The sequence below is a fragment of the Streptomyces sp. NPDC015171 genome (genome assembly GCF_043079545.1).
GTDB lineage: Bacteria > Actinomycetota > Actinomycetes > Streptomycetales > Streptomycetaceae > Streptomyces.
In genome coordinates, this window is sequence record NZ_JBIBUO010000001.1 from 281,316 (window position 1) to 508,260 (window position 226,945).

Annotated in this window: 206 protein-coding genes and 4 pseudogenes (1 of these 210 running past the window's edge); 98 read left to right on the forward strand and 112 right to left on the reverse strand. The window is 71.9% G+C overall.

Translation table 11 applies throughout. The features are described from left to right. Together ACF073_RS01300 and ACF073_RS01305 are read left to right on the forward strand one after the other, a co-directional pair. Positions 1-641, forward strand: a pseudogene (locus tag ACF073_RS01300) (ATP-dependent helicase); the annotation flags it as partial. A gap of 268 nt (positions 642-909) precedes the next feature. Continuing rightward, on the forward strand, positions 910-1,785 hold the full coding sequence (locus ACF073_RS01305; protein ID WP_392065732.1) for an alpha/beta fold hydrolase: 876 nt from the start codon (positions 910-912) through the stop codon (positions 1,783-1,785). Here the strand turns inward: ACF073_RS01305 and ACF073_RS01310 are convergent. Further along, positions 1,782-2,687: an NYN domain-containing protein gene (locus tag ACF073_RS01310; protein ID WP_392066837.1), complete on the reverse strand. Its 906-nt coding sequence runs from the start codon at positions 2,685-2,687 to the stop codon at positions 1,782-1,784. The two genes, ACF073_RS01305 and ACF073_RS01310, sit on opposite strands and share 4 nt — an antisense overlap. Before the next feature lie 223 nt (positions 2,688-2,910). On the opposite strand from ACF073_RS01310, the gene ACF073_RS01315 reads away from it, so the two are divergent. Next, complete coding sequence (locus ACF073_RS01315) at positions 2,911-3,063, forward strand: hypothetical protein (RefSeq protein ID WP_392065734.1); 153 nt, start codon at positions 2,911-2,913, stop codon at positions 3,061-3,063. 55 nt (positions 3,064-3,118) lie between these two features. On the opposite strand, the gene ACF073_RS01320 is transcribed toward ACF073_RS01315, so the two are convergent. The 3 genes from ACF073_RS01320 to ACF073_RS01330 all read right to left on the reverse strand — a co-directional run bounded on the left by ACF073_RS01320 (position 3,119) and on the right by ACF073_RS01330 (position 5,478). Next, positions 3,119-3,724, reverse strand: coding sequence for a MarC family protein (locus ACF073_RS01320; protein ID WP_392065736.1), 606 nt, complete (start codon positions 3,722-3,724; stop codon positions 3,119-3,121). 105 nt (positions 3,725-3,829) lie between these two features. Continuing rightward, a complete protein-coding gene (locus ACF073_RS01325) occupies positions 3,830-4,687 on the reverse strand; it encodes a PHP domain-containing protein (protein ID WP_392065738.1) in 858 nt (285 codons plus the stop codon). A 149-nt stretch (positions 4,688-4,836) separates the two neighbouring features. Next, positions 4,837-5,478: a DUF6758 family protein gene (locus ACF073_RS01330; protein ID WP_392065740.1), complete on the reverse strand. Its 642-nt coding sequence runs from the start codon at positions 5,476-5,478 to the stop codon at positions 4,837-4,839. 170 nt (positions 5,479-5,648) lie between these two features. Here ACF073_RS01330 and ACF073_RS01335 point away from each other — a divergent pair, with 170 nt between their 5' ends. Further along, positions 5,649-6,872, forward strand: a complete 1,224-nt coding sequence (locus ACF073_RS01335; RefSeq protein ID WP_392065741.1) for an MFS transporter — start codon at positions 5,649-5,651, stop codon at positions 6,870-6,872. A gap of 51 nt (positions 6,873-6,923) precedes the next feature. Here ACF073_RS01335 and ACF073_RS01340 read toward each other — a convergent pair whose 3' ends face one another. Next, complete coding sequence (locus tag ACF073_RS01340; protein ID WP_392065743.1) at positions 6,924-7,508, reverse strand: suppressor of fused domain protein; 585 nt, start codon at positions 7,506-7,508, stop codon at positions 6,924-6,926. Positions 7,509-7,966: 458 nt separating this feature from the next. Between ACF073_RS01340 and ACF073_RS01345 the strand changes: the two genes are divergently transcribed. Both ACF073_RS01345 and ACF073_RS01350 read left to right on the forward strand, forming a co-directional pair. Continuing rightward, positions 7,967-9,091 (forward strand): magnesium and cobalt transport protein CorA, encoded by a 1,125-nt coding sequence (locus ACF073_RS01345; protein WP_392065745.1) that lies wholly within the window; start codon positions 7,967-7,969, stop codon positions 9,089-9,091. Positions 9,092-9,124: 33 nt separating this feature from the next. Further along, positions 9,125-9,640: a hypothetical protein gene (locus ACF073_RS01350; protein ID WP_392065747.1), complete on the forward strand. Its 516-nt coding sequence runs from the start codon at positions 9,125-9,127 to the stop codon at positions 9,638-9,640. A 36-nt stretch (positions 9,641-9,676) separates the two neighbouring features. Here the strand turns inward: ACF073_RS01350 and ACF073_RS01355 are convergent, their stop codons facing one another. Continuing rightward, positions 9,677-10,423, reverse strand: coding sequence for a hypothetical protein (locus tag ACF073_RS01355; protein ID WP_392065749.1), 747 nt, complete (start codon positions 10,421-10,423; stop codon positions 9,677-9,679). A 190-nt stretch (positions 10,424-10,613) separates the two neighbouring features. Between ACF073_RS01355 and ACF073_RS01360 the strand changes: the two genes are divergently transcribed. Genes ACF073_RS01360 through ACF073_RS01370 form a run of 3 tightly spaced genes read left to right on the forward strand, consistent with a single transcriptional unit; the run spans position 10,614 to position 13,675 of the window. Then, positions 10,614-11,903, forward strand: a complete 1,290-nt coding sequence (locus ACF073_RS01360) for a magnesium transporter MgtE N-terminal domain-containing protein (RefSeq protein ID WP_392065751.1) — start codon at positions 10,614-10,616, stop codon at positions 11,901-11,903. Then, positions 11,893-12,498 carry a DUF1003 domain-containing protein gene (locus ACF073_RS01365; RefSeq protein ID WP_392065753.1) on the forward strand — a complete coding sequence of 202 codons (606 nt, stop codon included), beginning with the start codon at positions 11,893-11,895 and terminating at the stop codon, positions 12,496-12,498. The genes ACF073_RS01360 and ACF073_RS01365 overlap by 11 nt, the downstream gene beginning before the upstream one ends. Before the next feature lie 43 nt (positions 12,499-12,541). Next, entirely contained in the window at positions 12,542-13,675 is a 1,134-nt protein-coding gene (locus tag ACF073_RS01370; protein ID WP_392065754.1) for an Mrp/NBP35 family ATP-binding protein, read from the forward strand. 174 nt (positions 13,676-13,849) lie between these two features. Here ACF073_RS01370 and ACF073_RS01375 read toward each other — a convergent pair whose 3' ends face one another. The 5 genes from ACF073_RS01375 to sigE all read right to left on the reverse strand — a co-directional run bounded on the left by ACF073_RS01375 (position 13,850) and on the right by sigE (position 19,138). Continuing rightward, positions 13,850-14,515, reverse strand: coding sequence for a hypothetical protein (locus tag ACF073_RS01375; protein WP_392065756.1), 666 nt, complete (start codon positions 14,513-14,515; stop codon positions 13,850-13,852). Between the two features lie 316 nt (positions 14,516-14,831). Continuing rightward, on the reverse strand, positions 14,832-15,281 hold the full coding sequence (locus ACF073_RS01380; protein WP_392065758.1) for a sec-independent translocase: 450 nt from the start codon (positions 15,279-15,281) through the stop codon (positions 14,832-14,834). A gap of 83 nt (positions 15,282-15,364) precedes the next feature. Beyond that, entirely contained in the window at positions 15,365-17,266 is a 1,902-nt protein-coding gene (locus tag ACF073_RS01385; protein ID WP_392065760.1) for a S1C family serine protease, read from the reverse strand. A gap of 130 nt (positions 17,267-17,396) precedes the next feature. After that, complete coding sequence (locus tag ACF073_RS01390) at positions 17,397-18,428, reverse strand: anti-sigma factor (protein WP_392065762.1); 1,032 nt, start codon at positions 18,426-18,428, stop codon at positions 17,397-17,399. After that, positions 18,425-19,138, reverse strand: a complete 714-nt coding sequence (gene sigE / locus ACF073_RS01395) for an RNA polymerase sigma factor SigE (protein WP_392065764.1) — start codon at positions 19,136-19,138, stop codon at positions 18,425-18,427. Before sigE ends, ACF073_RS01390 begins: the two co-directional genes overlap by 4 nt. 225 nt (positions 19,139-19,363) lie before the next feature. Between sigE and ACF073_RS01400 the strand changes: the two genes are divergently transcribed. Then, complete coding sequence (locus ACF073_RS01400; RefSeq protein WP_392066839.1) at positions 19,364-20,062, forward strand: O-methyltransferase; 699 nt, start codon at positions 19,364-19,366, stop codon at positions 20,060-20,062. Positions 20,063-20,149: 87 nt separating this feature from the next. Here ACF073_RS01400 and ACF073_RS01405 read toward each other — a convergent pair whose 3' ends face one another. Continuing rightward, complete coding sequence (locus ACF073_RS01405; RefSeq protein WP_018544333.1) at positions 20,150-20,317, reverse strand: DUF3117 domain-containing protein; 168 nt, start codon at positions 20,315-20,317, stop codon at positions 20,150-20,152. Between the two features lie 372 nt (positions 20,318-20,689). Between ACF073_RS01405 and ACF073_RS01410 the strand changes: the two genes are divergently transcribed. After that, positions 20,690-21,493 carry an enoyl-CoA hydratase/isomerase family protein gene (locus ACF073_RS01410; RefSeq protein WP_392065766.1) on the forward strand — a complete coding sequence of 268 codons (804 nt, stop codon included), beginning with the start codon at positions 20,690-20,692 and terminating at the stop codon, positions 21,491-21,493. 61 nt (positions 21,494-21,554) lie between these two features. On the opposite strand, the gene ACF073_RS01415 is transcribed toward ACF073_RS01410, so the two are convergent. Both ACF073_RS01415 and ACF073_RS01420 read right to left on the reverse strand, forming a co-directional pair. After that, entirely contained in the window at positions 21,555-22,142 is a 588-nt protein-coding gene (locus tag ACF073_RS01415; RefSeq protein WP_392065768.1) for a DNA-3-methyladenine glycosylase I, read from the reverse strand. Further along, positions 22,139-22,519, reverse strand: coding sequence for a DivIVA domain-containing protein (locus ACF073_RS01420; protein WP_392065770.1), 381 nt, complete (start codon positions 22,517-22,519; stop codon positions 22,139-22,141). Before ACF073_RS01420 ends, ACF073_RS01415 begins: the two co-directional genes overlap by 4 nt. Positions 22,520-22,656: 137 nt before the next feature. Between ACF073_RS01420 and folP the strand changes: the two genes are divergently transcribed. Further along, positions 22,657-23,517, forward strand: a complete 861-nt coding sequence (gene folP / locus ACF073_RS01425; RefSeq protein ID WP_392065772.1) for a dihydropteroate synthase — start codon at positions 22,657-22,659, stop codon at positions 23,515-23,517. A 35-nt stretch (positions 23,518-23,552) separates the two neighbouring features. Here the strand turns inward: folP and ACF073_RS01430 are convergent, their stop codons facing one another. Together ACF073_RS01430 and dapE are read right to left on the reverse strand one after the other, a co-directional pair. Beyond that, on the reverse strand, positions 23,553-24,311 hold the full coding sequence (locus tag ACF073_RS01430; protein WP_392065774.1) for a TIGR00730 family Rossman fold protein: 759 nt from the start codon (positions 24,309-24,311) through the stop codon (positions 23,553-23,555). 105 nt (positions 24,312-24,416) lie between these two features. Then, entirely contained in the window at positions 24,417-25,496 is a 1,080-nt protein-coding gene (gene dapE / locus ACF073_RS01435) for a succinyl-diaminopimelate desuccinylase (protein WP_392065776.1), read from the reverse strand. A gap of 94 nt (positions 25,497-25,590) precedes the next feature. On the opposite strand from dapE, the gene ACF073_RS01440 reads away from it, so the two are divergent. Both ACF073_RS01440 and ACF073_RS01445 read left to right on the forward strand, forming a co-directional pair. Then, positions 25,591-26,583 carry a heavy metal transporter gene (locus ACF073_RS01440; protein ID WP_392065778.1) on the forward strand — a complete coding sequence of 331 codons (993 nt, stop codon included), beginning with the start codon at positions 25,591-25,593 and terminating at the stop codon, positions 26,581-26,583. Between the two features lie 284 nt (positions 26,584-26,867). Further along, complete coding sequence (locus tag ACF073_RS01445) at positions 26,868-27,290, forward strand: ATP-binding protein (protein ID WP_392065780.1); 423 nt, start codon at positions 26,868-26,870, stop codon at positions 27,288-27,290. Positions 27,291-27,371: 81 nt separating this feature from the next. Here the strand turns inward: ACF073_RS01445 and ACF073_RS01450 are convergent, their stop codons facing one another. Then, positions 27,372-28,469, reverse strand: a complete 1,098-nt coding sequence (locus ACF073_RS01450) for a bifunctional succinyldiaminopimelate transaminase/glutamate-prephenate aminotransferase (protein WP_392065782.1) — start codon at positions 28,467-28,469, stop codon at positions 27,372-27,374. 122 nt (positions 28,470-28,591) lie between these two features. Continuing rightward, on the reverse strand, positions 28,592-28,912 hold the full coding sequence (gene fdxA, locus ACF073_RS01455) for a ferredoxin (protein WP_392065784.1): 321 nt from the start codon (positions 28,910-28,912) through the stop codon (positions 28,592-28,594). A gap of 140 nt (positions 28,913-29,052) precedes the next feature. Between fdxA and ACF073_RS01460 the strand changes: the two genes are divergently transcribed. Beyond that, positions 29,053-30,195 carry a GNAT family N-acetyltransferase gene (locus ACF073_RS01460; RefSeq protein WP_392065786.1) on the forward strand — a complete coding sequence of 381 codons (1,143 nt, stop codon included), beginning with the start codon at positions 29,053-29,055 and terminating at the stop codon, positions 30,193-30,195. Positions 30,196-30,223: 28 nt separating this feature from the next. Further along, positions 30,224-31,090 (forward strand): tetratricopeptide repeat protein, encoded by an 867-nt coding sequence (locus ACF073_RS01465; RefSeq protein ID WP_392065788.1) that lies wholly within the window; start codon positions 30,224-30,226, stop codon positions 31,088-31,090. A gap of 30 nt (positions 31,091-31,120) precedes the next feature. On the opposite strand, the gene ACF073_RS01470 is transcribed toward ACF073_RS01465, so the two are convergent. The 8 genes from ACF073_RS01470 to ACF073_RS01505 form a co-directional block, all read right to left on the reverse strand. Continuing rightward, entirely contained in the window at positions 31,121-31,735 is a 615-nt protein-coding gene (locus ACF073_RS01470) for a response regulator (RefSeq protein WP_392065790.1), read from the reverse strand. Continuing rightward, a complete protein-coding gene (locus ACF073_RS01475; protein WP_392066841.1) occupies positions 31,732-32,925 on the reverse strand; it encodes a sensor histidine kinase in 1,194 nt (397 codons plus the stop codon). Before ACF073_RS01475 ends, ACF073_RS01470 begins: the two co-directional genes overlap by 4 nt. A gap of 5 nt (positions 32,926-32,930) precedes the next feature. Next, positions 32,931-33,671, reverse strand: a complete 741-nt coding sequence (locus ACF073_RS01480; RefSeq protein ID WP_392065792.1) for an ABC transporter permease — start codon at positions 33,669-33,671, stop codon at positions 32,931-32,933. After that, the gene (locus ACF073_RS01485) at positions 33,668-34,597 is read right to left on the reverse strand and encodes an ABC transporter ATP-binding protein (protein WP_392065794.1); all 930 of its coding nucleotides are present in this window, start codon (positions 34,595-34,597) and stop codon (positions 33,668-33,670) included. Before ACF073_RS01485 ends, ACF073_RS01480 begins: the two co-directional genes overlap by 4 nt. 141 nt (positions 34,598-34,738) lie before the next feature. Beyond that, a complete protein-coding gene (locus tag ACF073_RS01490) occupies positions 34,739-37,078 on the reverse strand; it encodes a hypothetical protein (RefSeq protein ID WP_392065795.1) in 2,340 nt (779 codons plus the stop codon). Positions 37,079-37,232: 154 nt separating this feature from the next. After that, positions 37,233-37,649 carry a DUF6113 family protein gene (locus ACF073_RS01495; RefSeq protein ID WP_392065797.1) on the reverse strand — a complete coding sequence of 139 codons (417 nt, stop codon included), beginning with the start codon at positions 37,647-37,649 and terminating at the stop codon, positions 37,233-37,235. Further along, a complete protein-coding gene (mshB, locus tag ACF073_RS01500) occupies positions 37,646-38,500 on the reverse strand; it encodes an N-acetyl-1-D-myo-inositol-2-amino-2-deoxy-alpha-D-glucopyranoside deacetylase (RefSeq protein ID WP_392065799.1) in 855 nt (284 codons plus the stop codon). Before mshB ends, ACF073_RS01495 begins: the two co-directional genes overlap by 4 nt. Positions 38,501-38,548: 48 nt before the next feature. After that, entirely contained in the window at positions 38,549-38,743 is a 195-nt protein-coding gene (locus ACF073_RS01505; protein ID WP_392065801.1) for a hypothetical protein, read from the reverse strand. 173 nt (positions 38,744-38,916) lie between these two features. On the opposite strand from ACF073_RS01505, the gene ACF073_RS01510 reads away from it, so the two are divergent. Next, on the forward strand, positions 38,917-41,049 hold the full coding sequence (locus tag ACF073_RS01510) for an alpha/beta fold hydrolase (RefSeq protein ID WP_392065803.1): 2,133 nt from the start codon (positions 38,917-38,919) through the stop codon (positions 41,047-41,049). Positions 41,050-41,160: 111 nt separating this feature from the next. On the opposite strand, the gene ACF073_RS01515 is transcribed toward ACF073_RS01510, so the two are convergent. Genes ACF073_RS01515 through ACF073_RS01535 form a run of 5 tightly spaced genes read right to left on the reverse strand, consistent with a single transcriptional unit; the run spans position 41,161 to position 46,749 of the window. Continuing rightward, a complete protein-coding gene (locus ACF073_RS01515; protein WP_392065805.1) occupies positions 41,161-42,252 on the reverse strand; it encodes an ABC transporter ATP-binding protein in 1,092 nt (363 codons plus the stop codon). After that, positions 42,236-43,219 carry an ABC transporter ATP-binding protein gene (locus ACF073_RS01520; RefSeq protein WP_392065807.1) on the reverse strand — a complete coding sequence of 328 codons (984 nt, stop codon included), beginning with the start codon at positions 43,217-43,219 and terminating at the stop codon, positions 42,236-42,238. The genes ACF073_RS01515 and ACF073_RS01520 overlap by 17 nt, the downstream gene beginning before the upstream one ends. 7 nt (positions 43,220-43,226) lie before the next feature. Further along, positions 43,227-44,207, reverse strand: a complete 981-nt coding sequence (locus tag ACF073_RS01525; RefSeq protein WP_392065809.1) for an ABC transporter permease — start codon at positions 44,205-44,207, stop codon at positions 43,227-43,229. After that, positions 44,200-45,120: an ABC transporter permease gene (locus ACF073_RS01530; protein ID WP_392065810.1), complete on the reverse strand. Its 921-nt coding sequence runs from the start codon at positions 45,118-45,120 to the stop codon at positions 44,200-44,202. The genes ACF073_RS01525 and ACF073_RS01530 overlap by 8 nt, the downstream gene beginning before the upstream one ends. A 6-nt stretch (positions 45,121-45,126) precedes the next feature. Beyond that, positions 45,127-46,749, reverse strand: coding sequence for an ABC transporter substrate-binding protein (locus ACF073_RS01535; protein WP_392065812.1), 1,623 nt, complete (start codon positions 46,747-46,749; stop codon positions 45,127-45,129). Between the two features lie 467 nt (positions 46,750-47,216). Between ACF073_RS01535 and ACF073_RS01540 the strand changes: the two genes are divergently transcribed. From ACF073_RS01540 to ACF073_RS01575, 8 genes and pseudogenes are all read left to right on the forward strand, one after another. Then, complete coding sequence (locus ACF073_RS01540; RefSeq protein WP_392065814.1) at positions 47,217-48,245, forward strand: ABC transporter permease; 1,029 nt, start codon at positions 47,217-47,219, stop codon at positions 48,243-48,245. Between the two features lie 79 nt (positions 48,246-48,324). Beyond that, positions 48,325-50,106 carry an ABC transporter substrate-binding protein gene (locus tag ACF073_RS01545; protein ID WP_392065816.1) on the forward strand — a complete coding sequence of 594 codons (1,782 nt, stop codon included), beginning with the start codon at positions 48,325-48,327 and terminating at the stop codon, positions 50,104-50,106. 84 nt (positions 50,107-50,190) lie between these two features. Further along, on the forward strand, positions 50,191-51,171 hold the full coding sequence (locus ACF073_RS01550) for an ABC transporter permease (protein WP_392065818.1): 981 nt from the start codon (positions 50,191-50,193) through the stop codon (positions 51,169-51,171). A gap of 12 nt (positions 51,172-51,183) precedes the next feature. Then, complete coding sequence (locus tag ACF073_RS01555; protein WP_392065820.1) at positions 51,184-52,209, forward strand: ABC transporter ATP-binding protein; 1,026 nt, start codon at positions 51,184-51,186, stop codon at positions 52,207-52,209. A gap of 26 nt (positions 52,210-52,235) precedes the next feature. Then, positions 52,236-53,279, forward strand: a complete 1,044-nt coding sequence (locus tag ACF073_RS01560; RefSeq protein WP_392065822.1) for an ABC transporter ATP-binding protein — start codon at positions 52,236-52,238, stop codon at positions 53,277-53,279. Positions 53,280-53,529: 250 nt separating this feature from the next. Further along, a complete protein-coding gene (locus ACF073_RS01565) occupies positions 53,530-54,000 on the forward strand; it encodes a hypothetical protein (protein WP_392065824.1) in 471 nt (156 codons plus the stop codon). A gap of 167 nt (positions 54,001-54,167) precedes the next feature. Next, positions 54,168-54,908, forward strand: a complete 741-nt coding sequence (locus ACF073_RS01570; RefSeq protein WP_392065825.1) for a class I SAM-dependent methyltransferase — start codon at positions 54,168-54,170, stop codon at positions 54,906-54,908. 157 nt (positions 54,909-55,065) lie between these two features. Further along, positions 55,066-56,505, forward strand: a pseudogene (locus ACF073_RS01575) (hypothetical protein); the annotation flags it as partial. A 176-nt stretch (positions 56,506-56,681) separates the two neighbouring features. Here ACF073_RS01575 and ACF073_RS01580 read toward each other — a convergent pair. From ACF073_RS01580 to ACF073_RS01610, 7 genes are all read right to left on the reverse strand, one after another. Next, positions 56,682-57,809, reverse strand: a complete 1,128-nt coding sequence (locus ACF073_RS01580; RefSeq protein WP_392065827.1) for an ABC transporter ATP-binding protein — start codon at positions 57,807-57,809, stop codon at positions 56,682-56,684. Positions 57,810-57,822: 13 nt separating this feature from the next. Beyond that, positions 57,823-58,884, reverse strand: coding sequence for an ABC transporter ATP-binding protein (locus ACF073_RS01585; protein ID WP_392065829.1), 1,062 nt, complete (start codon positions 58,882-58,884; stop codon positions 57,823-57,825). 15 nt (positions 58,885-58,899) lie between these two features. Continuing rightward, a complete protein-coding gene (locus tag ACF073_RS01590) occupies positions 58,900-59,877 on the reverse strand; it encodes an ABC transporter permease (protein WP_392065831.1) in 978 nt (325 codons plus the stop codon). Between the two features lie 95 nt (positions 59,878-59,972). After that, positions 59,973-61,766 carry an ABC transporter substrate-binding protein gene (locus ACF073_RS01595; protein ID WP_392065833.1) on the reverse strand — a complete coding sequence of 598 codons (1,794 nt, stop codon included), beginning with the start codon at positions 61,764-61,766 and terminating at the stop codon, positions 59,973-59,975. A 100-nt stretch (positions 61,767-61,866) separates the two neighbouring features. Beyond that, on the reverse strand, positions 61,867-62,907 hold the full coding sequence (locus tag ACF073_RS01600; RefSeq protein ID WP_392065835.1) for an ABC transporter permease: 1,041 nt from the start codon (positions 62,905-62,907) through the stop codon (positions 61,867-61,869). Between the two features lie 494 nt (positions 62,908-63,401). Further along, positions 63,402-65,309, reverse strand: coding sequence for a translational GTPase TypA (typA, locus tag ACF073_RS01605; protein WP_392065837.1), 1,908 nt, complete (start codon positions 65,307-65,309; stop codon positions 63,402-63,404). Positions 65,310-65,451: 142 nt separating this feature from the next. Beyond that, positions 65,452-67,665, reverse strand: a complete 2,214-nt coding sequence (locus tag ACF073_RS01610; protein WP_392065839.1) for an ABC transporter family substrate-binding protein — start codon at positions 67,663-67,665, stop codon at positions 65,452-65,454. Positions 67,666-67,975: 310 nt separating this feature from the next. On the opposite strand from ACF073_RS01610, the gene ACF073_RS01615 reads away from it, so the two are divergent. Genes ACF073_RS01615 through ACF073_RS01630 form a run of 4 tightly spaced genes read left to right on the forward strand, consistent with a single transcriptional unit; the run spans position 67,976 to position 71,834 of the window. Next, entirely contained in the window at positions 67,976-68,266 is a 291-nt protein-coding gene (locus tag ACF073_RS01615) for a hypothetical protein (RefSeq protein WP_392065841.1), read from the forward strand. 25 nt (positions 68,267-68,291) lie between these two features. Then, positions 68,292-69,113 carry a hypothetical protein gene (locus ACF073_RS01620; protein ID WP_392065843.1) on the forward strand — a complete coding sequence of 274 codons (822 nt, stop codon included), beginning with the start codon at positions 68,292-68,294 and terminating at the stop codon, positions 69,111-69,113. 16 nt (positions 69,114-69,129) lie between these two features. After that, positions 69,130-71,061 carry a fumarate reductase/succinate dehydrogenase flavoprotein subunit gene (locus ACF073_RS01625; protein ID WP_392065845.1) on the forward strand — a complete coding sequence of 644 codons (1,932 nt, stop codon included), beginning with the start codon at positions 69,130-69,132 and terminating at the stop codon, positions 71,059-71,061. After that, positions 71,058-71,834, forward strand: coding sequence for a succinate dehydrogenase/fumarate reductase iron-sulfur subunit (locus ACF073_RS01630; RefSeq protein ID WP_392065847.1), 777 nt, complete (start codon positions 71,058-71,060; stop codon positions 71,832-71,834). The genes ACF073_RS01625 and ACF073_RS01630 overlap by 4 nt, the downstream gene beginning before the upstream one ends. A gap of 24 nt (positions 71,835-71,858) precedes the next feature. Here the strand turns inward: ACF073_RS01630 and ACF073_RS01635 are convergent, their stop codons facing one another. Then, complete coding sequence (locus ACF073_RS01635; RefSeq protein ID WP_392065848.1) at positions 71,859-73,481, reverse strand: hypothetical protein; 1,623 nt, start codon at positions 73,479-73,481, stop codon at positions 71,859-71,861. 80 nt (positions 73,482-73,561) lie between these two features. Between ACF073_RS01635 and ACF073_RS01640 the strand changes: the two genes are divergently transcribed. After that, positions 73,562-75,193, forward strand: a complete 1,632-nt coding sequence (locus ACF073_RS01640; protein ID WP_392065850.1) for a hypothetical protein — start codon at positions 73,562-73,564, stop codon at positions 75,191-75,193. Between the two features lie 41 nt (positions 75,194-75,234). On the opposite strand, the gene ACF073_RS01645 is transcribed toward ACF073_RS01640, so the two are convergent. From ACF073_RS01645 to ACF073_RS01670, 6 genes are all read right to left on the reverse strand, one after another. Beyond that, positions 75,235-77,823: a SpoIIE family protein phosphatase gene (locus ACF073_RS01645; protein WP_392065852.1), complete on the reverse strand. Its 2,589-nt coding sequence runs from the start codon at positions 77,821-77,823 to the stop codon at positions 75,235-75,237. Between the two features lie 272 nt (positions 77,824-78,095). Beyond that, a complete protein-coding gene (locus tag ACF073_RS01650) occupies positions 78,096-78,539 on the reverse strand; it encodes an ATP-binding protein (RefSeq protein WP_392065853.1) in 444 nt (147 codons plus the stop codon). 569 nt (positions 78,540-79,108) lie between these two features. Then, positions 79,109-79,540, reverse strand: a complete 432-nt coding sequence (locus ACF073_RS01655; protein ID WP_392065855.1) for a (deoxy)nucleoside triphosphate pyrophosphohydrolase — start codon at positions 79,538-79,540, stop codon at positions 79,109-79,111. Between the two features lie 30 nt (positions 79,541-79,570). Then, the gene (locus ACF073_RS01660) at positions 79,571-79,762 is read right to left on the reverse strand and encodes an SPOR domain-containing protein (RefSeq protein WP_392065856.1); all 192 of its coding nucleotides are present in this window, start codon (positions 79,760-79,762) and stop codon (positions 79,571-79,573) included. A gap of 441 nt (positions 79,763-80,203) precedes the next feature. Then, positions 80,204-80,956, reverse strand: a complete 753-nt coding sequence (locus tag ACF073_RS01665; protein WP_392065859.1) for a GntR family transcriptional regulator — start codon at positions 80,954-80,956, stop codon at positions 80,204-80,206. A 213-nt stretch (positions 80,957-81,169) separates the two neighbouring features. Beyond that, positions 81,170-82,252 (reverse strand): DUF4190 domain-containing protein, encoded by a 1,083-nt coding sequence (locus ACF073_RS01670; protein WP_392065860.1) that lies wholly within the window; start codon positions 82,250-82,252, stop codon positions 81,170-81,172. Positions 82,253-82,481: 229 nt separating this feature from the next. Here ACF073_RS01670 and ACF073_RS01675 point away from each other — a divergent pair, with 229 nt between their 5' ends. Together ACF073_RS01675 and ACF073_RS01680 are read left to right on the forward strand one after the other, a co-directional pair. Further along, positions 82,482-82,880: a hypothetical protein gene (locus ACF073_RS01675; RefSeq protein ID WP_392065862.1), complete on the forward strand. Its 399-nt coding sequence runs from the start codon at positions 82,482-82,484 to the stop codon at positions 82,878-82,880. Between the two features lie 106 nt (positions 82,881-82,986). After that, on the forward strand, positions 82,987-84,198 hold the full coding sequence (locus tag ACF073_RS01680) for a serpin family protein (RefSeq protein WP_392066843.1): 1,212 nt from the start codon (positions 82,987-82,989) through the stop codon (positions 84,196-84,198). On the opposite strand, the gene ACF073_RS01685 is transcribed toward ACF073_RS01680, so the two are convergent. After that, the gene (locus tag ACF073_RS01685; RefSeq protein WP_392066845.1) at positions 84,161-84,610 is read right to left on the reverse strand and encodes a MarR family winged helix-turn-helix transcriptional regulator; all 450 of its coding nucleotides are present in this window, start codon (positions 84,608-84,610) and stop codon (positions 84,161-84,163) included. The two genes, ACF073_RS01680 and ACF073_RS01685, sit on opposite strands and share 38 nt — an antisense overlap. Positions 84,611-84,760: 150 nt before the next feature. On the opposite strand from ACF073_RS01685, the gene ACF073_RS01690 reads away from it, so the two are divergent. Then, on the forward strand, positions 84,761-85,756 hold the full coding sequence (locus tag ACF073_RS01690) for an SMP-30/gluconolactonase/LRE family protein (protein WP_392066847.1): 996 nt from the start codon (positions 84,761-84,763) through the stop codon (positions 85,754-85,756). Positions 85,757-85,774: 18 nt separating this feature from the next. On the opposite strand, the pseudogene ACF073_RS01695 reads toward ACF073_RS01690, so the two are convergent. From ACF073_RS01695 to ychF, 4 genes and pseudogenes are all read right to left on the reverse strand, one after another. Further along, a pseudogene (locus tag ACF073_RS01695) lies at positions 85,775-86,483 on the reverse strand (ATP-binding protein); the annotation flags it as partial. A gap of 167 nt (positions 86,484-86,650) precedes the next feature. Continuing rightward, positions 86,651-87,064 carry a PIN domain-containing protein gene (locus tag ACF073_RS01700; RefSeq protein WP_081551890.1) on the reverse strand — a complete coding sequence of 138 codons (414 nt, stop codon included), beginning with the start codon at positions 87,062-87,064 and terminating at the stop codon, positions 86,651-86,653. After that, entirely contained in the window at positions 87,046-87,330 is a 285-nt protein-coding gene (locus ACF073_RS01705; RefSeq protein WP_006138089.1) for a hypothetical protein, read from the reverse strand. Before ACF073_RS01705 ends, ACF073_RS01700 begins: the two co-directional genes overlap by 19 nt. Positions 87,331-87,599: 269 nt before the next feature. Further along, positions 87,600-88,688 (reverse strand): redox-regulated ATPase YchF, encoded by a 1,089-nt coding sequence (gene ychF, locus ACF073_RS01710; protein ID WP_392065864.1) that lies wholly within the window; start codon positions 88,686-88,688, stop codon positions 87,600-87,602. 185 nt (positions 88,689-88,873) lie between these two features. Here ychF and ACF073_RS01715 point away from each other — a divergent pair, with 185 nt between their 5' ends. Beyond that, entirely contained in the window at positions 88,874-89,461 is a 588-nt protein-coding gene (locus tag ACF073_RS01715; protein ID WP_392065866.1) for a DUF6542 domain-containing protein, read from the forward strand. Between the two features lie 42 nt (positions 89,462-89,503). Here the strand turns inward: ACF073_RS01715 and ppgK are convergent, their stop codons facing one another. Next, on the reverse strand, positions 89,504-90,253 hold the full coding sequence (gene ppgK, locus ACF073_RS01720) for a polyphosphate--glucose phosphotransferase (protein ID WP_392065868.1): 750 nt from the start codon (positions 90,251-90,253) through the stop codon (positions 89,504-89,506). A 29-nt stretch (positions 90,254-90,282) separates the two neighbouring features. Beyond that, on the reverse strand, positions 90,283-91,299 hold the full coding sequence (locus tag ACF073_RS01725) for a 4-hydroxy-3-methylbut-2-enyl diphosphate reductase (RefSeq protein WP_392065871.1): 1,017 nt from the start codon (positions 91,297-91,299) through the stop codon (positions 90,283-90,285). 65 nt (positions 91,300-91,364) lie between these two features. On the opposite strand from ACF073_RS01725, the gene ACF073_RS01730 reads away from it, so the two are divergent. The 4 genes from ACF073_RS01730 to ACF073_RS01745 all read left to right on the forward strand — a co-directional run bounded on the left by ACF073_RS01730 (position 91,365) and on the right by ACF073_RS01745 (position 95,221). Beyond that, positions 91,365-92,744, forward strand: a complete 1,380-nt coding sequence (locus ACF073_RS01730; protein ID WP_392065873.1) for an APC family permease — start codon at positions 91,365-91,367, stop codon at positions 92,742-92,744. A gap of 319 nt (positions 92,745-93,063) precedes the next feature. Continuing rightward, the gene (gene xseA / locus ACF073_RS01735) at positions 93,064-94,272 is read left to right on the forward strand and encodes an exodeoxyribonuclease VII large subunit (RefSeq protein WP_392065875.1); all 1,209 of its coding nucleotides are present in this window, start codon (positions 93,064-93,066) and stop codon (positions 94,270-94,272) included. Then, on the forward strand, positions 94,269-94,496 hold the full coding sequence (locus tag ACF073_RS01740; RefSeq protein ID WP_392065876.1) for an exodeoxyribonuclease VII small subunit: 228 nt from the start codon (positions 94,269-94,271) through the stop codon (positions 94,494-94,496). The genes xseA and ACF073_RS01740 overlap by 4 nt, the downstream gene beginning before the upstream one ends. A gap of 134 nt (positions 94,497-94,630) precedes the next feature. Further along, entirely contained in the window at positions 94,631-95,221 is a 591-nt protein-coding gene (locus tag ACF073_RS01745; protein ID WP_392065878.1) for a malonic semialdehyde reductase, read from the forward strand. A 67-nt stretch (positions 95,222-95,288) separates the two neighbouring features. Here the strand turns inward: ACF073_RS01745 and ACF073_RS01750 are convergent, their stop codons facing one another. After that, positions 95,289-95,816 carry a DUF4245 domain-containing protein gene (locus ACF073_RS01750; RefSeq protein WP_392065880.1) on the reverse strand — a complete coding sequence of 176 codons (528 nt, stop codon included), beginning with the start codon at positions 95,814-95,816 and terminating at the stop codon, positions 95,289-95,291. Positions 95,817-95,943: 127 nt separating this feature from the next. Here ACF073_RS01750 and glpX point away from each other — a divergent pair, with 127 nt between their 5' ends. Beyond that, positions 95,944-96,978 (forward strand): class II fructose-bisphosphatase, encoded by a 1,035-nt coding sequence (gene glpX / locus ACF073_RS01755; protein WP_392065882.1) that lies wholly within the window; start codon positions 95,944-95,946, stop codon positions 96,976-96,978. Between the two features lie 80 nt (positions 96,979-97,058). On the opposite strand, the gene ACF073_RS01760 is transcribed toward glpX, so the two are convergent. Together ACF073_RS01760 and ACF073_RS01765 are read right to left on the reverse strand one after the other, a co-directional pair. Continuing rightward, positions 97,059-97,433, reverse strand: a complete 375-nt coding sequence (locus tag ACF073_RS01760; RefSeq protein WP_392065884.1) for a WhiB family transcriptional regulator — start codon at positions 97,431-97,433, stop codon at positions 97,059-97,061. Positions 97,434-97,608: 175 nt separating this feature from the next. Further along, positions 97,609-98,298, reverse strand: coding sequence for a DUF1707 domain-containing protein (locus ACF073_RS01765; protein WP_392065885.1), 690 nt, complete (start codon positions 98,296-98,298; stop codon positions 97,609-97,611). Between the two features lie 145 nt (positions 98,299-98,443). Between ACF073_RS01765 and ACF073_RS01770 the strand changes: the two genes are divergently transcribed. Beyond that, positions 98,444-100,114: a fumarate hydratase gene (locus ACF073_RS01770; RefSeq protein ID WP_392065887.1), complete on the forward strand. Its 1,671-nt coding sequence runs from the start codon at positions 98,444-98,446 to the stop codon at positions 100,112-100,114. 136 nt (positions 100,115-100,250) lie between these two features. Here ACF073_RS01770 and ACF073_RS01775 read toward each other — a convergent pair whose 3' ends face one another. Continuing rightward, positions 100,251-101,765 (reverse strand): ricin-type beta-trefoil lectin domain protein, encoded by a 1,515-nt coding sequence (locus ACF073_RS01775; RefSeq protein WP_392065889.1) that lies wholly within the window; start codon positions 101,763-101,765, stop codon positions 100,251-100,253. Between the two features lie 103 nt (positions 101,766-101,868). On the opposite strand from ACF073_RS01775, the gene ACF073_RS01780 reads away from it, so the two are divergent. The 3 genes from ACF073_RS01780 to ACF073_RS01790 all read left to right on the forward strand — a co-directional run bounded on the left by ACF073_RS01780 (position 101,869) and on the right by ACF073_RS01790 (position 106,446). After that, entirely contained in the window at positions 101,869-103,269 is a 1,401-nt protein-coding gene (locus ACF073_RS01780; protein ID WP_392065891.1) for a class II fumarate hydratase, read from the forward strand. Positions 103,270-103,352: 83 nt separating this feature from the next. After that, on the forward strand, positions 103,353-104,042 hold the full coding sequence (locus ACF073_RS01785; RefSeq protein ID WP_392065893.1) for a DUF402 domain-containing protein: 690 nt from the start codon (positions 103,353-103,355) through the stop codon (positions 104,040-104,042). A gap of 325 nt (positions 104,043-104,367) precedes the next feature. Further along, a complete protein-coding gene (locus tag ACF073_RS01790) occupies positions 104,368-106,446 on the forward strand; it encodes a SpoIIE family protein phosphatase (protein ID WP_392065895.1) in 2,079 nt (692 codons plus the stop codon). Positions 106,447-106,519: 73 nt separating this feature from the next. Here the strand turns inward: ACF073_RS01790 and ACF073_RS01795 are convergent, their stop codons facing one another. Next, a complete protein-coding gene (locus tag ACF073_RS01795) occupies positions 106,520-108,883 on the reverse strand; it encodes a transglycosylase domain-containing protein (protein ID WP_392065897.1) in 2,364 nt (787 codons plus the stop codon). A 215-nt stretch (positions 108,884-109,098) separates the two neighbouring features. Between ACF073_RS01795 and ACF073_RS01800 the strand changes: the two genes are divergently transcribed. The 5 genes from ACF073_RS01800 (at position 109,099) to ACF073_RS01820 (ending at position 113,926) form a co-directional block, all read left to right on the forward strand. Continuing rightward, a complete protein-coding gene (locus tag ACF073_RS01800; RefSeq protein WP_392065899.1) occupies positions 109,099-110,031 on the forward strand; it encodes an SPFH domain-containing protein in 933 nt (310 codons plus the stop codon). Beyond that, a complete protein-coding gene (locus ACF073_RS01805; RefSeq protein WP_392065900.1) occupies positions 110,028-110,261 on the forward strand; it encodes a hypothetical protein in 234 nt (77 codons plus the stop codon). Before ACF073_RS01800 ends, ACF073_RS01805 begins: the two co-directional genes overlap by 4 nt. 94 nt (positions 110,262-110,355) lie before the next feature. After that, positions 110,356-110,880, forward strand: a complete 525-nt coding sequence (locus tag ACF073_RS01810) for a PadR family transcriptional regulator (protein ID WP_392065902.1) — start codon at positions 110,356-110,358, stop codon at positions 110,878-110,880. After that, positions 110,877-111,575 (forward strand): ABC transporter ATP-binding protein, encoded by a 699-nt coding sequence (locus tag ACF073_RS01815; protein WP_392065904.1) that lies wholly within the window; start codon positions 110,877-110,879, stop codon positions 111,573-111,575. The genes ACF073_RS01810 and ACF073_RS01815 overlap by 4 nt, the downstream gene beginning before the upstream one ends. Then, positions 111,572-113,926 carry an FtsX-like permease family protein gene (locus ACF073_RS01820; RefSeq protein ID WP_392065906.1) on the forward strand — a complete coding sequence of 785 codons (2,355 nt, stop codon included), beginning with the start codon at positions 111,572-111,574 and terminating at the stop codon, positions 113,924-113,926. The genes ACF073_RS01815 and ACF073_RS01820 overlap by 4 nt, the downstream gene beginning before the upstream one ends. A 115-nt stretch (positions 113,927-114,041) precedes the next feature. Here ACF073_RS01820 and ACF073_RS01825 read toward each other — a convergent pair whose 3' ends face one another. Continuing rightward, positions 114,042-114,989, reverse strand: coding sequence for a LysR substrate-binding domain-containing protein (locus ACF073_RS01825; protein WP_392065908.1), 948 nt, complete (start codon positions 114,987-114,989; stop codon positions 114,042-114,044). A 140-nt stretch (positions 114,990-115,129) separates the two neighbouring features. Between ACF073_RS01825 and ACF073_RS01830 the strand changes: the two genes are divergently transcribed. After that, positions 115,130-115,684 carry a peroxiredoxin gene (locus ACF073_RS01830; RefSeq protein ID WP_392065910.1) on the forward strand — a complete coding sequence of 185 codons (555 nt, stop codon included), beginning with the start codon at positions 115,130-115,132 and terminating at the stop codon, positions 115,682-115,684. Positions 115,685-115,687: 3 nt separating this feature from the next. After that, a complete protein-coding gene (locus tag ACF073_RS01835) occupies positions 115,688-116,221 on the forward strand; it encodes an alkyl hydroperoxide reductase (RefSeq protein ID WP_392065911.1) in 534 nt (177 codons plus the stop codon). A gap of 21 nt (positions 116,222-116,242) precedes the next feature. Here the strand turns inward: ACF073_RS01835 and ACF073_RS01840 are convergent, their stop codons facing one another. The 5 genes from ACF073_RS01840 to ACF073_RS01860 form a co-directional block, all read right to left on the reverse strand. After that, positions 116,243-117,607 carry an AI-2E family transporter gene (locus ACF073_RS01840; RefSeq protein ID WP_392065913.1) on the reverse strand — a complete coding sequence of 455 codons (1,365 nt, stop codon included), beginning with the start codon at positions 117,605-117,607 and terminating at the stop codon, positions 116,243-116,245. 136 nt (positions 117,608-117,743) lie between these two features. Further along, positions 117,744-118,451: a transglycosylase SLT domain-containing protein gene (locus tag ACF073_RS01845; protein ID WP_392065915.1), complete on the reverse strand. Its 708-nt coding sequence runs from the start codon at positions 118,449-118,451 to the stop codon at positions 117,744-117,746. 398 nt (positions 118,452-118,849) lie between these two features. Further along, positions 118,850-120,175 (reverse strand): PhoH family protein, encoded by a 1,326-nt coding sequence (locus tag ACF073_RS01850; RefSeq protein ID WP_392065916.1) that lies wholly within the window; start codon positions 120,173-120,175, stop codon positions 118,850-118,852. A 349-nt stretch (positions 120,176-120,524) separates the two neighbouring features. Further along, the gene (locus ACF073_RS01855; protein WP_392065918.1) at positions 120,525-121,298 is read right to left on the reverse strand and encodes an isoprenyl transferase; all 774 of its coding nucleotides are present in this window, start codon (positions 121,296-121,298) and stop codon (positions 120,525-120,527) included. Positions 121,299-122,032: 734 nt separating this feature from the next. Then, positions 122,033-122,839, reverse strand: a complete 807-nt coding sequence (locus tag ACF073_RS01860) for a methyltransferase domain-containing protein (protein WP_392065920.1) — start codon at positions 122,837-122,839, stop codon at positions 122,033-122,035. Between the two features lie 51 nt (positions 122,840-122,890). Between ACF073_RS01860 and ACF073_RS01865 the strand changes: the two genes are divergently transcribed. Further along, entirely contained in the window at positions 122,891-123,406 is a 516-nt protein-coding gene (locus ACF073_RS01865) for a DinB family protein (RefSeq protein WP_392065921.1), read from the forward strand. Between the two features lie 27 nt (positions 123,407-123,433). Here ACF073_RS01865 and ACF073_RS01870 read toward each other — a convergent pair whose 3' ends face one another. Both ACF073_RS01870 and ACF073_RS01875 read right to left on the reverse strand, forming a co-directional pair. After that, positions 123,434-124,000 (reverse strand): GNAT family N-acetyltransferase, encoded by a 567-nt coding sequence (locus tag ACF073_RS01870; RefSeq protein WP_392065923.1) that lies wholly within the window; start codon positions 123,998-124,000, stop codon positions 123,434-123,436. Between the two features lie 63 nt (positions 124,001-124,063). After that, entirely contained in the window at positions 124,064-124,972 is a 909-nt protein-coding gene (locus ACF073_RS01875; RefSeq protein ID WP_392065925.1) for an LLM class flavin-dependent oxidoreductase, read from the reverse strand. Between the two features lie 60 nt (positions 124,973-125,032). Here ACF073_RS01875 and ACF073_RS01880 point away from each other — a divergent pair, with 60 nt between their 5' ends. Continuing rightward, positions 125,033-125,413, forward strand: a complete 381-nt coding sequence (locus tag ACF073_RS01880) for a DUF192 domain-containing protein (RefSeq protein WP_392065927.1) — start codon at positions 125,033-125,035, stop codon at positions 125,411-125,413. A gap of 18 nt (positions 125,414-125,431) precedes the next feature. On the opposite strand, the gene ACF073_RS01885 is transcribed toward ACF073_RS01880, so the two are convergent. From ACF073_RS01885 to ACF073_RS01950, 14 genes are all read right to left on the reverse strand, one after another. Next, positions 125,432-126,058: an OmpA family protein gene (locus ACF073_RS01885; protein WP_392065929.1), complete on the reverse strand. Its 627-nt coding sequence runs from the start codon at positions 126,056-126,058 to the stop codon at positions 125,432-125,434. A gap of 7 nt (positions 126,059-126,065) precedes the next feature. Then, the gene (locus ACF073_RS01890) at positions 126,066-126,647 is read right to left on the reverse strand and encodes a hypothetical protein (RefSeq protein WP_392066849.1); all 582 of its coding nucleotides are present in this window, start codon (positions 126,645-126,647) and stop codon (positions 126,066-126,068) included. 34 nt (positions 126,648-126,681) lie between these two features. After that, complete coding sequence (locus ACF073_RS01895; RefSeq protein ID WP_392066851.1) at positions 126,682-127,284, reverse strand: pilus assembly protein TadG-related protein; 603 nt, start codon at positions 127,282-127,284, stop codon at positions 126,682-126,684. Continuing rightward, complete coding sequence (locus ACF073_RS01900) at positions 127,281-127,511, reverse strand: hypothetical protein (RefSeq protein ID WP_079082270.1); 231 nt, start codon at positions 127,509-127,511, stop codon at positions 127,281-127,283. Before ACF073_RS01900 ends, ACF073_RS01895 begins: the two co-directional genes overlap by 4 nt. 125 nt (positions 127,512-127,636) lie before the next feature. Next, positions 127,637-128,401, reverse strand: a complete 765-nt coding sequence (locus tag ACF073_RS01905) for a response regulator (protein ID WP_392065931.1) — start codon at positions 128,399-128,401, stop codon at positions 127,637-127,639. Between the two features lie 11 nt (positions 128,402-128,412). After that, positions 128,413-129,897 carry a sensor histidine kinase gene (locus tag ACF073_RS01910; protein WP_392066852.1) on the reverse strand — a complete coding sequence of 495 codons (1,485 nt, stop codon included), beginning with the start codon at positions 129,895-129,897 and terminating at the stop codon, positions 128,413-128,415. A gap of 80 nt (positions 129,898-129,977) precedes the next feature. Next, positions 129,978-130,865: a DUF5936 domain-containing protein gene (locus tag ACF073_RS01915; protein ID WP_392065933.1), complete on the reverse strand. Its 888-nt coding sequence runs from the start codon at positions 130,863-130,865 to the stop codon at positions 129,978-129,980. A 13-nt stretch (positions 130,866-130,878) separates the two neighbouring features. Then, on the reverse strand, positions 130,879-131,823 hold the full coding sequence (locus ACF073_RS01920) for a type II secretion system F family protein (RefSeq protein WP_392065935.1): 945 nt from the start codon (positions 131,821-131,823) through the stop codon (positions 130,879-130,881). An 8-nt stretch (positions 131,824-131,831) separates the two neighbouring features. Continuing rightward, the gene (locus ACF073_RS01925; RefSeq protein WP_392065937.1) at positions 131,832-133,169 is read right to left on the reverse strand and encodes a CpaF family protein; all 1,338 of its coding nucleotides are present in this window, start codon (positions 133,167-133,169) and stop codon (positions 131,832-131,834) included. Positions 133,170-133,188: 19 nt separating this feature from the next. Next, a complete protein-coding gene (locus ACF073_RS01930; protein WP_392065939.1) occupies positions 133,189-133,527 on the reverse strand; it encodes a TadE/TadG family type IV pilus assembly protein in 339 nt (112 codons plus the stop codon). 1 nt (position 133,528) lies between these two features. After that, complete coding sequence (locus ACF073_RS01935) at positions 133,529-133,858, reverse strand: pilus assembly protein (protein WP_392066854.1); 330 nt, start codon at positions 133,856-133,858, stop codon at positions 133,529-133,531. Between the two features lie 58 nt (positions 133,859-133,916). Beyond that, a complete protein-coding gene (locus tag ACF073_RS01940) occupies positions 133,917-135,155 on the reverse strand; it encodes a CpaE family protein (protein ID WP_392065941.1) in 1,239 nt (412 codons plus the stop codon). A gap of 9 nt (positions 135,156-135,164) precedes the next feature. Next, a complete protein-coding gene (cpaB, locus tag ACF073_RS01945) occupies positions 135,165-135,869 on the reverse strand; it encodes a Flp pilus assembly protein CpaB (protein ID WP_392065943.1) in 705 nt (234 codons plus the stop codon). Positions 135,870-135,974: 105 nt separating this feature from the next. Further along, positions 135,975-136,856 (reverse strand): hypothetical protein, encoded by an 882-nt coding sequence (locus tag ACF073_RS01950; protein WP_392065945.1) that lies wholly within the window; start codon positions 136,854-136,856, stop codon positions 135,975-135,977. A gap of 326 nt (positions 136,857-137,182) precedes the next feature. Here ACF073_RS01950 and ACF073_RS01955 point away from each other — a divergent pair, with 326 nt between their 5' ends. The 3 genes from ACF073_RS01955 (at position 137,183) to ACF073_RS01965 (ending at position 141,503) form a co-directional block, all read left to right on the forward strand. Next, complete coding sequence (locus tag ACF073_RS01955; RefSeq protein WP_392065947.1) at positions 137,183-138,901, forward strand: chitinase; 1,719 nt, start codon at positions 137,183-137,185, stop codon at positions 138,899-138,901. Between the two features lie 497 nt (positions 138,902-139,398). Beyond that, positions 139,399-139,956, forward strand: a complete 558-nt coding sequence (locus tag ACF073_RS01960; protein WP_392065949.1) for a lamin tail domain-containing protein — start codon at positions 139,399-139,401, stop codon at positions 139,954-139,956. A gap of 203 nt (positions 139,957-140,159) precedes the next feature. Further along, positions 140,160-141,503: a M14 family metallopeptidase gene (locus tag ACF073_RS01965; protein ID WP_392065951.1), complete on the forward strand. Its 1,344-nt coding sequence runs from the start codon at positions 140,160-140,162 to the stop codon at positions 141,501-141,503. A 3-nt stretch (positions 141,504-141,506) separates the two neighbouring features. On the opposite strand, the gene ACF073_RS01970 is transcribed toward ACF073_RS01965, so the two are convergent. The 5 genes from ACF073_RS01970 to ACF073_RS01990 form a co-directional block, all read right to left on the reverse strand. Then, a complete protein-coding gene (locus ACF073_RS01970) occupies positions 141,507-142,073 on the reverse strand; it encodes a hypothetical protein (protein ID WP_392065953.1) in 567 nt (188 codons plus the stop codon). A gap of 37 nt (positions 142,074-142,110) precedes the next feature. After that, entirely contained in the window at positions 142,111-143,616 is a 1,506-nt protein-coding gene (locus tag ACF073_RS01975; protein WP_392065955.1) for a GntP family permease, read from the reverse strand. Positions 143,617-143,727: 111 nt separating this feature from the next. Continuing rightward, on the reverse strand, positions 143,728-144,138 hold the full coding sequence (locus ACF073_RS01980) for a RidA family protein (protein ID WP_392065957.1): 411 nt from the start codon (positions 144,136-144,138) through the stop codon (positions 143,728-143,730). Further along, positions 144,135-144,899 carry an IclR family transcriptional regulator gene (locus ACF073_RS01985; protein WP_392065959.1) on the reverse strand — a complete coding sequence of 255 codons (765 nt, stop codon included), beginning with the start codon at positions 144,897-144,899 and terminating at the stop codon, positions 144,135-144,137. Before ACF073_RS01985 ends, ACF073_RS01980 begins: the two co-directional genes overlap by 4 nt. Further along, entirely contained in the window at positions 144,896-145,897 is a 1,002-nt protein-coding gene (locus ACF073_RS01990) for a sugar kinase (protein WP_392066856.1), read from the reverse strand. The genes ACF073_RS01985 and ACF073_RS01990 overlap by 4 nt, the downstream gene beginning before the upstream one ends. 231 nt (positions 145,898-146,128) lie before the next feature. Between ACF073_RS01990 and ACF073_RS01995 the strand changes: the two genes are divergently transcribed. Both ACF073_RS01995 and ACF073_RS02000 read left to right on the forward strand, forming a co-directional pair. Then, positions 146,129-147,424 carry an amino acid deaminase gene (locus ACF073_RS01995; RefSeq protein WP_392065961.1) on the forward strand — a complete coding sequence of 432 codons (1,296 nt, stop codon included), beginning with the start codon at positions 146,129-146,131 and terminating at the stop codon, positions 147,422-147,424. A 9-nt stretch (positions 147,425-147,433) separates the two neighbouring features. Further along, a complete protein-coding gene (locus tag ACF073_RS02000; protein WP_392065963.1) occupies positions 147,434-149,059 on the forward strand; it encodes an amidohydrolase family protein in 1,626 nt (541 codons plus the stop codon). Between the two features lie 15 nt (positions 149,060-149,074). Here ACF073_RS02000 and ACF073_RS02005 read toward each other — a convergent pair whose 3' ends face one another. Then, on the reverse strand, positions 149,075-149,944 hold the full coding sequence (locus ACF073_RS02005; RefSeq protein WP_392065965.1) for a serine protease: 870 nt from the start codon (positions 149,942-149,944) through the stop codon (positions 149,075-149,077). 598 nt (positions 149,945-150,542) lie between these two features. Here ACF073_RS02005 and ACF073_RS02010 point away from each other — a divergent pair. The 6 genes from ACF073_RS02010 to ACF073_RS02035 all read left to right on the forward strand — a co-directional run bounded on the left by ACF073_RS02010 (position 150,543) and on the right by ACF073_RS02035 (position 156,894). Then, positions 150,543-151,754, forward strand: a complete 1,212-nt coding sequence (locus ACF073_RS02010) for a pyridoxal phosphate-dependent aminotransferase (RefSeq protein ID WP_392065967.1) — start codon at positions 150,543-150,545, stop codon at positions 151,752-151,754. A gap of 89 nt (positions 151,755-151,843) precedes the next feature. Continuing rightward, a complete protein-coding gene (locus tag ACF073_RS02015; RefSeq protein WP_392065969.1) occupies positions 151,844-152,263 on the forward strand; it encodes a hypothetical protein in 420 nt (139 codons plus the stop codon). A 250-nt stretch (positions 152,264-152,513) separates the two neighbouring features. Then, complete coding sequence (locus ACF073_RS02020; RefSeq protein WP_392065970.1) at positions 152,514-153,590, forward strand: hypothetical protein; 1,077 nt, start codon at positions 152,514-152,516, stop codon at positions 153,588-153,590. Between the two features lie 16 nt (positions 153,591-153,606). Beyond that, a complete protein-coding gene (locus ACF073_RS02025) occupies positions 153,607-154,770 on the forward strand; it encodes a toxic anion resistance protein (protein WP_392065972.1) in 1,164 nt (387 codons plus the stop codon). Further along, entirely contained in the window at positions 154,767-156,305 is a 1,539-nt protein-coding gene (locus tag ACF073_RS02030) for a substrate-binding domain-containing protein (RefSeq protein ID WP_392065974.1), read from the forward strand. The genes ACF073_RS02025 and ACF073_RS02030 overlap by 4 nt, the downstream gene beginning before the upstream one ends. A gap of 52 nt (positions 156,306-156,357) precedes the next feature. After that, a complete protein-coding gene (locus ACF073_RS02035; protein WP_392066858.1) occupies positions 156,358-156,894 on the forward strand; it encodes a hypothetical protein in 537 nt (178 codons plus the stop codon). 114 nt (positions 156,895-157,008) lie between these two features. Here ACF073_RS02035 and ACF073_RS02040 read toward each other — a convergent pair whose 3' ends face one another. Continuing rightward, the gene (locus ACF073_RS02040; protein WP_392065976.1) at positions 157,009-158,832 is read right to left on the reverse strand and encodes a phosphoenolpyruvate carboxykinase (GTP); all 1,824 of its coding nucleotides are present in this window, start codon (positions 158,830-158,832) and stop codon (positions 157,009-157,011) included. Between the two features lie 280 nt (positions 158,833-159,112). On the opposite strand from ACF073_RS02040, the gene ACF073_RS02045 reads away from it, so the two are divergent. The 3 genes from ACF073_RS02045 (at position 159,113) to ACF073_RS02055 (ending at position 161,403) form a co-directional block, all read left to right on the forward strand. Further along, on the forward strand, positions 159,113-159,826 hold the full coding sequence (locus tag ACF073_RS02045; RefSeq protein WP_392065978.1) for a hemolysin III family protein: 714 nt from the start codon (positions 159,113-159,115) through the stop codon (positions 159,824-159,826). Between the two features lie 179 nt (positions 159,827-160,005). After that, the gene (locus ACF073_RS02050) at positions 160,006-160,650 is read left to right on the forward strand and encodes a TetR/AcrR family transcriptional regulator (RefSeq protein WP_392065980.1); all 645 of its coding nucleotides are present in this window, start codon (positions 160,006-160,008) and stop codon (positions 160,648-160,650) included. A 33-nt stretch (positions 160,651-160,683) separates the two neighbouring features. Beyond that, positions 160,684-161,403 (forward strand): Mut7-C RNAse domain-containing protein, encoded by a 720-nt coding sequence (locus tag ACF073_RS02055; RefSeq protein WP_392065982.1) that lies wholly within the window; start codon positions 160,684-160,686, stop codon positions 161,401-161,403. Here the strand turns inward: ACF073_RS02055 and ACF073_RS02060 are convergent. After that, positions 161,400-163,892 carry a galactose oxidase-like domain-containing protein gene (locus ACF073_RS02060; RefSeq protein WP_392065983.1) on the reverse strand — a complete coding sequence of 831 codons (2,493 nt, stop codon included), beginning with the start codon at positions 163,890-163,892 and terminating at the stop codon, positions 161,400-161,402. The two genes, ACF073_RS02055 and ACF073_RS02060, sit on opposite strands and share 4 nt — an antisense overlap. A 117-nt stretch (positions 163,893-164,009) precedes the next feature. Beyond that, positions 164,010-165,440, reverse strand: coding sequence for a glycosyltransferase family 39 protein (locus ACF073_RS02065; protein WP_392065985.1), 1,431 nt, complete (start codon positions 165,438-165,440; stop codon positions 164,010-164,012). Positions 165,441-165,954: 514 nt separating this feature from the next. On the opposite strand from ACF073_RS02065, the gene ACF073_RS02070 reads away from it, so the two are divergent. Both ACF073_RS02070 and ACF073_RS02075 read left to right on the forward strand, forming a co-directional pair. Continuing rightward, positions 165,955-167,181 (forward strand): glycosyltransferase, encoded by a 1,227-nt coding sequence (locus ACF073_RS02070; RefSeq protein WP_392066860.1) that lies wholly within the window; start codon positions 165,955-165,957, stop codon positions 167,179-167,181. Continuing rightward, a complete protein-coding gene (locus ACF073_RS02075; RefSeq protein ID WP_392065987.1) occupies positions 167,178-168,374 on the forward strand; it encodes a glycosyltransferase in 1,197 nt (398 codons plus the stop codon). Before ACF073_RS02070 ends, ACF073_RS02075 begins: the two co-directional genes overlap by 4 nt. Positions 168,375-168,426: 52 nt before the next feature. Here ACF073_RS02075 and ACF073_RS02080 read toward each other — a convergent pair whose 3' ends face one another. Both ACF073_RS02080 and ACF073_RS02085 read right to left on the reverse strand, forming a co-directional pair. Further along, positions 168,427-170,460, reverse strand: coding sequence for a thioredoxin domain-containing protein (locus tag ACF073_RS02080; protein WP_392065989.1), 2,034 nt, complete (start codon positions 170,458-170,460; stop codon positions 168,427-168,429). Next, on the reverse strand, positions 170,441-171,031 hold the full coding sequence (locus ACF073_RS02085; RefSeq protein WP_392065991.1) for an ArsR/SmtB family transcription factor: 591 nt from the start codon (positions 171,029-171,031) through the stop codon (positions 170,441-170,443). Before ACF073_RS02085 ends, ACF073_RS02080 begins: the two co-directional genes overlap by 20 nt. A gap of 232 nt (positions 171,032-171,263) precedes the next feature. Here ACF073_RS02085 and ACF073_RS02090 point away from each other — a divergent pair, with 232 nt between their 5' ends. Both ACF073_RS02090 and ACF073_RS02095 read left to right on the forward strand, forming a co-directional pair. Beyond that, positions 171,264-171,656 (forward strand): hypothetical protein, encoded by a 393-nt coding sequence (locus ACF073_RS02090; protein ID WP_392065992.1) that lies wholly within the window; start codon positions 171,264-171,266, stop codon positions 171,654-171,656. Between the two features lie 113 nt (positions 171,657-171,769). Further along, on the forward strand, positions 171,770-174,973 hold the full coding sequence (locus tag ACF073_RS02095; protein ID WP_392065994.1) for a tetratricopeptide repeat protein: 3,204 nt from the start codon (positions 171,770-171,772) through the stop codon (positions 174,971-174,973). 8 nt (positions 174,974-174,981) lie between these two features. Here the strand turns inward: ACF073_RS02095 and ACF073_RS02100 are convergent, their stop codons facing one another. Further along, a complete protein-coding gene (locus ACF073_RS02100) occupies positions 174,982-175,230 on the reverse strand; it encodes a hypothetical protein (protein ID WP_392065996.1) in 249 nt (82 codons plus the stop codon). Beyond that, positions 175,223-176,104 (reverse strand): mycothiol conjugate amidase Mca, encoded by an 882-nt coding sequence (gene mca / locus ACF073_RS02105; RefSeq protein WP_392065998.1) that lies wholly within the window; start codon positions 176,102-176,104, stop codon positions 175,223-175,225. The genes ACF073_RS02100 and mca overlap by 8 nt, the downstream gene beginning before the upstream one ends. 103 nt (positions 176,105-176,207) lie before the next feature. Between mca and ACF073_RS02110 the strand changes: the two genes are divergently transcribed. Both ACF073_RS02110 and greA read left to right on the forward strand, forming a co-directional pair. Then, positions 176,208-176,606 carry a DUF4307 domain-containing protein gene (locus ACF073_RS02110; protein WP_392066000.1) on the forward strand — a complete coding sequence of 133 codons (399 nt, stop codon included), beginning with the start codon at positions 176,208-176,210 and terminating at the stop codon, positions 176,604-176,606. Positions 176,607-176,795: 189 nt separating this feature from the next. Beyond that, positions 176,796-177,296 carry a transcription elongation factor GreA gene (greA, locus tag ACF073_RS02115; protein WP_392066002.1) on the forward strand — a complete coding sequence of 167 codons (501 nt, stop codon included), beginning with the start codon at positions 176,796-176,798 and terminating at the stop codon, positions 177,294-177,296. A gap of 152 nt (positions 177,297-177,448) precedes the next feature. Here greA and ACF073_RS02120 read toward each other — a convergent pair. Further along, positions 177,449-177,727: pseudogene (locus ACF073_RS02120) on the reverse strand (ABC transporter permease); the annotation flags it as partial. 36 nt (positions 177,728-177,763) lie between these two features. After that, on the reverse strand, positions 177,764-178,993 hold the full coding sequence (gene ilvA / locus ACF073_RS02125; RefSeq protein WP_392066004.1) for a threonine ammonia-lyase: 1,230 nt from the start codon (positions 178,991-178,993) through the stop codon (positions 177,764-177,766). Between the two features lie 163 nt (positions 178,994-179,156). Between ilvA and ACF073_RS02130 the strand changes: the two genes are divergently transcribed. From ACF073_RS02130 to ACF073_RS02140, 3 genes are all read left to right on the forward strand, one after another. Continuing rightward, positions 179,157-179,663, forward strand: a complete 507-nt coding sequence (locus ACF073_RS02130; RefSeq protein WP_392066861.1) for a MarR family winged helix-turn-helix transcriptional regulator — start codon at positions 179,157-179,159, stop codon at positions 179,661-179,663. Positions 179,664-179,765: 102 nt separating this feature from the next. Then, the gene (locus ACF073_RS02135) at positions 179,766-180,269 is read left to right on the forward strand and encodes a sigma factor-like helix-turn-helix DNA-binding protein (RefSeq protein ID WP_392066006.1); all 504 of its coding nucleotides are present in this window, start codon (positions 179,766-179,768) and stop codon (positions 180,267-180,269) included. A gap of 559 nt (positions 180,270-180,828) precedes the next feature. Beyond that, positions 180,829-181,077, forward strand: coding sequence for a hypothetical protein (locus ACF073_RS02140; protein WP_392066008.1), 249 nt, complete (start codon positions 180,829-180,831; stop codon positions 181,075-181,077). A 9-nt stretch (positions 181,078-181,086) separates the two neighbouring features. Here ACF073_RS02140 and ACF073_RS02145 read toward each other — a convergent pair whose 3' ends face one another. Continuing rightward, the gene (locus ACF073_RS02145; protein WP_392066010.1) at positions 181,087-182,241 is read right to left on the reverse strand and encodes a cystathionine gamma-synthase; all 1,155 of its coding nucleotides are present in this window, start codon (positions 182,239-182,241) and stop codon (positions 181,087-181,089) included. A gap of 154 nt (positions 182,242-182,395) precedes the next feature. Here ACF073_RS02145 and ACF073_RS02150 point away from each other — a divergent pair, with 154 nt between their 5' ends. From ACF073_RS02150 to ACF073_RS02170, 5 genes are all read left to right on the forward strand, one after another. Then, positions 182,396-183,514: a hypothetical protein gene (locus tag ACF073_RS02150; protein WP_392066012.1), complete on the forward strand. Its 1,119-nt coding sequence runs from the start codon at positions 182,396-182,398 to the stop codon at positions 183,512-183,514. 365 nt (positions 183,515-183,879) lie between these two features. Further along, on the forward strand, positions 183,880-185,511 hold the full coding sequence (locus ACF073_RS02155; protein ID WP_392066014.1) for a M48 family metalloprotease: 1,632 nt from the start codon (positions 183,880-183,882) through the stop codon (positions 185,509-185,511). 33 nt (positions 185,512-185,544) lie between these two features. Then, entirely contained in the window at positions 185,545-186,657 is a 1,113-nt protein-coding gene (locus tag ACF073_RS02160; protein ID WP_392066016.1) for a hypothetical protein, read from the forward strand. Between the two features lie 86 nt (positions 186,658-186,743). Further along, positions 186,744-187,409 (forward strand): peptide-methionine (S)-S-oxide reductase MsrA, encoded by a 666-nt coding sequence (msrA, locus tag ACF073_RS02165; protein ID WP_392066018.1) that lies wholly within the window; start codon positions 186,744-186,746, stop codon positions 187,407-187,409. Between the two features lie 98 nt (positions 187,410-187,507). Further along, complete coding sequence (locus ACF073_RS02170; RefSeq protein ID WP_392066020.1) at positions 187,508-188,119, forward strand: DUF4291 domain-containing protein; 612 nt, start codon at positions 187,508-187,510, stop codon at positions 188,117-188,119. A gap of 115 nt (positions 188,120-188,234) precedes the next feature. Here the strand turns inward: ACF073_RS02170 and ACF073_RS02175 are convergent, their stop codons facing one another. Beyond that, a complete protein-coding gene (locus ACF073_RS02175; protein WP_392066022.1) occupies positions 188,235-189,278 on the reverse strand; it encodes an NAD(P)-dependent alcohol dehydrogenase in 1,044 nt (347 codons plus the stop codon). Between the two features lie 178 nt (positions 189,279-189,456). On the opposite strand from ACF073_RS02175, the gene ACF073_RS02180 reads away from it, so the two are divergent. Continuing rightward, positions 189,457-190,353, forward strand: a complete 897-nt coding sequence (locus ACF073_RS02180) for a helix-turn-helix domain-containing protein (RefSeq protein WP_392066024.1) — start codon at positions 189,457-189,459, stop codon at positions 190,351-190,353. A gap of 75 nt (positions 190,354-190,428) precedes the next feature. On the opposite strand, the gene ACF073_RS02185 is transcribed toward ACF073_RS02180, so the two are convergent. The 5 genes from ACF073_RS02185 to ACF073_RS02205 form a co-directional block, all read right to left on the reverse strand. Beyond that, positions 190,429-193,737 (reverse strand): S8 family serine peptidase, encoded by a 3,309-nt coding sequence (locus ACF073_RS02185; protein ID WP_392066026.1) that lies wholly within the window; start codon positions 193,735-193,737, stop codon positions 190,429-190,431. A 242-nt stretch (positions 193,738-193,979) separates the two neighbouring features. Further along, positions 193,980-194,663 carry an ABC transporter ATP-binding protein gene (locus ACF073_RS02190; RefSeq protein WP_392066028.1) on the reverse strand — a complete coding sequence of 228 codons (684 nt, stop codon included), beginning with the start codon at positions 194,661-194,663 and terminating at the stop codon, positions 193,980-193,982. Between the two features lie 78 nt (positions 194,664-194,741). Next, complete coding sequence (locus ACF073_RS02195) at positions 194,742-196,205, reverse strand: ABC transporter permease (protein WP_392066030.1); 1,464 nt, start codon at positions 196,203-196,205, stop codon at positions 194,742-194,744. 156 nt (positions 196,206-196,361) lie between these two features. After that, positions 196,362-197,612 (reverse strand): Ig-like domain-containing protein, encoded by a 1,251-nt coding sequence (locus ACF073_RS02200; protein WP_392066032.1) that lies wholly within the window; start codon positions 197,610-197,612, stop codon positions 196,362-196,364. A 238-nt stretch (positions 197,613-197,850) separates the two neighbouring features. Further along, on the reverse strand, positions 197,851-198,198 hold the full coding sequence (locus ACF073_RS02205; RefSeq protein WP_392066034.1) for a hypothetical protein: 348 nt from the start codon (positions 198,196-198,198) through the stop codon (positions 197,851-197,853). A 109-nt stretch (positions 198,199-198,307) separates the two neighbouring features. Between ACF073_RS02205 and ACF073_RS02210 the strand changes: the two genes are divergently transcribed. Further along, complete coding sequence (locus ACF073_RS02210) at positions 198,308-198,631, forward strand: LAETG motif-containing sortase-dependent surface protein (protein WP_392066036.1); 324 nt, start codon at positions 198,308-198,310, stop codon at positions 198,629-198,631. 42 nt (positions 198,632-198,673) lie between these two features. Beyond that, positions 198,674-199,468 (forward strand): hypothetical protein, encoded by a 795-nt coding sequence (locus ACF073_RS02215; RefSeq protein ID WP_392066038.1) that lies wholly within the window; start codon positions 198,674-198,676, stop codon positions 199,466-199,468. A 54-nt stretch (positions 199,469-199,522) separates the two neighbouring features. Here ACF073_RS02215 and hutH read toward each other — a convergent pair whose 3' ends face one another. The 3 genes from hutH to ACF073_RS02230 form a co-directional block, all read right to left on the reverse strand. Next, positions 199,523-201,070: a histidine ammonia-lyase gene (gene hutH / locus ACF073_RS02220; RefSeq protein WP_392066862.1), complete on the reverse strand. Its 1,548-nt coding sequence runs from the start codon at positions 201,068-201,070 to the stop codon at positions 199,523-199,525. Positions 201,071-201,158: 88 nt separating this feature from the next. After that, positions 201,159-202,301, reverse strand: a complete 1,143-nt coding sequence (locus tag ACF073_RS02225) for a diguanylate cyclase domain-containing protein (RefSeq protein WP_392066040.1) — start codon at positions 202,299-202,301, stop codon at positions 201,159-201,161. 79 nt (positions 202,302-202,380) lie between these two features. Continuing rightward, on the reverse strand, positions 202,381-203,175 hold the full coding sequence (locus ACF073_RS02230; protein ID WP_392066042.1) for an enoyl-CoA hydratase/isomerase family protein: 795 nt from the start codon (positions 203,173-203,175) through the stop codon (positions 202,381-202,383). 192 nt (positions 203,176-203,367) lie between these two features. On the opposite strand from ACF073_RS02230, the gene ACF073_RS02235 reads away from it, so the two are divergent. After that, positions 203,368-203,934, forward strand: coding sequence for a hypothetical protein (locus ACF073_RS02235; RefSeq protein WP_392066044.1), 567 nt, complete (start codon positions 203,368-203,370; stop codon positions 203,932-203,934). 41 nt (positions 203,935-203,975) lie between these two features. Here the strand turns inward: ACF073_RS02235 and ACF073_RS02240 are convergent, their stop codons facing one another. Further along, positions 203,976-205,100, reverse strand: coding sequence for an adenylate/guanylate cyclase domain-containing protein (locus tag ACF073_RS02240; RefSeq protein ID WP_392066046.1), 1,125 nt, complete (start codon positions 205,098-205,100; stop codon positions 203,976-203,978). A gap of 410 nt (positions 205,101-205,510) precedes the next feature. Beyond that, the gene (locus ACF073_RS02245) at positions 205,511-206,371 is read right to left on the reverse strand and encodes a biotin--[acetyl-CoA-carboxylase] ligase (RefSeq protein ID WP_392066048.1); all 861 of its coding nucleotides are present in this window, start codon (positions 206,369-206,371) and stop codon (positions 205,511-205,513) included. Positions 206,372-206,481: 110 nt separating this feature from the next. On the opposite strand from ACF073_RS02245, the gene ACF073_RS02250 reads away from it, so the two are divergent. From ACF073_RS02250 to ACF073_RS02265, 4 genes are all read left to right on the forward strand, one after another. After that, the gene (locus ACF073_RS02250; protein WP_392066050.1) at positions 206,482-208,104 is read left to right on the forward strand and encodes an acyl-CoA carboxylase subunit beta; all 1,623 of its coding nucleotides are present in this window, start codon (positions 206,482-206,484) and stop codon (positions 208,102-208,104) included. A 24-nt stretch (positions 208,105-208,128) separates the two neighbouring features. Further along, positions 208,129-208,338 (forward strand): acyl-CoA carboxylase epsilon subunit, encoded by a 210-nt coding sequence (locus ACF073_RS02255; RefSeq protein ID WP_392066052.1) that lies wholly within the window; start codon positions 208,129-208,131, stop codon positions 208,336-208,338. Between the two features lie 83 nt (positions 208,339-208,421). Further along, a complete protein-coding gene (mmpB, locus tag ACF073_RS02260; protein ID WP_392066054.1) occupies positions 208,422-208,550 on the forward strand; it encodes a morphogenic membrane protein MmpB in 129 nt (42 codons plus the stop codon). A gap of 32 nt (positions 208,551-208,582) precedes the next feature. After that, the gene (locus ACF073_RS02265) at positions 208,583-209,200 is read left to right on the forward strand and encodes a Maf family protein (RefSeq protein ID WP_392066056.1); all 618 of its coding nucleotides are present in this window, start codon (positions 208,583-208,585) and stop codon (positions 209,198-209,200) included. Here ACF073_RS02265 and ACF073_RS02270 read toward each other — a convergent pair. Next, positions 209,172-209,768, reverse strand: coding sequence for a hypothetical protein (locus ACF073_RS02270; RefSeq protein ID WP_392066058.1), 597 nt, complete (start codon positions 209,766-209,768; stop codon positions 209,172-209,174). The genes ACF073_RS02265 and ACF073_RS02270 overlap by 29 nt on opposite strands. A 363-nt stretch (positions 209,769-210,131) precedes the next feature. On the opposite strand from ACF073_RS02270, the gene ACF073_RS02275 reads away from it, so the two are divergent. After that, positions 210,132-211,904, forward strand: a complete 1,773-nt coding sequence (locus ACF073_RS02275) for an acetyl/propionyl/methylcrotonyl-CoA carboxylase subunit alpha (protein ID WP_392066060.1) — start codon at positions 210,132-210,134, stop codon at positions 211,902-211,904. Positions 211,905-212,592: 688 nt separating this feature from the next. Here the strand turns inward: ACF073_RS02275 and ACF073_RS02280 are convergent. Together ACF073_RS02280 and ACF073_RS02285 are read right to left on the reverse strand one after the other, a co-directional pair. Beyond that, the gene (locus tag ACF073_RS02280; RefSeq protein WP_392066863.1) at positions 212,593-213,501 is read right to left on the reverse strand and encodes a DeoR/GlpR family DNA-binding transcription regulator; all 909 of its coding nucleotides are present in this window, start codon (positions 213,499-213,501) and stop codon (positions 212,593-212,595) included. Between the two features lie 189 nt (positions 213,502-213,690). Further along, entirely contained in the window at positions 213,691-215,139 is a 1,449-nt protein-coding gene (locus tag ACF073_RS02285) for an NAD(P)H-quinone dehydrogenase (RefSeq protein ID WP_392066062.1), read from the reverse strand. 97 nt (positions 215,140-215,236) lie between these two features. Between ACF073_RS02285 and ACF073_RS02290 the strand changes: the two genes are divergently transcribed. From ACF073_RS02290 to ACF073_RS02300, 3 genes are all read left to right on the forward strand, one after another. After that, entirely contained in the window at positions 215,237-215,674 is a 438-nt protein-coding gene (locus ACF073_RS02290; protein ID WP_392066064.1) for a gamma-glutamylcyclotransferase, read from the forward strand. A gap of 134 nt (positions 215,675-215,808) precedes the next feature. Next, entirely contained in the window at positions 215,809-216,633 is an 825-nt protein-coding gene (locus tag ACF073_RS02295) for a purine-nucleoside phosphorylase (RefSeq protein WP_392066066.1), read from the forward strand. 133 nt (positions 216,634-216,766) lie between these two features. Continuing rightward, positions 216,767-218,398, forward strand: a complete 1,632-nt coding sequence (locus tag ACF073_RS02300) for a phospho-sugar mutase (RefSeq protein ID WP_392066068.1) — start codon at positions 216,767-216,769, stop codon at positions 218,396-218,398. Between the two features lie 512 nt (positions 218,399-218,910). Here ACF073_RS02300 and ACF073_RS02305 read toward each other — a convergent pair. Then, entirely contained in the window at positions 218,911-219,606 is a 696-nt protein-coding gene (locus ACF073_RS02305; RefSeq protein ID WP_392066070.1) for a PH domain-containing protein, read from the reverse strand. Between the two features lie 129 nt (positions 219,607-219,735). Here ACF073_RS02305 and deoC point away from each other — a divergent pair, with 129 nt between their 5' ends. The 3 genes from deoC to ACF073_RS02320 are packed head-to-tail and all read left to right on the forward strand — an operon-like array spanning position 219,736 to position 223,069. After that, positions 219,736-220,731, forward strand: coding sequence for a deoxyribose-phosphate aldolase (deoC, locus tag ACF073_RS02310; RefSeq protein WP_392066071.1), 996 nt, complete (start codon positions 219,736-219,738; stop codon positions 220,729-220,731). A 6-nt stretch (positions 220,732-220,737) separates the two neighbouring features. Beyond that, positions 220,738-222,171, forward strand: coding sequence for an aldehyde dehydrogenase family protein (locus ACF073_RS02315; RefSeq protein WP_392066073.1), 1,434 nt, complete (start codon positions 220,738-220,740; stop codon positions 222,169-222,171). Next, entirely contained in the window at positions 222,161-223,069 is a 909-nt protein-coding gene (locus tag ACF073_RS02320; RefSeq protein ID WP_392066075.1) for an aldehyde dehydrogenase family protein, read from the forward strand. The genes ACF073_RS02315 and ACF073_RS02320 overlap by 11 nt, the downstream gene beginning before the upstream one ends. Before the next feature lie 112 nt (positions 223,070-223,181). On the opposite strand, the gene ACF073_RS02325 is transcribed toward ACF073_RS02320, so the two are convergent. Next, complete coding sequence (locus ACF073_RS02325) at positions 223,182-223,589, reverse strand: hypothetical protein (protein WP_392066077.1); 408 nt, start codon at positions 223,587-223,589, stop codon at positions 223,182-223,184. Between the two features lie 127 nt (positions 223,590-223,716). Between ACF073_RS02325 and ACF073_RS02330 the strand changes: the two genes are divergently transcribed. Next, positions 223,717-224,361 (forward strand): uridine kinase, encoded by a 645-nt coding sequence (locus ACF073_RS02330; RefSeq protein WP_392066078.1) that lies wholly within the window; start codon positions 223,717-223,719, stop codon positions 224,359-224,361. Positions 224,362-224,503: 142 nt separating this feature from the next. Here the strand turns inward: ACF073_RS02330 and ACF073_RS02335 are convergent, their stop codons facing one another. Beyond that, complete coding sequence (locus tag ACF073_RS02335) at positions 224,504-225,241, reverse strand: SigE family RNA polymerase sigma factor (RefSeq protein WP_392066079.1); 738 nt, start codon at positions 225,239-225,241, stop codon at positions 224,504-224,506. Positions 225,242-225,482: 241 nt separating this feature from the next. Between ACF073_RS02335 and afsQ1 the strand changes: the two genes are divergently transcribed. Continuing rightward, positions 225,483-226,160 (forward strand): two-component system response regulator AfsQ1, encoded by a 678-nt coding sequence (gene afsQ1, locus ACF073_RS02340; RefSeq protein ID WP_159399211.1) that lies wholly within the window; start codon positions 225,483-225,485, stop codon positions 226,158-226,160. Next, positions 226,157-226,945 carry the 5' end (the start) of an ATP-binding protein gene (locus tag ACF073_RS02345; RefSeq protein WP_392066081.1) on the forward strand. 810 nt of this gene lie beyond the right edge of the window, so the window shows 789 of its 1,599 coding nt (coding positions 1-789); its start codon is at positions 226,157-226,159; its stop codon lies off the right edge, out of view. Before afsQ1 ends, ACF073_RS02345 begins: the two co-directional genes overlap by 4 nt.

Sequence of the window (226,945 nt, forward strand, 5' to 3'; positions counted from 1 at the left end):
CGGCCGCCAAGGCACCGGAAGCCACCGAAGCGACCGTCGTCGCACCGGAGGCCCCCGAGGCCGAGGCCAAGCCGCGCCGCACGCGCAAGACCACGACCGCCGCCGAGGCCGCCGTGGACACCGCCGAAGGCACGGAGACCAAGCCGCGCCGCACCCGCAAGACGGCCGCCAAGGCACCGGAAGCCACCGAAGCGACCGTCGTCGCACCGGAGGCCCCCGAGGCCGAGGCCAAGCCGCGCCGCACGCGCAAGACCACGGCCGCCGCCGAGGCCGCCGTCGACACCGCCGAAGGCACGGAAGCCAAGCCGCGCCGCACCCGCAAGGTCGCCGCTGCCGCGCCGGAGGCCCCCGAGGCCGAGGCCAAGCCGCGCCGGACCCGCAAGACGGCAGCCGCTGCCGTGGCCGCGGTGGACGGGGAGGCGGCAGCCGCTCCGAAGGCGCGTCGGACCCGCAAGGCCGTCGCCGAGGCGGCTGCTCCGGAGATTCCGGCGCAGGCCACCGAGGAGCCGGCGGCCAAGCCGCGGCGCACCCGCAAGACGGCGGCGTCCGCCGCCGAGACGGCCGGTGAGGGCACCGAGACGACGCCCAAGCCGCGCCGGAGCCGTAAGACCGCGGCGGCCGTGGAGGCCCCCGAGGCCTGACCCGGCACCGCGCCGCCAGGGCAGCGCGAGCCGGTCCGATGGCCGGGTCCACGACAGTGGACCCGGCCATCGGCATGTCCGGCCGCGCCGCGAAACGGACCGCGTCCCGTTGTGCCCAGCCGCCCGCCGCCCGTGGCCCGTGGCCGACGCCCCGTCCATGGACGCGACCCGTTCATGGCCGCGCCCCTGCCCGGCCCCCGCTCGGCTCCCCGGCCGCCCCCGACCCCCACGCCGCCTCCCGCCGTCCACCGCCCGATAGCCTCTCCCCATGAGCAGGCCCTCCACCTTCGTCCCGCCCCCCGGCGCCCGCGCGTACGCCCTTCGGACGGAGCGTGGGGAGTTCGCCGTGGTCGACGCTCCCGTGGCCGACGGTGTGGAGCCCCGGGGTGTCGCGCTGCTGCTGCCGGGGTTCACCGGCAGCAAGGAGGACTTCAACCCGCTGCACATCCCGCTGGCCGAGCGCGGATACCGGACCGTCGCCGTCGACGGACGCGGCCAGTTCGAGTCGGACGGCCCGGTGGCGGACGAGGCCGCCTACGCGCAGGAGGAGTTGGCGCGGGACGTGCTCGCGCAGGCGGAGGCCATCGGCGCCCCGGTGCATCTGCTGGGGCACTCCCTCGGCGGCCAGATCACGCGCGCGGCCGTACTGCTCGACCACACGCCCTTCCGGTCGCTCACCCTGATGTCCTCCGGGCCCGCGCAGATCTCCACGTCCCAGCAGGAGCGCGTGAAGCTGCTGCGGGACGCGCTCGCGGTGATGAGCATGGCGGAGGTCTGGGAGGCGATCCAGGCGATGGAGCCGCCGGAGGAGACACAGACGCCCTCGCTCGACTCCGGCCTCGACGACCGGGACGACCTGCGGCGCCGTTGGCTATGCACCAAGCCCGCCCAACTCAGCGCCACCGGACGCCAGTTGTGCACCGAGCCGGACCGGGTCGCGGAACTGGCCGCCGTACCGCTGCCGTTCCATGTGCTGTCGGGTTCGCGGGACGACACCTGGCCGCTGCCGCTGCTCGACGAGATGGCGGTACGGCTGCGGGCGCGGCGGACGGTCGTCGAGGGGGCCGAGCACTCCCCCAACACCGACCGGCCCGCGGCGACCGCCCGCGCGATCGCCGACTTCTGGGACACCGCCGCGCGCTAGTACTGCGCCCGCAGATGCTCCCAGAACCCGTCCCTGAGCGCCCGCCGCAGGTCCGCCTGGCCGCGCAGGGAGTACTGGAGCAGTTCCTCGGCCTCGACCAGCAGGTCCTGGTCGACGGAGCCGGGCAGATACGGGTGGCCGGGGAAGAGTTCGACCAGCGCTTCGCGGCCCCGGGAGGCCAGCCATCGCGCCGCGATCTGGGCGCCGACGAACCGCACGTCGTCGCGGGTGGGGCGGGTGGCGCCGTTGGCCTCGTACGCGGCGGCCGTGCGCCGGGAGACGTACGGCTTGAAGAACTCCAGGTCCAGGGTGCGCTGGCTGTCGACCTCCCAGAGCAGCGGCTCGGCCTGATTGCGGCCCTCGGGTGCCTCGATGCCCCAGAGGTGGACGCGGGCGCCGTAGCCCTGGGCCGCCTCGACCGCCGAGACCAGGTCCTCGTCGCCGCCGAGGAGGGCCGCGTCGCTGATCGCGCGGTGCCGCGCCAGTGACTCCAGGTCCGACCGGATCAGCGAATCGACGCCCTTCTGCTGGTTGTTGGCGTTCAGGTTGCCCAGGCGCACCTTGACGTCGGGCAGTTCGGCGATGGCCTGCTGCTCGGCGGTGTGGATGCGGCGCCGGGCGCCGTCGTACCAGTACACGCGCAGCAGCCGGCTGTCCGCGAAGACCGTGCGGGCCCTGTCGATCAGGGCTTCGATCAGGCCCTCGGCGTCCAGGTCGAAGGCGCGGCGGTCCTCGGTTCCGGCGACCAGCCGGCCCGCGGCCGCGTACAGATAGCCGGCGTCGACGAAGATCGCGTGGGTCGAGGGCGTCTTCGCCACCTCGGCGAGCATGCGTGCCAGCAGCTCGTTGGTGTGGTCGATACGGTCACCGAGGGCGGCCAGGTCGTCGTTCATCACCTCCATTGTCCCGGTCGTCACCGTGCGAATACAACCGGTCCCGGTGGGTCCCTCCGGCGCCGTTCCCCTGCCGCTTACTGGTCAGTAATTAGTTGTTCGAAAAATTTCTTTAGCGTAGGGAATGTTCGTAACAAGGAGCGTGTTGACTCTCTATGTACGACGCTGGAGACACCAGGCGTCACACCAAGTAGTTCTCCGCAGGAGGATGACCAGACGAAGGGAGAAGCCCATGCGCTTCGAAATCATGCGACTCGACGAGGTCGACGGCACCACCGTGGACAGCACCGTCGTGGACGCCGCCTCCGTCAACCGGATCGTTCAGCAGGCCGCCGCCATCGGGCAGCGACTGTGGATCCGCCCGGCCGACAGCACGGCCTCGTAACCCGCACGGGGCGTTCGCCACTCAAGCTTTCCGGGGGAGCCGAGCCGACGAAGGCTCAGCTCCCCCGGATCACCTGAGTGATCCCGTTGATGATCTGCTGCACGGCGATCGCGGAGAGCATCATGCCCGCGAGCCGCGTCACCAGGACCACGCCGCCGTCCTTGATGACCCGGATGATCAGCAGCGAGTACCGCATCACCACCCACAGCACGACATGGATCGCGAGGATCGCGGACCACACCGAGACCTGCGTGGTCACGGAATCGGCCTTCTGCACGGCCAGGATCACGGAGACGATCGCACCGGGCCCCGCCAGCAGCGGCATGCCCAGCGGCACGAGCGCGACATTGACGTCCTTGGTCTGCTTCGGCTCGTCGGTCTTGCCGGTGAGCAGGTCCAGCGCGATCAGCAGGAGCAGCAGCCCGCCCGCGATCATCAGCGCGGGGACGGAGACATGCAGGTAGTTCAGGATCTGGTGGCCCAGGAGGCCGAAGACGGTGATGACTCCGCCCGCCACGCAGACCGCCTGGAAGGCCATCCGCTTCTGCACCTTGGCCGGACGGCCGGCGGTCAGGGCGAGGAAGATCGGGGTGATCCCAGGGGGATCCATGATGACAAAAAGGGTCAGGAACAGGGAACCGAAGACAGCGATGTCGAACATGGGGGTACTACAGGCCTTGCCGGGAGAAGTGAAGTGATACGAGCGTGGAATGCGGCGTGAGCCGACGGGGAACTGCCCTGGCGGGGCCGGGGCTCCGCCGGTGGCTCAGGCTCCGCCGGCACCCGGGACCGGGAACGCGCCCGTCGCCCGCCGGGTGATCTCCCCGTACACCTCGGGGTCGGTCATGTAGGCGCCGAGCGCCACGGTCTTGCGGCTGCCGTGGTAGTCCGAGGAGCCGGTGACCAGCAGGCCCAGTTCCTTGGCCAGGCCGCGCAGCCGGGCCCGGGCGTCGAGGTCGTGGTCCATGTGGTCGACCTCTATGCCGTCGAGGCCGGCCTCGGCCAGCTCGGCGATACGGGACTCCGGCACGGTGCGACCGCGCTTGGCGGCGGCCGGGTGCGCGAACACGCAGACCCCGCCCGCGCCCTTGACCAGCCGGATCGCCTCGAAGGGGTCGGTCTCGTGCTTCTCCACGTAGGCCCGCCCCCCGTCGGCGAGCCAGTCCTCGGTGAACGCGTCGCTCACCGACGGCACGACACCCAGCTCGACGAGCGCGCTCGCGACGTGCGGACGCCCGACGGAGCCGCCGGCCGCGATCCGTTCGACCTGCTCCCAGGTGACCGGCACGCCCAGGGCGTTCAGCTTGGCGATCATGCCCTTGGCCCGCGGCACCCGGTCGTCCCTGACCAGCTCGCGCTCGGCGAGCAGGGCGGGCTCCTCGGGGTCGAAGAGGTAGGCCAGCATGTGCAGGGAGACGCCGTCGAGGCGGCAGGACAGCTCGGCGCCGGTGACCAGCGTGAGCCCCTCGGGCACCGCGGCCCGCGCCTCGGCGTGTCCCCGGGTGGTGTCGTGGTCGGTCAGCGCGACGACGTCCAGTCCGGCCGCGGCGGCATTGCGCACCAGCTCGGCCGGGGTGTCCGTACCGTCGGAGGCCGTGGAGTGACAGTGCAGATCGATGCGCACGACGACTCCAGACGATGACGGAAAGAAAGCGGACACTTAAGGATAGCGGGGTTTCCGGGAACCCCCTGTCATACCCGCACCCGCCCGGCGCCCCCTACGGGACACCCTGGAGGGCCCGGGCCCGCCGGATCCCGCGGGACTCCCTCGGACTACGGCCGGAGCAGGCGCGGCGACAGCGCCCCGCAGGGCACCAGGTCGATCTCCGCCCCCGCGTCCCGCAGATCGGTCAGCACCACCTCGTCGTACATGAGCAGGCCGGCCTGCTCGGGCCACATCACCGCCCACAGCCACATGCCGAGCGCCTCGCCGGCGAAGACGGCGCGGTCGTCGGGGGTGCGGTAGACGTGCCAGAGCGGGGTCGGGCGGCCCGCGGCCAGCACCTTGGCCTGCGGCGGCTTCTCCACGTTCATGTACGACCCCGGGTCCGGGCCGTCGATGCCGGCGTAATAGGCGCCCAGTCCGACGCCCAGCTCCTCGGCGACCAGGATCAGCTCACCGGGACCGCCCAGCGGCCCGGGTCCCGAGCAGGCCACCGCGGTCGCGCGGCCGCCGCTGCGGTCGTCCCCCGCGTACGCCACACCCGTGAACAGCCAGCCGACCGGCAGCGGCCACGGCATCCAGACCGGCACCTGTGTGCGCTGGACGACGACGTTGAGCGCCTCGACGCTGGGCGGGATCACGGGCTGCAGCGGATACACCGTGCCGTGCAGATCACACTGCCACGCATCGGCGAAGAGTCCGGGAGCCCTGACCCGGCCACCGCACTTCGGGCAACTGGGTTCGCCCCTCATAGGGCTCCACGGTCCTACCCCGGCCCGCCCACGTCAAGGACGATCACCCGTCCGGACGGAAGACCCGACCGCACGCCTGACCCGACGAGATAGATGTAGGTTGCATTAATTAGCCGGACTAACTTACTGTGTGCACAACCCAACCATCGGACCGAGGACGGGAGAACCACATGGACGCCTTCGACGCGGGAGCCGGCGGCATCCTGCGGCAGCCCAAGGCGGTCTGGGCCACGGCCGGCGCCTCCGTGGTCGCCTTCATGGGCATCGGCCTCGTCGACCCGATCCTGCCGTCGATCGCGCGGGGCCTGCGGGCCACCCCCAGCCAGGTGTCCCTGCTCTTCACCTCGTACTTCCTGATCACCGCCGTGGCGATGCTGCTCACCGGCTTCGTCTCCAGCCGCGTCGGCGGCCGGAAGACCCTGCTGGCCGGCCTCGCCCTCGTGGTCGTCTTCGCCGGTCTCGCCGGCACCTCCGGCTCGGTCGGCCAGCTGGTCGGGTTCCGGGCCGGCTGGGGACTCGGCAACGCGCTCTTCGTCTCCACCGCCCTCGCGGTGATCGTCGGCGCTGCGGCCGGCGGCAGCGCGGCGGCGATCCTGCTCTACGAGTCCGCGCTCGGCCTCGGCATGGCCTGCGGCCCGCTGCTCGGCGCTGCCCTCGGCAACGCCAGCTGGCGCTACCCCTTCTTCGGCACGGCCACGCTGATGGCGCTCGGCTTCCTGTGCATCGCGGCGTTCCTGAAGGAGCAGCCGGGGCCGGCCCGCCGGACCTCGGTGCTCGACCCCCTGAAGGCGCTCGGCCACGGCGGCCTGGCCTCGGCGGCGGCCTCGGCGTTCTTCTACAACTACACGTTCTTCACGGTGCTGGCCTTCACGCCGTTCGTGCTGGACATGACGCCGTACCGCTCGGGCGCGGTGTTCTTCGCCTGGGGGCTGCTGCTCGCCGTCTTCTCGGTGATCGCGGCCCCGCGCCTGCAGGCCCGGTTCGGCTCGCTGACGGTGCTCGGCGGCTCGCTGGTGCTGCTCGCGGCGGACGTCCTCGTGCTCGGCTACGGCGACCACACCACGGCCGTCGTCTGCACGATCCTGTCCGGCGCCTTCATCGGCGTGAACAACACCGTCTACACCGAGCTGGCCCTCGGGGTGTCAAACGCCCCGCGCCCCGTGGCGAGCGCGGGCTACAACTTCGTCCGCTGGTTCGCCGCCGCCGCGGCGCCCTACTTCGCGCCGAAGATCGAGGAGTGGACCGACATCCACGTCCCGTTCGCGGTCGCGGCCGTCACGGCACTGCTGGGCGCGCTCGTGGTCCTCGTACGGCGCCGGGCCCTCACCGGCGAGGCCGGGGAGCTGGAGCGGCGGCACGCGAGCGAGGACGGAGTCGGCGTCTTCGCCAACTGACCGGATTTCGCCTTATGTTGAGGTGAGATCGGTCACTCGGCGGCGGGCGGGTCAGTCCAGCGGGACGGACCGCCGGGCCGGGTCCCTGAGGTCCGTCCCGTTCGCGAGCCAGCGCTCCTGGAGGGCCTGGGCGCCGTGCACCCGCTTCCAGGCGGCCTCGTTCGGGGTCATCGGCAGCAGCGGCAGGAACCGTACGGGCTCCATCGGGGCGTCCAGTTCCAGGTCCTCGACCAGCCCGCCGGGCTCGCCGACGAGCACGGAGGTGAAGGGGGCGGCAGGCCACAGCGGCTCCCCCACGTCCAGGGAGGCGCCCGGGATCACCACCAGACCCTCCACCTGGGGCGACGCGGCCAGAACGGCGAGCGGCCTGAGCGCCTTGTCGGTGTCGGCGAGGCCCGCGCGGACGGACAGGACCAGCTCGACGCGCGGCCCCTTGACCGGGTCGGCGAGCATCGCCGTGGGGTCCGTCATGGGGTGCTGGGACATCCCGAGGGTGGCGTACCTGACGACGTCGCCCTCCTGGAAGCGGAGCACCTCGATGCGGTCCGTGCCGAGGAAGGTGACGGCGGCCCGGGCGTCCGGTTCGCCCAGCGCGGTGGTCAACCGGGCCTCGACCAGAGGAAGAACATCAGCCATGCGCCGAGCATAGAACTCGTCAGTACCGAGCAAAGCGGCGCCTTGACACATCGGGCTGCTGCTACGCTGAGCCGGTGGTTCGGGACAGCACGCAGAAGCGTCGCTATCAAGTCCCGACGCCGACGAGACTCCCTTACGAGGGACCGGCCGGAGGAGGTGGGGCTGTCATGGATCGAAGTCGACCGTGCAGTACCACTCGCTCTTCCGGCCGCTGATGTAGTTACCGGCTGGCTGCCGCCTTCCCTTACGCGTCGTCGTTCGGAAGAGCACTTCGTCCCGCTCTGCCTGATCTGTCTGAGCTCTATCAGTTCCGCATCAGCAGCGAACAAGCCACCGCAACGGTGCGGTGCTCCCCGCTTTGTGGACGTGCCAAACATCCCTCGACAGGACGTCCCCATTCCGGGTAGTTCCACCCGTTGCCGCGCGCTCTCGCTGCCCGCCCGCGAAGGAGCCTGCCCATGTCGATGATCCGCGACCTGCGTGCCGTGGTCCGTCCCGCCTCCCGTGTCTCGCTGCGCAAGGACGCGAGCACGCCGTACGACACCACGCGTGACCCGGCGACCCCCTCGGCCGTCGTCGACTGCGCCGTGTACCGCGACGGCGCCCGGGTGCCGAGCGCCAAGCCGCCGACCCCCCAGGAGGCGATGCGGCAGGTGCGCCGTGACGGCGGGTTCGTCTGGATCGGGCTGCACGAGCCGACCGAGGCGGAATTCGCCGGCATCGCCGGTGAGTTCGGTCTGCACCCGCTGGCCGTGGAGGACGCCGTGCAGGCCCACCAGCGGCCCAAGCTGGAGCGGTACGACGACTCGCTGTTCACCGTCTTCAAGACCATCCACTACGTCGAGCACGACCGGCTCACCGCCAACAGCGAGGTCGTCGAGACCGGCGAGGTGATGTGCTTCACCGGCCGGGACTTCTTCATCACCGTCCGGCACGGCGGCCAGGGCTCGCTGCGCGCCCTGCGCCACCGCCTCGAGGACGACCCGGAGCTGCTCGCCAAGGGCCCCTCGGCCGTGCTGCACGCCATCGCCGACCACGTCGTGGACGGCTACATCGCGGTCGCCGACGCGGTGCAGGACGACATCGACGAGGTGGAGACCGAGGTCTTCTCGCCCGGCCGCAGGGGCGGGGTCGCGCGCGGTGTGGACTCGGCGCGGATCTACCAGCTCAAGCGCGAGGTGCTGGAGTTCAAGCGCGCGGTCGCGCCGCTGCTGCGGCCGATGCAGCTGCTGAGCGAGCGGCCGATGCGGCTGATCGACCCGGACATCCAGAAGTACTTCCGGGACGTCGCCGACCACCTGGCCCGGGTCCAGGAGCAGGTGCTGGCCTTCGACGAACTCCTCAACTCCATCCTCCAGGCCAACCTCGCCCAGGCGTCCGTCGCGCAGAACGAGGACATGCGCAAGATCACGTCCTGGGCGGCGATCGTCGCCGTGCCGACGATGGTGTGCGGGGTCTACGGCATGAACTTCGACTACATGCCGGAGACACACTGGCGGTTCGGCTACCCGGTGATCATGGCCATCACCGGTGTCATCTGCCTGGGCATCCACCGCACGCTGAAGCGCAACGGCTGGCTGTGAGCGGGCCCGTACGGCCTGGATAGGCTGGGGCGCATGACAAGCGAGCTGCTCGACCGGGCCCTCATCGAGGAGGCCGCGAAGAAGTCCGGCCTGATCTGGGTCCGGGGCGCCGGTGCCCCGGCCGCGCGTGCGCTGTGGCATGTGTGGCACGAGGGCGCGGTGTGCGTGGTCGGCGACGGGCCCGGTGAGCAGCCGCTGACGGGGCTCGCCGACGGGGGCACGGCCGAGGTGAGCGTGCGCAGCAAGGACAAGGGCGGCCGGCTGGTGACCTTCCCGGCGGCCGTGGCCGAGCAGGCGCCCGGCTCGCCGGAGTGGGAGGCGGCCGTCGCCGAGCTGAAGGGCAAGCGGCTGAACGCGCCGGACGGCGAGGAGATGCCGGCCCGCTGGGCCCGTGAGTGCCGGGTGCTCCGGCTGGTGCCGACGGGTGCGGTGGCCCCGCTGCCCGAGGGCAGCCTGGCCGAGCGTCCGGTGCCGACGCCGGCGACGACCCGTGAGCCGGTTCCGGCGGGCCTGCCGAAGCTCCTGCTCAGGCGCCGCGGGCGGAAGTGAGCGCGGGCGGCCGGGCCGTGCTTCCCGGCCGCCCGCTCATGACGTCGGCAGCTGCCTGCCGTAATCCACCGTCTCCGAAGCGGCCGGCTTCTCGGCGGTGAAGTCCTTGCCCCAGTCCGCGAAGCTGAGGGTCCCCGCGCCGCCGCCGCGGACCAGGCGGAGGGGGTACGGGGTGCCCTTGAGGGAGACGTCCAGCGTGCCGCCCGAGCCCTTGTCGCCGGTGACGCGGATCGTGGGGGTGCCGGAGCGGTCCGTGTGGTGGCCGTCGGTCGCCAGGGAGCCGTGCAGGGTCAGCAGGCCGTCCAGGAGCAGGTCCTTGTCCGTGAAGCCGCTGAACTTCTTGTACGCGGGATCCCCCTGCGGCACCTTCACGTACTTGCCGTCCAGCTTGCCCGAGGCGTCGCCGCCGCCGTCCGCGTGGTTCCAGAAGTCCGCGTCGGCCTTGAGGTACAGCTCCTGGCCGACCCGCAGCAGCTTGAAGGTCGCCCCCTGCGAGGTGACCGACCCGGTGCCGCCGTCGGCCTTGAGCCGCATGTCCAGCTGGTAGGTGCGGCCGCTGGTGGCCACGGTCCCGGACAGCCGTACGGCCGGTGCCGCGTCCGCCGCCGCCACCGACTTCGCCTGGATCGTCGCGGCGGGCAGCTTGCCCACGCCGTTCGTCCCCGCGTCCGGGTCGTCGTCGCCCCCGCACCCCGACAGCACCATCGCGCCCGTCATGGCCAGCGCGCAGGTCGCGGTCGCCAGCGCGGTCCGGCGAGTACGGCCCTGGGGAATCGCAGTCACAGGTGGAGTTGCCTTTCTGACGAGTCCGTGAGCGGCGTACGGCAGCGTACCGGGGCTCGGCGTACCCGGCGGAGCCAGTCCGTCCGGACCGCTCACCAGGGCGTATCCGATCGGTACGGGCTAGCCTGAAGCGCACGTGAGTGGGCACAGGACAGCAAACCCGCACATGGCGAGCAAAGGAAGCACATCCATGGCAGCCGGCGCCCCCCGGATCTTCGTCTCGCACCTCGCCGGGGTCCCCGTCTTCGATCCGAACGGCGACCAGGTGGGCCGCGTGCGCGACGTGGTCGTCATGCTGCGGGTCGGCCGACGGCCCCCGCGGGTGCTCGGCCTCGTCGTCGAGCTGTCCACCCGGCGCCGCATCTTCCTGCCCATGACCCGGGTGACCGGCATCGAGTCGGGCCAGGTCATCACCACCGGCGTCATGAACGTCCGCCGGTTCGAGCAGCGGCCCACCGAGCGGCTGGTCTTCGGCGAGCTGCTGGACCGGCGCGTGACGCTGGTGGAGACCGGCGAGGAGGTCACCGTCCTCGACATGTCCGTGCAGCAGCTGCCCGCCCGCCGGGACTGGGAGGTGGACCGCGTCTTCCTGCGCAAGGGCAAGAAGGCCGGCGCCTTCCGGCGGGCGCGGGGCGAGACGCTGACCGCCGAGTGGTCCTCCGTCACCGGGTTCTCCCTGGAGGAGCACGGGCAGGGCGCCGAGAGCCTGCTCGCCACCTTCGAGCAGCTGCGCCCCGCCGACCTCGCCAACGTCCTGCACCACCTCTCCGCGAAACGGCGGGCCGAGGTCGCCGCCGCGCTGGACGACGACCGGCTCGCCGATGTGCTCGAAGAGCTGCCCGAGGACGACCAGATCGAGATCCTCGGCAAGCTGAAGGAGGAGCGGGCGGCGGACGTGCTGGAGGCGATGGACCCGGACGACGCGGCCGACCTGCTCTCCGAACTGCCCGAGGAGGACAAGGAGCGGCTGCTGAGCCTGATGGAGCCCGCCGACGCGGCCGAGATGCGCCGCCTGATGTCGTACGAGGAGCACACGGCCGGCGGTCTGATGACGACCGAGCCGATCGTGCTGCGGCCCGACGCCACCGTGGCCGACGCGCTCGCCCGGGTCCGCAACGCGGACCTCTCCCCCGCCCTGGCCGCCCAGGTCTACGTGTGCCGCCCGCCCGACGAGACCCCGACCGGCAAGTACCTGGGCACCGTCCACTTCCAGCGGCTGCTGCGCGACCCGCCGTACACCCTGGTCGGCTCGCTGGTCGACGACGACCTGGCGCCGCTGGACCCGGAAGCGGCGCTGCCCGTCATCGCCGGGTTCTTCGCCACCTACGACATGGTGGCGGCGCCCGTGGTGGACGAGTCCGGGTCGCTGCTGGGGGCGGTCACCGTGGACGACGTACTGGACCACATGCTGCCCGACGACTGGCGGGAGACCGAGTTCCACCTGGAGGAAGGGGAGGAGGCGCCCACGCATGGCTCCTGAACGCGAGACCGCGGCCCGTGAGCGCCACCCGGTGGGCGCCACGGCCGCCACCCGGCCCCGCACGCCCCGCCTCGACCAGCCGCGCCCCCCGCGCCGCCGGATCGTGCCCGAGTGGGACCCGGAGGCCTTCGGGCGGCTGTCGGAGAAGATCGCCAGGTTCCTGGGCACCGGACGCTTCATCGTCTGGATGACGGTCGTCATCATCCTGTGGGTGGTCTGGAACATCGCCGCCCCGGCGGGGCTGCGCTTCGACCAGTACCCGTTCATCTTCCTGACCCTGATGCTGTCCCTGCAGGCCTCCTACGCGGCCCCGCTGATCCTGCTCGCGCAGAACAGGCAGGACGACCGCGACCGGGTCAACCTGGAGCAGGACCGCAAGCAGAACGAGCGGTCCATCGCCGACACCGAGTACCTGACCCGGGAGATCGCCGCGCTGCGCATGGGTCTGGGCGAGGTGGCCACCCGCGACTGGATCCGCTCCGAGCTGCAGGACCTCGCGAAGGAGCTGGAGGAGCGGTACCGGCACGGGGGGCACGTCGTATTCCCGGCGGAACGGTCAGAACGCCCGCCCGGACGTGACACAGAAGACCGCTGAGGGGCATCCCGGACGCCCCTCACCGCGCCGTACCATCGTCCTTATGGCTACGGAAGACGCGGTGCGCGAGGCACTGGCGACGGTGAACGACCCCGAGATCAACCGCCCGATCACCGAACTCGGGATGGTCAAATCGGTGGAGATCGGCGCGGACGGAGCGGTCGCGGTCACCGTGTACCTCACGGTCTCCGGCTGCCCGATGCGCGACACCATCACGCAGCGCGTCACCGACGCGGTCTCCGGGGTCGAGGGCGTCACCCGCGTCGACGTCACCCTGGACGTGATGAGCGACGAGCAGCGCAAGGAACTGGCGGCGGCCCTGCGCGGCGGCACGGCCGAGCGCGAGGTCCCCTTCGCCAAGCCGGGCAGCCTCACCCGGGTCTACGCGGTCGCCTCCGGCAAGGGCGGCGTCGGCAAGTCCTCGGTGACGGTGAACCTGGCTGCGGCGCTCGCCGCCGACGGCCTGAAGGTCGGTGTCGTGGACGCCGACATCTACGGGCACAGCGTGCCGCGCATGCTCGGCGCGGACGGCCGTCCCACCCAGGTCGAGAACATGATCATGCCGCCGTCCGCGAACGGCGTGAAGGTCATCTCCATCGGCATGTTCACACCGGGCAACGCCCCCGTGGTCTGGCGCGGCCCGATGCTGCACCGGGCGCTCCAGCAGTTCCTCGCGGACGTGTACTGGGGCGACCTCGACGTCCTGCTGCTGGACCTCCCGCCCGGCACCGGCGACATCGCGATCTCGGTCGCCCAGCTGGTCCCGAACGCCGAGATCCTGGTCGTGACGACGCCTCAGCAGGCCGCTGCCGAGGTGGCGGAGCGGGCCGGCTCCATCGCCGTGCAGACCCACCAGAAGATCGTCGGCGTGGTCGAGAACATGTCCGGGCTGCCCTGCCCGCACTGCGGCGAGATGGTCGACGTGTTCGGCACGGGCGGCGGCCAGAAGGTCGCCGACGGCCTCACGCGGACGACGGGTACGAGCGTCCCGGTCCTCGGCAGCATCCCGATCGACGTCCGCCTGCGCGAGGGCGGCGACGAGGGCAAGCCGGTGGTCCTGACCGACCCGGACTCCCCGGCCGGCTCGGCCCTGCGCGCCATCGCCGGGAAGCTGGGCGGCCGTCAGCGCGGCCTGGCGGGCCTGTCCTTGGGCATCACCCCGCGCAACAAGTTCTGAGCACAGCCCCGATGACGGCGCGCGTCCGCGAACGCGCCTGCGGAACAAGGTGAGAGGGCGCCGGGAACATCCGGCGCCCTTTCGTCATGCGCAGGCGTCACACGTACGCGCCACCGGCAGGGGTCATGCGCACGCGTCACGCGTACGCGCCGCGGGCGGGCGTCACGCGCGGGCTCACGCGTAGGCGGCGATGTCCTTCACGACGGCGAAGCCGAGCCCGTACGCGCTCATCCCGCGCCCGTACGCCCCCAGATGCACCCCCGCCTCGGTCGTGCCGGCCAGCACCCAGCCGAACTCCGACTCCCGGTAGTAGAACGAGGCAGCGGCCCCGTCCACCGGAAGGGAGAGCCTGGACCACTCCGAGCCCTCCAGATCGTCGGCCAGCGCCCACGCCGTCTCCGTCTGCTGGTCCAGCCAGTCGTCGCGCAGGCTGTGGTCCATCTGGCCGGGCCAGGTGAACGACAGCAGCCCGACGCCGGCCAGCCACGCCGCCGAGGACACCGATGTCGCCTCCAGCAGCCCCGTGCCGTCGGCGCTGCGCCGGGACGGCTGCGCGGCGACGGTCACCACGACCGCGAACTTCTCCCGTGCCTCACCGGCTGAACCGGCCTCCGCGCGCACCGAGGGCTCGTCCCCGTGGCCGATCGAGCCGTGCTCGACGGCGCCGTCGGCCGCCGTGCCGACCTGCATCAGCCAACGGGGCCCCGTGAACGCCTCGTCGAGCCCGTACCAGGGGAAAGGCGCCCGCAGGTAACCGTCGACCGTACGCCGGGCGGAGGGGAGCTGCTGTCCGCCCTCCGCGGCCGGCGCCTGCGCGCCCACCCGACTCGTCGTCTCCATCTGCCCGGACGCCTCCTCGCTCTCGTCGGACCGGCGTGGCCCGCCCCCCTTCGGGCGTACGCGTCCGGTCCGCACAACAACTCGGCAGCATATCCACACCGCTGAGAGCGGCAGGGCAGGCGCTGGATGCGTGGGTCGCACGAACGGCCTGTTCAGGCCGTGTGCGACGGGTGTGCGCTATGAAACGCGTCACGTGCGCGGCATGCGCCCGCGTGCGCGTGTCGGCGGGAAGGGCCCGTGCCGGTGCTCCGCCGGCGCCCTGTGCGTGCTCTGTGGATGCTTCGCGGATGCCCTGCCGGTGCCGGCGGGGCAGCGCTCAGGTGGCGTCCGCGTCGAACGGCGGGCGGTCGTCGTCGCCGGGCTTCTCGGGCTTCTTGGTCATGTCGATGCGCCCGCCGGAGGACGAGGAGGACGAGGAGGAGGACGACGAGGAGGCGTCGCTGTCGCGGCTGTGGACCGCGTCCGTGACCTCGGCCATCTCCTTCTTCAGGTCGAAGCCGTTGCGGATCTCCTTGAGCCCCAGCTCGTCGTTGTCCAGCTGCTTGCGGAGGAACGCCTTGGGGTTGAGATCCTCGAACTCGAAGTCCTTGAACTCCGGACCCAGCTCGCTGCGGATGTCCTGCTTCGCGCTCTCCGAGAACTCACGGATCTTCCGGACCGTGCGCATCACGTCCTGGATGACCTTCGGGAGCTTGTCCGGACCGAAGACGAGCACGGCGAGGACAATGATCGTCACCAGCTCCAGTGGTCCTATGTCATTGAACACCTGACGCTCCTTGCGTGTCCTCGGTCGCTCAACGGTACCCAAGGTTCCTGTCCGACCGGTACCGTCCCGAGGTGAGACTTCTGTCAGTTCTGCTCCGACGCGCCCAGCACGAGTGACACGTCCCGCTCGGTCCCTGCGCGTCGGACGGCGAGCCGCAGCCGGTCACCTGGCCGGTGGGCGCGGATCTTGACGATCAGTTCTTCGCCCGTGTGGACGCGTTCGCCGCCGACCTCGGTGATGACGTCGCCCGCCTTGAGGCCGGCGCGCTCGCCGGGGCCGCCGCGGGTGACGGCGGGACCGCCGTTCGCGCTCTTGGCGTCGATCCGGGCGCCGTCCCCGCTGTAGCCCATGTCGAGCGTGACCCCGATGACCGGGTGCGTGGCGCGGCCCTCGTCGATCAGTTCCTCGGCGACCCGCTTGGCCTGGTTGACGGGTATGGCGAAGCCGAGGCCGATGGAACCGGCCTGGCCGCCCGCGGAGTCGGCGCCGCTGCCCGCGGAGCGGATGGCGGAGTTGATGCCGATGACATGGGCCCGCGAGTCGAGCAGCGGACCGCCGGAGTTGCCCGGGTTGATCGGGGCGTCGGTCTGCAGCGCGTCGACGTACGACACATCGCTGCCGTCGCTCTTCTCGCCGCCGGCCGTGATCGGCCGTTCCTTGGCGCTGATGATGCCGGAGGTGACCGTGTTGGCGAGGTCGAAGGGGGCGCCGATGGCGACGACCGGGTCGCCGACCCTGACGTCGTCGGAGTCGCCGAGCGGCAGCGGGGTGAGGCCGTGCACGCCGTGCACCTGGACGACGGCGAGGTCGTAGCCGCTGTCCCGGCCGACGACCTCGGCCTTGACGGTGTCGCCGCTGCTGAACGTCACCGATATCTCGCCGCCCGACCCCGCGGGCTTGACCACGTGGTTGTTGGTGAGGATGTGTCCCTGGGCGTCGAGCACGAAGCCGGTGCCGGTGCCCGCCTCGTCGGACCCCCGCACATGCAGCGTGACCACGCTGGGCAGGGCGCGGGCGGCGATCCCGGCGACGCTGTCCGGGGCCCGGCCGGCCGGCACTCCCCCGGCCTGCGGCAGCCGTACGTCGTCGCCGAGTCCCGCCCGCTCGACGTAGGCGCCCGCGACTCCGCCGGCGACGGAGCAGACGACGGCGATGACGAGGGCCCACGCGAGGACGGAGCGCTTCGCCCGCCGGTCGCGCTGCTCGTCGGTCGGCACCCCGGCCCCGGTCTGCTGCAGCGCTCCCCGCGCCCTCGCCTGCTCCACCGGGGAAGCGGCGGCCCAGGGGTCGTAGCGGCCCCAGGCACCGCCGGGCCGCGCGCCGGCGTCGACGGGCTGGGTCACGGGACCGGGGCCCGCCGCCTGCGCCGGCACCTGAGCCGGGGGCACGGACGCGGGCGCCGTCGCGAGGGCGACGGGGGCCGGTGCGGGGGCGACGGGAGCGGGTGCGGGGGCGACGGGAGCGGGTGCGGGGGCCGTGCCATGCGGGCCGGGGCCGGGCGGAGGGGCCTCGGCCGGCGGCGCCGTGGGCACGGGTACGGCCGTGCCGTGCGCCGGTGTGGCCGCCGCCGGGTGCTGCACGGGCGGAGCGGGTGCCCAGGGGCCGGGCTCGCCGTACGGCGGGGTGCTGTACGGGTCGGGGTCGTGCAGCGGCCTCGGCCGCTCGGCGGGAGCCTCCCACGGCGCTTGCCCGGCCGCGTCCCGGACCGCCGCACCGGCCGTAGCCCGAGCCGCCTCCCCGGCTGCTTCACGAGCCGGTTCACCGGCCGCTTCACCAGCCGCTACGGCGTCTTCCCCGTCGGTGCGGGCCGGCGGCGCGGGCTTGGCCAGCTCGAAGTCGCCGTCGGCCGCGGCGGCTCCCGGTGCGGCGCCCCCGGTGTGCTCCACGGTCTCGCCGGGCCCGGCGCCCTCGACGCGGTCGGCCGGTGTCACCCCCGCCGCTCCCCCGGGTCCGTCCGCCGGCGGGACACGGTTCCCCTCGTTCATGCTCTCCCCACGGCTGGTCCGTGACCGGGCGCTGGCGCGGCCACGGGACATCGTCTGCCGCCCCGGGTCGTCGCCGCGGGCACGGCCTCACAGGATTCAACCAGGTTCGCGGGCCGTGGCGCAGTGGCCGTCAGGGCGAGAGGCGGGGCGGGGCGGGAGGGGCCGGGGAGGCGGGGGGAGCGGTGGTGGGGGTGGGGACGGGGGCGGACAGCAGACCGGAGCCCGGGGCTCCGGAGGGTGTGGACCAGTCGGCGAGCGGGAGCGCCATGGTGTCGTCGAGCGGGCGTATCAGCGGGGAGACGGCGGCGGCACCGGCGAGCACCGGCGCGGTCAGGCCGCGCACCGCGTCGGTCCGGGTCTGCCCGGTCGCCGGAGCCGGAACGCCCGGCACCAGCGGAGCGGACAGCGCGGTCGGCGCCACCGGGGCCGGTCCGAGCAGCGCGCCGCCCTGGGCGAGCAGCGGCCCCACCGGGCGACGGCGCTGGCTGTCCGGCGTGGCCGCGCCACCGCCGGCGCCGGTGCCGTTGCCCGCCGAGCGCGCCGGGATCACATTGCTGCCGGTGCCGGAGCCGCCGCGGGCGTCCGTGGTGAGATCGCCGGGGAAGGCGGTGGTCACGCCGCCGAGGGCGACCGCGGCCAGCGACACCGCGCCGGCGGCGGCGACCGCGAACCGCAGCCCGCGCGAGGAGGAGCGGGCGTCGTCCGGGCGGCCGACGGGATGGATGCGGAAGCCGCGGTCCCCGGGTGCGACGGGGTGGTCGGCGGCGGGGACATAGCCGTGCGGACGAGCGGGGACGTATCCGAAGGGGAGGCGCTCGCCGCGCCGCGCCCCGAAGGCACCGGAGGTCCCGGCGCCGGGGTCGCGTCCGAGGAAGCCCCCGGGCGGCATGCCGCCGCCCTCCGGGTCGCCTCCGGGCAGGCCCTGGAGGCGGGCGAGGAAGCTCTCCGAGGGCGAGGGCTGGGCCGCCTCGGCGAACACGCTCTTCAGCGCGCGCTGGGCGTCCGCCTCCGCCTTGCACCGGGCGCAGGTGGCCAGGTGCGCGAGGACGCGCTCACGCGTCTCGTGACCCAGCTCCCCGTCCACCAGGGCGGAGAGCCGGTCTCCCAGGTGCTGCTCTGCGAGGTGTGCCACCTCGACAGGTTTCGGCTGAGATCCACTCACGCGGTCGCGCCCCCTCCCCCCAGAGCGGGGACACGGGCCATGAAGGAGCGGCGCTCGGCCGCCCGGGCCTCCGGGGAACGGTGCGCGAGGGCCTTGCGCAGCTGGGACCGGCCGCGGTGGATACGGGAGCGGACCGTGCCGAGCTTCACGCCGAGGGTCGCGGCGATCTCCTCGTACGACAGTCCTTCGATGTCGCACAGGACGACGGCGGCGCGGAACTCCGGCGCCAGGGTGTCGAGGGCCTGCTGGACGTCGGCGTCGAAGTGGGCGTCGTTGAAGAGCTGCTGCGGGGTGGGCTCACGGCTGGGCAGGCGCTCGGCCGCGTCCTCGCCCAGGGCGTCGAAGCGGATCCGCTGCTTGCGCCGGACCATGTCCAGGAAGAGGTTGGTGGTGATGCGGTGCAGCCAGCCCTCGAAGGTGCCCGGCGAGTACGTCGACAGCGAGCGGAAGACGCGGACGAAGACCTCCTGGGTGAGGTCCTCGGCGTCGTGCTGGTTGCCCGTCAGGCGGTACGCGAGCCGGTAGACCCGGGCGCTGTGCGTGCTGACGATCTCGTCCCACGTGGGCGGAGTCCACGCCTGCCCGTCCGCGTCGGTGGTGAAGGTCGCGGTCTGGGTCTCGCCGGTGGCGGGACCGGCGGCGTGGCGGTCAGCAGCGGTGTCGGTCACGGATTTCGGCCTGCCCGCCGATCCGAGGAAGCGCCTCAGCACTCCACCCCGATCCCCGTGCGCGGCCGCACCTCCCCTGTCGGCTCTGGTGGTGTCCAGTGGAGCCCCTACCATAGCCACCTCGCCCGTTAGCTCCGGATAAGCGGTTTTACGAGAATTTGATACGCGCTGATCCGGCTGCGTCAGCACTTGCTCGGTGTCCTGATCCACCTCTCGCCCCCCGTCGCGTCCCGGGTCACCGTCTCATCCCTATAAACGCGCGGTCCCATCTGCGGGTTCCCACCGCCAACGGATACAGTCACGCCGAGGCAACCACGGGGACAGGAGAGGGTCATTACCGGCAACCGGCAGACGAGCTGGGCGTTCGCCGACGCCTTTGTCGCCGAGGACGAAGCGCTGCACTGGGCCCGCGACCGGGCCCGCGAGGCAGGGCTGCGCTCGGTGGCGCCCAGCACGGGCGCCGCGCTGCGACTGCTCGCCGCCTCCGTGGACGCGAAGGCGGTCGCGGAGATCGGCACGGGCTGCGGGGTGTCCGGAATCCATCTGCTGCACGGGATGCGGCCGGACGGGGTGCTGACCACGGTGGACCCGGAGCCGGAGCACCAGCAGTCCGCCCGGCAGGCCTTCCGCGTCTGCGGCTTCGCCAGCAACCGGGCCCGGTTCATCCCGGGCCCTGCCCTGGACGTGCTCCCGCGGCTCGCCGACGCCGGCTACGACCTCGTCTTCTGCGACGGGGACCGGCTGGAGTACCTGGACTATCTCGCTGAATCGTTGCGCCTGCTGCGACCGGGGGGTCTGGTGGTCTTCGAGGGCGTCTTCGCCAACGGCCGTACGGTCGACTCGGGGCCGCAGCCCACCGAGGTGCTGCGGCTGCGCGAGCTGCTGCGCACCGTGCGGGAGAGCCAGGAGCTCGTCCCGTCGCTGCTGCCGGTCGGCGACGGGCTGCTCTGCGCCGTCAAGCGGTGACCGGGAGCCCGGCGGCCCCCGGGAACGCGTCTGCCCCGGCACTGCGTACGATGCCGGGGCAGCTGCAAGGACAGGATCGCTGGGACGTCAGACGACGACCTTCTTGAGGGCGTCGCCAAGCGCCTCGGCCTCGTCAGGGGTCAGCTCGACGACGAGTCGACCGCCGCCTTCGAGCGGAACGCGCATGACGATGCCCCGCCCCTCCTTGGTCACCTCGAGCGGGCCATCACCCGTCCGCGGCTTCATGGCCGCCATGCTCGTTCCCCTTCCTGAAACCAGCTCATCGTCTGCCGACGGCCCCGGAAGGGCACGCGCAGCCCCGAACGGACACGCGACACCGGCATCGAACACATTGCTTCCCGGCCATTATCCCGCATCGCAGGACCCGATGACCAACATCAGTCGGCATCGCTTGGGCAACGCGCGCGAGCAAAACCACCCAATTCGGCGATGTGGCTGCGATACTTCGCCGCCGCACGAAGATCCGCCGCCCGGATCGGCCACCGATTTCTTAGACGCAGGTCACACGTCCGGTCCGGTCCCCGGGCGGCGATCTCCGCCATGCTGTCCTCAGACACGGACGTACCGAGCGGTACGTCACCAGCCGCGACACCGAGGGGACACGCCATGGCGGACACCGTGCTGTACGAGGTGAGCGACGGGCTCGCGACGATCACGCTGAACCGCCCGGAGGCGATGAACGCGCTGAACGTCGCGACCAAGGTCGCCCTCCGGGAGGCCGCGGAATCCGCGGCCGGGGACACGGCCGTACGGGCGATCCTGCTGACCGCCGCCGGGGACCGGGCGTTCTGCGTGGGCCAGGATCTCAAGGAGCACATCGGCCTGCTCTCGGCGGACCGCGAGGCCGGGACCGGGCAGACGATGAGCACGGTCAAGGAGCACTACAACCCGATCGTGCGGGCCCTCGCCGGGGCACCGAAGCCGGTGGTCGCGGCGGTGAACGGCGTCGCGGCCGGTGCCGGGTTCGGCTTCGCGCTGGCCGCGGACTACCGGCTGGTGGCCGACACCGCCGCCTTCAACACGTCGTTCGCCGGCGTGGCCCTGACCGCCGACTCCGGAGTCTCCTGGACGCTGCCCCGGGTGATCGGCCCGAGCCGCGCCACCGACCTGCTGCTCTTCCCGCGCAGCATCAGCGCCCAGGAGGCGCTGGAGCTGGGCATCGCCAACCGGCTCGTCCCCGCCGCCGAACTGGGCGCCGAGGCCCGGAAGGTGGCGCGGGCGCTGGCCGAGGGGCCGACGGTGGCGTACGCGGCACTCAAGGAGGCGGTGGCCTACGGGCTGTCGCACTCGCTCGGCGAGACGCTGGAGAAGGAGGACGAGCTGCAGGCACGGGCCGGGCAGTCCGAGGACCACGCGATCGCCGTGGCGGCCTTCGTGAACAAGGAGAAGCCGAAGTACCTGGGCCGCTGAGCCGGGAGCAGCGGGCCCGCTGCCGGGCCGCCCGCCGGCTCCGGAGCGGGCCCGCTGCCCCCTACCGGGCGCTTCTCGCCGCGCACGTCTCCAGGTGGTCGTCGACCAGTCCGCACGCCTGCATCAGCGCGTACGCCGTCGTCGGGCCGACGAACCTGAGGCCGCGCTTCTTCAGCGTCTTCGACAGGGCCGTGGACTCCGGGGTGACCGCGGGGACGTCGGCCAGGGTCTTCGGCACGGGCCGGCCCGCCGGGTCGGGGGCGTGGGACCAGATCAGCTCGTCCAGGTCGCCGGCGGCCCAGTCGGCGAGGACGCGCGCGTTGGCGAGCGTGGCGTCGATCTTGGCCCGGTTGCGGATGATGCCCGGGTCGGCCAGCAGGCGCTCGCGGTCGGCGCCGCCGAAGGCGGCGACCTTCTCGATGCGGAAGCCGGCGAAGGCCGCGCGGAAGCCAGGGCGGCGGCGCAGGATCGTGATCCAGGACAGGCCCGACTGGAAGGCCTCCAGGCTGAGTCGCTCGAAGAGGGCGTCGTCGCCGTGGACCGGGCGGCCCCACTCCTCGTCGTGGTACGGCAGGTAGTCGGCGGCGGACAGGGCCCAGGGGCAGCGCAGGACGCCGTCCGGCCCGGCGGCGGCGGCCGAGGCGGTCATCGCCGGTCCTCCGGGCCCTCGGGCTTGTCCAGCGGTACGTGCGGGCCCTGCGGGGCGCCGTGCGGCGCGGCGGCGGCTCTGGCACCGGCCAGCGCGGACTCCAGACCGGCGATACGGGCGTCCCGCTCGGCCAGTTCGGCACCGAGCCGGCCGAGCGCGTCGTCGACGTCGGCCATGCGGTAGCCGCGCGGCGCGAGCGGGAAGCGCAGGCTCTCCACGTCCGCGTGGTCCACCGGGCGGTCCGCGGGCAGCGGGTCCTGGAGCCGCTCGGGCGCCGCCTCGGGCAGCGGGGCGCTCTCCCCGCCGCCCACCACGGCCAGCGTCACCGCGGCGACCACGACGGCCAGCGCGACGACCAGGAACAAGAACATCACCATCGCCGTAAGGTCCCCACGCTCGTACCGGAGGCTGTGCCGGAAGTTCAATGTGTCAGGGTCCGATCGTGCCATGCGAGTCTGACAGTTAGGGTCACAGGCGGCCGTACTGCGGGACGTACTAGGAGAGGTCACAGCGGATGCTCAGGCTGGGCAGGCGGGAATTCGGACCGCACGAGCCGGTGATCATGGCGATCGTGAACCGGACGCCCGACTCCTTCTACGACCGCGGCGCCACCTTCCGCGACGAGCCGGCCCTGGCACGGGTGGAGCGTGCGGTGGCCGAGGGCGCCGCGATCATCGACATCGGCGGGGTCAAGGCCGGGCCGGGCGACGAGGTCACGGCCGAGGAGGAGGCGCACCGCACGGTCGGGTTCGTCGCGGAGGTACGGCGCCGGTTCCCCGACGTGGTCATCAGCGTGGACACCTGGCGGGCCGAGGTCGGCGAGGCCGTGTGCGAGGCGGGCGCGGATCTGCTGAACGACGCGTGGGGCGGGGTCGACCCGGGGCTCGCGGAGGTCGCCGCGCGCTACGGGACGGGGCTGGTGTGCACGCACGCGGGCGGCGCGCAGCCGCGCACGCGCCCCCATCGGGTGACCTACGACGACGTCATGGACGACATCCTGAAGGTGACCGTGGGGCTGGCCGAGCGGGCGGTGGCGCTGGGGGTGCCGCGGGAGTCCGTGCTGATCGATCCCGGGCACGACTTCGGCAAGAACACGCGGCACAGCCTGGAGGCGACGCGGCGGCTGGGCGAGATGGCGGCCACCGGGTGGCCGGTGCTGGTGTCGCTGTCCAACAAGGACTTCGTCGGCGAGACCCTGGACCGCCCGGTGAAGGAACGGCTGATCGGCACGCTGGCGACGACCGCCGTGTCCGCCTGGCTCGGGGCGCAGGTGTACCGGGTGCACGAGGTCGCCGAGACCCGGCAGGTGCTGGAGATGGTGGCGTCGATCGCCGGGCACCGCCCCCCTGCGGTGGCCCGGCGCGGTCTGGCCTGACCCCCGGGGCGGGCCCGGGGGTCGCGCGGCGGGGCCTAGCGGCCGGCCTCCTTCGACACCAGGGCCACCGCTTCCTCCACGTCGTCCGTCAGATGGAACAGGAGCAGGTCCTTCTCGGACGCCTTGCCCTGGGCGACCATGGTGTTGCGCAGCCAGTCCAGCAGGCCGCCCCAGTACGCGCTGCCGAACAGGACGATCGGGAAGCGGGTGACCTTCTGGGTCTGGACCAGGGTCAGGGCCTCGAAGAGTTCGTCCAGGGTGCCGAGGCCGCCGGGCAGCACCACGAAGCCCTGGGCGTATTTGACGAACATCATTTTCCGTACGAAGAAGTACCGGAAGTTCAGTCCGATGTCGACGTACGGGTTCAGCCCCTGCTCGAAGGGCAGTTCGATGCCGAGGCCGACCGAGGTGCCGCCCGCCTCGCACGCGCCCCGGTTGGCGGCCTCCATGGCGCCCGGACCGCCGCCCGTGATGACCGCCCAGCCGGCTTCCACGAGACCGCGGCCGAGCCGCACCCCCGCCTCGTACTCCGGTGAGCCCTCCGGAGTGCGCGCCGAGCCGAACACGCTGATGGCGGGCGGGAGTTCGGCGAGGGTGCCGAAGCCCTCGATGAATTCCGACTGGATCCGCAGCACCCGCCAGGGGTCGGTGTGGACCCAGTCGGAGGGGCCGCCCGCGTCCAGCAGCCGCTGATCGGTCGTACTGGAGGTGACCTGGGACCGCCGTCGGAGGACCGGTCCGAGCCGCTGCTCGTCCGGCGGCTGCTTCTTCCCCTCGGGGTTTCCGGTAGCCATGTGCGCTCCCTCCGCTTGCCGGTAGTTCGACCTCAGCCTAGATCCAACCGGGTTACGGAGGGGGGACGTGCGCATGTCCGCCGCGCGTGCGGCGCGGGGTGTCCGCTACGCGGTGAGCCAGTTCCGCAGCCGCTCCTCGCCCGCGAGGATCTTGGCGGTCTCCACGTGCTCGTCGCGCTTGTGGGCCAGGATCGGGTTGCCGGGGCCGTAGTTGACCGCCGGGACGCCGAGCGCGGAGAAGCGGGACACGTCCGTCCAGCCGAACTTGGGCCGCGGGGAGCCGCCCACCGCCTCGATGAAGGCGACGGCGGCCGGGTGGGAGAGGCCGGGCAGCGCACCGCCGCTGTGGTCGTCCACCACGAACTCCGCCACGCCGCAGTCCGCGAACACCTCGTGGACGTGCGCGATCGCCTCCTGCTCGGTGCGGTCCGGGGCGTAGCGGAAGTTGACCGCCACCACGCACTCGTCCGGGATGACGTTCCCGGCGACTCCGCCGGTGATCGCCACCGCGTTGAGGCCCTCGTGGTACTCCAGTCCGTCGATGACCGGCCGGCGCGGCTCGTAGGAGGCCAGGCGGGCCAGGATCGGGGCCGCCGCGTGGATGGCGTTGGAGCCCATCCAGGCGCGCGCCGAGTGGGCCCGCTCGCCCGTGGTCCGCAGCAGCATCCGCAGCGTGCCCTGGCAGCCGCCCTCGACCTCGCCGTCGGAGGGTTCGAGCAGCACGGCGAAGTCGCCGGCCAGCCACTCCGGGTGGGCCGCGGCGACATGCCCGAGGCCGTTGAGGTCGGCGGCGACCTCCTCGTTGTCGTAGAAGACGAAGGTCAGGTCGCGGTTGGGCGCGGGGACCGTGGCCGCGATGCGCAACTGCACCGCCACGCCCGACTTCATGTCGCAGGTGCCGCAGCCCCACAGCACGCCGTCCTCGTCCAGCCGCGAGGGCACGTTGTCCGCGATCGGGACGGTGTCGATGTGGCCGGCGAGGATCACGCGCTCGGCGCGGCCCAGGTCCGTCCGGGCGATCACGTTGTTGCCGTAGCGGTCCACGGTCAGGTGCGGCAGGGCGCGCAGGGCGGCCTCGATCGCGTCCGCCAGCGGCTTCTCGGTGCCGCTCTCGGACGGGAAGTCCACGAGCCGCGCGGTGAGCGCTGCGGCGTCCAGCGTGAGGTCAAGCGAGGTGTCGGCCATGGCTTCGACCCTAGCGCGCCGTTCGCCGCGGCCGGGGCGCGCGGCGGTGCGGACCCCCCGCCGGGGCCGGGCAGGGCTCCAGTACCTTGTACGCGTGCCAGAGCCGTCCCCCACACGTCCCAAGCGCCGCGGTCGCCTCTTCCGTTCCGCCGCCGCCCTGTTGGTCCTGTGCGGCGTCGCCGCCTACCTCGTGGTGCAGTACGTCACCGGAGGCGGTGGCGCACGCGGCTGCACGGTGGTCTCGGCCGCCGGCGACGGGACGTCGTACGAGTTCACGCCCGAGCAGGCGGTGAACGCGGCCACCATCGCCGCCGTCGGCACCGGGCGCGGGATGCCCGAGCGGGCCGTGACGATCGCGCTGGCGACCTCCCTCCAGGAGTCCGGGCTGCGGAACATCGAGCACGGCGACCGCGACTCGCTGGGCCTGTTCCAGCAGCGGCCCTCGATGGGCTGGGGCACCGAGCGGCAGATCATGGACCCGGCGTACGCGGCGGGCATCTTCTACGCGCACCTGGCCAAGGTGCCGGGCTACACCGACCTGCCGCTGACGGTGGCCGCGCAGCGGGTGCAGCGCAGCGGCTACCCGGAGGCGTACGCCAAGCACGAGCCGGACGCCACCCTGCTGGCCGCGGCCCTGACCGGACGGGCGGCGGCCGCGCTGACCTGCGACGGGCGCCCGGAGCGCACGGCCTCGGCGACCGGTCCGGACGCGGTACGGGCCGCGCTGGTCCGGGACTTCGGGCGGGACGCGCTGCAGGAGACCGGGGCGGCGGTGGGCGGCACGCCGGTGCCGTCGCCCACTCCGTCGCCGAGCGTGACCGCGACCGCGCGCGGGCGGACGGTGACCGTTCCGGTGCCCGAGGGCGCGAAGCGGGACGCGGGCGGGCGCGACGAGCGGGAGCGGGGCTGGCAGCTGGCGCAGTGGGCGGTGGCCAACTCCTCGGAGCTGCACATCCAGCGGGTGTCGTACGCGGGGCGGGAGTGGACCGCGGGGAGCGACGGCGACGAGTGGCGCAGCGCCGCCTCGGCGGGGGCGAACGGCGCCGAGAAGTCCGCGGGCTCGGTCCGGATCGTGACCGGACAGTAGTACGGGGGGTCACTCCGGCGGGTGGCGCGCGGCCGCTCGGACCGGCCGTCCGGGTGACTGCGGGGACCGCCTCGGAATCCCTTGGAAATCAAAGGACGGAAGGATTCTGCGCGCGCACAGCGGGACGGTCTTTGCCCGTTTTTATCCACACACGATAATGCGACGCGTTATCCATTCGTTACCGACGGCGTGCGCAACCTTCGCGGGCTTCGAGCGGTAGTCACGGCGTCCGGGCCGCAGACGAGCTTGGACACACACCGTTCTCTCCCGTCGAATGGAGCATCATGTCCCTCCCTCTGACCCGCCGGATCGCCCGTACCGCGCTGCTCGTCGCGGCGGGAGCGGCTGCCGGGGTCGGTGCGGCCGGCTCCGCCGGTGCGGCCACGAGTCTGCCGGTGGCCTCCCCGAACCTGAGCGGTCTGACCACGCCGGACGCGACGCACGTCGCCAACACCGTCGACGGCACCACGCAGACCGTCACCAACCTCGCCGGCAACGCGGGTGGCAGGGCGGTCGAGAAGGCGGTGCCGACCGCGGGCAAGACCGGCGGCAGCATCGTGAAGAAGGCGGCGCCCGCCGCCCAGCAGGCCGCGGGGGACGCTGCCGCGACCGCGGGGAACGTCCTCGGGGACACGGCCGCCGGTGCGACGAAGGGCGGGCTGCCGACGTCCGGCCTGCCGGTCAGCGGGCTCCCGCTGGGTGGCTGAGCACGGCCGTCTGACCGCCGACGGGGTCCAGGTCCGGTACCTGGGCCCCGTCGTCGTGTGCGGCGGCCGACAGCGCGGCGGCTACGCCGTCAGGCGGGCCACCGCGGCCCTGACCCGTTCGTCCGTCGCCGTGAACGCCACCCGGACGAAGTCCCCGCCCGCGGTGCCGTAGAAGTCTCCCGGGGCCACCAGGATGCCCAGCTCGGCCAGGTGGGCCACGGTGGCCCAGCAGGACTCGTCCCGGGTGGCCCACAGGTACAGGCTGGCCTCGCTGTGCTCGATGCGGAAGCCGTGGGCGAGCAGGGCCGCCCGCAGGGCCTCGCGGCGGGCCGCGTAGCGCTCGCGCTGCTCGTGGACGTGGGCGTCGTCGCCGAGCGCGGCCACGACCGCCGCCTGCGTCGGCGCGGACGTCATCAGGCCGCCGTGCTTGCGGATCTGGAGCAGCGGGCCGAGGACGGCCGGGTCGCCGGCGATGAACGCGGCGCGGTAGCCGGCCAGGTTCGAGCGCTTGGACAGCGAGTGGACGGCGACGACGCCGTCGTAGGAGCCGCCGTTGACCTCCGGGTGCAGGACCGAGACCGGCTCGGCCTCCCAGCCCAGCTCCAGGTAGCACTCGTCGGAGACCACGAGGACGCCGTGGGCGCGGGCCCAGGCGACGATGTCCGTCAGCTCCTGCCGGGACAGGACCTTGCCCGTCGGGTTGGACGGGGTGTTCAGCCAGAGGAGCTTCAGGTTCGAGGGGTCCAGCTCGCGCGGGTCGTCGTACACCTCGTACTCGGCGCGGGCGAGGCGGGCGCCGACCTCGTAGGTGGGGTAGGCGAGGCGCGGGTAGGCGACCTTGTCGCCGGGGCCGAGGCCGAGCTGGGTCGGCAGCCAGGCCACCAGCTCCTTGGAGCCGACGACCGGCAGGACATGGCGGTGGGTGACCCCGCGGGCGCCCAGGCGGCGCTCCAGCCAGCCGGTGATCGCGTCGCGCAGCGCGGGGGTGCCCCAGACGGTCGGGTAGCCCGGCGAGTCGGCCGCGTCGATCAGGGCCTTCTGGACCAGCTCGGGGACCGGGTCGACCGGGGTGCCGACGGAGAGGTCGACGATGCCGTCCGGGTGGGCCGCGGCCGTCTTCTTGTACGGCTCCAGCTTGTCCCAGGGGAAGGCGGGCAGGAGGTCGGAGACTGCGGACACGATCAGTGGCTCACTTTCGTACGGATGCGGCAAACGCCTCGGTCCCGTACGGCGGCGATCGGGGTGATCGGGCCGTACGGGACCGAGGCGGCGCGGTTGCGCGTCGCTTGGCGGCTAGACGGTCACTCGCCCTGCGGGGGCAGCGCCGCGACGAAGGCGTGGTCGCGCTCGATCAGCCCCAGCTTGCTGGCACCGCCGGGCGAGCCCAGCTCGTCGAAGAACTCGACGTTCGCCTTGTAGTAGTCCTTCCACTCCTCCGGGACGTCGTCCTCGTAGAAGATCGCCTCGACCGGGCAGACCGGCTCACAGGCACCACAGTCGACGCATTCGTCCGGGTGGATGTACAAGGACCGCTGGCCCTCGTAAATGCAGTCGACCGGGCACTCCTCGATGCACGCCTTGTCCTTCACGTCTACACAAGGCTGCGCGATGACGTAGGTCACGCTGTCGTTCCTCCTCGATAGGGCGCTGGCGGGCCTCCTCAGGCTCCGCCGCCTGGCGCGCGGGAGCGCGGCGTCGTCGATGCCCGCACCTAGTATCTCCGTTCCGGAGCATGATCCGAACAGGAGGGGTGAACTGACCAGTGGAAATCTCGGCGGCAGGACGTCTCGAAGTCCGAATCACCCCATCTGACGTGGGAAAACGAGTGTCTGTACGGCGCTTGGGCGAACCGGGCGCCGGGGCCGAGAAGTTCACCGACACGGTGGGTGTTCTCACATCATGGGACAGTGGCGTGCTCATGATCACACGACGGGACGGTGAATGCGTCCGAATCCCGCAATCCACCCTGGTCGCGGGAAAGGTCGTGCCGGCCGCTCCGGCCCGGCGCAGGGGGCCCGCCGCGACCTACCCGGAACTCGCGCGGGTCGCCGCTCGGGCGTGGCGGCCGGTGGAGAGCGAGCGCCTGGGCGAGTGGGAGCTGCGGGCGGCGGTCCAGGAGGTGCCGCGCGACGGGGGCGCCCAGGGGTCCGAAGAGCGTCCGGGAGGGGCGGCGGCCGGGCGGCGGGCGGGGTTCACCCGGCGGGCCAACAGCGTGCTGCCGCTCGGTGATCCCGGTCTCCCCCTCGACGCGGCCCTGGCCGCCGTACGGCGCTGGTACGGGGAGCGCGGCCTGCCCGCGTATGTGCAGACGGCGACCGGCGCCGAGGGCACGCAGGAGCTGCTGTGCGCGGAGCTGGAGCGGCGCGGCTGGGTGCGGGAGGTGACCGCCGAGCTGTGGATCGGCGCCCTGGCGCCGGTCGCGGACCGGGCCGAGGGAGCGGGTGTGGTCCTGTCCCGGACCGCGGACGAGGCGTGGCTCGCCCGGTACCAGCGCAAAGGCGTGAGCGAGGTGGCCCTGCGGGTGCTCGGCTCGGGCCCCTCGGGCCCGGGCGGGGCCGGGAGCGGCGAAGGCCCGTCGGTGTGGTTCGCGTCCGTGCCCGGCACCGGGGCCGGTGCGCCGCCGGCGGCGATCGGGCGCTGTGCCGTGGACGGGCGGTGGGCCGGGTTCGCCGCCGTCGAGGTGGACCCCGGCCGGCGGCGGCAGGGGCTGGCCACCGAGGTGACGGCCGCGCTGGCCCGGCGCGCGCTGGAGGAGGGCGCCTCGGCGGCCTGGCTCCAGGTGGAGGCGGACAACGAGGGCGCCCGGGCGCTGTACCGTGCGCTCGGCTTCGCGCCGCACCACGCCTACCACCATTACCGTGCGCCGGAGGAGCCGGAGGCAGACGCCGGCCCCGGACAGCCGTAGAACCGCCGTGGAAGGGCATGACCCTGGCATGCGTCACCCGTATCTTCCGCCCCCGTACCCGCCCCGCCCGGAGCGCTCCGCCGAGCTGCGGCGGCGTTTCGCCGAGGAGGCCAGGTCCGAGCGGCCCGACCTGTCGGCGCTGTGCCTGCTGATCGGCGCCGAGACGGACGGCTCGCTGGACGAGGCGGGCATCGACGCCGCGCAGGCGGAGCTGGACCGGCTGGCGGGCGAGCTGCCGTACCGGCCCGGCGGGCCGCGGGCGTGGGCGGAGGCCGTACAGCGGCTGCTCGGCGCCCGCTACGCGTTCCACGGCACCCCCGGCGACTACCAGCGGCTGGCCTCCTCCCTGCTGCACGAGGTGCTGCGGCGCCGGCGCGGCCTGCCGATCCTGCTGTCGGTGGTGTGGCTGGAGGTCGCGCGCCGGGCGGGGGCCCCGGTGTACGGGGTGGCCCTGCCGGGGCACTTCGTGATCGGCTTCGGGACCGCGGGCGAGCAGGTGCTGGCCGACCCGTTCGACAGCGGGCGGGTGCTGACCGGGAACGATGCCGAGCTGCTGGTGGCGGGCGCCACGGGGGCGTCGCTGCACCCCTCGATGCTGGAGCCGGCGGCGCCCCTGGAGGTCGTGCAGCGCATCCTGAACAACATCCGGGCGTGGTCCACCGCGCGGCCGGAGCGCTCCGACATCGCGCTGCGGGCCGTCGACCTGGCGCTGCTGATCCCGTCCCATCCGGCGCGGCTGCGCTACGAGCGCGGGCAACTGCTGGTGCAGCGCGGGGAGTTCGTGGCCGGTGCCGAGGAGCTCGAGACCTACGCCGACCTCATCGAGGTGGTGGACGAGCCGGCCGCGCGCAAGGTACGGCAGGAGGCGGGCACGGCCCGGTCGAAGCTCAACTGAACCGGCCCGGCCCGGGGGCGGGGCGCGGTCTCAGAGCCAGCCCTTCTCCCGGGCCGTCCGCACCGCCTCGGCCCGGTTCCGTACCGCCAGCTTCTGGATGGCCGTGGACAGGTAGTTGCGGACCGTGCCCTGGGAGAGGTGCAGGGCCCTCGCCAGTTCGGCGTTGGTGGAGCCGTCGGCCGCCGCGCGCAGCACCTCGCGTTCGCGCTCGGTGAGCGGGTTGGCGCCCTCGGCGAGCGCGGCGGCGGCCAGGGTGGGGTCGATGACCCGCTCCCCTGCCAGCACCTTGCGGATCGCCTCGGCGAGCTGGGCGGCGGGGGCGTCCTTGACGAGGAAGGCGTCGGCGCCCGCCTCCATGGCGCTGCGCAGATAGCCGGGCCGGCCGAAGGTGGTGAGGACGACCAGTTTGACCCGCGGGAACTCCCGGTGGACCCGGGCGGCGGCCTCGATGCCGGTGCATCCGGGCATCTCGATGTCGAGCAGCGCGACGTCCACGCCGTGCGCGCCGACGGCCGCGAGCACCTCGTCGCCGCGCGCGACCTGGGCGACGACCTCGATGTCGTCCTCCAGGCCGAGCAGCGCGGCCAGCGCCTCGCGGACCATCGACTGGTCCTCGGCCAGCAGGACCTTGATCGTGCTCGTCATGCCCCGGATCCTACGTGGGCCGCCGGGGCCGCCGGCACGCGGGCGACCAGCCGGAACCCGCGCTTGACCCGGCCCGCCTCCAGGGTGCCGCCGGCCTTCTCCAGACGCTCGGTCAGACCGGTCAGGCCGTTGCCCGGGCCGCTGCCGGGACCGCCGGATCCGTCGTCCTCGACGGAGAGTTCGAGCACCGGGCCGTCCAGGGTCTGGCGGCGCAGCAGCTGGACGACGCAGCGGTCGGCGCCGCTGTGCCGGACCACGTTGGTGACCGCCTCGCGCAGCGCCCAGGCGAGGGCGGACTCGGACTCCTCGGGGACGCCGGCGAGGTCGGGTTCGGCGGGCACCTCGGCCGTGACCCCGGCGGCGGTCAGGGCGACCTGGACGCCGGCGAGTTCGGCGGCGAGCCGGGGCCGCCGGTAGCCGGTGACGGCCTCCCGCACGTCGACCAGGGCCTGCCTGCTGACCTGTTCGATGTCGGCGACCTGCTGGGCCGCCTTGTCGGGGTGGCCGGGCAGCATCCGGCCGGCCAGCTCGCTCTTCAGCGTGATCAGCGAGAGGGAGTGGCCGAGCAGGTCGTGCAGGTCGCGGGCGAGGCGGAGCCGCTCCTCGTTGGCGGCGAGCTGGGCGACGGTGGCCCGCGCCTTGCGCAACTCGATCGTCGTGCGGACCAGTTGGCGGACGCCGGTCATGGAGTAGCCGACGAGCAGCACCACGAGGAACAGGCTCCAGGTCGCCTCCTGCCCGACGCGCAGACCCACGAGCATCATCGCGAGGGTGGTCAGCGCGACCGTCGCGTACGCCAGCCGGAGCGGGAAGACCGCGCCGCAGGTGACCGAGACGTACACGAACAGGCCGACCCAGGCGTCGCCGAGGGTGAGGCACAGGACGATGGCCAGGACGCCCTGCACGGCGATCAGCGAGCCGACGAGCGGGCCGGCGAGGGGCCGGCCCATGTTCCGGAAGATCACCGTCAGGTAGATCCCGGCGAAGGTGAGCAGACCCGCCCAGCCGGCCGCGGTGGCGCCGGTCGTGTGGTGGCCGCCGACCAGGTCGCTCACCGGGGAGGCGAGGAAGAACAGCCAGGGCAGGACCCAGATCAGCTTCCGCACGGCCTCGCCGCGTGAGCGGGGCGCCTCCCCCATGCGCATCAGCCGTTGCGTCCGGGCCTCGTCGCACCGCAGGTCTTCCGTCATCGTGCTCACGCCTTCAGCGTGTCCTTCCGGTACAGCCAGGCCGCGCCGCCCGCGAAGAGGACGAAGTAGACGGCGAGGACGGCGATGTCGGTCGCGCCGGGCGCCTGGCTCTGTTCGACCGCCCGTCCCAGAGCAGCGTACGCGTGCGTGGGCAGCCACCTGGCGATGTCCTGCAGGATCTGCGGGAAGGTGGTGGACGGCATCCACAGGCCGCCGAGGATCGACAGGCCGAAGTAGACGATCATCGTGATCGGGCGGACCGCGTCCCCGGAGGCGAGGTAGCCGATGGCGACGCCGAGCGCGGCGAAGACCAGGCTGCCGGCCCAGATGACCCCGGTGAGGGCGAGCCACTGCCAGGCGTCGAGCCGTACGTCCTTGATCACGGCGGCGGCGAGGAACACCACGATGATCGAGGGCAGGCTGACCACGGCCGCGCTGGCGATCTTGGCGAGCACATAGCCGCGCCCGGGCAGCGGGGTCAGCCGCAGCTGCCGTACCCAGCCGTTCTCGCGCTCCTTGGCGATGCGCTCGCTGTTGCCCATCAGGACCGCGGTCAGGGCGCCGAAGGAGGCCATGGAGACCATCAGATAGGTGGCGACGGTCAGGCCGGTGCCGTCGACCTTGTCGGTCGAGCCGGCGCTGCTGGCGAAGATCAGGTAGATGAACGAGGGGTAGAGCACCGAGAAGAACAGGAACTTCTTGTTCCGCAGGGCGCGTGCGAGTTCGAGTCGGATGAGTGCGCTCATGCCTGCCGGGCCTCCTCGGCCTCCGTGATGGCGACGAAGGCCTGCTCGAGACCGAGCCCGGCGACTTCGAGATTGCGGGGGTAGAGGCCGAGGCCGTACAGGGCGTGCACGGTCGCGTCGGCGTCGGTGGACTGGATGCGGACGGTCTGGCCCGAGACGTCGAGCGAGGTGAGGAAGGGCAGCCCGTCGAGGGCGCCCGTGTCGATCCCGTCCGCCAGGTCGAAGGAGATCCGCCGGGCGCCCGCCTTCGCCTTGATCTCGGCGGCGGTGCCGTCGGCGAGGAGCCGGCCGCGGTGCAGCACCAGGACCCGGTCGGCGATCGCGTCGGCCTCTTCCAGGTAGTGGGTGGCGAAGAGGACCGCGCGGCCCTGGTCGGCCTGTTCCCGCATGGTGGCCCAGAAGGCCTGGCGGGTGGAGACGTCCATGCCGGTGGTCGGCTCGTCCAGGATGATCAGGTCGCTGTCGCCGGCGGTGGCGAGGGCGAACCGGACCCGCTGGGCCTGGCCGCCGGAGAGCTTGTCCACCTTGCGGTCGGCGATCTGGCTGACGCCGGCGCGGGCCATCACGTCGGACGCCTGGTACGGCCGCGGATGCAGGGCGCAGGCCAGCTTCACCAGCTCGGCCACGGTGACCCCGTCCATCAGGCCGCCGCTCTGCAGCATGGCCCCGACCCGGCCGGCCGTGATCGCCTCGCGCGGGCTGGTGCCGAACAGGCTCACCGTGCCGCTGTCGGCTTGCTTGAGCCCGAGGAGCAGGTCGAGGGTGGTGGATTTGCCGGCCCCGTTCGGGCCGAGCAGGGCGACCGTCTCGCCCGGGTACAGCCGGAGCGAGAGGCCCTCGACGGCCCGCACGCTCCCGTATGTCTTGGTCACCTGGTCGAACCCGACCACCGGGGTGGTGGTGGCCGGCGCCGCTGTCGTCGTCATGCGTCCATGGTGGCCGCACGGCCCCGGGGCCCGGCAGTGTCGGCGGTCCCGGGTGCCGGATGACAGATGTCATGCCGTTCGGATGACGCGCACGACCAGGGGGCGCCCCCGTGGCGAGGGCGCCCCCTGGTGCGGTGCCGGCTAGCTCGGGTTCGTGGGGATGACCGCGATCCGGTTGGTCTTGCTCGTCAGCGCCTGGCGCAGGGCGGCGTAGACGTCCTCGGGGGTGACGGCCGTCTTCTTGCCGTTGCCTCGGGTGATCAGCACCCCGTCGAAGGTCTGCCCGTACAGCTGCTTGAGGGCGGCCAGGTCGGGCTTGTCGACCAGCTTGCCGTCGACCGCCGTCACCCGCAGGAACTTCCACAGCGAGTTCTGCGGGCTCATCGGGATCGAGTGCAGCGGGTCCGTCTGCACCGTGACCCGGTCGGACATCGCGGGCTGCGCGAAGTCCTTCATCATCCGGTCGACCTCGGCGTTCGGGACCGTCGGCTGCCTGGTGGTGGTGGGCACGGTCACCGGGGCCGCGCTGTCCGTCTCCACCAGCGTGCGGTACGCCGCTTCGACCGCCTTGGTGGACTGGGCGGCGTCGATGGCCTTGCCCGCCTTGCCGTAGACGGGTACGGCCTTGCCGGCCTTGAACTCGATGGTGCCGTCGGAGGCCGAGCCGGAGCCGCCGCCGGCCTGCTGGAGGGCGGCCTGGAGCTTCTCCTCGTCCACCGGCATGACCGGCTCGACCACGCGCTTCTGCCCGAAGAGCGAGCCGACCACGTGCACCGGGTTGTAGTCGCTCTTCGCGGCCTCGCTCACGGTGGCCTGGTAGTCGAACTGGAGCCCCGCGTTCTCCGGCGTGACGGTGACCGTCCTGCCGCCCACGGCGAGCTTCAGCGGCTTGTTCACCCGGGCGCCGAAGGAGTCGTCCAGCTTCTTGACGGCGTCGTCGCGGGTGCCGCCGCCGATGTCGACGCCGAGCACGGTGGTGCCCTTGGGCACGTCGGTGTGGTTCATCAGCAGGCCGGCGCCGTAGGCACCGCCCGCGACGACGACCACGCCGACGCCGAGCAGCACCAGCTTGCTGCGGCCCTTCTTCTTCGGCTTGGCCGTGGCCTTGGGCGCCGGCTTGGGCGCGGCGGCCGGCTCGGGCCGGGGTGCCGCCGGGCCGCCCGGCGGGGTGCCGAAGGGGGTGCCGGGCTGGGTGCCGAAGGGGGTGCCGCCCGCGCCGGGGACGACCGGGATACCGCTGGTGACGGTGTGTCCGGAGACGTTGTCGGCGGCCGGGGAGCGGTAGCCGGGCGTGCCCGGTTCCGGGGCCGGCTGCTGGGGGGTGAGGATCGCGGTGTCGTCGCTGAACCCGCCGCCGGGGCCGGTCCGGGGCCCGCCGGGCCCGGGAGGCCCGTCGAGGTCGGCGAGGGCACTGCGCGCGGGCGGGGTGGCCGGGCCGCCGAAGCCGGCGTGCGCCGGGCCGTCGAAGGGCTCGCCCGGCTCCGGGCCGCGGCCCGGAGCCGACGGGGCGAGGGGGCTGTCGCCGGTGACCGGGCCGCTGGTGGGCCCGGCGGGGCCCTGCGGGCCGCCGGGGCCGCCCTGGCCGCCGGGGCCGTTGAAGCCGCTGGCGCCGCCGTGTCCGTGCGCACCGGCCGTGGCACCGCCGAAGCCGTCGTGCCCGCCGGCGCCCGGCGTACCGGCGCCGTAGCCGTCCTGGCCGCCGGCCGCCGGGGCGCCGTCCGCGAAGTACGGCAGGTCGTCGCGGCGGGGCTCGGCGGCGCCGGGGCGGGAGCCGCCGGCCAGCGGGCCGGCGTTCAGCGCCTCGGTCACGTCGAAGGAGCCGGTGCCGCCGCCGTGGCCGGGGGCGACGGGGCCGCCGGTGGCGCCGGGCAGGCCCGAGCCGTTCGTGCCGCCGGGGCGGGAGCCGCCCGGCACGCTCATGGAGCCGACCACACCGCCCGGACGGGCGCCGCCGGAGCGGGCACCGGCGGCGCCGGACGCACCCGGACCACCCGTACGGGGGCCGGGGGTGCCGGCGGGCGCGGCGGAACCGCCGGGGATCTGGGCACCGTTCGTGCCGCCGCCGCCCGGAGCGGGCTTGGCGGGGGCGGACTTGCGGGGCGCGAACCAGTCGCTGGTCTTCTCGTCCCCCGGGGCCCCGGGCTCGGCCGGGGCCTCGGCGGGGGCGGCCGGGGCGGCGGGCGTCCGGTCGGCCGCGGGCCGCGGCTCGGCGGCGGGCGGCTCGTCCCCGGTGCTCTCGCCCTCCCCGACGGGGGTGCGCACGACGACCGGCGGGATGGGCCGGGATCCGGGGATGTTGATCCGGATCCGGGTCGTCAGCGTGGTCTCGGTCTTCTTGTCCTCCGGCCGCGTGCCCGAACGGCCCGCGTCCGTACCGTCGTCGGAAGCCATGGGGGTCCCGTACGGCGGCGTGCCGGAGGGGTACGCGGCTCCGCCGCGCCCATGGGGCCCGGTGGACGGAGTGTCAGTTTCACGACTCAAGGCAGGTTCTCCCAGTTGGCTCCACCGCCGGGTACGGCCTCGCGGGCGGCTCGGCGGCGCGCACCACCATACTGGCCACCCCTGGCGCGTATCCCATGACCGCTGAGGAAACCCACACCGGACTCGCACGTGCGCCGCACGGCGAAGTGGTACGTCACTTGCCAAGTCGGGCGGAGCCGGCTCCGGGTCGCCGTCCGGCGCCGACGGTGGCGCAGATCACAGCGAGGGCCATCCCCCCGAGCAGGAAGAGGTAGGAGCCGCCCCCCGCGCCGAACAGGAAGTCGCCTTCCGGGCGGGTGGTGGTGAGCAGGACGACGGCCACGATCCAGCCCGCCGCCGGGGCGACCGCCCCGCTCCGGCTCCCGAGGGCGTACGAACCGCCGAGGAAGAGGCCGGCGGCACCCGCGAGGGCGAGCAGCAGCCCGCCGGGGAACCAGGCGGCCTGCACCAGGGCGCCGGCGAGGCCCACGGCCGCCCCCAGCACGACCAGGCCGGCGAGGGCGGCGGCCCGTCCGGCGGACGGCGGGCGCAGGGGCTGGGCGAGCGAGGAGCCCGGTCCGCCGTCGCTCATGACGCCTCCTCGACGCCGGCGAACAGGTCGGTCTCCCCGGGCTGCCCCGTCCCGCGCACCAACTCGTAGTACTCGGTGGTGAACAGCGGCTGGGCGAGTGCGTTGGAGAGCGCGAAGTACGGCTCGGCCACCTCGATCTGGGTGGCGTGGGCGCGCATCGCGGCGGCCTTTGCGGCAGCGTGCGCGCCGCCGTCGACCGCGGTGGTGATCCGCTCGTCGTCGACCACACCCGGCACGTCGTCCAGCGACGCGCTCTTGTCGAACGGGAGCACGGGCAGTTCGTCCTGGAGGCGGGCGAAGGCGGCCTCGGCGACGGAGCGGGGGACGCGGTTCCAGTACACCTTGGCGATCCGGTGGCCCCGCTCGGCCGCGAGGTCGACGGCGCGCATGGCGACGCGGTGGGCCTGGATGTGGTCCGGGTGGCCGTAGCCGCCGTGGTCGTCGTACGTCACGAGGACCTGCGGCCGGATCTCCAGGATCACCTCGGCGAGCCGGCCGGCGGCCTCGTCCACGTCGGCCTGCCAGAAGCAGCCGGGGTCGTCGTTGTCCGCGAGCCCCATCATCCCGGAGTCGCCGTACCGCCCGGCGCCGCCGAGCAGCCGGCCGTCCGTGACCCCGAGCGCGCCGAGGGCCGCGGCCAGCTCGCCCCGCCGGTGGGCGCCCAGCGCCGGGCCCGTCAGGTGCCGCTGCTCCGGCGGGATGACCTCGCCCCGCTCCCCCAGGGTGCAGGTGACCAGGGTCACGTGGGCGCCCTCGGCCGCGTACCTGGCCATGGTCGCGCCGTTGTTGATCGACTCGTCGTCCGGGTGCGCGTGCACCAGGAGCAGACGCCGGGCAGGGAGATCCGTCATGGGACCCACCCTACGGAATTCCCGGGCCGCCTCCGGTGACGGCGGCCGTCAGAACTTGATGCTGCCGATCATGCTGGCGACGTTGGTCGTCAGCTCGCTGATCGTGGGCGCGATGGTGGAGGAGGCGAGGTAGAACCCGAGCAGCATGCAGACGACGGCATGCCCGCCCTTCAGTCCTGACTTCTTGATCAGCAAGAAGACGATGATCGCCAGCAGCACCACCGCCGAAATCGAGAGTGCCACGGCGGCTCACCTCCAAAAGATCCCAGGGACGCGGGTTCTAGATCAGTTGAGCAAATCCATGCAGACGCCAGCAGGTTCATACCCACTCTGCGGTAGTGATCATAACTATCCGTGCTCGCGCATCGGTCGGCGCACGGCCGCACAAGGGGGCGCATGGCCAATATGGTCGGGGTATGACGACCGAGGCTGACTCCTTCCCCCGTCGGCACGCCCGGACCCAGCGGTTCACGCTCGGCGTGCCGCGTGCGTTCACCGTGGCACCCGACGGTTCGCGTGTCGCGTTCCTGCGTTCCGGATCGGGCACCGACCGGGCCAACTCCCTGTGGGTGCTTGACCTTCCCAGCGGTACGGAGCGGCTCGCGGCCGATCCGCTCGCGCTCCTCGAGGGCGCCTCCGAAGAGCTCTCGGCCGAGGAGCGCGCCCGCCGGGAGCGCAGCCGCGAGGGCGGTGCCGGCATCGTCGGCTACGCCACCGACAGCGCCCTGGAGTTGGCGTCTTTCGCCTTGTCAGGGCGGCTTTTCACGGCCGGCCTGCGGGACGGCACGGCGCGCGAACTCCCGGTGCCCGGACCGGTGATCGACCCGCGGCCGGCCCCCGACGGTCGGCACATCGCCTATGTCGCCGCGGGTGCGCTGCGCGTGGTGGGCGCCGCGGGGGACGGCGACCGGGCGCTGGCCGAGCCGGAGTCGGCGGAGGTCGGCTACGGCCTCGCGGAGTTCATCGCGGCCGAGGAGATGTCCCGTTCGCGAGGGTTCTGGTGGTCCCCGCGGTCCGACCGGCTGCTCGTGGCGCGCGTGGACGACACGCCGGTACGGCAGTGGTGGATCGCGGATCCGGCCCACCCGGAGCGTGAGCCACTCAACATCCGGTACCCGGCGGCGGGCACGCCCAACGCGGAGGTCAGGCTGTTCGTCTGCGGCCTGGACGGGACGCGCACGGAGGTGGCCTGGGACCGGGCGCGGTATCCGTATCTGGCGCGTGTGCACTGGTCAGAGGCGGGGGCGCCGCTGCTGCTCGTACAGGCGCGGGACCAGCGCAGCCAGCTGTTCCTCGCGGTGGACCCGGACACCGGGGCCACCAGGATGGTGCACGCCGACGAAGATCCAACTTGGCTGGAACTTTTCGCCGGTGTGCCCTGCTGGAGCCCGTCCGGACAGCTGGTGCGGATCGCGGACGAGGGCGGGGCGCGGGTGCTGGCGGTCGGCGAACGGCCTTTGACCAGCGGCCAGTTGCACGTTCGTGCGGTCCTGGACGTGGGTGCGGACGACGTACTGGTTTCCGCCTCGGCGGGCCCGGAGGCGCAGACGCCGGAAATTGGCGAAGTCCATGTGTACCGGGTGAACGAACTGGGCCTGGAGCGGCTGTCGCAGGAGCCCGGTGTGCACACGGCGGTGCGGGCCGGCGGCGTGACCGTCCTCGTCTCCGCCGCACTGGACCGGCCGGGCACACGGGCCCAGGTGCTGTGTGACGGAAAAGCGGCGGCCACTGTCCGGTCGTACGCCGAAGATCCTGGTTTGTCCCCCCGGGTGACGCTGACACAGGGGGGCGCACGCCGAATTCCATGCGCCGTGCTTATGCCACGGGACTACCACGGTGACACTCCCCTGCCGGTTCTCCTGGACCCCTACGGCGGTCCGCACGGCCAGCGGGTGGTCGCCGCGCACAACGCCCACCTCACCTCCCAGTGGTTCGCCGACCAGGGCTTCGCCGTGATCGTCGCCGACGGCCGGGGCACCCCGGGCCACTCGCCGGCCTGGGAGAAGGCGATCCGGGACGACCTGGCGGCCGTGGTGCTCCAGGACCAGGTGGACGCGCTGCACGCGCTCGCCGAGCGGTACCCGCTGGACCTGGACCGGGTGGCCGTCCGGGGCTGGTCCTTCGGCGGCTATCTGGCGGCCCTCGCGGTGCTGCGCCGCCCGGACGTCTTCCACGCGGCGGTGGTCGGCGCCCCCGTCACCGATCTGCGGCTGTACGACACCCACTACCAGGAGCGCTACCTCGGCGACCCGGGCGAACAGCCGGAGGTCTACCGCCGCAACTCGGTGATCGACGACGCGGGCCTGGTCGACCCGGCCGAACCGCACCGCCCGATGATGGTCATCCACGGCCTCGCGGACGACAACGTGGTCGTCGCCCACTCCCTGCGCCTGTCCTCCGCCCTGCTGGCCGCCGGCCGCCCGCACGAGGTGCTGCCGCTGTCCGGGGTGACCCACATGACCCCGCAGGAGGCGGTCGCCGAGAACCTGCTCCGCCTCCAGCTGGACTTCCTGCGCCGCTCCCTCGCCCGGCCCGCCGCCCGCCCGTGAACCGCGTTAACGCCGGGGCAACTCCACGGAAGCGGTACCGATATACGGACCCGGGAACCTGAACGACGTACGGCCGTGCGGGTGCCGTGAAACGGGCCGGGGTGCGCCATGTCACCCCGGCCCGTTGCCGTTCAGCTGCGGCTCCTGGGGCGTCGCGGGTTCGGGCGCGGAGCCGGCCGACGGCCCGGCCTCCGCCGCGAAGAGGCACGCCGAGGGGTGGGCCGCGGGGCCGCCCGCGCCCCGGAAGACGTCCGGGACCGCCAGCGCCGGGACCTCCTGGGCGCAGCGCGGCTGTGCCTTCCAGCATCGGGTGCGGAACCGGCAGCCCGAGGGGATGTTCGCCGGCGAGGGCACGTCACCGGTGAGGATGATCCGCTCGCGGCGCTCGCGGGCCGCGGGGTCGGGCACCGGCACGGCGGAGAGCAGGGCCTGGGTGTAGGGGTGGGTCGGGTGGTCGTAGATCTCGGTGTCCCGGCCGGTCTCCACGATCCGGCCCAGGTACATCACCCCGACCCGGTCCGAGATGTGCCGCACGATCGAGAGGTCGTGCGCGATGAAGACGTACGACAGCTCGAACTCGGCCTGGAGCCGCTCCAGCAGGTTGATCACCTGGGCCTGGACCGAGACGTCCAGCGCGGACACCGGTTCGTCCGCGACGATGACCTCGGGGCGCAGCGCGAGCCCCCGCGCGATGCCGATGCGCTGGCGCTGGCCGCCGGAGAACTGGTGGGGATAGCGGTTGACGAACTCCGGATCGAGGCCGACCACGTCCAGCAGCTCCTGGACCCGGCGGCGCCGGTCGCCCTTCGGGGCGGCCTCGGGGTGGATCTCGTACGGCTCCCCCACGATGTCGCCGACCGTCATCCGGGGGTTGAGCGAGGTGTACGGGTCCTGGAAGACCATCTGGATGTTGCGGCGCACGGCCTTCAGGGCCCGGCCGGACAGCCGGGTGATGTCCTCGCCCTTGAACCGGATCGAGCCCGCCGTCGGGCGCTCCAGGCTGCACAGCAGCTTGGCCACCGTCGACTTGCCGCAGCCCGATTCGCCGACGATGCCGAGCGTCTCGCCCCGGGCGAGCGTGAAGTCGACGCCGTCGACCGCGCGCACCGCGCCGGTCTGCCGCCCGAACAGGACGCCCCGCGTCAGCGGGTAGTGCTTGACCAGGCCGCCGACCTCCAGGATCGGCTCAGTGGTCGCGGCCATGCAGGCACTCCCTCCAGAAGTGGCAGGCGCTGCCCCGGGTGCCGGAGACCTCGTACAGCGGGGGCGGGTCGGTGCGGCACACGTCCTGGGCCATCGGGCAGCGCGGGTGGAAGGAGCAGCCCGGCGGGATGTGCGCGAGGTTCGGCGGGAGCCCCTTGATGGCGTACAGCTCCTGCCCCTTGCGGTCCAGGCGGGGTACCGAGTCCAGCAGACCGCGGGTGTACGGGTGGGCGGGGGCCCGGTAGATGTCGTGCACGGGCGCCGACTCGACGACCTTCCCGGCATACATCACCGCGATCCGGTCGGCCACGTCCGCGACCACCCCGAGATCGTGGGTGATCAGGATCAGCCCCATGCGGTACTCGCGCCGCAGCTCCGCGAGCAGGTCCATGACCTGGGCCTGGACCGTGACGTCCAGGGCGGTGGTCGGCTCGTCGGCGATGATGAGCGCCGGTTCCAGGGCCAGCGCCATGGCGATCATGATCCGCTGGCGCATCCCGCCGGAGAACTGGTGGGGGTAGTCCCGCACCCGCTGCGCCGCCGCCGGGATGCGCACCCGGTCCATCAGCCCGACGGCCTCGGCCCGCGCCCGCTTGCGGGACATGCCCCGGTGCACGACGAACATCTCGCCCAGCTGGTCGCCGACCGAGAGCACCGGGTTGAGGGCCGACAGCGCGTCCTGGAAGATCATCGCGATCCCGGTGCCGCGGATCCGCCGGCGCTGCTCCTCCTTCAGCTTGAGCAGGTCCTGCCCCCGGAACAGGATCTGCCCGGCGGTGACCCGGCCCGGCGGTGTGTCCAGGATGCCCATCACGGCCTGCGCGGTGACGGACTTGCCCGAGCCCGACTCGCCGAGCACGGCCAGCGTCTCGCCCTCGGCCACCTGGTAGCCGACCCCGTTGACGGCGTGCGCGACCCCGTCCCGGGTCCGGAACTCCACGTGCAGGTCCCGCACGTCCAGCAGCACGGCGCCATCACCTCAGTTTCGGGTCGAGGGCGTCGCGGACCGCGTCGCCGAGCATGATGAAGGCCAGCACCGTGACGGCGAGGGCGCCGGAGGGCCACAGCAGGGCGTGCGGGGCGTTGCGGACGTAGGGGGAGGCGGCGGAGATGTCGATGCCCCAGGAGACGCTGGGCGGTCTGAGGCCGACGCCGAGGTAGGACAGGGTCGCCTCCAGGGCGATGTAGGTGCCGAGCGCGATGGTCGCGACCACGATCACGGGTGCCACGGCGTTCGGGGCGATGTGCCGCAGCAGGATGCGGGAGTCGGAGGCGCCCAGGGCGCGGGCGGCCTGGACGTAGTCGTGCTGCTTGGCCGTGATGACCGAGCCCCGTGCGATCCGGGAGATCTGCGGCCAGCCCAGCAGCACCATGAACCCGATGACCGGCCAGACCGTATTGCTGGTCACCACGGAGAGGAGGACGAGGCCGCCGAGGACGACCGGGATGGCGAAGAAGATGTCGGTGACCCGGGACAGCACCGAGTCCCAGACGCCGCCGTAGTAGCCCGCGAGTCCGCCGAGGACCGACCCGAACAGGGCCACCCCGAGCGTGGCGCACAGGCCGACCGTGACGGACGCACGGGCGCCGTGGACGGTGCGCGTGTAGACGTTGCAGCCCTGGCCGTCGTAGCCGAAGGGAGCGCCCGGTCCGGCGCCGTCCTGGGACTTGGCCAGGTCGCAGGCCAGGGGGCTGCCGGGGGCGATGGCCGAGGGCCACAGCGCGATGAGGACCAGGAAGAGGATGACCAGCGCGGAGAGCAGGAAGACCGGGTTGCGGCGCAGGTCCCGCCAGGCGTCGGACCACAGCGAGCGCGGTCTGCCCTGCGGCCCGGTGCCGCCCGGACCGGCGGGGGCGCCTTCGAGTGCGGTCGCCTCGCTCGTCGCCAGGTCCATCGCGCCGCCCATGCCGGTGCCGGCGATGGCGCCCTCGGGCTGGTACGGCTGCTCAGGCATAGCGGATCCTCGGGTCGAGTACGGCGTAGAGCAGGTCCACGAGCAGATTGGCGGCCAGGAAGACCAGCACCAGCACCGTCACGAAGCCGACGACCGTCTGGGTGTTCTGCCGCAGGATGCCCTGGTAGAGCTGGTAGCCCACGCCGTGGATGTTGAAGATCCGCTCGGTGACGATCGCCCCGCCCATCAGCGCGCCGACGTCGGTGCCGATGAAGGTGACGACGGGGATCAGGGAGTTGCGCAGCAGGTGCCGGGTGATGACCCGGTGCCGGGGCAGGCCCTTGGCGATCGCCGTGCGGACGTAGTCGGACCGCTTGTTCTCCGCGATGGAGGTGCGGGTCAGCCGGGTGACGTAGGCCAGCGAGACGGAGGCGAGGACCAGGCCGGGGACGATGAGTTCGCCGAAGGTGCCGTAGCGGACCGAGGGCCTGATCCAGTGCCATTTGATGCCGAGCAGCAGTTGCAGCAGCAGGCCGGTGACGAAGGTGGGCACGGAGATCACGACCAGGGTGGCCAGCAGGACCCCGGTGTCGACGGGCCGGCCGCGCCGCAGCCCGGTCACCACGCCCAGGGTGATGCCGATGACGATCTCCAGCACGACGGCCACGACCGTCAGCCGGATGGTGACCGGGAAGGCCGTCGCCATCAGCTCGGTGACCGGCTGCCCGTTGAACGCCGTACCGAAGTCCCCGGTGAAGACGTTCCCCATGTAGGTGAGGTATTGCTGCCACAGGGGCTTGTCGAGGCCGAACTCCCGCTTCAGCTGGGCGGCCGTCGCCGGGTCGCAGGCGCGCTCGCCGCACAGGCCGGCGACGGGGTCGCCCATCACGTTCACCATCACGAAGATCAGCAGGGTGGCCCCGACGAACACCGGGATCATCTGGAGCAGTCGCCGCGCGACATAGCGCACCACGGCGGCTCAGCCGACCTTGATCTCGTTGTAGACCGGCACGCTGAAGGGGTTGAGCGCCACGTCGGAGAGCCGCTCGGAGTAGCCGGCGTTGCCGTTCTGGTACCAGAGCGGGATGGCGGCCATGTTGTCCCGTACGACCTTCTCGGCCTGCTGGAAGCCGGCGACCGCCTTGGCGGTGTCCGTCTCGGCGTTGGCCCGGTCCACCAGCCGGTCGAACTCCTTGTTCGACCATCTGCCGTCGTTGGAGGACGCGCCCGTGTAGTACAGCGGCTGGAGGAAGTTCTGGATGAGCGGGTAGTCCATCTGCCAGCCCGCGCGGAACGGGCCGGTCATCCGGTGCTGCCCGAGCCGGTTGCGGAAGTCGGCGAAGGTGCCGACCGGGTTGCCGACGCACGCCTTGTCGTCGCCGAGCGCGTTGTTGATCGAGTTGCACACGGCGTCCACCCATTCCCGGTGCGAGCCCGCGTCCGCGTTGTACGTGATCTTGACCTGTCCGCCGGGGATGCCGCCGCCCTCCTCGATCAGCCGCCGCGCGCGGGCGGGGTCGTAGTGGCAGGCCGGGCCGCACAGCCCGGCCTTGAACCCGCCGGCCGCGCCGAGGACCGGGGAGGTCCAGTCGGTGGCCGGGGTCCGGGTCTTCCGGAAGAGCGTGCCGGTGATCAGCTCGCGGTTGACGGCCATGGACAGCCCCGTGCGGACCTTCACCGAGCCCGGCCGGTTCCACGCCTTGTCGTAGTAGGGGAAGGCGAGGGTCTGGATGATGCCGGCGGGGCTGTTGATGTAGCGACCGCCGAGATCGCCCTTGACGTTCTTGAGCTGCGCGGCGGGGATGTCGTCGGTCAGGTCGAGGTTGCCGGCCAGCAGGTCGGTGTAGGCGGTGTTGGTGTCGGTGTAGACGAGCAGGGTCACACCGTCGTTGCGCGCCTTGTCCGGGCCGGGATAGTCGTCCCGCTTCCGCAGGTACATCTGCGCGCCCTTGGTGTAGGACTCGATGGTGTAAGGACCGTTGCCGACCGGCTTGTCCAGCCAGGCCGCGTGATCGGTGAAGAACACGCGGGGCAGCGGGACGAACGCCGCGTAGCCGAGGGTGTCGGGGAAGCCGGAGAACTTCTGGTTCAGCGTGACGGTGAAGGTGCGGTCGTCGACGACCTTCAGCCCGGAGAGCCGGTCGGCGCTCTGCCGGCCGCCGGCCGGGTGGACCTTGTCGTAGCCGTCGATGTAGCCGAAGAAGTAGGCGTTCTTCTGGTTGTTGCGCAGGCTCGCCCCGTAGTTCCAGGCGTCCACGAAGGAGCGGGCGGTCACCTTCTCGCCGTCGGAGAAGGTCCAGCCGCCGCGGAGGCGGACGGTGAAGTGCTGCGAGTCCTTCGTCTCGATGGACCGGGCCAGCCAGTCCTGGGCCTTGCCGGTCCTCGGGTCGTACTTCTTCAGACCCCGGAAGATCATGTCGAGCACCTTGCCGCCCTGCACCTCGTTGGTGTTGGCGGGCTCCAGCGGATTCTGCGGGTCGGACCAGGAGGCACTGAGCACCGCGCCGCCGTTGCCGCCGCTGCCGGGACCCCCGCAGCCGACGGCCGCGAGGGCCGTCGCCACCACACAGGCGGCCCATCGGGTGTGCGCTATTCCCCGCATGGCGTGCCTCCTCGCTGAGCCCCGATCAGTTAACGGTCAATATCGACACATACCGCGCACACCGCAGGTGCCCCGCCCGATTGGGCCGCCTTTAGAGGGACACGTCATCCGAATGCAGGCACGCCCTCGCCGCCGGCTTGATGATCTTGGGTGTCGAGCGCAATAGATCTTCGTGTAACGATGCCGAAACGTTGGATTGGGACGTTCCGATGTACGCATTTCGACACTCCACCGTCCGCATATCGAACTCCTTGCCCGTTTCGCGCAGTTAGTCCGATGTGAAGCACGGATTGATTACGGCGTGCTACCCGCGTAGCTACGGATTGGTCAAGTCAGAGTAAAGAAGGTAAAGAGAAAACCAAGGCGGTCGAGAATTTATTGACCTTGAATGAATTGCGTTGAAAAAGTCCGGCGTAGCCCGTAGGGGAGCGCCCTGCGGAGCCTTGACCCACAAGGCACGGAGCATCATGACCCCCGCAACCCCTTCCCCGGCCGCCCCCCTTGAGGTGACCGACGAAGACACCGCCGCAACGGCGAAGCTCGGCACCCCCAAGGGGGCCGAAAGCCGCTCTCCGGGACGGCTGGCCTGGATCCGCTTCAAGCGGGACAGGACGGGCGTCATATCCGCCTTCGTGGTGATCCTCTTCTTCGTCGTCGGCATCCTGGCGCCGCTCATAGCCAAGCTGTACGGCAAGGACCCGTACACCACCTACGGCATGAACATCCCGGGCCTGCTGAACGAGTTCAACTACCCGGTCAAGGCCAACGGCGGCATCAGCTCGGACTTCTGGTTCGGCATCGAGCCGCAGCTCGGGCGGGACGTCTTCACCTTCCTGCTCTACGGCATCCGCAATTCGCTGCTGATCGCGACCGCAGCGGCCGTGCTGACGACCCTGCTCGGCGTCGTCGTCGGCATCACCGCCGGCTATCTGGGCGGCAAGACGGACTACCTCGTCGGCCGCGTGATCGACATCCTGCTGGCCTTCCCGCAGACCCTCTTCTTCATCGCCTTCTGGCCGGTGGTCATGGCGATCTTCGTGCCGCCGGAGGAGAACACCCCGGTCTGGCTGACCGTCACCAGCCTCATCCTCGTGATGACGGCCTTCGGCTGGGCCTCCATCGCGCGACTGCTGCGCGGCGAGGTCCTCGCTCTGCGCGAGCGGGAGTTCGTCGAGGCCGCCAAGATCACCGGTGCGTCGCCGGCGCGGATCATCTTCAAGGAACTGCTGCCGAACCTCTGGACGCCGATCCTCATCCAGGCGACGCTGCTCCTCCCGGCCTACGTGACGGCCGAAGCGGGTCTCGCCTTCGTCGGCGTCGGTCTCACGGACCCCACCCCCGACTGGGGTGTGATGATCCAGAACGGCGCCAAGTCCTACCAGGACGACATCACCTTCATGCTCTTCCCGGGCCTGACGATGGTGATCTTCGTGGTCGCCTTCAACCTTCTCGGTGACTCCGTCCGTGACGCCCTGGACCCCAAGACCAAACGCTGAGTACGACCCCCGGCCGCGGCGACGGGGCCCTGCCGGGGCTTCCAGCACCACTTCGTTCCTCCACCAGAACAGGCCAGCCATGTCCTTTTCCCGCAGAAACTTCCTGATCGCAACCTCTGTCGCGGCCGCGGGCTCGACGGTGCTGTCCGCCTGCAGCAGCGGTGGCTCAGGCAGTGGCGGCTCCCGGAGCACCGGCGCCACGGAGTACACCGGCGCCAAGGTCACCATCGGCACCGCGTCCGACTCCACCGGTCCGGCCCCGGAGATCGCCGGTGCGAAGGCGGGCGGCACGATCTACGGTCTGGCCCCGGACGACTTCTCGCACCTCGACCCGCAGCGCATCTACTACGCGTACAACTCCACCGTCGCGCTGCTGCTGCACCGTTGCCTGACCGGCTACAAGATCGACGCCTCCGGCAAGCAGAAGCTCGTCGGCGACCTCGCCACCGACGCCGGCAAGGCCTCCGACGACAACAAGACCTGGACCTTCACGCTGAAGGAGGGTCTGAAGTGGGAGGACGGCAGCGAGCTGACCGTCGACGACGTCCGCCACGGCTTCGAGCGCTCCTGGGCGACGTTCGTCACCGAGGGCGCCGACTACGCCCAGCGCGCGCTGACCGGCAAGGGCGGCAAGTGGCGTGACGGGTACCCCGGGCCCTACGGCGGCAAGCACCTGGACTCGATCGTCACCGACAAGGCCAAGCGGACGATCACTTTCAAGCTGGCCGAGTCCAAGCCGGACTTCAACTTCACCCTGGCCATGCACTCCTACGCCGCCGTGCCGGTGAAGCAGGACACCAAGGAGAAGTACGACAAGAAGCCGGTCGCCTGCGGTCCGTACAAGATCAAGGCCCACACCACCGACAAGTCGATGGTGCTGATCCGGAACAAGAACTGGGACCCGAAGACCGACTCGATCCGCAACGCCTACCCGGACGGCTTCGAGTTCCACTTCGGTGTCGAGACGCTGGACGGCGTCGACCGCCTCATCGCCTCCCAGGGCAACGACGCCTACGCTGTCTCCATCTACAAGGGCGTCCCGGCCGAGCGCATCCAGAAGGTCCTCACCGACCCCGACCTGAAGAAGCGCACCTTCAACGGCCTGCTCACGGGTACCTACTTCTACTGGATCAACACCAAGCGCGTCACGGACCTGAAGGTCCGCCAGGCCCTCATCCACGCCTGGCCGCTGCAGCAGATCCGGCAGATCTACGGGGGCCCGTCCGCCGGCGACTTCGCCACCTCGGTCCTCAGCCCCGACATCATCGGTTACAAGAAGACCGACCCGTACAACAAGTCGAAGAAGCCGCAGGGTGACCCGGAGGCCGCGAAGAAGCTGCTGAAGGAGGCGGGCAAGCTCGGCCAGAAGGTCGTCTACGCCTTCCCGCAGGACCCCACCTACAACAAGACCAAGGTCGTCATCGAGAACGCCCTGAAAGCGGCCGGTTTCACGCCGGTCATCAAGCCGGTCGACTCGACGTCGTACTACGACCAGGTCCAGCAGATCGACAACAACTACGACGTGATGTGGGGCGGCTGGTCCCCGGACTGGCCGACCGCCTACACGATGATCCAGCCGCTGCTCGACGGTGACGCCATCGGCAACGGCAAGAACAACGTCTCGCAGACCAACGTCGACTGGATCAACGAGGGCATCAAGAAGAACGCGGTCATCCCCGACCAGATGAAGGCCGGTCAAGCCTGGGCCGCGCTCGACAAGCGCATCATGGAGGAGGTCGCGCCGATGATCCCCGAGACGTACCAGCGTCGTTTCTACGTCTACGGAAACAAGGTCGGCGGCGCTCAGTTCGACCCGAACTTCTCCGCGACCCTGCTGTACAAGACCTTCGTCAAGGCCTGACGTACGGCCCCCTAGGCGGGGCGGCCCAGGTGCCGCCCCGCCGTTTCACCCCCCTACGGCATCCGTCAGGAAATCCCAACTGCCATGTTCCGCTTCCTCGTCCGCCGGATCCTCGGCGCCGCGGTGATTCTGCTGATCATCAGCGCCCTGGTGTTCGTCCTGTTCTACGCCGCTCCGCGCGACCCCGCCCGCATCGCCTGCGGCAAGGTCTGCACGCCAGAGACCCTGGCCCTGGTGAAGAAGAACCTGGCGATCTCCGACCCGCTCCCCGTGCAGTACTGGGAATGGCTCAAGGGCCTGTTCGTGGGGCGGGACTACAGCTCTTTCGGTCACTGCGACGCGCCGTGCCTGGGCTTCTCGTTCCAGAGCCGTGAGCCGGTGCTGGACACCATCCTGGACCGCTTCCCCACCACGATCTCCCTGTCCATCGGCAGCGCCCTGATCTTCCTGATCTTCGGCGTCGGCACCGGAATGCTGGCCGCCGTCAAGCAGGGCAAGGCTCTGGACAAGATCGCCAGCTCCGCCTCGCTGATCGCGTCCTCGATGCAGATCTACGTCGTCGGTGTGTTCGCCACCTACCTCTTCGTCGACCAGCTGCACCTGCTGGACCGGGCTAGCTACACGCCCTTCACGGAGAACCCGGGCGAGTGGTTCTCGGGCCTGCTGCTGCCGTGGCTGGTGCTGTCACTGATCTTCACCGCCAACTACACGCGTATGACACGGTCCCAGATGGTCGAGTCGCTCAGCCAGGACTACGTGCGTACCGCCCGTGCCAAGGGCCTGTCCCGCCGCAAGGTGTTCTTCCGGTTCGCCTGGCGCGGCGCCATGGGCCCGATCATCACCATCTTCGGTCTCGACCTCGGTGTGCTGCTCGGCGGCGCCATCATCACCGAGTCGACCTTCAGCCTCCAGGGCCTCGGCATGCTCTCGGTGAAGGCGGTCGGCACCAACGACCTGCCGATGCTGCTGGGCGTCGTCATGGTCGCAGCCGGCGCGATCGTCGTCTTCAACATCATCGTGGACGCCGTCTACGCCATGATCGACCCGCGCGTGCGCCTCGCTTAAGGAGAGAGACCCATGAGCACCCCCTTCCTCTCCGTCCGCGACCTCAAGGTCCACTTCTCCACCGAGGACGGCATCGTCAAGGCCGTCGACGGGCTCTCCTTCGACCTGGAGAAGGGCAAGACCCTCGGCATCGTCGGTGAGTCCGGTTCGGGCAAGTCCGTCACCAACATGGCGATCCTGGGCCTGCACGACCCGCGCAACACCGCCCTCGACGGCGAGATCCTGCTCGACGACAAAGAGCTGATCACCGCCACCGAGAAGGAGCTGGAGCGGCTCCGCGGCAACAAGATGTCGATGATCTTCCAGGACGCGCTGGCCTCGCTGTCGCCGTACCACACCATCGGCGCGCAGATCGGCGAGACGTACCGCAAGCACACCGGCTGCTCCAAGAAGGAAGCCCGGGCCCGTGCGATCGAAATGCTGCGCCGGGTCGGCATCCCGCAGCCGGACGTACGGGTGGACGAGTACCCGCACCAGTTCTCCGGCGGTATGCGCCAGCGCGCGATGATCGCCATGGCGCTGGTCTGCGATCCCGAGCTGCTGATCGCCGATGAGCCGACCACGGCCCTCGACGTGACCGTGCAGGCGCAGATCATGGACCTCCTGAAGGACCTCCAGCAGGAGTTCGGTACCGCGATCATCTTCATCACCCATGACCTGGGCGTCATCGCGGACATCGCGGACGACGTGCTGGTGATGTACGGCGGCCGGTGCGTCGAGCGCGGGACGAAGAAGGAAGTGCTCCGGAGCCCGCAGCACCCCTACACGCTGGGGCTGCTCGCTTCGATGCCCAGCCTCGACGGGCCGGTCGACGTCCCGCTGTCGCCGATCCCCGGCTCGCCGCCGTCTCTGCTCAACCCTCCGTCCGGCTGCCGCTTCCACCCCCGGTGCCCGTTCGCCGACAAGGTGTCCGGCGGGCGCTGCTCCAGCGATCAGCCGCTGCTGGACAGCGTCGACGGACGGGGCGCGGCCTGCCACCTGACGCCGGAGCAGAAGAGCGAGTTGTTCTCCGACCACGCCGCGGCCCGCAGCCACTGACGGATTTCAGACGGGACTTCACCACCATGAGCAGCACCACCCCCCTCCTGGACGTCTCCGGGCTGACCAAGCACTTCCCGATCAAGGGCGGCTTCCCGATCCGCCGGACCGTCGGCGCGGTGCAGGCGGTCGACGGGCTCGACTTCCAGGTGTCCGAGGGCGAGAGCCTCGGCCTGGTCGGCGAGTCCGGCTGTGGCAAATCAACCACCGGCCGGCTGATCACCCGGCTGCTGGAGCCCACGGCGGGCAAGGTCAGCTACCGCGGCCAGGACATCACGCACGCGGACCGCAAGCAGCTGGCGCCGATCCGCTCCGAGATCCAGATGATCTTCCAGGACCCGTACGCCTCGCTGAACCCGCGGCACACGGTCGGCAAGATCATCGCCGGGCCGATGGAGATCAACGACATCAACCCGGAGGGCGGCCGGGAGAAGCGGGTCCGCGAACTCCTGGAGATCGTCGGCCTGAACCCCGAGCACTTCAACCGGTTCCCGCACGAGTTCTCCGGCGGCCAGCGCCAGCGCATCGGCGTCGCCCGCGCGCTCGCCCTGAACCCGAAGCTGATCGTCGCCGACGAACCGGTCTCCGCCCTGGACGTCTCCATCCAGGCCCAGGTCGTCAACCTGCTCCAGCAGGTGCAGAAGGAACTCGGCATCGCGTTCGTGTTCATCGCCCACGACCTCGCGATCGTGCGGCACTTCTCGCACCGCGTCGCGGTCATGTACCTCGGCAAGATCGTCGAGATCGCCGACCGCGAGGACCTGTACGACAACCCGCGCCACCCCTACACGCGGGCCCTGCTGTCCGCCGTCCCCGAGGCCACGGTGGACGAGGTGCCGCGCGAGCGCATCCGGCTGACCGGTGACGTGCCGTCGCCGATCAACCCGCCCTCGGGCTGCCGCTTCCGCACCCGGTGCTGGAAGGCGACCGAGAATTGCGCGACGGAGGCGCCGCCGCTGGTGCAGGTGGAGGGCAACAAGCCGGGCCACCTGACGGCCTGCCACTACCCGGAGACGGCGGACACCGTCCCCGCTCCCCGTCTCTCCAAGGACCCCGAGGCGGCGGCCTGACACACCCCTTTCCGTCAGCCGCCCCCTTCAGGAACGGACTTTCTCGGCCCATTGACCCGAGCCCATGAACGTCCGCTCCAGGGGACGAGGGCCCGCACATGCCTATGTGCGGGCCCTCACTGCGTGGGGGAGCCGCGCTTCACCACTCGCTCAGATCTCCCTCAAGTCGCTGCCTTCCCCCGTTCACACTGTGCGATAGTCCCATTACACCTAAAACGGGGAAACGCCCACTGAGGGATCGGTAGCATCCGTGAAACTTTTCAGCAGAACCACCACCACTGTGGCGACCAGCGCCACCGCCATTGCCTTCGGCTTCACTCTGCTCGGCCCCACTTCGCCGGCTCACGCCAGCGTGGCCTTCCGGGTCCAGAGCGTGATAACCGGGAAGTGCATGCAGTGGAATGGCTACAACAAGACCGTCACTCTGGCCACTTGTAAGCACAAGTGGTCACAGATCTGGTCTCCCGAAGGCACCCAGCTCGCCTCCGACGCGGACCAATACGGGGCCTGGTGCCTAGACGACCCGTCAAAGAGGGAAAAGGCGCCGACCGGCCGGGCATGCCGAGACTCCGGCATTGTCATAATGAATGACAAGCGAATCGGGCACACCACCTACATGGCCAGCCACGGTGGCTACTTCAAGACGGTGGACGGCAAGATCAAGTGGGGGAACCGTAGCAGCAAGAACAAATACATGCAGTGGAAGCTGCTCGCTGCGTGACATCGGCTTCTCGCAAGGAGTCAGCCCGATGGTTCGGTCCGCACGGCGTGCGGACCGAAGTCGAGAACGAGCGTCCCTGAACAGCTCGATCCGCAGGACCAGTTGTGTCCACACACGGATCGCCGGAAACTGACGCACCGTTCAGCAAGGTGTGTCACACTGCCGCGGTGGTAGATCATGCCTTCGCCGATCTCTCGCTCGCCGCGCTGTACGACAGCCTCAACCCCTGGGGTGCAGGTGACGAGTTCTACCTCGGTCTGCTGCGGGAGGCCGGGGCCGTGCTGGACATCGGCTGCGGCACCGGACGCTTGCTGCGGCGGGCCCGCGCCGAGGGGCACCAGGGGCGGCTGACGGGGCTCGACCCGGCCGCCGCGATGCTCGTCCGGGCGCGGGCGGCGCGGCCCGATGTCGAGTGGGTGCTCGGCGATGTGCGGGTGCGCCGCTGGGACGGGGAGTTCGACCTCGTCGTCATGACCGGGCACGCCTTCCAGGAGCTGCTGACGGACGAGGAGATCCGGGTCTGTCTGCGCGCCGCCCGCGCGGCCCTCGCCGACGGCGGCCGGTTCGTGTTCGAGACCAGGAACCCGGACGCCCGCGCCTGGGAGCGCTGGACCCCGGACCGGGTCCACGAGGTCACCGCGGGCGACGGCACCCCGGTGCGGGTCTGGCACGAGGTGCGGGGCGACGGGCTCGACCGGGGCCTGGTGCGGTTCACGGAGACCTACGCGAGCGAGGACTGGGCGGCCCCGCGGGTCTGCCACAGCGTCCTCCGCTTCCTGGACGCGCCGGCCCTTGCGGGCTTTCTGGCCGAGGCGGGCCTGACGGTCGAGGCGCAGTACGGCGACTGGCGGCGCGGGCCGGTCACCCCGGGCGCCGCGGAGATCATCACCGTGGCCCAGCCGGCTTAGCACCGGCTCCAGAAGTACGGCATATGCGCCAATAGCCGTGCGGATGCCACCGATTCCGGCATGTTGACGGGCGAAGGTTTCCCCGACCGGCCGTGATTGTCTTCACCGCGTGATCACTGGCTCGTGATCATTTCTGCCGGATAGATTCGCGGCATCCATGAACCCCCCTTTCGCCCGCCCCCGGTTACGCCTGCCCGTATGGCTGGTCCCGCTCCCCTGGACCCTCGCTCTCGGCCTGTGGGGGCTGTCCCGGCAGGGGAGTGTGTGGCGGGACGAGGCCGCCACCTGGCAGGTGGCCCGGCGCTCCGTCCCCGAGATCTGGCATCTGCTGGGTCATGTGGACGTCGTGCACGGGCTCTACTACCTGCTGATGCACGGCCTCTTCGGTCTCTTCGGCCCGAGCACCACGACCCTGCGGCTGCCCTCGGTGCTGGCCATGGCGGTGGCGGCGTGCTGTGTGACGGCCGTCGGCCACCGGCTCGCCGGGGCCTGGGCGGGGGTGGGAGGAGGGCTGGCGTTCGGTCTGCTCCCCGCCGTGCAGTTCCATCTCCAGGAGGGACGCCCGTACGGGCTGGTGGCGGCGGGCGCCGGGATCTCGACGCTGCTCCTGGTGAGCGCGCTCGGCGGACACGGTGACGCGCGGCGCTGGACGGCCTACGGGGTCACGGTCCTGGTGTGCGCGCTGCTGAACTGGCTCTCGCTGCTGATCCTGCCCGCGCATCTGGCGACTCTGGTGTGGACGAGGGCCCGGCGCGGTGTCCGGCTGCGCTGGGCGCTGGCCGCCGCGGCGGCGGTGGCCGGTGCGCTGCCGCTGATCCTGTTCAGCCGGAGCCAGTCCGGACAGGTCGACTGGATACGGCCGTTGACCTGGCACATGCTGATCGGTCCCGCCGTCCTGCTGGCGCTCGGCGGCCTCGCCGCCCTGTCGGACCGGCCGCTGACGGGCCGTGTGACGGCGGCGGCCGTCGGGCTTCCGCTGCTGGCGGTGCCGCAGCTCGGCCTCATCGGCCTCTCCCTGATTCACCCTCTGTTCCTCGACCGCTATGTGCTGTTCAGCATGCTGGGTCTCGCCCTGCTGATCGGCGTCGCGCTGGGCGCGGCGGCGCGCGGCGCCCGCCACCGGTTCCCGCGCGCGGCACCCTGGGCCGTCCCGGTGGCGATCGCGGCGGCGGTGACGGCGCTGTTGCCGCAGTCGCTGTCCACCCGGACCCCGGCCAGCCGGGTGGACGACGTCATTGCGGTGGCCGAGGACGTACGGAAGGTGAAGGTGCCCGGGGACGCGGTGCTCTTCATCCCGACGCACCGGCGTGACGCCGCGCTGGTCTCCCCCGACGCCTTCGCCGGCCTCCGGGACATCGCGCTGGTGCGCGGCCCGGTGGAGTCCGGGACGCTGAGCGGCGAGGAGGCCGCTCCGGACCGGATACGGGCCGCGATGCTGGCACAGCGGCGCATCCTGGTGATCACCGACCCGGAGGGGCCGTCCGGGTCCGTGGAGACCGGGCGGGACAGGGCGAAGGCCGCCGTCCTGGAACAGCGCTTCACCGCGGTGACGGACCAGGAGGCGGGCGGCCGGCGGATGACGCTGTACGAGCGCCGCCGCACCGGACCGACGCCGGCCGCCGGCGTACGAACGGCCGACGGCCCGCGGCCTGCCGACGGCGTACGAACGGCACCGGCCCGGCCGGGTACGCGCACGGGTGGGCCGTCGTCCGGCGCCGGGCGGGCCGGACCGGGGCGCGCTCGGCCGGATGCCGCGGCCCGGCCCCGCCCGCTCTACTCCCCCTCCGTCGTCCCCTCCTCCAGCGCCGCGAGTGCCGGGTCCAGCACGATGTCCTCGTCCCGGGCCTCCACGCTCGGCTCCTCCGGGAAGTGGCAGGCCGTCAGGTGGCCGGCCCGGTTGCCGGCGAGCTGGACCAGCGGGGGCTCCTCGGTCGCGCACCGGTCCTGCGCCTTCCAGCAGCGGGTGCGGAAGCGGCAGCCCGAGGGGGGCGAGATGGGGGACGGGACGTCACCGGCGAGACGGATGCGCTCGCGCTGGGGCGCCTCCCCCGCCGTCAGGGACACCTCGGGGACGGCGGACAGCAGGGCGTGGGTGTAGGGGTGGCGCGGGCGGGCGTAGATGGAGTCGCGGTCGCCCACCTCGATGATCTTGCCCAGGTACATGACCGCCACGCGCTGCGAGAAGTGGCGTACGACGGCGAGGTCGTGGGCGATGAAGAGGAAGGCGATCCCGAGTTCCTTCTGCACCTGCTGGAGCAGGTTGACGACCTGGGCCTGGATGGAGACGTCCAGGGCGGAGACCGGCTCGTCGGCGACGATCAGCTTCGGGTTCAGGGCGAGCGCGCGGGCGACGCCGATGCGCTGGCGCTGGCCGCCGGAGAACTCGTGCGGGAACCGGTTGAAGTGCTCGGGGTTCAGGCCGACGATCTCCAGGAGTTCGCGGACCCGCTTCTCCCGGCCGCCCTCCGGGTTGATGTCGTTGATCTCCATCGGCCCGGCGATGATCTTGCCGACCGTCTGCCGCGGGTTCAGCGACGAGTACGGGTCCTGGAAGATCATCTGGATCTCGGAGCGGATCGGGGCGAGCTGCCGGCGCGTGGCGTGGCTGATGTCCTGGCCGCGGTAGGTGATCGTGCCCCGGGTGGGCTCCAGCAGCCGGGTGATCAGCCGGCCGGTGGTCGACTTGCCGCAGCCGGACTCGCCGACGAGACCGAAGCTCTCCCCCGCGTGCACGGTCAGGTCGAGACCGTCGACGGCCTGGACGGCGCCGACCGTGCGGCGGATCGGGAAGCCGCCCTTGACCGGGAAGTGCTTGACCAGCCCCGAGACCTGGAGCAGCGGCTCCGGCGCCGCCTCGGCGCCGGTCTCGGGGGTGGCGGTGAGGACCAGGTCCTCTTTCATGGCGGTAGCCCTCCTAGCCCAGTCGGGGCCTGATCTCTTCGACGAAGATGGTGTGCTTCTGCTCCGCGCTGAGATGGCACGCCGAGGAGCGGTCCGGTGCCAGCGGGGGACGCTCGGTGGCGCACCGGTCGCCGCCGACCCGGTCCCGGAAGGTGCACCGGGGGTGGAAGCGGCAGCCGGTCGGCGGGGTGAGCAGGCTCGGCGGGGCGCCGGGGATGGGCGAGAGCGGGGTGCCGAGGTCCGAGTCCAGCCGGGGCATGGAGTTCAGCAGGCCCCAGGTGTAGGGGTGCAGCGGCGCCCTGAGGACCTCGTCGACGGTGCCGCGTTCCACCGCGCGTCCGGCGTACATGACCATGATGTCGTCGGCCATGTCGGCGATGACACCGAGGTCGTGGGTGATGAAGACGATCGCCGTGCCGAACTCCCGCTGCAGGTCCTTGAGCAGGTCCAGGATCTGCGCCTGCACGGTCACGTCGAGGGCCGTGGTCGGCTCGTCGGCGATCAGCAGGTCGGGGTCGCAGACCAGCGCCATGGCGATCATCGCGCGCTGGCGCATCCCCCCGGAGAACTGGTGCGGGTAGTCCCGGACCCGCTCCTTGGGGTTGGGGATGCCGACCTTGGCGAGCATCTCCACGGCACGTTCCCAGGCGGACTTCTTCGAGGCGCCCGTGTGCTTCATGAACGGCTCGGCGATCTGCCGGCCGATGGTGTAGAAGGGCGACAGCGCGGTGAGCGGGTCCTGGAAGATCATCGCGACCCGGTTGCCGCGCAGCCGCTCCATCTCCTTCTCGGTGGCGGTGATGAGTTCCTTGCCGTCGAGGAGGATCTCCCCGTCGATCGTGGTGAACAGCGGGTCGTGCAGGCCGAGGATCGTCAGGTTGGTGACCGACTTGCCCGAACCCGACTCGCCGACGATGCCGAGGGTCCTCCCGCGGTGCAGGTCGAAGGAGAGGGTGTCGACGGCCTTGACCGGGCCGTCCTCGGTGGAGAACGTCACCTGGAGATCGCGCACCGAGAGGAATCCGTCCGGCCCGGTCGGGGCCGGTGTGCCCTCGGCCTTGGTCACAGTGGTCACGATGGCTGGTTCTTCCTAGGAGAGCCGGATGCGGGGGTCGATCCACGCGTAGGTGATGTCGGTCAGGATGTTGATGATCAGGATGAAGAAGGCGCCGAACAGCATGACGCCCATCGTCAGCGGCAGGTCCTTGTTGACCGCGCCGTCCACGGCGAGCCGGCCGATGCCCTGGAGGGAGAAGGTCAGTTCGGTGACGACGGCGCCGCCCAGCATGGAGCTGACGTCGATGCCGAGCACGGTGACGATCGGGATGAGCGAGCCGCGCCAGGCGTAGCGCAGGAAGACGTACTTGCGGGACATGCCCTTGGCGCGGGCGGTGCGCACATGGTCCTCGGCGAGCTGCTCGATCATCGACGAGCGCGCCATACGCGTGTACTGGGCGGTGAAGATCGTGGCCATCACGCAGACCGGGATCGACATCCCGACGAACCAGCCGACCGGGTCCTGGGTGATGGGCACGTACTTCGGGTCCTCCATCCAGCCGGTGCTGTAGACGAGGATCGTCAGCACGATGGGGCCGAGGAAGTAGATCTGGAACGAGCTGAGCACCATGGACGCGCCGGTGGCGACCTTGTCCACCAGCGTCCCGCGCCGGTAGGCGGCGATCATGCCGGAGCCGATCCCGATGACGAGGAAGACGATCGCGCCGCCGGCGGTGAGGGTGAGGGTCAGCGGGAACCGGTCCATGATCGTGCTCCAGACCATGTCCCCCGAGTAGAACGACAGGCCGAGGCAGGGGGCCGAGCAGTGGCCGGTCGGGAAGTCGCGGCCCGTCACGATGCCGGACATGAAGTCCCAGAACTGCTGGGCCAGGGGCAGATTGAGCCCCAGGGCCTCCCGGATGTCCGCCAGCCGCTGGGGCGAACAGTCCTTGCCGCAGGCCAGGGAGGCGTAGTCGGAGGGGGCGGCCACGAAGAGGAAGAAGGTCGCCGCACCGATGAGGAAGAGCGTGACGAAGGCGCCGACCGTGCGCCGGATGATGAACTGAAGCATGGCGGGCTGGCTGCTCTCTGCGGAGACGGTGGGTGGGTGCGCTCGGACTCGGGGGCGTGCTCACCGCGGAGCACGCCCCCGTCGTCAGCCGCGGGTCACGACTTCAGGTACAGCCGGGTGATGTCGATGAGGCTGGACACCGAGCCGTAGCGGGCACCGCCCACGTTGGAGCCGGAGATCTGGAACTGCTTCGTGTACCAGAGCGGGGCCGCCGGGATGACGTTCTCCAGCAGGTAGTGCTGGGCTTCCTTCCAGGTCTTGGCGGCCTCGGCCGGCTGCTGGGTCAGCGCCTTCTTGATGAGGGCGTCGACCTTCGGGTCCTTGACGTGCGAGTAGTTCGCCGAGCCGTCGAAGACCTGCGCGCCGTCGTAGATCGGCGTGACGACCGTGCCCGGGGACGGCCAGTCCTGGCCCCAGCCGGAGATGTACATGTCGTACGGGTTCTTCAGCTTGCCGATCTGCTCGTAGTAGCTCGCCGCGTCGACCTCCTTGGCGACCACGTCGAAGCCGACCTTGGTCAGCGCGTCCTCGATGGCGACCTTGCGCTTCTGGCCGGGCTCGCTGTTGGCGTAGGCGAAGACGACCTTCTTCTCGGCGGCCGGGACGCTCTTGAGGATCTCCTTGGCCTTGGCGATGTTGCCCTGCGGGGTCTTCAGCCGGCCGTAGGGGTCGTAGCCGGCCTCGTAGCCGGGCAGCGTCGGCGCGAAGTAGTTGGGAGCGACGTCACCGCCGTAGGCACCGCCCTCGCCGGCGATGAGGGACTTGGAGTTGACCGCGTAGGTGATGGCCTCGCGCACCTTCTTGTCCTTCACCCGGTCCAGGTTGAAGGTGAGCGTCATGACGTACGGCTGGTAGCCCTTGACCGTGCGCTTGCTGGCCTCCGGGTTGTTGATGACGTCCTGGATCTGGGTGGCCTCGACACCGCCGGTGAGCTGGATGGCGTTCTTGTTGTCGCCCTCGTCCGCGATCAGGCGCTTGGTCTGGGTGGACTCGGTGACGCCGAACTGGATGTTGAAACCGTCGACGTACTGGTGGCGCACGGAGTCGGTCTTCGGGTCCCAGTCGGTGTTCTTGACCAGCTTCAGGCTCTTGCCGACCTTGCTCTCGGCGATCTTGTACGGGCCGGTGGCGACCGGCTTCTTCTCGTACCTCTCCTTGGTGTCGCCCTTCGCCGGGACGACGGCGTAGCCGGCCATGGAGAGCGTCTGCGGCAGGTCCGGGCGCGGCTGGTCGAAGTGGAAGACCACCGTCTTGTCGTCCGGGGTGTCCAGCACCGAGGCCGGCAGATGCTTGCCGTCGAAGCCGCCGCCGGGCAGGGCCTTGCGGTAGTCGGCGCCGCTCAGCCAGGTCTGCAGATAGGTCGGGCCGTCGAAGATGAACTTCGCGTACTGGCGCTCGATGGTGTGCCGGATGTCGGCCGAGGTGATGGCGTTGCCGTTCTCGTCCTTGATGCCGTCCTTCAGCGTGTAGGTCCAGGTCCGGCCGCCGTCGGAGGACTTGCCGGAGTCGGTGGCGAGGTCGCCGGCGACCGACACGTTGCCCTTGTCGTCCTCCTGGAACTGGGTCAGCCGGCGGTAGAGCAGGTTGGCGACCTGGCCGGCGTCGGAGACGTAGATCTGGCCGGGGTCCAGGTGGGACAGGCCCGCCTCCTGGTACACCGTGATCGTGCCGCCCGGTTTGGCGCCGGGCACGTCCTTGGCCGGGCCGGTCGAACCCGCGGCGTCGACGTAGGTGACCGCCTTCGACTGGACCGCCGCTTCCTTCTGGTCCTTCTTCGAATCCTTACCGGATTTGCCGCCCTCGTTCTTCGAGCAGGCCGTGAGAGCGAGGGAGCCGGCCGCGATGACGATCACGACGGCACGCGCTCCGCGGGCGCGATGAGACATCATGTGGCGATCCACCTACCTGTCGGTTGATATCCGTGAGATCTGCCGGGCGCCGGCCGGACGGGCCGGCGGGGGCGGCAGCCACCCCCACCCAACGGACGGCCTACCGCCCGGACTTGGGGTCGAACGCGTCCCGTACGGAGTCCCCGAGGAGGTTGAAGCACAGGACGAAGATCACCAGCGCCACCCCGGGGAAGAACATGAAGGCCGGGTCCTGTTCGGCGTACTTGGCGCCGGCCGCGAAGAGCCGTCCCCAGTCGGGTGTCGGCTCGACGAACCCCACGCCCGCGAAGGACAGGAAGGCGATGCTGAGGATGGTGCTGGGCAGCTGGTACGTGAACTGCACCAGGATCGGGGTGACCACGTTGGGCAGGATCTCCTTGCGCACGATCCGCCACGGCGAGGCGCCGGACACCTTGGCCGCCTCCACGAACTCCCGTTCGCGCAGCGACAGTACGGTGGACCGGACCAGCCGGGCCATGCCCATCCAGCCCAGCAGCCACAGCACGATCAGCATGGCGAGGGCGCGGAAGTAGGTCGGCGTCTCCTCGCGGGGATCGACGAAGAACGAGGTGACGACGGGCATGAAGGCGATGAAGAACAGCTGCTGCGGAAAGGAGAGGAAGAAGTCGGTGCCCCGGCCGATCCAGTAGTCCGTACGGCCGCCGAAGTAGCCGCCGATCAGGCCGACCACGACGCCGGTGACCATGACGAGGACGGTGATGCCGAGCGCCATGAGCAGCGAGGTGCGCATGCCGTACAGCAGCATCGCGTACAGGTCGCGGCCGTACTGCGGCTCGACGCCGAACCAGTGGTCGCCCGAGACGCCGCCCAAGTAGCCGAGCGGAAGCCCGAATTCGTCGAGCAGGGGCTTGTCGGCATAGGTGGGGTCCTGCCCGTACAGGGTGTACGGATCGGTGCCCGTCAGCTTCACGAGCAGCGGTGCGAGCACGGCGACGACGAAGTAGCCGATCACCACGACCGCGCAGATGACGCCCGTGCGGTCGCGCTTGAAGCGGATCCACATCAGCTGGCCGGGGGACCGGCCCGTGAGTGTGACGGCCTCGCTCTTCGCCTCCGGCCCTGGTGGGCCGTCGATGACGACCGAAGCCCCGCCGCCCTCAACATTGATAGGACTTGTCACGGTTTGTCCGTTTCACAGGTATAAGTGTGAGAGGTGCCCGCGTACTCCGAGAACGCGCGTGACCGCAGTCGGACGCGCGTAGTCCTAGGGGTTCCTCCTCGTGACTTCACGTGTTCACCAACAGGAGGGGGTTTCCGTCTTCCCTCCGCCACCCCTGACGGAGGGTCAGACACCCCCTGGTGCTCGTGAGTCGGCGCTGTCCCCACAGCGCGAGACCCATTGACCCGAGCGCTACGCGGCTAACTATCTGCCATGAGCCAGGTGGCGACCACTGTCTTTAAATCTCAATTCAGTCACAGCTGAAGCGAACATCTTCCAAAAAATGGACAAACCGTCACCGGGGAGAAGGCCGCGAAACGGACGTGTTACATGGGTATCGGTTGAGGATCTCCGCATTTCGGACAGTGGCGATCAGAAAACAGGTTGCAAAAAAGCCCGGGTGCCCCCACCAGGGGGCACCCGGGCTCAACCGGCTGTGGTACAGCCGGACTTGCTCAGCCGTGCTTGGCGCGGCTCGCGGCGCGGGCGCGCTCGCGGGCATCCAGGTTCACCTTGCGGATGCGAACCGCCTCCGGGGTCACCTCGACGCACTCGTCGTCGCGGCAGAACTCGAGGGACTGCTCCAGCGACAGCTTGCGCGGCGGCACGATCGCCTCGAACGAGTCGGCCGACGAGGACCGCATGTTCGTGAGCTTCTTCTCCTTGGTGATGTTGACGTCCATGTCGTCGGAGCGGGAGTTCTCGCCGACGATCATGCCCTCGTACACCTCGGTGCCCGGCTCCACGAAGAGCACGCCGCGCTCCTGGAGGTTCGTCATCGCGAAGGCGGTGACGGCACCGGAGCGGTCGGCGACCAGCGAACCGTTGTTACGGGTCGTCAGGGTGCCGAACCACGGCTCGTGGCCCTCGTGGATCGAGTGGCCGATGCCCGTGCCGCGGGTCTGGGTCAGGAACTCGGTACGGAAGCCGATCAGACCGCGGGACGGCACGACGAACTCCATGCGGACCCAGCCGGAGCCGTGGTTCGACATGTTGTCCATCCGGCCCTTGCGGACGCCCATGAGCTGCGTGACCGCGCCCATGTGCTCCTCGGGCACGTCGATCGTCATGCGCTCGACCGGCTCGTAGACCTTGCCGTCGACGAGCTTGGTGACGACCTGGGGCTTGCCGATGGTCAGCTCGAAGCCCTCGCGGCGCATCTGCTCGACCAGGATGGCCAGCGCCAGCTCACCGCGGCCCTGCACCTCCCAGGCGTCGGGGCGGTCGGTGTCGAGGACGCGCAGCGAGACGTTGCCGATCAGCTCGCGCTCCAGGCGGTCCTTGACCTGGCGGGCGGTGACCTTGCGGTCCTTGACCGCCGCCTTCGCGTCGGCGCCCTTGCCGGTGCCGCCGCGGCCGACCAGCGGGGAGGTGTTCGTACCGATCACCATGGAGATCGCGGGCTCGTCCACCGTGATCAGCGGGAGCGCGATCGGGTTCTCCGGGTCGGCCAGGGTCTCGCCGATCATGATGTCCGGGATACCGGCGACGGCGCAGATGTCACCCGGGCCGGCCTTCTCGGCGGGCTTGCGGGTGAGGGCCTCGGTCATCATCAGCTCGGAGATGCGCACGTTGCTGACCGAGCCGTCGCGCTTGATCCAAGCGACGGTCTGGCCCTTGCGCAGCTCGCCCTGCTCGACGCGGAGCAGCGCGATACGGCCGAGGAAGTTGTCGGCGTCGAGGTTGGTGACGTGGGCCTGGAGCGGCGCGGTCTCCTCGTACGTCGGGGCCGGGATGTGCTCCAGGATCGTGGAGAAGAACGGCTCGAGGCTGGTGGAGTCGGCCGGCACCGTGCCGTTCTCCGGCTTGGTCAGCGAGGCGACGCCGTCGCGGCCGCAGGCGTAGACGATCGGGAACTCGATCTGCTCCTCGTCCGCGTCCAGGTCGAGGAAGAGGTCGTAGGTCTCGTTGACGACCTCGTCGATCCGGGAGTCCGGGCGGTCCGTCTTGTTGATGCACAGGATGACGGGCAGGCGCTGCTGGAGCGCCTTGCGCAGCACGAAGCGGGTCTGCGGCAGCGGGCCCTCGGAGGCGTCGACGAGCAGGACGACACCGTCCACCATCGACAGACCGCGCTCGACCTCGCCGCCGAAGTCGGCGTGACCGGGGGTGTCGATGATGTTGATGGTGATGACGTCCCCCCCGTCCTTGGGGTGGTACTTGACCGCCGTGTTCTTGGCGAGGATCGTGATGCCCTTCTCACGCTCCAGGTCGTTCGAGTCCATCATGCGGTCGTCGACGCCCTCGAGCTGGTGGGCGGCGAAGGCACCGGCCTGCTTCAGCATGCCGTCGACGATGGTGGTCTTGCCGTGGTCGACGTGGGCGACGATGGCGACGTTGCGGATGTCGTGGCGCGTGGCCATATTGCGACGTACTCCCGGAGTGTGAGGAAGGCCCTCTGCGTACGTCCGTGTGACGCGGGCCCTGCCGGGCTTGACATGCCACGGCCTCACCCCATGTTACGTGGCCCCGAGGGGGTCGGCCTCCCCGGGACCACGCGGGCGGTCATTTCGCGGAGGGGGAGGGCGAGATCCTCGCCCCCTTCTTCAGGAATCCCATGTCCTCGAAGACCGGTGTCTGGAACCCGAAGGCACCCGCGTTGACCAGGTTCTTCCGCACTCCCACCAGCTCGGGCCGCTGGTAGAGCGGGATCGAGCCGGCGGCGGCCCAGATACGGGAGTCCGCCTTTCTGATCAGGTCCCGTGCCTCGTCCTCGTCCAGCGTCGTCGCGGCCTCGTCGAACAGCTGGTCGACCTGGTCCGTACCGACCCGCGTGTAGTTCTGCTCGACGTTCACCGAGCCGTCCGCCGCCGGGACCGGCTTGGCGTAGATAGGCCGGGCGTCCGTCGCGGGGAAGGCGGAGGACGGCCAGGAGTACAGGGCGAGGTCGTAGTCGCCCGCGGCGATGTGGTCCTTGAAGTAGCTCTCGTCCGCGACCTTGGTGATCGTCGTGGCGATGCCGACCTGCTCCAGCATCGCGGAGATCCGCGCCGCGACCGAGTTCAGCGTGTCCGAGCCGGCCCCGGAGGACAGGACGAAGCGCAGCGCGAGCGGCTTGCCGTCCTTGGCGAGCGGTCCCGCGGGCGCGGCGGCCGGGGCGGCCGTGCCCTTGGGCGCGTAGGCGCCGGGCGCCCCGCCGTGCCTGGGGTCGTGGCCCTTCTCGTCCTCGCCGACGATGTACTCGCCGTCGTCGCCGCCCTCCGAGGGCTCCTCCGAGGAGTCCTCGGTGCGGCGCTCGGGACCGGCCGCCTTCTCGCCCTTCTTCTCCTCCGCCTTGAGCGGGCCGCCGCGCACCCAGCCGGCGTCGGCGAGCAGCGCCTGCGCCTCCTTGGCGTCCGGTGCGCCGATCGCGCCGCTGCTGTCGGCGTAGGCGGCCTGCCCGGACAGCGCGAGGTGGCTGCCGACCGGGACGGCGGGCAGCCCCAGCGGGGTGAGCACGAGACGCGCCAGCTCCTGGCGGTCCAGGGCGCGGGCCACGGCCCGGCGGACCCGTTCGTCGGCGAGGGGGCCCGTGGCACCGTTGAGGGCGAGCTGGGTGTAGACGGGTTCGAGGGACTTGCGGACCTCCACGTCGCGCAGCGCCTGCTGCTGCTCCAGATAGCGGGAGATGGAGGTGCGGAGCTTGTGCTCGCCGCCGCTCACCTGGCCGGAGCGGAAGCCGTGCGCGAGCGCCCAGTCACGCAGCTTGGCCACGGAGGTCCTGCCGGAGCCCTGCAGCGGGGTGCCGGTGCCGCCCGGGCGGTTGGCGAGCCCGATCCGCTGGACCTCGGAGGCGTCGATGGAGGCGAGGTCCGCGGTGCCGTCGGCGAGCGCGACGGCCCGCTTGCCGTGGGTCACGGCGTGCAGCACGATCTCGTTCAGCTTGGCGGGCCTGCCCCACCAGCGGGGGTTGCGGGTGAGGGTCACGTCCTTCTTCGCGGTGTCGATCTTCTCCACCTTGAAGGGCCCGGCGGTGACCGGCAGCTTGCGGCGGGCGCCGTCGTTGAAGGCGTCCGGGGTGCCCATGACGTCCTTCGGGTACAGCGGCGAGAACAGCGACCTCCAGTCGGCGTAGGGGCGCTCGAAGGTGACCCTGACCTGGAGGTCGTTGGCGCCGCGCTCGACCTTGGCGATGCGGTCGTAGCCGGCGTTGCGGGCGGTCCAGTAGGCGCTGTCCTTGCCGGACAGGGCCCGCCACTGGGCGGCGAAGTCGGCGGCGCCGATCTCCCGGCCGTCGCTCCAGACGGCCTGCTGGTTCAGCTTGTACAGCACGACCTGGCGCGGCTCGGTCTCGATGACCTTGGCCGACTCCAGATAGGCGGGGTTCACCACCGGGCGGCCGTTCGTGTCGGTCCGGAACATCGACGGCAGCACGGCCTGGGCGACCCGGCTGGTGGCGGCGTCGGCGTCGGCCTGGAAGGTGTTCAGCGTCTCCGGTACGGCGTCCACGGCCCACTTCAGGGTGCCGCCGTCGGCGACCAGCTCCCTGGCCACCGGGGCCGTGTCCGGTCCGGCGAGGGGGCTGCTCGGCTGCTCGTCGGAGCCGCAGCCGGCGAGCAGCGGCACCGCGAGCGCGCCCGCGGTGAGGAAGGCGGCCGAGCGCATGACCGCGCGCACGGCGTGCCGGGAGGTGCCGTCAGCCGGCCGCGGGCGCGTCGTGACCGCTCGCGCCCCGCGGCCGAGCCGCTCGCCGAGGCCGACCCGCGCCTCCTCGGGGCGCTGCCGAACGTCGTAGGACATCTCTGCTACCTCCGGGGAGCCACGGGCCTTATGCTCACATTTATCGGTATATGGCGCTGATCACGTTTGGCGGTATATGGAGCTGATCAGATCTATGCGGCCACTGAAGAGGAAAGGATCCGGCAACAGCGAGCGACACGGCGACAACGGCCGGTAAGGCCACCCGTGCGGCGCAACCCGAGGAGTGATGCACCCGTACGCCTCGGCCAATCGCTGCACATCCCTTCACAGAGGCGGGCGTGAGGCGCAACACTCCAAGGCGCACGTTGTCGCCCATGGCCCGCCGGACCCGCGGAAGCGAGGGCAAGTCATGTCCGTGCACGACGACATCAACGCCGTCCAGCGCTGCCTCGACGACCTCAACCGGTCGCTGGGCCGCCTGGAACACCAGCTCGGCGGCGGCGGCCTGGAGATACGCCGGGCCCGCCTCGACGCCGCCCATCTGCGCGAGAGCGTGGCACTGCTGCGCGAGGCCGCCGCCGCCGAGGCCACGCCGCGCCCGCCCGACCTCGTCACCATCTCCGACGCGCCCTACGACCTCAGCCTCTGGACGGACTCGGACGACGAGGGCCTGGGCGCCCGCGACCGCCGCGCCCCCTGAACCCGCTACCGACCGGAGTCCTGACTTGGCCACTGGTACGGAACCCCGACAGAACAGCGGCGGCGTGCACACCGCCACGCGCGCCGCGATCACCGCCAGGCATCTGCGCACCGACCGCTGGTGGCTGGCGCCCGCCGTCACCGCGGCCGGCCTGTTCGCCTTCGTCGTCTACTCGACCTGGCGGGCCTTCGCCAACGCCCACTACTACGCGGCGCCGTACGTCTCGCCGTTCTACTCGCCCTGTCTCGCCGAGAACTGCCGGACGATGCGCGCGGGCCCGAACGCCGACCTGTTCGGGAGCTGGTGGGGCATCTCCCCCGCGATCATCATCCTGATCTTCCCGCTCGGCTTCCGGCTGACCTGCTACTACTACCGCAAGGCGTACTACCGCAGCTTCTGGGCGTCCCCGCCCGCCTGCGCGGTGGCCGAGCCGCACGCGAAGTACACCGGCGAGACCCGTTTCCCGCTCATCCTGCAGAACGTCCACCGGTACTTCTTCTACTTCGCCCTCCTGGTCGCCGGAGTGCTGACCTACGACACGGTCCTCGCCTTCCGCGACACCCACTACCGGTGGGGCCACATGGGTCTCGGCACCCTGGTCTTCCTGCTCAACATCGTGCTGATCTGGGCGTACACCCTGTCCTGCCACTCCTGCCGGCACATCGTCGGCGGCAAGCTCAAGCACTTCTCCCGGCACCCGGTGCGCTACCGGGCATGGCAGCTCGTGGGGAAGCTGAACGCCCGTCACATGCAGCTGGCCTGGGCCTCGCTGCTCAGCGTGGCGCTCGCCGACTTCTACGTCTATCTCGTCGCGTCCGGGGTCTTCGACGATCCGCGATTCTTCTGAGGAGTGGGGCCTTCTGATGTCCGTGGTCGACCGCCAGGAGTGGGACGTCGTCGTGGTCGGTGCCGGTGGCGCCGGACTGCGCGCCGCGATCGAGGCGCGCGAGCGGGGCGCCCGTACGGCGGTCATCTGCAAGTCACTGTTCGGCAAGGCACACACGGTGATGGCCGAGGGCGGCATCGCCGCGGCGATGGCCAACGCCAACGAGCACGACAACTGGCAGGTCCACTTCCGCGACACCCTGCGCGGCGGCAAGTTCCTCAACCAGTGGCGGATGGCCGAGCTGCACGCCAAGGAGGCCCCGGACCGGGTCTGGGAGCTGGAGACCTGGGGCGCGCTGTTCGACCGCACGAAGGACGGCCGGATCTCGCAGCGCAACTTCGGCGGCCACGAGTACCCGCGGCTCGCCCATGTCGGCGACCGTACGGGCCTCGAACTGATCCGCACCCTCCAGCAGAAGATCGTCGCCCTGCAGCAGGAGGACTTCGAGGAGACCGGCGACTACGAGTCCCGGCTGAAGGTCTTCCAGGAGTGCACGGTCACCCGGATCCTGAAGGACGGCCCGCGCGTCGGCGGGGTCTTCGCCTACGAGCGCGAGAGCGGGCGCTTCTTCGTCCTTGAGGCCCCCGCCGTGGTCGTGGCGACCGGCGGCATCGGCAAGTCCTTCAAGGTGACGTCGAACTCGTGGGAGTACACGGGCGACGGGCACGCGCTGGCCCTGCTGGCCGGGGCGCCGCTGCTGAACATGGAGTTCGTGCAGTTCCATCCGACGGGCATGGTCTGGCCGCCGTCGGTGAAGGGCATCCTCGTCACCGAGTCGGTCCGCGGCGACGGCGGGGTGCTGCGCAACTCCGAGGGCAAGCGGTTCATGTTCGACTACATCCCGGACGTCTTCAAGGAGAAGTACGCGGAGTCGGAGGAGGAGGGCGACCGCTGGTACGAGGACCCGGACAACAACCGGCGTCCACCGGAGCTGCTGCCCCGCGACGAGGTCGCCCGCGCGATCAACTCCGAGGTGAAGGCGGGCCGCGGCTCCCCGCACGGCGGCGTCTTCCTCGATGTGTCGACCCGGATGCCCGCAGAGGTCATCAAGCGCCGGCTGCCCTCCATGTACCACCAGTTCAAGGAGCTGGCGGATGTCGACATCACGGCCGAGGCGATGGAGGTCGGGCCGACCTGCCACTACGTGATGGGCGGTGTCGCCGTCGACTCCGACACGGCGGCGGCCCGCGGGGTGCCGGGGCTGTTCGCGGCCGGCGAGGTGGCCGGCGGCATGCACGGCTCCAACCGGCTCGGCGGCAACTCCCTCTCCGACCTGCTGGTCTTCGGGCGCCGGGCGGGCTGGCACGCGGCCGAGCACGCGGCACGGCACGCCGGGGACCGCCCGGCCGTCGACGACGTCCAGGTCGACGCGGCCTCGGCGGAGGCGCTGCGCCCCTTCTCGGCGGAGCCGGAGGGCGCGGCCGGCCCGGCGGAGAACCCGTACACCCTGCACCAGGAGCTCCAGCAGGCGATGAACGACCTGGTCGGCATCATCCGCCGCGAGGGCGAGATGGAGCAGGCCCTGCACAAGCTCGGCGAGCTGCGGCTGCGGGCCCGGCGGGCCGGGGTCGAGGGCCACCGCCAGTTCAATCCCGGCTGGCACCTCTCCCTCGACCTCAGGAACATGCTGCTGGTCAGCGAGTGCGTGGCCCGGGCCGCGCTGGAGCGCACCGAGTCGCGGGGCGGCCACACCCGCGAGGACCATCCGACGATGGACCGCGACTGGCGCAATGTGAACCTGCTCTGCGCCCTCGCCGACCCGACCGGCGGCCTCGCCGGGACCGATTCCGCCCGCGGCCAGATCCGCCTCACCCGCGAGACCACCGACCCCATCCGTACGGACCTGCTCGCCCTCTTCGAGAAGGAGGAGCTGGTCAAGTACCTCGCCGAGGAGGAGCTGTACGAGTGAGCAGCTACCAGGCCCGCTTCAAGGTGTGGCGGGGCGACGAACAGGGCGGCGGCCTGACCGACTTCACGGTCGAGGTGCACGACGGCGAGGTCGTCCTGGACATCGTCCACCGCCTCCAGGCCACCCAGGCACCCGATCTGGCCGTGCGCTGGAACTGCAAGGCGGGCAAGTGCGGTTCGTGCTCGGCGGAGATCAACGGCCGCCCGCGGCTGCTGTGCATGACGCGCATGTCGGTCTTCGACCGCGCCGAGACGATCACGATCACCCCGCTGCGCGCCTTCCCGGTGGTCCGGGACCTGGTGACGGACGTCGGCTTCAACTACCGCAAGGCGCGCGAGGTCCCGGCCTTCGTACCGCCCGCCGGCCTCGGCCCGGGCGAGTACCGCATGTCCCAGGAGGACGTGGACCGCTCGCAGGAGTTCCGCAAGTGCATCGAGTGCTTCCTGTGCCAGGACACCTGCCATGTGGTCCGCGACCACGAGGAGAACAAGCAGGCGTTCGCCGGCCCCCGCTTCCTGATGCGGGTCGCCGAGCTGGACATGCACCCGCTGGACGCGGCCGAGGAGTCCGGCCTCGACCGCGGGCGCACCGCCCAGGACGAGCACGGCCTCGGCTACTGCAACATCACCAAGTGCTGTACCGAGGTGTGCCCGGAGGGCATCCGCATCACCGACAACGCCCTGATCCCGTTGAAGGAGCGGGTGGTCGACCGCAAGTACGACCCGCTGGTGTGGCTCGGCTCGAAGATCAGGAGGCGTTCCGCGGGAGGCTGAGCAGCCGCCGCGTGCGGGCGGGCGTCATGGCGTACGGACCCAGTCCTTCCGGTAGGCGGTCCAGTCGTCCTCGGTGGCGGCGAAGTCGACGTACAGGGCGACGCCGAAGCGGGCGCGGTCCGCGTCCGTGCGGGACAGGCCGAGCCGTACGCCCCGCACGGCCGCCGGGACCGTCTCGGCGTGCGCCCAGTGCCCGAACCGGTTCTCGTGGTAGAAGGGCAGGCCCATCAGCAGGCCGGTGGAGTCCGGGGTGACCTCGAGGGCGAGGCTCGTCTGCTGCGCGACATAGCCGCCGTACAGGCTCTGCAAGGGCTGCATGGTGTCGTACGACATGACGGCGATCTGGTCGACGCGGCGGGCCACCTGCCCGAAGTACTCCTGCGACCACCACTTGGGGTGGCCGGTGGTGGTGCCCCAGAAGGAGTGGAAGGCGGGCAGCGGGTCGATCTGGTGGGCGGCGACGGAGAGGACCGCGCCCCGGGCGTGGGTGAGGTCGCGCAGGTCGTCGAGGAGGCCGAGGTAGTCGCGGTCCCCGGAGTGCAGCGGCTCCAGGTCGAAGTGCGCGCCCCGGAAGCCGGCGGCGAGGACGGCGCGGGTGGAGGCGAGGATCGCCCTGCGGGTGGCGGGGCGGTCGAGGCGCAGCCCCTCCGGGCCCTCGCTGGCCAGCTTGTCGCCGAGCCAGGCCTGGACGCGGACGCCCGGGAGTTCCCGGTGGACGGCCGCGGTCAGCCAACGGGCCTTCGGGTAGACCGACTCGGGCAGGGTGCCGTCGTGCTCCAGTGGGCCGGTGTGGACGTACAGGTCACGGATCCCGGTGTCGCGCAGCCGGCCGGCCAGGGCCCTGACGTCCCTGTCGGTCTTGCGGCCGTCCACCCAGGCGTGGCCCAGCCAGAGTGCGTCCTGGTGCCGGGTGCGGGTGCCCGGGGCCGGGTCGCCGGTGTAGTTGAGCCGCAGGGCGGCCTCGGCGGTGAGCGGCGGGAGCAGGAGGAGCGCGAGCAGGACACCGGCGAGACGGAGGATCCGGCGCCTGCGCGAGCGGCGGGGGCGGGGGCGGGGGCGCGTCGGCTTCCCGCCCGCCGTCGGGTCGTCCGCCGTCCGCTCGGCCGTCGCCTCTTCGGCCGCCGTCCGGTCGGTCGTCGGCTCGTCGGCCGCCGTGCGGTCGGTCGTCGGCTCGTCGGCCGTGTTTCGGTCAGCCGCCGGCTCGTCGACCGTCTTTCGGTCGGTCGCCGTCCGCTCGGCCGGCGCCTCGTCGCCCGCCGTGCGGTCGGTCGCCGGGTCGTCGGCTGTCTTTCGGTCGGCCGCTGTCCGCTCGGCCGTCTCTCGGTCGGCTGGCGGCTCGTCGCCCGTCTCTCGGTCGGCCGTCGGCTCGTCGGCCGTCTCTCGGTCAGCTGTCGGCTGCTCGGTCGGCGCCTCTTCGGCTGCCTCTCGGTCGGTCGTCGGCTCGTCGGCCGTCTTTCGGTCGGTCGCCGTCCGCTCGGCCGTCTCTCGGTCGGCCGTCGGGTGCTCGGTCGGCGGCTCGTCGGCCGTCTCTCGCTCGGCCGTCAGCTCGTCGGCCGGGTTTCGGTCAGCTGTCGGCTGCTCGGCCGTCGCCTCTTCGGCCGTCTTTCGCTCGGCTATCGGCTGCTCGGTCGTCCGATGTTCGTCCATTCCGCCCCCCTGCCCCTCTGGTCCCCCACCCGTATCCATCCCACTCGCGGTGCCGCCTACCTGCCCATACGCTCCGAAATGTGACGTCCTCCCTGATCCGGGGCCGGCCCCGGCGTGCCACGGCGCACATACGCGTGCGGACGGCGTGTGCCGTGCTGGGCACCCTGGTGGGCATCGGGTGGCTCGTGCTGCCGGTGATGACGGCCGAGGCCCATGATCCGGTTCCCGTGGCGTCCACCGGCACGGCGGCGGGCGTCGCCGCACCGCGGCAGGACGGGACGTCCGCCACCGACCTGGTGCTGCCGCTCGTCGCCGGGGTCGCGGCCCTGGCCCTGGCCGGATACGGCTATCTGCGGCGCACCCGGCGGGCTCGCACCCGGACGACTCCGGGGATCGTCTCGGCGCAGCCGCCCGCGCCCACGCCGGCCGACTCCGAGCGCCAGGCCCGCGCGGCGCTGCGCCTGGCCGACGACTGCGTCCGGACCAGCGCGGAGGAACTGTCCTTCGTCCGGGAGCGGTTCGGACAGCGGCGGACCGAGCCCTTCACGCACGCCCTGCGGGCCGCCGAGACCGAGCTGTCGGCGGCGTTCGCGATCTGGCGGCGGTACGAGGACGGTGTCCCGGACGAACCGGTCGCCCGGCGACAGGCGCTGATCGGGGTGATCGGCCGCTGCGCGGAGGCCGGGCGCCGACTGGACGCGGAGGCACCGGCGCTGGACCGGCTGCGGGGGTTCACGACGGGCACGGCGGAGGCCAAGCCGGACGAGGGCGGAGGGGGCGGGGCGGCGCCGGAGCCCGAGCCGGAACCGGCCGGCGGCGGCATCGGCGCGGCGCTGGAAGGGGCGGAGAGACGGTTCCGGGAGCTGACGGCGCGGGCGGCGGCGGCGCAGCGGACCGTGACGGCGCTCGACGAGCGGTACGCGCCCTCGGCCACCGCCCCCCTCACCGGCTACGTCGAACAGGCCATGGACCGGCTGATGTTCGCCACCACCCTGCTCAACGAGGGCCGCCAGGCCGTCGACGCGGACGACCGGCGGCGGGCGGCCCGTGGGCTGCGTGCCGGTGAGGGCGCGGTGGCCCAGGCCGGAGTGCTGGTGGGCGGCGTGGAGCGGCACGCGGCACAGCTGCGGGAGGCGGCCGGGCTGGTGCCCGCGGCGCTGACCGGCGCGGAGGCTGAGCTGGCGGCGGTCCGGCGCGCGGGCGGCGGGTCCGCGCCGGCCACGGGTGAGCCGCACGCCGGGGCCGCCCACGCCGACCGGGTGCTCGCGGCGGTCCGCGAGGAACTGACCGGCGGCCCCTACGACCCGCTGGACGCGCTGCGCCGGATCACCCGGGCCGCCGCACGGCTGACGCAGCCGCTCGCCGGGGTGCTGGACACCGCGGCGCTGCTCGTGGCGCGCGGCTCCGTCGCCGGGGCGGAGGAGTTCGTCGCGGTGCACCGGGGAGCGGTGGGTGCCGAGGCCCGGGCCCGGCTCGCGGAGGCGGTACGGGAGCTGGGCGCGGACGGCTCAGGACGGGCCGACGCCGCCGCCGGCCGGGCGCGGGAGCTGGCCGAGCGGGACGTCCGGACGCACGGCACCCCGCACCTCGCGCAGGACACGGCCGGGCTCGCCGGTGCCGTACTCGGCGGCATCCTGCTGGCCGAGGACCCGGACGGCGGTCCCCCGGCCGCCTACGGCGGCCCGCGGACCCGCTCCCGCCACCACGCCTAGCCCGGGCCCGCCGGCACGTCCGGCGAAGGAGCGGCCGGCGGTCAGAAGAGGCTCAGCAGGGCTTCCGCCGGGTCGGTGAGGCCGCCTTCCCCGCCCGGGAGCGGCAGTTCGAACCACACCGTCTTGCCGCGTGGCGTCCGCCGCGATCCCCAGGCCGCGCTGAGCAGCCCGACCAGTTGCAGTCCCCGGCCGCCCTCGTCGGTGTCCCGGGCCCGCCGGCGCCGCGGCTGGACCAGACCGGAGTCCCAGACCTCGCAGACCAGCGTGCGGTCCAGCAGCAGCCGGAGCCGGATGTCCCCCTCGCCGTAGCGCAGCGCGTTCGTCACCAGCTCGCTGACCAGCAGTTCCGTCGTGTCGATCAGCGGCTCCAGGCCCCAGGAGAGCAGCTGCCCGCGCGCGTACTCGCGGGCCCGGCCCACGCTGCGCGGCTCGCGCGGCAGCGTCCAGTCACCGACGGACTCCGCCGGCAGCCCCTGGACACGGGCCATCAGCAGGGCGATGTCGTCCTCGCCGTGACGGGTGTCGAGGGTGCTGAGGACGTGGTCGCATACGTCCTCCAGCGGGCGGCTCGGGTCGGTGAGCGCGCCGACGAAGGCCTGCAGCCCCTCGTCCAGCGGGTGGTCGCGGGATTCGACCAGGCCGTCCGTGTAGAGGGCCAGCAGGGCGCCCTCGGGGAGTTCCACCTCGACTTCCTCGAAGGGCTCGCCGCCGACGCCCAGCGGCATGCCGGGCGGCACGTCCAGCATCAGCGCCGGCTCGCCGGGCTCGACCAGGACCGGCGGCAGATGGCCGGCGTTGGCGAACGTACAGCGTCTGGTCACGGAGTCGTACACGGCGTACACGCAGGTCGCCAGGTACACCTCGGAGAGGTCGGCGTCCCGTGGCTGGCGGGCGGTGCGGGTGGCCTGCTGCACGCCGCCCGGGGTGCCGAGGCCGCGCGCGATCTCGTCGAGCGCGGACAGCACCTCGGCCGGTTCGAGGTCGAGCAGGGCCAGGGTGCGTACGGCCGTACGGAGTTCGCCCATCGCGACGGCCGCGCGCAGGCCCCGGCCCATCACGTCCCCGACGACCAGCGCGGTGCGGTGGCCGGGCAGTTCGATGACGTCGAACCAGTCGCCGCCCACCTCGGTCGCCGCGTTGCCGGGCAGATAGCGGCAGGCGATGTCCAGTCCCGACGCCTCGGGGTCGCCGGGCGGGAGCAGGGACCGCTGCAGTATCAGCGCCCGTTCGTGCTCCCTGCGGTACAGGCGCGCGTTGTCGATGCAGACGGCAGCCCGCGCGGCCAGTTCCACCGCGAGGTCCCGGTCCCGGTCGCCGAACGGCTCGCTGCCCTTGGTGCGGGCGAACTGCGCGAGTCCTACGACCGTGTCGTGGGCGACCATCGGCACGGCCAGCGTCGACTGCACGAGGCCGCCCTCCTCGGCGGGCACCTGCTGCGTGCGGGCGGTGCGCAGGGCGTCCGCGCAGGGCGAGTTGAACGGGAAGTGGTGGACCGCGCCGACCTGCACGGGTTCGCCGGTGCCGCTGACGGGGGCGCCGGAGACGGCGCTGGCGAAAGCGACGCGGCGCAGTTCGGCGCTGCCGTCGGCGAGGCCGGGCGGGGTCTCGTCACCGGCCAGCAGACCCTGGTAGAGGTCGACCGTGGCGAGGTCGCAGAAGCCGGGGACGACCACGTCGAGGAGTTCGCGGGCCGTCGTCTCCAGGTCGAGGGAGTTCCCGATGCGGGCACCGGCCTCGTTGAGCAGGGCGAGATTGCGCCGCGCCGCTGCGGCCTCGCGGGCAGCGGCCCGGCGCGCGGTGATGTCGGTGCCGAGCCAGGCGACGCCGATGGGCCGGCCGCTGCCGCTCTGCACCCGGTAGAGGTTGACGGACCAGTGCCGGCGCTCGTCGGAGCCCGGGACGAATCCGGTGACGTGCATGTCGGTGATGGACTCGCCGCTCTCCAGCACCCGGCGCAGGGTGGCCGAAACCCGCTCGGCCTCGCCGCGCGGCAGATAGTCGCGAACTCCCCTGCCCCGGTGGTCGTCCGGGGTTCCGCCGAAGATGGAGGCGAACCGCATGTTGGCCCGGCGGACCCGCAGGTCCATGTCGATCAGCAGGAAACCGAAAGGGGATTGGCCGAATATCGCCTGCGAGGCGGCGAGATCGGTCTCCATGCTGCGCAGCGTGCGGACGTCGACGACGATACAGACGGCCGCGTTCTCGCCCTCGGCGGTGCGCGTCGGCATCACGTAGACCTCGGCCAGGCCCTCCTCGCCGCGCAGGCCGCCCAGCCGGTCGGGCATCCGGAACGGCACCACTCCGGTCCACTCCCGACCGTCGAGGATTTCGGCCATCTTCCGCTGGCCGCGCTCGCGCAGATCGGGGTCGATGAAGGCCTCTATCGGGTCCATGCCGACGGCACGGGCGGCCGGGATGCCGAAGAGCTGCTCGGCGCGCAGGCTCCACTGGTCGACGAGCCCGCCGGGGCCGATGGAGAAGGACGCGACCTTGATGTAGTCGTAGATCGAACCGGGCGGACTGCTCTGCCACATGGCGTCGCCAGGTACCGCGGCAGCCTCCGCGGCCTGGCTCCTCGCGCCGTCCGACGGGTCCTCCGACTCCGTGGCCTTCGCTGGTATCTCGCTCACGCGAACCGTCCCCTCCAGCTCACCGCGCCCGGCACCGGTCACCGGGGGCGGCTGCCCGCAGTATCCAGCACTACGGTGCCGCACGACACGGTGTTCACGATCACAGCTCGGTCCAGGTGTTTTTCGGACCGGTCCGTGACAACACTTCCACTCTTCTAACCAAGGAACACGCCGCCCAACCACGCACCCTCGAACCTCGTGCGCCCCCGGCGCGCACGAGGGACGGCCCCCCCTTTGCTTACACCCCCCGCGCCCCCGCGTGTGCTCCGGCCTCATCCGGGCACGGCAAGCTCGAACCAGACGGTCTTTCCGTTCGCACCGGGCCGGGTGCCCCAGCGGCGCGAGGACCCGGCGACCAGTTGGAGGCCGCGCCCGCTCTCGTCCTCGGGGTGCGCGACGCGCTCCCGCGGCGGGTCGGGCAACGGGTCCGACACCTCGACCCGCAGCGCCCCGTCGAGTCCGTCGGGGCGGACGAGACGAACCCCGATGGGGCCGGTGGCATGCCGCAGCGAGTTGGTGACCAGCTCACTGACCAGCAAGGCGGCGAGGTCCGCGAGGCAGTCCAGGTCCCATCCGTGCAACTGGCCCCGGACCGCCGCGCGGGCGGTGCGCACAGCGCCCGGTTCCGCGGGAAAAGTCCACTCAGCGCAGCCGCCGTCGGTGTCGATCACGCCGATCACTTCCCAGGACAGCGAGCCCACCATGTCCGGTTTCATGGGGTTAATGGGCACATACCCGATATCCAGGGAGCAGTACCGCACGAGAGGGCGCACTGTGGCACGAACGGCGTATGGATCCCGGCACAAGCGCCGACAACGGCCCACCGAGCGCCACCGAGGGCCGGGCGAGCGCCGGTGAGAACTCGGTCAACGGGCGGGCACGCGCACCTGAGGCGGTGGCGGTGTCGCGCGGGCGGCGGCTCCGGCGGTGCCGGGGGCTGGCAGGCGGCACTGGTGCCGGTGGCGGCGCAGCCGGTGCCGGGCCGCGGGGGTGGCGCACCTGCGGATCCCGGTGACGGCGGGACCGGCCGATGCCGTGACGCTGGCGGGCGGCCCACGTCGTGGCGGCGGCCGACCGGTGTCGCGGCAGTCGGCCAGTCCGCGGGCAGCCGGGTCGGTCCGGGGCGGCGGCCGGGTCGGTCCGGGGCGACCGAGTCAGTTCGCAGCGCCCCAGCCAGTCCGCAGCGACCCTGCCGGTCCGCAGCGGCCGAGTCAGTCCGGGCGGCCGAGTCAGTCCGGGCGGGCGGGTCAGTCCGTGGCGGGCGGGTCAGTCCGTGGCGGGCGGGTCAGTCCGTGGCGGCCGGCAGGGCCGTCGTCGTGACCTCGCGCACGGCCGGGACGTCCTGGTCCAGCCAGGGCACGTCCCAGATCCGGTCGGGGGCGAGCCAGCGCAGATCGTCGTGGTCCTGGAGGGGGCGGGGCTCGGGCGAACCGGGCCGCAGCCGCGCGGTCCACACCTGAAGGACGTACGGCGTACGCAGCGGCCACTCCCCCGGTACCCGTTCGACCGGCTCGGCGTCGATGCCCAGCTCCTCGCGCAGTTCGCGCACCAGGGCGTCCTCGGGCCGCTCGCCCGCCTCGACCTTGCCGCCGGGCAGCTCCCAGCGCCCGGCCAGGTCGGCGGGCGCGCTCCGGCGCGCGGCGAGCAGCCGGCCGCCGTCGAGCAGGGCGGCTCCCACCACCACGATCCGTTCCGCTTCGGGAGTCATGCGCGTCATGGAGCGGAGCCTACGGGAGCCCGCCGCCGGTCAGTTGTGCGCGCCGTCCCCGTTGTGCGCGATGCGCTCGACCCAGTAGAGCTGTTTGTGTCCCCGGTCGTCGAAGCTGTCGGCGATCTTCTGCGCCTCCGCACGGGTCGCGTACCGGCCGACGCGGTAGCGATTGCCGTTGTCGTCCTGCCGTATCACGATCCAGGGCAGCGAGACCGTGCCCTCACTCATGGCCCCCACCGCCCGCGTCCCTTCTCGCACTGCCCCGCCCTCCCCCGGTCCCGGCCGCTCCCCCGTCGCGGAGGGACCCCGACCCCGCCTCGGGCGCCCGCCGTGCCCTGTCTAAGGAAACCGCAATCCGCATATGCCCGAGCGTACGCCCAACCTTTACGCTGCGAATACGGCTTTTCACAAAGAGGTACGCAACCAGCCAGAACGCCGGGGGCGCACGGGACCGAATGCGCCGTCCCGGACTTCGCGGCCTCAGCTCCAGGCATACCGGGGGCACCCTGGACCACCTGGGAGAACGGCCGGATTGCTGCGGCCGGAGAAGACGTGCGGGCGCCCGGACGGCAGGCGGGAACGGCCCGCGGTGCGCAAGGGTGTGCGCTACCTCACGCGGAGGGGCGCACGGAGTCCGCCCGGGCGGGGGCGGTCACCTGACGGGCAGGGTCACTTGACGGGCAGATGGAAGGCGACCCGGTAACGGTCGGCCGGGATGACCACGTCGGCGGTCTCCACCGGGCGGCCGGAGGCGTAGTACGTGCGCTGGACGACCAGGACCACATGCCCGGGGACACCGCCGAGCAGATGCAGTTCCTCGGCGAGGCCGGGCCGGGCGCCGACCTCTTCGGTGACGTTGTCCACGATGACGTCGATGGCCCGCATGCGCTCGACCACTCCCATCCCCCCGAGCGGCCCCTCCTCGGGCAGCATCACCGGGGTGCGCCCGGTGACGGCGAGCGGCTCCCATGAGGTGGAGAGCATCATCGGCTCGCCGCCCTCCCGGAAGAGGTACTTGGTGCGCATGACCCGTTCGCCGGCCTGGATCGAGAGCCGGTCGGCGATGACCGCGCCGGCCTCGGCCTGCTCGCTGCTGGACTCCCAGGTGCCGCGCACGGAGGCGTCGGCCTGCTCCTGCCGGAAGGGCGTGGCGCCGCCGGACGGGCGGTAGCCGGAGCGGGCCACCCGGCGGGGCACCGGCCGCTCGCGCACATACGTCCCCGAGCCGGAGCGGCCCTCGACCAGCCCCTCGGCCATCAGCACCTTGCGGGCCTCCAGCGCGACCGTGTCCGAGACGCCGTACTCCTCGCGGATGCGGGCCTGGGAGGGAAGCCGGGTGTGGGGCGGGAGTGAACCGTCGACGATCTTCTTGCGGAGATCACCCGCGACACGCAGGTACGCCGGCTGCTCACCGAATGTCACTGGCCGCTCCCATCAGGTTGTACAGACAGCAACAGCGTGGCAACCGTGGGTTGTGCCATGCAAGCAAAGGCCAGAGAATCACTCGATGTGATGACAAAGAGCTGGGGAAGGCTTTACCCAGGCACTTTGCCTGCCGTATAGGAAGTGGCGGCCCGCCTTCATGGGTGCCCGCGCACCGGTACCCGCACACCGGCGCCCGCGCACCCCGCGCGCTCACACCTGCATGCCGGCGCCGCTGCCGCTCCCCGTGTCGTCCGGCTCGGCGGGCGGGACGGTGGCAAGCCCCAGCGCCTTGCGCACGGTGACCGCCCGGCTCGGGTCGATCAGTTCGGTGCCGGTGTCGTAGTGCTCGTAGAAGGTGTCCGCGTCCTCGGCCGCCGCGGCCTTCGCCCACTGCGCGCGGGCCTTGTCCAGGTCGGCGGCGAGCGCGCCGGCGGGCCCCCGGGCACCGGCCGGCCAGTCGTGCGCGCGCAGCATCCGGGCCTGTTCGCCGAGCGCGGTCGACACCCGGCCCGCCCACGCCCTGTGCCCCGGCAGGTCGTCCTCCAGGTACTCCTCGTCGGGGGCGGTGTCCAGGGCCGCGTTGAGGACGTGAGCGGCCTTCAGATAGGCGACCTGGTCGGCGTCGAGGACGCTCTCGTCGTTGCGCAGCGACCCGGTCAGGTCCTCGCCCTCGGTGGTGTTGCCGAACACGCAGGTCACCTCGCGGTCCCCGGCGCCCCAGCTCTCCTCGGTCGGCGTCAGGTAGTACACGTCGACGTCGCCCGGGACCGCCCAGCCGTCCATCGCGTAGCCGTCCTGGAGGCCCCAGCAGCGGTCGTCGGCGGCGTCACCGACCGTGCCGTCCCCGGGGTAGGTGCCGCCCGGCAGCCGGAACGACGCGAACACCTCGCCGTCGTGCGGGCCGGCGCAGGAGACCTTGTCCACGTCGTACGTCTCACCGCCGAGCGCCCCGCCCGGCGTGTCGAAGCACTCGCCCTCGGCCAGCGAGAGCGTGGCGCCCCCGCGCGCGCCCTCCTTGAACCCGTGCCACACATCGGCGGCGCCGCCCGTGGCGAACAGCAGCGCCCACAGCGCGAGTCCGACCCCGGACAGCACCGCGCCGCCCACGGCCAGCCCCTTGCCGCGCTCGCCGCGCCGCCGGATCTGGCGCAGCGCGGTCAGTCCGAGCACCAGGCCCGCACCGGGCAGGAAGCACAGCACGCCGAGCACCAGGGAGGCGATGGCGAGACCGTTGACCGGCACCGGCTGGTTGTACGGGCGATAGCCCTGCGCCCACGGCTGGTACACGGGCACACCGCCCGGCTGCTGGGGGTAGGGCGACGGCCCGTAGGGCCCCTGAGGGGGCGACGGGGGTGGCTGGAACGGCCCTTGTGGCTGCTGGGGGCCGGGAGGCGGGGGTATGGACACCGGTACCGTGCTCCTGGATCGGGCGGCGGCAGCACAGGACCGGCGGCGGCCGACGACTGGACTGACGTACGACTGGCCGCATGGTAAGCGGGGCGGGAACGGGGGCGGAATGCGGGTGGATACGCGAGCGCGCGGCCGGGCGGGCGGTGCGGCCGTGCGCGAGGGGAACGGGGTCACGGCGCGGCGGGCGGCGACGGCCCGCGACGGCACGGCACGGTCCGCATGGTCCGCCATGGGGGCCTGGCCGGCTCCGGCCCTCCTCGCCGACGGCGCGGCCGGTCCGGCGCGGGGTGATCGGGCCGGGGCTCTCGTCGTACCGGCCGGTCAGGCGCCCGCGACGGCACGGGAGTTGACCGGCGGCCGGCGCCACGGGCGGACGCGGGAACTCCGGCCGGAGGCGGACCCGCTGCCCCGCCCGGAGGCAGCGAGGGAACCGGAGGGCGCCGGGGAACCGGAGGGCGCGGGGGACGGCGCCGGGTTCCCGGATCCGCCGGTGGTGGCCGGGGCCCGGTGAGTCCGATGAGGGGGAGGCCGAAGTCGGCGAGGAAAGTGAACACGGCATTGACCACGGATGAGCACGGCATGAGCGGGACCGGCCGGGAGGGGGACGCGTGAGCGGGCTGACCGATGAGGTGGTCGGGCGGGTGAACGCCCTGACGGCCCGCTGGGCACAGGCCCTGCCGGGCGGCACGGTGTTCTCCGCGCCGGGCGTATGGCCGCTGCTGGCCTTCCTGGCGGACGGCGCGGCGGGCCCGGCGCGCGCGGAACTGGCCGGCGCCCTGGGCGTGCCGGCCGAGCGGGCGGCCGGGGCGGCGCGGGAACTGCTCGCGGGGCTGGCGTCGGTCTCCGGCCTGGACGCGGCGCTCGGCCTGTGGACGCATCAGGAGATGCCCCTGCGGGACGAGTGGCGGGCCGGGCTGCCCGCCGGGACCTACGGGGTCTTCGGGGACGACCTCGTGACCGCGCAGGAGCGGCTCGACGCGTGGGCGGCGCAGCGGACCGGCGGGCTGGTCGAGCGGATGCCGGTGACGCTGACCCGGGACGCGCGGATGGTGCTGGCCTGCGCCCTCGCGCTGCGCACCGACTGGCGCCAGCCCTTCACCGAGCAGCCGCTGCGGCCCGGCTCCGGCCCCTGGCAGGGCCGTACCCTGCGCGGTCTGCACCGGCGCAGTGTGCGCCCCGACCGGGTGGGGGTGACGGGCACGCCGGACGGGTTCGTCACCGCGCTGACGGTGCCCGGGGACAACGGCGTCGACGTCCATCTGATGCTCGGCGAGGAGCGGATGACACCGGGTCAGGTGCTGGCGGCCGGCGTGGGGATCGTGGGGCGCGGCCTGCCGCTGACGCCGGGCGGGGCGCTGCCGCACGGGCATGTCGGCCCCGGCCTGCACGTGGAGCAGCAGCCCGCCGTGACGCCCGAGCCGCGCACGCTCGACGTGACGACGGTGGCGTACGAGGTGCGGGCCGACCACGATCTGCTCGCCCTGTCCGGCCTGTTCGGCCTCACGGCGGCGACGGACGCCGGGGTCGGCCACTTCCCGGGGGTGAGCGCCTACCCGCTGGCCGTCGGGGAGGCCCGCCAGTCGGCGGTGGCCCAGTTCGGGGCGCTCGGTTTCCGGGCGGCGGCGGTGACGGCGGTCATGCCGGCACCGGCCGGCGGAATCCCGCAGTACCGCTACGAGACCACGGTGGTCCGCGTCACGTTCGACCGCCCCTTCGGCTTTCTCGCCACCGACCGCGAATCCCGCCTGACGCTGGCCGCGGGCTGGGTGACGGACCCGGCGCCGTACCAGGTCACGGGCCTGCCGGGCGCTGTTCCTCCAGCACGCTGACACAGCGGGCGAGCAGCCCGGTCAGCATCGCCCGCTCCTCGTCGGTGAACTCGGCGGAGAGCGCCCGCTCGACCCGTACGGCACGTGCGTCGGCGTCGGCCAGGACCGCCTGGCCGGCGTCCGTGAGGCGCGTCTCCAGGACGTTCTTGTGCCACTCGTGCGGGGTGCGGACGATCAGGTCGCGTTCCTGGAGGTTCTTCAGGACCGTGTTCATGGTCGGCGGCGTCACCCCGCACAGGCGGGCCAGGGCGGCGGCGGAGATGCCCGGCTTGACGGCGCAGTACAGCAGGGCGCCGTACTGGGCGACGGTCAGCCCCGCCGGTTTCAGCACCGCGGTCTTGGTCGCGTTGAGGGCCTGCTCGGCCCGCTTGATGTGCGAGCCGACGCGCTCGGGGACCGGCATGGACGTCATCCGAGCATGGTAACGGGCACGTACACCCATGCACCCTCGACGGTTCATCCACACCCGAACAACCATGAGTGCATTGACGAACATTAGAGCCCTAACATACCTTCGGGTCCAATCATCCAGACGGGCCGAACCGAGAGGGCTCCCGTGTCCATGCCGCTTGTCTCCCGCCCGCTCCACCGCCGTACGTTCCTGACCGCGACGGCCGCCGCGCTGGCCGCCGTCGCGGCTCCCGCCACCGCTCACGCGGCCACCGGTCCCCGCGTCAGCAGGGCGTTCACCCTGCCCGGGGACCGCGCCTACCCGGAGGGCATCACGCTCGACCGGCGCACGGGCGATGTCTATGTCGGCTCGTTCACCACCGGCGAGGTCTACCGTGCCGCCGCCGGCAGCAGCGAGGCCGAGGTCTTCCTCCCGGCCGGCACGGACGGCCGTACGACGGCCAACGGCCTGAAGACCGACCGCGCGGGCCGGCTGTGGGTCACCGACCACAGCACCGGTATCGCCGTCTACGACCTGCGCGACCGCTCCCTGCTGGCCCGCTTCGACATGCCGGACCCTGCCGCGGGCTTCCTGAACGACGTCGTGATCACCCCGGACGGCACGGCGTACGTCACCGACAGCGTCCGTCCGCTGATCCACCGGGTCACCCCGGCCGAGGTGGCCCGGGCACGGGGCGGCCGGCTGCCGCTCACCCCCGCCTTCGACCTGGGCGCCGCCCTTCCCGCGGCCCCTTCCGGCGCGCACGCCCTGAACGGCATCGTCGCCGACACCACCGGCCGCTTCCTCTTCGTCGTCGACATGCCGGGCGGCGGCCTGTACCGGGTGGACACCACCTCCGGCGCGGTACGCCGGGTCGCCCTGCACGGCGGGGACCTGACCCACGGCGACGGCCTGGAACTGCACGGCCGCACCCTCTGGGCCGTGCACAACGTCACCGACACCCTCACCCGGTGGCAGCTCTCCGCCACCGGCACCTCGGCCCGCCTGCGGCGCCGCCTGACCACCCCGGCGCTCCAGCTCCCCACCACCCTGGTCCGCGAGCGCGACCACCTCCTGGTCGTCCGCTCCCAGTTCGACAAGGGCGGCCCGATGGGCGAGGGAGTCCCGCGGACACCGTTCACGGTGGCACGGGTCACGGGGATGTGAGCGGGCGGCCGGAAGGGGGGCCACGACCGGAACAGGTTCCTCGGTGAGGGCGGCCCGGTGCCGATGGAGAGCGGCCAGGTCATGCCGGTCGAACGGCGACTGCTCCAGCCACTTGACGGAGCCGACGAAGAGCAGCTCCTCGGCGATAGGGGCGCGGTCCGCGCCGGCGATGTCGATCTCGACGTCGTCGGTGCGGGTCCAGTACCCGCCCACCGCGGGGGCCGCGGGCAGCCGGTCGTCGGGCAGTACCCGCGCCAGGGCCTCGCGGACAAGGGGCTCGACGGCCCGGCCGCGCCAGCTGGTCCAGTTCTCCCGGATAGGGATCTGTCACTCGGTAGCGGCGATCCTTCGACGGACGCGGCGACACGGGCAGTTCAGCGGCGACGATCCGCTTGGCCGTGAGCAACTCCAGCCCTCGCTGCAGGGGCGTGGCTCCGATACCGCCGGCCGCACGGGCGATGTTGGTGAAGGTCCGCTCGCCACTGCCGATGGCCGCCAGCACCGTACGCGCCTGAGCCTGCGGCGGGAATTCGGCAGCCAGCGAGCGTTCGGCCGACACCAGCAGGGCCGAGACCCGATCGCTCAGCGCCTCGCCCAGGAAGTCCCACAGCCCCGCGCCCCGCGGCCACTCCGCGCAGATCAGCGGCAACCCGCCGGTGACCAGAGCGGCATCGACGGCCTCCGCCGGATCCAGCCCGAGCATCCGCCCCACCTCGGCGGGATTGATCGAGGCGTGGCTGGCGTTCGCGGACGCGCACCTCCACATCCTCACCGAATCGGTCTCAGCGCCGAAACTGCCCACGCCACCAAAGCCCAGCGGCGACGACCTCAAGCCTTTCCTCAGCCACTGGAGCCCCTACGGACCCCGCTCCTACTGAGCCGGACCAGGGGAAATCACACCGCCACAAGCCGGACCCGCTCGCCGCACAGCTTGGCCATGTCGTCAATATCGGAAGTCAGCATGACCACGGGGCGGTGCTGTCGCAGCGCGGCCTCGGCGACGGCCGCATCGATCGCGTACTTGTGTCCGTGCAACCCGGCATTCATCAGCAGCTTCGAGGCCGCCCTTGCCTCTTCGTCACCGACCGGGACGACCCGCAGCCCGGAAAGCACCCAGTTCAGGCGGGACTTGTTCGTACGGGCATGGACGGCCTCGATGATGGTGAGCGCACTGATCACGACCTCCATGCCGCGCGAGCGCGCCTCAGCGATCAGAGCCACCACCTGCTCGTCATCGGCGAGCAGCTTCGAGAGCCCTTCGCTGTCCAGGACGAGCGTCCCCTCGTGACTCAGCCTGCGGCGGGCCACTCGGCCTCCTCGGCGAACACCTCGTCAAAGACCTGCCGCGCCCGCTGACGAGCCGGCTCGGAGACCGGCCCCTTGCGGCTCTCGTAGTCCGCCAGGTACTCGTCCAGGACCTGCCCGCGCAACTCACGCTCGACCGCCTCGGCGATGAACGCGGAGAACTCCCGCTTCCCCACTCGCGCCCGGATCGCCTCCGCCGTCCCCTCCGGCAGCGACAGGCTCACCCGCGTCGCCGGGCCTTCCCCGATGCTGTACGTCGTCTCAGCCATGCCCCCGATTGTGTCAAACAAGTAGGAAAAGTGCCACGCCCGCACTACCTTCACAGCTCGGCCTGTGCCCTGCTCGCGCGAATCCCAGCACGGGCACCCCCATCCCGTCCCAGCACGGTACGGATGACCAGGGATGACGACAGGTGGCGAGGGGTCAGCTATCCCAGCACCATCCCAGCACGGGAAAAACCAAGGGCCCGACCCCGAAGAGTCGGACCCTCTCTGACCTGCGTGTTTGCGAGATCAGTGACGTGGTGATACGTCAGCCGCTACACGTTGAACCGGAACTCCACCACGTCCCCGTCCTGCATCACATAGTCCTTGCCCTCCATCCGCGCCTTCCCCTTCGCGCGGGCCTCGGCCACCGAGCCGGTTTCGACCAGGTCGGTGAAGGAGATGACCTCGGCCTTGATGAAGCCCTTCTGGAAGTCGGTGTGGATCACGCCGGCCGCCTCGGGGGCCGTGGCGCCCTTCTTGATCGTCCAGGCGCGGGACTCCTTGGGGCCTGCCGTCAGGTAGGTCTGCAGGCCGAGGGTGTCGAAGCCGACCCGGGCGAGGGTGGCGAGGCCGGGCTCCTCGGCGCCGACCGACTCCAGCAGCTCCAGCGCGTCCTCCTCGTCCAGCTCGGCGAGGTCGGCCTCCAGCTTGGCGTTGAGGAAGATCGCCTCGGCGGGGGCGACCAGCGCGCGCTGCTCGTTCTTGAAGTCCTCGTCCGTCAGCTCGTCCTCGTCGACGTTGAAGACGTAGAGGAAGGGCTTGGTGGTGAGCAGGTGCAGGTCGTGGAGGAGTTCGTTGCGCTCGGTGCCCTGGACGATGCCGTGCGAGAAGAGCGTGTCGCCCTTCTCCAGGATCTCCTTGGCCTCCTCGACCGCCTTGACCTTGGGCGCGATGTCCTTCTTGATCCGCGACTCCTTCTGGAGGCGGGGCAGGACCTTCTCGATGGTCTGGAGGTCGGCGAGGATCAGCTCGGTGTTGATCGTCTCGATGTCGTCCTTCGGCGAGACCTTGCCGTCGACGTGGACGACGTTCTCGTCCTTGAACGCGCGGATGACCTGGCAGATCGCGTCGGACTCGCGGATGTTCGCGAGGAACTTGTTGCCCAGGCCCTCGCCCTCGGAGGCACCGCGCACGATGCCGGCGATGTCGACGAAGTCGACCGTGGCCGGGAGGATGCGCTCCGACTTGAAGATCGAGGCCAGCTGGGCCAGGCGGGCGTCGGGCACGCCGACCACGCCGACGTTCGGCTCGATCGTGGCGAACGGGTAGTTGGCCGCCAGCACGTCGTTCTTGGTCAGGGCGTTGAACAGGGTCGACTTGCCGACGTTGGGCAGGCCGACGATTCCGATCGTGAGCGACACGTTGCGACTTCCCGTTGTTGAGTGGGCCAGGGGCTGCCAGGGGCCAGAGACCGACACTGGCCGATCCACCAGTTTACGGCGTCCCGCGCACCCGCTTCACGAGAGCGCCGAACGCCCGGCCAAGCTCGCTCCACCGGCGTGTCCGAGGGCCGATTCGGCACATAAACAGACCTAGGTTGGTCCCTGTGGAGCAACACAGAACGCACCCTCCGAACGACGGACCGCGACGCGGCACACCCCCGCAGGCCCCGCTGCCGCAGGCACGGCGCCGGCCGGACGGCGGTCGCGGGCCACGCGGCGGGCGCGGGCCCGCGCCGGGTGCCGGACGGCCCGCACGGCGGCCGGGGGGCGCCCGGCCGGTGCGCGGCGCGCGGCCGGAACCGGCCGGTGCGCGGCTGCCGAACCCCCGGCTGACCGGGCTCGGCAGCGGTCTGTTCTGCGCGGCGGCGATGTTCCTGCTCGGCTGTCTGGACGCGCTGCTGTTCGGGGCGTCCCCGGCGCTCTACGGCGTGCTGTTCCTGCCGGTGTGCGTCCTGACCGCGCTGTGGGTGCGCGGCGGGGATCTGCTGACCGCGCCCGTGGTCGTACCGATCGCGTTCGCCGTGGGGCTGGTGCCGGTCGCCGAGGGCGGCGGGGGGCTGCTCGGCCGGATGATGGGGCTGGTCACCGGGCTCGCCACCCAGGCCGGCTGGCTGTACGCGGGGACGCTGGCCGCCGGGGTGATCGTGCTCGTCCGCCGGGTGCGGTGGGTGCGGCGGCGGGGCAGGAGCTAGGGGCGGCCCGGGGACGGTGTCCGCCGGGCCGGCCCCGTGCCGCTAGGGCGCGTGGTGGGCCGCTCTCATCGCCGCGCCGACGATCCCCGCGTTGTTCTGCAGCTGGGCGGGGACGATCTCGGCCTTGATGCCCTCGATGAGGTGCAGGAACTTGTCCGCCTTGCGGCTGACCCCGCCGCCGACGATGAACAGCTCCGGCGAGAACAGCATCTCCACATGGGCCAGGTACTTCTGCACCCGGTGCGCCCACTGCTCCCAGCTGAGGTCGTGGTCCTCCTTGGCCTTGCTGGAGGCCCGCTTCTCGGCGTCGTGGCCGTGCAGCTCCAGATGGCCCAGCTCGGTGTTCGGGACCAGGGCGCCGTCCACGAAGAGGGCGCTGCCGATGCCCGTACCGAAGGTGAGCAGGATGACCGTGCCCTTGCGGTCCCGGCCGGCGCCGAACTCCATCTCGGCGACGCCCGCCGCGTCCGCGTCGTTGACCACGGTCACCGGGAGGCCGCCGAGTCTGCCGCTGAACAGGCCGCGCGCGTCCGTGTCGATCCAGCTCTTGTCGACGTTCGCCGCCGTACGCACCGTGGCGCCGCCGGTGATCACGCCGGGGAAGGTCAGGCCGACCGGGCCCGTCCAGCCGAAGTGGTCCACGACCTCTTTGACCCCGTCGGCCACGCCGTCGGGCGTCGCCGGATGCGGGGTGAGCACCTTGCAGCGTTCCTGGACCAGGTCGCCCCGGTCCAGATCCACAGGGGCGCCCTTGATCCCGGATCCGCCGATGTCCACACCGAAGATCTGCATGGCTCCACGTTACGACGGACGACTGACAGTCACTCCTCGGACGTGCCGCTGCCGCCCCGCTCGGCGACCATGGCCGCGGCCTCTTCGCGCAGGTCGCGGCGGAGTTCCTTGGGCAGCGAGAAGGTGATGGACTCGTCGGCGGTCTTGACGATCTCCACGTCGGCGTAGCCGCGCTCGGCGAGCCACTCCAGGACCTGCTCGACCAGCACCTCGGGCACGGAGGCCCCGGAGGTGACGCCGACGGTCGTCACGCCCTCCAGCCAGGTCTCGTCGATCTCGGCGGCGAAGTCCACCAGGTGGGCGTCGCGGGCGCCGGCCAGTTTGGCGACCTCGACGAGCCGCTTGGAGTTGGAGGAGTTGCGCGAGCCGACCACGATGACCAGATCGGCCTCGGCACCCATCTGCTTCACGGCGACCTGGCGGTTCTGCGTGGCGTAGCAGATGTCGTCGCTGGGCGGGGAGACGAGTCCGGGGAACTTCGTCTTCAGGGCGTCGACGGTCTCCATGGTCTCGTCCACGGAGAGGGTGGTCTGGGAGAGCCAGACGACCTTCGACGGGTCGCGGACCTCGACCTTGGCGACGTCCTCGGGGCCGTCCACGAGCTGGATGTGGTCGGGGGCCTCGCCGGAGGTGCCGATGACCTCCTCGTGGCCCTCGTGGCCGATCAGGAGGATGTCGTAGTCCTCGTTGGCGTACCGGACGGCTTCCTTGTGGACCTTGGTGACCAGCGGGCAGGTGGCGTCGATGCTGGCGAGCCGGCCCTGCCGGGCCTCCTCGTGCACCACGGGGGCGACGCCGTGCGCGGAGAACATGACGATGTTGCCGGGCGGCACCTCCTCCGTGCGCTCCACGAAGACGGCGCCCTTGTTCTCCAGGGTCTGCACGACGTACTTGTTGTGGACGATCTCGTGCCGGACGTAGATCGGGGCCCCGTACTGCTCCAGGGCTTTCTCGACGGCGATCACGGCGCGGTCCACACCGGCGCAGTAGCCCCGGGGGGCGGCGAGCAGGACACGGCGGCCAGACGAAGCGGTCATGGGTCCCATCGTACGGCCGCGTTCGGGGGCGCCGAGATCGCGTGCCCCCGGGCCGCCGGGGAAGACTTGTGCGTATGTCCGACACCGGAACGGCGGCTTCCAGGACCGGGGCGCCCCCGGGCCTGCGGCGCGGCCTCGGCTTCCGGGACCTCGTGGTCTACGGGCTGCTGTTCATCGCCCCGATGGCGCCGGTCGGGGTGTTCGGCACGCTGGACGCCAGGTCGCACGGCGCGGTGGCGCTGGTGTACGTGGTGGCGACGGCCGCCATGGGGTTCACCGCGTTCAGCTACGCGCAGATGGTGCGGGTCGTGCCGCGGGCGGGTTCGGTGTTCGCCTACGCGCGCGCGGGGCTCGGCGAGGGGGCCGGCTTCGTCGCGGGCTGGATGGTGGTGCTGGACTACGCGCTCATCCCTGCGGTGGCCTACCTCTTCTCCGGGATCGCGATGAACGCGCTGGTCCCGGGGGTCTCCCGGTGGGTGTGGACGGCGCTGGCGGTGGTGCTCACGACCCTGCTGAACCTCTGGGGCGTACGGCCCGCCGCGCGCGCGGGCTTCCTCGTCCTGGCCGTGGAGATCGCGGTCCTGCTGGTGTTCGCGGTGTCGGCGGTCGTGGTGCTGGTGCGGGACGGGGCGCAGCGGGGGCTGCTGTCGCCGCTCACGGGGGACGGCACGCAGGGCGCGTTCGCGCTGTCCGCCGTGCTCGGAGCGGTGTCCGTGGCGGTCCTGTCCTACCTGGGCTTCGACGCGATCGCGGCGTTCGCCGAGGAGGTCACCGGGGGCTCGGCGAAGGTCGCGCGGGCGCTGCTGTGCTGCCTCGCGCTGGCCGGGGTGCTGTTCGTGGCGCAGACGTATCTGGTGGCGCTGCTGGAGCCGGCTGCGTCCGCGCGGCTCGCCGCCGAGCCGGGGGGGCAGGGCACGGCCTTCTACGACGCCGTGGACGCGTCGGTCGGCGGCTGGCTGCACGACCTGGTGGCCGTGAGCAAGGCGGTCGGAGCGGCGTTCGCCGCTCTGGCGGGGCAGGCGGCGGCCGGGCGGCTGCTGTTCGCGATGGCCCGCGACCGGCGGCTGCCGCGCGCGCTGTCCCGGACGGACGCCGGCGTCCCGCGGGTCGCGCTGCTGTGCGCGGCGGTGATCACCCTGATCGCGGCGGGATGGGCGGCACGGCGCGGCGACGGCCTCGACCGGCTCGTGTCGGTGGTCGACATCGGCGCGCTGTCGGCGTTCACGCTGCTGCACGCGAGCGTGGTGGGGTACTTCGCCCGGCGGCGGGGCGAGCTGAGCTGGTGGCGGCATGTGCTGGTGCCGGTGGCGGGGGCGGTGATCACGGTGTCGGTGATCGTGACGGCGTCCGGGGCGGCGCAGGCGGTGGGCACGGTGTGGCTGGCGCTCGGGCTGCTGGTGCTGGCGGGGCAGCGCGGGCGGCGCCGCGAAGCCGACGGCTCCGCGGGTCCGTAGCGGCGCGATCCCTAGCAGCACGGCGGTCCTTAGCGGCGCGGTGCCTAGCAGCACGGCGGTCCTTAGCGGCGCGGTTTCCTAGCGGCGCGATCCCTAGCAGCACGGCGGTCCTTAGCGGCGCGGTTCCTAGCAGCACGGCGGTCCTTAGCGGCGCGGTTCCCTAGCAGCACGGCGGTCCTTAGCGGCGCGGTTTCCTAGCGGCGCGATCCCTAGCAGCACGGTCCCCCAGCGGCGAGCAGATCCACGCGGCCGGCCGCGGTGGGCGGCCCGCGGGACGATGGCGCACTCGCTGTCGGTGCCGACCACTACGCTCGACCGCATGGCTGTGAACACGTCCCCCGAGGCCCCGCTCCCCGTCGGCGAGGTGTCCCGGATGATCGGGGGCTGGATCGACCGGCTCGGGGCGGTGTGGGTCGAGGGGCAGATCACCCAACTGTCGCGGCGCCCCGGCGCCGGCGTCGTGTTCCTCACGCTGCGCGACCCCTCGTACGACATCTCCGTGAGCGTGACCTGCTACCGCCAGGTGTTCGACGCGGTCGCGGACGTCGTCGGCGAGGGCGCCCGTGTCGTCGTCCTGGCGAAGCCCGAGTGGTACGCGCCGAGGGGCCAGCTGTCCCTGCGGGCCGCCGAGATAAAGCCGGTCGGCGTAGGCGAGCTGCTGGCCCGCCTGGAGCAGCTGAAGAAGGCGCTCGGGGCCGAGGGGCTGTTCGCGGCGGACCGCAAGAAGCCGCTGCCGTTCCTGCCGCAGCTGATCGGGCTGGTGTGCGGCCGGGCCTCCGCCGCCGAGCGGGACGTGCTGGAGAACGCCCGGCACCGCTGGCCCGCCGTCCGCTTCGAGGTGCGCAACGTCCCCGTGCAGGGTGTGCACGCCGTCCCCCAGGTCGTGCAGGCCGTGAAGGAGCTCGACGCGCTCGACGACGTGGACGTGATCATCGTCGCGCGCGGCGGCGGCAGCGTGGAGGACCTGCTGCCCTTCTCCGACGAGCAGCTGGTGCGGACCGTGGCCGGGTGCCGTACGCCGGTGGTGTCCGCGATCGGGCACGAGCCGGACCATCCGCTCCTTGACTACGTCGCCGACCTGCGCGCCTCCACGCCGACGGACGCGGCCAAGAAGGTCGTGCCGGACGTCGGCGAGGAGCTGGAGCGGGTGCGGATGCTGCGGGACCGGGCGCGGCGCTGCGCCGCCGCGTTCGTGGAGCGCGAGGAGCGCGGTCTCGCGCACGCGCTGGGCCGTCCCGCGATGCAGGATCCGCACCGGATGATCGACGAGCGGGCCGACCATGTGGCCGCGCTCCTCGACCGCGGCCGGCGGACGCTGCGGCATCTGCTGGACCGCGCGGACTCGGAGCTGACGCACACGCACGCGCGCGTGGTGGCCCTCTCCCCCGCGGCGACGCTCCGGCGCGGCTACGCGGTGCTCCAGCGGGCGGACGGACACGTGGTGCGCGATCCGGCCGAGGTGACGGCGGGCGAGGACCTGCGGGCCCGCGTCGCCGAGGGTGAATTCACAGTGAAGGTGGGCGAATGACGAGCAGGACGGACGAGGCGCTCTCGTACGAGCAGGCGCGTGACGAGCTGATCGAGGTCGTACGGCGGCTGGAGGCGGGCGGTACGTCGCTGGAGGAGTCGCTGGCGCTCTGGGAGCGCGGCGAGGAGCTGGCCAAGGTGTGCCGGCACTGGCTCGAGGGGGCCCGGGCCCGGCTGGACGCGGCGCTGGCCGAGGAGGACGGGGCCGAGGAGGACGGCGAGTAGCCGCAGGGCGCGGGTTGTGAAGCGGGTCACCGCACCCTCGCTTTAGTTGAAGGTTAAACCTCACTGGCGTAGGGTCGTCCCGTAAGCCGGTCCGGGCACTCCGGGCCGGACGCGCGCCCGAGGAAGTCACTCGCATGTCTCTCGTTCTCGACCCCGCCGCCCAGGACCTGCTGTTCCGCGAGGCCCGCACCGCGAACACCTTCACCGACGAGCCGGTGACCGAGGCGCAGGTGCAGGCGATCTACGACCTGGTCAAGTACGGCCCCACCGCCTTCAACCAGTCGCCGCTGCGCATCACCCTGGTCCGCTCCGCCGAGGGCCGCGAGCGCCTGGTCAAGCACATGGCCGAGGGCAACCAGGCCAAGACCGCCACCGCCCCCCTGGTCGCGATCCTCGCCGCGGACAACGAGTTCCACGAGGAGCTGCCGGCGCTGTTCCCGCACTTCCCGCAGGCCAAGGACGTCTTCTTCGGCGAGCGTCCGGCCCGTGAGGGTGCCGCCGCGCTGAACGCCGCCCTGCAGGCCGCGTACTTCATCATCGGCGTCCGCGCCGCCGGTCTCGCCGCCGGCCCGATGACCGGCCTCGACTTCGAGGGCGTCCGCAAGGAGTTCCTGGACGACGACCACACCCCGCTGATGGTCGTCAACATCGGCCGCCCGGGCCCGGACGCCTGGTACCCGCGTTCGCCGCGCCTGGCCTACGAGGACGTCGTCACCACCGTCTGAGCGGCCCCGCACACGGAAGAAGCCCCCGGCAGCGTCGCCGGGGGCTTCTTTCACGCGTCGTCGCGGATCACTTCAGCTCCAGCGCCGCCGCCATCGTCCTCAGCTGCGCGAAGGAGCCGGTTCCGGCCACCACCGTCGTGGAGCCGGGAGTGTCCTCCAGGACCAGCGCGTCGTACCGGCCGCCGGTGTAGCGGGTCCAGGTGCGGCCGTCGATCCGCTCGGTCCGCTCCGTCGCCGAACCGCCCTGGCTGGCCTGCTCGATGAAGTCGGCCCGCTTCTCCGTGGACTGCTCGACCTGCACGTACTGGCCGCCCGGGGTCTGGAAGCCGAGGTGCCAGCGGTCGGACTTCGCGCCCTGGAAGCGCACCGAGGTCGGCTTCCAGGTGTCCGGCAGGCCCTCGGGCGCCGCCAGCGGATAGCTCGCCGCCCGGCGGGCGGTGAGCAGCTCGACCCGGTAGTCGACCCGCTTGAGGTCGGGGGCGTGATCGTCGCGCGGGATGACGAGGAAGTAGACGACCGCCGCCGCGACACTGATCAGGACCAGGGAGATGATCATGTCCCTGGCCGTCTTCTGCTTGCCTTTCGAACCTGCCACGCCCCCTATCGTCGCAGGTGCCCCAAGCGCTCATCCGTGGGGCCCCCTGCTCATTTTGTCTGCCTAACGATAGAGTCAGGTCCAGAACCCTCATCCGGCCGTCGTCGTATCAGAAAGGTGCGCTCCGATGACCGAAAATCATCACCTTCCGTCCGAGCTCGATGTTCCCGCCGAGGCTCCTGACCGCAACCTCGCCCTGGAACTCGTCCGGGTGACCGAAGCCGCCGCGATGGCCGCGGGCCGCTGGGTGGGGCGCGGTGACAAGATCGGCGCCGACGGCGCCGCGGTGCGCGCCATGCGCAGCCTTGTCTCCACCGTGTCGATGAACGGCGTGGTCGTCATCGGCGAGGGCGAGAAGGACGAGGCCCCGATGCTCTTCAACGGGGAGCACGTGGGCGACGGCACCGGCCCCGAGGTCGACATCGCCGTCGACCCGATCGACGGCACCACGCTCACGGCCAAGGGCATGCCGAACGCGATCGCCGTCCTCGCCGCGGCCGAGCGCGGCGCCATGTTCGACCCGTCCGCCGTGTTCTACATGGACAAGCTGGTCACCGGCCCGGAGGCCGCGGACTTCGTCGACATCGACGCGCCCGTGGCCGTGAACATCCGGCGGATCGCCAAGGCCAAGAAGTCGGCGCCGGAGGACGTGACCGTCGTCATCCTTGACCGGCCGCGCCACGAAGGTCTCATCCAGGAGGTCCGGGAGGCCGGCGCCCGTATCAAGCTGATCTCCGACGGCGACGTCGCCGGCTCGGTGTACGCGCTGCGCGAGGGCACCGGCGTCGACCTGCTGCTCGGCATCGGCGGCACCCCCGAGGGCATCATCTCGGCCTGCGCCGTGAAGTGCCTGGGCGGCACCATCCAGGGCAAGCTGTGGCCCAAGGACGACGCGGAGCGGCAGCGGGCGATCGACGCCGGGCACGACCTGGACCGGGTGCTCATGACGGACGACCTGGTGTCCGGGGAGAACGTCTTCTTCGTCGCGACCGGGATCACCGACGGGGAGCTGCTGCGCGGCGTCCGCTACCGGTCGGAGACCGCGCTGACCGAGTCGATCGTGATGCGGTCGAAGTCCGGGACGGTGCGGCGGATCGACTCCGAGCACCGCCTGAGCAAGCTGCGCGCCTACAGCGCGATCGACTTCGACAAGGCCAAGTAGCGCCTCGGCCGGGGATCGGCCGCCACGCGGAAAAAGGAAGCGCCCTCTGTGCGGAGAGGGCGCTTCCGTCGTTCGCTGTCTCAGCCCGCCATGCGGTTGGCCGCCGCCCGTGTCGCCTTCTTCAGCTCCAGGTCCCTGCGGCGGCGCCGGGCCAGCACCACCCGGCGTTCGGCCGCCGTGAGGCCGCCCCAGACGCCGTAGGGCTCGGGCTGGAGGAGCGCGTGCTCGCGGCACTCGACCATCACCGGGCAGCGGGAGCAGACGCGCTTGGCCGCCTCCTCGCGGGACAGCCGGGCGGCGGTCGGCTCCTTCGACGGGGCGAAGAACAGCCCGGCCTCATCACGCCGGCACACCGCCTCGGTGTGCCAGGGTGCGTCTTGATCCCGGTCTCGCGCCGGCACCCGCTGGGCCGGAACGGCAGCGACCTGCAGGGACGAATGCGGCGGTTGCAGCACGGTCTACTCCTGACGACGGCTTCGCGAGCGAGAGACGATGCAGCAAGCCCTACCCGCTGTGCGCGCGCCTATGCACAGCGTTCCCAACCGCGGGCGCACGGCGGCTCGTTCACGCCCCCACGAGGGCGCTGCCGCGCGGACCGGGCCGTTCCGGTCACCGGCGGGTTCATCACCGTCAGTGCCCCAGGTGCTTGCGCAGCTTCCGGTCGACCTTGTCCTGGACGCGCTCCAGGATGTCCGCGACCAGCTTGCCCCGCCTGGGCCGCGCCTCGACGTTGCCGAGGACCGCCCAGCCGTCGACGTAGACGACCGGCGCGTCGGAGTCCACCGAGTCCAGCGGGCTCACCTCGAAGTTGCCGAGCACCCCGCCCCCGGTGCCGCGCAGCGAGATGTTCTCCGGGACGCGGATCTGGACGTCGCCGAAGACGGAGACCGCCTTGATCACCACCTGCTGGTACTCGAAGATCGCCTCGCTGAGGTCGATCTCGACGCTGCCGAAGACCGCGTACGCGTGCAGCCGGCGTCCGGCACGCCAGCGGCCCCGGCGCACGGCGCTGCTGAACACCGCCACCACGTTGGCGTCGGCCTCCGCCGGGACCGCGCCCGGGGTGGGGCGGGACGGCACCGGCGTGTAGGCCGGGGCGGCCGAACGCCGGTGCGCCGCGGGCAGGTCGCGGATGAAGACCTCCAGCTCGCCCACCGTCTTGGCGTGCAGCACGCCCTCCACGCGCTCGGCGTGCTCGTCGGCGGTCACCCGGCCCTCGGCCAGGGCCTCGCGGAGGATGTCGGCGACCCGGTCGCGGTCGGCGTCCGAGGCGCGCAGTTCGGCTGCCGGGGCGGGTGCGCTCTGCTTCTGAAGGTCCACGGCAGCAGCGTACCGAAACACGATAGATCGCGACAGCCCCGACTGAGCCTTACCTCACAAGCCCGCCGCCGCCGGCAGGTTCTACGCTGGTGACGCCCGCCAGCGTCGGCGGGCGGCCGTCCGTCAGAGTGAGGAATGGGCTGAGATGCCTGAGTTCGCGTACACCGATCTGCTCCCCCAGGGAGAGGACACCACCCCGTACCGGCTGGTGACCTCGGAGGGTGTGTCCACCGTCGAGGGTCCGGACGGCCGCACGTTCCTCGCGGTGGAGCCGGAGGCGCTGCGCAAGCTGGCCGAGGAGGCCATCCACGACATCCAGCACTACCTGCGCCCGGCCCACCTCGCCCAGCTGCGCCGGATCATCGACGACCCGGAGGCCTCGGCCAACGACAAGTTCGTCGCGCTCGACCTGCTGAAGAACGCGAACATCGCGGCGGCCGGCGTGCTGCCCATGTGCCAGGACACCGGCACGGCGATCGTCATGGGCAAGCGCGGACAGCACGTGCTGACGGCGGGCGAGGACGAGAAGCACCTCTCGCACGGCATCTACGACGCCTACACCAGGCTGAACCTGCGCTACTCGCAGATGGCTCCGCTCACCATGTGGGAGGAGAAGAACACCGGCTCCAACCTGCCGGCCCAGATCGAGCTGTACGCCACCGACGGCGGCGCCTACAAGTTCCTGTTCATGGCGAAGGGCGGCGGCTCGGCCAACAAGTCCTTCCTGTACCAGGAGACGAAGGCCGTGCTGAACGAGGCCTCCATGATGAAGTTCCTTGAGGAGAAGATCCGCTCGCTGGGTACGGCCGCCTGCCCGCCGTACCACCTGGCGATCGTCGTCGGCGGCACCAGCGCCGAGTACGCGCTGAAGACCGCCAAGTACGCCTCCGCGCACTACCTGGACAACGCGCCCACCGAGGGCTCGCCGCTCGGCCACGGCTTCCGGGACAAGGAGCTGGAGGAGAAGGTCTTCGAGCTGACCCAGAAGATCGGCATCGGCGCGCAGTTCGGCGGCAAGTACTTCTGCCACGACGTGCGGGTGGTCCGGCTGCCCCGGCACGGCGCGTCCTGCCCGGTCGCCATCGCCGTGTCCTGCTCGGCCGACCGCCAGGCCGTCGCCAAGATCACGGCCGAGGGCGTCTTCCTGGAGCAGCTGGAGACGGACCCGGCCCGCTTCCTGCCGGAGACCACGGAGGAGCACCTCGACGAGGCCGGCGACGTCGTGAAGATCGACCTGAACCAGCCGATGGACACGATCCTCGCCGAGCTGACCAAGTACCCGGTCAAGACGCGGCTCTCGCTGACCGGCCCGCTGGTCGTGGCCCGTGACATCGCGCACGCCAAGATCAAGGAGCGGCTGGACGCGGGCGAGGAGATGCCGCAGTACCTGAAGGACCACCCGGTGTACTACGCCGGCCCGGCGAAGACCCCCGAGGGCTACGCCTCCGGCTCCTTCGGCCCGACCACGGCCGGCCGCATGGACTCCTACGTGGAGCAGTTCCAGGCCGCGGGCGGCTCCAAGGTGATGCTCGCCAAGGGCAACCGCAGCAAGCAGGTCACCGACGCGTGCGGCGCCCACGGCGGCTTCTACCTCGGCTCCATCGGCGGCCCGGCCGCCCGCCTCGCCCAGGACTGCATCAAGAAGGTGGAGGTCCTGGAGTACGAGGAGCTGGGCATGGAGGCCGTCTGGAAGATCGAGGTCGAGGACTTCCCGGCGTTCATCGTGGTGGACGACAAGGGCAACGACTTCTTCCAGGACCCCGCGCCGGCGCCGACGTTCACGTCGATCCCGGTACGGGGGCCCGGGCTGGCGTAGTGCCTTGCGGGGCGGCCGGGGAGGGAATCCGCCCCCGCCGCCCCTGCCCGTCCCGTACCCGGGGGCTCCGGCGGAGGGCTCCCTGCGGGCCGGGAGCAGCGCCGGTCCGGTGCGGGGCGGAGCCCGCCGGCGGGCGTCAGCTGAAGCGCTGGGACGCCGATCCGTCGCAGGCGCGCAGCCGCACCCGGTCACGGGCCGCGGCCTGCGTCAGGCACAGCCCGGTCGCCGCCGCCGGGCGGATCGTGCCGGACCGGCGGACGAACTGCTGGTTCACGCCGCCGTGGCAGTTCCAGATGATCAGGGCGGTGCCGGCCGCGGCGGAGCCGCCCGGCACGTCCAGGCACCGGTCGTGGGTCGCCTCCAGGTGCAGGGACCGCTGGTCGGGGTCGTACCACCAGCCCTGGTTCCGGCCGCCGTGGCAGTCCCAGCCGAGCACCTCGGTGCCGTTCGCGCTCGATCCGCCCGAGGCGTCGAGGCACTCGCCGGTGGCCTGGCCCGTGAGCGGCCGGAAGGCGTCGTCCCAGGCGCCCCGGTACAGCCGGGGCGTGCCGGTGCTCGCCGGGTCGGCGCAGCCCGCCTCGCGGTAGCCGGACTCGTAGAACCGGGTCAGGCAGGTCGCGAAGGCGCCGTGGCCGCGGGCGTTGGGGTGGAAGGACTGCCGTACCGAATCGGAGTCGGGCGGGAAGGGGCCCGCGAGGTCCACGTACAGGCCGCGCGCCCAGGTGTCCTCCATGCAGACCTCGTGGCCGTGGAAGAGCCGGGAGGTGTCGAGGTAGGAGGCGCCGCTGCGCCGGGCCGCCTCGCGCATGCCGCGTTCGAAGAGCGGGACGGCGGTGTCGCGGCCCCAGGCGGCGTCGGAGTCGTAGCCCAGGCAGCCGCCCGGGAGCTTGCCGGGGAAGTTCGGGTTGTCGTGGATGTCGGGGCCGATGGGGCTCGGGTAGCCCATCAGGACGAGTTCGTAGTCGCCGTCCGCGTAGCCCGCGTCCCGCATCACCGTCCTCAGGTCGGCGACGGTGGCCTCCACCTTGGGCACCAGGGCGTCCACGCGGCCCTGCCAGCCGGGGCCGTACCCGGGCTCGCAAGTGCCCTGGAGGGTGAGGTAGCGGGTGACGCAGTCGGTCATCACAGGGCCGAACTGGAGGTCGTCGTTGGCGCCGACCACCAGCACGACCATCTTGACGCGGGTGGTGCGGGCCTTGATCGCGAGGCTGTCGCTCTGGACGAGTTCGTCGGAGTACTGCTTGCTGCCGCCGATGCGGATGTTGCCGGTCCAGGCACCGGAGCAGGCGACGTTGTAGGTGACGTCGGCGGGGATGCCGGTGCGGTGGATGGCCGCCTGGGGCGAGCGGTGGCACCAGTTGTCCGGTCCGTTCGTGCCGGGTTCGTAGGTGCCGACGCCCTCGCCGGAGATCTCGCTGTCCCCCAGGGAGATCAGCGAGGTCTCGCGCTCGGCCGGGGGCCGCTCGGCCGCGTCGCCGTAGAGGGCGGCGGCCTCGGCGGCGCGGATGCGCTCCAGGGCGGGCGGGAGGGGGGCTGCCGCCGCGGCGGGCGGGGCCGCGTGGGCGGCGGGGGCCGTGAGACCGGCGAACACGGTGGCGGCCGTCGCGACAGCGACGGCCGTACCTCTGATCCTGGTTCTGACGCGTTGCATGACGCCTCCCCGTAGCAGGTGTTGCCCCCGGTATTTACTGGCGAGTAGTCAGATAGGGAATACACGTGCCCTGACAAGTGCTCACGTTTTCGGAGGTACGACGATGACGACGACCGATGAGCCGCAGTACCGGATCGAGCACGACTCGATGGGGGAGGTACGGGTTCCGGCCCACGCCAAGTGGCGGGCGCAGACCCAGCGTGCCGTCGAGAACTTCCCGGTCTCCGGGCAGCGGATCGAGCGGGCGCACATCGAGGCGCTGGCCCGGATCAAGGCCGCGGCCGCGAAGGTGAACGCCGGGCTCGGCGTGCTCGACAAGGAGATCGCGGAGGCGATCCAGGAGGCGGCCGGCGAGGTCGCGGCGGGCAGGTGGGACGAGCACTTCCCGGTGGACGTGTTCCAGACGGGCTCGGGGACCTCGTCCAACATGAACACCAACGAGGTCATCGCCACCCTGGCGACCGAGCGGCTCGGCCGGGACGTGCATCCCAACGACCATGTGAACGCCTCGCAGTCGTCCAACGACGTCTTCCCCTCGTCGATCCACATCGCGGCCACCGGCGCCGTCACCCACGACCTGATCCCGGCCCTGGAGCATCTCGCCGCCGCCCTCACCCGCAAGTCCGAGGAGTTCGCGGACGTGGTGAAGTCGGGGCGGACGCACCTGATGGACGCCACCCCGGTGACGCTCGGGCAGGAGTTCGGCGGGTACGCGGCCCAGGTGCGCTACGGCGTCGAGCGGCTGCGCGCCTCGCTGCCCCGGCTGGCCGAGCTGCCGCTGGGCGGCACGGCGGTCGGCACCGGCATCAACACGCCGCCCGGGTTCTCCGCCGCCGTCATCGAGGAGGTCGCCCGGGCCACCGGGCTGCCGCTCACCGAGGCCCGCGACCACTTCGAGGCGCAGGGCGCCCGGGACGGCATCGTGGAGACCAGCGGGCAGCTGCGGACCATCGCGGTCGGCCTGACGAAGATCGCCAACGATCTGCGCTGGATGGCCTCCGGGCCGCGCACCGGGCTCGCCGAGATCCGGCTGCCCGACCTCCAGCCCGGCTCCTCGATCATGCCGGGCAAGGTCAACCCGGTCATCCCCGAGGCCGTGCTGATGGTGGCGGCCCAGGTCGCCGGCAACGACGCGACCATCGCCACCGCCGGCGCCTCCGGCAACTTCGAGCTGAACGTCATGCTCCCGGTCATCGCCAAGAACGTCCTGGAGTCCGTCCGGCTGCTCGCCAACGTCTCGCGGCTGCTGGCCGACCGGACGGTCGACGGCATCACCGCCGACCGCGAACGCACCCGCGAGTACGCCGAGTCGTCCCCCTCCGTGGTGACCCCGCTGAACAAGTACATCGGCTACGAGGAGGCAGCGAAGGTCGCCAAGAAGTCCCTCGCCGACCGCAAGACGATCCGCGAAGTCGTCCTGGAGGGCGGGTACGTGGAGCGCGGCGATCTGACGCTGGAACAACTCGACGAGGCGCTGGACGTCCTGCGGATGACACACCCGTAACCCGGGAGCGAACCTTTTCGGCCACCCGGACCTCCGTGACCCGCACCGCAGCGACGTATGCCCGTGGCACCTAATATCTCTGCATGACGGACGACGGAGCGGTGACACGAGCGGCGGCGGGACCTGCGGCGTACTGGACCCCGGGGACGCACATCCTGTGGCGCTACCGGGAGAACGGCGGCGAGCACGTCCACATCGCCCGCCCCGTCACCGTCGTACGCGACGACGCGGAGCTGCTCGCGGTGTGGCTCGCCCCCGGCACCGAGTGCGTGAAGCCGGTCCTGGCCGACGGCACGCCCGTGCACCTGGAGCCGCTGGAGACCCGCTACACCAAGCCGCGCGCGGTGCAGCGGGACCACTGGTTCGGCACGGGCGTGCTGAAGCTGGCCCAGCCCGGCCGCCCCTGGTCGGTGTGGCTGTTCTGGGATCCGGGCTGGGTGTTCAAGAACTGGTACGTCAATCTGGAGCAGCCGCTGTCCCGCTGGTCGGGCGGGGTGGACTCCGAGGACCACTTCCTGGACATCTCCGTGCATCCGGATCGCAGCTGGCACTGGCGGGACGAGGACGAGTTCGCGCAGGCCCAGCGGGACGGTCTGATGGACGCGGCGACCGCCGCCCGGGTGCGGGCGGCCGGCCGGGAGGCGGTGGCGCGGATCCGGGCCTGGGGGGCGCCGTACGCCGACGGCTGGCAGGACTGGCGCCCCGACCCCTCCTGGGCGGTACCTTCTCTCCCCGAGGACTGGGACCGTACGCCCGCGCACGTGTCCTCATGAGACTCTTGATGCGCCCCCGGGCAAGAAACGTAGGATCGTCCTCCGCAAGGGCGCGAAAGTGCAACTACCGGAGCAAGCGCCGGGCTTGACCGATCGTCACCGAGGGGCGGCAGGACGTGAGCGAGGGGTACCAGGGCACCACCACGATGGCCTGCGGCGACGGGTCCGCCGGCCGCGCGGGCCGCGCCGCCGGCGCGGGAACCGCCCCCGACCCCGCGGAAAATCCGTTCCCGGGGCACGTATTGCGGGTATCGGGACTTCGGCGGGACCAACTGCGCGCCCGGCGTACCCGGCGCACAGCCCCGGACGGATGGATGCGACACGCGTGACGGAGCAGCCCACCTCCTTTGAACGCCCCCAGCCGGGCGGCGACCCCGCGGAACCCCGCGGGGCGTTCGTGCGTGCCCCGAAGCACCTCGGCAGCCCGGCCTTACCCGCGCAGGCGCGGGCCGACACGGGCCCGGGCACGGCCACACCCTGTGGCCACGGAAAGGACGGCAAGGGGAAGGAGCCCCCAGTCAACGGCCCCGAGCACTCCCAGCCCGCCGCCGCCGAACCCGGCGCCCACCGCCCGCGCCCCGCGCCCGAGGCCATCCCGGCCCAGCCGGGGGCCGAGCAGGAGCGGACGCCGGGCGGTCAGGAGCGCCGCAGCGGGCGGGGACTGCCGCCCGGCCGGCCCATGCCCATGCGGCGTGACGGCGACCGGCTCAGGTTCGTGGGCGCGGCCACCCGGCGGATCGCCCGCGGACTCGACCTGGACGAGATCGTGATGGGGCTGTGCCGGGCCACCGTGCCGACGTTCTCCGACGCGATCCTGGTCTATCTGCGCGAGCCGCTGCCGGTCGGCGACGAGCGGCCCACCGGCCCGGTGGTGCTGCGGCTGCGCCGCACCGACCGGATACCGCAGGAGCGGGACACCGACGGGGTGCTGCTGCCGCCGGCGTTCGAGCCCGAGCCGTCCGCGCTCGCGGACCTCTCGTCGCTCACCACCGAGCTGTGCGAGGTGCGTCCCGGCGGCGCGCTGAACGAGGTGCTGCGCGGGGTGCGGCCGGTGTTCGCCGACGCGCCCGCCGCCCGCGCCGCGCTGCCGGAGCTGCTCGGCGAGGGCGGCGAGGCGGTCGTGCCGGGCGGGCAGCACGCGATCCTCGCGCCGCTGCGCGGCCGCCGCCGGGTGATCGGCGCGGCCCTGTTCCTGCGCCGCCCGGAGCGGCTCGCCTTCGAGGCGGACGATCTGCTGGTGGCGGCCCAGCTGGCCACGCACAGCGCGCTCGGCATCGACAAGGCGGTGCTCTACGGCCGCGAGGCGTACATCGCCGACGAGCTGCAGCGCACCATGCTGCCCGAGACCCTGCCCCGCCCGACCGGTGTCCGGCTGGCCTCCCGCTATCTGCCGGCGGCCGAGACCGCACGGGTGGGCGGCGACTGGTACGACGCGATCCCGCTGCCCGGCAGCCGGGTCGCGCTGGTGGTCGGCGACGTGATGGGCCACTCGATGACCTCGGCGGCGATCATGGGCCAGCTGCGCACCACCGCGCAGACCCTGGCCGGGCTCGATCTGCCGCCCCAGGAGGTGCTGCACCACCTGGACGAGCAGGCCCAGCGCCTGGGCACCGACCGCATGGCGACCTGCCTGTACGCCGTCTACGACCCGGTCACGCACCGGATCACGATCGCCAACGCCGGCCATCCGCCGCCCGTGCTGCTGCACCTGGGCGGACGGGCCGAGGTGCTGCGGGTGCCGCCCGGCGCTCCGATCGGCGTCGGCGGGGTGGACTTCGAGGCGGTCGAGCTGGACGCTCCGGCGGGCGCGACCCTGCTGCTGTACACCGACGGTCTGGTGGAGTCCCGGCTGCGGGACGTGTGGACCGGCATAGAGCAGCTGCGGGAGAAGCTGGCCGCGACCGCCCAGCTGACCGGACCGGATCATCCGCCGCCGCTGGAGGCGCTCTGCGACGAGGTGCTGGACATGCTCGGGCCGGGCGACCGGGACGACGACATCGCGCTGCTGGCGGCCCGCTTCCACGGGATCGCGCCGAGCGATGTGGCGTACTGGACGCTGGAGCCGGAGGAGACGGCTCCCGGCCAGGCCCGCCGGCTGGCCCGGCGCGCGCTCGCCCGCTGGAACCTCGAGGAGCTGACGGACTCGGTGGAGCTGCTGGTCAGCGAGGTCGTGACGAACGCCGTGCGGTACGCGTCGCGCCCGGTGACGCTGCGGCTGCTGCGCACGGACGTGCTGCGCTGCGAGGTCGGCGACGATGTGCCGCAGCTGCCGCGGCTGCGCCAGGCCCGGGCCACCGACGAAGGCGGGCGCGGCCTGTACCTGGTCAACCGGCTGGCCCGGCGCTGGGGCGCGACCCGGCTGAGCACCGGCAAGGTGGTGTGGTTCGAGCTGAACCGCGGCTGAGGCCCGGGGCAGCGGGTACGCGAAGGGCGCCCGGTACCGCCGTGCGGTACCGGGCGCCCTTCTCTCGGACGTGCTACGGCTTGTGGCCGAAGTCCTCCAGGCCCGGGTCGAGCGGATCCTCGGTGCTGGGGCTCGTCGGCGGCGTCGTCGGCGGCGGCGACTGGGACGGGCTCTGCGAGGGCGTCTGACTCGGGGTCTGGGACGGCGTCTGCGACGGCGTCTGACTGGGCGTCTCGGACGTCGGCGGGGCGCTGCTCGGCGTCTGCGACGGCGTCTCGGTCGGCGTGTGCGTCCAGGACGGGGTCTCGCTCGGCTCGACGGCCGCGCCCTGCGTGGTGTTCAGGTCGAACTCGGCCTTGTCGGTCACGCCGAAGGTGTACGCGGCCCAGATCTTCGCGGGCGGACCGCCGCCGTTGACCCGGCCGCCGCCCATGGCGCCCGTCAGCGGGACCTGGGCGCCCTGCTTGACCGGCTCGCCCTCGCAGCCCTTGCCGCCGGCCTTGGCCGCTTCGCCGAACAGGCCGACCGAGGTGACGAGGTCGGGCGTGTAGCCGGTGAACCAGGCCGAGCGGTTGCAGTCGGAGGTACCCGTCTTGCCCGCCACCTGCTGGCCGTCGCGCAGCGGGTTGGCGGCGACCGACTCGTGGGCCGTGCCGTCGTCGACCACGCCGGTGAGCACGGAGGTCACGGTGTCGGCCGCCGTGCGGCTGATCACCGAGCCGCCGACCGCGTCCGGGATGTCGACCGTACGGCCCTTGTTCTCGGCCGACTTCACGATCGTCGGGGTCACCTTGTAGCCGTGGTTGGCGAAGGTGGCGTAGATCCCGGCCATCTCCAGCGGGCTGGCGCCCATGGAGCCGAGGGTCTGGGCGGGCACGGCCTGCATGCCCTTGGTGTTCATGCCGAGCTTGCCCGCCGTGCTCATGACCTTGTCCATGCCCACGTCGACGCCCATCTGGGCGAAGACCGAGTTGACGGACGCGTTCATGGCCTTCTGGACGGTGATCTTGCCGTAGTCGTGGTTGTCCTCGTTGGGCGGGGCGAACCCGACCTTGGAGCCGTGGTCGAGGACCGGGCGGCGGCTGGTGCCGTCGTAGACCGTGTTCGCGGTGATCGGCTTGCCGTCCTGCGTCACGGCGTTCTGCTCCAGCGCGGCGGCGAGGATGACCGGCTTGAACGTCGAGGCCGGCTGGTAGTCCGCGCGCGTGGCGTTGCTGAAGTAGTGCCGGTAGTAGTCCTCGCCGCCGTACATCGCGAGGACCTTGCCCGTCTTGGGGTCGACGGAGACGGCGCCCGCCTGGACGTCGTTGTCGACCTTGCGCGCCTTCTTGTCGAGCTGGCTGGTCAGCCGGGACTTGACGGCCTTCTCCAGCGCGGCCTGCTTCTTCGGGTCGATGTTGAGGGTGATGGTCCAGCCCTTGTCGACGACCGCGTTCTCGGCCTGGGACTGGGTCAGCCCCTCCTGGTCCATGAGCTGCTGTTCCAGCTGGTGGTTGGCGAGTTCGACCAGGTAGCCCTTCTGCCCTTCGAGCCCCGGGGCGCCCTTGGGCGCCTTGAGCTTGGGGAAGCGCATGCCGTCGCGCTTGTCCTTGGGCAGCCAGCCCTCCTCGACCATGTTGTCCAGGACGTAGTTCCAGCGGGCCGTGACCAGCTTCCGGCCGAGCGGGGAGGCCACGGCCAGGTCGTACTGGCTCGGCGCCTGGAGCAGCGCGGCGAGATAGGCGCCCTGCGCGACCGAGAGGTCCTCGGCGTCGACGTGGAAGTAGGCCTGGGCGGCGGCCTGGATGCCGAAGGCGTTGCGGCCGTAGTAGCTGGTGTTGATGTAGCCGGCGAGGATGTCGTCCTTGGACTTCTCGCGGTCCACCTTCAACGAGATGACCAGTTCCTTCAGCTTGCGCGTGACGGTCTGGTCCTGGTTGAGGTAGTAGTTCTTGACGTACTGCTGGGTGATCGTGGAGCCACCCTGCTTGCCCTTGCCGGCGAGCGTGTTGAGCAGACCGCGGGCGGTGCCCTTGAAGTCGACGCCGGAGTCGTTGTAGAAGCTCTTGTTCTCCGCGGCGACGAAGGTCAGCTGGACCTTGCGGGGCACCTTGGACAGGTCGACGATCTCGCGGTTGACCTCGCCTTTGCGGGCCAGCATCGTTCCGTCGCTGAACTTGTAGACGTTGCTCTGCTGCCGGGCGGCGGCGTTGCCCTCGGGTATGTCCACGTACAGGTACAGGCCGATGAAGCCGAGGATGCCCAGCAGGCAGACCCCGAAGAAGGTCCCGAGGATCTTCTTCCAGGTGAACATCCGGCGTATGAGGCTCTTCTTCGGCGGTGCGCCCGCGGCGCCCGCCGTGGGCCCGGTACCCGCGGCGGGCTCGGAGCGGCGGCGCTTGGGCGCCGCGCGGCGGCCACCGCGCTGTCGCGCTCGTCTCTCTTCCGCTCGTCCCATGGGTCCCTACGCTCGCTTCCGTCTCGGGGTCAGCTCCGAAAGCTAACACCCCTCTATATGACAAAGGGCGTCCGATCCGTTCTTTTACGGACGTGACAATGAGCACCCGCCCCATCGGAACCGACGGCTGAGGCTGGCGCGAGGTTGCTTGTCGCTCTAAAGTGATATCACTTAGCTAGAACCAAGCTAGGTATTACGAGAACGGGGGGTCCCCTATGTCCACATCCACGCCGGCCGCCACCGCCGACGTACCCGAGATGCCCGCCCCGCGGGTGCGGGAGTTCACCGCCCACAGCATCGGCGGCGGCCTCGCCCTGCTGCTCGGCCTGATCGGCCTCGGCGCCTCGATCGCGCTGTTCGGCCTCTCCGGGGCGGCGTCGCCCGCCGCCGGGGGCGGGCTCATCGCCGGCGGCGTCGTCGTCCTGCTGGCCTCCCTCATAGCCATGCGCGGCCTGAACACCGTGGCGCCGGGCGAGGCCCGGGTCGTCCAGCTCTTCGGGCGCTACCGGGGCACGATCCGCGAGGACGGCCTGCGCTGGGTGAACCCCTTCACCTCGCGGACCCGGATCTCCACCCGGGTGCGCAACCACGAGACCGCCGTACTGAAGGTCAACGACGCCTACGGCAACCCGATCGAGCTGGCCGCGGTCGTGGTGTGGAAGGTCCAGGACACCGCGCAGGCCACCTTCGAGGTGGACGACTTCGCCGAGTTCGTCGCCACGCAGACCGAGACGGCCGTACGGCACATCGCCATCGAGTACCCGTACGACGCCCACGACGAGGACGGCCTCTCGCTGCGCGGCAACGCCGAGGAGATCACCGAGAAGCTGGCCCGCGAGCTGCAGCTGCGGGTGGAGGCGGCCGGAGTGCGGGTCGTCGAGTCGCGCTTCACGCATCTCGCGTACGCTCCCGAGATCGCCTCGGCGATGCTCCAGCGGCAGCAGGCGGGCGCGGTCGTGGCGGCCCGGCGGCAGATCGTCGACGGCGCGGTGGGCATGGTCGAGGCGGCGCTCGCCCGGATCGCCGAGCGGGACATCGTGGAGCTCGACGAGGAACGGAAGGCGGCGATGGTGTCGAACCTGATGGTGGTCCTGTGCGGGGACCGCGCCCCGCAGCCGGTCCTCAACACCGGGACCCTCTACCAGTGACGGACCCTTCAAAGACCCCGAAGCGCCGGCCGCAGCAGCGCAAGCAGGTGCTGCTGCGGCTGGACCCGGCGGTGTACGACGCGCTGGCCCGGTGGGCCGGGGACGAGCTGCGCTCGGCGAACGCGCAGATCGAGTTCCTGCTGCGCAAGGCGCTCGCCGAGGCGGGCCGGCTGCCGAGGGAGACCGGGCCGCTGCCGCGCCGCGGGCGCCCGCCTGTATCGGAACCGTGACAAACGGCTCCCACCTGCAAAGCCGTACCTCCTGCCAGCATCTCTGCACGGTGCGTATACATCTTGCGTATACACCCTGTGTAGAGTCCGGGGTATGTCCATCGGTCACACCCTCCTAGGGCTCCTGGAGTCCGGCCCGCGCCACGGCTACGACCTCAAGCGGGCCTTCGACGAGAAGTTCGGTCACGACCGGCCGCTGCACTACGGCCAGGTCTACTCCACGATGTCCCGGCTGCTGAAGCACGGTCTCGTGGAAGTCGACGGGATAGAGGCGGGCGGTGGTCCGGAGCGCAAGCGGTACGCCATCACCGACGCCGGCATCACCGACGTGGAGCGCTGGCTCGCCACCCCGGAGAAGCCGGAGGAGTACCTCCAGTCGACCCTCTACACCAAGGTCGTCCTCGCGCTCCTCACCCACCGGGACGCGGCCGACGTCCTCGACACCCAGCGCGCCGAGCACCTGCGCAGCATGCGCATCCTGACCGACCGCAAGCGCAAGGGCGACCTCGCGGACCAGCTGATCTGCGACCACGCCCTGTTCCATCTGGAGGCCGACCTGCGCTGGCTGGAACTCACCGCCGCGCGCCTCGACAAGCTCCGCGCGGAGGTGACCGCATGACCAGCGTCCCGCCGCCCCCGGGCAGCCTCCTCACCGCCGAGAACCTGCGCAAGGCCTACGGCCCGACGCTCGCCCTTGACGGCGCCGGCTTCTCCATCCACCCCGGCGAGGTCGTCGCCGTCATGGGCCCCTCCGGGTCCGGCAAGTCGACGCTGCTGCACTGCCTCGCCGGCATCGTGCCGCCCGACTCGGGCTCGATCACCTACGCCGGGCGCGAGCTGGCCACCATGAGCGACGCCCAGCGCAGCGCGCTGCGGCGCAGCGACTTCGGGTTCGTCTTCCAGTTCGGCCAGCTGGTCCCCGAGCTGACCTGCGTGGAGAACGTCGCCCTGCCGCTCAGGCTGAACGGCACCTCCCGCAAGGAGGCCGAGCGGGCCGCTCTCACCTGGATGGAACGCCTCGAGGTCGACGGCCTGAAGGGCAAGCGGCCCGGCGAGGTCTCCGGCGGTCAGGGACAGCGGGTCGCGGTGGCCCGGGCCCTGGTCACCGAGCCCCGGGTGCTCTTCGCCGACGAGCCGACCGGCGCGCTGGACTCCCTCAACGGCGAGCGCGTCATGGAGCTGCTCACCGACGCGGCCCGGTCGACCAACGCGGCCGTCGTGCTCGTCACGCACGAGGCACGGGTGGCCGCCTACTCCGACCGCGAGATCGTCGTGCGCGACGGGAAGTCCCGGGACATGGAGCGCGCCATATGAGCGTCGGGCAGTGGTCGAGGGACCTGGCCATGGGGGCCCGGTTCGCCTTCACCGGCGGCCGCGAGGGCTGGGTCCGGGTGCTGCTGACGGCGGTCGGCGTGGGGCTCGGCGTCGCGCTGCTGCTGCTGACGACCGCGCTGCCGAACGCCCTGTCGGTGCGGCACCAGCGCGACGAAGCCCGCCTCGACTACACCTACGGCCGGACGCACCGGCCGAAGGCCGCGAACACCCTGGTGATCTCGGACGCCAACTCGTCGTACCACGGCAAGGACATCCGCGGCCGGCTGGTGGAGCCCGAGGGGCCGCGCGCGCCGGTCGCACCGGGCCTCGACCGGTATCCCGCGCCGGGCGAGATGGTGGTCTCCCCCGCGCTGAAGCGGCTGCTCGACTCCGCCGACGGCAAGGTGCTGCGCGAGCGGCTGCCGTACCGGGTGACCGGGACCATCGGCGAGAGCGGGCTCGTCGGCTCGCACGAACTCGCCTACTACGCCGGCGCGAAGAACCTGGCGGAGCGCATCAACGGCTGGCAGACCGCCCGGATCACCGCGTTCGGCCGGCCGGGCCCGGCCACCGAGGAGCGGGCGGACCCCGTCCTGATCCTGCTGGTGCTGGTCGTCTTCGTCGTCCTGCTGATGCCGGTCGCCGTGTTCATCGCGGCGGCCGTACGGTTCGGCGGCGAGCGGCGCGACCGCAGGCTGGCGGCGCTGCGGCTGGTCGGCTCCGACAGCCGGATGACCCGGCGGATCGCGGCGGGCGAGGCGCTGGCCGGATCACTGGTCGGGCTGGTCTTCGGCACGGGCTTCTTCCTGCTCGGCCGGCAGCTCGCGGGCACGGCCGAGATCCTGGACGTCAGCGTCTTCCCCAGCTATCTCAACCCCACGCCCGCGCTGGCCGCGCTGGTCGCGGTCACCGTGCCGGCGGCGGCGGTGCTGGTCACCCTGCTCGCGCTGCGCGGGGTGGTCATCGAGCCGCTGGGCGTGGTCCGTACGGCCAAGCCCGCGCGGCGCCGGCTGTGGTGGCGGCTGCTGCTGCCGCTGGGCGGCCTCGGCATGCTCGCCCCGATGATCGGCCAGGGCCGGGCCAACGGCGACTTCAACCAGTACCTGGTGACCGGCGGCGTCCTGCTGCTGCTCGTCGGCGTGACCGCGCTGCTGCCCTGGGTCGTCGAGGCGGTCGTGGCCCGGCTCGGCCCGGGCACGGTCTCCTGGCAGCTCGCGGTACGGCGGCTGCAGCTGAACAGCGGCTCGGCGGCCCGCATGGTGAACGGCATCGCGGTCGCGGTGGCCGGCGCGATCGCCCTGCAGATGCTCTTCGCGGGCGTCGAGGGCGACTACACCAAGGCCACCGGCAAGGACGTCAACGAGACACAGATGCAGGTCCAGTTGCCGCACGGCAGTTCGCTCGCCTCGGCCACGGCGAAGTTCACGGCCACCGAGGGCGTGCGGAAGGCCACCGCGCTCGGCGGCCTCCAGGTCGCCGACCGGAGCTGGAACGACGACAGGGGCCCCAACGCCTCGACGAGCATCACCATCGGCGACTGCGCCGCGCTGCGCGAGGTGGCGAAGCTGACGTCCTGCCGCGACGGAGACGTCTTCGTGGCGCGGGGCGGGGACCGGGCCATGGACAGCGACACGGCCAAGCTGACCAAGCCCGGCCGCAAGCTCTACGTCGACACGGGCAACGGGTACTTCAAGGGCAAGGACTTCCTGTGGTCCGTGCCGCGCGGTCTTCAGCAGGTCCGCTCGATCCAGGGGCCGAACGACAACGCGAGCAACAGCGGACTGCTGATGACCCCCGCCGCCGTGCCCGAACGGCTGAACAGCGTGTACTACGGGCAGGTGTACCTGTCGCTCGACGAGTCGGTGCCGGAGGTGCACGAGTACGTCCGCAACACGGCGGCCCGGATCGACCCGCTGGCGGACGCGGTCGTGTGGGCCTCCAGCGAGCGTTCCTCGAAGTTCGCCTCCATCCGGACCGGTCTGCTCGTCGGCGCCGCCTGTGTGCTGGCGCTGATCGGCGCGAGCCTGCTGGTCTCCCAGCTGGAGCAGTTGCGCGAGCGCAAGAAGCTGCTGTCGGCGCTGGTCGCGTTCGGCACCCGGCGCCGCACCCTGAGCCTGTCGGTGCTGTGGCAGACGGCGCTCCCGATCGCGCTCGGCCTGCTGCTCGCCGCGCTCGTGGGGCTGACGCTGGGCGCGGTGCTGCTGAAGATGGTCGGCGCGACCGTGAGCATCGACTGGCCGGGCGTGCTGACGATGACCGGTATCGGTGCCGCGATCGTCCTCGCGGTCACCCTGCTCAGCATGCCGCCGCTGATGCGGCTGATGCGGCCGGAGGGGCTGCGCACGGAGTAGGACGTCGGAAGGACACCGGAGGACGGCCGAAGGGCCCTTTCCCCCTGGGGAGAGGGCCCTTCGGCCGTCCCTGCCTGCCTCACCGGCCTGCCGGCCTGCCGCCCTTCCGCGCCCGCTACGCCTCGCCGCCCAGCACCCGCACGGGCAGGGAGCGCAGCGCCTCGCGCAGGGCCGCCGCCAGCTCCGCGTACTCGGCGGCGCGGGCCGCGCCGGTGCGCATGGCGAAGGCGACCCGGCGGCTCGGGGCGGGTTCGGCGAAGTAGCCGGTCAGCAGCTGGCTGCTGCGGGTGGTCTCCAGCTTCAGCGCGGTGCGCGGCAGCAGGGTGCAGCCGAGGCCGCCGGCCACCAGCTGGACCAGCGTGGACAGTCCGGCCGCCGTGGTGGTGACCGGCGCGTCCGCGCGCCCGGCCTCCCGGCAGATGTCCAGGGCCTGGTCGCGCAGGCAGTGGCCCTCGTCGAGGAGCAGCAGGTTCAGCTCCTTGAGTGCCTCGCGCGGGATGCCCTCCCGGCCGCCGAGCCAGTGGTCGAGCGGGGTGACGAGCACGAAGTCCTCGTCGAACAGCGGGAGTTCCACGACGCCGGGCACACCGAGCGGCACGGCGAGCAGCAGCAGGTCGAGCCGGCCGGAGTGCAGGCCGTCGAGCAGGCTCGCGGTCTGCTCCTCGTGCACCTGGAGGTCGAGGTGCGGGTAGCGGTCGTGGACGAGCCGCAGCACGGCCGGCAGCAGATACGGCGCGACCGTGGGGATCACGCCCAGGCGCAGCGCTCCGGTGAAGGGCGCCCGGACCGCCTCGGCCTCCTCCAGCAGCGCCCCGACCGCGTCCAGCACCGCCTTGGCCCGGACCGCCAGCCGCTCCCCCGCGGGCGAGAGCAGTACCTTGCGCGTCGTACGCTCGAGGAGGGTCACCCCGAGGGTCTCCTCCAGCGCCGAGACCGCGCCGGACAGGGCGGGCTGGCTCGTCCCGATGGCCGCCGCCGCGTCACGGAAATGCAGGTGCTCGGCCACGGCGGCGAAGGCACGCAGCTGCGCGAGGCTCGGCTGCCTCCGCTTACCGTTACTCATGGTCACTGATAACTACCTCCGATCAACACGACCGAGTGTAGCTATTTCCTGAATCAATGCACCCTGTGCCACCATCTAGAGCGTCCAACCCATGGGAAAGATCCCTCAAAAAGGGGCTTTCCTCGCTGCAAGGAGAGCGCGTGCTCACTGTCGGTGACAAGTTCCCCGAGTTCGAACTGACCGCCTGCGTCTCGCTGGAGAAGGGCAACGAGTTCGAGCAGATCCACCACAAGTCCTACGAGGGCAAGTGGCTCGTGGTCTTCGCCTGGCCCAAGGACTTCACGTTCGTGTGCCCCACCGAGATCGCCGCGTTCGGGAAGCTGAACGACGAGTTCGCCGACCGCGACGCCCAGATCCTCGGCTTCTCCGGTGACTCCGAGTTCGTGCACCACGCCTGGCGCAAGGACCACCCCGACCTGACCGACCTGCCGTTCCCGATGATGGCGGACTCCAAGCACGAGCTGATGCGCGACCTCGGCATCGAGGGCGAGGACGGCTTCGCGCAGCGCGCCGTCTTCATCGTCGACCCGAACCGCGAGATCCAGTTCACGATGGTCACCGCCGGTTCCGTGGGCCGTAACCCCAAGGAGGTCCTGCGGGTCCTCGACGCCCTGCAGACCGACGAGCTGTGCCCGTGCAACTGGACCAAGGGCGAGAACACCCTGGACCCGGTCGCGCTGCTGGCTGGTGAGTGACCCGTGTCGCTCGACTCCCTGAAGTCCCGCGTCCCGGACTACGCCAAGGACCTGAAGCTCAACCTGGGCTCGGTCATCGGCAACTCGGACCTCCCGGCGCAGCAGCTGTGGGGCACGGTGCTGGCGACCGCCATCGCCTCCCGCTCCCCGATCGTGCTGCGTGAGCTGGAGCCCGAGGCGAAGGCGAACCTCTCCCCCGAGGCGTACCAGGCCGCCAAGGCGGCCGCCGCCGTCATGGCGATGAACAACGTCTTCTACCGGACCCGGCACCTGCTGTCCGACCACGAGTACGGCACCCTGCGCGCGGGTCTGCGGATGAACGTCATCGGCAACCCGGGCGTGGAGAAGGTCGACTTCGAGCTGTGGTCGTTCGCGGTCTCCGCGATCAACGGCTGCGGCATGTGCCTGGACTCGCACGAGCAGGTGCTGCGCAAGGCCGGCGTGGAGCGCGAGACCGTCCAGGAGGCGTTCAAGATCGCTTCCGTGGTGCAGGCGGTCGGCGTCACCCTCGACGCCGAGGCCGTGCTGGCTGAGTAAGCCGTACGCCGAGGCCCCCGCTCACCCCTGGTGGGCGGGGGCTTCCGCGTTCTCGGCGGCGGGCTCGCCGGCCGGCGGGGCAGCGGCCTTCTGCCGCTGGATCTCCTCCGAGTACTGCCGCAGATATCCCACCACCGTGTTCGTCACCGCGACCAGCGGTACGGCGACCACCGCGCCGCCGATGCCGGCCACCATGCCGCCGGCCGCCACGGTCAGGACGACCGCCAGCGGGTGCACCCGCACCGCGCGGCCGAGGATGAACGGCTGCAGGACGTGCCCCTCGATCTGCTGCACCGCGAGGACCACCACCAGGGTCATCAGCGCCGTGAACACGCCCTGGGTGACGAGTGCGACGATCACCGCGAGCGCGCCGGAGGCGACCGCGCCGACCAGCGGGATGAACGAGAACAGGAAGATGAAGACGGCCAGCGGTACGGCCATCGGCACATCGAGGAAGTAGATGCCGATGCCGATGAAGATGGCGTCGATGAGGGCGACCAGGACCGTGCCGCGGACGTAGGCGGTCAGGGTCCGCCAGGCGCGCGGGCCGGCGCCGGCCACACCCGGGCGGGCGGCGGCGGGCACCAGCTTCAGGAACCACTCCCAGATGCGCTTGCCGTCGTAGAGCAGGAACAGCGTGGAGAAGAACACCAGCAGGATGCCGGCGAGTGCCTCCACGATGACCTGGACACCCTCGAGGCCGGCGGACGTTATCTGGTCGGCGTTGGCGCCGATCGCCTCGCGGAGGTTCTTGGCGATCTGGTTGATCTGCTTGTCGGTGACGTGGAAGGGGCTCTTCAGCAGCCAGTTGCGCAGATCGTCGATGCCGGACTGGATCTGGTTGGAGAGCGTGTCGATGTTCTCCATGACCTGCCAGGTCACGAACCAGCCCATCAGCCCGATGACGACGAAGCCGCTGATGGCGGTGAGCGCGGTGGCCGGCCCGCGGGGCACCCCGCGCCGGGTGAGCCGGGCGACCGTCGGCTGGAGCAGCGCGGTGACCAGCAGGGCGATGACGAAGGCGAACACCACCAGCTGGACGGCGCTGATGACCCGCATCAGCACCCAGACGGTGCCGGCCAGCACCAGCAGCCGCCAGCCGGCCTCGGCGGCGACCCGGACGCCCCAGGGCACGGCCTGGGCGGGGTCGGGGCGGGGGCCGGACGGCGGCGCGGGCCGGGGGGCGGGCAGGACCGGGGACTCGGCGGCGGACGCGTCGGCTGCGGGACCGCCGGCCGGTGCGGGAGCGCCGGGGCCGGCGGAGTCGACCCGGTCGGCGGAGTCGGCGTGTTCCTTCTCCACCTCGGCGCGGCGCTCGTTCAGGCGCTCGCTCATCTCGGTGAGACCGGCTCCCAGCCGGCCGAGCCACCCTGGCACTCGCGACATGATCCGTCCTCTTCCCCCGCGTCCCGGGTGCTCGCCACCACTCCCCTGGAGTCGTTCGAGTACGACCGTACAGGGCGAAAGCCCCTCCCCTGAGGACGGGGAGGGGCTGCGCGAAGTCGTGTACCGGTCTGGCGGCCTAGTACCAGTGGTTGGCCTGCCAGAACGACCAGGCACCACAGGGGCTGTGGTAGCGGTCGTTCATGTAGCTGAGACCCCACTTGATCTGGGTCGCCGGGTTGGTCCGCCAGTCGGCACCCGCCGAGGCGTACTTGCCGGCGGGCAGGGCCTGGAAGAGACCGTAGGCACCGGAGGAGGCGTTGACCGCCTGGTAGTTCCAGCTGGACTCGTGGTCCACGATGTTGCTGAAGCACTGGAACTGGTCGCCGGCCACCATCTGACGCGCCATCGCCTGGATCTGCGCCGCGGAGTAGCTGGTCTGGACCGGGAAGCTGGAGGAGTCGCGGGTCGAGCGCGTGGTGGCCTCGGACTTCGCCTCTTCGCGCTCCTTGGCCTCCTTGGCTGCCTTGGCCGCCTTCTCGGCGTCCGCCTTCTTGGCGACGGCGGTCTCGGCCGCGGCCTTGCGGGCCGCTTCCTCGGCGCCCTTCTTGGCGCTCGCGTCCGCGGCGATGGCCTGGGCATCGGCCTGCTGCGTCAGGGACGCGGTCTGCACCTCGGCCTGCTGGCCCGCGGGGATGTCCGCGAGGAGCATGGCGTCAGCGGCGGCCGTCGGCTCGGCGTCGTTGTTCTGCGCCACGCTGCCGGAGGCAACTCCGACGACGCTTCCGACGGCGGTGACCGCGGTGGCCGAGGCCACTGCGAATCCCCGGACCGAAATCCGGCTCACACGGTTTCCTTCCAGCATCGCCCGCTTCGGTGACCCTGGCGGACGCAATCGTGCCCCTGGCACTGGCCTCCCAACTGCGGGGTCACGGGAGGCGCGGGCCCGGTGGGCAACTCCCCGGAAGGGAGCGCCGCGTGGTGCTCGGGCGGCATACGACGAGCCTTATGGAGTTGAGGTGCCTCTGTGGTGCCGTACCGCTGGGGGTACACCTGTGTCGTATGCGGGGCCTGACAGGACTGAGACTCTGCCGTAACCCGACGCCGAGTGGCAATTCTGTGTTGCGTGTGAAAGCTCACATCTCGTTTGGCCCCAGGGATTTCAGGAAACCCCCGCACGCCAAGACGCCGCCCGGCTAGGCTCGTGGCCTTTGCCGGACGGCGCCAACAGCCGTCGGTGCGGCGTCAGATGTGGCCGTCCTCCAGCATTTCGGTCACAAGGGCGGCAATCTGGGACCTCTCTGACCGGGTCAGCGTGACATGGGCGAAAAGGGGATGTCCCTTCAGTTTCTCCACGACGGCGACGACACCGTCGTAGCGACCCACCCGCAGATTGTCCCGCTGTGCCACGTCATGGGTGAGAACGACCCGTGAATTCGCGCCGATGCGGGACAGAACGGTCAGCAGCACGTTCCGTTCCAGCGACTGGGCCTCGTCCACGATCACGAAGGCGTCGTGCAGCGAGCGGCCGCGGATGTGGGTGAGCGGGAGCACCTCCAGCATCCCGCGCGCGGTGACCTCCTCGATGACCTCGCGGCTGGTGACCGCCGAGAGGGTGTCGAAGACGGCCTGCGCCCACGGACTCATCTTCTCCGACTCGGAGCCGGGCAGATAGCCCAGCTCCTGGCCGCCGACCGCGTAGAGCGGCCGGAAGACCATCACCTTCTGGTGCTGGCGGCGCTCCAGGACCGCTTCGAGGCCCGCGCAGAGCGCGAGCGCCGACTTGCCGGTGCCGGCCCGGCCGCCCATCGAGACGATCCCGATGTCCGGGTCGAGCAGCAGATCGAGCGCGATGCGCTGCTCGGCGCTGCGGCCCTTGATGCCGAACGCCTCCCGGTCGCCGCGCACCAGCCGGACGTTGCCCTCGGCGGTGACGCGGCCGAGCGCCTTGCCGCGCTCGGACTGGATGGTCAGACCAGTGTGCACGGGGAAGTCGGCGGCCTCCGGGACGTACACATGCCCTTCCTCGAAGAGGATGTCCACCTGCTCGCCCGACAGGGTGAGTTCGGTCATCCCGGTCCAGCCGGAGTTGCCCGTGATGGCGAGTTCGGCCCGGTACTCCTCGGCGAGGAGGCCGACCGAGGACGCCTTGATGCGCAGCGGCAGGTCCTTCGACACGACGGTGACGTCGTACCCCTCGGCCTGCAGATTGCGGGCCACCGCGAGGATGCGCGAGTCGTTGTCCCCCAGTCGGTAGCCGGTGGGCAGCACGCTGGGATCCGAGTGGTTGAGCTCGACCCTGATCGTCCCGCCGAGTTCCCCGATCGGGATGGGGGCGTCCAGGCGGCCATGCTTCACCCGGTAGTCGTCCAGCAGGCGCAGCGCCTGGCGGGCGAAGTAGCCGAGTTCGGGATGGTGCCGCTTGGCCTCCAGTTCCGTGACCACGACGATGGGGAGCACGACCTCGTGCTCGTCGAAGCGGGTCAGGGCGTTCGGGTCGGCCAGCAGGACGCTGGTGTCGAGAACATACGTGCGCCGGTCGGGCTTGTGGCGCTTTGTGCTGGTCACCACGGAAGGACGTACCCCCTCGGATGAGGTCGGGGAGCGACGAAGTGATGCTGGACCGGTGTCCGGCCCCCGCGTACGGCGGGCCGTGAACCGGCCCTCCGCGGCTGCTTCCGCGCTGCGACGGCGCGGTCGGGCTGGTGCAAAGGGCCTCCCGGGCGGACGGCCCCGTGCCGCCCGCTGAGATCCGACGCCCGTGGTTCGGGTGTCGACCTGTTTGGTCTATGCCCTCGAACATGCGCCGCCATGCAATTGCGGCCAACAGCGCGCCGGTGAACTCCTTATTACATCCGCGCGAATCCCGGCACATGACAACGCCCCGTCACCGGGCGGCGACGGGGCGGGGCGGCCGGGGTCAGCCGCCGTACCGGCGGTGACGTGCGGCGTAATCGCGCAGGGCGCGCAGGAAATCGACCTTTCGGAAGGCCGGCCAGAAGACCTCACAGAAGTAGTACTCCGAGTGAGCGGTCTGCCAGAGCATGAATCCGGACAACCTCTGTTCGCCGCTGGTCCGGATCACCAGGTCGGGGTCGGGCTGGGCGCGGGTGTAGAGGTGACGGCCGATCATGTCGACGTCGACGGAGTCGGCGAGGTCCTCCATCGACACGCCCTTGTCCTGCGCGTCGAGCAGCATGGAGCGCACCGCGTCGGCGATCTCCTGCCGGCCGCCGTAGCCGATGGCCACGTTGACGACTATCCCGTCGATGTGGGCGGTGGCCTCCTCGGCCTCCTTCAGCGCCGTCTGCATCGGGGAGGGCAGCAGGTCGGGCGTGCCGACGTGGTGCACGCGCCAGCGGCCGTCGGCGGCGAGGGTGCGGACGACGTCCTCGATGATGCCGAGCAGGGGGACGAGTTCCTCCTGCGGACGGTCGAAGTTGTCGGTGGACAGCAGCCACAGGGTGACGACCTCGACGTCGGTCTCGGTGCACCAGCCGAGGAACTCCTCGATCTTCTCGGCACCGACCCGGTGGCCGTGGACCGTGGTGGAGCCGGACGCCTTCGCCCAGCGGCGGTTGCCGTCCATGATGACGCCGATGTGCTTGGGCACCTGAGCGTGGTCCAGGTGGCCCTCCACCCGGCGTGCGTAGAGCCTGACGAGCAGGCCGCGCAGCTTGTCGCGCAGGTTCACGTGACCCTCCGGGGGTTTGGCGCGGGGTTCGGGGTGCCGGAGCCGTTGAGCCTACCGCTGTCCGAGCCATGGTTTAGGCCCAGGGCTTGGGGTGCGGGGCGGATGCGCTGTCGCCGCCGAGTGCGGCCCGCGGGGCGGCCCTTCGGGTCCGCGGGCGCCTCCGTGGAGGGGGACGCGGGTCCCGTGCCGCGAGGTTCCGGGGCGGGGAAGAAAAAACGGGCCGGTCCGTGGGGGGGAGACGGACCGGCCCGAGGGGGGGTTTCCACCATAACCCTTCGTAAGGGATGGTGGGTGCATCGGCGTGCCACAACTACTCTCCGGAATCATCCGGCGACGCCTGGATGGCTGCGGAACGCGGGATTCAGGGGTGTTTCATGGCCGGTTCACAGCGGAATCCCAGGGAGATCCGATCGGATACGAATGGATTCGCAAGGATTAGGCCGTCTTGGGGGCACATCGGCGAGTTGCCGGAAGTCCCTCCGATGGGCTACTCGGTCAGCGAACGGTGACGCGGCCGCCCCGCTGCGGCACCGAGCGAAGATCATCCGGTTTCACGGCACCGCGCAGCCCCCTCCACCGCGCGGTGCCGCCCACGCAGCTTTGCTGACGCGAATTACCTTGGTCTGAACTTACGTGACAGGTGAGACGCATGTGAACACGCGTCGATAACGATGTGGAAACTCCGGGAAAACTCCCGGCGAAGAACTGGGGCCGAGCCTGTCCTTATATCCCCTTCACCCGTTCCGCCGGTTTCCCCGCCGGTCCGGTTTGCGTACGTCGAAGAGGTGCCGGGCGCTGTGCGCGACGAAGGGGCCCTCCCGCTCGATCCGCTCGTGCAGCGCGCGGAGTTGGGGCTCGTACGCCTCGACGGTGAAGCCCGGCACCATCCACACGACCTTGCGCAGGAAGTGGACGACCGCGGCGATGTCCTGGAACTCCATCCGCAGCCGCTCCGAGCGCAGGTCCGCCACCGCGAGCCCGGCCGCCTCGGCACCGGCCCGCTCCCGCTCGGGTGCGCGGGCACCGCGCACCTCTTGCGGCTGGGGGCCGAGGAAGTACTCGACCAGTTCGAAGACGCTGCTGGGCCCCACGTGCTGGGCGAAGTACGTCCCGCCCGGCCGCAGCACCCGGGCGATCTCGTCCCAGTACGGGCGCACCGGATGCCGGCTGAGCACCAGGTCGAACGCCTCGTCGGCGAACGGCAGCGGCGCGTCGTCCGGGGCGGCGACCACCACGACGCCGCGGGACCGCAGCAGGGCGGTGGCCTTGGCCGCGTTCGGCGGCCAGCCCTCGGTCGCCGCGAGCAGCGCCGGCCGGGCCGGCTCCGCCCGGCCGAGCGCGAAGTCCAGCACCTCCCCGCCACCGGTCTGGATGTCGAGCGCGGCCTCGGCACGGGCCAGCCGCGCCCCCGCCGACCGGGCGTACCCCCACGACGGCCGCGCCTCGCTCGCCCGCCCCTCGAACCAGGAGAAATCCCAGCCCTCGGTGGGCGCGGCGACGCCCTCGGCCACGAGGTCCTCGAAGGATCGGTGCGTACTCATACGGCCATGATCGCAGCGGAGCGCCGCCGGATCCTGCTAGTTTCCGCGCGCATGACGACCTCTGAAGCCGGCCGCACCGCCGACGAGAAGGACATCCTGCACGCGAGTCTGGACCGGCACCGGGACGCCGTCCTGTGGAAGCTGGAGGGACTCGACGACGAGCAGCTGCGCCGCCCGATGACTCCGTCGGGGACGAGCCTGCTCGGCCTGGTCAAGCATCTGGCCGCGGTCGAGTACGGCTGGTTCGTGCAGACGTTCGGTCACGAGATGGAGCCCCTGTGGTTCGACCCGTACCAGAACGAGGACATGCGGATCGCTCCCGGGGAGACGAGCGAGCGGATCACCGCCTTCTACGGCCGCGCCCGCGCCGCCGCCGACCGGGTGATCACCGATCTGCCCCTGGACGCGCCGGGCCGGCCGGCGGGGCGCGACCTCGCCGTCTCGCTGCGCTGGGTCCTCGTCCACATGGTCGAGGAGACCGCACGGCACGCCGGGCACATGGACATCCTGCGGGAGCTGATCGACGGGACGACGGGAGATCACCGGCCGGCGGACGGGGTGGACTGAGCGGGCGCCCGTGCCGGGGGGCGGCTGTCAGCCGTGCGCCTGCGGGAGCTCCCCCGGCCCGGCGCCGAGAGCCAGCAGCACATGCTCGTCCTCCCCGTGGACGAGCGTTCCGGCCCGCTCGAAGCCGTGTCTCTCCAGGAGCCGCACGGAGGCGGTGTTGCCGCTGAACGGATCGGCGTACAGCGGCCGCACCCGCTCGAGCTCCAGGAAGAGGCCCAGCGCGCGGGTGCCGATGCCGCGCCCCCAGTACGGCCGGCCGAGCCAGTAGCCGATGAAGCGCCGCTCGCCCTCCGTCCAGGACACGACGCTCCCGGCGACCTCCCCGTCGACGACGACCGTCCGCACCAGGCAGTCGGGGTCGCTCAGCACCCGCTCGCGCCAGTGCCGGAAGAAGGCCTCCCGGGGCCGGGGGGTGAACCGGGAGCGCCGGACGGCCTCGGGGTCGTGCTCGTAGGCGAAGAGGGCCTCCAGGTCGTGGTCCGTGACGGCGCGCAACGACACTGCGGTGCGCAACCCCGTCCCGACGCTCTCGCCGTTCCCGTCGCTCTCGCCGTTCCCGTCGCTCTCGCGGGGCCTGTCGCTCTCTGCGGTCATGCGGGGAAGTGTGACACCCGCCACTGACAACGCCCCCGACCAGCGGTGATGCCCCCGCGCCCGTCACGGCACCAGGGGCCGGACCTCCTCAGCGGCGAAGCGCACGAAGCCCTCCGGGTCGGGCTCGTCCGCCGTCGGCTGCAGGACGACGGTGTCCGCGCCCGCCTCGATCAGCCGCCGCACCGCCCCGGCCACCGCGTCCGCGTCCCCGGCGACACCCACGTCCGCACCCGGCTCCAGCCCCTCGGCGGCGAGTTCGGCACGCAGCCGGGCGTCGGCGCCGGCCCCCGTGGCGGCGAGGAGGTAGACGACGACCCGGTGCGCACCGCCGCGTCCGGCCGCCCGCCGCCCCTCCTCGACGAGTTCCCGGGCCCGCCGTACGCCGTCCGCCGTCGTGGCGGCGGTGAGCAGGGTGCCGTCGGCCTTCTCGCCGGAGAGCCGGAGCGTACGGGGCCCGGTGCCGCCCGCGAGGACGTCGACCGGGCGCCGCGGGGGCCAGTCGAGGGCGACGTCGTCCAGGCGGACGTACCGCCCGCGCACGCTGAGCCGCTCGCCGCGCAGCAGGGCACGCAGGGCGTCGAGGTGCTCGCCGAGCAGGCCGAGCGGTGAGGCGGCCCGGGCGCCGACCTGTCCCATCCAGTCCTGCACGCCGTGCCCCACGGTCAGGACGGCCCGGCCGGGGAACATACGGTCGAGCGAGGCGGCCTCCATGGCGGTGACGGCCACGTTCCTGAGCGGCACGGGCAGCAGCCCGATCCCGACCCGGACGCGTTCGGTCCAGGCGAGCGCGGCGGCGGCGGTGGAGACGCCGCCCTCCAGGAAGCAGTCCTCCCACAGCCACAGCTCGTCGAGCCCCGTGTCGTCCGCGACGCGGGCGACGGCCCGCAGCCGCTCGGGAGGAAGCTGGGGACGGAATACGACACCGAGTTCTGTCATGGCGCCCTTCCTAGTGGGGAGGACGGAAAAGAACAACGCGGCAATCGGCTGGGTGAGTTGGCGCCGAGTTGGCGACGGCGTACGGGGAGGACGGGCATGGGGCGCTGGCGGGACGGACGAGGACGGCTGATCGTGCGGGCGGCCTCCGGTGAGGTGCTCGCCGACTCCGTACCGCTGGAGATCTCGGCCTCCTACCGGGCGCGGACCAAGGGGCTCCTCGGCCGGGACGCGGTCGCCGGGGCGATGCTGCTGTCGCCGGCGAGCGGGGTGCACACGTTCGGGATGCGGATCCCGGTCGACGTCGCCTATCTGGACCGCCGCCTGGCCGTCATCGCCGTCCGCACGATGGTGCCGGGCCGCCTCGGCCTGCCGCGCCTGCGGGCGCGGCACGTACTGGAGGCGGAGGCGGGGGCGATGGCGGGGTGGGGGCTGCGGGCGGGGGTACGGGTGGAAGTGGTGACGGCGGCGGCGACTTGAGGCGGGCGCGGTGGCGGCTCACTGCTGGGTGCGGGGGAAGGTGACCTCGACCCGGCGGTTCTTCTTGCGGCCGGCCTCGGTGGAGTTGTCGGCGATCGGGTACTGCTCGCCGTAGCCGCGGACGTCGAAGGTGACGGCCGGGGAGTTCAGGTCCTGGTCGAGCACGGCCTGTACGGCGTTGGCGCGCTGCTTGGAGAGGGTGTCGCCGTGGGCCGAGGAGCCGAGGTCGTCGGTGAAGCCGAAGACGCGGACCCGGGTGGCGTTCTGCTTCCTGATCTCCTCGGCGATGGTGGAGATACGGGCCTTGGCCTCCGCGCCGAGCCTGGCGCTGTCCTTGCCGAACAGCACCTCGGCCTGCAGTGCGAAGGTCACGTCGGCGTTGGTGTCCTCACGCCGCTCGTCACCGCTCTGGTCCTCGACGACCGACTTGATGTCCAGCACCTTGGCCTGGGCGAGGGTGGCCCCTTCGGGGAGCTTGAGATCGGGGTCGGTGGGGTCGACCTTGACGGGGGCGGTGGCGGTGGGTTCGGTGCCGGGGGGTTCGCTGGGGCCGGTGTCGTCGGCGACGGCGCCGGCAGCGGGCAGATTCACGACGAGCAGCAGGACTGCGGCCGTGAGGGCGAGGCGGGGGTAGGTGGTGGTCACGGGGGCCTCACCCGGAGATCTCGATGGGGGCGCTGGCGAAGGTGGGCAGTTGGAAGGTGACTTCCGTCGTTCCGGTCGGCGGGGCCGGGAACTGCATGAAGACAGGAATCGTGTCCCCCACCCTGACTCCCTGGACGCCGACCGTGGTCAATGGCCGCCCATCGGTATCACGCAGTACGTAGTAGCGCTTCCGTGCCTTCGAATCAACAAGTGTGGCTCCGCCGAAAGACTGCCCGTTCTTCATGATCTCGGTTTCGTTGCCGGTCAGCTGCGACGAGAGGACTGCATCCTTGCTGCCGTCATTCTTGAGCTGCGCGTTGACGGTGATGAAGCCACCGGAGTCGCGCTGGGCCGACATGATCTTCAATGTCAGCCCGTCAGGGCCCCGCAGTTCAGCCAGTGGTTGTACGGACTGACCTTCCTGAGGACTAGCATCAGAACCGCCTCGCTTGGAAGCGGATGCGGAAGCGTCGGGCTTCTTGTCGTCGCTGCCCCCGCTGCCACAACCGGCCACACCGACGGCCAAGCCGACAGCAATGGTCATGGCCACCATTCCGCTGCGAGCCTTCGCAGTGAACCGCATGCTCATCGCGCTGCTTCCCTTTTCCATCGCCGCTCGCTTGTCAGTCGGCGGCCAAGTGGACATCAAAAAGGTCTTCTGCTCCTGGTAGGTCCTCAGGGTCATCCGGGTTCGGCTTCCAGACCTCGCCGTTGCAGTTGAGTTCGGGCAACGGGGCTTCCTCGGCAGCGGGGTCTCCGTCGTTGTCGAAAGTGCAGATCGGTTCGACCACGGCGGTGGCGGTCCCACTTGACCTGATGTCCTCGACGCCCGGGACGACAGACTTCCCGACCCTCTTGTTCGTCGTGACTTCGACCGTGACTTTCATCGGCCGGGAGTCGTCACACTCGTCGACGCGGCCGTCGTTCTGCGCGGCCAGTTGGTAGGCCCGCCAACACGACGGACCCACTTCCACATCGCCATGGAAGACATCCCGCCACTTGGTCGGATCCTTGAGGATCTCCAACCACTTTCCCGTCAGGTATTCCCGTCGATTCTGAGCCGCTGCCAGAGCGGCCGCATCCGCCGCCGTCTGCGCGTCACTCCTGTTCACTGCGGCTTGGCCGACTGCGAGATAGGCGAACGCAAGAAAGAGCAGGCCCGCCACCACCGTGATGTAGATGGGGAAGGCCTGCCCAGAGTCGGCGCTCGTGCGCCGGAAGATCAGGTGATCTCCGTGATCTTGGACTTGATCTTGTCCAGGATCGTCTTGCCGATGTCCGTGCCCGTGATCGCGAGAACGATCGCAACCACCACCGCGATAATGCCCAGGTACTCGACCGCGGTCTGCCCGCGATCGCCACCGCGGCGGCGCATCGCCTCGACCGTGGTGTTCTTCCAGCCGTTCACGCGAACCTTGGTCGCCACAGCCGTCTTCAGCAACAGATCGCTCACGGTGCTCCCCTCCGGGCTTGCTTCCGACCGACGAACCGTAGGGCGCCCTCTCAGGCCGGTCCGAGGGCCCCAGGGCCCAACCCCAGGCCCATTCCCGAGCTTCGCTTGTCGGGTGTCGGCGCATATCAGGCCACCCCCAGCCACTTGGCCGTCGCCTGGGACCTCGTTGTGGTGTGGAGCTTGGCGAAGATGCGGTTGATGTGGTTCTTGACCGTCTTCTCGCTGATGAAGCAGGCGGCGGCGATCTGCTGGTTGGTCATGCCGGACGCGATGAGGTCCATGATCTCCGCCTCCCTCGTACTCAGCCGGAACTGTGAACGGAACGACTGTCCCACAGATGGTTGCAGTTGCGAAAGAGATGGGGGGGTGAAATCGGCTTCAATAGGGGGTTGTTGGAGAGCCGCGTGTGCAGGTGCATCGCCGCGCAGGGTCGTGAGCAGAGCCCTCGCCGCCCCGGGCGTCACATGCGGCCGCCCCTCCCGTACGTCCCGCACCGCCCGTACCAACTGCTCCGTCGTGAACTCGCCGTGCACCAGATATCCCCCCGCTCCCAGCCGCAGCGCCTCCCGCACGGTCTCCGTCTCATGGCTGTAGGTGAGCATCATGACGGGGGCCAGCCGCACCAGGTGGGGCAACGCCGAGATTCCGTCGACTCCGGGCATGCGGACGTCGAGCAGGATGACGTCGGGCCGGTGCCGGACCGCCGCCTCGTACGCCGCGCGGCCGTCCGCGGCCTGTGCCACCACCGTGGTGTCCGGGCGGCCCGAGAGCAGGGCCGTCAGGCCCGCGCGGACCACGGGATTGTCGTCGGCGACCAGCAGCCGCAGCGGCGGGGCGGCCGGCACCGGAGCCGGGAAGTCCGGCCGGGGAGCGCTGTGCGATGGGCGCATGGTGCCTCCTCTCAGGCTTTCGGGGGGTCGGGGGGCGGCAGCGGGACGTCCAGGCGTACCTCCGTGCCGCGTTCGTGGGCGCCCCTGCCGATCCGGATGCGGGCACCCGCCTGCGCGGCCCGTTCGACCATGCCGAGCAGGCCGAAGTGGCCGGAGTCGCGCAGCTTTTCGAGGCTGGTGCCGGGCGGCAGGCCCGTGCCGTCGTCGTGGATCGTGAGGCTGAGCAGATGCCCGTCGACCGCCGCCCGGACCGTCACACGGGTCGCGGAGGCGTGCCGCTGGGCGTTCTCCAGCGCCTCGGTGGCGATGGAGAGGACGTGCCGGGCCACGGGGGCCGGCACGGGCGGGAGCGCCGACGGGTCGCCGTCCGGCCAGTGGCAGGCGGCCGGCAGGCCCGTGCGCCGGGTGAAGTCGGCCGCGCTGTCGGCCAGTTCCCGCCAGAACGGGGGCTGCTCCGACGTCGTGGCCCGCCGGTCGCGGCGCAGGTCCGTCAGCAGTTCCCGGGACTCCGCCGCCGCCCTGCGTGCCGAACGGGACACCAGGTCCGCCTGCTGCCGGATGCGGGCCGGGTCCGGGGCGCCGGCCGAGGCCGTGGCCGCCAGACCGTCCGCCGCCAGCGCCACGCCGTACAGGGTCTTGGCCACGGAGTCGTGCATCTCACGGGCGAGCCGGGCCCGCTCCGCGCTCACCGCCTCCGCGGCGGCGAGCCGGGCCTGCACCGCCGTCAGGGCCTGGGTCGCGGCCCCGAAGCGGAGCATCAGGTTGCGCAGGGTCGAGCCCATGGCGCCGGCGATGACGCACAGGCCGGGCAGGAGCAGGGCCTCGGCGACGGGCGCGTGCCGGTCGGCGTTCAGGGTGGTGTGCACCAGGAGCAGGATCAGGGACTGGAGCGAGGCGAAGCAGGCGGCGCCGCGCCAGCTGTAGACCAGGCCGGCCAGCAGCGGGGTGCAGACACTGACGTAGGCGAGGGTGGTGTCCGGGCCCGCCGAGATCAGCAGGAACGAGCCGAAGAGGGTGTCGGCCGCCAGGAGGCTGGGGTGGCGCAGCAGGAGGGGGCCGAAGCGCTCCCAGTCGCGGAAGAGGACGTAGGACACCATGAAGGTGACGACCACCGCCGCGCCGGCCAGCCGGGCGCCCAGGCCGGGAGCGGCGTTGAGGAGGGCCGCCGGGGCCGACACCACGATCATCGCCAGGCGGAAGCCGAAGACCTGGCGGCACATCGCCTGCAGGGCACGGATCTGGAGCTTCTCGGACGGCTCGGACGGCTCGGCGAGCGCGGATGGCACGGCTGCCGCAGATGGCACGGCGGGCGGGGCGGGCGCGGCGGGGAGCACGGGCGCGGGTAAGTCGCCCGAGTTTCCCGGTCCGTGCACATCAGCCCGCTCAGCCCGCTCAACCCGCTCGTCCAGCGGGCCCAGCCGGTCCGGCCGGTCCGGCCCGGCCCCCCGTCCGAACCACCCGCCCGCGGTCCACCCGCCCCCGAGTCTCCCGCCCACCCCCCGCAGCCACGCCCCGAGGCGTGCTCCGCCCTCCCGTCCGCCGCGTCCCGTCAGTCCCGTCGCCGTCACGGCCGTCCTCACTTCCCCGTGAGGGAGCCGAAGTCCACCCCGGAGCCGAGCAGCAGGCCCGCGCCCAGCAGGAGCATCGTCGCCGGGACCATGAACGTGGTGATCATCAGCGTGGCCTTGGGCACCGCGCGGGCGGCCTTGCGGCGGGCGTTCTGGGCGTCGGTGCGGCGCATGTCCTTGGCCAGGGAGACCAGGGTGTCCACGATCGGGGCGCCCAGCTCCTCCCCCTGCTGCAGCGCCGTCACGAACATGGCCACCTGTTCCGAGTCGTTCCTGCGGCGCAGCTCGGCGAAGGCCTGGCGGCGGCTCATGCCCAGGTCCATCTGGCGCAGGGTGATGCGGAGTTCGTCGGCCCACGGGCCCTCGTAGCGGGAGGCGACCCGGTCCAGGGCCTGGCGGAAGCCGAGGCCCGCGCTGACCACCACGGCCAGCACGTCGAGGAAGTCGGGCAGGGTGCGTTCGATGACGTCCCTGCGGACCCGCATCGCCGACCAGAGGCCCACCTCCGTCCAGAACGCGCCGAAGAGGAGCAGGAGCACGGCCACGACCCACTGGCCGCGGAGCAGGAAGACCAGGAAACCGACGCCGCCGAGCGCGCCGTAGACCGCGCGGCGGGCCGCGTACCGGTCGATGGTCAGGCCCCCGGGGTTGCCCGCGAGGTCGATCTTCCGGCGGTACCTGGCCACCAGGCGCGGGCCCATCAGGCGCAGCACGGCCGGGGCGTAGCGCATGCCCATGCGGTCGACGACCGAGCCGACCGCGCCGGTGCGGGTGGCGCCGACCTCCAGGGCGACGGCGAGATCGCCGGGAAGCCTGGCGTCCGCGCGGTACATGCGGACGCCGGCGAACACGCCCCAGACGCCGAGGCCCATCAGCAGGGCGAGCAGGAATGCCATCGGGTCACCTCCCTCACACGTCGATCCGGCTCATCCGGCGGATGAGGACGAAGCCGACGGCGTACATGGCGAACGCGATGATCACGCACGCCTGGCCGACCGGGGAGCCGGTCATACGGTCGAGTGCCCCGTCCTTGACGCCGTTCATCAGGAACAACGCGCCGACGCCGAGGACGGGCACGGCGTACGACGTCATGGTCACCTGGGAGAGCTGGGTGCGGATCTCGCGCCGGGTCTCCTTGCGCTCCTCCAGGGTCTCGGTCAGATTGCGCAGGGCGGAGACCACCTGGCCGCCCGCCCGGTTCGACAGCACCAGCGTCGTGACGAGGACGACGAGTTCGCGGGAGGGCAGGCGCCGGGCGAGTTCGCCGAGCGCGTCGTCCAGCGAGTGCCCGATGGCCAGCTGGTCGGCGACCTTGGCCAGTTCCTCGCCGGCCGGGGCCTCCAGCTCCTCGGCGGCCATGCCGATCGCGGTGCGCAGGGCGAGTCCGGCCTGGGTGGCGTTGGCCAGGATGCGGGCCAGCTCGGGGAGCTGGTTGATGAAGCGTTCGATGCGCTTCTGGCGCTGCCAGTTGAGGAACTGCACCGCCGCCCAGATGCCGAGGAGCCCGGCGAGCGGACCGAAGAAGGGGGCCAGGGTGGCCTGGCCGATCAGCCAGAGCGCGGCGACCGCGGCGAGCATCCCGGCGAAGAACTCCCCCGGGGTGACGTCCAGGCCGGTCGCCGCGAGGCGCAGCTCGAGCCAGCGGCCCAGGCGGGTGCGGCGCAGCCGCCGGTCCAGGGTGCGCAGGCGGCGTCTGCGGCCGGTCGCCGGGGAGGCGCCGGTGTGGGCGAGGCGGTCCACGAGTGCGGCGCGCTGGGCCCGCCCGGAGGCGTAGCTCTGCACGCCGGCCACCGCGAGGACGCAGGTCAGCAGCGCCACTCCGGTGGTCAGCTGGACGAGGGTGTGCAGTTGCATGTCGGGGCCTACCTGGCTTCTCGGGTGGCGAGCTGGTCGGCGCTACGGGCGACACCGAAGGCCTGCGGGAGGGGCTGGCCCGCCATGTAGAGGCGGTCGGCGGTACGGCGGGGCAGCGGGAAGTACCGGAAGGCACCGTGGACGCGGCCGTCGGGGGTCATGGGCCGGGCCTCGAAGCGGGCGACGGACGCCAGCCGGTACGGCTCCCCGCCATGGCTGTCGAGCAGCGCGATCTCGGTGATCCGGCGGGCGCCGTCGGCGAACCGGGTGAGCTGGACGATGACGTCGACCGCGCTGTTGATCTGGTCGTGCAGGGCGACGAAGGGGACCTCGACGTCGGACATGGAGGCGAGGGTCTGGAGCCGGGTGAGGGCGTCCTCGGCGCTGTTGGCGTGCACGGTGGCGAGGGATCCGTCGTGGCCCGTGGACATCGCCTGGAGCATGTCGAGGGACTCGCCGCCGCGGACCTCGCCGACCACGATCCGGTCGGGGCGCATCCGCAGCGAGTTGCGCACCAGGTCGCGGATGGAGACCTGGCCCTTGCCCTCCACGTTCGGCGGGCGCGACTCCAGGCGGACCACATGGGTCTGCTGGAGCTGGAGTTCGGCGGAGTCCTCGATGGTGATGATGCGCTCGTGCGACGGGATCAGCCCGGACAGGGCGTTCAGCAGGGTGGTCTTCCCGGTGCCGGTCGCGCCCGAGACGATGATGTTGAACTTCGCCTGCACCAGGCCCGCCAGCAGGTACACCATGTGCTCGTCGAGGGAGCCGAAGCCGATCAGCTCCTGGAGGGTGAAGGAGCGCGGGAAGCGGCGGATGGTGAGGATCGGGCCGGTCAGGGACAGCGGCGGGATGATCACGTTGACGCGCTCGCCGGACGGGAGGCGGGCGTCCACCATCGGGTTGGACTCGTCCACCCGGCGGTTGACCGTCGACACGATCCGCTCGATGGTCTGCATCAGCTGGTCCGCGGAGACGAACCGCAGCGGGAGCTGCTCGACGCGTCCGCCGCGCTCCACGAAGATCGCGTCGGGGCCGTTCACCATGATCTCGGTGATCGAGGCGTCCTCCAGGAGCGGTTCGAGGATGCCGAGGCCTAGCGCCTCGTCCACCACCCGGCGGATCAGCTGCGAACGCTCCGCCGTCGACAGCACCGGGCCCTCGCGGCTGATGATGTGCCCGAGCACCCGCTCCAGACGCGCCCGGCGCTCGGCGGCGGCCAGCGCGCTCATCTCCGCGAGGTCGATCTCCTCCAGCAGCTTGGCCCGGTAGGAGGCGACCAGATGCCCGTCCTCGCCCCGGCCGGTGTTCTCCTCCGGGGTGCTGATGCGTGCGCGCAGGCTCATACGGTCTGCACCTCCTCGGTCAGTGGTCGAGCGGCATGGTGGCGGACTTGGTGGCGGTGCCGAAGTTCCAGAGGACCTTGGGGATGGTGACGCGGGCGGTGACGGTGACCGACTCGCCGTCGCCGCCGGTGCGCCCGCACTCCACGTCCAGACTCACCGCCCGCGCGCACGCCTCCCCCTCGCTCTGCCCCAGCGAGGCGGCCCGCGCCCCCGCCCGGGCCGCCGTACCGGCCTGCTCGGCGGCGTAGGCGACGGCCCCGATCTGGATGCCGGCCAGTCCGACGATCAGCAGGACGGGGATGAACCCCAGGTACTCGATGGCCACTTGGCCCCGGTCGCGTCCACGGCGGCTGGGCATCTCAGTGCTTCACCTCCTCCACGGCGCCGGCGTGGCCGTGCACCGTGACGGGGAAGTCGATGAGGCCGGGGAAGAGTACGGGAACCTTGATGGCCACGTCGGCGGTCACGAACCCGGTACCGCCGCACTGCTCCACGCTGGCACCCCCTCGCCACGCGCCCGACAGATGCTTGAGGGCGGCCTGTTCGCACACCCCCCACCGTTCCCCGCGAGGGGCGGCCGTTCCCGCCCGTACCCCCTCGTCGGCGGCATTCCCCGCCAGCGTGTACGCGTACCCCGCCAACACGGCCTGCCACATCAGCACCAGCGTCAGAACGATCAGCGGTGTCATCCCGAGGAACTCGATGCTGACCTGTCCCCGGTCCCCGTCCGGCCGTTTCACGGAGCACTCACTCCTTCCGCCGCCGAAAGCCCACCGGGCTCCGCCCGGCGCCCCGGTGGGAGCCCCCGTCGTCCTGCGCCTTCACCAGTCCCAGCTCCCCCGCGAGCCCCCACAGGGCCTGCTTCACGGTGCTCTTGGCGTCCAGCTCGTGCACCCGCCCGGCGTCCACGACGCCCTGCAGTTCCTTGAAGTTGGCGGGGACGGCCGTGCGCGCCAGTGCCGTACCGGTGATCCGCTGGATCAGGGCCGGCTGGATCTCCGTACCGCGCGTGTGCCGGTTGACGACGACGGTCGTCTCCTCGGCCTTGCGGATCTGCAGCCGGTCCCACATCCGCACGGTCCGTTTGGCGGCGCGTACGGCGATGACGTCCGGGGTGGTGACCAGCAGCGCGGTGTCGGCCATCTCGACGGCCGCCGCGCCGGCCCCGCCGAGCTGGGCACCGCAGTCGATGACGACGACCTCGTAGCGCGAGCGCAGGGCGCTGACCAGCTGGCGGGCGGCTCGGTCGGTGACCTCCTCGCCGCGTTCGCCCTCGCCGGGTGCGAGGAGCAGGGCGAGGCCGGTGTCGTGGCGGAAGACTGCGTCGGCGAGGACGCGGGGCGAGATGTCGGTGATGGCGGCCAGGTCGGCCACCGACCGGCGGAACTGGATGTCCAGGTAGGAGGCGATGTCACCGGACTGGAGGTCGAGGTCGACGAGCGCGGTGGCGCGTCCTGAGGCCTGGGCGGCGAGGGCCAGCTGGACGGCGGTGAGCGACGCGCCCACCCCGCCCTTGGCGCCGCTGACCGTGACGACGGTGCCGCCGACCCCGGTGAACACCTCGGCGCCGTGCCCGAGGTGCCGTCGTACCCCGGTGGACCACTGGGCGACGGCCTGGACCCGGCTGGCGAGTTCCTCGTACGACAGCGGGAGCGCGACCAGGCCGCGGGCGCCGGAGTCCATGGCGGCGGCGAACAGGCCGGGGCTCGCGTCCGTGGTGACGAGGATGACGCCGACGGCCGGGAAGCGCAGGGCGACCTCGCGGATCAGTTCGAGGGCCGGGACGGGCCCGATCCGCTCATGGACGACGACCACTTCCGGCAGCTCGTCGACGGAGTCGGCGGCGAGCCGGGCGAGGGTGTCGGCCAGCTGGGTGGAGTCGGTGACCGGGGGCTGCGGCTCGGCGTCGGGGAGCTGGCTGAGCAGGGTGGTGAGGGAGCGGACGGCGTCCGGGTCCGCGCCGGCCGGGAGGATCCTGATGGGCATGGCCGCCTCTCACTTGTCCGTCGCGAGTTCGTAGGTGCGGTCCTTGTCGGGGACGGTGGTCTCGCTGCCGGGGGCCACGAGCGCGAGCCGGACGCGCTGGGCGAAGGACTCGGCGTAGGTGACGCGCTGGGCGTCGATGGTGGAGAGCGCGAAGGTGATCGGGACGGCTTCGGCGGGCTGCCGGGTCTTGTCGTCGTCGGGGTCGAGGGCGGTGATCTGGCCGACGTCGAGGACCCGGGCGTTGGTCACGATGATCTTCGACTGGTCGGGGTCGCCCTCCTTCTTCCCCTCGAAGGTGGCGTAGACGTTGACGCGCGAGCCGGGGGTGATCTTGCCGGCGACGCCGGTGGCCGCGTCGATCATGATGGCGACCTCCTGCTGGCCGGGCTGGAGGGCGGGCTGGTCCACGATCATGTCGGTCTGGAGCAGGGAGCCCGGGCGCAGGGTGGTCACGGCGATCTTGCCGTTGATCTGCCGGAGGTCGGTGACGGCGTTGTCGGACAGCCACCGCTTGGGCATCTCGGTCTTCTCGAACTGGTCGGTGTCCAGGGCGGTGTACGGCTTGACCTCGGACTTCACCCGGTAGGCGGTGACCTCGGGGCCGACCTTGGAGTTCGCGTCGTGGACGACGGAGAGCACGCCGGCGAACGCGCCCAGAGCGCACAGGACCGACAGGATCAGGAGTATCACGCCGCGGCGCTGACGGGAGTTCATGAACCGTGCAACCTCATCGGTGGGATCGGTCGAGGGGGGTCACTGCTCGGGGTCACTGCTCGGGGTCACTTTTGGGGTCTGTGCTCGGGGGTCGCTGCGGGTGCGTCAGGCGGGCGTGCGCGGCTCCGGGGCGCGGGGGGCCGGGGGTTCGTGGACGGGCGGTCCGGCGGAGCAGAAGACGCAGCGGTCGCCGATGACGTCGATGCCGCACCAGTGGCAGCTGGTCTGCCGTACGGAGGTGACCAGCTGGTAGAGGACCGACAGGTCGGCGAGGTAGCCGCAGAACTCGACCATGCGGCCGGTCCCCCACCACACCGGGGACTCCGCGGGCAGCGGGACCTCGCGCTGGCCGTGCGCACCCCACCGGCTGCCGAGGCCCGCGGCCCAGTCGCCCGGCAGCTGACCCTTCGCGAGCAGCAGCCAGGTGCTGAATTCGGGCCCCTTGAGGGTGATGTCGGGACCGACCTTGACGAGCTGGGGCTCGGGGTGGGCGACGACGGCGAACTGGCTGCCGGGCACCCAGGACCTGGCGTGCGCCTTCAGTCCGACGGGGACCCGGTCGAGCCGGGCGACGGAGCCGAGGACCGCGCCGGCGTGGATGTAGTGGACGAGCAGCCGGCCGGCGGAGGCGAGCACCCCCGGGCTCAGGTCGCAGGAGGCGAGCTGGCGCAGCTGCCGGGCCAGGACGGCGATGCCGAGCGGCGGCAGCTCGGGCCGGAACAGGGCGATGCGGTCGCTCTCCAGCAGCGAGCGCAGGGTGTGCAGCCGGCGGACGACCGGCTCCGGGGTGGCCTGTGAGCAGACCACGACCAGATATCCGTACTGCTCGGTGAGGGTGTGGAGTTCGGTGAGGGCCTCGTCGAGCGGCTTGCGGTCGAGACCGGCCAGCACGACGGCGGGCACGGTCCGTTCGTCCTGCGCCGGCAGCGCCATGTCGGCGCTGGTCACGGCAATGGCAGTTGGCACGCGCAGCTCCCCGCTCTTCACACCCGCCGGCCCACCGGGGTAACTCCCATGCGCCAGGACGACTTCATTGCGTGACTACCTGAGCACTGTAACCACGGCCGTATGACCGGAGAACAGCGTTTGTGAAGCCGGTGTGGAACTCTCCCGGAGCAAGTCCCGCCAAACCCGGACAGGTTGAGCCGGCGAGCGAAAACGGTTTTGGTCTGGACCTCTTGACACCCGGATTGGTCTGGACCAACTTGTAGGGCAAGCGATGGCCACCGCCCTCTCCCTTCCTCCCCCGTGCTCCCCTTCTCTCCCCTCTCCCCTCTTCCCTCTCCCCGCAGACTTCCCCACCGGAGGCTTCAGTGGACCGCGCACCAGGCATACCCAGACCTCGCAGACGGCGGCTCGCGGCATGGTCCGCCGCCACCGCCCTGGCCCTCTCGGTCGCGGGCCTCGCCGCCGCCTCCCCGGCGTCCGCGGCGGACGTCAACAACGTCAAGAACGCGGGCTTCGAGTCCGGCCTGGCCAACTGGACCTGCTCGGCGGGCAGCGGCGCGACGGTCTCCTCCCCGGTGCACGGCGGTGCCACCGCGCTGAAGGCGACCCCGGCCGGCCAGGACAACGCGCAGTGCACCCAGACGGTGGCGGTCAAGCCCAACTCGACGTACACGCTGAGCGCGTGGGTCCAGGGCGGCTACTCCTACCTGGGCGTGACCGGCACCGGCACCACGGACGTCTCCACCTGGACGCCCGACTCCGCGTCCTGGAAGCAGCTGACGACGACGTTCACGACCGGCGCGTCGACCTCGTCCGTCACGGTCTACACCCACGGCTGGTACGGCCAGGCGGCCTACTACGCCGACGACCTCTCGGTCTACGGCCCCGACGGCGGCGGTGGCGGCGACCCGGCCCCGACGGTCCCGGCGACCCCGGCCGGCCTCTCCGTGTCCGGTACGACCTCCTCCTCGGTCTCCCTGTCCTGGTCCGCGGTGTCGGGCGCGACGGGCTACAACGTGTACCGGAACGGCACGAAGATCACCGCGGTGACGGGCACCTCGGCCACGGTGACCGGACTCGCGGCCGCCACGTCGTACTCGTTCCAGGTCACGGCCACCAACGCGGCGGGCGAGTCGGCCAAGTCGACGGCGGTGACGGGCACCACGACCTCCGGCTCGGGCGGCGGCGGGGGCGGCACGGTCCCCAAGCACGCGGTGACCGGCTACTGGCAGAACTTCAACAACGGCGCGACGGTCCAGAAGATCTCCGACGTCCCCTCCGCCTACGACATCATCGCGGTGGCCTTCGCCGACGCGACGTCGACGCCGGGCGCGGTGACCTTCAACCTGGACTCGGCCGGGCTCGGCGGCTACACGGTCGACCAGTTCAAGGCCGACATCAAGGCCAAGCAGGCGGCCGGCAAGAAGGTCATCATCTCGATCGGCGGCGAGAAGGGCACGATCTCGGTCAACGACTCCTCGTCGGCCGCGAACTTCGCCAACTCGGTCTACTCGCTGATGCAGACGTACGGCTTCGACGGCGTCGACATCGACCTGGAGAACGGCCTCAACGCGACGTACATGACGCAGGCGCTGCGCTCGCTGTCGTCGAAGGCGGGCTCGTCGCTGGTCCTCACGATGGCCCCGCAGACGATCGACATGCAGTCGACGTCGAACTCGTACTTCCAGACGGCGCTGAACGTGAAGGACATCCTCACGGTCGTCAACATGCAGTACTACAACAGCGGTTCCATGCTGGGCTGTGACGGCAAGGTCTACAGCCAGGGCTCGGTCGACTTCCTGACCGCCCTCGCCTGCATCCAGCTGGAGGGCGGCCTCTCCCCGTCCCAGGTCGGCCTCGGCCTCCCGGCCTCCACGAGCGGGGCGGGCAGCGGCTACGTCTCCCCCACGGTCGTGAACAACGCCCTGGACTGCCTGGCCAAGGGCACCGGCTGCGGCACCTTCAAGCCGTCCAAGACCTACCCCGACCTGCGGGGCGCGATGACCTGGTCCACCAACTGGGACGCCGCGTCGGGCAACGCGTGGTCGAACGCGGTGGGCGCGCACGTGCACGCCCTGCCGTGACCTGACCCTCACCTCCCCACGGCGCCCGGACCCCGGCGGTCCGGGCGCCGCCGTATGCCCGCCCAGGCCCCGTACGGGCCCGCCGCTGGCCGGACATGACCGCCGAGGCCGCTGTCACGTTGCGACCGGCAATTTCCCGATGTGAGGACCCCGCTTTCGCGAACGTCGTACGCTCCGTCAGCACCTGCGATCAGGAATTCCGCCTCAAGGCTCTTTCAGACTTCGAACTCATCGTCCGGCATCTCCAGCAGATTCCAGCACCGGCAGATCGGCCCCAGACCGGGGGACTCTGATTCTCCCGAACCCTGTTGGCCACTTCGCGATGCTGCCACGAGAGCCAGCATTCCTCACATAAGCGGACATTGCCGTAGAGAGTCACAGATATATCCGCGAATCGTAACAGCGCCCGCGCTTCCTCGATCCGCACCGCCCCCCCGCCGCACAGTGTGGGCGTGCGGCCGATCGGTCGCCGTTCACACCTTGTGAAGGAGGGCCTCGTGTCCGCTTCCGTTCTCGTCAGCGTGCGCCGTGCCGCCGCCGTCGCCGTCGCCGCCGCGGCCGTCGTGGGCTCCGTGGCGCTGCCGGCCTCGGCCGTCGATCACGATCACGGCCGCGCGCACCGCCCGGCCGTCGGTCATGATCACGGCCGCGCGCACCGCCCCGACGTGGTCATCGGCGATGTGCAGCACCAGGCGCCGGTCCGGCACGGCGGTTACCGCGCCGCTCTCAACAAGGAGTGGGTCGAGGTCAGCAACGAGGGCGGCCGGGCCGTGAACCTGGACGGGTGGACGCTGGCCGACGAGGGCGGTCACGTCTACACCTTCCGGAACTACCGGCTGGGCGCCGGCCAGACCGTGCGGGTGCACACCGGGGTCGGCCGGGACCGCAAGAACGACCTCTACCAGGACCTCCGCCGGTCCGTGTGGGACACCGGCCACGACACCGCGATCCTGCGCAACGGCCACGGCCGCTACATCGACTCCGTCTCATGGGGCTACGAGCGCCGCGACCACCGCGGGCACCGGGACGGCGGCCGGTACGGCCGCCACCACTGAGCCCCCAGCGTCCCGACAGTGCGCCACTCGCCCCGGAGTGGCGCACTGTCGCCGTGCCGGCGCTTTTCGGCCGCGCTTCCCCTTTTTGGTTGACCGGGTCATGACATGGGCGGACCATGGAGCGCCACTCGCACAGCGGACTCACAGGTCCGTGCCCGCACGTCGCACCAGAACACCCCCACCTCCACCCCCAAGGAGCGTTCATGCGACTTCGTATCCGTGGCTCCGGCGCGCGCGGCGGCAGACGTACCGCCGCTCTCGGCGCGCTGCTGGCGCTCGCCCTCGCCGCCCCCGTCTCGGCCACCGCCACCCGTGCCGGCGCCGAAGGCGCCGTACGGGCCGCGCCCGCCGGGGACGGCGTACAGCAGTACGAGATCCATCAGCGGACGAACGCCGTCAGCCGTACCGCCCTCCAGGCCGCCGGGGTCACCGTCGACGAGGCCGACGAGGAGACCGTCGTCGTGTCCGGACGGGCGGAGCAGATACGCGAGCTGCGGCGGCTGGGGTATGACGCCCAGCCCCTCGGTGCCGCCCCGCGGCGGGCCGGGACGCGGCTGTACGACTTCCCCAGCGCCGACTCGAAGTACCACAACTACGCCGAGGCGAACGCCGAGATCGACCAGCGGATCGCCGCCTACCCGGGCATCATGAGCAAGCGGGTGATCGGCAAGTCGTACCAGGGGCGGGACATCGTCGCCATCAAGGTCAGCGACAACGTCGGCAGCGACGAGGACGAGCCCGAGGTGCTGTTCACCGCCCATCAGCACGCCCGGGAGCACCTGACCGTGGAGATGGCGCTGTATCTGCTGCGTGAACTGGGCGCGGGGTACGGGTCGGACCCGCGGATCACGAACATCGTCGACGGCCGGGAGATATGGATCGTGCCGGATCTGAATCCGGACGGCGGGGAGTACGACATCGCCAGCGGGTCGTACCGGTCCTGGCGGAAGAACCGGCAGCCGAACTCCGGTTCCTCGTACGTCGGGACCGATCTCAACCGGAACTGGGACTACAAGTGGGGCTGCTGCGGCGGGTCGTCGGGCTCCAAGTCGTCCGAGACCTACCGCGGGGCCGCCGCCGAGTCCGCGCCCGAGGTGAAGGTCGTCGCCGACTTCGTGCGGAGCCGGGTCGTCGGGGGCAAGCAGCAGATCAAGGCCGGTATCGACTTCCACACCTACGCCGAGCTGGTGCTGTGGCCGTTCGGGTGGACCTACTCGGACACCGCGACCGGCATGACCGCCGACGACGCCGCCGCGTTCAAGGCCGTGGGGCAGAAGATGGCCGCGAGCAACGGGTACACCCCCGAGCAGTCCAGCGATCTGTACATCACGGACGGGTCCATCGACGACTATCTGTGGGGTACGCAGAAGATCTTCGACTACACCTTCGAGATGTACCCGGCGTCCGCGTCCAAAGGCGGGTTCTACCCGCCCGACGAAGTCATCGAGCGGGAGACCTCCCGTAACAAGGACGCCGTGTTGCAGCTGCTGGAGAACGCGGACTGCATGTACCGGTCGATCGGCAAGGCCGCCCAGTACTGCGCTTAGCGGCTACGCCTCCTCGAAGTAGGCGTCGAGCACGGCGTCGAGCTGCTCGTCCCACTCCTGGAAGCGCGCCCTGGCCGCCGCCTCGATCTCGATCGGGTACCAGCGGCGGTCAGGGGTGTGCACGGTGATCGTGTACCGCTTGCCGAAGCGGGGCGACTCCGTCTCCACCGCCGCGATCTCCTCCCAGCGGAACTCGCAGGCCTCCTCGTCCAGGCTGAGGCGGACGCCCTTGCGGTCGGCCACTATCCTCGCCCGGCGGTCGGACGCCTCGAAGACCGGGCCGTCGCCGGCCTCTTCGCCGGCCTCCTCATCGGCCTCGTGGTCCGTCTTCTCGTCGGTCACGTCGCTCTCGTCGGTTTCCGCGGCGGCCGCCGGCCCCGCGTCCTCCGGTTCGGGGGACGACGACGGCGCGGCGTCCTCGGGCGCCGGTTCCTTCGTCACCGGGCCCGTCGGTGCCGGGCCCGTGATCCCCGGGATGAAGGCCGGGTCGAAACCGGCGCCCGTCACGGGCTCGGCCTTCAACGGCTCGGCCTTCGACGGCTGGCTGCTCGATCCTATGCGCTGCTCCACGGCGGCAGTATGGACGACGTACCTGTGCCGGAACCAGTCAGCTCACGAACACGCTGACCACCGCGGCCACCACGAACCCCGCCAGTGACAGCACCGACTCCAGGACCGTCCAGGTCCGCAGCGTGTCCCGCTCGGTGATGCCGAAGTACTTGGAGACCATCCAGAAGCCGCCGTCGTTGACGTGCGAGGCGAAGATGGAGCCCGCCGAGATGGCCATGATGACGAGGGCGGCGAACGCCTGGGAGTGGTGGCCCTCCGTCAGGAGCGGAGCCACGATGCCCGCCGTCGTCACGATCGCCACCGTCGCCGAGCCCTGGGCCACCCGCAGCACCAGCGAGATCAGGTACGACAGGACGATCACCGGAAGGCCCACGTCGTGGAAGGTGTCCGACAGGGCCTGGGCGACCCCGCTGGCCTTCAGGACGGCGCCGAAGACGCCGCCCGCGCCGACCACCAGCAGGATGTTGCCGACCGGCTTGAGGGACGCGGTCGACACCGCCTCCAGGGACGTGCGGGACCAGCCGCGCCGGATGCCGAGGAGGTAGTAGGCGAGGAGCAGGGCCAGGGTCAGGGCCACGAACGGGCTGCCGAAGAACTCCAGGACCGAGCGGGCGGACAGGGATCCCCCGTGCTCGGAGCTCGGGGGAGGGTCGAGGGCGATCGAGGAGAACGTCGAGGCGAGGATCAGCAGCAGGGGCGTGCCGATGATGACGAGGACGGTGGCGAGGGGCACCGGCTTCTCCGGCGGTGTCACCCCCTGGGCGCGCTGCTCGTCCAGCACCGCCCGCTTCGCCTCCTGTGCCGCCTCGGCCATGTCCTGCGGTACGGCGACGAAGACGCGCCGGCCGATCCAGGCGGCGTACGCCCAGGCGGCCAGCACGGCGGGTATGCCGCAGACGATGCCCATGAGGACGACCCAGCCGAGCTGGACGTGGAGGAGGCCGGCCGCGGCCACCGGGCCGGGGTGCGGGGGCAGGAAGGCGTGGGTCATGGAGAGGCCGGCGAGGAGCGGCAGGCAGTACAGCAGGATGGACTTGCCGGAGCGCTTCGCCGCCGCGTAGACGATCGGGGCCAGGACGAAGATGCCGACGTCGAAGAAGACCGGGATGCCGAAGACCAGGCCGGTCAGGCCCATGGCGAGCGGGGCCCGGCGTTCGCCGAACAGGGTGAGCAGGCGCGAGGCCAGGACCTCGGCTCCGCCGCTGACTTCGAGGATCGCGCCGAGCATGGTGCCCAGGCCGATGATGATCGCGACATGGCCGAGGATGCCGCCCATGCCGGACTCGATGGTGGAGACGGCGTCGGAGCGCTGGACCGTGCCGAAGAGTTCGGTCACCGAGAGGCCGGCCAGCAGGCCGACCGTGATGGAGACGGCGAGCAGGGCGACGAACGGCTGGAGCCGGGCCTTGATGATCAGCAGGAGCAGCAGGGCTATGCCGAGGCCGGCGACGATGAGCAGGCCGGGCGTGCCGTCGACGAGCAGGAGCAGGCCGCCGGTGTGGGGCGGGGCGGCGGGGGCGGGGGCGGCGAGCGGAAAGGACATACGGGGGTCCTCTTCGTAAATGCATGGTGCTTTCGGGCAGGGGGGAGCGCGGCACGGCACCCGCGGGGGTGCCGCGCCGTGCGGGACGTACGGGAGGGAGGAGAGGCGCCGTCAGCTCAGTACGGCGAGCGCGTCGATCTCGATGAGGAGGCCGGCCGGGAGTCCGACGTAGACCGTCGTGCGGGCGGCGGGCGGCTGGGTGAGGCCCTGCTCGCCGAAGTAGGTGTTGTAGATCTCGTTCATCTCGGCGAAGTGGTCGACGTCCGTGAGGTAGACGCGGATCATCATCACGTCGTCCCAGCTCGCGCCGCCCTCCTCCAGGATCGCCTTGACGTTGGCGAGGGTCTGGAGGGTCTGCTCGCGCAGGGTCGGGCCGGCCGGCGTCGGGGCCTCGCCCTCGACGGCGGGCAGGAAGCCGACCTGGCCGGCGACCTGGAGGATGTTGCCCTTCCGCACGCCGTGCGAGAACTTAGCGGGCGGGGTGGTGTGGGTCTTCGGGGTGAGCGCGGTCTTCTCGGTCATGCGGGGGTGCCCTTCACTGGCGTTCTTCCGGAGTACTCGCCGCTGATCGCGTCCGCCGTGCGGCGCACCAGCGGGAGCAGCGTGAGGAGTTCCTCGCGGGTGACCACCACGTTCGGTGCGGACACCGACATCGCGGCGACCACCCGGCCGTCGGCGCCGCGGATGGGGGCGCCGACGCAGTTGATGGACTCCTCGTGGCCACCGAGGTCGGTGGCCCAGCCCTGTTCGCGCACCGAGGCGAGTTCCTTCAGGAACGCCTCGGCGTTCGGGGTCGAACGGGCCGTGTACAGGGGGTAGTCGAGCTGCTCGGCGACGGCGCGGCGCTCGGGTTCGGGCAGGTCGGCGAGGAGCAGCTTGGCCACGGCGGCCACCGTGATGGCGACCGGCTTGCCGATCCGCGAGTACATGCGGACGGGGTAGCGGCTCTCCACCTTGTCGATGTACAGCACCTCCCGCTCCTCGTACACGGCGAGGTGGACGGTGTGCCCGCACTGCTCGTTGAGCCGTACGAGGTGGGGGTGGGCGATCTCGCGGATGTCCAGGTTCTCCATCGCCTCCTGGGCGAGGGCGAAGAGCCGGGCGCCCAGGCGGTAGCGCTGGTCGGACTGGCGGTAGACCAGGCCGTGCTCGTGCAGGGTGCGCAGCAGGCGCAGGGCCGTGGACTTGTGCACGCCGAGCCGGCCGGCGACCTGCCCGAGGTCGGCGGGGCCCTCGGCGAGCAGCGGCAGGATGCTCAGGGCGCGGTCGACGGTCTGACTCATGGGGTGTTCGCCTCCTCGGGGGCCGCGTCGGCTTGCGTCCAGCCGGGGCCGAGTCGAAGTCTCCCCCATGCGTCGTCGTCCAGGGCGGCGAGGCGGTCGGCGTGGTGGCGGGAGGGGGGCGGCGCGAGGTCGCCGGGGGTGGTGAGGGCGGCGGCGGCGAAGAGGTGGCCGTACCTCAGGCGGGTCTTCACCGGCAGGTCGCGCAGGGTCGCGGAGAGGAAACCTGCGGCGAAGGCGTCCCCGGCGCCGGTGGTCGCCACGACGTCCGTGTCCAGGGCCGGTTCGCGGGCGGCCGGCGGGTGCGTGCCGTCGCCGGCCGGGCGCGCGAACGCGGTCGCCCCGCGCGCGCCCCGCTTGACCACCAGCAGCGCCGGTTCCGGCAGGGCCGCGCGGATCGCCTCCGGGCCGCCGGTGACCCCCCACGCCTCCTCGGCCTCGTCCTCGCCCACGAACACGATGTCCGCGCGCCGGGCCAGGCCGAGCAGGACCCGGCCGCCGCCGGTGTCGCGCCACAGCCCGGGCCGGTGGTTGACGTCGAAGGAGACCAGGGGGCGTCCCGGGCGGGGCGCCGTCAGCTCGTGCAGCAGGTCGCGGCAGTCCGCCGACAGCGCCGCCGTGATCCCGGACAGGTGCAGGACGCGTCCCGCCCGTACCGGTCCCGGGTCCGTGTTCCGTACCGACATCGCCGACGCCGCCGATCCCGCCCGGTAGTACGCCACCTCGTGCGCGCCGGTCCCCCGGTCGCCGGCCGTGCGGAAGTACACGCCGGTCGGGCGGTCCGGGTCGCGGTGCACGGCCGTCACGTCGACGCCGTACCCGGCGATCCGCTCCACCAGGTGGTCGCCGAAGCCGTCCGCGCCGACCCGGCTGACCCAGCGGGCCGGGTGCCCGAAGGCGGCCAGGGCGCAGGCCACGTTGGACTCGGCGCCGCCGATGGCCCGGTCGAAGGAGGGCACGTCGGCGAGGCGGCCGGGGCGGGTGGGCAGGAAGGTGACCATGGACTCGCCGAGCGCGACCACGTCCACGACGTTCAGCGGACGCGCAACGGCCGAGGCGTAAGCAGCGTCGTTGATGATGACTCCTGTCATGACCGGACGGGGGCCGGAGAGGGCCGGACGATGACCGGTCGGCGGACTCCGTTGACCCGGTGTTCGGCGAGATGCTAGACACCAGTAAGCAATACATGCAATGGCTGTTGCATATGGCGCAACGGCCGAGAGAGGGGCGCCATGAGCACCGCACCGCTCGCCCGCCTGGCCGCACAGCGCCTTGCCGGCCTGGCCGAGGAACGTGTCGACCACCGCTTCAAGGGCCTCCCGCCGGACGCCGACGGACTCACCGTCGGCGAGCTGGCCGCCCAGCGCCGCAACCTCTTCCGGGACGGCGACGGGTTCACCACCCCCGTCCTCGCCCTGTCCGCCGAGCGCCTCGAACACAACCTCGCGCTGATGGAGACGTACGCCGCCCGGCACGGTCTGGCGTTCGCCCCGCACGGCAAGACCTCCATGGCCCCGCAGCTCTTCCACCGCCAGATCGAGCACGGCGCCTGGGGGATCACCCTCGCCGTGCCCCACCAGGTGCGGGTGGCCCGGGCGTTCGGCGTCCGGCGGGTCTTCCTCGCCAACGAGCTGGTGGACGCCGCCGCCCTGCGCTGGATCGCCGGCGAGCTGGCCGCCGACCCGGAGTTCCGGTTCGTCTGCTACGTCGACTCGGTGCGCGGGGTGGAGCTGATGGACGCGGCGCTCAGGGGCGCCGCCCGCCCGGTGGACGTGGTCGTGGAGCTGGGCGCGGGCGAGGGGGCGCGGACCGGTGTGCGCACCGAGGAGGAGGGCACGGCCGTCGCCCGGGCCGCGGCCGCCGTACCGACCCTGCGCCTGGTCGGGGTGGCCGGCTACGAGGGCGAGGTGCCGCGGGCCGATCCGGACCGGGTGCGCGCGTATCTGCGGCGCCTGGTCGGGCTCGCCGCCGGCCTCGACAAGGACGGGCTGTTCGCCGGGGCGGAGGAGATCGTGGTGAGCGCGGGCGGCAGCGCCTGGTTCGACACGGTCGCCGACGTCTTCGCCGAGGTGCCCGCGCTGTCCCGGCCGGTGCTGAAGCTGCTGCGCTCGGGGGCGTACGTCTCGCACGACGACGGGCACTACAGCAGGCTCACCCCGTTCGCCCGGGTGCCCGAGGAGGGCGCCCTGGAGCCCGCCTTCCGGCTGTGGGCGCAGGTCGTCTCCCGGCCCACCCCCGAGCAGGCCTTCGCCAACGCGGGCAAGCGCGACGCGGCCTACGACCTGGACCTGCCGGACGCCCAGGTGGTGTGGCGCGACGGCGCGGAGCGCCCGGCCGACGGGGTCACGGTGACCGGTCTGTCCGACCAGCACACCTGGCTGCGCACCGGGCCCGGCGCCGATGTCGAGCCCGGTGACTGGATCGGCTTCGGGCTGTCCCACCCGTGCACGTCCTTCGACAAGTGGCAGCTGATCCCGGTCGCCGAGGCGGACGGCACGGTCGTCGACTACATCCGCACGTTCTTCTAGGAGGCCCCCGTGGAGGACCTGGTCATCCGGGACGCCGACGTCGTCGACGGCAGCGGGGCGCCGTCCTGCCGCGCCGATGTCGTGATCGACGGCGGCCGGATCGTCTCGATCGTCAAGGAGGCCGCGGCGGCGGGCTGCCAGCGCCCGCGCGCCGTGCGGGAACTGGACGCGGAGGGCCTGGTCCTCTCCCCGGGCTTCATCGACATGCACGCCCACTCCGACCTGGCCCTGCTGCGCGACCCCGAGCACAGCGCGAAGGCCGCGCAGGGGGTCACGCTGGAGGTCGTCGGGCAGGACGGACTGTCGTACGCGCCGGTGGACGACCGCACGCTGGAGGAGGTGCGGCGGGCGATCACCGGGTGGAACGGCTACGGCGACGACATCGACTTCGACTGGCGGACCGTCGGCGAGTACCTGGACCGGCTGGACCACGGCTTCGACGGCCGCGGGATCGCCGTGAACGCGGCCTATCTGATCCCGCAGGGCACCGTCCGCGCGCTCGCCGTCGGCTGGGAGGACCGCGCGGCCACCCCCGCCGAGCTGGACCGCATGCGGCGGCTGGTGGCTCAGGGGCTCGAACAGGGCGCGGTGGGCATGTCCTCCGGGCTGACGTACACGCCCGGCATGTACGCCGAGGACGCCGAACTGACCGAGCTGTGCCGGGTGGTGGCGGCCTACGGCGGCTACTACTGCCCGCACCACCGCTCCTACGGCGCCGGCGCCCTGGAGGCGTACGCCGAGATGGTCGACCTGACCCGCGCGGCGGGCTGCCCGCTGCACCTCGCGCACGCGACGATGAACTTCGGGGTGAACGAGGGCCGGGCACCCGAGCTGCTGGCCCTGCTCGACCGGGCGCTGGACGCGGGCGCCGACATCACCCTGGACACCTATCCCTACACCCCCGGCTGCACCACGCTCGCCGCGCTGCTGCCGAGCTGGGCGAGCGAGGGCGGCCCGGAGGAGGTCCTGGCCCGGCTCACCGACCCGGCGACGGCCGCGCGCATCCGGCACGACCTGGAGGTCACCGGCTCGGACGGCTGCCACGGCGTGCCGGTGGAGTGGGAGACGATCGAGATCTCCGGGGTGGCCGATCCGGGGCTCGGCGACCATGTGGGCCGTACCGTGCGCGAGTCGGCGCGGCTGCGCGGCGAGGAGCCCTGGGACACGGCCCGGCGCCTGCTGGTGGACGACCGGCTCGGTACGACGATCCTCCAGCACGTCGGCCACGAGGAGAACGTCCGCGCGATCATGCGGCACCGCGCGCACACCGGGGGCTCCGACGGCATCCTGCGGGGCACCAAGCCGCATCCGCGCGCGTACGGCACCTTCCCGCGCTATCTCGGCCACTACGTGCGGGAGCTGGGCGTGCTGACGCTGGAGGAGTGCGTGGCCCGCCTCACCTCGCGGCCCGCGGCACGGCTGCGGCTGCCCGACCGCGGGCTGGTGCGCGAGGGGTACCGGGCCGACCTGGTCCTGTTCGACCCGCGGACGGTGGCGGCCGGCGCCACGTTCGCCGAGCCCCGGGTGCTGCCGGCCGGGATCCCCTACGTGCTGATCGACGGCCGGTTCGTCATCGAGGACGGCCGGCGGACGGACGTGCTGGCGGGGCGGGCGGTCCGCCGTACTCCGGTGTGACCGCCCGCCGGGCGGCTACGGCTTGGGCAGGGTGCAGCCGGACGCGTTCAGGTTGAGCTTGTTGCCGGTGGTGAAGCAGGCCGGGATGTTGTAGATCTCCTGGGCGTAGTTGATGCCCTGGCGGACGGTGACCGTGCCGTTCGCGTCGACCTCGCACGGGTTGTTCACCGTGCAGCGCTCGCCGTCCTCGTTGCCGGTGTTGTTGACGGCGACGACCTTGCCGGTGGCGGTGTCGACGACCGGCGAGCCGGAGGTGCCGCCGATGGTGTTGCAGGCGGAGGTGTAGCGGACGGAGTCCTTGAAGGTCCAGTCACCCTCCTTCAGCCGGTACACGAACCCGTCGACGTTGCAGCTGTAGATGCGCTTCCAGTAGCCGGAGACCACCTTGATGGCGGTGCCGGCGGTGGGGTGGGTGTCCTGCACGGTGAGCGGGCTGATGCCGTACGAGCTCTTGATCGCCGCGTAGGTGGTGGTGGTGCGGTAGATCGTGACGTCCGTGTCCGTCATGGTCGAGTAGACGACCTGGTTGGCGCGGAGCGTGGCGACCTTGCTGCCGGCGGAGTTCAGCAGGCCGAAGGTACGGCTGGAGGACTGGCCGGTGATGACCTCGCCGGCGTCGGGCATGCCGGTCTCCAGGCAGTGGCCGTTGGTCAGGACCAGGGCCGGGTCGGAGTCGGCGGAGTTGGGGAAGCGGATGACGGAGCCGGAGCAGTTGCTGAGCGAGACGGTGCCGGCGAAGTCGACCGTGGCCTTGGCGGCCTTGGCGGCCTTGGCCGAGTGCGCGGCGGGGGCCGGGGAGGCGGTGTGCGGCGCGGCGATCGCCGGGGTCGCGCCCAGCCCGGCTATCGCGAGGGCGGAGAGTGCGGCAAGGAGAGGCTTGTTCATGTGGGGGTCCCCTCTTACGACTTGGGCGACCGGAGGTGTCCGGCCGCCCGCATGGTTGTCATGCGCATTGTCGACAGGTAAAGGGGGCGGGGACAAGGAGCCGGGCCGGGCCATAGGGGTTTCCCTGTGTCGTACGACGCCTGACGCACGCCCCGGCCCGGCTCGGTGACGACGGCTCAGCACAGCGCGGGGGCCCTGCCGGGCCGGCCGAGCGACTGGCTGACGGCTGACGGGGCGGCGGGCTGGCGGGCCGGCGGGGAGGCTCGTGACCGGGGCTCGCCCTGCCGCCACCTCCCCGCACCGCACCCTTCCGCGTGACCGCCGCCTCTCCCGCCACCAGGACGGCCTGCGCGGCTGCGCGGCCCGCCGGCCGCGGTCGGCGGCGGGGCCGGGTCCTCGCCGGACGTACGCCAGGGGGGCGGAGCCGGGCCGGGACGGGGAGCGCCGGGGGGCGGTCCGCCCGCCGTGGGCATGCCAGCGGATTCCGGGGCGCGCGGGACGGCCGAGGCGGTCAACGGCCATACCCGGGCAAATCTTCGTGTCTCACGTGGCGGAAAACACGGCCCATGACGCAATACCGGGCCGTAAGCTCACGGGCATGCAGGTGATCCAGTCGACCAAGCTCGCCAACGTCTGTTACGAGATCCGGGGTCCGGTACTCGAAGAGGCCATGCGGCTGGAGGCGGCGGGCCACCGCATCCTCAAGCTCAACACCGGCAACCCCGCCGCGTTCGGCTTCGAGTGCCCCCCGGAGATCCTGGAGGACATCCTCCGGAACGTGTCGTCGGCCCACGGCTACGGCGACGCCAAGGGCCTGCTGGCCGCCCGCCGCGCGGTCGTCATGCACAACCAGACCCTCGGCATCGAGACGGACGTCGAGCACGTCTACATCGGCAACGGCGTCTCCGAGCTGATCGTGATGGCGATGCAGGGGCTCCTGGACGACGGCGACGAGGTGCTCGTACCGGCCCCGGACTACCCCCTGTGGACGGCGGCCGTCTCCCTCTCCGGCGGTACGGCGGTGCACTACCGCTGCGACGAGCAGTCCGACTGGATGCCCGATCTCGCCGACATCGAGCGCAAGGTCACCGACCGCACCAAGGCGATCGTCATCATCAACCCGAACAACCCCACGGGCGCGGTCTACGACGAGGCCGTGCTCAAGGGACTGACGGACATCGCCCGCCGGCACAACCTGCTGGTCTGCTCGGACGAGATCTACGACAAGATCCTCTACGACGGCGCCACGCACACCCCCACCGCGAAGGTCGCCCCCGATCTGCTCACCCTCACCTTCAACGGCATGTCGAAGGCGTACCGGGTGGCCGGCTACCGGGTGGGGTGGATGTCGATCTCCGGGCCGCGCGCGCACGCCGACTCCTACATCGAGGGCCTGACGATCCTGGCGAACATGCGGCTGTGCGCCAACATGCCGGGCCAGCACGGTGTCGTCGCCGCGCTCAGCGGGCGCCAGACGATCAACGACCTGGTGCTGCCGGGCGGCCGGCTGAAGGAGCAGATGGACACCGCGTACGAGCTGCTCACGCAGATCCCCGGGGTGAGCTGCGTACGGCCCAAGGGCGCCCTGTACCTCTTCCCGCGCCTCGACCCCCAGGTCTTCAAGATCAAGGACGACCGGCAGATGGTCCTGGACCTGCTCCGCCAGGAGAAGATCATGGTCGTCCAGGGCACCGGCTTCAACTGGCCCGAGCCGGATCACTTCCGGGTGGTCACCCTGCCCACCGCCGGTGACCTGCGGGACGCGGTGACCCGGATCGGCACCTTCCTGGACGGGTACAGCCAGCCGTAGTCGACGGACTTCATTCTGTGACTCTGCTCAACTTTAGACGAAATCTAAGCTAGGATGGTTTCCTGCCAGGGCACAGGAGGCCGTCCACCATGTACGAACCGATCCGCACCAAGTCGGTCCACAGCACGTCGGCCGACACCCTCCCGGACTTTCCGCACCGCTCGCGCGAGGAGGAGCTGGACATCCAGCTCGCCGGGCACCTCGCCGCGCTGCTCGCGGTCACCGACGAGCTGCGCGGGTCGCACCCGTCGGCCGACCTGGACACGGCGGGGGAGCGCCTCGCCGCGCAGGTGACCCGGCTGCGGGGCGGGCGTGCGCCCGTGCGGGCGACGCCGGCCTCGGCGGGCGACCCGTGCGCGCTGCACCAGCGGGCGCACGCGCTCGCCGGCCGCGCGCTGGTGGTCGCCGCGTCGCGTGCGGACACCGCGGCGGCGATCCTCGCGGCGGAGCGGATGGACGCGCACACGGCCGCGCTGGCCGACCCCAGGGAGCTCAGCGCCGCCCACTGACCCCCGCGGGGGTCTCCTGATCGGCCCCGGTCCGCGTGCACCCGCAGCGACGCGCGGACCGGGCGCCACAGCACTGCGTCGGCCTTGGCGGGCGGCGCCGCTCGCCGCGGGGGGCTGTGTCGTTCCGCGGCCGACCCGCCGTCGGGGCCTGTCGCCCCCCGGGGGCGTTGCAGTGCCGGGGCCGGTATGTCACCGCCCGTTCATGGGGTGCCTCAGGGAATGTTGGGTTCCGGGGAGCACGCTCCCCGGCGTGAGACGAATCGCTGGAATCGTCCTCGCCGTACTGCTGATCGGTGGCGTGGTGGCCGCCGTCGTCGCGGGACGGCAAGGAGAGGACAAGGGCACGGCAACGAAGACCGTGCGTGGCGTGATCGGCTCGGAGAAGGCCGACTTCTTCGCCGATCCCGATGTGGTGAAGGCCCTGGCCGCCAAGGGCTACACCGTGAAGACCGAGGCGTCCGGGTCCTGGGCCATGGAGGGCCTCGACCTCAAGGGCTACGACTTCGCCTTCCCGTCCAGCCAGGCACCCGCCGACCAGCTGGGCGCGAAGTACCACGCGCGCCAGCCGCTGCCGCGGCCCTTCTACTCGCCGCTGGTCGTCGTCGCCCACCGCGGCGCGGCCGGCGTGCTCGCCGCCAACGGGCTCGCGGTGCTCGACGGCAAGAACCGCGGCACGCTGAGGATGGGCGCCTATCTGGACGCCGCCCGCCGCGACCGCACCTGGCAGCAGCTCAAGGGTGCCGAGGCGCACGGGGAGCTGACCGGCACGCTCTACATCGCCAGCACCGACCCGGAGACCTCCAACTCGGGCGCGCTGTACCTCGCCGCCGCCTCCTACGTCGCCAACGGCGGGAAGGTGGTCACGGACAAGGCGGACACCGACCGCACCGCTCCCCTGCTGCACAAGCTGGTCAGCGTCCAGGGCGCCCAGCAGTCCAGCTCGGACGCGGTGTTCCGGGACTTCGTCAGCGGCGCCGGGAACCCGCTGGTGCTGGTGTACGAGTCGCAGGTCGCCGCGCTGCTTGAGGAGCAGCACACCGTGGACGACCTCGTGGTGCTGTACCCGGACACCACCGTCAACAGCGACCACACGGTCGTACCGCTCGACGCCGAGGGCCGCGCGCTCGGGGAACTGCTCAGCACCGATCCGACCCTGCGCATGCTCGCCGTGCGCCACGGGTTCCGGCCGCAGGGCGACGCCGCCGAGTTCCTCGGGCACACCTCAGGCCGCACCGCCTACCTCAACCAGAAACTGACCGGCGTCCGGCAGGCGCCCGTGCCCACCTCGGCGGTGCTGCACGAGATGGCCCGCCGGGCGCGTGGATGACACGGGGGACCCGCCGATGAACGACACCGATTTCCTGCTCAGCCCGCCCGAGCCCGTACCGCCCGTGCCGAAGGACAAGGCCGGCGGTCTGGTGCCCGTCGAGGACGGGGTGCGTAGCGACATGGCCCGCAAGGCCGCCTCCTTCGTCGAGCAGCTCGCCGCGCTCGACGCCCGCTCGCCCGAGTTCGCGGGCAAGGTCGGCGAGATCACCGCGCTCGGCGCCGGCGAGATGCGCACCGCCGCCGCCCAGTCCAACCGGATGCTGGAGCGGGCCGTGCGCAGCCTGCCCGGCAAGGGCGGCGACGCCCAGGCCAAGGTCGCCGGATCGCTGGTGGAACTCCGCCGGGTGGTGGAGGACCTGGATCCGCGCGACCTGCCCGCGAGCAGGGCCCGTACGTTTCTGTCCCGGCTGCCCGGCGGCAACAAGCTGCGCGACCACCTCGCCAAGTACGCGTCCGCGCAGGGCAACCTGAACAAGATCGTGGGCGCGCTGCGCGGCGGCCAGGACGAACTGCGCCGGGACAACGCCGCGCTGCAGACCGAGCGGGGGCGGCTGTGGGAGACCATGGGCAGGCTCCAGGAGTACGTCGTCCTCACCCAGGCCCTGGACACCGCCGTGGAGGAGCACGTCCTCGCCGTCGCCGATCCCCAGGAGGCCGACGCGCTCCGCGCCGACGTGCTCTTCCCGGTCCGGCAGAAGAACCAGGACCTGCTCACCCAGCTCGCCGTGTGCGCCCAGGGCTACCTCGCCATGGACGTCGTGCGCCGCAACAACGAGGAGCTGATCAAGGGCGTGGACCGGGCCGCCACGACCACCGTCTCGGCCCTGCGCATCTCCGTGATGCTGGCCTCCGCGCTGGACCGCCAGAAGAAGGTCGTCGAGCAGGTCGACGCGTTGCGCGGGACCACCGAGGAACTCATCCGGAACAACGCGGAGATGCTCGCCACGCAGAGCGGCGAGATCCAGCGCATCGCCGCCGACCCGGCCGTCGGCGTGGAGACCCTGCGCGCCGCGTTCCAGCAGATCTACCGCACGCTGGACGCCATCGACAGCTACAAGGCCCAGGCCACGGAGGTCATGGCGAGCACGGTGCGGTCACTCACGGACGAACTGCACGGCGCCTCCGCCCGTCTGGAGCGCAGCCGCTCCCAGGGCGCTCTGGAGGGCGGGCTCGGATGAGACGACGCGTACTGGCCCTGGCCGTCGCCGCGGCGGCCCTGCTGACCGGCTGCACGGCCGGCGAGCGGCACGAGGACGACCCGGCCGCCCCGAAGCCCGGCACCCTGCGGATCCTCGCCTCCAGCGAACTCAGCGACATGACCGCCGTCTTCGACCGGGTCCGCGAGGACACCGGTATCACCGTCCGGCCCACCTACATGGGCACCCTGGACGCCGTCGACCTGCTCGCCCGGGGCAGGGCCGACGGGGCGTACGACGCGCTGTGGCTGTCCTCGGACGACTATCTGCGGCTGCGGCCCGACGCGGCGAAGAGGGTCGTGTCCGAGACGCCGGTCATGTCGAGCCCGGTCGCCATCGGCGTCAAGCCCGGCACCGTCGAGGCCCTCGGCTGGAAGCCGCGGGACGTCACCTGGTCCCAGGTCGAGCGGGCCGTACGGGAGGGCAGGCTGACCTACGGCATGACCGACCCGGCCCGCTCCAACTCCGGCTTCGCCACGCTGGTCTCGGTGGCCTCCGCCCTCTCCGGCGCCCAGTCCGCGCTCACCGACGCCGATGTGGCGAGGGCGGCGCCCCGGCTGAAGGAGTTCTTCAAGGGGCAGAAGCTGACCTCGGGTTCCTCGGGCTGGCTGGCCACCGCCTACCAGCGGCGCGGCACCGTCGACGCCCTGCTCAACTACGAGTCCGTCCTCAAGGGCATCCGCGGCCTCACCGTGATCCGCCCCCGTGACGGCGTCGTCACCGCCGACTACCCGCTCACGTCGCTCGCCGCCACCGACGCCCGCACCCGCGAGGACGTCCGCAGGGTCACCGCGGACCTGCGCACCGCCGCCGTGCAGAAGCTGATCACCGACACCACCCGGCGCCGCCCGGTCGTCGCCTCGGTGCACCCCGCCGCCGGTCTCGACACCGGCAGGCGCCGCGAACTGCCCTTCCCGGGCACCCGCTCGGTCGCCGACGGCCTGCTCGACTCGTACGAGAACGAACTGCGCCGCCCCTCCCGCACGGTGTACGTCCTGGACACCTCCGGCTCCATGAGGGGCGGCCGGCTGAAGGCGCTGAAGGCCGCGCTGACCGGTCTCACCGGCGACTTCCGCGAACGGGAGGAGGTGACGCTGATGCCGTTCGGCTCGGCCGTGAAGAACGTCCGCACCCATGTCGTCGAGCCCGCCGACCCGAAGGCGGGCCTGGCCGGCATCCGCCGGGACACCGAGGCGCTCAGCGCCGACGGCGGCACCGCCGTCTACACCTCGCTGGAGCAGGCGTACGACCACCTGGCCGGCGGCAGGGACGCGTTCACCTCGATCGTGCTGATGACCGACGGCGAGAACACCGCGGGCGCCGAGGCCGGCGACTTCGACGGGTTCTACCGCGCTCTCACCGGCCCCCGGCGGGACATCCCGGTCTTCCCGATCCTGTTCGGCGACTCCTCCCGCGCCGAGCTCCAGCACATCGCCGAGCTGACCGGCGGCCGGCTCTTCGACGCCCGGCAGGGCTCGCTCGACGGCGCCTTCGAGGAGATCCGTGGCTACCAATAGGGTCCTCGGCTACCTGGAGTCCCGGAAGAACCTCGCGGGCGGCGCCTGCGGGATGGCCGGCCTGGTGCTGACCTTCACCGGGCTCGCGGGACCGTACTGGCCGGTGGTGATCGCCGGACTGTACGGGGCGGGCGCGCTGATCGCCCCGCCCGAGCGGCCCGCACCGCCCGGCTTCCCGAGCCCGTCGGAGCGGCTGGCTGAGATCCGGGCCGACTTCGGCGAGCTCGGCGGCTATCTCGCGGACGTCGATCTGCCGCCCGCCGCCGCCGCCCGGCTCACCGAGCTGACCGAGCTGCTGGCCGCACTGCTGGAACCGGGCTGGGTCGCCGAGGCGCTCGCCCGGGACCCGGAGGGCGTGCACGCCGTCTCCCGGACGGTACGGCAGGACGTCCCGGAGGCCGTGGACGCCTTCGTCCGCACCCGCTGGTGGACGCGGCTGACGCCGGGCACCGAGTCTCCGGAACGGCATCTGGAGCGCCAGCTGGGGCTGCTGCACGAGGAGGCCGGACGGCTGGCCTCGGCGCTGCGGGACGCCGAGCAGCGGCGGCAGGAGTCGCACACCCGGTATCTGGAGGACCGCCGGCAGTGAACGCGAGGGGCCCCGCACGCCGTTGTGCGGGGCCCTTCGGGTCGGTTCCACGGCCGGTCGTGACGATCGCTGGTCAGGGCACATCCCGCCCGGCCGTGGAGTCTCGTACGGGGCTCAGCCCAGGCGCTCCACCAGCGCCCGGTACTCGTCCCACAGCTCCTTCGGGGTGTGGTCGCCGAAGGTGTCGAGGTGCTCGGGGACCAGGGCGGCCTCCTCGCGCCAGACCTCCTTGTCCACGGTGAGCAGGAAGTCGAGGTCGGACTCGGCCAGTGCGAGGCCGTTCGTGTCCAGCGCCTCGCGCGTCGGCAGGATGCCGATCGGGGTCTCGACGCCCTCGGCCGTGCCCGCGAGGCGTTCCACGATCCACTTCAGGACGCGGCTGTTCTCGCCGAAGCCCGGCCAGACGAACTTGCCCTCGTCGTTCTTGCGGAACCAGTTGACGTAGTAGATCTTCGGCAGCGTGGACTGGTCCCGGTCCTTGGCGACGTCGATCCAGTGGGCCATGTAGTCGCCCATGTTGTAGCCGCAGAACGGCAGCATCGCGAACGGGTCGCGGCGCAGCTCGCCGACCTTGCCCTCGGCGGCGGCGGTCTTCTCGGAGGCCACGTTGGCGCCGAGGAAGACGCCGTGGTTCCAGTCGAAGGACTCCGTGACCAGCGGCACGGCGGTGGCGCGTCGGCCGCCGAAGAGGATCGCCGAGATCGGCACGCCCTTGGGGTCCTCCCACTCGGGCGCGATGATCGGGCACTGCGAGGCGGGCACGGTGAAGCGGGCGTTGGGGTGGGCCGCCGGGGTCCCGGCGTCCGGCGTCCAGTCGTTGCCCTTCCAGTCCGTCAGGTGGGCGGGCGACTCCTCGGTCATGCCCTCCCACCACACGTCGCCGTCGTCGGTGAGCGCGACGTTGGTGAAGACCGCGTTGCCCCACAGGGTCTTCATCGCGTTGGCGTTGGTGTGCTCGCCGGTGCCGGGCGCGACACCGAAGAAGCCGGCCTCGGGGTTGATCGCGTACAGCCGGCCGTCCTCGCCGAACCGCATCCAGGCGATGTCGTCGCCGATGGTCTCCACCGTCCAGCCGGAGATCGTGGGCTCCAGCATGGCGAGGTTGGTCTTGCCGCAGGCGGAGGGGAAGGCGGCGGCGACGTACTTGGCCTCGCCCTGCGGCGGGGTCAGCTTCAGGATGAGCATGTGCTCGGCGAGCCAGCCCTCGTCGCGGGCCATGACGGAGGCGATGCGCAGCGCGTAGCACTTCTTGCCGAGCAGCGCGTTGCCGCCGTAACCGGAGCCGTAGGACCAGATCTCGCGGCTCTCCGGGAAGTGCGAGATGTACTTGGTCTGGTTGCAGGGCCAGGGGACGTCCGCCTGGCCGGCCTCCAGCGGGGCGCCCAGCGTGTGGACGGCCTTGACGAAGAAGCCGCTGTCGCCCAGCTCGTCCAGGACCGCCTGGCCCATGCGCGTCATGGTGCGCATGGAGACGGCGACGTACGCGGAGTCGGTGATCTCCACGCCGAGCGCGGAGAGCGGGGAGCCGAGCGGGCCCATGCAGAACGGGACGACGTACATCGTGCGGCCCCGCATCGAGCCCCGGAACAGGCCCTTCTCACCGGAGAAGATCTCCCGCATCTCGGCGGGGGCCTTCCAGTGGTTGGTCGGGCCCGCGTCCTGCTCCTTCTCGGAGCAGATGAAGGTCCGGTCCTCGACGCGCGCGACGTCGGTCGGGTCGGAGGCGGCGTAGTAGGAGTGCGGGCGCTTGATCGGGTCGAGCTTCTTGAACGTTCCCTTGGCGACGAGTTCCTCGGCGAGCCGCTCGTACTCGGCCTCGGAGCCGTCACACCAGACCACGCTGTCCGGCTGCGTCAGTTCGGCGATCTCGTTGACCCACGAGATCAGTTCCTGGTGCTTGGTGGGGACGCCGGTGGGAGCCGCGATGTCGCGCGCCACGATTGCTCCTAAATGAGGGTTTTTGTGTGTTGTTCGCCCCGTGGGGGCCGCGACCCGGACGCTTCGTAGCTGCTCATCCGGTGCCGACCGCACTCATTTGATCATCCGATTCTAGTGCCCATCTGTCCAGAGGGCATCACAGGTGAGCGACGTGAGGAATCCCACGATGTCCTCGACTCTTTGCGTCCACGTTGGGTTCAACTGAAGGATTTTTTGCCTCCGCACCGTCGATCGCACCGATCTGACGGGTGACTTACGGCGGCGTAGGTACCATGCGGCCATGACTGCGTCCGCCTCCGACGCGCCCACGGACACGCCGGCCGCCGGCCGCGGTCCCGTCGCGCTCTCCCTGCCGCATCCGGTCAAGCCCCGGCTGCGCGGCTGGCTGCATCTCGGCATGTTTCCGGCCGTGCTCATCGCGGGCCTCGTGCTCACCGCGCTCGCCGACTCCGGCAGAGGCCGCATCGCCTGCGGCATCTACGTCCTGACGGCGTGCCTCCTCTTCGGCGTCAGCGCGCTGTACCACCGGGGCAATTGGAGCCCGCGGATGGACGGCGTGCTGCGCCGCCTCGACCACGCCAACATCTTCCTGATCATCGCGGGCACCTACACCCCGCTGACCCTGCTGCTCCTGCCCACCGGGAAGGGCCAGTGGCTGCTGTGGGGCATCTGGGCGGCGGCCGCGGCCGGCATCGTCTTCCGCGTCTTCTGGGTCGGCGCCCCGCGCTGGCTCTACACGCCCTGCTACATCGCGATGGGCTGGGCCGCCGTCTTCTTCCTCCCCGACTTCCTGCGCACCGGCGGCATCGCCGTCCTGGTCCTGGTGGTCGTCGGCGGTCTGCTCTACAGCGCGGGCGGCGTGATCTACGGGATCAAGCGCCCGAACCCGTCACCGCGCTGGTTCGGCTTCCACGAGGTCTTCCACTCCTTCACGCTGGCCGCGTTCGTCGTCCACTACGTCGGCATCTCGCTCGTGGCGTACCAGCACGCGTGACCCCCTCCCCCGCCCGCTTCGCGGCCACGGCTCACCCGAGCCGTGGCCGCTTCCCAGTTCATGACATCCCCAGTTCATTGACAGAAGCTCGCTTTCGAGAGTTGCTTCCACTCCGGCGCCGCGATCACCCGCCCGCCAGAGGCGCCGACCGTGGCCGGCACCAGGGCGGATACCGGACAATGACCGCTATGACGGCCGCGCACCCACCCACCGCCTCCTCCCCCGACGGGCCCCGCCTCGGCCTGCGGGAACGCAAGAAGATCAAGACCCGGGAGGCGATCCGCGCGGCGACGTACGCGCTGATCGAGGAGCAGGGCTACGACGCCACGACGATCGACCAGATCGCCGACCGTGCCGAGGTGTCGCCGTCCACCGTCTTCCGGTACTTCCCGACCAAGGAGGACATCGTCCTCACGGACGCGTACGACGGGCTCATCCTGGAGGAGATCCGGCAGCGGCCCCTGGAGGAGCCGTGGACCGAGACCATCCGCTACGTGATGCGGCGGGGCGTCCGGCTCGGCATGGAGGACGACTCCCGTGCGGCCCGGCTGCGCACCCATCTGATGGTCCAGGTCCCCGCGGTGCGCTCGCGGATGATGGAGAGCATGTCGGTCACCGGCCGCATGCTCTGCCAGGCCATCGCCGAGCGCACCGGCCGCGACCCGGACGGCCTGGAGGTCCGCGTCTACGCCATGTCCCTGATCGGCGGCCTGATGGAGACCTCCATGTACTGGGCCGAGCAGGGCCACCGGGACGACTTCGAGAGCCTCGTCGACCGCACCCTCGACGTCCTGGAGCACGGTCTGCCCAGGGAGAACCCCTGAGGTCCGGGCGGCGCCCCGTGCGATGCTGACGGGGTGAACGGACCCGAGATCCACGTCGAAGTCGCCCCCGCGCTCCAGCTGTTCGTGCCGCCGGCCCGCCGCGGCGCGGCCACGGCCCTGGCCACGGACGGCGTCTCGACCCTCGGCCATGTCGTCGAGTCCCTCGGGGTCCCGCTCACCGAGGTCGGCGCCCTGGTCGTGGACGGCCGCACGGTGCCGCCCTCGCACATCCCGGGGGCGGCCGAGCGGGTCGTCGTCCGGCCGGTGGAGCGCCCCCAGCGGGTGCCCGGCGCACCCCTGCGCTTCCTCCTCGACGTCCACCTCGGCACGCTGGCCCGCCGGCTGCGGCTGCTCGGCGTGGACACGGCCTACGAGTCGACGGACATCGGCGACCCGGCGCTCGCCGCCCGCTCGGCGGCCGAGAAGCGGGTGATGCTCAGCCGCGACCGGGGCCTGCTGCGCCGCCGGGAGCTGTGGGCCGGAGCGTACGTCTACAGCACCCGCCCCGACGACCAGCTCCAGGACGTCCTGGACCGCTTCGCCCCCGAGCTGCGCCCCTGGACCCGCTGCACCGCCTGCAACGGGCTGCTGGCGAAGGCCACCAAGGAGGAGGTCGCCGACCAGCTCAAGGACGGCACCCAGCGGTCGTACGACGTCTTCGCCCGGTGCACGCGGTGCGGTCGCGCCTACTGGAAGGGCGCGCACCACGACCAGCTCGAAGCCATCGTGGAGCGCGCCCTGAAGAGGCGTTAGCGCTTCGTCACGTCTCCCTTCCCGCAGGCGATGCCGTCCTTGTTCCGGTCCAGGCGGTGCCGGTCCCGGCCGTGCACCGCCAGGCGGCCGTAGCCCTTGGCGAGCAGCCAGTCGCACCGCTGGTCCTGCTTCATCGCGGGGAACGTCCACGGCACGCACTGGTTGATCCGGCCGTAGGCGTGGTCGCAGCCGTCGAAGCCCTCGGCCACCTTCACGCCGGGGTGCCGGCGGGCCGGCCCGTGCGCCATGCCGCTCATACCGTTCGCGCCGGCCGCGGTCTTCGCGCCGCCGGCGGCCGGCTCGCTCGCCTTGAGCTCGTCGGCGAAGGACTGCACGCGGGCCGCGGCGATCTGGCCCTCGGAGCCGACGCGCACCCACGCGGACACCGACGGCACGCCGTTCGCGTCGACCACCGACAGCATGTACCAGCCGGGCGGTGCCAGGTTCGGGTTGCTGGTCAGGCTGAGGTCGACGGTGTCGCCGTCGACGGTCATCGGCAGGTCGACATAGCGCTGGTTGGGGTCGGAGGAGTGGGTGACGGCGGCCGGGCGGATCAGCGAGGCCTTCACCACCGGCTTGTCGACGGTGATCCGCTGTGTGGTGCCGTACGTCCAGCGGGTGCTCGCGAGCGAGGTGATCCGCGGCCGGGCGCCCTTGAACAGATACGGCGGCTGGTAGATCGACACCCGCTGGTCGAAGGAGCCGTCGCCGGGGTTGTTGCCGATGCTGAGCACCCGGCCGTCCGGCAGCAGCGTGGACGAGGAGTGGTAGGTCCGCGGGACCGGGTCGGTGTCCAGGCCCGCCTGGAAGGTGTTGGTGGCCGGGTCGTACAGGGACGCCTCGAAGACGGGGTCCTCGCGGTAGGTGTGCAGGGCGCCGCCGGTCTCCAGGACCTTGCCGTCGGGGAGGATCACCGCGGAGACGTAGACCTTGCCCTGGGCGCCGGTCTGCGGGCTGCCGTCGGTGTAGCGGCCCTGCGGCAGGTCGGGGCCCGCCGCGTACCGCGGCGACGCGGCCTTCATGTCGATCAGGTCGACCAGCCGGTGGGCGTCCGGCGCGACGGTGTGGTTGCCGCCGCCCATGGTGAGGACCTTCTGGTCCTGGGCGGGCGGCAGCAGTACCGACATGGACTGGTCGCGCTCGTCCTTCTTGCGCAGCCCGGGTACGTCGCTGATGGTCCCGGCGTCGTAGTCGTAGACCGAGGCGCCGGCACCCGGCAGGCCGCCGCCGAAGACATGGCTCCCGGTGTAGAAGAGGCGGCCGTCCTGGAGCAGGATCATCGACGGGTACAGCCCCCAGAAGGACCAGGCCTGCTTGGCCTCGCCCATCGGCAGCCACTTGTTCTGGGCGTAGGAGAAGTGCTCGTTGACGACCGTGCCGGCGGAGTCCTCGCCGAGGCCGCCGAGCGCGATGACGTCACCGTTGCCCATCTCGGTGGCGGACGGGTACCAGTGCCCGGCCAGCAGGTCGTTGACCTTGAGGTACTTGTTCTGGGCCGGGTCGAAGACATAGCTCGTCCTCAGGCCCTTGTAGCCGACGCTGCCGTCCGGGGAGGCGTAGTCCTTGTTGCCGCCGACCACCAGCACCCGGCCGTCCGGGAGCTGGACGTGCCCCGCGCAGAAGAAGTCCGCCGGGGTCGGGATGTCGGTGTAGCGGCCGGTGGCGGGGTCGAACAGGCTGGTCTTGAAGGTGCCGGCGGCGAACGCGTCCCGGTCGTTGCCCGAGCCGGCGATCAGCAGCACCTTGCCGGTGTGCAGCAGCACGGAGTGGATGGCGCGCACCGGTGAGTCGGTCGCCTGCACGGTCCACTTCCCCCGGCACTCCGGCCCGGTGCCGCCCGTCGCGCACGGGTCGGGGGCGGCGGGCACGGTGGCGTCGGTCATCGCGTAGTCGTCGGTGGTGAGGGTGCCGACGCCGTACAGGGCGCCGCCCCAGGTGATCTGGTCGGTGTTCGGCGGGATGACCGGGGTGCGCACCTCGGTGCGGGTCCAGCCGGCGGACGGGGGCAGGGTCTTGAGGTCGGTCCAGTAGACCCAGCCCTGGACGGTGTCGTGCCGGAACAGGGTGAAGGCGACGTCCGGTGTGCTGGACTCGTACCAGAACGACAGGTCGTACTGGTGGGCCGGAGTGACCTGCGGGGCGCAGGAGTTCTCCAGCATCATCGTCTTGCGGTCGCCGTCCCCGCGCCGGGTCAGCTGGATGCGGACGGCGCGGCTGCCGCTGTGGGCGTCGTCGGTGACGGCGAAGGAGAAGTCGTTGTCGCCCCAGCCGGACTTCTCGAAGCACTGCGGGAAGCGGGCCGGCCCGTCGAGGACCTCCAGGCCGGGGTTGCGCACCAGATTGCCGGCGGCGCTGGCGCTCTGCGCGCCGAGCGGGCCGAGACCGAGCGCGGCACCGAAGAGCAGCAGCGCGGTCAGCAGCAGGCGGGTCCGGGCCGGCCGGGCCCTGGACGGTCTGTCCGAGCGGTACGGCATGACGGTGTACGGCATGAACGGGTCCCCCCTCGTTCGGTGGCGGGCCCTCCGGGGCCGGCCGGCGCGGCCGGCCCCGGAGGATGTCCCCTTCCGGCCGGCCGGCGCGGCCTGACCGGAGGGCTCCCCTTCCGGTCAGCCGGCGCGGCCGATCCGGAGGATGTCGATCCGGCCGCCGCCCTCCCCGAAGGTGGCGACCGGGGTGCCGTGCGCGAACAGCGCGCGCAGCGTCGGCAGGTGCGCCCGCTCGCCGCGCAGGGCGGGCGTGGACACCACGTAGTCGATGTCCCGCCAGCCGTGCGGCAGCGTCCTGGTCACGGCCGGGTCCTGGTCGAGCTTGTAGTGCCAGATGACGCCGGTGCCGGGCCGGTATCCGGCGTCGACGGCGTCCAGCCAGAGCACGCCGTCGGTGACCAGGCGGACCTTGTCGCGCTCGCCGGTGTCGGTCTCGCGCAGCCAGCGGGCGGCGTCGCGGTAGACGCGGTTGTCGTCGGCGGTGGTGGCCAGCCGGTCCTGGCGGTACCAGGCGGGCCCGGCGACCACCGCGGCGGCGAGGACCGCGGCGAGCACGGCGGCGGGCCGCAGCCGGGGCCGGCCGGGGAGCAGCTCGACCAGGACCTGGACGAGTCCGGCGAGGGTCAGCGCGAGGAAGGGCAGCACCTGCGCGATGTACATCTGCGGCAGGTAGCCGCCGGGCCGCAGCGCGACCAGGGCGAGCATCAGGACGGCGAGGGCGACGGGCCGCAGCCGGCGCACCGGCAGCGCGCACAGCGCGGCCACGCCACCGCCGACGAGCAGATACGGGTCGCGGGTGAGCCAGTCCGTGAACAGCTGGTGGGCGTCGGTGCCGGCCTGGAAGGCGGAGCCGCTGCCCGCGCGCCCGCCGAGCTGGAACTTGAGCGTGCCGAGCAGCGAGACGTGGCCGGCGCCGGGTAGCAACTCGCCCTTGAGCAGGGCGTACAGCGGATAGAACAGGCCGGTCAGCACGAAGCCGGAGAAGAAGCCGGCCAGGGAGAACTTGCGGGTGCTCGGGTGGCTGCCCTGCCACATCGCCACCAGCAGCACCGGCAGCAGGACGCCGATGGTCTCCTTGGAGAGCACGGCCAGCGCGAAGGACATGCCGGCCGCGACGTGGTGCCACAGATGGCGGCGCGGGGAGAGGGCGAAGGCGAACGCGGCCAGCGCCCACAGGACGGCGAAGTTGTCCAGGTAGATCTGCCGGTGCAGGACCACCGAGAGCGGCGACAGCGCGAACAGCAGGGCGGCGGCGGCAGCGGTGGGCCGGGCGAGGCCGAGCCGGCGGCCGATGACGTGGACCAGGACACAGCTCACGGCGGCCACCGGGAGCATGGCGATCCGGCCCTGGACGAAGGTGGGCAGGTCGGGCAGGAGCAGATGGGGCACCCAGGAGACGGCGGAGAGTTGTATCCAGCCGAGCGGCGGGTGGTCGTACCAGTAGGTGTAGTGCGCGAGTTCCCCGTGCCGGACGGCCCAGGCCTGCGCGAGATAGGTGCCTTCGTCGTCGTTGGGAAACGGGAAATTACCGATTCCCCAGGCGCGTACCACGAGTCCGATGATGATTACCGGAGCAACCCAGAAATAATCCGCCCGAAACATTGTGCGGTGCGCTGCGGTCCGGTCTCGTTGTGAATTCTCTGTCTCCGGCCGGAGAACGACAGCAGTCCCCATGCGGAATCCCCCACCCCCACTTATGGCCCGACTCCCCCCAGAGGCTCCCCCTCGAACCCTCCGGAAATCGGGCAGGCCGCAGCATCATGGCACAGGTCGACCAGCCCGATGTACGGAATATTAGATTCCGCTCGTGCGCGGCGGCCACATTGCAGGAGAAATACGGAACCTGCTAGCTTCGCTGGAAAGCTCGCCGCGATCGTTTTCCGATCATGCGGGAAATACCCCCGGTAAGGCCGGGGGAAGTACCGTCCGAAGGGGCCCGGGAGGACCGGGGGGTTTGAGATGGGCCCGAACGATCGCGTTCCGCTGCGCGAGCACGAGGAAGACCAGGGAACCGAGGGGGGAATTCGTGGTCTCCGCTGTCCTGTTCATAGATTCCGTTGTCCTGATGGTCGCCGCCGGCGTCACGTTGTGGTGGATGCTCCATGCCTGGCGCACCCCGGAGACGCTGGAAGCCACGGCGTTCGCCGAGCCCGACGGCAGGCCCGGCCTGTCCTTCTCGCTGCTGGTACCCGCCCGGCACGAGGAGGCCGTCCTGCGGCACACCGTGGAGCAGATGCTCCGCGTCGGCCATCCGTCCTACGAGATCCTGGTGATCGTCGGCCACGACGACCCGGGTACCGCCGCCATCGCCGAGCAGCTCGCCGAGGAGCACCCCGAGAAGGTGCGCACGGTCGTCGACACCCACGAGGTGAAGAACAAGCCGCGCGCGCTCAACACCGCGCTGCCGCACGCCCGCGGCCAGGTCATCGGGGTCTTCGACGCCGAGGACGTGGTCCACCCCGAGCTGCTCGCCCACGTCGACTTCGCCTTCCGGCGCGAGAACGCCGACGTCGTCCAGGGCGGCGTCCAGCTGATCAACTACGAGAGCAGCTGGTACAGCCTGCGCAACTGCCTGGAGTACTTCTTCTGGTTCCGCAGCCGGCTGCACCTGCACGCCCGCAAGGGCTTCATCCCGCTCGGCGGCAACACCGTCTTCGTCCGCTCCGAGCTGCTGCGGGCCACCGGCGGCTGGGACGGCAACTGCCTGGCCGAGGACTGCGACCTGGGCGTACGGCTGTCCAGCGGCGGCGCCAAGGTCGTCGTCGCCTACCACTCCGCGCTCGTCACCAGAGAGGAGACGCCCGACTCCCTCAAGGGCCTCTACAAGCAGCGCACCCGCTGGAACCAGGGCTTCCTCCAGGTCCTGCGCAAGGGCGAGTGGCGCCGGCTGCCCGGCGCCGGCCAGCGGCTGCTCGCCCGGTACACGCTGAGCACGCCGTTCGTGCAGGCCGCGACCGGGGTGATGATCCCGCTCGGCATCCTGGCGGCGCTGATCGGCGGCGTACCGCTGCCGTTCTCGCTGTTCGCCTGGCTGCCCATGCTCCCGATGGCCGCGATGGTGGTCTTCGAGGCCGTCGCGCTGCACGACTTCGGCAAGGAGTACGGCTTCCGCATCGGCTTCCGGCACTACGCCAAGCTGATCGCCGGCGGGCCCGTGTACGCGGTCGTCCTGGCCGCCGCCGCGCTGCGCGCCGTGTGGCGCGAGTACACCGGGCGCCACGACTGGGAGCTGACCTCCCATGTCGGCGCCCATCTGCCCGTGCAGACCCCGCAGCCCCAGGAGGCCCGGTGACGGCGCTGCCCGCCGATGTGTCGATCGTCGTCCCGACCTTCAACGAAGCCGGCAACATCCGGGCGTTGCTCACCCGGGTCGCGGCGGCCGTCCCGGACGGTCTGCGCGCCGAGGTGGTCTTCGCCGACGACTCCACCGACGACACCTGCGCGGTGATCGAGGAGGAGGCGGCCCACGTCCCCTTCCCCGTCGTCCTGCACCACAGGACCGAGCCGGCCGGGGGCCTGGGCGGTGCGGTGGTGGAGGGCTTCGCCCGCGCCACGGCTCCCTGGATCGTCGTCATCGACGCCGACCTCCAGCATCCGCCGGAGCTGATCTTCGAGCTGACCGGGCGGGGCGAGTCGACCGGCGCGGAACTGGTCGTGGCCAGCCGCTACGCCGCCGGCGGCGACCGCGGCGGGCTGGCCGGCGGCTACCGCAAGCTGGTCTCCAGCTCCTCGACCCTGCTCGCCAAGTCCCTGTTCCCGCGGGCCCTGAGCGGGCTCACCGACCCGATGAGCGGCTTCTTCGCCATCCGCCGTACGGCGGTCGACCGGGCCGCCGCCGAGGACGAGGGCCTGCAGCCGCTCGGCTACAAGATCCTGCTGGAGCTTGCCGTACGGTGCCGTCCGCACGGGATCGCCGAGGTGCCGTACGCCTTCGGCGAGCGGCACGCGGGCGCGTCCAAGTCCACCGCGAAGGAGGGCATGCGCTTCCTGCGCCATCTGATCACCCTGCGCACCGCCGATCCGCGGGCCCGCGCGGTGGTCTTCGGGCTGATCGGCCTGTCCGGCTTCGTCCCCAACCTCGTCCTGCTGTGGCTGCTGACCGAGTCGGCCCCCGAACTGCCGTACGCCCCGGCCGAGATCATCGCCAACCAGGCCGGGCTGCTGTGGAACTTCGCCCTGATCGACTCCTTCGTCTACCGCAACCAGCGGCGCCACCACCGGCGTTCGGTACGCCTGCTCACCTTCGCGGGGGTGGGCAACGCCGACCTGGTGGCCCGGATACCGCTCGCCGCGCTGCTCATCGCGGGCGGGGGCATGACGGCACTGCCCGCGACCGCGCTCAGCATGGCGCTGGTGTTCACGGCCCGCTTCCTGGTCGTGGACCGCTGGCTGTACCGGCGGCTGCGCGGCCGGGCGACGGCTCAGGTGGCCGTGCCGGACACGGCCGCTCCGGTACCGGACCCGGTCCCCGACCCGCTGGGCTGAGGTCTCCCGCCGTGCGCCCGGCCGGCCTGTGCCGGCCGGGCGCACGGGCCGTTCAGGGAGCCGCCAGCCTGCGCTCCAGGGCGTCCGGATCCGTCACCGGCAGGTCGCAGACGAAGCCGCGGCAGACGTACGCGGCCGGTGCGCCGTCGATGAGGGTGCGGTCGGCGAGGAGCGGGAACTCGTCGCCGCCCGGGGTGCCGCAGGCGACCACGGCCCCCGGGGCGACGCCCCGCAGCGCCGTACGGTGCAGCGCGGCCGTCCGCTCGTCGGTGAGGGCCGGTCCGACGACCGCCACCTCGCGCGGCCCGTCGAGCAGCGCCTCGGCGACGGCGAGACCCCATCCGATGAACCGGGGCACGCGCGGCCCGAGCGTCTTGACCACCCCGAGCGCCCGTTCGGCGGCGCCGCGGTGGGGTTCGGAGCCGGTGTGGGCGGCGTAGCCCAGCAGCGCGCCGGCCGCCGCGGTCCAGCCGGAGGGGGCGGCGTTGTCCGTGGGGTCCTGGGGGCGGCGGATCAGCTGCTCGGCGTCGGAGGCGGTGTCGTACAGCGCGCCGGTCTCCGGGTCGGTGAAGCGGGCGAGCACGTGGTCGAGCAGCAGTCCGGCGAAGTCGAGCCAGACGCCCTCGCCGGTCACCGAGGCGAGCGCGAGGAAGCCCTCGGCCGCGTCGGCGTAGTCCTCCAGCACACCCGCGTTGGGGCCGACACGGCCGTCCTTGCTGGTGCGGGCGAGCCGGCCGTGGTCGTCCAGGTGGACGCGGACGAGCAGGTCGGCGGCGCCGACGGCGGCCTCGACCAGATCGGCCCTGCCGAAGTAGGCGCCGGTCTCGGCGAGCGCGGCGATCGCGAGGCCGTTCCAGGCGGCGACGACCTTGTCGTCCCGGCCCGGGGCGGCCCGCCCGGCCCGCGCGCGCAGCAGCCTGCTCCTGACGGAGTCGATCCTCTCGGCGTCGAACACGCCTTCCGTCTGCGGGAGCTGGAGGACCGACTGCCCGTGTTCGAAGGTGCCCTGCTCGGTCACACCGAAGTGCTGCGCCGCGAGTTCGGCGTCGTCGTCGCCGAGGACCTCCCGCAGCTCCTCGGGCGTCCACACGTAGTACGCCCCTTCCACGTGCCGCCCGCTGCCGTCGTCGCTGTCGGCGTCGAGCGCGGAGGCGAACCCGCCCTCCCCGGTGCGCAGTTCGCCGACGATGAAGTCGGCGGTCTCCAGCGCGACCCGCCGGGCGAGGTCCGAACCGGTGGCCCGCCACAGATGGGCGTACACCCGGCACAGCAGGGCGTTGTCGTACAGCATCTTCTCGAAGTGGGGCACGACCCAGTCGCGGTCGACGGAGTACCGGGCGAAGCCGCCGCCGAGCTGGTCGTAGAGACCGCCCCGGGCCATCCGCTCGCAGGTGTCCTGGGCCATCTGGAGCGCGCCCTCGGCGCCGGTCCGCGCGTGGTGGCGCAGCAGGAACTCCAGCACCATGGACGGCGGGAACTTGGGTGCGCCGCCGAACCCGCCGCGCTGCGGGTCGTACTCGCGGGTGAGCCCGAGGAGGGCCTGCGCCAGCTCCTGCTCGCCGGGCGCCTCGGCGGCCTGGTGGCTCAGCTCCCGCTCGGCCAGATCGCGCACGATCTTCCCGGCGATCTCGCCGACCTCGTCGCGCCGCGTCTCCCATGCCTGCCGGACGCCCTCCAGCACCTGCCGGAAGGCGGGCATGCCGTGCCGCGGGGCGGGCGGGAAGTAGGTGCCGAAGTAGAACGGCTCGGCGTCCGGGGTGAGAAAGACCGTCATGGGCCAGCCGCCCTGGCCGGTGGCCGCCTGGACGGCCTCCATGTAGACGGCGTCCACGTCCGGCCGCTCCTCGCGGTCGACCTTGACGCTGACGAAGTGCTCGTTGAGATAGTCGGCGGTGGCCCGGTCCTCGAAGGACTCGTGGGCCATGACATGACACCAGTGGCAGCTGCTGTACCCGACGCTCAGCAGCACGGGTTTGTTCGTCCTGCGGGCCTCGTCGAAGGCCTCGGCCGACCAGGGCCACCAGTCGACGGGGTTGTCGGCGTGCTGGAGCAGATACGGGGACGTCTCATGGGCCAGTCGGTTCACCGTTCCACTCTCCCACGGGCTCCGGCAGCGCGTAGAAGCGCATGAGCACGGGACGCGCGCCGTCCGGCGCCTCCTCACGCGGGTGGCCGTACCGCTCCAGCAGCGCGTGGTAGTCCCGCATGAAGGCGAGCAGTTCCTCCCGGGTCATCCAGCCGCCGTGGCGCTGGATCTGGGCCCAGCCCTCGGGGCCGCGGTACTCCTCGTGGGCGCGGCGGTAGAGGGCGGTGTCGAACTCGATCTTCAGGCGGGCGAGGCCGGCCGCCGCCGCGTACTCCTCGGGTGCCATGGCGGCCGGGTCGGGCGTGGTGTGCCGGAAGGGCAGCACGCGCCACCAGCGCTCCCGGCCGCCGGACTTCTCCGGGATCTCCTCGATGAGCTGCTGCTCGGCGAGTTTGCGCAGGTGGTAGCTGGTGGTGCCGGAGCTCTCGCCGAGTTCGCGGGCGAGGACGGTGGAGTTCGCCTCGCCATGCCTGCCGAGGTAGTCGAGGATCCGGCGGCGCAGCGGGTTGCCGAGGGACTTGTAGAGGGCGGTGCGCTCCAGGCTGGTCATCTCGGGCAGGCCGTCGGTCATGGGCTCACGGTATCCCCGGGAACCCTGAGACGTCCCTGAACCGTCCCCCATATCGCCGAATTTTCTTTGCAGAGATTTCTCTGCGGCCTACGGTGGGGGCAGTGGCACGGCGCGACGGGCGACCGGGGCGGGAAGGGGGCGCGGCATGGACGGCGAGGAGATCGCGGGAGGGACGGGGACGGGGATGGGGAGGACGGCAGGGACGGGGAGGACCGGGATGGGGAATGCCGGGATGCGAAGGGCGGGGATGCGGCGGTGGACGCTGATCCTGCTGGGGGTGGCGGCGGCCCTGCTGGTGCCCTGGATGGCGGTGCTGGCACTGACCCTGCCCGGCAGTACGCGGGTCCACCACTGGCCCCTGGCCTGGATCGGCCTGGACGTCCTCCTGGCCGCCGGCTGCGCCACCACGGCCTTCCTGGGCCTGCGCGGCGACGCCCGCTTCCGCCTCACCGCCTCGGCGACGGCGAGCGTGGCGGTCCTGGACGCCTGGTTCGACATCACCACCGCCCACACCGGCACCCCCCTCCTCCAGGCTCTCGCCTGCGCGGTGGCGGAGGGGGCGGTGGCGGGGGTGTGCGTGTGGCTGGCCCTGCCCGGCAGACGCGGGCGCACGAAGTCCCCGTAGACGCGGCCCCGGCACACTTCCCCCACATCCCGCCGCTCGACACCCCCTCGCGCCGACGCCTCGCCCGAAGGACACTCGTACGCAAAGGAGTTGCCGCCGGAGGGGGACGGGACATGCGGGACGGTCATCGGGCGGAAGCCGAGCGGCTGCTGGCGCGGGCCGTGGAGGAGGAGGTGCGCCGCTCGGGCGGTCGGATCGAGGGCGGGCCGCTGCTGTCGCGGGCGCGCGCGGCCCTGGACGCGATGGCGGGCGCGGCGGACGAGGAGTACGCGGCCTATACGCGCGCGCTCGACGAGACGGAGGCCGGCCGGCTGACCTTCGGCCAGCGGTACGCACGCGCGGGCGCCGGAACGGCCCTGCTGGTGGCGGCCGTTGCCGCCGTCGCCGCCGCCGTCGCCGACCTGTCCCTCGGCACCGGCACCGGCACGGCCCTCGGTGCGGGTGCCACCGCGGCCGTGGTGGGCGCGGCGGCCACCGTGGCGAAGGTGGCCGGCGCGCATCTGCCCGCCGCCCACCACCGCGCGGGCGCGGCCGGCCAGCCCGGCGGCCCCGAGCAGCTGCGGCTGCAGTGGCTGACGGCGCTGGAGGTGCGGGGCATCCGCCCCTTCCTCGACCAGCAGCGGGTGCTCACCTCGTCGGCCGGCACGAAGAAGGGCGGCGGCCCGGCGCTGCGCGGCGCGGACAAGAGCGCCGCGGCCCGCAGGCGTTCGGTGCTGGAGCAGTCCTTCGGTCAGCTCCCGGAAGCCGACGGCGTGTTCGCGGGGCGCCGGGAGGAGCTGGGGCGGATCAGGCAGTGGGCGCAGGCGGCCCGCGCGGCCACCGAGACCCGGCCGACGGTGGTGGTGCTGCACGGCGAGCCCGGCTCCGGCCGGACCACGCTCGCGGTGCGCGCGGCGCACGAGCTGCGGGACCACTTCCGGGGCGCGGTGGTGGTCGACCTGCGCGGCGGCAGCTACCGGGGGGCGCCGCTGTCCACCCGGGACGCCCTGCTGCACCTGCTCAACCGGCTGGGCGCACCGCGCGAGCAGCTGCTGTTCCGGGAGCGCTCCGCACCGGACCAGCAGGTCAAGCGGCTCGCCGAGCTGTACCACCGGCATCTGACCGGCCTGCCGGTGACGATCGTGCTGGACGACGCCTCGGACCCGGAACAGGTGCGCGCCCTGGTGCCGGAGCATTCCGACAGCCTGGTGCTGGTGACCAGCCGTACGCCCCTCGACCTGCCCGGGGACCTGCCGGCCTGGGTGCACGAACTGCCGGTGCGGCCACTGGACGGGGCGGGCGCCGAGGAGCTGCTCGGCGCGGCGGCCGAGGACACGTCGGGGCCGTACGACGCCGAGTCGTCCGACCGGGTCCGGCAGCTGTGCGGCGGGCTGCCGCTGGCGCTGCGCATCGCGGGCTCCGCGCTCGGCCCGCGCTCACCCCGGCAGCTGGCCGTGGACCTGGGCGCGTACGGCCCGGTGGAGCCGGTGGAGCGGGTGCTGTGGCTGCGCTACACCGACCAGCCGGAGCCCGCCCGCCGGCTGCTGCGCAGGCTCGCGCTGGCGGGCCGGGCCTCGCTGGGCGCGGCGGCGGCGGCCTCGCTGCTCGCCACCGACGAGGCGGCGGCTGCCGGGCACCTGGTGGCGCTCGCGCGGGCCGGGCTGATCGACCATGTGCGCGGCAACCGCTACCGGCTGCACGACCTGGTGCGGGCCTTCGCGCACGCCCGGCTGCTGGACGAGGAGGACCCGGCCGAGCGTGCGGCGGCGCAGGAACGGCTGATCGTGAACTACGCGGAGCTGGCCGACTCGGTGCTGCGCCTGGTCGACGGGAACATGTCGACACGGTCGAACCAGTTCGGCTCGCACGGCTTCCCCTCGCTGGACGAGGCGCTGCGCTGGCTGGACGACGAGTCCAGCTTCATCACGGCGGCCCTGCGGCACGCGGAGGGCGTGGACCAGGCGGCCGTGCTGAATCTGCTCGGCGCGCTGTGCGACTACTGCCTGCTGCGCGGCGATCTGTACCGGCTCGGGGAGATCAACGAGCTGGCGCAGTCGGTGGACCAGGGGCTGCTGGTGCGCTCGGTGCAGTGGCGTACGGGGATCGCGGCCCGGCAGCTGGGCGAGCTGGACAAGGCGCGCACCACGCTGGCCTCGGTGGTGGACCTGTACCGGGAGGCGCACCACGACGCGGGGGCGGCCCGCGCGCTGTGCTCGCTCGGCATCACCCTGCACCACCAGGGCAATCTCACGGAGGCGGCGGCCAAGCTCCAGGAGGCGCTGGATCTGCAGGCCGCGCCGGAGCTGGCGACGGACCGGGCGTGGACGATGCACGCGCTGGCCGCCGTCCAGCGGGACCGGGCCCGCCCTGCGGAGGCGCTGGACCTGCTCACCCGTTCCCTGGTCCTGCACCACGAGGGCGGCTCGGTGCACGGCGAGGCCTGGGCGCACTTCCAGCTGGGCCAGCTGGCACTGCGGCTGGGGGACGTACCGCGCGCGGAGACGGAACTGCGCGCGGCCCTGGAGCGGTACGGCAGGACGCGCGACGCCCGCGGCGAGGCATGGGCGCTGACCGAGCTGGCCCGGGCCCGGATGGTGGCCGGGGAGCCCTCCGCCGCCGTGGAGGGCCTGCGCCAGGCGGTCGCCCGGCACCGGGACAACGAGGACGCGCGCGGTGAGGCATGGACGCTGTACTACCTGGGTCAGGCGCTGGAGGAGACCGGCGAGCTGGACCAGGCGGTCCGCGAGCTGGAGCGGTCCCGGACGATGTTCTCCCGGATGCGGGACGTGTACGGCCTGGCCTGTGCCCGGCATCACTCGGCGCGGGTGACCCGGGACCAGCGGGCGGCGCAGACCGGCTCGCTGCGCAACTCCGGCTTCGCCCGCCAGCTCCTGGTGGACGCGCGCGCGGACTTCCAGCGGATCGGCGTCGGCCACGGCGAGGCCTGGACCTGCCTGGAGCTGGCGGTGGTGGACGCGGGCAACGCCCGTACCCAGCAGGCGCTGACGCTGTGCGACGAGGCGCTCACCCTGTTCGCTTCGTACGGCGACCGGCGCGGGGAGGACTGGGCCCGCTTCCTGCGCTGCACCCTGCTGCCCTACGCGGCGCCCGGCGGGGTGGAGGTGGGCACGGCGGTCGCGCAGGAGGAGCTGGCCCAGCTGTCCCGCGCCACGCATCCGCTGCGGGACGAGAAGCTGGGCGACTACGTCTCGGCGTACGCCCTGCTGCTGGAGCGGGGCGTCCAGCTGGAGGCCGGCTGGCAGGCCTGGCGGCTGCGCATGACGCCGGACCGCCACGCCCGTGAGGTGATGGGGGTGGCGGTGCCGGCGGGGCGGTGACCCTGGGGTCAGCCGCGCCGTGCCGTGGAGTCGGCCGGCTCCGCGGCGGGCTCGGCCGCGGGGTCCGGGGCCTCCTTGAAGTCGACCTTCTGCATCTGCTTGTTCATCGACTTCATCAGGCCCCACACGGCCAGGGCCATCACCGCGAAGACGATGAAGCCGAGGACACCGGGGGTGACCTTGTTCTCGTCGACCTCCTTGGCGAGGGGGACGAGGTGCGTCACTGCCAGGCTCACGCTTGCGCTCATGTCAGGCATTGTCGCGGATGCCCGCGAAGAGGTCGTCCTCGGGGAGGGAGGTGTCGACGAGAGACTTCGCCAGCTCGTACTCCTCGGTCGGCCAGACCTCCTTCTGGAGTTCCAGCGGGACCTTGAACCAGCCGCCGTCCGGGTCGATCTGCGTGGCGTGGGCGATCAGCGCCTTGTCGCGGATCTCGTAGAAGTCCGCGCAGGGGACGTGCGTGGTCAGGGTGCGCTCGGTGCGGTCGTTCTCGTCCCAGCGCTTGAGCCACTCCCCGTACGGCGACTCCAGGCCGCGGTCGAGCATGGCCTGGTGGAGCGCCTCGGTGCGCGGGCGGTTGAAGCCCTGGTTGTAGTAGAGCTTCAGCGGCTGGTAGGCGGGGCCGAACTCGGACTCCGGGTACTTCTCGGTGTCCGCCGCGCCCTCGAACGCCACCATCGAGATCTTGTGGGTCATGATGTGGTCGGGGTGGGGGTAGCCGCCGTTCTCGTCATACGTGGTGATCACCTGCGGGCGGTAGGAACGGATCTTCCGCACCAGCTCACCGGCCGCCTTGTCCACGTCCTCCAGGGCGAAGCAGCCCTCGGGCAGCGGCGGCAGCGGGTCGCCCTCGGGCAGGCCGGAGTCGACGAAGCCGAGCCACTCCTGTCCGACGCCGAGGATCTCGCGGGCCTCGTCCATCTCCTTGCGGCGGACCTCGTGGATGTTCTCCTCGATGTAGGCGTCGCCCTGGAGCTTGGGATTGAGGATGGACCCGCGCTCTCCGCCGGTGCAGGTCACCACCAGCACGTCCACCCCCTCGGACACGTACTTCGCCATGGTGGCCGCGCCCTTGCTCGACTCGTCGTCGGGGTGCGCGTGAACGGCCATCAATCGCAGCTGGTCAGTCAAGACTCAATCCTCGGTAAGTCAGCGCCCCCGCGTCTTCGGGTGCGTTCGGCGGCTTCTATAGTGACCGAATCGGAAGGCGAATAATTCCGCGGAGAGGACGATCATGAGTAGCGTGAGCACGGGATTGCCCGAGGGCCGCTACAGCCGCTCCTCGGACGAGCGTGCCGACCGCAAGCTCAAGATCGCCGGCTCGGTACTGGGCGCGGCCCTGCTCGCGCTGATCGGCTACTTCGCCTACCACTACATCGCGCAGAACGAGATCAGCGCCGAGGTCATCACCTTCCAGGCGTCCGACGACGCGGTCAAGGTGCATCTGGAGGTCCGCAAGGACGCCGGCGCCACCGGCTACTGCACGCTGCGGTCCCAGTCGGCCGACGGTGCCGAGGTGGGCCGGGCCGACTTCCGCTTCTCCGGATCGGCCACCCGGATCGACAAGGTCGTCACGCTCCGTACGACGGACAAGGGGACCACGGCCCAGCTGCTGGGCTGTCACACGGGCTGACGGTCGGCCGACACGGCGCCGCTTCACCCACACGACGTAGGCCCCGGCCTGCATTGATGTATTTTTGATGGCTTATGTCCTCCCCCTTTCGCTCGTGAATTGTTAGGCTCGTGGTTTCGCCCATCCAAGAGGGAACATGCTTCTGGGTAGGGCGATGCTTTGTATCCCAGTACCGACGAGGAGCACCCTGTGACCCAGACCAGCGAGAACGTCACCTGGCTGACCCAGGAGGCGTACAACAAGCTCCGGGACGAGCTTGCGTACCTTACTGGTCCTGCGCGCACGGAGATCGCCGCCAAGATCGCCGCAGCGCGTGAGGAGGGCGACCTGCGCGAGAACGGCGGGTACCACGCGGCCAAGGAGGAGCAGGGCAAGCAGGAGCTGCGTGTGCGCCAGCTGACTCAGCTTCTCGAGAACGCCCAGGTCGGCGAGGCTCCGGCCTCCGCCGACGGTGCCGTCGCGCCGGGCATGGTCGTCACGATCGCCTTCGACGGTGACGAGGACGACACCCTGGAGTTCCTGCTCGCCTCGCGCGAGTACGCGAGCGCCGACATCGAGACGTACTCTCCGCAGTCCCCGCTCGGCTCGGGCGTCCTCGGCCACAAGGTCGGCGAGGACGCGGAGTACGAGCTGCCGAACGGCAAGAAGGCCATGGTTCGGATCCTGAAGGCCGAGCCCTACTCGGGCTGATCCCGGCTTCCTGTCCGCCCACCGCCCCCGGCCGCCCTCAGGGCCGCCGGGGGCGTCTTCATGTCCGCCGGCGTTCCGGGGCTGGTGGGGAACCGCCCGCCATACGGGACTCCAGGCACAGGTGAGCGGGCACCTTGCAGGCCGCGACCCAACGCGTCCGAGATGAACGTCAGCGGAAACAGCCGGACCATGCCGCCCGAGGTCGCCGCCTCGGGGGTGCGCACGGACAGGCCGATGAGTGCGCCGAGCCACGAGAACGCGTGACCGAACAGCAGGAGCACGCCGAATCCGGCGAGCACCTCGCCGAAATTCTCGTGCGTACGCCACCCGACGATCAGGGCGACGGCCGCCAGGACGACGAGGGTCAGCGCGGTCTGGACCAGGTCGGCGAGCGTGCGCCCGGTCAGGACCGCGCCGCGTGCCATCGGCATGCGGCCCGTCCGGTGCGGCGCCCGCCGGGCCCGGGGTCAGTCGATGACCGTGTATCCGGCGTCCCGCAGGGCCCGGCCGACCTCGGCGCAGTGCGCCGGGCCCTTCGTCTCCAGGTTCAGCTCCACCTCGACCTCCGACAGCCCCAGCCGGGGGTCGGTGCGGACATGGCTGACGTCGAGCACGTTGGCGTCGGCCGCCGACAGCACGCCGAGAAGCGTGGCGAGCGCGCCGGGCCGGTCCGTGAGCCGCAGCCGCACGGCCAGGTAGCGGCCCTGCGCGGCCATGCCGTGCCGCAGCACGCGCTGCATCAGCAGCGGGTCGACGTTGCCGCCGGAGAGCACGGCGACCACCGGGCCCGCGAAGGCGTCCGGCGCGTCCAGCAGCGCGGCCACCGGGCTCGCACCGGCCGGTTCCACGACCAGCTTGGCCCGCTCCAGGCAGAGCAGCAGCGCCGCGGACAGCCGGTCCTCGCCGACCGTGCGCACCTCGTCGACGAGGTCCTCGACGATCCTGAACGGCACCACGCCGGGCCGTCCCACCTTGATGCCGTCGGCCATCGTCGTCGGGTTCCGCAGCGAGACCGGGTGCCCGGCGGCCAGCGAGAGCGGATAACTGGCGGCTCCCTCGGCCTGCACGCCGACGATGCGGACGTCCGGCCGGATCGCCTTCACGGCCACCGCGATGCCCGCCGCGAGCCCGCCGCCGCCCATGCCGACGACGATCGTGCCCACCTCCGGGCACTGCTCCAGGATCTCCAGGCCGACCGTGCCCTGGCCGGCGATCACATCGGGGTGGTCGAAGGGGTGGATGAACACCGCGCCGGTCTCGGCCGCGTACTCCTGGGCGGCGGCCAGGGTCTCGTCGACCACCTGGCCGTGCAGGCGCACCTCGGCGCCGTACTCCCGGGTCGCGCTGATCTTGGGCAGCGGGGCGCTCTTCGGCATGAACACCGTCGCGTGCACGCCCAGCAGCGCGGAGGCCAGCGCCACGCCCTGCGCGTGGTTGCCGGCGCTCGCGGCGACCACGCCGGCCGCCCGCTCCTCGGGCAGCAGCCCGGCGATCCGGATGTAGGCGCCGCGCAGCTTGAACGAGCCGGTCCGCTGGAGGTTCTCGCACTTCAGGTACACCGGTGCGCCGACCAGCTGGGACAGGTACCGGCTGCCTTCGAGCGCGGTCACCCGCGCGACGCCCGAGAGCATCTTCTGGGCGCCGCGCACGTCGTCGAGGGTGACGGAGTGCAAGGAGTGGGCCGTGCGATAGCTCATCACTCCAGCATCGCAGTTCACCTGTGCGTACGACGGGTGTGACCAAGCTGCGAGACCGGGTTTGCGCAGCGCCGGTACGGCCCGGCGCCGGGCCGCGTACCCTGTCCCCCAACCCAGCAGCCCTTCATGAAGCGAGCCTCCGGCCATGCCCACAACACCAGAAATGTCGATGGACATGACGACCGTCGGTGACACCGGTCTCCTCGACACCCTCCAGCACGAGGTGGCGGTGTTCGCGCGCCGTGCCGAACAGACGCGGCTCGGCGGCGTCGGCCAGGTGCGCAACTCGATGGACCGCGCCGCGTATCTGCTGCTCAACCGCCTCGACAACGAGGGCCCGATGGGCGTCAAGGCGCTCGCGGCGAGCATGGGCATCGACTCCTCCACGGTCACCCGGCAGGTGGCTCCCCTGGTCGACACGGGGCTCGTCAAGCGCACCTCGCACCCGGAGGACGGGCGTGCGGTGGTGCTCCAGCTGTCGCCGCGGGGCACCGCCCGTCTCGAGGAGGTGCGCTCGTCGCGGCGTCAGCTCATGGCCGAGCTGACACACGACTGGGCGCCGGAGGAGCGCGAGCAGTTCTGCACGCTCCTCACTCGCTTCAATCGCGCGCTGTCCGCGCGCATGACGGTGCAGGGCGTTCCGGCGGCGGAGCAGCCGCCGGCCTCCTGAACCGCGCACCGCCACAGGAGAGGTCCGGAGTCTTGACCCCGGGCCGCCGCTGGCCTCATATGAGACCGGGTCCGGTCAGGACCCCGTCCGGGGGGAGGCGCGGTGCGTGATCGGCGACTGGCCCGCGATGCCCGCCGGGCCCGGGAGTTCGAGGCGTTCGTCGCGGGCGCGGGCGGGCGCCTGCTGCACGCCGCCACGCTGCTCACCGCGGAGGCGCCGGACGTCAACCCGCGCGCGCGGCGCCTGCTGACGCTGGCGCTGGCCCGGACCTACGCCCGCTGGCACCGGCTGCGCGGCGAGGACCCGTACGACTGCGCCCGCCAGTACCTCGCCACCCGCTTCGCCCACACCACCTGGCACCGGTACGGCGTCTTCGGCCGGGCCCGGCCGGATCCGCGCGGCCCGCTCGCCTCGCTCACGCCGCGCGAACGGCTGATCCTCGTCCTGCGGCTCTACGAGGGGGTGGCCGAGGAACAGGCGGCGGCCCTGCTCGGCCTCCCGGCGGAACGTGTCCACGCGATCTGCGACCGCGCGACGGCGACGGTGCTGCATCCCGCCCGGCAGGCGCCCGCACGGCCGGCGGGCGCGAAGGCGGCACCGTCATGAGCCCCACGGGCCGGTCCGCCGCGGCGCCCCGCGCGCGAGGACACGAAGGCGCCGCCGCGCGGACACGCGGGAAAAGGGCCGCCCCGCCACTCCGCCCCCGCAGCGAGGACGGCACCACCGCGGGGCACACCGCCGGATCCGGCTTGCCAGCCCCCGCGCGCGGGGACGGAGACGCCGCCGCCCTACCACGCGCAAACCGATCCGCGCCGCCATTTCGCCCCCTCAGCGAGGACGGCAGGGTCGCGGGGCACACCGCCGGTTCCGGTCAGCCAGCGCCCGCGCGCGGGGACAGGGGCGCCGCCGCTCTGACACGCGCAAACCGACCCGCCCCGCCATATCGCCCCCTCAGCCAGGACGGCACGGTCGCGGGGCACACCGCCGGTTCCGGTCAGCCAGCCCCCGCGCGCGGGGACAGGGACGCCGCCGCCCTGAGGCGCGCAAACCGATCCGCGCCGCCACTCCGCCCCCTCACCGAGGACGGCAGGGTCGCGGGGCACACCGCCGGATCCGGCTTGTCGCCCCGCGCGCGGGGGCGCGGCGGGGGTACCGGGAGGCCGTGGTGAACCGGGCCGAGCGGGAGGCGGCTGCGCGGCGGGTCATGGAGCGGGTCGCGGTGCCGGTGCCGCCGGATCTGTCCACCGAAGCGGTGCGTCGCGGAGACCGCCTGCTGCGGCGCCGGCAGCTCGTGCGCCGGGTGCTGTGGCTGCTGCTGTGCGCCGCTGCCGTCGCGTTCGCCGTGTGGGCGGCCGACGCGCACCCCTGGGTGGAGCCGCCCTCGCAGACGACTCCACCGGTCAGCGGCTGGTGACTCCGGCTGTCAGCCGAAGGCCTGCTTCAGGTCCTCCACCAGGTCGTCGACGTTCTCGATGCCGACCGACAGGCGGACCAGGTCGGCCGGGACCTCCAGCGGGGAGCCGGCGACCGAGGCGTGCGTCATCCGGCCGGGGTGCTCGATGAGGGACTCGACGCCGCCGAGGGACTCGCCCAGCGTGAACACCTTGGTGCGGCTGCACAGTTCGACCGCGGCCTCCTCGCCGCCCTGGACGCGGAAGGACACCATGCCGCCGAACGCCTTCATCTGCTTGACGGCGATGTCGTGGCCGGGGTGGTCGGGCAGCCCCGGGTAGCACACGCCGGTCACGCGCGGGTGCCGGGTCAGCATGTCGGCGATCTTCGTGGCGTTCTCGCTGTGCCGGTCCATGCGCACCGCGAGGGTCTTGGTGCCGCGCAGCACCAGCCAGGAGTCGAAGGGGCCGGCGACGGCGCCCATCGCGTTCTGGTGGTAGGCCAGCTCCTCGCCGAGGCCCTGGTCGGAGACGATCAGCGCACCGCCGACCACGTCCGAGTGGCCGCCCATGTACTTGGTCAGCGAGTGCACGACGATGTCGGCGCCCAGTGACAGCGGCTGCTGGAGGTAGGGGGTGGCGAAGGTGTTGTCGACGACGAGCTTCGCGCCCGCGTCGTGCGCGACCTGGGCGACGGCGGCGATGTCGGTGATGCCGAGCAGCGGGTTGGAGGGGGTCTCCACCCAGACGGCCTTGGTCTTCGGGGTGATCGCGGCCCGTACGGAGGCCGGGTCGCTGGTGTCGGCGACCGACCATTCCACGCCCCAGCGGGTGGCCACCTTGGCGAAGAGCCGGAACGTGCCGCCGTAGGCGTCGTTCGGGATCACCACGTGGTCGCCGGGGGTGAGCAGCGTACGCAGCAGTGTGTCCTCGGCCGCCAGGCCGGACGCGAAGGCGAGGCCGCGGCGGCCGCCCTCCAGCGCGGCGAGGTTCTCTTCCAGTGCGGTCCGGGTCGGGTTGGCGCTGCGGCTGTACTCGTAACCGCCGCGCAGCCCGCCGACGCCGTCCTGCTTGTAGGTCGAGACCTGGTAGATCGGCGGGACGACCGCGCCGGTGAGGGGATCCGCGGTGTTGCCCGCGTGGATCGCGAGGGTCTCGAAGTGCTCGCTGATATGCCTGTCGCTCATGTCCACCGAGCGTAATGCTCCTGACCGGTTCCTGACGTCCGCAATGAGGGACTCGTCATCTTCTGCCATCTCACTGTCATGTTCCGGCCCGGAGTTATCCACAGGTGGCAGAGGGGTTCGTCATTTGTCGGCGGCGTCTGGTTCGCTTGGAGGCATGGCGATTCTCTGGCTGCTGATGGCGCTGCTCATGCTGGGCCTCGTCCTGCTCCCGGTCATGCGGCGCAGGCGCGGGATGATCGAGCAGGTTCCCCCGGGACACCCGGACGCCGCCGACCCGGCGGACTACGGCTTCGTGCGCCAGGAGGAGCTGGACGTGCGCCTGCCCGGCCCCGACCAGGACCTGCTGGACGTCCTTGAGCTGGTCCAGCGCACCCGGGACCACCGGGCCGCGGCCCAGCTGCTGGCCGGCACCGAGTCCGCGGGCGAGCTGCGCTGGCAGCGGGTGCAGGCCTTCGCCGGCGCCGCCGCGCTGGAGCTGCAGGAGCGGCCGGGCGGGGTGCATGAGACGCCGGGCGGCCAGTGGCTGCGGGTGTGGCGGGCCGAGCAGCCCAAGGACGCGGGCGGCGCCGCCGTGCACGCGGAGTTCCTGGTGCAGCAGGCCTGGCGGACGGCGACGCCGGGTGCGGACGACTTCCGGATCATCATGGAGGAGGCGCGGGACGCCTGCGGGCAGGCGGCCCTGCTGGCCCCGGGCGACCCGGTGCCGTACGTCATAGAGCTGTCCATCGGGCGTGGACTGGCTTATTCCCAGGGCGAGTTCGAGCAGCTGTGGCTGAAGATCCTCGACCGTGCCCCGCATCACATGGGCGCGCATCTGGCCGCGCTGCACTACTGGTGCGAGAAGTGGCACGGCTCGCGTGAGCAGGCGTACTCCTTCGCGGAGGCCGCGGCGGCCCGCGCCCCGCGGGGCTCGCTGCTCGCCGCGCTGCCGCTGTTCGCGGTGTTCGAGCACCTCCCGGAGGTGAACCTGGTCGCGAGCTTCTACCAGAGCGAGGTCGTCACCAGGGCGATCCACGGCGCGCTGCACGCGGTGCACGCGGCCGGCCCCGACGACCCGATGCTCCCGCACGTCCGGCATCTGCTGGTCTTCTTCCTGGTCCGCGCGGAGCGCTGGGCGGAGGCCATGCACCAGCTGGTGCACGTGGACGGTCACGTCGGCGCGCTGCCGTGGACCCTGTCCGCCGACCCGGCCGCCGAGTTCGCCCTCCAGCGCGCACTGGCGGTGGCCGGCTACGAGGCCAACGGCGGCAGCCCGGCCAGTCTGCCCGGCTGACCCGGGCAACCGCGCCCGACCGGGCACACCCCGGCCGCCTCAGCCACCTCCTCCGCCACCCCGGCCACCTCAGCTACCCCGACCACCTCAGCCACCGCCCCATCCCCCCGGACCCACCCCCGCCACCCCACCCACATTGCCCTCCTGACCTGCAGTAGGGCATACTCCGCATCCCCCCACACCGCACCACCGGCACCACCCGTACCGCCAGTCGCACCACCCGCACCACCCCGCGCATCACCACCCGCACCACCCCGCGCACCACCACCGGCATCGACCGACCACCGGACTCGGCGTCGTGTCATGTCCATTTTCTACCGCTCCGTCATGTCCCTTTTCCGAGGTCCTGTGGGGGGATCTGCCCAATGGGCGCAACTCTGCGCGCGCTGCGCGCTCTCGTGCTGCTGCTCGGCTTCTATCTGCTGAGCCTCGTCCTGCTCGCCGCGCTGATCGGCGTCGACGTCCTCGTCTTCAGCTGGGGACACGGCCCGCTCACGCTCAAGGTCGGCATCATCTCCGTGCTGCTGGGCATCCCCGTCGCCCGCGGCATGCTCATGCTGCGCACGCCCAAGGGCGAGGACCCGTACGGCATCTCGGTCACCGAGGCCGACGAGCCCCGGCTGTGGGCCGTGGTCCGGGAGCTGGCCGCGGCGGCCGGCACCCGCGCGCCCCACCGGATCCTGCTGACCGGCGAGGTCAACGCGTCCGTCAGCGAGACCCCCCGGCTGCTCGGGCTCTTCCCCGGCCGGCGGCGCCTCACGCTCGGCGTCCCGCTGCTGATCGGCCTGTCCGAGGCCCAGCTGCGGTCCGTACTCGCCCATGAGTTCGGGCACTTCACCGGCGGCGACACCCGGCTCTCCGCCCTCGTCGTGCGCGGGCGTGTGCAGATCGGCCGGGTCATCGGCCAGTTCCACGCCAGGGCGGACGACAGGGTGGCCGCCGACCGGGCCCGGCAGGAGCGGGCGTCCGCCAAGCGGGTCGCCAAGGGCAAGAAGGCCAAGCAGGTCAACACCGCCGGCGTCGGAGCGACGTACCGGGCGATGGCGAAGATCTACACCGCGTACGGCAAGCTCTACCTGCGCGCCTCCCTCTCCACGGCGCGCGGCCAGGAGTACGCCGCCGACCTGTCCGCCGCCCGGATCGCCGGGCGCGACGCGACCGCGTCGGCGCTGCGCGAGATCCCGGTCCTGTCCGCCTCGCACGACTTCTACGTCGACTCCTACGCCACCCTGGGCCTGCAGGCCCGGCTGATGCCGCCGCGCGGCGAGTTCTTCGGCGGCTTCGGCCGGCTGCTGACGGCCCGCGAACTGGACCTGGCGGAACTCCGCTCGGAACTGCCGGAGATGCCGGTCGGCCCGTACGACTCGCACCCGCCGATCGCCGAGCGCGTACGCCGGATCGAGGCGCTGCCCGCCGACGGGCGCACCGACGAGGGCAAGGGGACCTCGCTCGCCCTGCTGACCGACCCGGCGCGCACCCTGGCCGCCCTGGAGGACGCCGTCCTCATCGACGAGCTGCTCGGCTATCCGCGCGCCGCCGGCTGGGAGGAACTGCTCGACGCGTCCATGACCGCGGGTCTCTCGGCCACGACGACCCCGCTGCACCAGGCGCTGACCGAGTACACCGGGCAGCCCGCGACGCTGGCCACGCTGCTGGACGTCATCGACAGCGGCATGCTGTGGCGGCTGGCGGAGAAGCTGCCCGTGTCGGACGAGGCCGCTGCCGCGAAGGGACGGGCGTTCCGCGAGTTCGTACGGCCCGGACTGCACCGCTCGCTGCGCACCATGGTGCTCGCCGAGTTCAGCTCCCGCTCGCTGCTGCACTGGGAGTTCTCCTGGTCGCGCCCGGCGTCCGTGCGACTGCCCGGCTGGGGTTCGGGAACCGCGGACGACAACCCCGAGGCCGCGCTGGAGGCGGCCGTGGAGGCGGCCGTCGCCGACCACCCCGACACCTCGCGGCTGCGCGCGCTGCTGCCGCCGGCGACCCAGAACGCCTGACAAGCCTCCCCCGAGAAACGAACGGACCGACCGATGACCGTCCTCTTCTGGATCCTGGGCATCCTGGCCGTCCCCACGCTGCTCTTCGTGCTGTGGCTGGCCTGGACGTTCCTGAAGGAACTGTTCTCCCCGACCCCCGACGACGGCTCGAAGGCCGCGGCGGCCGCCGAGCAGCTCGGCCTGCTGCCCGCCGAGCGGCAGAACACCGACTCCGCCGCGCCGCTGCCGGCGGAGTGGGGCACGGCGCTCACCGCCGTGCGGAACGGCTCCTGGCAGCCGGCCGCCGACCTGCTCGCGGCGATCGGCCGGGACTGGGACCGCCGGTCGGCGTTCGCCTATCAGCTGGCCGAGCTGGCCGCCGAGGAGGACACCTGGCTGCTGGCGTGGGAGGCCGAGCGGCGCGAGGATCCGGACGCGGCCGTGGTGCGGGCGCGCAGCACGGTGATCCTGGCCTGGAACCTGCGGGGCGCCAAGCGGGCGCAGTACACGACCAGGGAACAGTTCGACAGCTTCCACCGCACGCTGGCCTCGGCCCGCGAGGAGGTCGCGAAGGCGTCCGCGCTGAACCCCGACGACCCGACCCCGTTCATCACGGAGATCTGGGTGGCGCTCGGCCTCGGCTACCCGAACGCGGAGATGGACAAGCTGTGGGCGGAGATCACCGCCCGCGCCCCGCACCACTACGAGGCGCACTACTCGGCGCTGCAGTACTGGTGCGCGAAGTGGCAGGGCTCCAAGCGGCTGGCCTTCGAGTTCGCCGAGCGGGCCGCGGCCGATGCACCGCGGGGCAGCCTGCTGACGGCGCTGCCGCTCATCGCGCACTTCGAGCACGACGACTCGGACGACACGGCGGCCGACAACACCCCGGAGATGGTGGCCCGGGTCGAGGCGGCACTCGCGGACGCGGCGGCGGCCGACCCGGCCCACCCGCGGCTGCCGGAGCTGCGTCACCTGCTGGCGTTCTACCTGCACCTGCAGGACCGGAACGAGGCCGCGCTCGAACAGTTCAAGCTGGTCGACGGGTATGTGAACGCGCTGCCGTGGCGCTACCGGAGCGACATGGCCGGGTACTACTGCCAGGTCCGCGACTCGGTGGTGCAGGAAGCGGCACAGGAGGCGGAACGGGCCGCGGCGGCGCGGGCCTGACCGGAAATGCGGCGGCTGCGCCGGACGTTGTGGAGGTGCCGGCCGCGGAGGCGGCCGGCGACCGCCCCGACCGACAGGGAGACCGCATGCTCTTCGGCCGCACGCCCCGGCTGCCCACCCCCGAGCAGGCCCTCAAGGGCCGCCCCGCACTCCCCTACGAGGTCCCCGGCCGCCACACCGTCCTCGGCACCCCGCTCGTCGGCCCCTACCCCGAGGGGCTGGAGACCGCCGACTTCGGCCTGGGCTGCTTCTGGGGCGCGGAGCGCACGTTCTGGCGGCTCCCGGCGGGCATCCACACGACCCTGGTCGGCTACCAGGGCGGCTGCACCGAGCACCCGACCTACGAGGAGGTCTGCTCGGGCCTGACCGGCCACACGGAGGCGGTCCGGGTGGTCTACGACCCGCGGCGGATCTCGTACGACACCCTGCTGAAGACGTTCTGGGAGTCCCACGACCCGACCCAGGGCTTCCGCCAGGGCAATGACGTGGGCACGCAGTACCGCTCGGCGGTCTACACCCACACCCCGGAGCAGGCCGCCGCGGCGCAGGCCTCCCGCGCGGCCTACCAGAAGGTCCTGACCTACTCCGGCCACGGCACGATCACCACCGAGATCCTCCCGGCCGCCGGCCGCCCGTTCTACCCGGCCGAGGCGTACCACCAGCAGTACCTGGACAAGAACCCGGCCGGCTACTGTGGCCTCGGCGGCACCGGGGTGTCCTGCCCCGTAGGGGTGGCCCGGGCGGCCGGCTGAGGGTCCGCCCCCGGACCCGCCGTAGAGCGGGCAGAAGGGCGCGGGCGTCCTCCGAAAACCGGTGGCCGCCCGTGTCGGGCGGCCGCACGCTGTACGCCATGGAAGAGCTGTACGCCGTGCAAGAGCCGCATCGCGGGATCCGCGCGGACCATACGGAGTCCACGATCACCGTCTATCAGGCGTACTCCCCGGAGATCGGCCTGCCCGCCGCCCGTACCGGCCGTTTCCCCGGCGCGTGGAAGCGGGACCGGATGACGTGGATCAAGCCGTCGTTCCTGTGGATGATGTACCGCTGCGGCTGGGGCTCCAAGGAAGGGCAGGAGACCGTCCTGGCCGTCGAGATCGACCGCCGGGGCTTCGAGTGGGCGCTGCGCAACGCCTGCCTGTCGGCTTACGCGCCCGGGGTGCACCCCGACCGGGCGGCGTGGCAGCGCGAGGTGAGGCGGGCGCCCGCTCGGGTGCAGTGGGACCCCGAGCGGGATCTGCGCCTGCGTCCGCTGCCGTACCGTTCCCTGCAGCTCGGCCTCTCGCGGGAGGCCGCGCGGCGCTACGCGGACGAGTGGACGGTCGCCATCCGCGACGTGACCCCGCTCGCCCAGGAGATCCGCGCGCTCGTGGGCGGCGGCGACCTGGCGTCGGCCGCCCGCCTTCTGCCCCCGGAACGCCCCTATCCCGCCGCCGACGAACTCCTCGCCCACCTGCGCGGATGACGCCGGGCGGCCCCCCGTACGGGGCACCCGTACGGGGGTGTGCGCAGCGCGGGACGGCCGCCGGGCGGCGCGCTCACCACGCCGGCCGGCGGCCGTGTCATGCCGCGGCCCGCGGTCAGATGGTGGCGTTGTCGATCACGAAGCGGTAGCGGACATCGCTGGCCTGCACCCGCTCGTACGCCTCGTTGATCTGGTCGGCGCTGATCAGCTCGATCTCCGCGCCCAGGCCGTGCTCGGCGCAGAAGTCCAGCATCTCCTGCGTCTCGGCGATGCCGCCGATGCCGGAGCTGCTCATGCTGCGGCGATTGCCGAACAGCGACTGGAGCACGATCTGCACCGGCTCCTCGGGCAGGCCGACGTTCACCATGGCGCCGTCCGTGCGCAGCAGGGAGACGTACTCGGAGAAGTCGAGCGGCGCCGAGACGGTGTTCAGGATGATGTCGAAGGTGCCCGCCAGCTCCTCGAAGGTGTTCGGGTCGCTGGTGGCGTAGTAGTGGTCGGCGCCCAGCCGGAGGCCGTCGTCCTTCTTGCGCAGGGACTGGGAGAGGACGGTGACCTCGGCGCCGAGCGCGTGCGCGATCTTGACGCCCATGTGGCCGAGACCGCCGAGGCCCACCACGGCGACCTTCTTGCCGGGGCCGGCGTTCCAGTGCCTCAGGGGCGAGTACGTCGTGATGCCCGCGCAGAGCAGCGGCGCGGCGACGTCCAGGGACAGCCCCTCGGGGATGCGGACGACGTAGTTCTCGTCGACGACGACGTTCTCCGCGTAGCCGCCGTAGGTGGGCTCGCCGTCCTTGCCGGTGTCGTTGTAGGTCCAGGTGGGGCCGCCGCCGGAGCAGTACTGCTCCAGGCCGGCCTTGCAGTTGTCGCACGCGCGGCACGAATCGACCATGCAGCCGACGCCCACCCGGTCGCCGACGGCGAACCGCGTCACGCCGGAGCCGACCTCGGCGACGACGCCGGCGATCTCGTGGCCGGGGACCATCGGGAAGATGCCGGGGCGCCAGCCGTCCTGGGCCTGGTGGATGTCGGAGTGGCAGATACCGGCGAACTTGATGTCGATCAGGACGTCGAACTCGCCGACCGCGCGCCGCTCGATGGTGGTCCGCTCCAGCGGGGCCTTCGGTGCGGGTGCGGCGTAAGCAGCAACAGTGGTCATGCCGGGCCTCTCCTCATGGGGGGTCGCGCCCGATCGCCTTCCGGTCGGGCACATGTCCAGCCTGCCTCCGATCGCCCGCGCCACCCAGTCCACGGCTTTGCGTACGACCGCCGTGCCTACTACTGGCGGGGACAGGATCCCGGGCGTACGACCAGGTGGCACCGCCGATACTGGCGGTATGGACGAACAGCGGGAAGCAGCCGCCACCGGCCGGCCCCTGGACCGGCGGGCGGAGCTGAGCGAGTTCCTGCGCAGCCGGCGGGCCCGGCTGAAGCCCGAGGACGTGGGCCTCGCCGACTTCGGCCGGCACCGCCGGGTGCCGGGGCTGCGCCGCGAGGAGCTGGCGCAGCTCGCCGGGGTGTCGGTGGCGTACTACACGCGCCTGGAGCAGGGCAACGGGCGGAACGTCTCGGCGGAGGTGCTGGACTCGATCGCGCGGGCCCTGCGGCTGACGGACGCCGAGCACGCGCACCTCACGCATCTGGCCAAGCCCAAGGCGCACAAGAAGAAGCAGGCGGGACGGCAGCAGCAGGTGCGGCCGGCGCTGCGGCAGCTGCTGGACACCATGGACGCCGTCCCGGCGTACATCGTGGGCCGGCGCTCCGAGATCCTCGCGTGGAACCGGATGGCGGCGGCCCTCTTCGGTGACTGGGCGCAGCTGCCGCCCACAGAGCGCAACTGGGCCCGGCTGGTCTTCCTCCGCCCCGACTACCGCGACCTCTTCGTCGACTGGGAGCAGAAGGCGATCGACATCGTGTGCACCCTGCGCATGGACGCGGGCTGCTATCCGGACGACACCCGGCTGGCGGCGCTGGTGGGCGAGCTGTCCGTGAAGAGCGAGGAGTTCCGCCGGCTGTGGGCGACGCATGACGTCAAGGAGAAGAGCCACGGCCTCAAGCGGCTGCACCATCCCCTGGTGGGCGATCTCGCCCTGAACTTCGAGAGCTTCCGGCTGACGGACGGCTCGGACCAGGGCCTGGTCACCTATCACGCCGAGGTGGACTCCGCGTCCGCCGAGTCCCTGCGGCTGCTGGCCAGCTGGGGCGCGGACGCGACACGGGCGGCGACGCGATGAGGGGTGCACCGGAGGTGGTCCTCCGGTGCACCCCTCATCAGGGTGCGCTACGGCTCACCGGCCGACGTGCGCGTCCTACTTGCCGAAGTAGGCGTTGTAGATCGTGATCTCCGACGTGTTGCCCTTCTTGTCGGTGATCTTGGCGCGGAACGAGACGGCCTTGTCCTTCGCCGGGTTCTTCACGGTGATCTTGCCGCCCCGGACGTCGGTCTTCGTGAAGTGCTTGCCGTCGTAGGAGACGTAGACGGCGAGGGACTTCAGGTTGCCGCCGGCCGCTGCGCCCTCGACGGTGACCGGGAAGGTGACCTTCTTGCCAGCGGCGACCCTGCTGTCCAGGCCGGTCGTGGCGCCGAAGTGCAGCGCGGAGGCCGGCAGCTGAGTGTAGTCGTGCGCCGGCTTCTTGGAGCGGAAGGTCCAGGCCGCGTCGATCCGGGTCGAGGCCTCGGCCACCTTCGCGGACCGCTTCACCGAGGTGGTCAGCTTGTAGGCGGCGTCACCGGCCGGCACCTTGAAGGTCTTGTCGCCGAACAGCGGGTCGGTGTTGGAGCCGACCTTGGTGCCGTTGCGGTACAGGGTGGTGTTCACCGAGGTGAACTGCGAGGACCCGGCGTGCCCCGCCGAGTCGGCGAACAGCGGCAGCGCGCCGAAGATCTCGTTGCCGGAGCGGAAGAGGCCCAGGTCCTTGCCGAGGTGCGGGCCGAAGACGGCGGTGTTGACCGTCTTGGCGTAGCTCTTGCCGGCCTTGAAGGCGAACTGGCCGAGCGAGTAGCCGGCGTCGGCGACCGGGAAGCCGTCCGGGTCCACCCCGCCGTCCTGCTCGAACTCCAGCTCCCAGGTCACGCCGCCCTTGGCGGACAGGTGCAGGGTGCGGGTGCCGGGCAGGGTCTGCGGGACGCTGACGGCGGAGGCGCCGGAGCTGCCGGGCAGCCAGCCCATCGCACCGACGGAGCCCTTCTTGCCGCTCGCGGCGGCGCCCATCCCGACCTTCACCGTGGCCAGGTCGCCGGCCTTGTAGTGCTTGGTGTAGCCGGTGGCGAGCTGCTTGACGGGGCCGCCGGAGGTGACGTCGTAGCCCTCCTTGGCGCCCTTGGTCCAGTGGGCGTCCCACTGCTGCCACAGCGACCCGGCGGGCAGCTGCGGGCCCAGGTGGGCGGTGTGGAAGTTCTTGTACGAGTCGAGGAACCAGCCGTAGCCGTACTGGCCGTCGCCGACGGTCACGTCGTATTCGGGCGAGGCGAACTGGCCCTTGAGGCCCGAGGCCGGGACGGTGATGTCCACGGGCTTGGCCTTGCGCGCGTCGACGGTGATCGTCTGCTTCTTGCCGACGGTCAGCTTCGGCTGCGCGATCCAGTCGATGCCCTTGGCCGGGTCCTCCGGGTCGACGTAGACGGCGGTGTTGAGGATGTACGTGCCCTTGGGCGCGCGCACCTTCACCGTGCCGGACTTGTCGTACGGGCTCAGCGCGACGCCGTTGGCGAGGCCCGCGACACCGCTGAGGTCGGCGCCGTAGTTCGGGGCCGGCTTGCCGTCACGGCCGATGAACTTCAGCGTGACGTCGTACGACTCCACCTCGCGCTGCACCGCGGCGGCCGTGCGGACCGTCTGACCGCCGCCCGTCGCCGTCACGTACGCGGAGTAGGCGCCGTCGAGGGTGCCGCCCAGCTTGGTGTTCGCGGTGAGGTCGACCGCGGCCGTGCCGTGCGCCGGGACGGTCACCTTCGCCGCGCCGAGCTTGAAGAAGCCGGCCGGGGCCGCCGCGCCCTTGGGGTTGGTGGCGGTGCTGGCCAGGGTGAGCGTGACGGCCTTGTCGCCGAGGTTGCGGTACGTCAGCTTCTTGGTGACCGGCTTGTCGTCGGTGTGCGGCCACTGCTGGACGCCGAAGCCGACCGAGACCGGGTCGGCGACGACTGCCTGCTTGATGGCCTTGTCGACCTGGATACGGCCCGAACCCTGCTGGAAGGGGGTGTACTTTCCGCCCTTGGCGGAGCCGGTCAGGGCGCCCTTCAGCTCGGTGTAGCCCCAGTCGGGGTGCTCCTGCTTCAGGATGGCGGCGGCGCCCGCGACATGCGGGGTGGCCATCGAGGTGCCGGAGATGGTCAGGTAGCCCTCGGGCTTCTCGCCGACCTCCTGGTCGATGACGCTGCCCTTGGCCGCCGCGGCGGTGATGTCCACGCCCGGCGCGGTGACGTCGGGCTTGATGGCGCCGTCGCCGGTGCGCGGGCCGGTGGAGGAGAAGTCGGCGAGCTTGTCCTTGCCGTCGACGGCGCCGACGGTGAGCGCGGCGTCCGCGCTGCCCGGCGAACCGATCGACTGGGGGCCCTCGTTGCCCGCGGCGATCGCGAACAGGACGCCCTTCTCGGCCGAGAGCTTGTTGACCTCGGCCTCGAGCGGGTCGATCTCGGGCGTGTCGTAGCCGCCGAGGCTCAGGTTGATGACGGAGGCGCCCTGGGAGACCGCCCACTCCATGCCGGCGAGGATGCCGGAGTCGTCACCGGAGCCGGAGTCGTCCAGGACCTTGCCGTTGAGGAGCTTGGCGTCCGGGGCGACACCCTTGAACTTGCCGCCCGACTTGGCGCCGGTGCCCGCCACGATGGAGGCGACGTGCGTGCCGTGGCCGAAGTGGTCCTTGGCGTCCGCGGCGGGGGTGAAGTTCTTGGACTCGACGACCTGGTCCTTGAGGTCCGGGTGGGTGGTGTCCACACCGGTGTCCAGGACGGCGACCTTCACGCCCTTGCCGGTGTAACCGGCCTTCCAGGCGGTGGGGGCGCCGATCTGCGGCACGGACTTGTCGAGCGAGGCCTTGCGGACGCCGTCGAGCCAGACGTGCGCGATGCCGGAGGCGCTCTTGTCGCCGTTGGTGACGGCGTCCCAGAGCTGGGCGGTCTCCTTGACCGGGGTCTGCACGGCGTCCGCGTTGAGCTGGGCCAGGCTGCGGCGCAGGGTGCCCGCGTCCCGGACGTCGGCCTTGGCCGCCGCGGCGGTGCCTCGGTAGCCGACGATGACCTTCAGGCCGTTCTTCTGGGCCTTGCGGGTGGCGGCCTTGTTCAGCTCGGTGACGTCGAACAGGCGCTGGTCCAGCGTGCCGGAGGCGACCAGGCGGGCCGCGTCGACCGGGATGACCAGTGTGTGTCCGGCGGCCTTGCGGACCTGGACGGCTATGTGCTCGCGGCCCTTGGCGCGCTCCAGGCCGACGATGCGGCCCTTGGCGTCGAGGGCGACGCGGTCACCGGTGATCAGGGTGACGTGGTGCTTGGCAGTGCCCTTCGAGGCGGCCGAGGCCGCCGCCGAGGTGGGTGTGGTCTTCGCCGACGCGGGGCTGGTCATACCCGCTGCGAGGGCGACCGCTGCGGCCGTCGCCACCGTGGCCGCAGCTGCGTTTTTCACTTGTCTGCGCAAGTTCTCCCCCTGGAGATGGAGTACCGGGTGAATTCCTCATTCACCCGGCAGGGGGTGGACTCGCACATATGCACGCCGACCCCCCGGGTCACGAAGTATGCCGGGGGGTGATCAGGCGGCTCAATAGATGAGAGGACGGTGAGAAAGTGCGTCCGAAAACTGTTACGCGCCGGGTGGGACACCGTTACAGAATTGCGAAGTCCCTTGCGCGGAAACGGTGTTACCGGGCGTCAGATGCCCGGATTCTCCCGCACCGTGATCCTGCCCTTGCGCAGCGTGGCGAGGCGCGGTGCCTTCTTCGCCAGGGCGGAGTCGTGGGTGACCATGACGAAGGTCAGCCCGTGCTCCTTCCACAGGCGTTCGAGCACCTCCATGATCTCGTCCCGCATGCCCTCGTCCAGGTTGCCGGTCGGCTCGTCGGCCAGCAGCACCTTGGGCTTCTTCACCACGGCACGGGCGATGGCGACGCGCTGCTGCTGGCCGCCGGACATCTCGCCGGGCAGGTGCCCCAGGCGCTCGCCGAGCCCTACGGAGGCCAGCGCCTCGGCGGCCAGTTCGCGCCGCTCCTTCGCCTTGATGCCGAGGGGGACCAGGGCGGTCTCGACGTTCTCCTGAGCGGTGAGGGTGGGGATGAGATTGAAGGACTGGAAGACGAAGCCGATGCTCTCGCTGCGGAGCCTGGTGAGCCGGGCCTCGGAGAGTTCGGCCAGATCGGTGCCGTCCAGGACGACTTCACCGGAGCTGGGGCGGTCGAGACCGCCGAGCATCTGGAGGAGCGTGGACTTCCCGCCGCCGGTCGGGCCCTGGATGACGAGGCGGTCGCCGTCGCGGATGGTGAGGTCGATCCCGTCGAGGGCGTGGACGGTGTCCTTGCCCCTCGCGTAGCGCTTGGTCACGTTGTTCAGTTCGTACATGTGCATGGCTCCTGGGTGTGGTTCGGGGGTGCGCATCGTTCTCGGGCCGGCCGGCAGCGGACCGGCCGCGGAGCGGGGCTACTCCACCCGGCGCAGCGCGTCCGCCGGGCGCAGCCGTGCCGCCCGCCAGCCGCCGAACGCCCCCGCGATCAGGCCGCCCGCCACCGCGAGCCCCACCGCCAGGACGATCGTCGTGACGCTCACCGGGGCCGTGAGGGCCACCTCCAGGGTCTTGGCCGCCTGCCGGCCGGGGCCTCCGCCGAAGCCGCCGCCCCCGCCGGAACCGCCCCCGAGACCGCCGCCCCCGGTGCCACCGCCGATCTGCGCCTTCAGGCCGGGGCTGACCGCGGTGACGGCGTACGCGCCCGCCAGCCCGAGGGCGATGCCGAGGGCGCCGCCGACCAGGCCGTTGACCATGGCCTCGCCGATCACCTGCCGGGTCACCCGGCCGGACTTCCAGCCCAGCGCCTTCAGCGTGCCGAACTCGCGGACGCGCCGGGAGACCGCGGAGGAGGTGAGCAGGCCGGCCACCAGGAACGCGGCGACGAGCACCGCGAGGGACAGCCACTTGCCCACGTCGGTGGCCAGCGAGGAGGCCGTGGACAGGGAGCCGGAGACGGTGTCCGCGAGATCCGCCGAGGTGGTGACCGTCGTACCCGCGACGTTCCGCTGGATCTCCGACTTGACGCCGTCGATCCTCTTCGAGTCGGTCGCCTTGACGTAGACCGTGGTGACCTTGTTCTTCGAGTCGCTGAGGGTCTGCGCCCGCTTCAGCGGGAGGTACAGGTCGGCCGCCGCGTCGCCGCTGTCGGCGGTGGCGATGCCGATCACCTCGAACGTGACGCCCTTGACGGTGACCGCGGAGCCGACCTTGTACTTCTTCTCCTTGGCGTAGGCGGAGTCCGCGACGGCGACCTTCGCGTTCGTCTCGGTCGTCCGGAAGGTACGGCCGCTGGTGATCTTCGAGGAGGTCAGCGGGCCGAGGCCGGGCTTGGCGACGTCGGTGCCGTAGACGGAGTAGCTGTTGACGTCGAAATCGGCGCCGCCGCCGCGCACTTCGCCCTGCGGCGGGCCGCTCGCGCCGCCGCGCTGGTATCCGCCGGTGCCTGCCCCGCCGCTCTGCTGGAACTGGCCCCGCGTGAACTGGCCGCTGACCTTGATGACCTGGAGGCTCAGGCCGCCGACCGCGTCCGAGACGCCGGACTGCGCGCCGACCCGGGTCACCGTCGAGGCCGGCAGCGTCTGGAAGCCCTGCACCATGACCCGGTCGCTGCTCTGGGCGGAGTCGTCGTCGCCCCGCGCGTCGAACCGGAAGCGGGGCCGCTGGCTGTCGCCTGCGGAGGAGGACGCGGCCTTGGTGACCGTCATGTCCGTGCCCAGGCCGTACAGCGACTGGAGGACCTTGTCCTGGGCCTTCCCCATGCCGCCTGCGACGGAGTTGACCACGATGACGAGGGCGATGCCCAGCGCGAGCCCGGAGGCGACGACGAGGGCCGCCTTTCTGCGGCGGCGCAATTCGCGCCTCAGGTAGGTGAAGAACATGGCCGAAAGCTAGGGACGGACCGTGATGGCACCATAAGGCCGACGTAAAAGAAGCATGAGAAGGCCGCCGCCGGGCCCATAAGCCGCCAGCCGGGCCCGTAAAACGACGGTGCCGCCCCTCTCGGGGGCGGCACCGGAACAGCTGGAAAGAGAGCGTCAGACGGCCGAGCCGGCCTTCCACTGCGCCCAGTCCATGTTCCAGCCGTTGAGGCCGTTGTCCGGCGAGACCGTCTTGTCACCGGTGTGCTGGATGACCACGACGTCACCGATCAGCGTGTGGTTGTAGAACCAGGCCGCCGGGGTGGTCGCGTCGTTGGCACCCTTCTTGTCCTGGATGCCGACGCAGCCGTGGCTGGTGTTCACATTGCCGAACACCGACGGGGCGCCCCAGTAGTTGCCGTGGATGAAGGTGCCCGAGGTGGTCAGGCGCATGGCGTGCGGCACGTCCTTGATGTCGTACTCGCCCTTGCCGTCGTCGTCGGTGAAGCCGACCGTCGCGCCGTTCATCCGGGTCTGCTTGAACTTCTCGGAGATCACCATCTGGCCCTGGTACGTCTTGTTGTCGGGCGAGCCTGCGGAGATCGGGACGCTCTTGACGACCTTGCCGTCCTGCGTGATCTTCATCTGCTTGGTCCGCGCGTCGACGTACGTGACCTGGTTGCGGCCGATGTGGAAGGTGACCGTCTTCTGCTGGACGCCGTAGACGCCGTTCGCGCCCTCGACGCCGTCGAGAGCCAGCTTCAGGGTGACGGTGGAGCCTTCCTTCCAGTAGTTCTCCGGGCGGCAGTCCATGCGGTTGGCGTTGAACCAGTGGCAGGCGACCTCCTGGCCGCCGGTGGTGCTGACCGTGATGCCCTTCTGGACGGCGGCCTTGTTGGTGATCGCCTTGTCGAAGTTGATCGACACCGGCATGCCGACACCGACCGTGGAGCCGTTGTCGGGGGTGAAGGTGCCGATGAAGCTGTTGCTCGGGGAGACCGTGGTGAAGGAGGCGTTCTCGTGGGCTATGCGGCCCTCGGAGTCCTTGGCCTCCGCCGCGACCTTGTAGGTGGTCGAGCGCTCCAGCTGGGTGGTGGGCTTCCAGCTCTTCTTGTCGGTGGACAGCTGACCGGTGACGGCCTTGCCGTCCTGGGTGGTCATGGTGACACCCGTGAGCGAGCCCTTGCTCACCGTGACGGCGGCGGAGTTGTTGATCGACGCGTTGTCGGAGCCGTCCTTGGGCGTGATCGCGATCTGCGCCTCGGACGACTTCTTCGCCGCGGCCTCGTCGACCTTGGCCTGCGAGGTGTTCCCGCTCCCGCCGCTGGAGGCGTCCGCGTCGCCGCCGGAACACGCCGTGAGCACCAGCACACCGCCGAGCAGAGCGGACGCGGCCGTCAGGCCCCTGCGCCGCTTACTGTCCGTCATCACAAGCTTCTCCATCGTTGCCGAGTCGCGTTAACCCCGAAAGTCCCCCGCCACGAACCATCAACGCTACGACCGGTTCGTCCCGTTCCCCACCCCTTACCGCTGTGGGGCATCCCACGTCCGCGGACTGCCGTCCGCGCCTGGTACGGGTGGTGCGGGATTCCGTGCGTGCGCCCCCCTGGGACGACGGAACCCCGGACGGCGGTTGCCGTCCGGGGTCAAGAGTGCCCCCGGACGCTCAGCCGATGCCGTCCTCGTCGTCCTCGTCGCCGAGCCCATCATCCTCGTCCAGGTCCCAGTCCGGCGAATCAGGGTCGTAGTCGATCCGCTCGCTGGACCAGGACGCCTGCTGGAGCTCCACCCCGGGCACCTCCCTGATCAGGTCGAACGGGTCCACGAGATACGCCAGGGCCTCCGCCGTGTCCTCCGTCACAGCGGCCTCGGCCTGGGCCCGCTCCGCCTGGGGCACCTCGGAATCGCCGGCCAGCCGGCGCAGCGCGGCCTTGGTGACCTCCCCGTCGTCCTGCACCTCCAGGACCAGCTCCACTCGAAGCCGTACAAAACGTGATGTCTCTTCGGTACTCATGGCGCGAGCGTACGACCGAAACCTCCCGTGACTTTCCTGTGACCCGCGACTTTCACTAACATCGCCCCACACGGCCAATTCGCCAGCGTCACAAGGGGATCGATATTCCGTGTCATCCGCTCGCCGTCCGCTGCTGACCGCCACCGCCGCGGGCACCCTGCTCTGCGCGCTGTGGTTCGTCCCGTCCGCGAACGCCTCGCAGGACGCCCCGGCCAGAGAGACGGCAACCGCCTCCGCACCGGCGCAGATCACACAGGTCACCCAGGCAAGAGCGGTGACGGAGGCGACCACCGACGAGTCGGCCGGGGACACCGAACTGGCCGACACGGGAAGCTTCGACACCACCCCGTACGTCGTCGGCGGCAGCCTGTTCCTCGCGGTGGGTGCCGGGTTCGTCGTGTATTCGGTGCGGCGCGAACGTCTGGGTTTTTAATTTTCCTTGACGAGCGCTTGACAGCCCGTTCATAGTTCGCCCATGAAGAGATCATCGGGCGTGCGGCTGTGCGCCACCGCAGCTGTGAGCGTACTGTCGCTCGCCCTTGTCACGGGCTGTGGCGACAAGGAGTCGGCGGACTCCGGCAAGACCTCGGGCAAGGACGCGGCGAACCCGGCCGCGAAGGCGCTGAGCGCCGCCGAGTTGAAGAAGCTGATCATCGCCAAGGGCGAGGTGCCCGGGTACGAGGTGGGGCCGGTCGAGGGCGGCATCCCCGACGAGGGCAAGGTCAGCGCGGACGACGCCAAGTGCGACCCGCTGGTCCGGGTCCTGACCGGCATCGCGCCCGGCGACCCGGCGGCGAACACCAGCCGCATGGCCACCGAGTCCAAGAAGGCCCCCACGGACAAGGCCACGTCCCTGGACGACCTGGAGGACGGCAAGTTCGAGGACTCCATCAAGGACTCCATGAACCTGGACGTCACCGTGGTCACCCTGGCCTCGTACGACGGGGACGGCGCCGAGCAGGGCCTGAAGTCGGTCACCGACGCGGTCAAGGCGTGCTCGGGCGGCTTCTCCGGCGAGCAGGACGGCGAGAAGGGCAAGTTCACCAAGGTCGCCGAGGAGAAGTCGTCGGGCACGGGTGACGCGTCGCTGGCCTTCACCGCGACCAACGACGCGGGCAAGGACGGCGTCATGCCGCTGCACGCCGAGGTGGTGCGGCACGGGAACACCCTCGCCACCTACACCACGGTCAACATCGGCGCGATGATGACCAAGAAGGCGTACACGGTGCCCGCCGCCGTCGTGAAGGCGCAGGCCGCCAAGTTGAAGTGACGGCTCGGCCGTGACGTTCCGGGGCCCCGGCCGCTGCCGGGGCCCCGCTCCGTCTCACCGCAGCGGGCCGGTGACCTTCTCCACGGCCGTCACGAGGTCGCCGGCGCGCACGAAGGCGTCGGCGGCGGCCAGGTCCGGGGCCAGGAACCGGTCCGGGCCCGGGCCCTGCACACCCGCGGCGCGCACGGCCTCGATCGCGGCCCGCGAGGCGGGCGCCGGGGCCAGCCCCTCGCGCAGCTCGATGGCACGGCCGGCCGCGTACAGCTCGATGGCGATGACCCGGGTCAGATTGTCCACGGCGGTGCGCAGCTTGCGCGCGGCCGACCAGCCCATGGAGACATGGTCCTCCTGCATGGCGGAGGACGGGATGGAGTCGGCCGAGGCCGGTACGGCGAGCCGCTTCAACTCGCTGACCAGCGCGGCCTGCGTGTACTGGGCGATCATCAGGCCGGAGTCGACGCCGGCGTCGTCGGCGAGGAACGGCGGAAGACCGTGGCTGCGGTTCTTGTCCAGCAGCCGGTCGGTGCGGCGCTCGGCGATGGAGCCGAGGTCGGCGGCGGCGATGGCGAGGAAGTCCAGGACGTAGGCCACCGGGGCGCCGTGGAAGTTGCCGTTGGACTCCACGCGGCCTCCCCCGGAGCCGGGCAGCACGACCGGGTTGTCGACGGCGGAGGCCAGCTCCCGCTCGGCGACGAGCCGGGCGTGGGCGATGGTGTCCCGGCCGGCGCCGGCGACCTGCGGGGCGCAGCGCACGGAATAGGCGTCCTGGACGCGCGGGGCGTCGTCCTGGTGGTGCCCGGTCAGCTCCGAACCCTCCAGCACGGCCAGCATGTTGGCGGCGCTCGCGCCCTGCCCCGGGTGCGGCCGGATGGCGTGCAGCTCGGGCGCGAGGACCTTGTCGGTGCCGAGCAGCGCCTCCAGGCTGAGGGCCGCGGTGATGTCGGCGGACTTGTACAGGGTGTCGAGGTCGGCGAGGGCCATGACCAGCATGCCGAGCATGCCGTCGGTGCCGTTCAGAAGGGCGAGCCCCTCCTTCTCGCGCAGCTCGACCGGCTGGATCCCGTGCTCGGCGAGCAGTTCGCCGGCGGGCCGCACGACCCCGTCGGGGCCCTCCGCGTCACCCTCGCCCATGAGCGCGAGGGCGCAGTGGGACAGCGGGGCCAGGTCGCCGGAGCAGCCGAGCGAGCCGTACTCGTGCACGACCGGGGTGATGCCGGCGTTCAGCACGTCGGCCATGGTCTGCGCGACCTCGGGCCGCACCCCGGTGTGGCCCGAGCAGACGGTCTTGAGCCGCAGGAACATCAGGGCCCGGACGACCTCGCGCTCCACCCGCGGGCCCATGCCGGCCGCGTGCGAGCGGACGATGTTGCGCTGCAGCTGGGCGCGGAGCTCGGGGCTGATGTGCCGGGTGGCCAGTGCGCCGAAGCCGGTGGAGACGCCGTAGACCGGCTCCGGCTTGGCCGCCAGGGCGTCCACGATCTCCCGGGCCGCCGCGAGGGCCGCCACCGCCTCTGCCGACAGCTCGATGCGGGCACCGCCGCGCGCCACGGCGAGAACGTCGGACGCCGTGACACCGGACGTCCCCACCACCACAGTGTGCATATCCATATTCAGGAGCGTACGCATTGAATGCAGTGATGTCACTAGTGGGAACCCGGGGCACCCCTTACCGCCCGGTGTGGGCTTCGCCTCACGGCTGACGCCCCCGGAACCGGCGCCGCTCGGCGCGGGCGGGCGGCGCCTCGTCGGCCAGGCGCACCACCGGGTCGTCCGGTCCCTCGCGGCCGGCCACCACCGGCCGGTCGAGGCGCATGGCCTTGGCCCGGTACTGGGCGGCGTCCGCGAGCCGGAACAGCCGGCGGGCGTCCCGCACCCGGCCGACCGGGTCCTCGGTGGAGGCGACCCCGCAGGCGACCCCCTCCCCCAGCTCCAGCGCACCGGCCCTGCGGCACAGTTCGCCGGCCGCCTTCACCACCTCGTCGGCGGGCGGCCCGACCGCGACCAGGCAGAACTCGTCCCCGCCGAGCCGCGCGGCCAGCGCGCCCGGCACCATCGCGCCGCACAGCGAGAGCACCGAGCCGAACCGCTCCAGCAGCCGGTCGCCGACGGCGTGCCCGAGGGTGTCGTTGACCCGCTTGAGCCCGTTGAGATCACAGACCACCAGGCTGACGACCACCCCTTCCGCCCGGTGCCGCTCGACGGCCTCCTCCAGGCACACGTCCACGGCACGGCGGTTGGCGAGCCCGGTGAGGGCGTCGGTGTACGCGAGCCGGTGCGCCTCCTCCAGCCGTTCGGTCTGCGCGATCCCGGCGGCGACGACGGCGGCGAGCACGGTGGCGAAGTCGGCGTCGGCCCGTACGAACAGGGGCAGCCCGACCGCGCGGGCCACATACAGCTCGCCCCAGGCGAGGCCGTGCAGCACGACGGGGGCGACGACACAGCACCCGCGGCCCCGCCGGCGCAGCGCGGCCACCCGCTGATGGAAGTAGCCGGGCTTCCCCGCCGCCGTGCCCTCGGCGGTCTCCACCCAGGCGCTGGGCCCCCCGCCGCCCACCCACTTCTCGTGCAGGAACTCGGTGATCTCCGGGAACTGGTGCACCGGATACGCCTCGGCCTCCGGGAACTCCTCCTCGTCCTGGGCGCGCTCCCCCACGTTCACGAGCACCCGGAGCCGGCCCAGCTCGCGCTCCCACACCGACAGCGCGGCGAAGGTGCCGTCCAGCGCGCGGCAGGCACCGAGGGCGGCGGCCCGCCAGGACTCCTGCGGGTCGCGCGCCGCCGCCATCCCCTGAGCCAGCGCCACGACCGCGGCCAGCCGCTTGTCCTCACCCATCACCCCAGGTTAGGGAGGATTCACGACATTAGGGACATCGGTACGGCGATCAGGTGGCCGGCCCGGACACGCCCCCGCCTCACTCCCCCGGCCACTGCGGCTTGCGCTTCTCGTTGAACGCGGCCACGCCCTCCGCCCGGTCGGCCGAGAACGCCACCGAGCGCCAGGCCGCGTCCTCGACCTCCAGGCCGGCCCGCAGATCCAGGCCCTGCCCCAGTCGCAGGGCCCGCTTCGCCGCCCGCAGGCCGATGGGCGAGTTCGCGGCGATCCGGGCCCCCAGGGCGAGCGCCTCCTCCCGGTCCCGCCCCTCCTCCACCACCTGGTCCACCAGCCCCAGCCCGGCCGCCTCCGCCGCCTCCACCCGCCGCGCGGAGAAGATCAGCTCGGCCGCGCGCGCCGCGCCGACCCGCCGGGGCAGCAGCTGCGTGCCGCCGCCGCCCGGGATCACACCGACGGACACCTCCGGAAGCCCCACCACCGCCGTCCGGTCGGCCACGATCAGATCGCAGGACAGCGCCAGCTCGAACCCGCCGCCCAGCGCGAAGCCGTGCACCGCGGCGATCGTCGGCATCGGCAGCTCCAGCACGCCCGTGTACGCCCCCCGGGCCACCGGCCGCTGCCGGACCAGATCGGCGTCGGAGAAGGAGTTGCGCTCCTTCAGGTCCGCCCCCACGCAGAACGCCCGTTCGTGCGAGGAGGTCAGGACGACCACCCGGGCCTCCCGGTCGCCGGCGAGGGCGGCGCACGCACCCGCGAGGGAGCGGGCCATCTCGGTAGAGACGGCGTTCATGGCCTTGGGCCGGTCCAGCACCAGCTCCGCGACCGCGCCGTGCCGCCGCACCAGCACGAACTCCCCGAACCGCTCCTCGCTCATGACACCCTCCGGTTAACGCGGGTTAACACACTGTCGGCCCGATCATCGCAGCCGTACCCGATCCCGGGAAAGCCCCGAGGGGCTACGCCCGTTCGAGTGACATCCCGGCCGTCTCCCCGCACACCGCCCATGGGAGCGCATAGCGTGCGCACCGCCACAGCGCGCCTCGGGGGGTGCGGCGGGGAGGGAACCATGACACCGATATCTGCCCGGTCCGGTGCGGAGCGGGAGCGCGAACCGGGGGTGCGGCGCGGCCGGCACCGCAAACCCCGCCCCCGCAAGGTGCTGCTGACCGCGGGCGGTCTCGCCCTGGCCGCCGGCGTGCTCGGTCTGGTCCGGGTCGCACCGGACTCGGGGATGGGCACACCGGGCACGGCGGAGGCCGAGCCCCGGCTCGCCCAGGGCAGCGGGGCGAGCGACCGCCCGGCGAACACCGCGGCCACCCTCGCGGCGAGCCCCACGGCGCTGCCGTCGGCGACCGCGGTCATGGGCGGCAGGAGCCTGACACCGCAGCCGCCCGGATCCACGCCGGCGACACGGCCGCCCGGCACGGCGGCACCGACCGCGATCCCGACGGGCGCCCCCGGCACACCGGCGCGCACTCCCCGTCCCGCGCCGACGCCCGCGACGCCCCGCCCGAGGCCGCCGGCTCCGGCACCGTCCCGCACCCCCGCGCCGGACCACGGCACACCGAAGCCGGATCAGGGCGGACTGTGCGTGCCGGTGATCGGCCTGTGCGTGGACGTCTTCGACGACTGAGCCGGACGACGGGCGGCCGGAACCCGTCCCGCCGGGTCCCGCTACTCCTGGCTGTCGCGACGGGTGAGCAGCCAGGGCTCGACCACGCCGAGGCCGCGCACCGGGCGCTGCCACATCGGCTGGAGGGCGAAGCGGTAGGTCGGCGGCTCCTCCCCCTCCTTCTCGGCAGCGGCGGCGGCCTCAGCCGCCGCCGCCTCGGACGCGGGCGCCTCGCCGGTGCGGATCAGCTCCTCGGCGAAGGCGCTGTCCACCAGGACGGCGTCCCGCGGGGCTATCGAGGTCAGCCGGGAGGCCAGGTTGACCGTCGTACCGAACACATCGCCCATCCGCGTGGTGACCGTGCCGAAGGACATGCCGACCCGCAGTTCGGGCATCGTCTCGTCGTTGGCCAGCGTCTCCACGAGCCGCAGCGCGATGTCCGCCGCGATGCCGGCGTCGTCCGCCGCGTACAGCACCTCGTCGCCGAGGGTCTTGATGAGCCGGCCGCCGCGCGCGGCCACCAGGTCGGCGGCGGTGGTCTCGAAGGCCTCGACCAGCTCGCCCAGCTCCTCCTCCTCCATCCGGCGGGTGAGCCGGGTGAAGCCGACGAGGTCGGCGAAGGCGACGGCGAGCCGCCGGTCGACCATCTCCTCGTCGTCGCCGGCCTGGACGACCCGGCCCGTCGCGGCGGCCAGCTGCCGGCGCCAGACGTAGACCAGGAACTCCTCCAGTTCCGGCAGCAGCAGCTCTATCAGCGGGTACGTCACCTCGGTGCGGGTCATCCCGGGCTCGGGGGGCTCGGTCAGACCTTCCAGGAAGGAATCGATCTGCCACTCGGCCAACCGGGCGGTGGTCTGACCGGTGGACCGGGCCACCTGCACGGCCATGGCCTCGCTGAGCAGCCCCGCCTCCACCAGACCCGCCAGACGCCGCAGCGCCAGCACGTCGGCCTCGGTGAGGGCCTTGGCCTGGCCGATGTCCGCGAAGCCCATGGCCCGCCAGAAGCGGGACGCCAGCTCCATGGAGACGCCGGCACTACGGGCGGCCTGGAACGGGGTGTAGCGGCGCTCGGCGCCCAGGATGAGCTGTTCGAGCCGCAGGGCCAGCGGGTCCTCGCCGTTCTCGGGAGCGTGGGGATCCACCCGGCCGTCCCCGCCCGCGCCGGAGCCCGTGTCGTCGACGGTCACGCCTGCTGCCCTTCCGATCTGCCGCGGTCAGGTATCGACCGGCCTCAACTCTACGGCAGGTGTGCGCCAGCTCACTCCGTCGGGTTCGGCCCGACAGAACACCCGCGCGACACAGCGCCGTACCGGCCCTCGCACCCATCGTGGCTGGTGGCACAGTTCCCCGCGCTCCAGGAGTCCATGGCCACCCGCGGCGGGAAAGGAGCGGAGCCGGCGGTGCGGGGGCCGCCCGCGGCGGGAAGGGGACGTGCCGGGGGGTGTCCGCCCGCAGCGGCCGGCGCGTCGGCACGGGCCCCTTCCCGGTGCCGGGTTCCGCACCGCTCCGAGGACGGACCCCACCCGGCCCGGGGCGCGACGCGCACCCCCACGCGGAGCCCCGCCTCACACCGGCCGCAGGCGTACGGCGCCCCGCCTCACACGGGCCGCAGATGGACGACGTCCCCCGCACCCACCGGCTCCTGCACCCCGTCCTCGGTGGCGATGACCAGCCGTCCGTCCCCGTCCAGCGCCACGGCCTCCCCCACCAGGTTCCGCCCCCCGGGCAGCTCCGCCCGCACCCTCCGGCCGAGAGTCGCGCAGCCCGCCGTGTACGTCTCCTGCAAGCCGCTGGCCGCGGCGTCGCCCCCGGCGTCCCGCCACCGCACGTACCAGTCCTCCAGCGACCGCAGCACCGACCTGAGCAGCGGATCCCGGTCGGTGCCCGCCGCCCCCGCCAGCACCAGCGACCCCGCCTGCGGGACCGGGAGTTCGTCCGCCCGCAGGGTGACGTTGATGCCGACGCCGATGACGACGCCGTCCTCGCCGGCCCGCTCGGCGAGGATGCCCCCGGCCTTTCGCTCCTCGCCGCCGACGGTCACCAGCAGGTCGTTCGGCCACTTGAGTGCCGTGTCGACGCCCGCGGCCCGGGCCAGCCCGGTCGCCACCGCCACACCGGTCAGCAGCGGCAGCCACCCCCAGCGGTCCACCGGCACCCCGGCGGGCTTCAGCAGGACGGAGAAGAAGAGCCCGGACCTCGGCGGCGCCGTCCAGCGCCGGTCGAGCCGCCCCCGCCCGGCCGTCTGCTCCTCGGCCACCAGCACCGAGCCCTCCCCCGCCTTCCCGGCGACGGCCAGCGCGACGAGGTCGGAGTTGGTGGAGCCGGTCTGCTGCACCACGTCGATCCCGCGGTACAGGCCCTGCTCCCTGACCATCCCGCGCCGCAGTGCCGCGGCGTTCAGGGGCGGCCGGTCCAGGTCGGACCAGCGGCTGTCGTCTGATGGATTGTGCGGCGTCATGCAAGCCACCCTAGGTGTGGTAAACGACGCAGTGCTGATCGGTGGGCCCGCCACTACGCTACGGATGAGTAACCGTCCCCCCTTTTGAGCAGGCAGGGAGCCGCATCCCGATGTCCGAGCCGGAAGAGCGTCACGAGATCCACGAGACCCAAGGGATCGACATCCACACGACCGCGGGCAAACTCGCGGATCTCCAGCGTCGCATCCACGAGGCGACGCACGCCGGCTCCGCGCGCGCCGTCGAGAAGCAGCACGCCAAGGGCAAGCTGACGGCCCGTGAGCGGATCGAACTGCTCCTGGACGAGGGCTCGTTCGTCGAGCTCGACGAGTTCGCCCGGCACCGGTCGACCAACTTCGGGCTGGACGCGAACCGCCCGTACGGCGACGGCGTGGTCACCGGGTACGGCACGGTCGACGGCCGCCCCGTGGCGGTCTTCTCCCAGGATTTCACGGTCTTCGGCGGCGCACTCGGCGAGGTCTACGGCCAGAAGATCGTCAAGGTCATGGACTTCGCGCTGAAGACCGGCTGCCCGGTCATCGGCATCAACGACTCCGGCGGCGCCCGCATCCAGGAAGGCGTCGCCTCCCTCGGGGCGTACGGCGAGATCTTCCGCCGCAACACGCACGCCTCCGGTGTGATCCCGCAGATCAGCCTGGTCGTCGGCCCGTGCGCGGGCGGCGCTGTGTACTCACCCGCGATCACCGACTTCACGGTCATGGTCGACCAGACCTCGCACATGTTCATCACCGGACCGGACGTCATCAAGACGGTCACCGGCGAGGACGTCGGCTTCGAGGAACTGGGCGGCGCCCGCACCCACAACGCCGCCTCCGGCGTGGCGCACCACATGGCGGGCGACGAGAAGGACGCCATCGAGTACGTCAAGCAGCTGCTGTCGTACCTGCCGTCCAACAACCTCAGCGAGGCCCCGGTCTTCCCGGAGGAGGCGGACCTCGCCGTCAGCGCCGAGGACCTGGAGCTGGACACGCTGGTCCCGGACAGCGCGAACCAGCCGTACGACATCCGTACGGTGATCGAACACGTCCTTGACGACGCCGAGTTCTTCGAGACCCAGGCGCTGTTCGCACCGAACATCGTGACCGGCTTCGGCCGGGTCGAGGGCCACCCCGTCGGTCTCGTCGCCAACCAGCCGATGCAGTTCGCCGGCTGCCTGGACATCGACGCGAGCGAGAAGGCGGCCCGCTTCGTGCGCACGTGCGACGCCTTCAACGTCCCGGTGATCACCTTCGTGGACGTGCCCGGGTTCCTCCCCGGCGTCGACCAGGAGCACACGGGCATCATCCGCCGCGGCGCCAAGCTGATCTTCGCGTACGCGGAGGCGACCGTCCCGCTGATCACGGTGATCACCCGCAAGGCCTTCGGCGGCGCCTACGACGTCATGGGCTCCAAGCACCTGGGCGCGGACCTGAACCTCGCCTGGCCGACCGCGCAGATCGCCGTGATGGGCGCGCAGGGCGCGGTCAACATCCTGCACCGCCGGACCATCGCGGAGGCGGAGACGAACGGCGAGGGCGCCGAGGCGACCCGCGCCCGTCTGATCCGGGAGTACGAGGACACCCTCCTCAACCCCTACATCGCGGCCGAGCGCGGCTACATCGACGCGGTGATCATGCCGTCGGACACCCGCGCGCACATCGTCCGCGGCCTGCGCCAGCTGCGGACCAAGCGGGAGTCCCTGCCGCCGAAGAAGCACGGCAACATCCCCCTCTAGGCCCGCCGACCCTGGGAGCGGTTCATGAACATCAAGGTCGTACGAGGAAACCCGACCCCGGAGGAGCTGGCCGCCGCACTGGCGGTGGTCCGCGCCCGCGCCGCGGCGGCGGCGACGGTGCCGTCCGGCGCTCAGGGCCCGAGGGACGCGTGGTCCGACCCGTCGCGGATCGCGGCGGCCCGCCTGCCCGGGCCGGGCCCTGCGGCGTGGACCCGCACCTACTGGCCGGGCTAGCCGCCGGGGGCGCCGCCGCCCGCCCCGCAAGTTGAGTACGAATACTCAGGCACCCGGCACCCCCCAGGCCGCACGCTGGGGGAATGCTGTGGTCAGACCCGGAGAACGAGCCGCCGAAAGAACTGCGCGACATGCAGAGGATGCTGCGGCGGCTCGGTCTCCTCATGGCTCTCGCCATGGTCCTGATCATGATCGTCACCGGCCTGAGGTGAACCGGGCGGCACGCCGTGACTAACCTGACGGCATGACTGCAAAGCGCCCCAGGCGGCTCGTGCTCGCGTCCCAGTCCCCCGCCCGGCTGGGCCTGCTCCGCCAGGCCGGACTCGCTCCGGAGGTGATCGTGAGCGGCGTCGACGAGGACGCCGTCACCGCCCCCACCCCGGCGGAGCTGGCGCTCGCCCTGGCCGAGGCGAAGGCGTCGGTCGTGGCGGCGCGGCCGGAGGTGCAGGGCGCCCTGGTGATCGGCTGCGACTCGGTGCTGGAGCTGGACGGGCAGGCGCTCGGCAAGCCGGCCGACGCCGAGGAGGCCACCGCCCGCTGGAAGTCCATGCGCGGGCGGGCCGGGGTACTCCAGACGGGTCACTGCGTCTGGGACACGCAGGCCAAGCGGTACGTGTCGGCGACCGCGTCCACGGTGGTCCGGTTCGGCGAGCCGAGCGACGCCGAGATCGCCGCCTACGTGGCCTCCGGCGAGCCCCTCCACGTCGCCGGGGCCTTCACCCTGGACGGCCGTTCGGCGCCGTTCATCGAGGGCATCGACGGCGACCACGGCAATGTGATCGGCATCAGCCTGCCGCTGGTCCGCAGGCTCCTCGCGGAACTGGGCGTGGGTATCACGGAGTTGTGGTCGCCGGAGCGGTGACACCGGCGGGGGCGGCGTCCTGCGGCCCCTCGTCCCCGTCCTGCGGCTCGTCGGCGCGGCCCGCCGGCGCACCCGCGCCGGCCGGGACCGCCGCGGCCGCCGCGCCCGGCTCCGCCCGTGCGGCGGGTCCGGCGCCCTGCCCCGGCGCACCGCCGGACGCGGCGCTCTCCGGGCCGCCCGCACGGTCGTACGTCATCAGGAGCAGCACGATCAGCCCGAGTACGACCACCATGGACGCGAACGCCGTCCAGCCGACCAGGCCCCAGGCGAACGCGCCGAGCAGGCCGTGCACCACGGCCGCGCTGATCAGCAGGACACGCCCGAAGCCGGCCGGGGCCCGGTCGCGTATCGCGACGAGCGCGGCCACCAGGGCGCACAGGGCGAAATAGCCGCCGAAGACGATGCCGCCGATCTTCGAGGACATCGCCATCGTGGACGGGTCGAGACCCGCCAGGGACATGTCCTGCCGGTCGACGACCACGCCGAGGAACCAGTTCAGCGCGGCGATGAGGACGGCCTCCGCCAGGAGGACGACCGCCACGACCCATGCCACCGGTCTGCGCACCACCGGTCCCACCCACTCTCAAGCCAGCAGCCTGTTACCTCAGGTACGTTCGAGACAGCGCGAACGCTACTAACGGGTAAACCCAGGGACAAGGGTTCGGGCAGCAGCAAAGAATCATTGGGCCATTCGTAGGGACTCGACAAAGAAACAGAGTGGGGCGCGGCACGCCTTCACAGAGACCTTGACCACATGACAGGGCTAGGGTTTTCCGAAGGAGTCCTGCGTACCGAGGTGCGACAAGGACTTTCGCGGGTCGAGCGGGCCTCGTATCACGCTCCGTGTGGGCAAGCTCACCACTGGGGACGGGTCGAAGTGTCGTGTCGGCAGTCCCTAAACTCGGCTTGTTTCAAGGAGGGAGCCTCAATCGTGCGCAAGGTGCTCATCGCCAACCGTGGCGAAATCGCTGTCCGCGTGGCCCGGGCCTGCCGGGATGCCGGGATCGCGAGCGTGGCCGTCTACGCGGACCCGGACCGGGACGCTCTGCATGTCCGCGCCGCGGATGAGGCGTTCGCCCTGGGCGGTGACACCCCGGCCACCAGCTATCTGGACATCGAGAAGGTCCTGAACGCGGCTCGTGAGTCCGGTGCTGACGCCGTCCACCCCGGATACGGCTTCCTCTCGGAGAACGCCGAATTCGCGCAGGCGGTCCTGGACGCGGGCCTGAACTGGATCGGTCCCCCGCCGCAGGCCATCCGCGATCTGGGTGACAAGGTCGCCGCCCGGCACATCGCCCAGCGCGCCGGCGCCCCCCTGGTGGCCGGCACCTCCGACCCGGTCTCCGGGGCCGACGAGGTCGTGGCCTTCGCCCGGGAGCACGGCCTGCCCATCGCGATCAAGGCCGCCTTCGGCGGTGGCGGACGCGGCCTGAAGGTCGCCCGCACCCTCGAAGAGGTCCCCGAGCTGTACGAGTCCGCCGTCCGTGAGGCGGTGGCCGCCTTCGGCCGCGGCGAGTGCTTCGTGGAGCGCTACCTGGACCGTCCGCGGCACGTGGAGACGCAGTGCCTGGCGGACAAGCACGGCAACGTGGTCGTGGTCTCCACCCGTGACTGCTCGCTGCAGCGCCGTCACCAGAAGCTCGTCGAGGAGGCTCCCGCGCCGTTCCTGTCGGACGAGCAGGTCGCGGAGCTGTACCGGGCGTCGAAGGCCATCCTGAAGGAGGCCAGCTACGAGGGTGCGGGCACCTGTGAGTTCCTGGTCGGCCAGGACGGCACGATCTCCTTCCTGGAGGTCAACACCCGCCTCCAGGTCGAGCACCCGGTGACCGAGGAGGTCGCCGGCGTCGACCTGGTCCGCGAGATGTTCCGTATCGCCGACGGCGAGGAACTGGGTTACGGCGACCCGGAGCTGCGCGGTCACTCGTTCGAGTTCCGTATCAACGGCGAGGACCCGGGCCGCAACTTCCTCCCGGCCCCCGGCACGGTCACCCGGTTCGCCCCGCCGTCCGGCCCCGGCGTCCGCCTGGACGCGGGTGTGGAGTCGGGCTCGGTCATCGGCCCGGCCTGGGACTCCCTGCTCGCCAAGCTGATCGTGACCGGCCGTACCCGCAAGGAGGCCCTGGAGCGGGCCTCCCGCGCCCTGGAGGAGTTCCAGGTCGAGGGCATGGCCACCGCGATCCCGTTCCACCGCGCGGTCGTCACGGACCCGGCGTTCGCCCCGGAGCTGACCGGCTCCGAGGAGCCTTTCACGGTCCACACCCGCTGGATCGAGACCGAGTTCGTCAACGAGATCAAGCCCTTCGCCGCCCCGGCCGACGCCGAGGCGGAGGAAGACCTGGGCCGCGAGACGGTCGTCGTCGAGGTCGGCGGCAAGCGCCTTGAGGTCTCGCTGCCCTCGTCGCTGGGCATGAGCCTGGCCCGTACGGGTCTGGCGGCCGGTGCCAAGCCCAAGCGCCGGGCGGCGAAGAAGTCGGGCCCGGTCGCCTCCGGCGACACCCTCGCCTCGCCGATGCAGGGCACGATCGTGAAGATCGCGGTCGAGGAGGGCCAGGAGGTCAAGGAGGGCGAGCTGATCGTCGTCCTGGAGGCCATGAAGATGGAGCAGCCCCTGAACGCCCACAAGGCGGGCACGATCAAGGGCCTGACCGCCGAGGTCGGCGCGTCCATCACCTCGGGCGCCCCGATCTGCGAGATCAAGGACTGACCCGGACGGCACACACGCGCACGCGCCCGGCGGACCGCCACGGTCCGCCGGGCGCGGCGTTCTCCCGGCACGCCTTCCCGTACGGCCGCACACCGCCCCGCGGCCCGGAAATCCGTTCACCGGGACCGCGCGAGCCGACGGAACGATTCACCGGCGCCCCGGCCACCCGCCGGCCCGTTTCCCCACGGGCGGGGAACTCACAGCGGAGAACTCACGGCGGGGAACTCACAGCCGGGAACCGCGGGGATCCACAGCAGCGATCCCACAGCGGCGACCACACAGCGGTGACCGCCCGCGACGAGGAACCAGCACACGGAACCACCACCCGGATCCGCGACGAACCACCCGTACCCGGAAGCACGACGAGAGACTGCCGGCCGGCCCCTCGGGGCCGCTTCAGGGACCAAGCGCAGGGACTCGCCCCAGAGACCGCTCAGGGACCACTCAGAACCGCCCCTGGGACCACTCCCGGGAACCACCCCAGGCAACCGCCCCAGGAACCCCAGGCAGGAACCAACCGCCCCAGGAACCCAGGCAGGAACCAACCTCCCCAGGCACCTCTTCCCAGGAACAGCCCCTGGGGGCCGCCGGCCGGGCGGGCGCCCGGACTCGGCTCCGGCGGTCGCCTTCGCGCCGCGGCGGTCGTCCCTGCCGTGGCGCACCGCAGGCGATGCGTCGGCGGCGGGCCCTACCGCCGCCGCAGGTCGGCTACCCGCCCCCGGTCGGCTGCCGTGGGCTCCCCGAGCCCTCCGCCCGAGCGGAGCGCCACATGCCCCCGTCGCGGTCCCGGCAGCGGAGCGCGGCGGCCCGCCGGGACCTGTTCACCCCCCGGGTTCCCGGTCGCCCCGGTGACGGCGATCTGCACCCCCTGGTCGGCGAGCGCCTGCAGCTCCGTGACGGCTCGGTCGTCGTGGGCCGGCGGCTCGTCGGTGACCAGCCGGGTGATGAGGTCCGTGGGCACCGTCTGGAACATGGTGTCCGTGCCGAGCTTGGTGTGGTCGGCGAGGACCACGACCTCCGCCGCGGCCTGGACCAGCGCCCGGTCGACGGAGGCCGAGAGCATGTTGGAGGTGGAGAGCCCGCGTTCGGCGGTCAGACCGCTTCCGGACAGGAACGCCTTGGACACCCGCAGGCCCTGCAAGGACTGTTCGGCGCCGGAGCCGACCAGGGCGTAGTTGGAGCCGCGCAGGGTGCCTCCGGTCATCACGACCTCCACCCGGTTGGCGTGGGCCAACGCCTGCGCCACCAGGAGGGAGTTGGTGACGACCGTCAGGCCCGGCACGCGGGCGAGCCGGCGGGCCAGCTCCTGCGTGGTCGTACCGGCGCCGACCACGATGGCCTCGCCTTCTTCGACGAGGCCCGCGGCGAGGTCGGCGATGGCCGTCTTCTCCGCGGTCGCGAGATGGGACTTCTGCGGAAAGCCGGACTCTCGCGTGAACCCGCCCGGCAGTACCGCACCGCCGTGCCGGCGGTCGAGGAGTCCTTCTGCCTCCAGTGCGCGCACGTCCCGCCGTACGGTCACTTCGGAGGTCTGGACGACGCGGGCGAGCTCACGGAGCGACACGGCACCGTTCGCTCGCACCATTTCGAGGATCAATTGGCGACGTTCAGCAGCGAACACGAAACTGACAGTAACCCCAGCGACCGTCTGCTTTCAGCAGTTTGCGCCGAATAACAGAAGTTGTTCGCATGGCAGGGCGGCAGATGGTATAGGACCTCCGCGCCCCGACTATGCCGCCCGCACACGCCGCAACTCCCCGTGACCAGCGGGAAGTTGCCGCAGGTCTCAGCCCTCCGCGCTCGCCTTGCGGGTGTGCAGCTGCCGGGCGACCTCCGCGATCGACCCCGAAAGGGAGGGGTACACCGTGAACGCGTTCGCGATCTGTTCGACTGTCAGATTGTTGTCGACGGCGATCGAGATGGGGTGGATCAGTTCCGAGGCGCGGGGGGCCACCACCACACCGCCGACGACGATCCCGGTGCCGGGACGGGAGAAGATCTTCACGAAGCCGTCCCGGATGCCCTGCATCTTGGCGCGCGGGTTGCGCAGCAGGGGCAGCTTGACGACCCGTGCGTCGATCTTGCCCGCGTCCACGTCCGCCTGCGTGTAGCCGACGGTCGCGATCTCGGGGTCGGTGAAGACGTTGGAGGAGACCGTCTTCAGGTTCAGCGGGGCCACCGCGTCGCCGAGGAAGTGGTACATCGCGATACGGCCCTGCATGGCGGCCACGGACGCGAGGGCGAAGACACCGGTCACGTCACCGGCCGCGTACACGCCCGGGGCGGTCGTGCGCGAGACCTTGTCGGTCCAGATGTGACCCGACTCGCGCAGCTTGACGCCGGCGTCCTCCAGGCCGAGGCCCGCGCTGTTCGGGATGGCGCCGACGGCCATCAGGCAGTGCGTGCCGGTGATGACCCGGCCGTCGGCCAGCGTCACCTCGACCCGGTCGCCCACGCGCTTGGCGGACTGCGCGCGGGAGCGGGCCATGACGTTCATGCCGCGGCGCCGGAAGACGTCCTCCAGGACGGCGGCGGCGTCCGGGTCCTCGCCGGGCAGCACCCGGTCGCGCGAGGAGACCAGCGTGACCTTGGAGCCGAGGGCCTGGTAGGCGCCGGCGAACTCGGCGCCGGTCACGCCCGAGCCGACCACGATCAGCTCTTCCGGCAGCTCGGTGAGGTCGTAGACCTGCGTCCAGTTGAGGATGCGCTCGCCGTCGGGCTGGGCGTCGGGCAGCTCGCGCGGATGACCGCCGGTGGCGATGAGGACGGCGTCGGCGGTGAGGGTCTCCTCGGTGCCGTCCGCCGCGGTGACGACGACCTTGCGGGAGCCGTCGAGGGACTGCATGCCGTCCAGCCGGCCGCGTCCGCGCATGACGCGGGCGCCGGCCCGCGTCACGGACGCCGTGATGTCGTGGGACTGGGCGAGCGCGAGGCGCTTCACCCGCCGGTTGACCTTGCCGAGGTCCACCCCGACCACCCGGGCCGTCTGCTCCAGCGGAGGGGTGTCGTCCGCGACGATGATCCCCAGCTCCTCGTACGAGGAGTCGAAGGTGGTCATCACCTCGGCCGTAGCGATAAGAGTCTTCGACGGCACGCAGTCGGTCAGTACCGACGCTCCGCCCAGACCGTCGCAGTCGACGACGGTCACCTCCGCGCCGAGCTGGGCGGCCACCAGGGCCGCCTCGTATCCGCCGGGTCCGCCACCGATGATCACGATCCGAGTCACGTACTCCATTGTCCCGCACGCTTCAACGTGCCACTGCCCGGGGGCGCCACCGGGGTCACCCCTGGGGCGTCCGAGGCGTGTGGGGCGGCTGCCGTACCCTCTGTGCATGTCGCTCTATGCCGCGTACGCCGGCAACCTCGACGCGCGGCTGATGTCCCGCCGCGCCCCCCACTCCCCGCTGCGCGCCACCGGCTGGCTGAACGGCTGGCGGCTGACCTTCGGCGGCGAGCAGCTGGGCTGGGAGGGCGCGCTGGCGACGCTCGTCGAGGACCCGCTGGCCTCGGTCTTCGTCGGCCTCTACGACATCGCGCCCATGGACGAGGAGGCGCTCGACCGGTGGGAGAGCGTGGGTCTGGACATCTACCGGCGGGTACGCGTGCGCGTGCACACCCTGGACGGCGAGGAGTCGGCCTGGACGTACGTCCTCAACACCTACGAGGGCGGGCTGCCGTCGGCGCGCTATCTGGGCGAGATCGCCGACGCGGCGGAGTCAGCGGGGGCCCCGCACGACTATGTGATGGAACTCCGCAAGCGCCCCTGCTGAGCCGGTCCACCCCCGCTTCCTGCGGTTTTCCCCCTGCCGAACCCCCGGTTCGTGGGAAACCACAAGACCCCGGAGGCAAACCCGTTGGCTCTGTCATCTACGCGCGTAGGCGAAGAGCGGTTACCCTCATCGGCGTGAACGCATCTCTTCTTCCGGACGACATCCAGGGCGACCCGTACGCCGCCGCCGACGCCGCCGCCGCGCGCCTGCGCGAACTGACCGGCGCCGAGACCCACGACGTCGCCCTCGTGATGGGCTCCGGCTGGGCTCCGGCCGTCGACGCCCTGGGCGCACCCGACGCCGAGTTCCAGGTCACCGAGCTGCCGGGCTTCCCGCCGCCGGCCGTCGAGGGGCACGGCGGCAAGGTCCGCTCGTACTCCTTCGGTGACAAGCGCGCCCTGGTCTTCCTGGGCCGTACGCACTACTACGAGGGCCGTGGCGTCGCCGCCGTGTCGCACGGCGTGCGCACCGCCGTCGCCGCCGGCTGCAAGACCGTGGTCCTCACCAACGGCTGCGGCGGCCTGCGCGAGGGCATGCGCCCCGGCCAGCCGGTGCTGATCAGCGACCACATCAACCTCACGGCGACCTCCCCGATCGTCGGCGCCAACTTCGTCGACCTGACGGACCTGTACTCGCCGCGCCTGCGCGCCCTGTGCAAGGAGATCGACCCCTCCCTGGAGGAGGGCGTCTACGCGCAGTTCCCCGGCCCGCACTACGAGACCCCGGCCGAGATCCGCATGGCCCGTGTCATCGGCGCCGACCTGGTCGGCATGTCCACGGTCCTGGAGGCCATCGCCGCCCGTGAGGCCGGCGCCGAGGTGCTGGGCATCTCCCTGGTCACCAACCTGGCCGCGGGCATGACCGGCGAGCCCCTCAACCACGAGGAGGTCCTCCAGGCCGGCCGTGACTCGGCGGCCCGGATGGGCCAGCTGCTGACGCAGGTGCTCGGCCGCATCTAGGCGGGTATCCCCAGGACGCTGGGCGGGGCGCCGCCGCCGGTGGCGGCGCGGCCCCGCTTCCGCGCCGTCCGGCCCGCCCGGGCCGGGCGGGCCGGCGGGCAAGACGGTAGACACAGGAGAGGTTGATCCCAAGGTGCACGACGATCTCATCGCCCGGGCCACGTCCTGGCTCGCCGAGGACCCGGACCAGGAGACCCGCGACGAGCTGGCGAAGCTGATCGACGCCGGTGACGTCGAGGAGCTGTCGGCCCGCTTCAGCGGCACCCTCCAGTTCGGCACCGCCGGTCTGCGCGGCGAACTCGGGGCCGGTCCGATGCGGATGAACCGCAGCGTCGTGATCCGCGCCGCCGCGGGCCTCGCCGCGTACCTGAAGAAGAACGGCCAGGACGGCGGGCTCGTCGTCGTCGGCTACGACGCCCGGCACAAGTCCGCCGACTTCGCCCGGGACACCGCCGCCGTGATGACCGGCGCCGGCCTGCGCGCCGCCGTCCTGCCGCGCCCGCTGCCCACCCCCGTGCTGGCCTTCGCCATACGGCACCTGGGCGCGGTCGCCGGCGTGGAGGTCACCGCGAGCCACAACCCGCCCCGGGACAACGGCTACAAGGTCTACCTCGGCGACGGCTCCCAGATCGTGCCGCCCGCCGACGCGGGGATCGCCGCCGAGATCGACGCGATCGTCTCCCTGGACGACGTACCGCGTCCGGAGGCCGGCTGGGAGATCCTCGACGAGTCGGTCCTGGACGCCTATCTGGCCCGTACGGACGCCGTCCTGGACGCCGGCTCGCCGCGCACCGCCCGCACGGTCTACACGGCGATGCACGGCGTCGGAAAGGACGTCCTGCTGGCCGCGTTCGCCCGCGCCGGCTTCCCCGAGCCGGTGCTCGTCGCCGAGCAGGCCGAGCCCGACCCGGACTTCCCGACGGTCGCCTTCCCCAACCCGGAGGAGCCGGGCGCGATGGACCTGGCGTTCGCGCGGGCCCGCGCGAGCGACCCGGACCTGATCATCGCCAACGACCCGGACGCGGACCGCTGCGCGGTGGCCGTCAAGGACGGCGGCGACTGGCGCATGCTGCGCGGCGACGAGGTCGGCGCCCTGCTCGCCGCCCACCTGGTCCGGCGCGGCGCCCGGGGCACCTTCGCGGAGTCGATCGTGTCCTCCTCGCTGCTGGGCCGGATCGCCGAAGCGGCGGGTCTGCCGTACGAGGAGACCCTGACCGGCTTCAAGTGGATCGCCCGTGTCGACGGCCTGCGCTACGGCTACGAGGAGGCCCTCGGCTACTGCGTGGACCCGGAGGGCGTGCGGGACAAGGACGGCATCACCGCGGCGCTGCTGATCACCGAGCTGGCATCGGGGCTGAAGGAGGCGGGCCGTACCCTTCTCGACCTGCTCGACGACCTCGCCGTGGAGCACGGCCTGCACGCCACCGACCAGCTGTCGGTGCGCGTCCAGGACCTCTCGCTGATCGCGGACGCGATGCGCCGCCTGCGCGAGCAGCCGCCGACCGAGCTGGCCGGCCTGGCGATCACCCGGGCCGAGGACCTGACGCGGGGCACGGACCGGCTGCCGCCGACCGACGGCCTGCGCTACACCCTCGACGGCGCCCGGGTCATCGTCCGCCCGAGCGGCACCGAGCCGAAGCTGAAGTGCTATCTGGAGGTCGTCGTGCCGGTCGCCGAGCACGCCGGGCTGCCGGCAGCGCGCGCCCGCGCGGACGAGCTGCTGGCGGCGGTCAAGCGGGACCTGTCGGCGGCTGCCGGCATCTGAGCCCGTTCGCCGGACGCCGGGCGCGTCCACCGGGCGCCGGGCGCCGGGCCGCCGCATGCTCCCCGGCCGCCCTCCGCCGTCGCCTCCGTACCACCCTGGAACACGGGTACGGATGTTCTCCCGCCCCCCGGGAAACGTCCGCCCCTGGCGCCCCGCCGGCCTTGCCCGGCGGGGCGCCTTGCCGTGGCGCCACCGGGTCGTCCCGGCGGCGGCGCTGCGGCCGGCGCCGGACGCGCCTGCCCGGAGCGGCCGTTCGGACGCGCCTGTCCGGAGCGGCCGTTCGCGCAGTCCGCGGCGCGCGGGTTCCTGGGGCTGCCGCACAGCGCTTCCGTGGCGCCGTGTCCGACGACGGCGCCCGGGGTGTCCCTGCTCGGCGAGGGGGGCACGGGCCGAGCGCGGCTCGTCCATGAGCAGGCCCCCCGACGAGCGGCGCCGGGTGTCCCCCGTGGGAGGCCCGGCGCGCTGGGCGGGGCCGGCCGGCGAACGCACCCGCTCGCCGGCCGGTCCCGGACTCAGCCGTTCGTAGCCAGCAGGATCGCCAGCAGCACCGCCCCGGCCACCGCGGGCGCGATCACCTCGTAGGCCCAGCGCACGGTGACCTCGCCCTGGGCCGGCCCGTCGCCCGCGTGTTGCTCCCGCAGGTCCCGCAGGTCGTCCATGACCTTGTCGGTCGCGGCCCGCGTCGGCCCGGTCTCCGGACCGCGCAGACCGCCGAGGCCGCCGAACCCGCCGAGGCCGCCGCCCCGGCCCCCCGGCGTCACCCCGCGGGCCGCTTCCGCCGCCGCCCGCTGCTGCCGGCGGACCGCCTTCTTGCGGCCCCGCAGCGAGACCGGGACGGCCCACAGCTGGTACTTGGCGCCGGAGGCGACGACGACCTCGTTGGAGTAGCCGGAGCGCAGCTCGCCGACCTCGCCCCAGGGCACGGTGATCACCCGGAAGGGGTTGCGGACGCGCAGCCGCTCCGCGCCGGCGAAGACCGCCGGGCGGAGCGTGAAGGCGGAGATCAGCGGCACGGCCAGGATCAGCCCGGCGAGCGCCAGCCACGGGGTCCGGCCGTGGCCCTTGAACATCGCGTCGAAACCCAGCCAGAGGATGAGCGCGAGCAGCAGCACGCCGCCCGTCAGCCCCAGGGGCGAGCGGTAGATCCGGTCCTTGGCGGCGGGTGCCGGAGGCGGGGACGCGGGTGACGGGTGGTCCGGGGTGGTCATGGGCCGATTCTGCCCGACGCCCCGCGCCGCGCGACCGCGCGCCCGGGAACCGGCGCTCATCCGTGATCTCCGGACCCGGGATGAGCAGCGGGGGTGTACAGCCGCTACGCGCGTAGATATGCTCATCTGGTGACCATGCCCAGTACTGCATCAGCTGCGTACTCCCCCACTGCTGAACGCGTGGGCGGTACCCCCATCGGCGACGTCGCCGCTTCCGACAGCACGCTGCGCCGCTTCCTCCACGGACTGCCCGGTGTCGACGCGGTCGGCCTGGAGGCGCGCGCCGCCTCCCTCGGCACCCGTTCCGTCAAGACCACCGCGAAGGCGTACGCCATCGACCTCGCCATCTCGATGGTCGACCTGACGACGCTGGAAGGCGCGGACACCCCGGGCAAGGTCCGGGCGCTCGGCGCCAAGGCGGTCCATCCGGACCCGACCGACCGGACGGCCCCGACCACAGCGGCCGTCTGCGTCTATCCCGACATGGTGGCCGTCGCCAAGGAGGCCGTCGCCGGCTCCGGCGTCAAGGTCGCCTCGGTCGCCACCGCCTTCCCGGCCGGCCGGGCCGCGCTCGGCGTGAAGCTGGCCGACGTGCGGGACGCCGTCGCCGCGGGCGCCGACGAGATCGACATGGTCATCGACCGCGGCGCGTTCCTCGCCGGCCACTACCTGAAGGTGTACGACGAGATCGTCGCCGTGAAGGAGGCCTGCGGGACGAGCGCCCGGCTGAAGGTCATCTTCGAGACCGGCGAGCTGTCGACGTACGACAACATCCGCCGGGCGAGCTGGCTGGGCATGCTGGCGGGCGCGGACTTCATCAAGACGTCCACCGGCAAGGTCGCCGTCAACGCGACCCCGTCCAACACCCTGCTGATGCTGGAGGCGGTGCGCGACTTCCGCGCGCAGACCGGCGTCCAGGTCGGCGTGAAGCCGGCCGGCGGCATCCGCACCACCAAGGACGCGATCAAGTTCCTGGTGCTGGTCAACGAGACCGCGGGCGAGGACTGGCTGGACAACCACTGGTTCCGCTTCGGCGCCTCCTCGCTCCTGAACGACCTGCTGATGCAGCGCCAGAAGCTGGCCACCGGCCGCTACTCCGGCCCCGACTACGTGACGGTGGACTGATCCATCATGGTTTTTGAGTACGCACCGGCGCCCGAGTCCCGCTCCGTCGTCGACATCGCCCCCTCCTACGGCCTGTTCATCGACGGCGAGTTCGCCGAGGCGGCCGACGGCAAGGTCTTCAAGACGGTCAGCCCGTCCACCGAGGAGGTCCTCTCCGAGGTCGCCCAGGCCGGCGAGGCGGACGTGGACCGCGCGGTGAAGGCCGCCCGCAAGGCGTTCGAGAAGTGGTCGGCGCTGCCCGGCACCGAGCGCGCCAAGTACCTGTTCCGCATCGCCCGGATCATCCAGGAGCGCAGCCGCGAGCTGGCCGTCCTGGAGACGCTGGACAACGGCAAGCCGATCAAGGAGACCCGCGACGCGGACCTCCCGCTGGTCGCCGCGCACTTCTTCTACTACGCGGGCTGGGCCGACAAGCTCGACCACGCCGGGTTCGGCGCGAACCCGCGTCCGCTGGGTGTCGCGGGCCAGGTCATCCCCTGGAACTTCCCGCTGCTGATGCTGGCGTGGAAGATCGCCCCGGCCCTCGCGACCGGCAACACGGTCGTCCTGAAGCCGGCGGAGACGACCCCCCTGTCCGCCCTGTTCTTCGCGGACATCTGCCGCCAGGCGGGCCTGCCCAAGGGTGTCGTCAACATCCTTCCGGGCTACGGCGACACGGGCGCCGCGCTCGTCGCGCACCCGGACGTGAACAAGGTCGCGTTCACGGGCTCGACGGCCGTCGGCAAGGCGATCGCGCGGACCGTGGCGGGCACCCGCAAGAAGCTCACCCTCGAACTGGGCGGCAAGGGCGCCAACATCGTCTTCGACGACGCCCCGATCGACCAGGCCGTCGAGGGCATCGTCACCGGCATCTTCTTCAACCAGGGCCAGGTCTGCTGCGCGGGCTCCCGCCTGCTGGTCCAGGAGTCGGTCCAGGACGAGCTGCTGGACGCCCTCAAGCGCCGCCTGTCCACGCTGCGCCTCGGCGACCCGCTGGACAAGAACACCGACATCGGCGCGATCAACTCGGCCGAGCAGCTGGCCCGGATCACCGCGCTGGCCGAGCAGGGTGAGGCGGAGGGCGCCGAGCGCTGGTCCCCGGCCTGCGACCTCCCCGAGAGCGGCTACTGGTTCGCCCCGACGCTCTTCACGAACGTCACCCAGGCGCACACCATCGCCCGCGACGAGATCTTCGGCCCGGTGCTGTCGGTCCTCACCTTCCGCACGCCGGACGAGGCGGTCGCCAAGGCCAACAACACCCAGTACGGCCTGTCCGCCGGCATCTGGACCGAGAAGGGCTCGCGCATCCTGGCCGTCGCGAACAAGCTGCGCGCCGGTGTCGTCTGGTCCAACACGTTCAACAAGTTCGACCCGACCTCGCCGTTCGGCGGCTACAAGGAGTCGGGCTTCGGCCGCGAGGGCGGCCGCCACGGCCTGGAGGCGTACCTCGATGTCCGATAAGACCGACAAGACCGAGCAGCAGCGGCTCACGGTCTTCAAGACCTACAAGCTGTACGTCGGCGGGAAGTTCCCGCGATCCGAGAGCGGCCGGGTGTACGAGGTGACCGACGCAAAGGGCACGTGGCTGGCCAACGCCCCGCAGTCCTCCCGCAAGGACGCCCGTGACGCGGTGGTCGCCGCGCGCAAGGCGTTCGGCGGCTGGTCCGGCGCGACCGCGTACAACCGCGGCCAGGTCCTCTACCGCGTCGCGGAGATGCTGGAGGGCCGCAGGGAGCAGTTCGTCCGCGAGGTCGCGGACGCCGAGGGCCTGTCGAAGTCGAAGGCGGCGGCGGTCGTCGACGCGGCCGTGGACCGCTGGGTCTGGTACGCGGGCTGGACCGACAAGATCGCCCAGGTGATCGGCGGCGCCAACCCGGTCGCGGGCCCCTACTTCAACCTGTCCTCCCCCGAGCCCACCGGTGTGGTCACCGTCCTGGCCCCGCAGGAGTCGTCCTTCCTCGGCCTGGTGTCGGTCCTCGCCCCGGTGATCGCCACCGGCAACACGGCGATCGTGATCGCCTCCGAGAAGGCCCCGCTGCCGGCGCTGTCCCTGGGCGAGGTGCTGGCCACCTCCGACGTCCCCGGCGGTGTGGTCAACATCCTGTCCGGCCGTACGGCGGAGCTCGCGGCGCCGCTGGCCGCGCACCAGGACGTCAACGCGATCGACCTCGCGGGCGCCGACGAGGTGCTGGCGAAGGAGCTGGAGATCGCGGCGGCCGACAACCTGAAGCGCGTACTGCGTCCACAGGCTGTGGATTACTTCGCGACGCCCGGGACCGACCGCATGACGGCGTTCCTGGAGACGAAGACGGTGTGGCACCCGACGGGCTCGCTGGGCGCGTCCGGCTCGTCCTACTGACGGCGGACTCCGGCCCGTCCGGCACAGAAGGCGGCGCCCCGCTCACGCGCACGCGGCGGGGCCGCCGCCGACCGGGGGCGGGGTGCCCGCCGCCGGCCGCGCCGCGCCGCCGTCAGTGGCTGACGACGGCCAGGGCCTGCCCGACCACGGGCAGGGTCCCGAGCGACCGCGCCTGGGACAGCGGGGCGGTCACCGTGCGGGAGCCGACCGGCTTGAAGTCGGCCAGCTGCGTGCCCACTCCGTTGTCCAGCGGGTCGACGCCCGTACCCGCGAGCGGGTTGGGCTTCAGCCCGGCGACCGGTCCGGTGACGTAGCGGACCGAGCCGGTGGCGACCGCGAGGCCCGACTCCGGGTCGACCTTGCCGAGTGCGGTGGGCCGCCAGGGCACGTCCACGAGCTGCGGGCCGTTGTCCGCCGCCTGTGCCGTGGCCGCGCCCGCGCCCAGGGCCGCCCCGGCGGCCGCGAGGGCGATCAGCGCGCGCTGCGCGGCGGGGTGCTGGGAAGAAGTGTGTCGGGCCATCGCTGGTGCCACCTTTGGGTGCGCAGGGTGATGATGTCGACACGTAGGGTAGTTGAGGTGAGACTCACGCTCAAAAGCCGACCCGCGGGGTCGGCAGGACGCCCCCCATGCATCAAACTGGTGTTCCGTGAGCATTCATCCTCCGTCCCCCGCCCGCGTCGTGCTGCTGTGCGGCCCCTCGGGTTCGGGCAAGTCACTCGTAGCCGCCCGTGCCGGGCTCCCCGTGCTGCGCCTCGACGACTTCTACAAGGAGGGTGACGACCCGACCCTGCCGCTGGTGCCGGGGAGTTCGGACATCGACTGGGACCACCCGCAGTCGTGGGACGCCGACGTCGCGGTCGCGGCGATCACCCGGCTGTGCGCCACGGGATCGACGCAGGTACCGGTGTACGACCTCGCGCGCAGCGCCCGTACCGGCGAGGAGACCCTGCACATCGGCCGTACCCCGCTGTTCATCGCGGAGGGCATCTTCGCCGCCGAGGTCGTCGAGCGCTGCCGCGAACTGGGGGTGCTCGCCGACGCGCTGTGCCTGACCCGCGGCCCCGTGACCACCTTCCGGCGGCGCTTCCTGCGCGATCTGAAGGAGGGCCGCAAGTCGGTGCCGTTCCTGCTGCGCCGCGGCTGGCGGCTGATGCGCGCCGAGCGGTCGATCGTCACCCGCCAGGTGTCCCTCGGCGCCCACCCGTGCGACCGGGACGAGGCACTGGGCCGGCTCGCGGCGGCCGCCGCCGGACGGCACGTGGGCGCGCGGAGCGCCGCGACCGTCGAATAGGGCGGGAACGAGTGAGCGGGACCGGTCGGCCCCCCGGCCCACCAGTCCCGCTTCCCGTGCTCCCCCGTGTTCGCGGGCCCACCCCCCAGTGGTCCCCCGATTCCCCCGTGCTCCCCCCGTGTTCCCCCGTCCCCCCGGACCTTCAGGCGACCAGTTCGCCGAAGGCGCTCTCCTCGTCACGGCCGAAGCTGAGGACCTCGTCCTCGCGCAGCCGGCGCAGCGACCGCCAGATGCTGGACTTCACCGTGCCGACACTGATGCCGAGTATCTCCGCGATCTCCGGGTCCGTGCGGCCCTCGTAGTAGCGCAGGACCAGCATGGTGCGCTGGAGTTCGGGCAGCCGGGACAGCGCCTGCCACAGGACCGCGCGCAGCTCGGTGCCGCGCATCGCGTCCGTCTCACCGGGCGTCTCCGGCAGTTCCTCGGTCGGGTACTCGTTGAGCTTGCGGCGCCGCCAGGCGCTGATGTGCAGGTTGGTCATGGTGCGGCGCAGATATCCGCCCACCGCCGCCTTGTCGCTGATCCGCTCCCACGCCTTGTACGTCGAGAACAGCGCGCTCTGCAGCAGGTCCTCGGCCTCGAAGCGGTCACCGGTCAGGTGGTAGGCGGTGGCGTACAGGGAGGCGCGGCGCTCCTGGACGTAGGCGGTGAACTCCGCCTCCGTCAGCGAGCGGCGCTCCCCCGATTCCTCCCTGTACGCGGCTCCCCCGTGCGCTTCCCCCGTGCGCCCGTCAACCACCGTCATGTAGACGGCGTGCTGACGTCCGGCGCCGCGAGCGCACCCCCGCCCGCTCACGGCACCGGACTTCTCCGATCCCCGGTGCCCGTCGTGCAGACGCGTGACAACTGCGCTGGTGCTGATGCTGTGCAGCGTGTTCATCTCGCGCTCCCCGTCGTGGACTTCCGGTGACTCCGACCTTGCCCGGGCCGGCCGCCTCAGGCCGCCTGCCCGTGACCAAAAGACTGCCGGGGCCACTTCATGGCCGTGTCCGTCGACTGTCACAGACCTGTCACAGGGGCCCTGCTCAGGCCGGTCACAGAGTGCGCACAGGCGGTCGCGCTACAGAAGGCATGGCCACGGCAGGTCGTCCGACGGCCGGTCCATGGGCCAGAATGAGCCCGTGCCTTCCCTGTTGCTGATCGAGGACGACGACGCCATCCGCACGGCCCTGGAGCTCTCCCTGACGCGCCAGGGACACCGGGTGGCCACCGCTGCCAGCGGCGAGGACGGTCTGAAGCTGCTGCGCGAGCAGCGGCCGGACCTCATCGTGCTGGACGTGATGCTGCCCGGCATCGACGGCTTCGAGGTGTGCCGGCGCATCCGGCGCACGGACCAGCTGCCGATCATCCTGCTGACCGCGCGCAACGACGACATCGACGTCGTGGTCGGGCTGGAGTCCGGCGCCGACGACTATGTCGTCAAGCCGGTGCAGGGGCGGGTGCTGGACGCCCGGATCCGGGCCGTGCTGCGGCGCGGGGAACGCGAGTCCAGCGACTCGGCGACCTTCGGCAGCCTCGTCATCGACCGGTCGGCGATGACCGTCACGAAGAACGGCGAGGACCTCCAGCTGACCCCGACCGAGCTGCGGCTGCTGCTGGAGCTGAGCCGGCGGCCCGGTCAGGCGCTCTCCCGCCAGCAGCTGCTGCGGCTGGTGTGGGAGCACGACTACCTGGGTGACTCGCGCCTGGTCGACGCGTGTGTGCAGCGGCTGCGCGCCAAGGTCGAGGACGTCCCGTCGTCCCCCACCCTGATCCGTACCGTCCGTGGTGTCGGCTACCGCCTGGACGTTCCTCAGTGACCGATACGCACGGGGGGCTGCGCGGCTGGGCCGCGGGGCGCAGGGGAAGCGTGTCCAGGCTGCGGTTCACCAGCCTCAGACTGCGGCTGGTCGTCGTCTTCGGCCTGGTCGCGCTCACCGCGGCGGTGTCGGCCTCGGGCATCGCCTACTGGCTCAACCGGGAGGCCGTGCTCACCCGCGCCCAGGACGCGGTGCTGCGCGACTTCCGGCAGGAGATGCAGAACCGGGCGGGCGCGCTGCCCGAGCACCCGACACAGGACCAACTGCAGCGGTCGGCGGGCCAGATGGCCGCCAGCAGCCAGCGGTTCAGTGTGCTGCTGGTCGCCGAGGACGCCGACGGCAAGACGGTGTACGGCAACTCGGGCGGCATCAACGGCTTCTCGCTGGAGGACGTGCCGAAGTCGCTGCGCGCCGCCGTGACCAAGCGGCACCGGCCGACCGAGGCCGCCAAGGAGCCGTACCACCTGTACTGGCAGCGGGTCACGGACCACGGCACGCCCTATCTGGTGGCCGGTACGCGCGTGATCGGCGGCGGTCCGACCGGCTACATGGCGAAGTCGCTGGAGCCGGAGGCGAAGGACCTCAACTCGCTCGCCTGGTCGCTGGGGATCGCCACCGGGCTCGCGCTGATCGGCGCCGCGCTGCTCGCGCAGGCCGCCGCCACGACGGTGCTGAAGCCGGTGCACCGGCTCGGCGTGGCCGCGCGGAGGCTCGGCGAGGGCAGGCTCGACACCCGTCTCCAGGTGTCCGGCACCGACGAACTCGCCGATCTGTCCCGGACGTTC

What these genes read in the sequence shown, in the direction of transcription:
- ACF073_RS01625 (WP_392065845.1), top strand. Translation starts at nt 69,130, where the DNA reads ATGTCCGTGGTCGACCGCCAGGAGTGGGACGTCGTCGTGGTCGGTGCC.
- ACF073_RS02100 (WP_392065996.1), bottom strand. Translation starts at nt 175,230, where the DNA reads ATGCCTGACATGAGCGCAAGCGTGAGCCTGGCAGTGACGCACCTCGTC.
- ACF073_RS01545 (WP_392065816.1), top strand. Translation starts at nt 48,325, where the DNA reads ATGTCCTTTTCCCGCAGAAACTTCCTGATCGCAACCTCTGTCGCGGCC.
- ACF073_RS01990 (WP_392066856.1), bottom strand. Translation starts at nt 145,897, where the DNA reads ATGGTCACCTTCCTGCCCACCCGCCCCGGCCGCCTCGCCGACGTGCCC.
- ACF073_RS01550 (WP_392065818.1), top strand. Translation starts at nt 50,191, where the DNA reads ATGTTCCGCTTCCTCGTCCGCCGGATCCTCGGCGCCGCGGTGATTCTG.
- ACF073_RS01965 (WP_392065951.1), top strand. Translation starts at nt 140,160, where the DNA reads ATGCGACTTCGTATCCGTGGCTCCGGCGCGCGCGGCGGCAGACGTACC.
- ACF073_RS01655 (WP_392065855.1), bottom strand. Translation starts at nt 79,540, where the DNA reads ATGACGCGCATGACTCCCGAAGCGGAACGGATCGTGGTGGTGGGAGCC.
- ACF073_RS01495 (WP_392065797.1), bottom strand. Translation starts at nt 37,649, where the DNA reads ATGAGCGACGGCGGACCGGGCTCCTCGCTCGCCCAGCCCCTGCGCCCG.
- ACF073_RS02095 (WP_392065994.1), top strand. Translation starts at nt 171,770, where the DNA reads ATGCGGGACGGTCATCGGGCGGAAGCCGAGCGGCTGCTGGCGCGGGCC.
- ACF073_RS01730 (WP_392065873.1), top strand. Translation starts at nt 91,365, where the DNA reads ATGTCCGACACCGGAACGGCGGCTTCCAGGACCGGGGCGCCCCCGGGC.
- ACF073_RS01975 (WP_392065955.1), bottom strand. Translation starts at nt 143,616, where the DNA reads ATGTCCTTTCCGCTCGCCGCCCCCGCCCCCGCCGCCCCGCCCCACACC.
- ACF073_RS02305 (WP_392066070.1), bottom strand. Translation starts at nt 219,606, where the DNA reads ATGACCACCCCGGACCACCCGTCACCCGCGTCCCCGCCTCCGGCACCC.
- ACF073_RS01385 (WP_392065760.1), bottom strand. Translation starts at nt 17,266, where the DNA reads ATGAACGAGGGGAACCGTGTCCCGCCGGCGGACGGACCCGGGGGAGCG.
- ACF073_RS02195 (WP_392066030.1), bottom strand. Translation starts at nt 196,205, where the DNA reads ATGTTCTTCACCTACCTGAGGCGCGAATTGCGCCGCCGCAGAAAGGCG.
- ACF073_RS01815 (WP_392065904.1), top strand. Translation starts at nt 110,877, where the DNA reads ATGACCAGCGTCCCGCCGCCCCCGGGCAGCCTCCTCACCGCCGAGAAC.
- ACF073_RS01350 (WP_392065747.1), top strand. Translation starts at nt 9,125, where the DNA reads ATGACAAGCGAGCTGCTCGACCGGGCCCTCATCGAGGAGGCCGCGAAG.
- ACF073_RS01315 (WP_392065734.1), top strand. Translation starts at nt 2,911, where the DNA reads ATGCGCTTCGAAATCATGCGACTCGACGAGGTCGACGGCACCACCGTG.
- ACF073_RS01410 (WP_392065766.1), top strand. Translation starts at nt 20,690, where the DNA reads ATGGCGGACACCGTGCTGTACGAGGTGAGCGACGGGCTCGCGACGATC.
- ACF073_RS02170 (WP_392066020.1), top strand. Translation starts at nt 187,508, where the DNA reads ATGGAAGAGCTGTACGCCGTGCAAGAGCCGCATCGCGGGATCCGCGCG.
- ACF073_RS01780 (WP_392065891.1), top strand. Translation starts at nt 101,869, where the DNA reads ATGACGACGACCGATGAGCCGCAGTACCGGATCGAGCACGACTCGATG.
- ACF073_RS01935 (WP_392066854.1), bottom strand. Translation starts at nt 133,858, where the DNA reads ATGACACCGCTGATCGTTCTGACGCTGGTGCTGATGTGGCAGGCCGTG.
- ACF073_RS01915 (WP_392065933.1), bottom strand. Translation starts at nt 130,865, where the DNA reads ATGGCATTCCTGCTCGCCCTGCTGATGGGCCTCGGCGTCTGGGGCGTG.
- ACF073_RS01810 (WP_392065902.1), top strand. Translation starts at nt 110,356, where the DNA reads ATGTCCATCGGTCACACCCTCCTAGGGCTCCTGGAGTCCGGCCCGCGC.
- ACF073_RS01375 (WP_392065756.1), bottom strand. Translation starts at nt 14,515, where the DNA reads ATGGAGACGACGAGTCGGGTGGGCGCGCAGGCGCCGGCCGCGGAGGGC.
- ACF073_RS01540 (WP_392065814.1), top strand. Translation starts at nt 47,217, where the DNA reads ATGACCCCCGCAACCCCTTCCCCGGCCGCCCCCCTTGAGGTGACCGAC.
- ACF073_RS02110 (WP_392066000.1), top strand. Translation starts at nt 176,208, where the DNA reads ATGAGTAGCGTGAGCACGGGATTGCCCGAGGGCCGCTACAGCCGCTCC.
- ACF073_RS01870 (WP_392065923.1), bottom strand. Translation starts at nt 124,000, where the DNA reads ATGACCGCAGAGAGCGACAGGCCCCGCGAGAGCGACGGGAACGGCGAG.
- ACF073_RS01430 (WP_392065774.1), bottom strand. Translation starts at nt 24,311, where the DNA reads ATGGCTACCGGAAACCCCGAGGGGAAGAAGCAGCCGCCGGACGAGCAG.
- ACF073_RS01650 (WP_392065853.1), bottom strand. Translation starts at nt 78,539, where the DNA reads ATGAAACCGGACATGGTGGGCTCGCTGTCCTGGGAAGTGATCGGCGTG.
- ACF073_RS01465 (WP_392065788.1), top strand. Translation starts at nt 30,224, where the DNA reads ATGCGTCACCCGTATCTTCCGCCCCCGTACCCGCCCCGCCCGGAGCGC.
- ACF073_RS02070 (WP_392066860.1), top strand. Translation starts at nt 165,955, where the DNA reads ATGGTCGCCGCCGGCGTCACGTTGTGGTGGATGCTCCATGCCTGGCGC.
- ACF073_RS02265 (WP_392066056.1), top strand. Translation starts at nt 208,583, where the DNA reads ATGACTGCAAAGCGCCCCAGGCGGCTCGTGCTCGCGTCCCAGTCCCCC.
- ACF073_RS01305 (WP_392065732.1), top strand. Translation starts at nt 910, where the DNA reads ATGAGCAGGCCCTCCACCTTCGTCCCGCCCCCCGGCGCCCGCGCGTAC.
- folP (WP_392065772.1), top strand. Translation starts at nt 22,657, where the DNA reads ATGCTCAGGCTGGGCAGGCGGGAATTCGGACCGCACGAGCCGGTGATC.
- cpaB (WP_392065943.1), bottom strand. Translation starts at nt 135,869, where the DNA reads ATGAACTCCCGTCAGCGCCGCGGCGTGATACTCCTGATCCTGTCGGTC.
- ACF073_RS01940 (WP_392065941.1), bottom strand. Translation starts at nt 135,155, where the DNA reads ATGCCCATCAGGATCCTCCCGGCCGGCGCGGACCCGGACGCCGTCCGC.
- ACF073_RS02145 (WP_392066010.1), bottom strand. Translation starts at nt 182,241, where the DNA reads ATGAGCGACAGGCATATCAGCGAGCACTTCGAGACCCTCGCGATCCAC.
- ACF073_RS01595 (WP_392065833.1), bottom strand. Translation starts at nt 61,766, where the DNA reads ATGATGTCTCATCGCGCCCGCGGAGCGCGTGCCGTCGTGATCGTCATC.
- ACF073_RS01405 (WP_018544333.1), bottom strand. Translation starts at nt 20,317, where the DNA reads ATGGCGGCCATGAAGCCGCGGACGGGTGATGGCCCGCTCGAGGTGACC.
- ACF073_RS01485 (WP_392065794.1), bottom strand. Translation starts at nt 34,597, where the DNA reads ATGACGACGACAGCGGCGCCGGCCACCACCACCCCGGTGGTCGGGTTC.
- ACF073_RS02160 (WP_392066016.1), top strand. Translation starts at nt 185,545, where the DNA reads ATGACCGTCCTCTTCTGGATCCTGGGCATCCTGGCCGTCCCCACGCTG.
- ACF073_RS01535 (WP_392065812.1), bottom strand. Translation starts at nt 46,749, where the DNA reads ATGCGGGGAATAGCGCACACCCGATGGGCCGCCTGTGTGGTGGCGACG.
- ACF073_RS01690 (WP_392066847.1), top strand. Translation starts at nt 84,761, where the DNA reads ATGCCGCTTGTCTCCCGCCCGCTCCACCGCCGTACGTTCCTGACCGCG.
- mshB (WP_392065799.1), bottom strand. Translation starts at nt 38,500, where the DNA reads ATGACGGATCTCCCTGCCCGGCGTCTGCTCCTGGTGCACGCGCACCCG.
- ACF073_RS02150 (WP_392066012.1), top strand. Translation starts at nt 182,396, where the DNA reads ATGGCGATTCTCTGGCTGCTGATGGCGCTGCTCATGCTGGGCCTCGTC.
- ACF073_RS01515 (WP_392065805.1), bottom strand. Translation starts at nt 42,252, where the DNA reads ATGGCCGCGACCACTGAGCCGATCCTGGAGGTCGGCGGCCTGGTCAAG.
- ACF073_RS01660 (WP_392065856.1), bottom strand. Translation starts at nt 79,762, where the DNA reads ATGAGTGAGGGCACGGTCTCGCTGCCCTGGATCGTGATACGGCAGGAC.
- ACF073_RS01890 (WP_392066849.1), bottom strand. Translation starts at nt 126,647, where the DNA reads ATGAGCATGCGGTTCACTGCGAAGGCTCGCAGCGGAATGGTGGCCATG.
- ACF073_RS01985 (WP_392065959.1), bottom strand. Translation starts at nt 144,899, where the DNA reads ATGAGTCAGACCGTCGACCGCGCCCTGAGCATCCTGCCGCTGCTCGCC.
- ACF073_RS02225 (WP_392066040.1), bottom strand. Translation starts at nt 202,301, where the DNA reads ATGGGTGAGGACAAGCGGCTGGCCGCGGTCGTGGCGCTGGCTCAGGGG.
- ACF073_RS01365 (WP_392065753.1), top strand. Translation starts at nt 11,893, where the DNA reads ATGGCTCCTGAACGCGAGACCGCGGCCCGTGAGCGCCACCCGGTGGGC.
- ACF073_RS01705 (WP_006138089.1), bottom strand. Translation starts at nt 87,330, where the DNA reads ATGGCTGAGACGACGTACAGCATCGGGGAAGGCCCGGCGACGCGGGTG.
- ACF073_RS01825 (WP_392065908.1), bottom strand. Translation starts at nt 114,989, where the DNA reads ATGAGTAACGGTAAGCGGAGGCAGCCGAGCCTCGCGCAGCTGCGTGCC.
- ppgK (WP_392065868.1), bottom strand. Translation starts at nt 90,253, where the DNA reads ATGCAGATCTTCGGTGTGGACATCGGCGGATCCGGGATCAAGGGCGCC.
- ACF073_RS02255 (WP_392066052.1), top strand. Translation starts at nt 208,129, where the DNA reads ATGAACATCAAGGTCGTACGAGGAAACCCGACCCCGGAGGAGCTGGCC.
- ACF073_RS01865 (WP_392065921.1), top strand. Translation starts at nt 122,891, where the DNA reads ATGACGACCTCTGAAGCCGGCCGCACCGCCGACGAGAAGGACATCCTG.
- ACF073_RS01510 (WP_392065803.1), top strand. Translation starts at nt 38,917, where the DNA reads ATGACGACCGAGGCTGACTCCTTCCCCCGTCGGCACGCCCGGACCCAG.
- xseA (WP_392065875.1), top strand. Translation starts at nt 93,064, where the DNA reads ATGGCTGTGAACACGTCCCCCGAGGCCCCGCTCCCCGTCGGCGAGGTG.
- ACF073_RS01840 (WP_392065913.1), bottom strand. Translation starts at nt 117,607, where the DNA reads ATGTCGCGAGTGCCAGGGTGGCTCGGCCGGCTGGGAGCCGGTCTCACC.
- ACF073_RS01905 (WP_392065931.1), bottom strand. Translation starts at nt 128,401, where the DNA reads ATGCGCCCATCGCACAGCGCTCCCCGGCCGGACTTCCCGGCTCCGGTG.
- ACF073_RS02060 (WP_392065983.1), bottom strand. Translation starts at nt 163,892, where the DNA reads ATGCCGTACACCGTCATGCCGTACCGCTCGGACAGACCGTCCAGGGCC.
- ACF073_RS02015 (WP_392065969.1), top strand. Translation starts at nt 151,844, where the DNA reads ATGTACGAACCGATCCGCACCAAGTCGGTCCACAGCACGTCGGCCGAC.
- ACF073_RS01475 (WP_392066841.1), bottom strand. Translation starts at nt 32,925, where the DNA reads ATGACGGAAGACCTGCGGTGCGACGAGGCCCGGACGCAACGGCTGATG.
- ACF073_RS01740 (WP_392065876.1), top strand. Translation starts at nt 94,269, where the DNA reads ATGACGAGCAGGACGGACGAGGCGCTCTCGTACGAGCAGGCGCGTGAC.
- ACF073_RS01745 (WP_392065878.1), top strand. Translation starts at nt 94,631, where the DNA reads ATGTCTCTCGTTCTCGACCCCGCCGCCCAGGACCTGCTGTTCCGCGAG.
- ACF073_RS01555 (WP_392065820.1), top strand. Translation starts at nt 51,184, where the DNA reads ATGAGCACCCCCTTCCTCTCCGTCCGCGACCTCAAGGTCCACTTCTCC.
- ACF073_RS01795 (WP_392065897.1), bottom strand. Translation starts at nt 108,883, where the DNA reads ATGGGACGAGCGGAAGAGAGACGAGCGCGACAGCGCGGTGGCCGCCGC.
- ACF073_RS02205 (WP_392066034.1), bottom strand. Translation starts at nt 198,198, where the DNA reads ATGAGTACCGAAGAGACATCACGTTTTGTACGGCTTCGAGTGGAGCTG.
- ACF073_RS02190 (WP_392066028.1), bottom strand. Translation starts at nt 194,663, where the DNA reads ATGTACGAACTGAACAACGTGACCAAGCGCTACGCGAGGGGCAAGGAC.
- ACF073_RS01800 (WP_392065899.1), top strand. Translation starts at nt 109,099, where the DNA reads ATGTCCACATCCACGCCGGCCGCCACCGCCGACGTACCCGAGATGCCC.
- ACF073_RS01770 (WP_392065887.1), top strand. Translation starts at nt 98,444, where the DNA reads ATGCCTGAGTTCGCGTACACCGATCTGCTCCCCCAGGGAGAGGACACC.
- dapE (WP_392065776.1), bottom strand. Translation starts at nt 25,496, where the DNA reads ATGGCCGACACCTCGCTTGACCTCACGCTGGACGCCGCAGCGCTCACC.
- glpX (WP_392065882.1), top strand. Translation starts at nt 95,944, where the DNA reads ATGACCGAAAATCATCACCTTCCGTCCGAGCTCGATGTTCCCGCCGAG.
- ACF073_RS01580 (WP_392065827.1), bottom strand. Translation starts at nt 57,809, where the DNA reads ATGAAAGAGGACCTGGTCCTCACCGCCACCCCCGAGACCGGCGCCGAG.
- ACF073_RS01925 (WP_392065937.1), bottom strand. Translation starts at nt 133,169, where the DNA reads ATGAGCCTGCGCGCACGCATCAGCACCCCGGAGGAGAACACCGGCCGG.
- ACF073_RS01635 (WP_392065848.1), bottom strand. Translation starts at nt 73,481, where the DNA reads ATGGACGAACATCGGACGACCGAGCAGCCGATAGCCGAGCGAAAGACG.
- ACF073_RS01610 (WP_392065839.1), bottom strand. Translation starts at nt 67,665, where the DNA reads ATGTCCTACGACGTTCGGCAGCGCCCCGAGGAGGCGCGGGTCGGCCTC.
- typA (WP_392065837.1), bottom strand. Translation starts at nt 65,309, where the DNA reads ATGGCCACGCGCCACGACATCCGCAACGTCGCCATCGTCGCCCACGTC.
- ACF073_RS01415 (WP_392065768.1), bottom strand. Translation starts at nt 22,142, where the DNA reads ATGACCGCCTCGGCCGCCGCCGCCGGGCCGGACGGCGTCCTGCGCTGC.
- ACF073_RS01860 (WP_392065920.1), bottom strand. Translation starts at nt 122,839, where the DNA reads ATGAGTACGCACCGATCCTTCGAGGACCTCGTGGCCGAGGGCGTCGCC.
- ACF073_RS01340 (WP_392065743.1), bottom strand. Translation starts at nt 7,508, where the DNA reads ATGGCTGATGTTCTTCCTCTGGTCGAGGCCCGGTTGACCACCGCGCTG.
- ACF073_RS02315 (WP_392066073.1), top strand. Translation starts at nt 220,738, where the DNA reads ATGGTTTTTGAGTACGCACCGGCGCCCGAGTCCCGCTCCGTCGTCGAC.
- ACF073_RS02215 (WP_392066038.1), top strand. Translation starts at nt 198,674, where the DNA reads ATGAAGAGATCATCGGGCGTGCGGCTGTGCGCCACCGCAGCTGTGAGC.
- ACF073_RS02175 (WP_392066022.1), bottom strand. Translation starts at nt 189,278, where the DNA reads ATGACCACTGTTGCTGCTTACGCCGCACCCGCACCGAAGGCCCCGCTG.
- ACF073_RS02030 (WP_392065974.1), top strand. Translation starts at nt 154,767, where the DNA reads ATGAGACGACGCGTACTGGCCCTGGCCGTCGCCGCGGCGGCCCTGCTG.
- ACF073_RS01370 (WP_392065754.1), top strand. Translation starts at nt 12,542, where the DNA reads ATGGCTACGGAAGACGCGGTGCGCGAGGCACTGGCGACGGTGAACGAC.
- ACF073_RS02335 (WP_392066079.1), bottom strand. Translation starts at nt 225,241, where the DNA reads ATGAACACGCTGCACAGCATCAGCACCAGCGCAGTTGTCACGCGTCTG.
- ACF073_RS02250 (WP_392066050.1), top strand. Translation starts at nt 206,482, where the DNA reads ATGTCCGAGCCGGAAGAGCGTCACGAGATCCACGAGACCCAAGGGATC.
- ACF073_RS02290 (WP_392066064.1), top strand. Translation starts at nt 215,237, where the DNA reads ATGTCGCTCTATGCCGCGTACGCCGGCAACCTCGACGCGCGGCTGATG.
- ACF073_RS02180 (WP_392066024.1), top strand. Translation starts at nt 189,457, where the DNA reads ATGGACGAACAGCGGGAAGCAGCCGCCACCGGCCGGCCCCTGGACCGG.
- ACF073_RS02245 (WP_392066048.1), bottom strand. Translation starts at nt 206,371, where the DNA reads ATGACGCCGCACAATCCATCAGACGACAGCCGCTGGTCCGACCTGGAC.
- ACF073_RS01470 (WP_392065790.1), bottom strand. Translation starts at nt 31,735, where the DNA reads ATGACGAGCACGATCAAGGTCCTGCTGGCCGAGGACCAGTCGATGGTC.
- ACF073_RS02035 (WP_392066858.1), top strand. Translation starts at nt 156,358, where the DNA reads ATGGCCGGCCTGGTGCTGACCTTCACCGGGCTCGCGGGACCGTACTGG.
- ACF073_RS02235 (WP_392066044.1), top strand. Translation starts at nt 203,368, where the DNA reads ATGACACCGATATCTGCCCGGTCCGGTGCGGAGCGGGAGCGCGAACCG.
- ACF073_RS02050 (WP_392065980.1), top strand. Translation starts at nt 160,006, where the DNA reads ATGACCGCTATGACGGCCGCGCACCCACCCACCGCCTCCTCCCCCGAC.
- ACF073_RS01590 (WP_392065831.1), bottom strand. Translation starts at nt 59,877, where the DNA reads ATGCTTCAGTTCATCATCCGGCGCACGGTCGGCGCCTTCGTCACGCTC.
- ACF073_RS01980 (WP_392065957.1), bottom strand. Translation starts at nt 144,138, where the DNA reads ATGACCGAGAAGACCGCGCTCACCCCGAAGACCCACACCACCCCGCCC.
- ACF073_RS01320 (WP_392065736.1), bottom strand. Translation starts at nt 3,724, where the DNA reads ATGTTCGACATCGCTGTCTTCGGTTCCCTGTTCCTGACCCTTTTTGTC.
- ACF073_RS01345 (WP_392065745.1), top strand. Translation starts at nt 7,967, where the DNA reads ATGTCGATGATCCGCGACCTGCGTGCCGTGGTCCGTCCCGCCTCCCGT.
- ACF073_RS01310 (WP_392066837.1), bottom strand. Translation starts at nt 2,687, where the DNA reads ATGGAGGTGATGAACGACGACCTGGCCGCCCTCGGTGACCGTATCGAC.
- ACF073_RS02130 (WP_392066861.1), top strand. Translation starts at nt 179,157, where the DNA reads ATGTCGATGGACATGACGACCGTCGGTGACACCGGTCTCCTCGACACC.
- ACF073_RS02155 (WP_392066014.1), top strand. Translation starts at nt 183,880, where the DNA reads ATGGGCGCAACTCTGCGCGCGCTGCGCGCTCTCGTGCTGCTGCTCGGC.
- ACF073_RS01995 (WP_392065961.1), top strand. Translation starts at nt 146,129, where the DNA reads ATGAGCACCGCACCGCTCGCCCGCCTGGCCGCACAGCGCCTTGCCGGC.
- ACF073_RS02045 (WP_392065978.1), top strand. Translation starts at nt 159,113, where the DNA reads ATGACTGCGTCCGCCTCCGACGCGCCCACGGACACGCCGGCCGCCGGC.
- ACF073_RS01445 (WP_392065780.1), top strand. Translation starts at nt 26,868, where the DNA reads ATGTCCCTCCCTCTGACCCGCCGGATCGCCCGTACCGCGCTGCTCGTC.
- ACF073_RS02025 (WP_392065972.1), top strand. Translation starts at nt 153,607, where the DNA reads ATGAACGACACCGATTTCCTGCTCAGCCCGCCCGAGCCCGTACCGCCC.
- ACF073_RS02325 (WP_392066077.1), bottom strand. Translation starts at nt 223,589, where the DNA reads ATGGCCCGACACACTTCTTCCCAGCACCCCGCCGCGCAGCGCGCGCTG.
- ACF073_RS01785 (WP_392065893.1), top strand. Translation starts at nt 103,353, where the DNA reads ATGACGGACGACGGAGCGGTGACACGAGCGGCGGCGGGACCTGCGGCG.
- ACF073_RS02320 (WP_392066075.1), top strand. Translation starts at nt 222,161, where the DNA reads ATGTCCGATAAGACCGACAAGACCGAGCAGCAGCGGCTCACGGTCTTC.
- msrA (WP_392066018.1), top strand. Translation starts at nt 186,744, where the DNA reads ATGCTCTTCGGCCGCACGCCCCGGCTGCCCACCCCCGAGCAGGCCCTC.
- ACF073_RS01560 (WP_392065822.1), top strand. Translation starts at nt 52,236, where the DNA reads ATGAGCAGCACCACCCCCCTCCTGGACGTCTCCGGGCTGACCAAGCAC.
- ACF073_RS01420 (WP_392065770.1), bottom strand. Translation starts at nt 22,519, where the DNA reads ATGGTGATGTTCTTGTTCCTGGTCGTCGCGCTGGCCGTCGTGGTCGCC.
- ACF073_RS01930 (WP_392065939.1), bottom strand. Translation starts at nt 133,527, where the DNA reads ATGCCCAGCCGCCGTGGACGCGACCGGGGCCAAGTGGCCATCGAGTAC.
- ACF073_RS01820 (WP_392065906.1), top strand. Translation starts at nt 111,572, where the DNA reads ATGAGCGTCGGGCAGTGGTCGAGGGACCTGGCCATGGGGGCCCGGTTC.
- ACF073_RS01880 (WP_392065927.1), top strand. Translation starts at nt 125,033, where the DNA reads ATGGGGCGCTGGCGGGACGGACGAGGACGGCTGATCGTGCGGGCGGCC.
- mmpB (WP_392066054.1), top strand. Translation starts at nt 208,422, where the DNA reads ATGCTGTGGTCAGACCCGGAGAACGAGCCGCCGAAAGAACTGCGCGAC.
- ACF073_RS02230 (WP_392066042.1), bottom strand. Translation starts at nt 203,175, where the DNA reads ATGAGCGAGGAGCGGTTCGGGGAGTTCGTGCTGGTGCGGCGGCACGGC.
- ACF073_RS01725 (WP_392065871.1), bottom strand. Translation starts at nt 91,299, where the DNA reads ATGGGACCCATGACCGCTTCGTCTGGCCGCCGTGTCCTGCTCGCCGCC.
- ACF073_RS01920 (WP_392065935.1), bottom strand. Translation starts at nt 131,823, where the DNA reads ATGCAACTGCACACCCTCGTCCAGCTGACCACCGGAGTGGCGCTGCTG.
- hutH (WP_392066862.1), bottom strand. Translation starts at nt 201,070, where the DNA reads ATGCACACTGTGGTGGTGGGGACGTCCGGTGTCACGGCGTCCGACGTT.
- ACF073_RS01615 (WP_392065841.1), top strand. Translation starts at nt 67,976, where the DNA reads ATGTCCGTGCACGACGACATCAACGCCGTCCAGCGCTGCCTCGACGAC.
- ACF073_RS01480 (WP_392065792.1), bottom strand. Translation starts at nt 33,671, where the DNA reads ATGAGCGCACTCATCCGACTCGAACTCGCACGCGCCCTGCGGAACAAG.
- ilvA (WP_392066004.1), bottom strand. Translation starts at nt 178,993, where the DNA reads ATGAGCTATCGCACGGCCCACTCCTTGCACTCCGTCACCCTCGACGAC.
- ACF073_RS02005 (WP_392065965.1), bottom strand. Translation starts at nt 149,944, where the DNA reads ATGAACAAGCCTCTCCTTGCCGCACTCTCCGCCCTCGCGATAGCCGGG.
- ACF073_RS01335 (WP_392065741.1), top strand. Translation starts at nt 5,649, where the DNA reads ATGGACGCCTTCGACGCGGGAGCCGGCGGCATCCTGCGGCAGCCCAAG.
- ACF073_RS01525 (WP_392065809.1), bottom strand. Translation starts at nt 44,207, where the DNA reads ATGCCTGAGCAGCCGTACCAGCCCGAGGGCGCCATCGCCGGCACCGGC.
- ACF073_RS02200 (WP_392066032.1), bottom strand. Translation starts at nt 197,612, where the DNA reads ATGACGGACAGTAAGCGGCGCAGGGGCCTGACGGCCGCGTCCGCTCTG.
- ACF073_RS02085 (WP_392065991.1), bottom strand. Translation starts at nt 171,031, where the DNA reads ATGACCGACGGCCTGCCCGAGATGACCAGCCTGGAGCGCACCGCCCTC.
- ACF073_RS01330 (WP_392065740.1), bottom strand. Translation starts at nt 5,478, where the DNA reads ATGAGGGGCGAACCCAGTTGCCCGAAGTGCGGTGGCCGGGTCAGGGCT.
- ACF073_RS02285 (WP_392066062.1), bottom strand. Translation starts at nt 215,139, where the DNA reads ATGGAGTACGTGACTCGGATCGTGATCATCGGTGGCGGACCCGGCGGA.
- ACF073_RS01360 (WP_392065751.1), top strand. Translation starts at nt 10,614, where the DNA reads ATGGCAGCCGGCGCCCCCCGGATCTTCGTCTCGCACCTCGCCGGGGTC.
- ACF073_RS02090 (WP_392065992.1), top strand. Translation starts at nt 171,264, where the DNA reads ATGCGAAGGGCGGGGATGCGGCGGTGGACGCTGATCCTGCTGGGGGTG.
- ACF073_RS01685 (WP_392066845.1), bottom strand. Translation starts at nt 84,610, where the DNA reads ATGACGTCCATGCCGGTCCCCGAGCGCGTCGGCTCGCACATCAAGCGG.
- ACF073_RS01775 (WP_392065889.1), bottom strand. Translation starts at nt 101,765, where the DNA reads ATGCAACGCGTCAGAACCAGGATCAGAGGTACGGCCGTCGCTGTCGCG.
- ACF073_RS02010 (WP_392065967.1), top strand. Translation starts at nt 150,543, where the DNA reads ATGCAGGTGATCCAGTCGACCAAGCTCGCCAACGTCTGTTACGAGATC.